Genomic DNA, 181,884 nt, shown 5'->3' on the forward strand with positions numbered 1-181,884 from the left:
GAAAGAAACTCGGTAGCCTGCCGCAGACAATCAACACTCTACCTTGAACTCCACAAGTCAACCTCTTAACTGGAGTGTAGGCGCAGCGCGAGATTGCCGCTTGAATGTCGCCTGTGGCAGACCTCAAAATCGCTTGCGATGGAACACACGTCTGCTCCTCAGGAACGTGGCGTTTTTCAGTTGCGATCATTTCGATCCCCATGGCCTTGGTGTCCGATCGGGAGAGACTGCTTCGACGCCATACTTGCCGTGGTGTTTTGTCTTTTGTGGCTGATAGATGGTCCAGAGTGTTAACCCAATACCGAATGACTGGACAAGTGGCCAATCGCTTGCATTGGCAAGGACGAATCCGCATCGCTGCCAAATGTAGCCACGCAAGAATTCGCTTGTTTCGGGGCGCCAGACCAACCATTGCCACGCGCAAACGCCAACAATCATCGTAAGACTGATACTCACCAGCCCAAGCCCGATCCTTGCGGTCACGTTACGATCCCAGCTCCTTCTCCACGGAATATAAAGCAGCGGTGGCCAGATGGCTGCAAACCAAGCGAGATGTACCGCCAACAATGCATCTGAAGTTGGGCCGCACCCCCAAGGCCCGCACAGAGAGTGGTCGTTCACCAGGACGTTTCCATGGACCGAAAGTGCGGCCAACACGCCTCCGTACCAAATCAGTGGCACCAACAAACATTCGATCACGCGTGGTATTGACTGCATCGTGGATCTTTCCCTTACGATAATTCTTTGCCTGGAAACAGAGCGACAAAAGCACGGTTCACGCGACAAGGGGACACTCTGTGATCTCAGAGCCACAAGTTGACTCTGTGTCTGAAATGAGCTTGGGCAAGACTTCTCGGCGATGAACGCCGATGGTTGACGGTGCAACAATGCCAACTTTCACACGATTGCCGGTGATCGTCAAAATCTGAATCGTTACAGTCTCGCTTCCAATCATCAGCACTATCTGCTGAGCAGCTTTTCGTGACAGAACAAGCACGCTTCCGCCTTCTTGTTTGAGATTCTCTTGATGGATCATCACATCCGTGATCCGATGACCTCACTCTACGAGCGTGACCAAGAGTTGTCTGTGAGCTAGAGAACGCTCGCGAGAATGATTTTTTGGAGTTTGTCTCTCTGGCAAGCTCCACTGGCCGTGGGCGGTCCTCTTGCATCGCATTCGTGTTTGCCTGGCAATAGCAGGTCCTGGCATCGTGGACACGTCGCTAAGTGCATTTCAAATGGGTTTTGCATTTCGGACGACAACGGGCCCATCGCGTATCGATTCATACCGGAATGCACTTGGGTGCAGGTGACACCACCGAAATTAAAATCGGCTGGGGCCTTGGTCGGTTCACCAACCAAACGCCAAAGTCAATAAACGCCCCCCCCCGGCAAACCAACTCGCATCACCGTCTTTCGTTGCTGCGCGGCGTGACGTCGATGGTTCAATTGTGCAAGCGTCCCGGAGGAACAACACGTCCACTCGTTGGCATCCGGAAAATTTTGGCGGTTCATGCCACCGTTGCTTCATTGGAAAAATGAGATAGGCCGATGCCGATATTTGTCGAAAAGATCGCAAACGAGGCACCTTTAACTTGTTCATCGTCCTGCACCTCGCTTGACCTGTCTGTATAGCGGCTCACCGTTCGCGGAACGAGTTACCTGCCAACCATGGGCCCCGTAAAATGAAATCCTGGCTCCAACTCTCGCGTATCCAAGTGGTGGTGTCGCGAACGATCGGGACGGCATTTTCGCCGGCACACTTTTGATTGAGATCATTCATGGATGATCAACTTCTTCACAGCGAGCTGACGACGGGAAGCTCAACGGCGTAAAAAACAAACAACCGCAATAGCCTCACTTGAGTAATGCATCGCACGTCGTGTGTATGGCAAAGCTTGACGTCGTGCACGGCAGCGGCGCTGTGCCAATTTCCATTCACCTTAGTCAGGGTCTATGATACATCGACGCACGCTCGCAGCCGTCTGACCCTCCACGAGTGCCGTGTACTCTGAACTCCCGTCTCTGACGGCGGTTACAGTAGCACAACGTTGTAAGACGGTTTCGGCCACCGTTATCTTTTTCGCCGATTTGTTAACTCGTGTTCCTCTTCCCCCACCGCTGATCGCAAGATGGCCAACTGCTCCCCTAAATCATCACTCGGTGAACGATTCCTGCGCCCATCGCGGAAATGGATCGTGGTTCTCGTCCTGGCGTCGCTGGCGACCGGTTCCACTGCGGCAGAGCCCAACCCGATCGATGCGGAAAACTGGCGAAGCCAACAATTGGCGACCATTGCCGAGCAGATTCAAAATGCCGATTCCGACGACGATCGCTTGGAGTACGTCGCGAGACAATCATGGCTGCGTCGCTGGAAACCGGGACACATGTCTCTCGCGCCGACGGAGGCACCGGCCGACTCGGAACGGGTCGAGGAGCCCTTGCTTGAAACGCTGGTCAGGCCTGCAGAAATCGCCCCAAATGTTTGGCAACAAATGATTGACTTGCAGACGCGTTTGCTCTCGGTCGATAACGACGAGCAGCGCAAAGAAAACTTGCGGACCACCATCGGATTGGCGAAGCAACTTGAACAAGTCCTCTCCGACCAATTTCCGTCGGAGTCGCAGCAGTTAACGACACCGACCGCTTGGATCGTGGCGTACACTCGATACCGACTAGGACGCGCCTTGGCTTATCGCGAATTGCCGAGCGTGCGAGCGCGATGGCCGATTTCAAATCCGGATCATTATGAAGTACAGCTTACCGCGGTCTATCAACGGCTGATCAAGCAAGCGAATCGAGATCGGCCCGAGTTCATTCTGCTTCAGGATCGGATGTTGCGGCGCGCCGGCCAGAAGGGGCTAGCCTTAGAGCTACTGGAGGTAAGCCAGCAATCCATTGAACCGAAATGGTACCTCAAAAAGCGGCGAGATCTGCTACACGAGCTCGGCTGGGATCCCGCCTATCAAGAAGCTGCCCAACGGTACCTCCAAGCAGGCTACAGCGACGAGCCGTGACCCTGTGCGGCGACGAGCGCGAGAGCTACTCACTCGCGCCGATTAGTTTGGAAACGTCCTTTCTTTTTGGCTATCGAGCGTCGCAAAGAGTCGCCGATCGATGAACATGCGAAACATCAGCCCGATTCCGCTTGATCTCCAGCGAGGTCCCCGCGATCGCCGATGGTTTCGGTCGTGGCAACCGTGAAGGCGCGCCGAGCGTCCATGGCTAGTCCGCTCTCGCTAGCTCCGTATGCCTCCACAAGATGCTCTGTCCCCGTTGGCTAGTCCCCGTCGGCTAAATCGGATCCTCACGGGTAGCGAAATCGTTTTTCGGTACCGCACACCTATTCTTGTCCTGGCGGGTAAAGGTCAGCCAATCAACCACCGCCGCTACAGGATTTCAAAAACCGCTTCGACTTCCACAGCGACTCCAGTCGGTAGCGCTGCGAACCCAAGGGCGCTGCGTGCGTGATAGCCATCGCCATCTTTGCCGTACAATTCGTGAAAAAGATCCGATGCGCCGTTGATCACTAAATGATGATCCGTGAAATCGGGTGCCGAGTAAACGCAGCCCAACAATTTAACGACCTTCAGTCCGTCCAGCGATCCATGGGTGTTGCGAACCGAGCGAAGGATCTTCTCAGCACACTCGCGGGCTGCTTTATAGCCATCGTCGACACTCAATCCACCGCCGAGAATTCCCTTGATGTCGCTGACATGACCTGATGTGATCAGCTGGTTGCCGCTTTTGATGCAGAGATTTAGGTAGCCGTTTGGCTGATCGCTAAGGTCGATTCCAAGGTCGATTGCTTTCTGCTGGGCTGACATGAAGACTTCTTTCGTGAAGTTTGAGAATGGATTGAAATTGTGACGGCTCAAAATGCCGCCACACTCGACCAAAAAGAATACCGCCCCAGCGACCATCTGCCAATCCAAGCAGCGTCCAACACCAATCTGTGAGCCCAGATTCGACACCTATTGCAAGGCGGTTCCTGCGCAAACGGGCGTTGATCTGCGACCGTGCAGCGCACCGAGCCAAATGTTGGGTTACTGCCTCACGGATTCATTGCTTCACGGCAGGCGAAGTTTCCGGCGTCGCCCCCCCAGCGTCATTGCTCGACAAGTCTGGGTGGCTCAAGATGCTCTGCCCCCGTTGGCTCTCTGTCCCCGTTGGCCCTGTCCCTGTTGGCCCTGTTGGCCATGCTATCCCGGCCCAGCGCAGCGACGGTCAACGGCGGTTCCCAAAGGGCGCCACTGAGCCAGCGTCCCCCTTCTTGCCGAGACACTCGAGATTCGGCACCGGTGCGTAGAAAACGCCAACTCCGCCCTGCGGGTCAGAAGTCGATGTTCGGATTGATAAACCACCGCTGACGTCTCAGAACCATTGCCGCTGCCTTTCTCGCCGTGAGTGTTTAAGCTTGATCCTTGAGATGGGCGCATAACCAACAAATGAAAGGTTTATCTGAGATGAAAGTAATTGTAGATTTGTGTGTCGTCCCGATGGGCGTCGGTGTATCGGTAAGCAAATACGTCGCGGAGTGCCAAAAGGTATTACAGGAAGCTGGATTGGAGCACCAACTTCACGCCTACGGCACAAACATCGAGGGTGACTGGGACGATGTTTTTGCCGCGATAAAACGGTGCCATCAACGTGTCCATGCTATGGGGGCGCCGCGAATCACCACCACGATCAAAGTTGGAACTCGCACGGACCGTGAACAGACAATGCAAGACAAAATCGACAGCGTGACTGAGACCAGAACCTAGAAGTCCTCACCAACTCGCCCCGATTTCATCGTCCGGCGTTTCTCTGGATTCCGCCATCAGTGCACGTGAGCGGAATGGCGGAAAATCGCTTCGGTGGTGCTACACCTCGCACCGGGGTATGAACTGCGCTCGGCTGTGCCCGATTCGCGTTTCACGGAAATCATTTAGCGATCCGGCGGCAATGCAGGTCGGCCCTGTGGATCAGCCCGGGCGATGCACGCATTCTCTGAATCGCAGAGACGCGGCGGATGCATCGATGCATGTCCATGTTACGTCAAAGCGACTGCAGCGACTAAACGGACAAAGAGGCCGGACATGAATCGTCGCGGCAGATGCAAGTTGCGTGATCGGACATCGTTCGCACAACGCGATGAATTCATGCTAAGCGACCCAATGGGGTCAGCGGCGGGTTGCTGCGAATGATCTCACCTGAATCCGATACCTTCAAATAATAGGACGACCAAATGTGGAGCCGCATTGAGACCGCGAAGTCCCCCGGCTGCTCTAGCTTCTCCCAAATGTTGACCCGATAGTTGTCGTTGTGGTGCCGACACACCTCCACACGATGCAATCGAGGTGGCCGGCCGACTTTCTGGAGAACCTGCGCCTTGATCTTTTCCGTGTGGTCGGCTTGCGACTCGGGGTCATCTTTCTGCGGGGCTGTTTGATCGGCTTTTGCCATTATTTCCTCGGCCACTTGAAGGTGATGCGACACTGAACTGTATCGTAATTCAGTCCCGATCGATACGAGTGCGGTGTGGAGAACGCAGCAGCGACGGATAGACACCCCCAATTGGCTGCGATCGGTTGATCGGAAATTTCCTCGGTTTCACCACGCGACGAGACTCCCCCACCTGCGCAATCCTGCGGACGGTTGCATCGCCATCGCCGAAACCGATCCGCCGTGAAATCACACCGGTTCGCTCACCGATACGGCGAAAACGGTAGGTTTCTAACCGTCTGCGGTTTCATCGACCGACGCGATTTTGGGGATTTTCTCGTCAGAATCCACGCTCCGAAACGGCGTGTCAGCGGGCGAGAGGTGCTTGATCCTCCGATCCTCAGCGAATGACCACGCTTGAAAACGGGCATCCGCGAGGCGTGTGTGGGGTGGCTCGGCGTCACCGATTTCGGAAATGTGACCGCTGCACGCTTGATGGAGGTGCATTTCTGGTACGCCCAAGCCTTCCCGGTGAGAAGTTGCTGGGTAAACAGCTCGGCGAACCGCGTTTGCTGTTTCTCGCTTAGGTACTCTGTTTCTCGCTCAGGTACTCTTGGCGGCAAACCTTGCCAAACTGTAAGCGATCACACAGACGGAGTGGTGGCAAACCGGTAACGTGTGACATGTTTTGCAACGACAGGTGTCGCCCCCGCCTGTGACCTCTCGATGTTGCTATCCGCACCAAACTCCACATCTCGTCACGATCACGCTCAACGCGTACGCCCCGACACAGAACTGAGTTTCGTTTGACAAGGGTCCGATGGACCGGCTATTCGTATAGAGATTGCTTCTCAAACCTTTTCACTTTTCCGGCAGCGCGCATGCCCCGCTCCCAATTGTTTTCTCCCTTGGATACGGCTGACGCTCCAGTTTCGTTAAAGAGTCAAAGACACCGTCGTTTGGTTTCCTTGCTGACTTCTGCGGGACTGCACACGTTGTTGTTGCTCGCTTTAGCACTCTTCGTCTTCCCCACGATGGTCCGCCGCACCCAAGTCCTCAAATTTGTAGTGGGAGAATCCGACACGTACTCCCTGACGACGATCGATGTTACGCCCCGGTGGGATGCCATCGGCTCCGATCTCACCGATGAGCCAATCGTGATCCCAGAATCCGAAGTGCCTCCAGAATTGGATGCCTCCTTGTTTGAGTTATCTGGCGCAATTGACGATCCCTCTCGCAGCAGCAGCAACGTCTCGGCGGTCGCCTACGTCGTTCCGAAGAACATTGGCGAATCGCTCTCCGCATCCAACTCGGTTGAAGGCGCTGTCGATCGGATCACTTCGGAATTGGAAGGGAAGTTTGAAAAGGGCGACTTGTTGGTTGTGTGGCTGCTCGACGCATCACACAGTTTGGTGGATGATCGCAAACGTGTCGCCGTTCGTTTAGCCCCGTTCTACGAAAGCATTGTCAATCGTCACAGCGGGGCGAAGTTTGAAGTGCGAAGCGCTGTCGTCTCTTACGGTTCCGCAATGCGTGAACGTGTTGCACCGACGGAGTTTGGCAAGAAGATTGTTTCAGCGGTGGAGGATTTGCCCATCGATCGAACGGGTGACGAGAATGTCTTTAGCAGCGTTGCAAAATGCGCCAAGGTTTACCGGTCGTCATGGCCCGATCGGCAAATCGCCATCGTGATTTGGACTGACGAATCCGGTGACGACATCGAACACCTGGAGAACGCGATCGCAGTCTGCCGCGAACAGCAGGTATCGGTGTCCGTCGTGGGGCCCTCATCCGTATTAGGTGCCGACACCGGGCTGCATGCTTACGTCGATCGTAAGACCCAAGCGGTTTACCAACTTCCGGTCCGACGCGGACCGGAAACGGCAATGCCCGAACGACTTGAACTTGGCTATTGGTATTTAACGCGTTTGAATTCCCCGGTGCAAGGAGGTCCCCGAAGCTTACCGATGTGGCTCGGTGGGCAAGACCTCCGGGGTATCCTTTGCGGGTTTAGTCCCTACGCGATGACACGTTTATCAATTCAAACAGGAGGGTCCTATACGATCTTCGACCGCCAAGAAGAACGTGGCCCATTCGATCCCGAAGTGATGGCTCGGTACATGCCAAGCTACGGGTCGTTGGCTGAGTACGAATCCGAAGTTCAATCGAATCCGTTACGACGCTCAATCATGAGAGCTGTAGGCGAATTGAAAGGAAAGAACGTCGACGAACCAACCACGATGTTGTTCATCAAACGAACGGGCAGCCGCGTCTTCGATTTCACGCGGTACTATTACACCCCGAGCGAGTTTCGCTCGAAGCTTAGTTCATCACGTGGACGTCTGAAGGCCCAAGCGACACGGTCATCAAAGTTCGTTGACGCGGCTCTGATGCACCTCACCGATGGTGGCGATCTTGACCTTGGCTTAGAGGAACTCTACGAGCATGAGAATTCACCGAGATGGCGAGCTTGGTACGATCTGACGCGCGGACGATTGCTGGCAACGAGTGTACGGCTTGAGGAATATCGTTTAGCAATCGACTCAATGATTTCCCCCGACGGGCTGGCCCCATCAACGAATCACGTGATGCTGAGGGCATCGTCGGAATTGCGATCCAATGAGACCTTCCAAAAACGAGGTGACGAGGCCGAGCGTTTACTGAGGCGATGCGTACGAGAGAACCAGGGAACGCCGTGGGAAACGCTGGCGCAACGAGAACTTGATTTCGCGCTCGGAGTCGGAGTGCGTCAAATGTCACTCACTCAACAGCCCATGGGGCCAGCATCGCGATCGCCAAGTCTCCCCCGGTTTTGAGCGGAGAGCAAAGAGTTTCTGCCGTTTTTAACACACTTCTTGGCCCGCTTTGCCGAACTGTACGCCATCACACAGACGGAGCGTTTGAAAAATCCGTAACGTCCGAGCCGTCAAGCAGCAGCGGCAATCGCCTCTTTGCGGTTAAAGTCGGACGTTTCGTATGCCGGCTCACATTGTGAACCGAACTGCAGGGCCGATGGAACAGGAAAGGAATTCTCGTTCCAAGCAAACTCAAGCTGAATTTTCGTAAGGAAACCCATGTCTCGTAAGTTACTCGCCAGCACGTCCATTTTGAGCGTCGTTGCCTTTGGTTGTTTTGCGTTTTCGGGCTGCCGCCAAGCCGGTTCCTGTCGCGACGGCAGTTGCTCAGTCCCGTCGGCTTACAACTCGCCCGCCTATCCTGCGTCGCCTTCGCATTCTCAACCGGCCTATCAGGGATCCGGCACGAGCAACTCGATGCCATCGTCTTCTTATTCCGCTCCCTCGCAAAGCGATAACACTCCGCCCCAAAGTTACTCGGCCCCAGCTGGGTCGGGGACACGTTCGGCTCCATCGGACGGATCGGGCACACGTTAAGCCACCCCCGGCAAGGACACGATCAAACGATTGATAAGCCGTCGGCATGGCTGGCTGAGAGGTGTCGCTGCATGCCTATCCGTATTCGCATGTGGCTTCGCAGTGCGGTCACCACTTTCGCCCCCAACGGCCGACCGTCACCGCGAAGCCCCTCCAAGCCGGTCCCGATATCAACTTTGCCGATGAGACTGACGAGCCGGTCGGTTAAGTGTTCAGTCGTATGATCGGATTTGAGGGTACGGACAAGCCGACGCTCCCGCAGCGATCGTTTCCGCCCATGCGCCGAGGAGCCAATGCGCCGAGGAGCCAATGCGCCGGACTGCGACACCTTAGAAAGGCATTGCCCTGTGTTGTGACACCGCAAAGCGGCTGCAAAAAGTTTTTCTGAAACCGTGTAAGGATCGCGTTGGTCCACCGTCTTCCCTTGCGAGCTGCCTCGTCTCGGCATCCCGTAGCCCAGGCTTCCAATCCTGGGACCAGCAAACCCAGGCTGGAAGCCTAGGCTACGGATTATCCCAACTCGCATCCGAAAGGAAGTCGGTCCTATGAAAACAGTCCTGTCCAGCGAAAACCAAGTCGCCGAGTCGTCGGTTTACCAGCGGTACGCCGCTGCCGCACAAGCAGTCGAACCGGCGCTTTGCTGTCCGGTTGAGTACTCGACCGACCTATTGAACGTGATCCCTCAAGAAATCATCGAACGGGATTACGGATGCGGCGATCCCACTCCCTACGTTCGCGCGGGCGAAACGGTACTGGATTTGGGCAGCGGAGGTGGCAAGTTGTGCTACATCGCCGCCCAGGTCGTGGGTCCCCAAGGGCGGATCATCGGTGTCGATTGCAACCGTGAAATGCTGGGACTCGCTCGGAAACATGCGCCAGCCGTAGCCGAGCAACTCGGCTACGCAAACGTCGATTTTCGCTATGGATTGATTCAGGACTTGGCTCTCGATCTGGATCAACTTGCTGGAGAATTGTCGCAACACCCCGTGAACAATCCGGCTGGCTATCTGGCTCTTCGCCACACCGAGGAACGTTTACGTCGCGAACACCCCCTCGTCGCTGACGACTCAGTCGACTGCGTTTTGTCCAACTGTGTCTTGAATCTAGTACGGCAACAAGATCGCCGACAATTGTTCGCCGAGATCTTCCGCGTCTTGCGGCACGGCGGACGCGCGGCAATCAGCGACATCGTCAGTGACGAGAGTGTCCCAGAACGATTGCAACAGGACCCAGAGCTTTGGTCGGGATGCATCACCGGTGCGTTTCGCGAAGATGAGTTTCTAAAAGCGTTCGAGGATGCAGGCTTTCACGGAATCGAGATCGTCAAGCGGCAAAGTGAGCCTTGGCGGACGGTGGAGGGAATTGAGTTTCGCAGCGTGACGGTCGTCGCACATAAAGGAAAGCAGGGTCCGTGTTTGGAACGCGGACAAGCGGTGTCGTATCGCGGCCCATTCAAGCAAGTCCAGGATGACGACGGTCACACGTATTTCCGAGGCGAGCGGATGGCCGTTTGTGACAAGACGTTCAATCTGCTTCAGCAAGAACCGTACACAAACATGTTTGACGCGATTGAACCGCGCAACGTAGTGCCGTTAGAAGATGCAAAGCCGCTGGATTGCCGGCGCAATGCACGACGGCATCCACGGGAAACCAAAGGCCTCGAATATGACGCGACCACCGATGCGATGAATGGCTGCAATGACGAAGGGCCGTGCTGTTAGACCGTAGCCTAGGCTTCCAGCCTGGGTTTCATTTATGCATTCAATTGTCCCAGGCTAGAAGCCTAGGCTACGCAAGGAACCACCATGCAATTATCACTTCTACGACAAAAAAGCGAACTCGCCAACGCCGCCATGCAGCGAGAAATCCTCGAGGGCGACGCAAAGCCGCGACAGCCCTACTTCCACGAGAAAGTGCGATCAAGCGGTCTGAGGAACCTTCGTGCAACTGGCATCGAAGTACTGCAAATCAACGTTGGCAAGTTGTGCAACCAAACTTGCACCCATTGCCACGTGGACGCAGGCCCGGACCGTCGAGAGAGCATGTCGCGAGAAACGGCCGAGCAAATCATTGACGTCCTCGCGAACAACGACATCCCGACGCTGGACATTACCGGTGGCGCACCGGAGATGAACCCCAATTTTCGCTGGCTCGTCGAACAAGCTCACAAGCTTGGACGCCGTGTGATTGACCGCTGTAACTTAACGATCTTGATGGCGAATGGATTCAAGGACTTGCCCGAGTTTCTAGCTCAGCATGACGTCGAAGTCGTAGCCTCTTTGCCTTGTTACATGGAAGAAAACTGCGATAGCCAACGCGGCGATGGCGTTTTCAAGCGTTCGATCGACGCCCTGCGCCGGCTCAATGCACTTGGCTACGGACACCCCGGTTCAGGACGAAAGCTGACGCTCGTTTACAACCCGACCGGAACCTCGCTGCCGCCGTCGCAACACGAACTCGAAGCGACTTACCGCGGCGAGTTGAAATCACGCTATGATATTATCTTTTCCGATTTGCACACGATCACCAACCTTCCGATCAGCCGCTTTCTCGATGAACTGCTCCTGGGTGATCAACTCGATGAGTACATGCACAAGCTGATCGACAGCTTCAACCCACTGACGGTCGAGGGGGTCATGTGTCGCACGATGGTCTCGGTTGATTGGCAGGGAAACTTGTTCGATTGCGATTTCAACCAGATGTTGAACATGGGATTGCCTGCGGACCTACCACAACACATTTCAGATTTCGATCCCGCGAGACTTGGCGACCGCGTGATCCAAACCGGCCGACATTGCTTTGGTTGCACCGCCGGATGTGGATCGGGATGCCAAGGAGCGGTCGTTAAGATCGGAGCAGCAAAATGATCGTCCTTCTTGCCCTCGTTGCCGGGATTTTGCTGGCCTATGCCAACGGTGCAAACGACAACTTCAAAGGCGTCGCCACGTTGTATGGCAGCGAGACGACGACGTACCGTCGAGCACTCATGTGGGCGACGGCAACCACGGCGGCAGGTTCGCTGACGGCCGTTTGGCTCGCCCGCGAATTGCTAGAACGATTCTCGGGAAAAGGAATCGTGCCGGACGCACTCGTGGCTCAGAATGAATTCGGAGTTGCCGTCGCGTTGGCGGCAGGAATCACTGTGATGCTGGCCAGCCGCCTTGGATTTCCGATCTCCACCACCCATGCTTTGGTGGGGGCGATGGTCGGGGCGGCGGGTGCCTCATCCTTTGCCGTCGATTGGAATATTCTGTCGTCCAAGCTGATGGCACCGCTGCTGCTGAGTCCCTTGGTTGCGATCCTCGTTACAACAGTCCTCTATTTGACGTTTCGTCGAACTCGGGTCGCGATGGGGATTGCGAAAGAAACATGCCTTTGCAGTGGTCGTGAAGTCGTCGAGGTTGTTCCGCTGGGATCGGGCGTGATGGCTATGGCCCGCGCCGAGGAGCTTTCGATCACGTTGGGGACAAACGTAAGCTGCCGAGATCACTACGCCGGAACGTTTGTGGGTGTCGATGCTCGCCAATTGCTCGACGCAATGCATTTTCTTTCCGCCGGAATGGTGAGTTTCGCGCGTGGCTTGAATGACACGCCAAAGATCGCTGCGCTGCTATTGATTGTTCCAGCCCTGAATTCGCTCACCGCGACGGTCGTGTGCGGCTTGGCGATCGCCATCGGTGGCTGGCTCGGTGCGAAGAAGATCGCCGAGAAACTGAGTCACGGCATCACCGAAATGAACGCAGGCCAGGGTTTCTCCGCCAATCTCGTCACGTCGGTCTTGGTCGTGTTCGCGAGCCGTTGGGGGTTGCCCGTTTCGACCACCCATGTATCCTGCGGCGCCCTGTTTGGAATTGGAAGTGTCACAGGCCAAGCACACTGGAAGTCGATCGGCCAAATCTTGCTCGCTTGGGTCACGACACTCCCGGCAGCGGCGGTCATCGCGTGGTTCGTTTTCAACGTGTTAACGTAGCCTCGTCTCTACGCGAAAATTCGAACTGCAATGACACGATGAACCCACTGAAGAATTCGAGTCATCGTGTGCTCGCGGCTCTCCAAAGCCTGGCGTGACGAAGACTCGGACGACTCCGGCGCTGAATTCAGAACGAAAAGCACAGTTTCTGAACGAATCGCACAATCCTAGAACGGACCGCACAAGGGCATCCAGCGCGTCGCCGATCCCTTTCGGGATTGAGTGTGCATCCTAGGGTGAGCTGCTAATAGAGGTATCCGGATGGAAGGCATACCAGGCGAACCACAATGAGTACATCCAATGAAGCCCTTCGTCCGCCTCGACGACTCGCAAACGATTCGCTTCGCGGTGGAAGGCGATCGTCACGTTTTTGCCTCCAACCGTGTCTTGTAGCGTGCTATCGGCGTTGCCAAACGCCGATAGCGGATAGGCTCGAGCCGTGCCATCATCCGTCCAAACCCCCAGCACAGGCGTTTTCGTTGGCAATGCGTTGCTAACGGGCTGGACTGGGAACATCAGTTGTGGATTGGTGAAATATCCGGCATACGGACTTCGCCCGTAGTCACGTCGATGGCCGGTTTGCTCCGATAGAACTTGCGTGTTCGGATATCGCGTGAGCCAGTCCTTCCATGTCGTTAACTCAAGCGGTACCGCGCGCAGCGACTTGTCCGCTGCGGGGCCGGAAATCCCTTGGGTCTTCACCTGTGACCACAGACTTTCGGATTGGCCGCCGCGATCATACATCAACACATTGCTGTTGTAGAGCAAACCGGAGACACCAAACTCTCGCTCGCCAAGCGGCGTCCGTCGGTCGAAAACTGCGGCCGAATCGCACAGCGGGCAATACGTCACCGCAATCGGTAGCTGACCAATGCGATCGTTGACGATTTCGTGATAGTTGAGAATTCGGAGCGGATAGGCGCGTGCCTGGGAGTCAGCAAAAACGCCAATCACCCGGTCGCTCGGACGCAAGTACGTGGCGTTCCCACCGGTGACCATTGCGGGATTGGTGAGTGCCGGTATGCCATCCTTTGGCGGTCCGCCTGATTGAATCTCCGCTGCTGGGACGGTCAAACCTCTCAAGTCGAACGCAGGTCCAAGGGGGCCTTGAATTTGAGTCAACGGAACGCTGTTTTGATTTGGCGGTGCAGCCGCATCCCGGAGAGAATGATTTATGGACCAGATTGCGAATGCGAGGGACGACACGACAAACGCCCCGGCCCAATAGAGCCGATTCTTCAAAACCAAATTCATCACAAATTCTTCCCATCCGTCGAGTTCAAAAATAGTTGCGAAAAGAATGACGCAACCGTTTCAATATGTGAGCTGCTTCACTGACGAACCCACGCAGTGTCTGGTAGGTTCTAATCACCAAAATGGGGCACCATCACAAATGGGGTGTCCCCAAAACGATTCAATACTTAGTGGAGATAGACATGAAATCCAAATTCGCAAAAGCACTTGTTGTCACGTTCTGCTGGTTACCGATAGCGGGATGCTCGTCGGACGTTCCACCGCCTTCGTCCGCACCCGCGGTTGACACGGATGCTGTACCGAGTGGTTCGGGAACGACCGACGAGGCACCTAAACCATCGCAAGGCTCTGGTTCATCAAACTGACACAGTGCCATTGGCCTCCGTGCATTTCAGGTTTAGCGTCGTCGCAGACGCAGCCTGCGATGTCCGGCATGCGGACGAGCGTTGCAACTGGCGGAAACGCCTACTGAATATCTCGACGCGCAGACTTGCGGCGTGGGAGTCGAGTAAGAGTGATAACTTGGGTACGTGACTGGAGCACTCGACGCTACAACGGATCCGCCGCAGTTCCCTGATGCACAACCAGCCCCGGCAACCATCGGGGGCGAAGTGCTGGAACTCTTGGGACCAGCGTACGGAGGAACTGAGTGAGCCGGAGCAGAACCTGTCGACATTGACGGTGCTGAATAGTTACCGCGCGACCCGCTTTGTGCGAAGGCGTCTGAACCCAACAGGCAAACCGACACGGCCGATACAAATAGAAAACCCAGCGTTCGCTTGGACACAAATTTCATCGTGAGAGTCTCGTCTTAAGGAAGAACCAAAATGCTGCTGATACGACCATTCGCATCAGGCTGATAAGGCATTCTGGGTGGACCTGCGAGAAAGGGCTGTGCGGCACCTCACAGATGACAAATTTCGCCTGAAATGCATTTATGAATGCCTCCTACTCGGCCTCTTCTACGGCCGACAACATCTGGCCCCAAGACGCCAGTCGCGCAGCGGCACAGGGGCGTTTTTTACTTGGAATCCTTAGGAACCTGTTGTCACCAATCACCATAAGATTCGGGGCAATGATGCACCCCCGGTAACCGAACGAAATGGTCCGCGTCCGTGAGACAGTCGTTGAGCATCCACGAAGTCGGTGGTGCTATTGCCATAGGCATTCAGCGCAATAACCTGTTCACTCGCGTCCAAACTCGCTTGCGAATTGCGTGGCGATTCGCAAAACTTTTCGCTTATGAAATGTCTCGCGACGTGAGTGACTTCAAACGATTCGTCGTTGGCCAATGCATGCGGTTGACCGTCTTGCTAAATGAAGTGGCCGAGTCTTTGATACTCAACGATCAAACGACGCATCGTGATTTTGTGCACGGTTGACGGAAGTTTTTTACGTCACCGTCGAGAACGAAGCGGTGGACTCTGAATTGCCAAACCGTTTACCAACCAATGCCTGCGCCAACAAAAGCCCGCGCCAACAAAAGCCCGCGTCAGCGAAACATGGAAGGTGATCGCGAAACGACCTTGCGAAAAAAACATCTAGCACGCCCCGCCGTGCTACGAGCGATTCCGCACGACAACAAGGACGCCACCAACGTAGCCGATGACAATGTATGCAGCGGGAACCGCTACCAAGCTCCACGCAATGGGCGGATGCAAACGTATCTGGGTCGCACCGATGAGCGTAAGAACGATACAGCCAATATCCGCGATGTCGCTGTCAAACCAATGTTTCCACCATGTCATCGGGATGCTGTACACCATCTCAGCACTCACGGTGTAGCGGTCATCTTCGTCGCGTTGTCCAACCAAATCGTCGAGTCGTGAACGACTCCAGATACCAGTCGCATCAGCCACGGAATCAAAGGTGGGATGCCCCGTTTCCAGATCACGGCGTGTATCCCTTGATGCTACAAGCGATGCACCTGCGGCTACGAGAACGATGGCAAAGAGTATAAAGAACGACAGCATTAGGGCGATTTCGTTCGTGCATCGAAAGGTTGTTACGTCACCACCGTGAACGAAGCGGTTGACTCTGAATCGCCAAACAGTTTACCAACAATTGCCTTACCATCAAAAGCCCGCGTCCGCGAAACAGGGAAGGTGATCACGCAGCGACTAGCGCATAAATCATATTGGGTGACCGGCACCTATGGTTGATTGTCGGCCGCCAATTGCGAGAGTGCCGTAACGGCATCGTCGACGCGTGACAAGGGAACGAAGAGGTGGTCATGGTAGAAGGCGGCCACGATGTTCGCACTGATACCACGCTCCGATAACGCGGCGGCAATTGCGGCCGTTAAGCCAACCGCTTGCAGGTCGGAATGCACACTTAGAGAAATCAAGGCGTATTCACCGTCATAAATCTCCCCCGCCGTATCAGCGCGTTCTTTGGGCACAATCAATGTCAGCCCCTCTTTTTCAGAGAACGTGGCAATCGGATCGAGCTCGGCCCCATCACCGTAAATAGCGAGTGGTCGCGACAGGAATACGTACACTTGGGGTGACACGACAGGCGCCAGAGTTGCGAGCAAGGTCGGTAGGTCAGATGTACCGCGCATCAGAAATCGAGGTCGCCTAACAGCAGGTTTTGACGTCACCGCCGTAAACGAAGCGAGTGACTCTGATACAAGAGAAAGTTTACCAACAAAAGCCTGCGGTGCGAAACACGGAAGGTGATCGCGAAGCGACTCAGCGTAAAAACCATGTTATGCGACCGGCGCGTTGCTAACGAGCGTTGCCACGGAACACGAGCAATTCGTAGCAGGCACGACCGACAACCAAGATCGGAAACGCCACAACGACGAGTGCGATTGAATGCACCGGCGAGGGAATCAACACAGAGCCGGCGATGCAGAGTCTTGCGAATCCGGGGACGATCTTGCCGATGAGCTCCAGCCGAGTGTCGCGGTCACGAGCGTAGGGCAATGAATAGAGCATCCACGCAAGGTGCACAACGAAGAAGAGCACGCCGAACGAGATAACGAGATAGCGAGATAGCGAAACCAGTCGTGCATGAAAGTAATCCGCCTGAGTCACCGATCGACTAGGTCGCCTAACGGGAGCTTTTTACGTCACCGCCATGAACGATGCGAGTGACTTTATGTTACGAGAGATGGCCACCGGGGACGATGGCCACCGGGGACAGTCCCTGGGACAGGGAAGCCCGGAGGAGGACAGTGATCGTACGGAAGTCGGTGAGCACGGAGATGCCAAATTGGCTGGCCAACAATTGCCTCTCTGACGTCGGTTCTCGCATTTTCGAACCCATCATTTTTCAACCTTCTCGTCCGGCTACTCGTGTGGGGGCTGCGGACTACGAACGGCGTCTCGCCACGGGCACATCAGTCCGGATCGAGAACATGAGCGGGTTGGTGCAACCTAGCGAAAAGGAAAGCTAGGTTAGAAAATGGGAGGTTAAAAAATTGGATCGCCAAACCAAGCAAGTTGATCGCTCATTCAAGCCAGGCATGGGATTAATCACGTCCTGCTTCAAGGGAACGCTGATCGATGTCTTTTCCCGGACAACGGGGCGTCGTCAATCAAGCAGCATCGCGGTCGCGATATGAATCGAGGTGGGGGCGATCGTTATTTCAGCGGGATCAGAGACCACTGAGGTGGCAGGACGCGCAGTGGAGAAGCAGCAAAACGGAGTTGCCCGTTTGCCATACGAGAAACGCACCGGCACAAACTGCCGCGATGAACAACCGATGCATGTACAAATCCCACCGCTTTCGCGTGCGGATCACCTTGGTGGGTTCATCGGTCAGGTTTGATCTGCGTCGGCAAAACGAGGGCAAACACGACTGGAGGGCATGCTTTACTGGCGCGGAGCTCCACCGCTGGAAGCTCGCGAATTTAGTTTTCAATGTCCGTACATGCAAACGACCGACCGACGCCCCGACAGTGGCAGCGAGCTCGTGAGTGCACGGGATCAGGATAAGAGGCACTCAAAAAAAAAGCGGCGACATGATTTCCATGTCGCCGCTCTGGTCGATCGATTCATCGCAACTGCGATTGCTTACTTGGAGCTAGCCAAGTCTGCTTTACGCTTCGCTTCGATGATGTCGTTCTGGATATTGGTTGGCGTTTGGCGATAGGTCGCCAATTCCATCGTGAACGTTCCTTGACCTTGCGTCATACTTCGCAGGTCGGTTGCATAACCGAACGTTTCGGCCAATGGCACCTCCGCCTTGATGATGCTGTTGCCTTCGACGATATCGTTGCTGGTCATGATGCCGCGGCGGCGAATAACGTCACCCACAACGGTCCCTTGGAAGTCCTCGGGGACTTCGATTTCGACGTTCATGATCGGCTCGAGCAACTTCGGATCCGCTTTCTTGAAGTACTCACGGAAACATCCTTGTGCAGCGGTATAGAACGCCTTTTCCGAGGAGTCAACTTCGTGGAAGCTACCGTCATCGAGGTCGATTCGTGTTCCCACCACAGGGAATTCAGCCACAGGGCCTTTGCCGAGGATGTCGCGGAACCCTTTTTCGATCGCAGGAATGTACTGCTTCGGAATACGGCCACCGACGACGTGGTCTTCGAACTCGAAGCTGTCTTCGCTGTCCGATTCGATCGGGCTGAGTTTGCCCTTGATGTGAGCGAACTGACCGCTACCACCACTTTGCTTCTTGTGCTTGTAGTCGAACTCGACCACCTTGGTCGGGCTTTCGCGGTAGCTAACCTTCGGAGCACCGACGACGATCTCGACGCCGTATTCACGACGAATTCGCTCGATGTAAACATCAAGGTGAAGTTCGCCCATCCCGCTGATCAGGATTTCGTTCGTTTCTTCGTCAGTCGCGACTCGGAACGTCGGGTCTTCTTTGCGGAAACGTTGCAGTGCCTTGGCCAGCTTGTCTCCGTCGCTTCGAGTTGCCGGAGCGACAGCGATCTTGATCACGGGGTCAGCAATGAACATCGATTCGAGCGTACAAAAATCTCGCGATTCGGCGTACGTATCACCACTGGCCGAATCGATTCCCATCACGGCGATAATGTCACCGGCGGTCGCCTCTTCGATTTCTTCGCGTTTGTTACTGTGCATTCGCACGATACGGCTGAAACGCTCGGACTTGGTCGTACGTTGGTTAACGTAGGTTTCGCCCTTTTTGATCGTACCTTGGTAGACACGCATGAAGGTCAGCTGGCCAAACGGATCGTCTGCGATCTTGAAAGCCATGCCAACGAACGGACGCGAGGCATCGGGAAGCAACTCGATCTTGTTGGTTTCGTCTTTCGGGTCACGACCACGGATTTCGCGGTCCAGCGGGCTTGGCAAGTAACGGATCACCGCATCAAGCAAAGGTTGAACGCCTTTGTTTTTGTAAGCGGTGCCCATGAATACAGGCGTGGCTCCACCAAGAACCGCGTCGCGAGCGACCTTGTAGATCAATTCTTTGGAGACTTCTTCTTCGCTGAGAAGCAATTCCATCATTTTGTCGCTGTACATCGACAACGCTTCGAGCATCTGGACGCGTGCATCTTCGCACTCGTCTTTGATGTCGTCCGGAATCGGAGCGGTGACAATTTTTTCGCCTTCATTGCCTTCGTGCAGGTAGGCCACCATTTCGATCAAGTCGACGGCGCCTTTGAAGTTTTCTTCCGCACCAATGGGGTACTGCATGAGGAATGCTTCGGCGCCCAACTTTTCGCGAAGTTGCTTCAAGACGCGGAATGGGTTCGCCCCGGTTCGGTCCATCTTGTTGATGAACGCCAAGCGAGGAATTTGATAACGCTTCATCTGACGGTCAACGGTGATCGATTGGCTTTGCACGCCACCGACGCTACACAGCACCAAAACCGCACCATCAAGAACACGAAGCGATCGCTCGACCTCGACGGTAAAGTCAACGTGACCCGGAGTATCAATCAAGTTGATCGGGTGGTCTTTCCACGAGACGCTGGTCGCAGCACTGGTGATCGTGATCCCACGCTCTTTTTCCAGTTCCATATGATCCATCGTCGCGCCATCACCACCGCCGCGAACTTCTTCGATCTTATGAATTCGCCCGGTGTAAAACAGAATTCGCTCGCTGAGGGTCGTCTTACCCGAGTCGATATGGGCGCTGATACCGATGTTTCTGAGATTCTCCAGCTTCATTTATCTTTACCTAAACATTGCGCGCGACGCTTAATTTTCTCAAGGACATGATTTTACGGACCATGTCTAGTTGTATTGAGTAAGACTTGAGAAATGTGAGAACGCGGCGTTTTTGAACAATACCCACCAGCGTAGGATGACGCCTGGGATCGATGGGAAAATATGGCAAAGGTTTGCCAGCAGCGAAAGGGGAAAAATGCTCAATTCCCCTTGCAGATCTCTTTTCTTCACTGCATACTTCCCTGCTTCCTCTAAGGCGAGTCGACGGACCTGTTTAGAGCCGTCGGCCTTGACGGTTGCGAGTCGATCCCAAACCTGGGACCCACGTAGCCATCTAGCCCATTCGCCCTTACCAAGATTCATAGAGCAAACTCGAATGCCTCCACGTCCAATGAGCACGCGCAGCCGTGCCCGCAAGCGTTCACGCGTCCGCACCCGGACCAAAAAGAAAGATCCTATCTTCGTCGATGGCCAACGCCCTCGGCCGATGTACGTCGATTACAAAGACATCGAACTGCTGAAGAAAATGGTCAATCGTCAAGGCCGTATCGCTGGACGTCGCAAGAGCGGTTGTACCGCAGCGAGCCAACACGCGGTTACCGCAGCAATCAAACGCGCCCGCTTCATGGCCTTGCTGCCATTCGTAGGCGAGTAATCGCAGCGAACGCGGCCACCCCGCTGGATTGAATCTTCTGGACCGCCCCCGCTGGACTAGCCTCCAATACGGGGGGCCTGGTCTTATCATGGGATTAACCCATAGCGGGCGGCTAGCTCAATCCAATTGAGGGCGGAACGCGAAATCGCCTTCCCCTTTATGGAAAAATGAACCAAGGCGGCAGCCGCTGGCCCTTGCCGCGAAATGCAAAAAGGGCGATTCAGGCTCTTCATTGCCAGCGAGCTTGTCCTTGAACCAGGACCGATGCCCCCCGCAGCGAGACAACGGTCCTGCGGCAAACACCTGTACACATCGCCCGCTTCCCCCCCTCTTCTCTGCACGGGGGTTCCCAATGTCTTTTTCGGCGTCCTCTTAGGCGGTTCAGTACGGCAGGACAGCCGATCGATGCCCCCCATCCCCCCGAGTGAATGGAGCTCCGATCCGTGTATACCACCCAACGTCGAGTCGAGTTTCGCGATACGGATGCGGCAGGCATCGTACACTTTTCGGCTTTCTTTCCCTTGATGGAGTCGGCCGAGCACGAAATGCTTCGCTCGCTAGGAATTTCCGTGATGCCTAGCCGGTCGGGTGAAGATCGGCCGGAATCGGCGTTTCATCCTGCTGAAATTGCGTCGCGAGGCCAGGAAAAGGACCTCAAGGCGAGCGACGCGGTGGCCAATTCGCCTTCGCCCTCGTTGCCGCACGTGACTTGGCCACGAGTCTCGGCGCACTGCGATTACCGGGCCGCGGCGCGTTTTGAAGACCTGCTGGAGATCTCCGTTTCAGTACTACAACTGGGCAACAGCAGCGTTCAGTATGGCTTTCGCTTCACGCGCCCGGCCTCACCCCAGGGCGCGGATAACCACGGCCCCCCTTCGCTTCCGGTGACGCTGATCGCCGAGGGCAAATTGACCGCGGTTTGCTGCCAGCTTGCCGGTGGAGGGAGGTTGACCAAGACCCCCATTCCAGAAGAGTTGCGGAAGTTGCTCGCAAAGCACCTCGATCAGCAAACCTTTTCGGCTTAGCACGCGTAGTACCCCGAATCTTGGCCCCAGCGTCGCCGTAGACGGTACGCTGCGTGTTTGTTCCGGGCCACTGACATTTCTTTGTGCTACTTTTCTGGTCGTTTTTCATTCCACGGTCGGCTCGACATGATCTCCTGTCCTGATTTCGCGGTTTCCGAGTTCGCTTTGCCTGGCATTACGTCAGCCTCAAGTTTCAGCTCGCTCAATGGGATGGTGTCGCTTGACGTCCATTCAATGCTCACCCATCCGGCACTGGTCGTCGGCTTGGCCAAGTGGGTTCCAGCCTGGATCACGCCGCTGTGGGTCCTTTCGATTGGCTTATTGATCGGCGTGATCGCCGCAGTGGCTCTCTACGGAGTGCTATCCCTACTGTCGCTCGTGACTCCTCTGGGGCATCTCGCGGACAAGCCAAGTCGCGGCATTACGGCATCCCTCATCGTCGGTGGCTTGATCGGCGCAGGGCTTTGCGCAACCTATGTTCCAACCGCTGGCGAGTACGCCAACACGTTGTTTCTGCCGCTAATCTGCATTGGCTTGGTGCTTGGCTTCGGGGTCATCTACGGGATGTGGCATCGCACGCGGAGTGAGTGGGGATCGATGATCAATGAAGGGGTCATTCCTTACCTGCTTTGCACCCTAGGCCTGTTCGCTCTCGTCGGACTCGCCGGAACCCCGTTTGTGGAAGACCCCCGGTCGATCCTCAATTCGATTGCCGCCGTCAACTTGGTCGGTGACGGAACGGAGCAGATTACCGTGGTGGTGAAAGCGTCGCCGGAATTGCCTGCGGGCGAGGCTCCGTTTTTGCCAGCCAACATCGACTACCAACTTCGCAACGTGACGGGGCTGACGATTGAAAGCGACCGCACCGTATTGCTCGGCGACTCGGCCGATTCCGCTAGTTTTGGCCGCCCCCCTCAACGGGTCAATGAAGGTGAAAAACTAGTCTACAATTACGAGAACCGTGACCTCCCGCCGATCCCGTCGGACCCAACGCGATTGCACATTCAAAATCGCGAGATCGATGATGCCAAGGTCGTCTTCACGTTCAAGAATCAGCCATTGGTCCCCCAGGCGAGTTCGATCTTGGTGATTGCGTTCACATTGTTTTTGACGCTCACCGGGCTCGTAGCGTTTCGTCAAGCCGCTCCTCGCGTTTGGGCGTTGGCATTGTCGACCGCGAAAAACGAAATGGCCCAACCGCTTTACCTGCTGCTCTTGGCGATCGGTTTGTTCGGCGTGCTGTTGTTCGGGATTTACCCCTTCAACACGCTCGGCGACGACATTCGATTGCTCAAAGACAGCGGCGTGACGTTGATCATGGTGCTGGGGATGGTGCAAGCGGTGTGGAGTGCGGGTACATCGGTCAGCGAAGAAATTGAAGGACGGACCGCATTGACAGTGCTTAGCAAACCGGTCAGCCGGCGATCCTTTATCCTTGGTAAATATGCCGGGATCATGTTGTCGGTGTTGGTGTTGTTTGTGATTCTGTCGGCGGTTTTGACGGTTGTGATCAGCTACAAACCGATCTACGACGCTCGCGAAACGGCCAGTGGTGATCCGATTTGGCAGACCGGGCATGATGAAATCATGACGACGCTTCCGGTGCTTGGCTTGTACTTGATGGAAACGATGGCGATCGGTGCAATTGCGGTGGCTTTGGCGACTCGCCTGCCGTTGCTGGCCAATTTCATCAGCTGTTTCATGATCTACGTGATCGGAAACTTGACCTCACCGCTGGTGGCGTCAGCACGTGACAACAATGAATTAGTAGGCTTTGTGGGTAAATTGATCGCGGTGGTGATCCCGAACCTCAACATTTTCAACGTTCAAGCGGCCGTTGATACAGGAAATCAGATACCGCTGATCTACTTGGCCGGCGCATTCAATTATCTTGTATGTTTCTCGATCGCAATTTGGATGCTTGCGATGTTACTTTTTGAGGATCGCGACTTGGCTTAGCATTGGTGCGGAAGACTGATGTTCTATCTGACCTTGGCTTAGTGGCGGCAGTGAAATGCATGCCGCCAAGCAGATCCCTACCTGAGCCAACGAGGTTGCACCGATGAGTAGACTTGCGGCACCGCGAAGTGAACCTGAAGCGAGTGGGGCGTGGACGACCTATTTGTGGGCATCCCTCGCCGGATTGCTCGTCCCCGTCATCGTGGTGCTGGTTGGCTTGATCACGGTGCTGTTGGATTCCAGGGGCTTTGACGGCGATACGGTTCAGCTCGGCACGCACCTGAATCTGCCTCTTCCTGAAGATTTCATCCGCCAGCGTCCGCTGGTCCAATTGGCCCAATTGGTAGGCGTCACGTTTGCGATCGCCAGCTTATTTTCCTTGGCGGTTTGGCGGCACCGACGCGAAGCGGATGCGCGTGCTCGCAGCATCACGAAGTCGTTGCACCGCAAAGTGTTGCAACAAAGTTTGCGGCGTGCGGAAATCGAGGGAGCCGCGGCTCAATATGTTCGCGCCGAGCAATTGATCGGCACGCATTTGCCCTCGATCCAAAAAGGGCTCTCGATGTGGTATCGAGCGATCCCACAAAACGTGCTGATGTTGGTCGGGTGTGTCGCGGTTGCCTTGCTTGTCAACATTTGGTTGGCGATGCTCGCCGTCGTCAGCGGTGTTTTGCTTTGGCAGCTTTATCACCGGCTTCGTTACCGCCAGGGAGACGAAATCTCCAACTGGGAAGTCCCCCGTTCGCGTCGACGGATGGCGGAAATTGTCGGCCAAGCGCCGCTGCTCGCTCGATTGCAAACGCAAGGCTTGGCGGACCGATCCTTCGAAACGGAACTCGATTCGTTGTACCGACGAATCACCGCCGAAGAGTCTCGCGATGGACGACTTTGGCCGTTGTTGTTCTTGGCGACCTCGGTCGCGGTGGGCGTGCTGTTATTAGGTCTCGGTGCAAACCTGTTGATCGGTGAAAGCGGCTTAAGCGTTTCCTCGGCGTTCGTGCTCGGACTCGCACTTGGCGGCGCGATCGTCAGCGCCGACCGACTTGCCAAACTGTCGATTCAATTGCGTCAAAGCGAGCCGTCGAGCGACGCCATCTACCTGTACCTGCAACGCCGCGACGATGTCGCACCGAGCGAACAACGTGTCGGGCTAGCGGGGCTTCGCGACTCGGTCCGCATCGATGACGTCACCCTAAAAGACTCCACCGGTAGAGCGATTTTGCGGAACTTGAGTCTGCAGCTTCGCCCACGCAGTTTTGTTGCACTGTTGGGGACCGAATCGGTGTCCACACGCGCGTTGACCGAATTGATCATGGGGTTTGGACATCCAAGCGAAGGACATGTTTCCATCGATGGCATTCCGCTGCTAGACGTTCATCCGCAAGCCCTGGCACGCAACGTCATGTGGGTCGAACCGTCGGGGCCACTGTGGGATGGCACGATCGCAGAGAACCTTCGCGGTGGTGACGATGGGATTAACAGTGGTGATCTCGTCGAGGTGCTAGAAAAACTGAACGTGTATGAGCAAATCCAACGACTGCCCGAGGGACTCAACACTTATGTCACGGCCGGTGATTCGCAGCTGCCGTCCGGAGTGACCTTTGCGATCGGGGTGGCACGTGCGATCTTGCATAAACCCGCCGTCGTGATTGCGATGGAGCCCCCGCCGCCCGCGGAGCACCTGCCCGATGACCCAGGTCTAGCAGGACTCAAGCAGCTCGCCGAGGCTGGATCGCTCGTAGTGGTGCTGCCGCGGCGCTTACAAACACTGCGTTCGGCCGATCGAGTGGTGCTACTCAACGGACCGCGGATCGCGGGCGAAGGCAAACATGCCGATCTGCTCACAAGCAGTGATCTGTACCGCCATCTCAACTACCTGCTCTTCAACCCATATCGGCACCAAAAGTAGCATCGAGCGGGAAGTCGCATCCGGCATGGATTAACGAACGTTGGGCACCGGCGTTCCAAGCGACTCTCGCAATCCGTTATGCTACCGTCCTTCTGGCTTCCTTCGATGTTTTTGGGTCGGCAACGTGTTTGAATTTTGGCTTGCAATTTCTCTTCCGCTTCGACTGGCAACTCTGGCGATCATTGGGTTGCTTGGCGGAGCGGTTGCGAACTATGTGATCTACACCTGGTGCTGGCTGCCGCGACCGATCTCGCCCTGGGCTCCCCCTTCGGCGGACGCGCCTGCTCGCCGCAAACTCGATTATGTACCGCTGCTGGGGTGGTTTTCGCTTCGCCGCGAAGTGAAATTGCACGGCCGCGGCTTTTGGATTCGCCCGCTATTGATCGAGCTCGGCTTAGCCATCGCCATTCCCGCCCTGTATCTGTTCGAGACTCAAAACGGGGGAATGTTAGCGGAATCGCTTCAGGTCCCCGAGGTGCTTCAGTTGCCTTGGCTAATCACCTGGGGACATCGCATCTTTTTGGGGCACGCCGTGTTATTGATGCTGATGGTTGCGGCGACCTTCATTGACTTTGACGAGCAAACCATCCCCGACATCATCACCGTCCCGGGGACATTGTTTGCGTTGTTGTTGGGCGCGATTTCCTATTGGGGTTTCATGCCCATTTCGTTGCCCATTGGCGACGCGCCAACGAGTTTGCATCAAGCCACGTTTGGCGTTCCTTGGTTCCCCGAACCGCGAGGCCCTGGGGCTTCTGATTTCGAAAAGTGGTGGACCAGCACGGGGCTATTGTGCGGGTTAGCGATTTGGAGCGGTTGGTGCTTCGCGCTGGCAGATCGTCGTTTAATTTTGCGAAAAGGATACGCCAAAGCGATTGAATTCTTCTGCGCGGGACTTGTCCGCCATGCGACATGGAAGTGGTTGCTGGGCATTTGGATCGCGGGGCTGATCGCCATCTCGATTGTTTTTCAGCTGGGCGGGATCCATTGGCATGGACTGCTCTCCTCATTAATCGGTTTGGCCGTGGGAGGCGGTGTCGTTTGGGCGATTCGCATCGTCGCATCCAACGCGATGGGAGTCGAGGCGATGGGGTTCGGAGATGTCACGCTGATGGCGATGATCGGGGCTTTCCTGGGCTGGCAAGCGGCCGTCGCTGCATTCTTTCTTGCCCCCTTTGCCGCGATCGTGATTGTCATCATCCAGTTCATGGTCACCCGCGAACCGCGAATCCCGTTCGGCCCCTACCTCTGTGCCGGGGCCGCATTGACGGTGATCGGATGGGACCGAGTGATGAACCAATGGTTCCTACCGAACCTTTACTTCCTTGGCAGTTTCATCTTTTGGCTCTCGTTCGGAATGCTCGCCCTGATGGGGGGAATGCTGTTTGTGTGGCGGCACATCAAACAGCGAATTTTTGCTTAGGTTCGCTGCGAGAGTTCGCGCCGCTGCGTCATCGGAGGCGGATTTACGACGCTCGACCAGCATAAAACGATCTTGTCACTCCATCGGCCACTCCCCTAACATCCTCACGTCCTAGGTTTTTAGTCGTTCTTTAGGAGTGAGTCCATGATTGTGATTGCCCGACGATACGGTCAACTCGGTAACCGCTTGTGGCTCTACGCGCATATGATCGGAGCCGCAGCGGAGTACGGGGTCTCTGTTGCGAATCCTTGCTTTCACGAGTATGCCGATCTATTTCCGTCCACGCGAGCCGATCTCTGGTGTCGCTATCCGGAGGTTTCTCCGCCAGAAATGGAACTCGAACGCAGGCCGGTTCCTTCACGATGGCAGCGCAAACTCCTAGCCAAGGGTATCTACTTGGTCGGGAAAACGCTGCACCGACTGCCTCTGCGAAACTATCCCGCGCACGTCATTCGCCTTCCAGACAACGAATCCTACGACCTGCAAAGCGACGCCTTTCGTGAATTGGCCACCAGCAAACGGCCGGTGCTGGTGATGGGTTGGGAATTTCGCTGCGACTCACTCTTCGAGAAACATGCGGCGGAAATCCGTCGACATTTCCGTCTTGCTCCCGAACATAGCGAACCGGTGCAGCAGTGTATCGACGAGGCCCGCCAACGCTCCGATATCGTCGTGGGCATCCATATCCGTCATGGCGATTACGCGACGTACATGAACGGCCGTTACTTTTACGAGGTCAGTGACTACGCCGCGAAGATGCGCCAAATTCAGGCCCAATTTTCGCCGCGGCGAGTGACATTCCTCGTGTGCTCCAATGCGAACCTTAACCACGATGATTTTGCGGGGCTTGACATTCAGTTTGGACCAGGCCACCTCGCGCAAGACATGTACGCGCTAGCCGAAACGGACCTGATCATTGGTCCTCCGAGTACCTTCAGCATGTGGGCGTCGTTCTATGGAAATACCCCGCTTTGGACCATGGCGGACCGCAACGAAACGATTGACGTACATTCGCTCACACCCGAGCTTTTTCTGGAGTCCTCCGTGAACCAGACCACCAAGTTGGCGAGCTGATCGAGACCTGAAGACTGCCAGATTAGGGCCTAATAGCAGCGACAGCAGTAGGCATTATTTGCTGGCGTCGCTACCGCGGCTAAGGCAACGATGTGGGTAATCCACCACTTCGCTGCGTTGCCCACCGGGGTCAATGCGACTTGCATCACATGCTAGCGCGTCATCACTTCACGGCATACATCCGAGACCGCCTCGGCCGAGGCCAAATGAAAAGTCGGAATTCGGTTGGCGATCAACGGGCCTGCCGCAGCCGAGTAGTCATTGATATCCATCGTGTTGACGATCACCGCCACCGCTCGACCGCGTCGAGATAACCCGATCAACGCTGCCAACGATTCGGGAGAGCAACGCTGTAGAATCACCAAGACCGTCGTCTCGGACGAGATTTTTGCTTCCGCTTCAACCAATAATTCAGCCAGCGTCAATCCATCGGTTCGCTCTAGACGAGCCAAGGTGCGAATCATTTCGCGAAGCGCCACCGGACCGCGGGTTGCCATTTGTGTCACCGGCATTAACCGGTCGCTCTCACTTTGCATCGATGCCGCATCCTTCACGACGTCTCGGACGCGGTCATCCCCCACCCAACCCTCGGTGCGAATCCGATCGGCTGCGTCGCGTCCATTGCTCACCAAACCGAACGGTTCGCCCGCATCGTGTAACGCGTGCGCGATGGACGCGGCTGCAGAGATCGCTAAATCGCTTCGCACCGGTTCGTGCTCGGACGGATTGGTCGCAACATGCAAATCCAAAACCAATGTCGCTCCGGCAATCGACGATGGTTCGTAGATTTTGCTGTGCAGCGTCCCTGTTCGAGCGGTCGCTGCCCAGTGGACACTGCGCAATGGATCGCCGGTTTGCCAACGTCGGATGCCACGCAGTCGCGTGGGATCGTCCATGACATTTTCCCGCATACGGATCTCACCAATCGGGCGTCTCGACCCAATATCGTAGCGAGATAACGGCACCACGTTGGGCAGCACGGTGACGTATTGCGGTTCGGCCCCCAAGCGATAGCGGCGATACATCCCCATCAAATCCCCCGTCTCTAAAACCGTGGGACCGATTTGAAAATAGCCGCGTCGACGACACGTCACTTCGTAATGCAGCGACTTGGATTCTCCGCCCCACAACATCATCACATCGAGACGGTCACCATCGATCGCCAAAGCGGCGGTCGAAACCGTTCCTGGCTGGATTGCGTTGCGAGGTAACAAATCTTCGACCAACACCCACAAAACCGGCAACCGGCTCCGATTCGTGATCGTCACTTCGACCTCGAACTGCGAGCCGATTTTGTGTTCGACGTTACCGCTGCGGCGGACCGCGATCGTAGAATCGGTCCAGGTGTTCGCAAGAAACCAATTCGCGCCCACCAAGATTGCGGTGGCGATGGCGGCCAAAACCCACAACGACGCTCCGAAAAGCATGCCGACCAACAACATCGCACAAATTCCCGCAATCATCCCAAAACTCGGCAAGCTCGGCTTGGGCCGATCGCGACTGGATTGCAGTGAAGGCGAGGACGGCATGGCGTAATTCGACAGAGTGTGGCCCAATGAATTAGTGCGGGACGGATTGAATCCCGATCGAGACGGTACTCCGCTTCGCTGCGGACCGGCCTACCGTTTCCCGCCTCGCCCGCGAGAACCGAGGAATGGAGTTTATCACGATTGAGTCGGGGGCAAACGGTGTCGCCTGCGATTTCCACCCCAATCCGATCCTATTGTAGCCACCCCAAAGATGACGGATGGTTGCTTGCGTGAGACTCACTTGCTGGCCTCCACTTGCCGGCCCCCGTAGCGCAACACACGATTTTCGGATACATTCAAATCACCGTTTACGTTGTCGGGCGACGGCGTTGCTTGGACGAGATCCCTCGGACGCCATCGTCCACGTCGGCGTTGCCCTTCCCCCTTTCCCTCCCTTGCCGCCCCGGTTCGTCGAGAGACACCGAGCGATTCGCTTGGACGAGACGATCGTCCGTCCTCACCGACGTCCCGCAAGGTTAACCCATGGACCCGACCAATGATGAAGCTTGGATTTGTCAGCGCCATTCTTCCAGACCAGAATCTCGAAGAGGTCTTCGCGACAGCCTCTCGCTGCGGATACGACTGTGTTGAAATGATGTGTTGGCCCGTGGGCAAAGCGAGTCGCCGTTACGCCGGGGTGACCCATGTCGATGTGACCGACTTTGACGAAGGCGATGCGGACGCGGTGCGGCAACTCGCTGAGCGATACAAAATTGAAATCAGCTCGCTGGGGTATTACCCAAACCCGTTGGCGCCCGACAAAGCCGAAGCGGAACAAGCGGTTAGCCACCTACAGCATTTGATCCAAGCCGCAGCGTTGCTGGGCGTGGGACGAGTCACAAGCTTCGCAGGACGCGACTGGACAAAATCGATCGACGACAATTGGCCCCGTTTCCTGGAAACCTGGAAGCCACTCGTCGCCGCTGCAGAACAGCAAGAGGTGAAAATTGGCATCGAGAATTGCCCGATGTTGTTTTCATCCGACGAATGGCCGGGAGGCAAAAACTTGGCGATCAATCCAGTGACCTGGAGGAGAATGTTCGACGCGATTCCGAGTCCCTATTTCGGTTTGAACTATGACCCGTCCCATCTGATATGGCAACAGATGGATTACTTGGCTCCGATGCGTGAATTTGCAGATCGGCTCGTGCATGTTCACGCCAAGGACGTTCGCGTGGATCGCCACCGCTTAGATCAAGTCGGGATCCTAGGCTGCCCCGCGGACTATCACTCACCCAAATTGCCTGGCATGGGAGACGTCAATTGGGGGCAATTCTTTTCCGTGCTCAGCGATGTCGGCTATCAAGGCCCCGTATGTGTCGAGGTCGAGGATCGCGCTTACGAAGGATCCGCGGAAGCACGCGAATTATCGCTCCAGCAAAGTTGTACCTACCTGCGCAACTATGTGCCGCGTCCCGTGCGTCCGGTTGACAATAATCAGGACGGGGGTGCAATCACCTAAGTCGAATCGAAAACCGAGGCCCTACTTGATTGAATGCGACGTTCTAGCCGAGGTGCACCGTGCTGGGGGTCACCGCGTGGCGTCTCGCTCAGCCAAGTGCCACGTCAAGGATCATCATGATGGTGAACCCGATCATCAAGCAGATCGTGGCCAGATCGACGTTGCCTTCGCGATGCGATTCAGGGATCAATTCTTCGACGACCACGAAGATCATCGCCCCTGCGGCAAAGCTCAATGCATACGGCAGTACGGTCGCGGAGTAGGTTACCGCAGCGGCACCGACGACCGCTGCGATCGGTTCCACCGCCGCAGAGAGTTGTCCATACCAAAACGCTTTAGCACGCGACATCCCGTCCATGCGAAGCGGCATCGAAACCGCGGTTCCTTCGGGGAAGTTTTGCAACCCGATTCCGAGCGTCAACGCGAGTGCTCCCGCAATCCCACCAGCCGCATCCCCTTGCATCACCCCGCCAAACGCGACCCCAATCGCAAGTCCCTCGGGAATATTGTGCAACGTGATCGCCAAGACCAGCAACGTGCTGCGCCGCCAACGCGTCTTGGGACCTTCGGATTCATCCAGGGAAGAGCCCAGATGCAGGTGGGGCAACAATTTATCGCACGCCAACAACGTCGCACCGCCCAACAGAAATCCGATCGCTGCGGGAAACCAGGAGGGTTCGGGACGATGCTCGGAGATCTCGATCGCCGGTGCCAGCAACGACCAATAACTGGCCGCAATCATCACGCCCCCAGACAATCCCAACATGGCGTCCAAGCATTTTTGGTTGACCGCCTTGGTCAGGAACACCAACGCAGCACCACACGCCGTGACCGCCCAGGTGAACAGTCCCGCTAACCCTGCCTGAGCGACCGGGGAGAGAGCAAAAAACTCGTTCTTTAACATCATCAATGAATCAAATGAATCCATTCGGCGTCTCTGCGAAGCGGGGGGATATCAAGGCAAATCGCGGCATTGCGGAGACGATTGATATCGAAAAGTGTTTTCTTAGCGTTTTACCCCGCTCGCGAAAACCCACAGCAACCGCGAAGTCACGCTCTCGCAAAGGGGGGTGACGGGCCGATGGTTGATTCAGTATTGGATGCAGTGGGAAAGCCCCCCGATGGTGGCAGCCGCGAGTCAAGATCGCGAGATTCGATCAATCGTCTTCACCACCGCGACGAGAGCGACGAATCGATCGCGTGATCCCGTACCCCATCGCCACCGCGACGCAGCAACCGACAACGCCAGGCACAGAGAAGCCCAATAACGTAGGCGGAACTTGGTTGCTGTAGAGCGACGCAGACCCCATGAACAATGCCGCCGTCAGAATCCCCATCACGAGTCGATTGACGATCGGCTCGAGCCGACGGTGTTGCAAATGAACGTCGAACTTCCCACGTTTAAAATTGTGCAAAATATCGGCAGCGTCTTTGGGAAGGATGCCGATCAGACGCTCCCAATCGTCAACGTTGGACTTCAATCGCCCGTACAGTTTTTTTGGCGAGAAGCGACGCAGCATCGCTCGTTGGCCGTACGGTTGAATCAGTTCGGCAAGACTGAATTGCGGATTGAGTTGATGCGCGGTCCCCTCCAGCATGACGAGCACCTTCAGCAGCATCGCGACTTTGGCGGGCAGGTAGATGCGGTGCTCGCGAATGATCGTAACGATTTCGTGCAAACAACCACTCAAATCGAATTCATCCAACGATTGATGGGCATATTCGTCGAACAACTCTTGGATCGCCCCGTTCAAATCCGGTTCGTCAAAGTCCGCGGGAACTTCCCCCACACGCGCCACCAATTCGGTGATTTTCGTGGCGTCTTGCCCCACCGCAGCAATCAAGCCCGATTCAAGATCCTCACGCAAATTGTCATCAATACGCCCCACCATCCCGCAATCGAGAACCCCTATCATCGCTTGCCCGCTTCCTTCGCCATCGCTAACGAGCGGCTCGTTCAACACCATCAGGTTGCCTGGGTGCGGATCGGCGTGATAGAAGCCATCGCGAAAAATCATCTCGACAAACAGATTCGCGCCACGATGTGCGATCTCGTCCAGGTCTAAACCGGAAGCCTCGAGGCTCGCTTTTTCCGAAACGCTGATCCCTACGAATCGCTCCATCGTCAACACTCGACGCGAACTTAGCTCGGGGTAGGGTTGCGCAAAGCGGATTCCAGGGCGATCGCTGAAATTACGGCGAAAACGCTCCATATTTCTCAGCTCGCGATCAAAGTCCAACTCCTTCATCAACGTCTTCTGGAACTCGCGCATCGTTTGCACAGGGCGATATAATCTCAACCGAGTGGATTGCTGTTCGGCGAGTTCGGCGAGTTTCGTCATGATCTCTAAGTCATTGACGATGCGGCGTTCAATCCCTGCGTGTTGCACCTTGACCACGACCGGGTCCCCCTGGTGCGTCGTCGCGCGGTGGACCTGACCAATCGAAGCGGATGCCATCGCGACCGTCTCAAAGTCGGCATACAAATCGCCCACGGGGGCGCCTAGTTCCGATTCGATCATGGCAATCACCACACTCGGTTCGTCCGCCGGCGTGTTGGCACGCAATTGAGCTAGTTCATCAGCAAGGGTTTGCCCGACCAAGTCCGGACGAGTGCTCAAGACTTGCCCCAACTTGATGAACGTCGTCCCCAGCTCCGTCATCGCAATGCGAATCCGTTGCTCGGTCGTCCACTCGTTCCCATCACAGCGACCGCGGATGCGATCCAACCATGGGATCGGCACACTCGACAACCAATCCGCCAATCCGTGCTTGGCAAGCACCGCTACGACTTCACGGAATCGGTCGGCGTTGCGGACCAGCTGGGGGACGTCGACCAGATCCATGTGCGTTGGTTTTAAAGTGGAAAACGAGAAGTGAAAGTCGCGGCGGACCAAAGCAAACGCAGATCTGGCCCCTCGAATCATAACAACGCAACCCCAATGCCGAAACGAACACGTCGGAGGTTTACGATTGCATTGCCACAAGCGGTGGTGGACATCGGCGGGCACTGTGCACCTACGCACGACACCAATCAGATTGTGACTGTTTCTCGCATTTCACGCCGCGGTTGAAACCGGATTACCAACGGCATCGAACCGGGGTTGCATCGCGGACCATAAGCCGAGCGAATTGTGTCAACATCCCCCTTTGCTGGCACCGCGTTTGCACGGCACGTGGATTTACCCCACGGACTGCCATCGATGGGTGACCAGCGGGGCAAGTGGAAATGGGCTTGCTAAGCTTCATTGCATCGGTCGTTGGCGCCGCAGTGAAGCGAAGCTTTCGTGGCTAGCGACGAACCAAGCAACAAGGAATTTCAATCGTGAATCTGGTCTGCTCTAAATGTGCCGCGGTGAATCGCGTGCCCGAGTCAAAGACACATGACAAGCCCGTTTGCGGCAAGTGCAAACAACCGCTGCTGCCGACGCAACCGGTCGATTTGAGTGAAGACCAATTTGCAAAATTCATTGCCCGTACCGATGTCCCGGTGCTGGTCGATTTCTGGGCTCCGTGGTGTGGTCCTTGTCGGATGATGGCACCGGATTTTGCAAAGGCAGCCGAAACGCTATCGCCTCGCATCATTCTTGCCAAACTGAATACGGAAGCCGCTCCACAAACGGCGTCTCGGTTTTCCATCTCCGGCATCCCCACGATGATTCTGTTCAAGGCCGGAGCTGAGGTCGCGCGTCAGTCGGGGGCGATTGACATGCAACAAATCGTGGCGTTCGCGAGCCGCAGTTAGCTCAAACACCACGTCGCGGTCTTGCGGTCGCTGCGGTGCATTGGGTTCACCCTCAATCCAAAGATCGTAACTCCAAAATTTTTAAGTTGCGTTCACGACGATACTGCCGTCGGGGTGGTTGTCGGGCGTCGTGTTTTCCTCGTAGCGAAATTCTGCTGCCGATTTAGGGGGGTGAACTTTGCACCCACCGTCGCCTACGACATCGAGATTCTCCGCGGCATGGTCAAGGCACGGCACGCCGCCAGGATCGAGGTCATCTTGGTTGTCGCCTACAACCACACCTGCGAAGGCGATCATCGCGGACCGAGTTACAGTTTCAAGGGCATCGACAGCAGTTCGGCCTACATGATGACCGGCAACCGAACTCGCCGTTTGCGGACTACAGCGGCACCGGAAACACGCTGCACACGGCCAATCGAGCCATCCGCCGACACATCGTCGATAGCCTGCGTTTCTGGGACACCCAAATGCACGTCGGCGGGTTTCGTTTCTACTTGGCTTCCGTGTTTACGCGGAACTCGGACGGTTCCATCAATCTGAGCGTCCCACCCATCATCAGCGAAACCGGCACCGAGGCTCAACTTACGAACAATCGATTGATTGCCGAGCCCTGAGACGCTGATGGCCAATTCCAACTCGGCTCAAAGTTTCCTAGGCAACGTTGGATGCAACGGATCATCGCGTTTCGAAAAACGCATCCATTGATCAGCCGATCGCGGTTTTGGCGAGACGACGCTAAATGGTATGGAGCCAACCACGCGAAATCGTGAATGCGCCCGCTACGTGGTCCAGCCTCACTCGGTGGTGGTACTGAGCTCGTAGCGGAAAAACGTAAGCAAACGGTTCCCCCCCTCGCTAAACCGGCTTACTAAGAAACCGTTGGGTGACGCTTCTTCCATGCGGGTTGCATCTGTCGCGGTGCCTGTAGCCATCCTTGCTGGACGTACCACTGCGTGGTTTGCGCTAGCCGTTGTTGCAACGAATAGTCTGGGGTAAAGCCGGTATCGCGATTCAGAGCCGCCGCGGTGCAAGTCCACGATCCGGCGGTCGCCTCGCGAGCCTTGTCCCAGTTGAGGACATGAGGTCGCCGCACGATTTGTGAAACCAATTCATTCACCGCAGCAATCGCCCACACCGCTGATTTAGGACTGCGGATAACCCAGGCATGGTAGCGGCCGAGTGTACGGCCAATCATCCGGCCAAGCTCGGCATAGGTGGGATTCTCTTCGTCGGTAGCGAAGTAGACGCCCTGAGCATCGTCGGGGTTGGTCGTCACGCGGAGTCCCCGACTTGAAGCCAAAATCAAGGCCTTAGCCAAGTCTTCGGCGTGGATCACCGAAACGCGATCCTCATCAAACCCTGGGGCCAAATGGAAGCCAAATTTCGCGATCGTTTTGAACATTTCCAAGCCATTGGGATCCCCTTGCCCCAACACGATCGGCGGTCGCACAATCGTCGTGGGCACCTCCCCTGCGAACCGCATCGCGGCGCGCTCTCCGGCGAGCTTGCTGCGGCCGTAATCGGAAACCGGTTTGCATGCCTCTGCTTCGCTGCGCGGCTGATCGCCCAAACTCGGGCCGGCGGCGGCCAATGAGGAAACGACCGTTAAAATGGGGGCGCGGTCGATTTCGCTACAACATGCTGCGACATTGGCCACCCCCTGCTCATTGACCTTAGCGTAGTCCTTCGTTCGAAGGCACTTGGTTACGCCGGCGAGGTGATAAACCACATCGACTCCGTCCAGGGCGCGATGAATCGAGTTGCGATCACTGACATCGCCAACCGCAAAACGAGGGTGAAACGCTTCCAATTGACTGCGATCGGAATGCTCACGGACGAGACAGGTGACATCATGTCCACGTCGCATCAGATCGCGAACCAAGTGTGTGCCAATGAACCCCGTCGCTCCCGTCACTAATGCATGTGTCATGATCTACCTAACGATAGTAGTATTCCATTCAATGATTTCTATAGGTACCAGTGTTCCAGCTTGGCTCCAAAGCTGACTTGGCTCCACAGCTGACGCAAAATACGTACCGTTCAACGGACGCACCTTTCGGGCGACATCACCCTTTAAGAAAGGGGTTGCCCTATCGCTCGAAGGTAGTCAACTCGCACCGCCGTAACCGCCCCCCGATGGGTCGGTTCGTAAATGGGTACAACAGGACGCAGTCGATCGCTCGCATTACGGTGGCGATCAAGCTGAGCGGTCTCTGACCGCTTGGAATCATCCCGGGGGGGGGGGAGGCAGGTGGGACAACTGAGCGACGCGAGTTGCAATCATGCCGCCGAGCTGGCCCTAGAGTTTAGTTCCCTATCGCTTGCTTTGTCGCACTTTTCCCCGATTTCGAGCCATCTTGAGCCGTCGACGATAGGGACAGTAACACCTTTACCGCTTCGATTAGCGCTGCAGGATGTGATGGGGTTGCAACCAGGTGCGGTCCTCGTCACTCCCGCGGTAATATCGTGGGGATTAATGTCAATCGCATCGCGGGGCCCATCACGTGGATGCTTCGAGATTTGGATTGAAGAAATACCGCAGGAGCATGTCGGTCATGCATCCGCTGGATTGCCAACCGATCGGGATCATCAATGAACACAAAATAAAACCCGAGTGGTCGCCTCGCACCATCGCAAAGTATTCTTGCCGGCCGATCAAACCGCGACAAGCTCGGTAGTGGCACAAGGCACCTCGGTCACGGCTGGATCACGTCGGTGTCCACGTTTCGCCTCAGCTTTGCAACTCGGATCCCAAGACCACGAGCCACCACCGCGATCACATGTTTTAACACGAGAAGCGGAGGCGTCGATCATATCCGCACACCGCAATCGTCCCAGTGTGCGTCGCTACGCGACGTGGTCGAGAAAAACTCGCTGATCCAGAACTGGATCAACGTTTGCGTTTGCGAGTGTCAACTTCCTCCACCCCCTTCCGCTGCCTTGCGTTGAATCGCGTGGACTGCGTTGAATCGCGTGGACTGCGTTGAATCGCGTGGACTGCGTTGAATCGCGTGGACTGCGTTGAATCGCGTGGACTTGGCAAACCGTTTTTTGGCAAATCATGTACGATCCTAAGCGAGCGGTTCATCCTCTCTACACCCTGCTTCCCACCGAGATCGAAGGCTTTGAATCGTTGGCGGAGTTGGCCCTAGACCAACGGTCGTCTTGGAATCATGCCACCGATGATGTTTGGCGAGCGTTGGACGCGAACCTATGGGAGATTACACAGAATCCTTGGGTCGTATTGCAAACCGCTTCGCGCGAGCGCAGCGAACATTTGCTCGGCGACTCTCGTTTTCGCGAAAAGGTGGACGCCTTGGTCAAAGCCCGTCGGCAAGCGGTCCAAACACCCGCGTGGTTCCCGCAGCACCATCCCAACTCGCCGCTGACGTGTGCGGTCTATTTCAGTATGGAGTTCATGCTTAGCGAAGCCTTGCCGATCTATTCCGGCGGATTGGGCAATGTCGCGGGCGATCAACTCAAAGCGTCGAGTGACTTGGGCATCCCCGTCGTCGGCGTTGGCGACGAATATCGATCAAGTCTCAGATGCCAAGCTTTGGAAGTTTCCCATTGAATCGAGCAAGGCGTTGGTCGATTATCACATGAATTGGCCGCTGCGGGCGAGGATCTCGACGAAGTCGAAGCAGCCAAGCATCGGCTCGATCCTCATGTTTTGACGCTTGGATTCGCGCGCCGTTTCGCCACTTACAAACGTCCCAATTTGCTGCTACATGATCCGCAGCGACTTCTGCGATTATTGAGCGATCCCGAGCGTCCGGTGCAATTAGTCCTGGCCGGCAAGGCTCATCCCGCCGACCAAGCGGGACAAGACATGATCCGCAGTTGGCTGCAACTTTGTGCTCAACCGGTCGCCCGACAACACGTGATCTTTCTGAGCGATTACGACGTGCGGATGGCGGAACATTTGGTCCAAGGGGTTGATGTGTGGATCAACACCCCTCAGCGGCCGTGGGAGGCGAGTGGCACCAGTGGCATGAAGGTGTTGGTCAATGGCGGCTTGAACCTTTCCGAGTTAGATGGTTGGTGGGCGAAAGCGTATACGCCCGAAGTCGGTTGCGCACTGGGCGATGGCCAAGAGCATGGCGACGCTGACACCTCGTTATTCGGCAATTCGCAGCGTGTGTGAATACACCGAGCAACACGATGTGCCCGCCGCGATCGCCTATCGCGAACGGGCGGCGTTCAACGGCGTACTGGGCACTCGCATCATCCTTTGGGAACACTCGCTTAAAGAAAAATGGAGCTTGCTGAGGTTCGGCAAGCTGCAAATCGAATCCGCCGGTGATGAACACGAATTCACCGTCGAGGTGTTCCTCGATGGACTCGATCCCAGTTTTGTGCAGGTCGAGTTGTACGCGGATCCGATCGAAGATGAGGCACACTTTGTCGAACCATGATTCGCCTCGAAGCGGAATCCAGCGAATCACACTGGGGCACCTACCGCATCAAAGTTCAAGCCACCCGCCCCGCCGCCGACTATACGCCTCGCATCGTTCCGCTTCATCTCGGTGTCGCGACCCCGCTGGAACTCAATCTCATTTGTTGGCAACGGTGAAGTGGGAACGCATGGGGACGGCACCGATTGTGTAATGGAAAACAAACCACTCTGTAAACTCGCTCGACCACTCTCAAGGAAATACGGTGATGACCGCGTTGATGAAGTCGACCACCCTGACATCCGAACTACTCGACAAGATCGACGCCTATTGGCGTGCCGCGAACTACTTGTCGGTAGGACAAATTTATCTCCGCGACTAACCTGCTGCTTAAGCGTCCTTTGCAGGTCGCAGATATCAAAGCGATGCTGTTGGGGCACTGGGGCACTACGCCAGGCCAGAATTTTATTTACGCCCATTTAAATCGCGTGATCAAGTAATACGACCTCGATATGATCTACGTTTCGGGTCCTGGACATGGCGGACCGGCGGTCGTCGCCAATACGTATCTCGAAGGTTCGTATAGCGAGATCTATCCCCATATCAGTCAAGATGAAGCCGGTTTGCAAAAGCTGTTTAAGCAGTTTTCCTTTCCTGGAGGGATCCCCAGCCACGCCTCTCCCGAGTGCCCTGGATCGATTCACGAGGGGGGCGAGTTGGGTTATTCGCTCAGCCATGCGTTCGGCGCGGTGTTCGATAACCCCGAGCTGATCGAGGCCTGTGTGGTCGGCGATGGCGAAGCGCAAACGGGTCCCCTGGCCACCGCATGGCACTCCAACAAATTCCTCAATCCGGCCCAAGATGGCGTGGTGCTGCCGATCCTTCATCTGAATGGTTACAAGATCGCCACCCCGACCGTCTCGGCGCGGATCGAGCACGAGGAACTTGAGCAACTCCTTCGCGGGTATGGATGGACCCTTACTTTGTCGAGGGTGACGACCCTCGGCGGATGCACGAAGCGATGGCGACGACGCTCGACCGAGTGATCCAACAAATCCAACAGATTCAACGCAGTGCACGCGACCATGGTCATCTGACGCGACCGCGTTGGCCGATGATCGTGCTCCAGACACCGAAGGGATGGACGGGTCCGAAGAAGATCGATGGCGTCAAAAACGAAGGGACAATTCGTTCGCACCAAGTCCCCTTGTCTCACCCCGCGACTCATCCCGAGCACTTGCAACCATTGGAAGATTGGTTGCAGAGCTACCGGCCGCAAGAGTTGTTTGACGAAGCGGGGCGATTCAAAGCTGAACTGGCCGAGCTCGCTCCACGTGGGAATCGCCGCATGGGCGCAAATCCGCATGCCAATGGTGGTGCCCTGCTGCGTGATTTGAAGACGCCCGATTTCCGCGACTTCGCCGTCGAGGTGCCGGAACCAGGAATCCAAGGCATCGGGGACACCCATGTGCTCGGTCGCTTTATCCGCGATGTGACTCAAATGAACGATGAGCAGCGAAACTTTCGCCTGTTTGGCCCCGACGAAACCGCGTCCAATGGCCTCGAAGCCGTCTTTGATGTGACATCGCGTCAATGGGATGCTCGCACGAGCCCGGATGATCAGTTCCTTGCACCCGCGGGACGCGTCGTCGAAATGCTCAGTGAACATCAATGCGAAGGCTGGCTCGAAGGATACTTATTGACCGGACGTCATGGATTGTTCAATTGTTATGAGGCGTTCATCCACATCATCGATTCGATGTTCAATCAACATGCCAAATGGCTCAAGGTGACGGCGAAATTGCCATGGCGTCACAAAATCGCATCGTTGAACTATTTGTTGGCATCCCACGTTTGGCGACAAGACCACAATGGATTCTCGCATCAAGATCCTGGCTTCATTGACCATGTCGTCAATAAGAAGGCCGAGATTGTGCGTGTCTATCTGCCACCGGACGCGAACTGTTTACTGGCGGTGATGGACCACTGCTTACGTCGTCGCCATTACGTCAACGTCGTCGTCGCCGGCAAACATCCGGCGTCACAATGGTTGACGATGGATGCCGCCGGAGAGCATTGTCGCAATGGGATTGGCGTTTGGCAGTGGGCCAGTAACGATCAAAGGTCGCACCCCGATGTCGTCATGGCCTGCTGTGGCGATGTGCCGACCTTAGAAACATTGGCGGCGGTATCGATCATGCGAACGCATCTACCCGAATTGTAAATCCGCGTCGTCAACGTCGTCGACTTGATGAAGTTGCAACCGCATTCGGAGCATCCACACGGGCTGAGCGATCGTGACTTCGATGCCCTCTTTACTAAAGACAAACCGGTGATTTTTGCCTTTCACGCCTACCCATGGTTGATCCACCGACTGACCTATCGCCGCACCAACCACGGTGGCTTTCACGTGCGTGGTTACAAAGAAGAAGGGACGATCACGACGCCGTTTGACATGACGGTACTGAACGATCTCGACCGCTTCCATTTGGTGATGGATAGGATCGACCGTCTGCCGCAAACCGGCGAGAGGGGGACGGAGCTAAAACACCAACTCGCTGAAAAGTTGATCCAACACAAACGCTACATCAACGACCATGGCCAGGACATGCCTGAAATCCGCGATTGGAAATAGGAACATTCTCCGCAATAGCTCGGTGGCCGCTGCCGCCCCCTCGGTGGCGGCAATGTGCAGAGCAACGAAGCAGAGCAACTGGTCGGGGCATCTGGTCGGGGCAACTGAGCCAGACCAAGATGGTCGAGTAAACCAGATGGCGTTCCTACCGTGCTGAGGTTTATCGGTCAGGATGCTTACGCGTGGAGGGAACTTACGCGTGGCCGTGACTAAAGGACGGAGGATCGCTGGCGGGGAAACTTTCGTCCAGCGTTTCGTCGAGCATCTCTTCCTCGTGCAGAACCTTCGCTTCGTATGCAGTGTCGGCATCGCATTTTTGTTGCCAACCGATGGCGAGCCTGGACGCCTCCGCCGTGCTCTGAAGCAATTCCGAGTAGGTTTGGGGCGGATCCTGATTCGCAAACGTTTCGGCCTGCTGAAGGAAATCGGCTTTCTCTACGTCGTTCTCGGCAATCGCTTCGGCACAGCGGCGGACGCGGTCGCATAGCTGGCCCCATTCGGCTTGAGTAAACGAGTTATTCATTTTTGAACCTTTCATTTCGTGGTGTCGTCACGTTTGAAGTGGTGCAAAAAGTAGACCAACGAGCGAGAAATCCTCTCGATCTCGATTCGATCAAGGGTTACGCTAGGCGGGATCACGTTGCGATATCGAGCCAACCGGCCTCAACGGCCCGCCGCACACCGACCGGGCCAACCGTATCGATCGTCACAAGGGGGCGAGAGGATTCGTTGCCGCTACAAACTCACGCAAACGGACTTGGTTTGCAGGTAGTTTTCCAAAACCGCGTGCCCCATCTCGCGGCCCCAACCCGATTGTTTGTAACCGCCGAAGGGTAAGGCGGCATCAAACACGCTGTAACAGTTGATCCACACCGAACCGGCTTTGACCGATTTGGCAAATCGATGTGCTTTGGAAATGTCACGGGTCCAAACGCCGGCGGCCAATCCATAGGCAGTGTTATTTGCTTTTCGGACCAACTCGGCATCGTCGCTAAACGGCATCGCAGCGACGACGGGGCCAAAGATTTCTTCGCGCACCACCGACATTTCCTCGGTGGCGTGCTTGAGCACCGTGGGCTGGACAAAATAGCCGGGGCGATCCAGTGCCGATCCGCCCGCGGAGGCCTCGGCGCCTTGGTCGACGCCGGCCTTCAAGTAACCGGTCACCCGATTGAACTGTTCACGCGAAACCAGCGGCCCCATTTGCGTCGCAGCATCAAAGCCGCTACCGACCTGCAAACTTTTGGCGATCTCGCTGACCCCTGCGACCACCTGTTCGTAAACCCCTTGCTGAACGAACAACCGCGACCCCGCACTACAAACCTCTCCTTGGTTAAAGAAGATTGCATCCGCGGCACCCGCGATCGCGGCATCTAGATCGGCGTCGTCATAGATCACATTGGGACTCTTGCCGCCCAATTCCAAACTGACACGTTTCAAATTGCCTGTCGCCGCATTGATGATCAACTTGCCCACCTCGGTTGAACCGGTGAACGCAACTTTGTCAATTTGCTCATGCGATGCGATCGCAGCTCCTGCAGTTTCACCAAAACCGGTGACGATGTTGACAACCCCATCGGGGATGCCGGCTTGTTGGATCAATTCACCCAATCGCAGCGCCGACAACGGGGTTTGCTCAGCTGGTTTCAAAATCACCGTGCAACCGGTGGTCAAAGCGGGAGCCAACTTCCAAGCGGCCATTAAGAGCGGAAAGTTCCAAGGGATGATTTGCCCGACGACGCCTACCGGTTCTTTCAACGTGAACGCATGAAACTCGGCATCGGGAGCAAACGGCAAACGTATCGGAATCGTATTGCCCTCGATCTTGGTCGCCCAACCGGCCATGTAGCGGAACATCTCGGCCGCCAAGGCCACGTCGGCGGCTTTGGCCACGGCAAACGGTTTGCCGTTATCGAGCGTCTCGAGTTGTGCCAACTCATCGGCATGTTCATCGATCAATTCGCCGATCCGCCAAATCAATCGCGCACGCTCGGCGCCGCCCATCTTGGACCAAGGCCCCCGATCAAACGCGTGGCGCGCCGCAGCGACCGCCAACTCGACGTCCGCAGCCTCTCCCTCGGCGACTTGGGCAATCACTTGGTCGGTGGCCGGATCGTAAACGTCGAACTGCTTGCCACTCTTGGCCTCGACCCAGTTACCGCCGATCAACATCTTTTTGGGAGAGCGGAGAAAGGGTTGAAGCGACTCGGGGATGGGTGAGTTGGTTGCGGTAGACACGGGACACTCCTTCGGTAAGTGAATCAAACAACAGGGCTAGCTTTCCACTAGGCGGTGAATGGATTGGATTGATTCGGGCGCCGACACGATTCCAGATATTTCGTAACCCGAAGCGTAAACGAGGGACGCATCGTGGAGTCCCTCGCTTACGCGTCGGGTTATGATTTTAACAGGCTACACCATTAAAATAAAAAGCCGAAACGCTTTACTGAGCAAGAGGTTAAGACGCGTTGGATGGTTTGGATGCAATTTCGGACACTCGTCGACCAAACGACTCTATCTCTATTGAATGCCACCCTCGCCTCTTTGGCAAGTCTTTTCCACTCTCCCACTCCTCACTCACCTTTCTCCCGCTTCGCTCGTCGCTTGGCTTCCAACAGACGCTCGGTATAGCTCGGCCCCTCGGCTTCGTTGGGGGCGGCGGCGTTCGACTTCGCCTCGCTTCTCGGTTCTTGGGTTCTCAATCCACGGATCGTTGACTCATCGACCGCAGTACCTTCGCTTTGGGTCGCTTCAAATCGCACGCTGGCCTTTCGCCGCTGGAGCGAATCGCCGAGCGAGTCTTTGCTTTTTTGGAGGGCATCGAGTCGGGCGGTCGCCGTCGTCTCACGCTGTCCCGGTTGGCCACGTAAGCGAGCGATGGCACGTCCCATCCAATCGAAATTAATCGCAACACGTCGCACAAAGACATCGCCCAAAAACAATCCACAGCTCACCAAGACGAACCAGGGCCAGGCATCGCGGAAGCTTCGCGCCAGTGCCAATCCGCCTCGAAAGGCGTTGGTATTGACCAACGTTTCGCTGACTTGGTCATCCAATGGCACCGTCACCTCCCCCGCATCGCCGCCGCGTGGCTTCAGCGTCGCTAAGGATTGCATCAATGCACGATTCGTTTCACGCACGCGAAACTCGTCGCTGTAAGGAACGGTTACACCGGTGGTCAGCGGCGACGCTCCAGGTCCTGGGACAACGTTAACGAAATAGCTGCCCGTTTCGTCTGCGGCAAACGAGCCGACATAGCGACCCGGCGCGGTTTGACGCATCCGCAATGGAACCGGTTTCAAATTGGGATCGAGTGCCGAAGCATTCATCTCCAAAAAGTTTAAAAAGGAATCGTCTTGGTTCAAGGCATTGACGACCACTTGGACTTCGCCATCGCGGACATGGGTGGCGATCGAAAATTTGCCCGTATCGCCGGTGGGTCTCATCAACCAACGGACCAATTGGGCATAGAACTTGTCATAGCCACCCCACTCGTTCCAATCGGCAGCCCAGCGTGCTCCCGCGTCGGTCGTCAACACGGCAGTGCGTCCGAGCCCATAGGTCCAGACCGCCAAGATGGTCGCATTCTCAGGCGAATCGGGCTTAGGCGATTGAATCAACACCTGTGCCAGCGGGCTGTCCTTGGTTTGCGTCAAAACAAATCCATTGATGTTCGGCAACACGCGATCGACCCCGTCGAGCACCGCGTGCGGGAAGATCACTTGCGGAGTGGCTCCTCCGGGCGGTTCGAAGACCAAAGGCCGCGAGACTCGCCGCGCTTCACGTTGGAAGATTCGCGGCAGCGCTTTGCCGCTTCGCGCTTCGTAGTACTTACCGCCGGTGTCTTGGGCGATCTTGCGCAGCCGTGCACTCTCGGTCAAACCGTGCGACGCGACCGCCACGGTGCTGATCGTAATGTTGTTGGTTTTGAAAGCGTTGACCGTTGCGGGCAACGGATCGCTGGGGTCGCCATCGCTAATGATGATACAGTGCTTCGTGGAGGCGGGCGTCCGCGTCAAGCCAGCCACGGCCATCCGCATGGCGGGATCGAATTGCGGCATATCGCCTGGCGTCATGCGTCCGATCGCGGTCAACATCGCTTTGCGGTTCGGGCCGACCTCGAGCAATCCGTTGCGACCTCCCCACAGCCACGCATCGCCATTCATGGTCCAGTGCAACACGCCGGCGTAATCGGCTGGCCCGAGTTGTTCGACCGCCGCCCGCGCGATCACCTTTTGCCAATGGTTGCCCTCAGCCATCTCGCTGGCGTGCATGATACAGGCCAAGGCTCCGACCGCTTGGATTTTGCTGTTACGGATTTTGAAATCGACCGGCATCGCCTTTTCAATTTCTGTCCCCGACCAACCACCCGCACCGAACGCCTCGGGGCCGCCGATCATCAACAATCCCGCCCCGAGTTGCTGTGTGTTGCGAACGAGCATCTCGATCTGCTCATCCGTGAACGAGGACAGTTTTTCGTCGCTGTCACCGGCGGCTCGGGGAACGCCCGCCAAGATCACCGCGTCGTACGCTTGCAACTCCGCTAACGAATCGAACAAGGCGTCACTAGACTGTTTCACCACCTCGATGTTTGCATCACGAAGCGAGTCGGTCATCAAATCAAAGTCCCCCAAGCGGGCCTTGTCTTCGATCAGCAACACCCGTCCTTTGCCGCGGACGTAGGTGTAAGCCGTGGCAGTATTGTTTTGGCGAAGGCCATCATCATCGACCGAATTGGGAACAAACTCGGCCTCGTACGTGTAGCCCGCCGGTTGCTCGATTTGGTGTCGCAGCGGGAAGACGTTTTTGCCGGGATCAAGCCTGACCGGCTGTTCAAGCAACAACGATTCTTGACCGCCCACCTTTTGCTTGACTCGCAACTTGCCCTGTACCGGATCGCTGGCCCCCGCGTCGGCATAGCTACTGATCACAATCCTTGCTTCGAACGGTTGTCCTTTGCGGATATTGTCGGGCAGATCGATCTTTTCGACGAGCACTTCGCTCTTGGCATCGATGATCACCGGCACCACATCGATCCCAATCCCGGCCTCGGTCGCCCGCGCAGCCAATTTGCGTGCTTGGCCAATGTTCTCGTTGCCATCGGTCACGATCACAATGCGACGAGACGTGTCTTCGGGCATCGACGCTTGAGCCAAATTCAAAGCCGCTTCCAAGTTCGTCGCGTCGGTGCGGTCGCCTAAACTTTCGAGTCGACGTAGCGGAGGAATATCATCGTCAAACGGCGGGATCTCAATCGACGCATCGCGTCCAAACACGACGATCCCCGCACGATCTTCGCGGCCGCCGTCACGATGTCGCCGCACGTTGCTGATCACATAGTCGAGCATCACTTGGCGTTTGACTCGCGGGATGCTCTCGGATTGGTCGAGCAAGTACATCACCGTCACCCGATCGCTAACCCAAACCAGTTGCACACCGGCAAGTGCCAGCACGATGCCGGTCCAAACCACACTGCGAAACAGTAACGCGAAGGCTCGGCGGTACCGCCCTAAGGCGGCCAGCGATGAAAACCCAAACCACCACAGCAGTGGTAACAGCAACAACAGCCATAGGTAGCCGGGTTGGTCAAAGCCGAGTCGAGTGGGAAACATCATGATGCAGATCGTCTACCGCGGATCAGTCCGCTTTCTCGATTGTGGGTAACCGGATTTGCGTTGGTATTGCCAACCCAACTCTCCGGAGTTTCAGTTTTCCGCGACTCAAGCAACACCCGGCGACGGAGAGACCGCGGAACTCGGCACGGTTATTCCCTTGCCATTCCCTTGCCATCCCCTTGCCATCCCCTTGCCATCCCCTTGCCGCAGGCGTTTCGCTGTGGATGAGCGTTGTCAGACGGCTTCGGATTCCGGGGCTCCGTAGTACACCGACGCGACGATCACGGTGGCCAGCCCCACTATACCAAATCCAAGGATTGAAACCGAGATTGCCAAGCTGGGCATGCCCAACACGTCGGTCTTGTCGGCCGGAGCCAAACAAACCGCCACGACGCTGATCACATTGTTGACGAAATGGGCCAACATGGCGGGATACAAGGATCCGCTTCGCCACGACAGCAACCCCAGGTAAACCCCGAGCGGAAAGACCGCGACCACGTGGACCAAATCCATGTGGAAGGCCGCGAACAGGAACGAGGAGACCAGGATGCCGGCGAACGGACCGAAGGATTTCGTCAATCGAGTTTGCACGTAACCGCGAAACACTAATTCTTCGCACAACGCCGGCGTTGCCCCAATCAACAACGCGATCGGAATCAGAAATCCGTTGTGACCGTGAAAGCGGAACGCCTCGCTCATCACCTTTAAACTATCGCTCTCCTCCATGAAGCCACCAACGAGCAGGGAGGAGATCAGTCCGACCAGGGGTGTGGCCATCGCGGCGGCGACCCACACGGAAACCGGCCAACGGCCCCGCGTCAGCGCCAAGCGTTTACGAGTTTCTACGGGCGACAGGAAGGCAGCTAGCAGCGACGGTACCGTCATCGCCAATTGAGGGATCAAGACGATCATTACGATCCCGATTCGCGACTTCATCACCGCGCCGAGCGCATTGGGGTCGCTGACCAATTCTTGCGTGAAGCCGCCATGGACTATCAAGAAGGCAACGACCGAAGTGAGCATGCTGGTGACGAGAAAGACGGCAAGCGAAGCGGCCACGACGGCAATCGTGGTCCACCAACGAGGGCTTCGCGACGGCATGCTCGGCCACGCCGGCGGAGCGGCGTCAAATCCACCCGCCATCGGAGTCAGGGGAGCAGCAGCCGTGTATGGATTTTGCCCATCAGAGCGTGACGCATCGGTATCGGCGGAGTCATTATAGGAAACAACCGCCCCCTCTTTCGAGGCGGTTGCAGATTCGAAATCGTGTCCCTCGCCGGCGTTGGGGGGTGGATTGGGTGCTGGCGTGGGGGACTCGGGGTGGTCGTCATACGGTGGACGAGAATCCATCATTCGGTCTTCCTGGGGGGCGATGCCATTTGCGGGGATGCTTCCGTCAATTAGCGTGCCCGTAGTGTACGCGACAACCCGCCGGCATGGTATCGAAGGGAGTGATGGGCGTTTTGCTGCCGACCCGCGTCTACGCAACGCCCCAAGCTCCCGCTACGATCTGGGCCCACGCAGCGATCCGGGCTTGTCAAAGGGCGTCAAAATGCTCGGGAGATCAGTAGAAATTGCGGGGCAGAACCTTCGCTTCAAGCCATGGCTACGCAAACAACTTGGCGATCGGATTGCCGTTGTCGGTGACCGGAACCGGACGGTCACCATCGTAGAGATACTTGCCATAATCAATGCCGACCGCAGCACAGATCGTGGCAAAGAAGTCGGGAACACTGACCGGATCCGAGACAATATGTTTAGCCAGTTCGTCGGTCTCGCCATAAGCCCCACAATGCTTCAGTCCTCCTCCGGCCAGCACACACGAAAACGCTCGGCCTTGATGCCCACGTCCCCCCGCACTGTCGAATTCAGGCGGGCGTCCGAACTCCGTCGTGATCACGATCAACGTCTTGTCGAGTAAACGCTTCTCTTCCAAGTCAACGATCAATGCAGAAACCGCAGTATCAAGTTCACGGATCAATTCGTGTTGATTGATGATCCCTTCATAGTGAACATCCCAACCGGCACCGTTGAGGAAATTCAAATTGTGCGAGACTTCAATGAACCGGACGCCACGTTCGACTAAACGCCGGCTCAACAAACAACGTTGGCCAAATTCGCCGCCGTAACGATTCCGCAACGCGTCGGGTTCCTGTGACAACTGAAACGCACGATTAAAGTCGGGGCCGCTTAACTTCAAACTCTGTTGGATGACGTTCTCGTAGTCACGCAGGCGCGAATCCGCGAGCGTATTAACGTCGCCTCCGATGTTCGCAAGAAATTGTTCTCTTCGTGATTGTCGCTGCTCGGTAATATCCGCCGGACGTGACAACCCGGCCGGTCCCTGGCTGGTATCGGTCAAATACAGATAACCGCTGTTCGCCCCCAAGAAGCCTGGCCCGCGAGTCACATTGGGATAGCCAATCAACACGTACGGAGGCGCCCCATCGTCCGCGGCGCCCCGTTGGTTTGCGACAATCGAACCGAGTGACGGATACAATACCGTCCCGGTCACCGCTCGCCCGGTATGCATGCGATTGGTTGCCGCGGCATGCTCGTCGATGACTTCATGGTTTACCGTGCGCACCGCGGTCACGCGGTCCATTAGCGGCGCCAGTTGCTTCAAGTGCTCACACACCTGTACCTCCGGCACGGCGGTGTCGATGGCCGAGTAGTACGAGCCCGCTTTCTTGGCGACGGGATCCCCACGGCGTTTGGGATCAAACGTATCGATCTGCCCCATCCCGCCACCGAGCCAAATGGAAATCACATGTTCCGCGTTGCCCTGAATCAGCGGCTGGGACGACGAAGCGGCGGCAGCCCGAGGCAGCAACAATCCACCGGCCGTAGCGGTCATCGCAGCGAGACTCTTTCGACGATTCAAACGTAACAGCGAGTTATCTTTATTCATCTTACTCATCCCACTCGGATTAATGATTTCACACTTGACTCGGGCGACTCCGCTTGCTTCTGGCGAGTTCGCATGGACCGGGCGACCTCGAAACGGCTTACGGCACCCAGGCAAATTCACGGTGGTTGATCAGACTCCAAATGAAGTCCTCGTACACCGTTCGCCAACGGGGATCCAGACGCGGGTCCACCGGCGGTCCAAGGCTCACGCGCCGCTCCAACGTCTTTTGAATCGTATCGGTTTCGCTCTGCAGGTGGTTGAACCACGTGACCAACGGAAGCGGTGGCAGCGGCTCGGGATATTGGACCTGCGATTCGGGAAGCAAACGTTTTTCAAATCCATCGCCCAGGGCTGTGGTAAACACTTGCCGTTCACGTTCGCTGGGCGGTCGACACAGGATTCGCAGGAACCACTGATCCACCAGCGATTCAGGCGACGTCGCTTCGATTGCAACGTTGCTTAATTCACTGCCCAACGAGGCTCGCGTCAGCGTCATCGACAAACTTCCGTTGGCCAACACCCCCGGTTGCAAGACATTGGGCTCTGTATCACGAACGCAGATCGGTTTTTGACGAGACCCGTTCCATCCAAACGCTTGCAACACATCAGCTACCACTCGAGCACGTGGCAACGATAAACTCGGACGATCACGCTCGTTATTTAAACTGGCGAACATCCACGCACGCGTCGGTACTCCCAACGATTGGCGTTGTCCAATCGGTCGTTGTCCGTCATGCACGAATGTCAATTCTTCGACATCCATTTCGTTCCCGGTCGCGACATGCAATGAATCGACAATCTGTTCGGCCGTCAAACGCCGTCGATCCGGCGAGCTGAAGAAACGCTGTTCCGCAGCGGCACCAAGATTCTGTCCCAACGCTTCGCGCTGGTAAGCGTCGGAGGTCATGATTCGCCGCATCACGACCCGCAAATCGTAGCCGTGAGTGATCCATTCCTGGACCATCCAATCGAGCAACTCCGGGTGACTCGGCGTTTGCCCTTCCCAATCATTGACGGGTTCGACCAAGCCGGCTCCCATCAATCGTTTCCAGACGTGGTTGACCATGACTTGGCCAAAGCGACGGTTCTGAGGGGCAGTGATCAACATCGCCAAACGCTCGCGTGAGTCGTCGGCGTCGATCACCTGCGATTGCATTTGATCCTCCGCACCCAACTCGATCAGATCGGAAAGCGGCCACGCCGGCGGGATGGACTCATTCGGTTTAAGCGTGACTCGAATCAATGATTCGCGGCCCTTTTTCTCAAAAAAGGCATCGGGAACGCGACTGCTCGCGGGCACCTTCACGCTTTTGCGTTCCAGCATCGCCGCGAGGGAGTACAAATCACGCTGCAGCGTTGAGTGATACGGGGAATCGTGGCATCGTGCACACTGCAGATCCACCCCCAGAAAGGCGGCGGCCAGAATGTTTGCTTTCTCGGCAAACGGGGCATCACTTTCACCAGACATGCTGAAGCCAGCACTCCCACCGGTGTCAGCACTTCCTCGCATCATGATGAGCTCGGTGATCATGCGATCGACCGGCTTGTGGTCACGAAGTGAATCGTACAGGAACCAGCGAAACGGTCCCGTGCTGCCCATCGACTGATTCAACAACGTTGGGTTTTCCGCCAACCGATCTTGCCAGAAGCTGATCCAATGATCGGCAACACGCGGGTCGTCAAGCATTGCGTCGATCAATCGCTCGCGTTTGTCGGGCCGAGAATCGTCAAGGAACCGCTGAGCTTCCGCAAGCGTTGGAGGTACCCCCACGGTGTCAAGGTAAACGCGGCGAAGGAACGAGGCATCGCTGAGCATCGGAGCAGGCTCGATGCGGTGTTGATCAACCGGGGGCGCGGGCCACGCGGCGCCGTCGCGAATCCATTGCTCCAAAATGGAAATTTGATCCTCACTCAAACCGGTATCGGTGGGAGGCATCGCACCGCTGCGAAGTTGCGAAATCAACTCGCTTGCTTCCGGATCACCGGGCACGACCGCCGGTTGCTCTGACTCCCCCGCCTGCAATGCGGCGTCACGCGAGTTCAATTTCAATCCGCCCTTGTCCTTCTCGCCGTGGCAACGAAAGCAATGATCTCGCAGAATCGGTAGAACGTGTCCGTAAAATTGCTTGGATACTTTACCATCACTGTTCGCGGCCGCTTCCACCGCCGTGGCAATCTTGTCGTGAATCCATGCGTCCACGGGATGCCCTTGCCCGTCGCCGGCGACCGCGTCGGTACGGGGCGACGGAATCGTGGACGCGAGATGTTCGGCTACCCACTGTGATGCGATCGCGTGTCGTTTTTCCCAGTACGCATCTTGCGAAGCCGCCGCGAAACGCCGCGATTTGTCATCCAATGCACGCATTCGCTGTTCGGTTGTCGCCAAGGCATCCTCAACAGCTTGATCGGTCATTGGCACGACCGTCGCCCCCACGGGGGTGAGCAAATCATATGACTCGCGGCCTTCGGTTTGCACGGCAATGCAGGTTTCGCCCGGTTCGGTGCGTTGGCTCTTGCCACCGACCGCCAACTCAAGAACCACACGATGGACGTTCGATCCTGTGGACACCGCGTCAGAAATATCAGCGGCGTCAGGAATATCCAAGTCCGCGAAAACTTCCTGTTGATGGTAGCCGTGCGGACGCATCCCCGGCAGCGGCGGTGTTGCCACCGGCGTGACCGGCTGTTCTCCATTGGGTGAGCTGCGAGTAACGGGAGTCGTGCGGGCAATGAGCTTCCCGTCGACCCACAGCCGTCCCATCCCTCGAGCACGCATCAACAGACGATGTTTTCCTGGGGTGAGTTCCACATCCGCTGCCATTCGCAGCAGCACTGGTTCTTGCCATGCATCACGGATGCCCCAATCGTCATAACGAATCGGCAATCGTTCAATCAGAAACGAGTCGCTGAGCCAACGCAACGATTCACGAGGCCAAACTTCGTCATCATGAATCCAACGTTTCTCCGATGCCAAGCCTTCACCAACGGTAACCAGGACTCGCCCTGGCGGGATTTCACCCATTTCCGGCATCGTTTCGGCTTCCAATTGGGGCGGTCGTGCCTCGCCCACGCGTCGATAACGTGACGCCATGGTTTTGTCGCTCGCCAACCCGCGAGACACGATGACGTTATCGAGCAAGCCGACGTAACGACTGCCATGGTTGCCCGAGCCGATCCATATTTGGTCGTCGTCGACAATCGGGGGCTCGGTCGTCTTTCCACCCAAGGTCCACGCCCCGTCGCTGGGTTGCCCATCGATCCAACCCCGTATCGAATCGGGTTCGCCAAAGCGATAGGTCACCGCGATGTGGTGCCAATTCAAATTGGCTTTGAAGGAATCTTTCGATGTCCAGCGATGCCAATGATCGGCGGTCGAAGTGAGTTCGGTTGCGAACAGAAACCCAACATGCATCTGGTCGCCGACCTTTTCGACCCTTAACGCCCAATTCTGGTTGTCTTTTGCAACGCCGGGATTGCCGGTCCGGCCTTTGCCAATGATGTTAATGGGATGCCGATGAGCGGGAGTTTCGAATTTGACCCAGGCCTCCAGGGTGATCGCGTCTCCGTTGGTAAAATCAAAGGGGCTTGGGGCGACCGGGTCGTCGATTGACAAATGCCCCCCGGCATCGCCAAGCCGGATTGCAGTGTTATTGCTTTGCACGTCGGGGTACAGCGGAGGCCTTGGCCCTCGTTGATCATGCCGAACCGCGCCATGGGACTGATACAAACTCGACGCCTCGCTGCCAAAATCCAACTCCACAACGATCGCCGGTTCTTCCGCCCACGCTGGATCAGCAACACTCGCGAGGAGCAGCAACACGAAGAAGATCTTGGTGGTGTGTATCATGTTCATCGTTTGATTGGTTCCTCGGCGAATCATTCTGCAGGCAACCCTGCAATAAAAACGGGGTCCACACGTTGTTCGTCATCTCTGGCGTCCTGAAAGAACAATCCGTCAACCGCGTCACCTTGCGCGTACCCCAGATCACTCAGGTCAATTCCGACCACGATCGCCCAGAAAGGAATGGAAGGATTCAGTCGCTCGAAGGCTCCGCTAAGCAGTTCGTCGACCGAGCGAACCGGCGAGTTGAACTGCAACAGATCGAAATCGGGAATCGACAGCGCCTCGGCGGAGTTCAAAGTGATGTCGTATCGCATCACCGTCAACGATCGCAATCCAGGCGAAAACCTTAGCGGGCTGACGTGAAAGCCATCGCCATCGGCAGGATTCAAGGCTGATTGTAATTCAAAGAACACGACGTCGGGCCCCGCGGCATTGATAATCGGCTTGCGGAATCGAATCGCCATTCCGTGAGTCGTTTCGGCCCCATCGCTTTCCTCAAGAACAGGATCGCGAGTGAGCGATTGCGAGCTGCCACCTAAATTGAGGAAACCTGTGTGAAGTCGCGTGTCCGATTCCAAAACCGCTCGGCGACTCTCCCCAACCTCCGCAGGATCCTCCGACGAAACCGACATGTGTTGAGTATTCGCATCACCGCGAAAGTGGGTGACCTCAATCCCAATCAACTCCGACACATCGTAATGCCTTGGCGTACCACCACGTTGAACCGAAACGCGTTTCAATTCTCCATTGAGCTTGCCGTTGCGGCTTCCCATCTGGAATTCCATCACGCGATCGGGCAGTTGGCGACGATACTTGTTCGCTTGAAATTCAAGGGACGACGAATCGCCTCCCTCAAACAGACTCGCCTGATTTTCCCTGAGCAACACTTTGCTTGCGGGCAAGCGATCACGCGGTTGAACTTCGGCGGCGCCCTCGACCACTTGCACCTCGGTATCCCCCGCTTCGTTCACCGCGACGGAAAACCGGGTCCCCAAATCGGTGACTTCGGTTTTGGGGGTAACGACTTGAAAACCTTCGGCGCCCGGCGGTGCATAAACGCTGCAAGAACCCTGACGGACGATCAAGCGATCCAGGGCGGCAATTTCGATCACCGTCGGTGCATCGAGAATGACTTCGGCACCACTAGGGAACCTCAGTTCGATCACCCCCGCGACCAAGGCATAGGGATGATTGCTTCGCAACGCCTGTCCCACCGGTGGCATCACATCGCGAAAAAACTCGCCGCCCGCGGATTGAACCAACACCACGTCGGGAATGGGCAACGGATTCGCCCGTTCGATCCCTTCACGGCGAATCCACCACGTCAACGAAGCAATCGCTAAAACCGAAGCTGCTACGGCTGCCCGAAACCGCACTCGCTTAGCAGCACGAGGCTTGGCATTGGGAATCGGCATCGCATGCGACATCTCACGCAGATCGGTATCCAGATCGAGATGGTCAAAGTAAGTCTGTTGAGCATCCGCGTCGTCACGCAGACGTTCTTGCAACGCTTGGTGTTCGGGTTCCGTGATCGAATCATCAAGCAATCTCGCTAGAAGATCGCGTAGCATGGCTTCGTCATTGGCTTTTCCAGATTCGTTCATCCCGAGACCTCCTCGGCAGCGATTCGTTTTTCGATGCATTGCAACAGCGACCGCCGCACCCCCGATAAACGGTTGTAGAGTGTCTGTACGGCCTTGCCGGTCAATTCCGCAATCTCGGCAACCGAACGCAACTCTTCATAAGCGAGTCGGATCAGATCACGATCGGTCTGTTTCAGGTGTTCGACACAGATTCGCATTGCGGAGGATCGCCGATCACGTTGCCCTAACGTTGCCATCCGTCGCTCGGCCAATTGCTGGATCAGATCGTCCGAAAAGTGCAATCGATCGCGACCGGAAACACGCCGAAAGTTTCGCACCTCGTTAAACGCGATACCACAGGCCCAGGGCAGGAACAAACGTTGTTCATCGAAGTCGTCAAAGTTTCGCCACAACGTCATACTCGAGCGTTGAAAGACATCCTGTGCATCGGCGTATTGCGGCAACAACGACCGTATGTAGGCAAAGATGCGAGTTTGATCCCGCAGGAAATACTGCAGAAATTGCTCATAACGGTCGTTTTCAAATTCGTCGGTCGTCATCAAGTCTGAACTGCCACTTCTCACCTGTTCATGGGCAAACGACGCTGTTTGCGATGGGGCTTGCTACGGGGGATTGGTACGCAGACGCCAAACACTTACCGATAAAAATTCGAAAACGACCCAATGGGGGGAGAGAGCGTCGCGTGATCCAAACGCGTGATCCAATCGTCTGGCGATGGGTTGCAAACGCCTGGCGACCGGCGAAGGTGGTTTCGAGTTTACCACATGGCAAGTTGGGATTCCTGTGACAATGCGTTAGCGAGCGCAGGTGGCAGCTTCTAGAAACCGCCATGGTTGCACGACGAGGGTCTTGCAAGCGATAATCATGGCCAAGCCAAAACGCCTCCATCGCATCCTTCGCCACTGAGCCACAAGCCACCGCATGAGCGTCCCTGCTGCACTCGACACGACGATCGCGGTAGTCACGCCTGAAAACATCGCGTTCAATTACCAGCTAGCGGGCCCGTTCCGTCGCTTGCCCGCCTATTTGATCGACGTTGCCGTGCGATGGTTGGTGATTATCGGCATCGTGTTGTTGATGTTGGTCACCGGTGCCATTCTTGATTTACGTTTTTTTGGCCCGTTTATCGGTGCCGGTGCGTTGATTTTGAATTTTGTGGTCAGCTGGTTTTACGGTGCGACGATGGAAACGTACTTCAACGGCCGAACCGTGGGAAAATGGGCTACCGGAATTCGCGTCATCGATATCGAGGGGCGTCCAATTACGGGGAAACGCGCCTTGATTCGAAACTTATTACGGATTGCGGACTTTTTGCCGGTGGCTCCACTATCGAGCCTGGGTGCCGAAGAGGCTCCTCCGGCGTTCATCATTCCCACGGCGATGGTTTGTTTGTTGTCGATGATTTTCACTCGCCGGATGCAACGGCTGGGCGATTTGGCGGCCGGCACGATGGTGATCGTGGACGAACGCAGTTGGCGGTTGCCGATCGCCAAGGTCGACGACCCTCGCGTCCCCGCCTTGGCGTCATTCATTCCTGCGGACTATCGCGTTTCGCGTAGCATGGCCAAGACGTTAGCGATCTACGCCGAGCGACGGCATTACCTTACCCCCGCGCGGCGACGCGAAATCGCCAAGCATCTGACGATCCCGTTGATTGAGCAATTCGAATTTCGCAACGACATTGACCCCGATTTGTTGATGTACTCGCTGTACTACAAAACCTTCTTGGCCGACGCTTCCGCCGAGTTACCTGATTTGGGTCAGCTCGCTGATTTCAGCCCCTTGGCACGCGACGCGAACAAACCGACGCAGCGGTTCTCGGGTATTCCCGCTCAGACACCGGAACAGCCTCAACCATGAATGTTGCTTCGATTCTTGACAAACGCCGCGTCCAGTGGAGCGAACTCGAAACGCTTTGCGATGCGATGGAATCCCGCGGACGCACCGACCGAGCGGGCGGGGCGGAGCATCGTGGTGCGCAAGGGATCGCGAGATTTGCCTCGCTGTATCGCTCCGCGTGCGCGGACCTCGCCTTGGCCGACGCCTATCAATTGCCCCCCAACACGGTCACCTACCTGCACCAACTTGTCGCCCGTGCCCACAACCAACTCTATCGCGCCGCCCCCTCCGAACCGTCGACCTGGATCGACGTGTTGTTCTACGAAGCGCCTCGACAAATTTTTGCGGACTCGTGTGTGCGAGTCGCAACGCTATTGTTTTTCGGCCTGTTCACCCTGGCCATGTACATGGGCTACGACGAACAACGATTCCCCGGGTTTGCCACCGCCGTGATGGGCGAGAGCCAACTGGAAAGCCTCGAATCGATGTACGAAGACAAACTCGAAGGCTCGCTCGACCATTACGTCTCGATGGCCGGTTTCTACATCAACCACAACACCGGCATTGGCTTGACCTGCTTCGCCTCAGGAATCTTGATCATCCCGTGCCTGTTCAAACTCGCCTACAACGCTGTCGTGCTAGGCGTCGCGTTTGGTTACATGGCCAGGCCCGATGTGACCGGAGGCGAGAATTTCTTTCAATTCGTCACGGCCCATGGCCCGTTCGAATTGACCGCGATCGCACTGTCGGCCGCCGCCGGATTGCGGTTGGGAGTGGGATGGTTCCACACCGGCGGATTGAACCGCATCGATTCGCTTCGCGCCAGTGCGATTCGTGCCATTCCTGTGATGGCCGCCGCGGCCGCGATGTTTGTGCTCGCCGCGTTCACCGAGGGCTTCCTGTCACCGAGTCCATTACCGTTCATCTTCAAAGCCGCCTGGGCCGTCATGTCCTCGGGATTGATTACCTTCTACTTCGTGATTCTCGGGTTCCCCTGGCCGCAACGTGCCCACGACGATCACTCGGCACGCAACGAGTCAACGGTGGGCGAGCTCCAATCGAGCGGTTCGACATCAGCGGGGCGTGTGACACATGCAACTTGACCGTACCCATGTCGTGATTCGCCGCCGAACGTTGTCCGAGATTGGCGACTTGTCGCTCGTCATGCTGCGCCGATATCCCGCAGCGATTGCAATTGGATTCTTCGTCGGCGCGTGTCCCTGGGCGATCCTGAATGCGTTGCTACTCTACTGGATCCCCCTTTCCGAATCCGATTACGGAGCGGACGATCCCGATGCGGTGGCCGAAATTTGGAGATATGTCGTCTGGATGTCGCTGCTCGTGATTCTACAAACGCCGGCCGCAGGAGTGGCCACGACGATTTACCTTGGCCAAGCCGTGTTCGAGAGTCGCCCCACGTGGGCCAGTGTCTTCCATGATGCGAAGCAATACTTTTGGCGTTGGTTCTGGGTGCTCGGGGTCGTCCGCTGGGCTGTCCCCGCGATGGTGATCTGTGCGTTTCGCTTAGCACAACCGGCCACTTGGTTCTGGGATGCGATGGTGCCGATTTGCCTTCTAGTCGTAGCTGCCTTGGTTCGCAGCAACCGTCCCTTCATGCCGGAGATCCTGCTGCTTGAACAATGTCCCTTGCGCAGCCCATCGGCCTCGGTCATCACGCTCCGCCGGCGATCCCGATCGCTTCACCAACCGATGGCGAGTGACTTGAGCGGTCGCTTTTTGGCCTCGGCATTTATTCTGTTTTGGATTTTCATGAGTGTGCTTTGCTCGCTCTTGTTCATCCGCGTGATCGCCACCGGCACCCCCGACTGGGATCTATTTTTCTTGCTTGGAATCTTTCCCGCTTCGCTGTGGTTGGTCGCCAGCGTCAGTGTCGTGATGCGTTTGTTAAACTATCTCGATACGCGAATTCGACTCGAAGGGTGGGAGGTTGAACTCGCCATTCGCGCCGAAGCAATGCGGCAATTTGGTGAAGACGCGGGATTATCGGTGCGGCCAAGCAACAAACCCGAACCAACCAAGCCTCGCTCTTCCCACGCCACCACCTCTCCTGAACCCCAGCCCCCAGCCTCTGAACCCGATCCAACGGTCCACAGCGGTGGAGGGACGCGCTAATGCGAAACGACCAAACGAAGCGATACAACGACGCGATGGGAGTTGCCGCCTACGGAAACGCCACGTTGCGAATCGCCATCGTGATGGCACTTATCGGTACCATCGCCGCGAGCTCAAGCGGGCAAGACAACTCCGCTGCATCGGCCCCAACGAAATCCTTTGCCCAAGACGCCTTGCCTTCGACGAATTGGTACCGCCCCGACGAAGGCACGATCGTTCCAGTGACCGTCCAAACCAGTGTGGACGATTCTGTGAATCGCGATAGCCGTTGGTTGCCTAAGCCAGAGCAAGTCGCGAAGAAAGCAGCTCCTCCGGCTCCCAATGCCACGCCGGCCGGTGCCAACGGTGGCGGCTGGTTTGGAACCAATTTAACCCTCGGCAATCTGTTCGCTTGGTTTTTCCTGGTCGCCATTATCGCGGGATTGGTCGGCACGTTGATTTACGCCTTGTCGAAATCGGACATCGACTTGAGCTCCCATCCCCGATCCAACTTGATCGAACGCGCGGACAATCCTGACGAACAAACCATCGAGCGAATGAAGCACTTGCCTGCGGAATTGCGGCGCACCGACGTAAACCTGCGTAGCGAGGCGTTGCGTTTGATGAACCAAGGACAGTACGACCAAGCAGTGATCCTACTTTTCGCCCACCAATTGTTGCTACTGGACCGCGTTTCGATTCTGCGGCTCAATCGTGGCAAAACGAACGGGAAATACGTTCGCGAAACGCACAACGCCGATGCCCAAATCGGGGCACTGCTGAAACAGACGACCCATGCATTCGAGCGTTCTTATTTTGGACGTCAACAAATTACCGATGCGGAATTTCGCGATCTCTGGGAACTCAACGAGACACTCGAAGGCAAAGTTCAATTGCATCATGAGGTAGCGGCATGATGCATGGCAGCCACCAATCAACCTATTTGTCCGGTATCCCCCGCGGGTCTGGCATTTGCAATTATAAAGACGAAACGAAGCCAAGCGTTTTGGCATCGCGTTGCGCCGCGACTCGCCTTATCGCGATCATCGGCGCGCTGCTGTTGACCAGTGTTACGATCGGCTGCGGCGGTCTGGCGACCCATTACGGCGATTCCTCAGGCCGCAACGGCGAACAAAGCCTGAATGGCTTCGGAGCGTTTCGCCAGGCGTTCAAAAATGCCGGTTTCGAGCACCGCGATGTTTCGCGGCTTTCCAATCGCGTCTTGAAAAATGATGTACTCGTTTGGACACCCTCTAACTATCGTTCGTTTGATCCTCAAGTCACTCGTTGGTTGGAACAATGGCTCGCTCAGGGCGACCGCACGCTGGTGTTTGTAATCCCCGACAGCGGCAGCGAAGCGGATTATTGGCTTGATGCCAGCAAGTTGGCCCCTCCCGAACAACGCTTGGAGTATCGTCGTCGCGCGGCGCGAAGTATCAACCAACGCATGCAGTGGCGATTGAACCGTAGCACTCCCGTGTCCAATGGCTGGTTTGTCGGCACCCCTTTACCCCAGAGCCATACGATCGAGCAACTCGGTGGATCTTGGGCCGGCGCGATCGGTGAGGAGCTAGACGGTTCGCATTCCTACACCGTTGAATGGGCGATCGAGCCTGATGCAAACGGCACGTCCGCTCCCCCCACCACAGCCGCAGCGGCGAATCAAAATTCCACGGGTCCGGTGTCCCCCCAATCCAACAATCCACCAAACTCATCCATCACGAGCACGCCGGTATCCATGCAACCTCGATTGCAAGATCAAAGCGGCACGGTGATTGTCGCCGAAATGCAATCGAAACAATGGAGCGGATCGCAGATCATCGTCGTCGGCGGAGGATCGTTGTTGACGAATTACGCGTTCACCAAACCATTCCCGCGTTCGTTGGCGGACCAAATCGTCAGCGTCGCGGTAAAATCGACCACCTCTTCGACACCGCGTGCCGGTTTTATCAGTATCGATGCACAATCGTTGCCCGTCAGTGAATCCAAACCGGGCGTACCGAAGGCCTCGGGATGGGAATTGCTAACCACGTGGCCGATGAGTCTAGTGACCGTCCACGCTGCATTATTGGGCTTGGTGATTTGTTTGATGTTGTTGCCGTCCCTGGGACGCGCTCGCCACGTACGCTACCACGCAAAAGGTAACTTCGGGGACCACTTGGATGCGGTCGCCACGTTGATGAACCGGGCTGGTGGGGAAGGTTTTGCCCGGCATCGCATCAGCGAATACATGCGTCGTATTCACGGCGAAACGCAAGGCCCCTGGGTCCTAGCGGAACCGGAACACGCCACCGCTAGCGGCCCGCCCCCGCTCGAAACCCCGTCGGCGGTATCGCACTCGCCCGGTCTACCAGCGAAGCCCACCGCCGGTCATACTCACACCGCCATTGACACACATTCTTCTCTTGACCCAACCGACTCTGACACCACGGCGAACTCTTGAGCAATCTTCCTCCTTCGAACGACCCCCACGCTCCCACTCGGGGCGAGACTCCGCCGAACCCTATGCCACCTCGACCGAGCGTGCCACCTCAACCGAGCACATCGACGGCGGGGACGCCGCAAAGTCTTGACGACGCGGGTTTGGACACACCGCCCCCCGCACCGCAGCCCTCTGAACCGCTAGCAGCAGCCACGTCGACCACGTCGACAAAGATGAAGCCCATCGAACAATTATTCCGCGACATTTCCGCTGAAGTCAGCAAGTTGTATGTTGGTCAAGACGAGCTGGTGCTGGGCACCTTGACGGCGTTGTTTGCCGGCGGCCACGTGTTGATCGAGTCGGTTCCGGGGCTCGGCAAAACCCTCTTCGTGCGAACGCTCGGTCAAGTACTGGGATGCGAGTTCGGCCGGATCCAATTCACCGCCGACTTGATGCCTTCGGACATCACCGGAGCTCCGGTCTACGACATGCAACGTAGCGAGTTCCGCTTTCGCCCGGGACCGGTATTTACACAGCTGTTGTTAGCCGATGAAATCAATCGTTCGCCCGCAAAGACCCACGCGGCGTTGTTGGAAATCATGCAAGAGTACCGCGTCACGGTCGATGGAACGAGCCATCGGGTGCCGCGTCCGTTCTTGGTGTTGGCGACCCAAAACCCGCTTGAGAGCGAAGGCACTTACAATTTGCCGGAAGCCCAACTCGACCGTTTCATGTTCAAATTGCGAGTCGATTATCCCTCGGCCAAAGAAGAGGCCGATATCCTCCGCATGCACAGCCAACAAGTCGATTTGAATCAGCGGTTGCGTGACGAAGTGAAAACGGTCACCAATCCCGAGCGTTTGATCGAAGCGATGAAGTTGTGTGGCCAAGTCTTGATCGAGGACAGCTTGGTCGACTACATCAACAAAATTGTCCGTGCCACGCGAACATGGCCGGCATTTCATCTCGGCGCTTCGCCTCGAGCCGGCATTGCATTGATGCAATCCGCTCGCGCGTTAGCGGCGTTTTCGGGACGCGACTATGCGATCCCCGATGACGTGGTCGAAATCACCTTGCCGGCAATGCGACACCGCGTTCAACTGACGGCCGAAGCCGAGATCGAAGGCCGCACGACGGACGAAGAATTACAAGCACTTGTGCGAGGCATCGAGGTGCCTCGTGATTAGTTTTGCTGCGATTGGCCACTCCCCGGTCACCTTCCCATCGTCGGACGTGTCGCCGATTCGGTGTTGGCCGATGAAATTGAAGATTGAAGATTGAAAGTGAAGATTGAAAGTGCCTGAAGTGTCCGTCCCATCCTCCGTCCACGAAGATTCCATGGCGACAAGCCCATCGCTCAGTCTTCCGGGCGATTTATTCCTCCGACGAGTACGGCATTCCGCGACCAGCGTGTTGGCCGACAGCCCCACGGGCCGCGAAGTGTTGGAATTATGCGACCAACATGCCGAAGCGCGGCGAATGATCTTGCAGGACCGCAGTAGCGGGACATCGGTGATCGCGGTGATCGGTGCGACGGGACAGGGAAAGTCGTGGTTGATCCGTCAACTGATTCGCAACTCCAAGGCGGCAAACTCCGTTCGCAGCGGCAACAATGCGGACGAAGCGACCGAAAACCTGGTCTGGATTGGCCCGACGCCCCCGGCCGATCTCGACCCACGCTTTGAACAATTTTTGCACTGTGACCCCGCGCACATGCAATCGATTGGAATCCCCTACTTGTTAGTCGACGCCCCTGGATCGACCGACGATCGGCGTGCGATCGCGGGCGTCGCATCACGAGCGTTATCGCTTGCCACGGCGATGTTATTGGTGGTTCGACGTGATCAACTTCGCAGCGTCGCGGTGGGAATGTTGGCCGAAGCGAGCGAAGGGAGCGTGTTGATCCCGGTCATCAATGCCGTCCGGGAACACGACGATCGCCTCGACGCGGACATGGATGCCTTTGCGACTCGGATGCGCGAACTTGCTCCTACCAGCCTGATTGCTCGTCCGATCGTGATCATGGACTTCGAAATCGAAGGACGAGAGGAATCCGAGATTGCCCAAGCGGCGGGCGAACAAGTTGCGGCGCGTTTGCAGGAAGAACTGGGGCAAATTTGGGAAGGCGATCGGCGACGTAGCACGCGACTCGCCGCGCTGGATGGTCGTTTTCGGATGGCATTACACGGGGTGTTGAGCGACCAATTACCGGGATTGACCGGTGCCGTTCGGCGTCTGAACCGCGAAGCCACCACGATTCCGACTCAAGTTGCCGAGTCGCTTGTCGGTAGTGACGGCCCGTTGCGTGCGGCCGTTCGCTCCCGACTTCGGATGGCGTTGTTAACGGAAACCGCGGCATTTTGGTTTCCGTATCGTTCACAACTTGGACTGTTAAACTTGACTCACGGCGCTTGGGACCGTGTGATGATCTCGTTGTCGGGATCATTGCCATCACTCGTCAGCGCGGTTTGGACAAGCACAAAAAACTTGACCGCACAACAAGGCGCTGAGCAAGACGTCCGCGACGGACTTCGGCGGCGCAGTGCCGCCGCCGTCGCCGATCGACTGGGCCCCTTAGCCAGCCGATTCCGCGACGAATTGGCCGTGTTACGAAAGCAGCGTCACGCGGCGACCAATTGGAATCACGACGAGGACAACGATTCACGCTCGCAGGTCGCCTACCTTGCCGGCATCGATACGCTGCAAGAGATGTCCCAGCGGATCTTTGACGAAGAGGTCGATCGCGTCGCGATCTCGCGCTCGGCGACGATCCTGTTCGCAACGCTGGCCACGTTTGTGTTTTGGTTGTTCATGGCAGGCCCGATTGTGGCGTTGTACCGCGATTATTTTGTCGCGAGTTTTTTAGCACTGACCACGCTGTCCGGTGACTTGGATCGCTTTCCACGCCCTGAACTCGCCATGATGCTGACGAGTTTGTTATTAGCGATTTTGCCAACCGCATTGATCTCGATGTTCGCATTGTCATTCGCCCAAAGTCGCGACCGCGTCGATCGGGCCGAGCAACAAATTCGCGAACGACATCATCAAGCCATCTCGAATTTACAAAACGATGGAGTGCTGCGTCTTCGCTGGGATGATCCCCTGCTGGCGGATGCCGAATTTTTACTTTCGGTCGGCGCTGCCGATCTCGAGGAGACGTCATGAACATGGATGGATGGAACCCGATCGCCAACTCATTTCTTTCCGCCACAACGGCCGGATTGCTCGCGCAAACGGAAACGCCTGAAGCCGCAGGTATGTTCGACATTATCCTGAGTGGAGGCATCATTGGACTGCTGATTCTGCTGGTGTTATTTGCCCTCAGCATTGCGGCGGCTTATTTGGTGTTCGACCAAACGATGACCCTTCGCAAATCCGATGTTCTGCCCGAGGGCGTCAGTGACACGGTTCGCCAAGCCCTCTTAAACGCACGCGTCAACGAGGCCGATACGGCATGTCGACGTGAACCGAGCGTGCTCAGTGTGGTGTTGTTGTCGGGATTATCCGAACTGGAATTCGGTTGGCGAGAAGTGGAAAAAGCGGTGGAAGATTCCTTGGCCGAACAATCCGCTCGCTTGATGCGGCGGATCGAATACCTGAGCGTGATCGGCAATATCGCTCCGATGGTAGGGCTATTGGGAACAGTGACGGGAATGATCTTCGCGTTTCAACAAGTCGCCACGACGCGCGGTGCCGCCGGCGCAGGCGATCTCGCCGAAGGGATCTATCAAGCCCTGGTGACCACGGTCGGTGGGTTGATCGTCGCGATTCCATCGCTCGCGGCTTACGCCATTTGCCGCAACCGGGTCGATTCCTTGATTGCCCAGGTCGCTTATCAAGCTCAGCACGCCCTGACGCCGATCAAACGGCGTCCTACCGCGCGGACGCGAACGCCGAATCCGAATCCCGCTGGACCGTCGGCCTCGCGTCCTCCGCACAACCCTCCGACGGGAAATCCTCCCGCGCCCCCCAAGTCGTAGGAAAACCTCTCCGCTCGGTGGATGCCGTGAACGCTCACCCGAACACACGATCAACGCGCTCATAAAATTCAACGATCGTGACTTTATCGAGGACGATGTTTTATCGTATTCTGTCAGCGGTCTTGCCTGGCGAAAATCATAACCCGACGCGTGAGCGAGGGACCGCACCAAGGATGATCATTCCCTCGCTCACGCTTCGGGTTATGAAATATCCGGACGAGCGCGTCCCTCTTCGAATTGACTCTTTGAACATCCGCAGGAAATATCGGTGGTAAACGAATTAATCGCAAAACGTGTGGCCGAGTTGCGAACCGAAATCCGCCGTTTGGATCATTTGTACTATGTCGAAGCGACGTCGGAAGTCACGGACCTTCAATACGACCGACTTCTCGAAGAGCTCAAGCGGCTTGAAACCGAGCACCCTGAACTCGCTTCGGCCGACTCGCCCACCCAGCGAGTTGGCGACGCACCGGTGGAGCACTTGGTTCAAGTGCCTCATACCGTACCGATGCTGTCGATCGACAACACGTACTCTCGCGAAGAGCTGAAAGCCTATTTCGACCGCACCGAAAAACTGCTCGGCGAACCGATCCAATGGGTGATGGAATTCAAAATTGACGGGGTCGCGGCGTCGGTCCGCTACGAGCAAGGCCAGCTGGTCACGGCGCTCACGCGTGGCAATGGACAAGTCGGCGACGACATTACGCACAATGCGCGCACGATCCGCGATCTGCCACTGCGACTCGTTGGCGAGACCCCGCCATCGGTGCTCGAAGTTCGCGGCGAAGTTTACATGACCAATGCGGATTTGGCCGATTTGAATCTCCGCCAAACCGAGGCCGGTTCCGAACCGTTCAAAAACACACGCAATGTGACCGCAGGGACGATTCGCTTGCTCGATCCGTCCATCGCCACCGAACGCAAACTTCGCTTTTTCTGCCACGGCATCGGAGAATCCGAGGGTCTGAGTGCCCAAGACCACATCGCTTTCTTAGACGAAGTCGGAAAATTGGGAATCCCTCCGACACCGCAAGTCCAGGTCCTTGAAAACTCAGCCGAGGCACTCAAAGCCGTCGCGGTCTTCGAAGAGGAGATGCCCGACCTGCCGTTTGAAGTCGACGGCATCGTTTTCAAAGTCAACCGATTTGATCAGCGTGAGCGGTTGGGCATCCGCAGCAAGAGCCCACGCTGGGTCATCGCTTACAAGTTCGAGCGGTATGAAGCGGTCACGCTGCTCAGGTCGATCAGCGTGCAAGTGGGCAAGACGGGCGCGATCACTCCGGTCGCCCATTTGCAACCGGTCGATATCGCCGACACGACCGTCTCGCGAGCGTCGTTACACAATGCTGACGAAATCGAGCGGCTTGATGTTCGCGAAGGCGATGTCGTGGTCGTGGAAAAGGCGGGCAAGATCATCCCCAAGGTGGTGCGGGTTGAGAAACATGAACGGAAATCCGAGCTTCCCCCGTTTCGCTTCCCAACCCATTGCCCCGAATGCAGCACCGAGTTGGTCCGTGACGATGGCGGCGTCTACATTCGCTGTCCCAATCCCGAATGTCCCGCACAATTACGTCAACGGCTCATCTATTTCGGCAGCCGTCCGGGCATGGACATCGATGGTCTGGGCGACGAATTGGTCGAATTGCTAGTCCAACGGGGAATCGTTTCGAGCTATGCCGATCTGTATCGGTTGACCGTGAATGAACTTGCCGACGTCCATTGGTTGAAACAACGTAAAGGCAAAGACGGCAAAATGATCGACGTTCAAGTCGGCAAGAAGAATGCCGAAAACTTAGTCGCCGGCGTCGAAGCAAGTCGATCGCGTGGTCTGGCTCGTGTCCTGGCATCGATTTCGATTCGGCATGTGGGACCACGTGTGGCTCAGTTAATCACACGCCAATATCCCACCCTCGACCAATTGCAATCCGCGTCGGTCGAGGACTTGGCCTCGATTCACGAGATCGGTGACGCGATTGCCAAGAGTATGCACGAGTTCTTGCACAGCGATTATGGGAGCAAAGTTTTTGCCGAACTGAGAGCCGCGAACGTCAAACTAAGCGAAGAGCTTCCCGATCTGGGCGATGCCCCTTTGGCGGGAAAGACGTTGGTGGTCACGGGAACGTTGCAACATTTCAATCGCGACGAGATCAAAGCCTTGATCGAAAAACTTGGCGGCCGTGCCTCGAGCAGCATCAGCAAGAAAACCGATTACTTGGTCGCGGGCGAAAAGGCGGGTAGCAAATTGACGAAAGCCAAGTCACTCGGGGTCAACGTGTTGACGGAAATCGAGTTCAAAGCGTTGATCGATTCGTAAGGTGCAACCCGATGATTCATCACCCCGGTGCATCCCTCAACAAGATGCATCCCCAAAACAAAAATGGGTCGACGTGGAGGTGCAAACAATTTCTCGCTCGCAACGTCTCCTCGACGACCCTAAATATGGACGCGATCATCGCGAAGCGACTTAGCGTGGGGAAAACGTTCCCGTTGCATGGTCGTAAGTGTAATCACGACGGATTTGAGTGACTCGAGCTTGCTCCGAAGGGGTCGTGTTGGGCACGTAGCCGCAACGCACCATATCATGGATATTTCGTGGAAACATGCCAATTTCCTGGAGATAGGTTTGTGCCAAACGATTGAGATTCTCGATTTCGCCTGGGGGCAAACGGTGCTCCGTTGTCGCTTGCGCCGGAGCAAACGTTGCTACCGTCGCGGCGCTAACCACAAACAAGATCACTGCTGCTGCGATCACTTCAAGGAAAGAAAAACCATTTTTTTGAATACGTTTCATCTGAATCGACGGTCCGAAGGTGGATAATGAGAAGCGGGTGATCTACGCTCCGTCCGCTTGCTTGCCTAAGAAACCCTAGGTCAGAAACTGAAGCTCAATCGAATTGGGATCAAGAAATGTCAAAATTGTTTCAAAGCACCAGCCCGCTGGATGACTCGGTTGTCTTCCAAGGCCCCACTTCCACGCCGCAACAAATCGCGCAAGCGTTTACATCGGCGCAGGAATCTACGGCATTTTGGCGTCGCACGTCTGTGTCACAGCGAATCCAAATTGCACTCAACTACGCTCAATACTTGAGTGAGCATCGCGATGAAATTCGCACTTTAATTTCTCAAGAAGTTGGCAAATTGCCGTGGGATGCGGATGCGGAAGTCAATGCGGCAATCGGCAAAATCGATCTCACCGTCACCGCCCTCTCCCAGCGGCGCAGCACGACCCTCATTGACGAGCGTTCGCCGAGACGCGTTGTCCGCTATCACCCGCTAGGCGTTGCCTTGGTGCTCGGACCATTCAATTTCCCGCTCCATCTACCCGGCGGACAAATCGTCCCGGCACTGTTGGCGGGCAACACCATCGTCTTCAAGCCGAGTGACCAAGCGACCGCAGTGGGAGCTTGGATGGTCGATGCATGGCGTCACGCGGGAATGCCCGATGGCGTACTGCAAATGATCCAAGGCGGCATCGAAACGGCAACCACTGCGATCGATTCTCCCTTGTTGGATGCCGTTTTCTTGACCGGCAGCCGAGCGGCCGGCAGGGCCATCCACCGTCAACTCAGCGGACGCCCCGAGGTGTTGTTGGCATTAGAGCTGGGCGGCAACAATCCGATCGTGGTCTGCGACTCGGTTCCGCCGCAGGCCGCCGCCAACCTCGTCACCTTTTCGGCGTTCATTTCCTCGGGACAACGCTGCTCTTGTGCCCGGCGGGCCATCCTCGTCGCAGGCGAACACAGCGATCAACAGCTCGACGCGATCATCGCCCAAACTCAATCGCTCCGCGTTGGATTGCCGTCGGATCCCACGATGCCCCACGTCGGCCCCTTGATCTCCGCCTCCGCCGCGGCGGGGCTGAACCAGACTTACGACCGTCTTTTGACGCACGGTTGCAAGCCCTTGCTGCCTTGGAAAGTCGCCCCGCAACGAAACAACCTGGTGCACCCCGCGATCGTCGACGCAACCCACTGTAGCGACGACGAGCTCAAAGCGATTGGACAATGGGAATGGTTTGGACCGCTGCTTGTAATCCAACGAGTCGATGATTTCGAATCCGCCCTCCGCGCGGCTGCGAACACGCCCTACGGATTGGCCGCTTCGCTGGTAGGAGGCAACGAAGCCATGTTCGAAACCTTTGTTGATCGGGTCGGTGCGGGCGTCGTCAACTGGAACGGCCCGACCACCGGCGCAGCGGGAAGTTTGCCATTTGGCGGTTTGGGCGACAGCGGGAATCATCGACCGGCCGGTTTTCACGCGATCGACTTTTGCAGCGATCCCGTTGCCTCGCTGCAGACGGAGTCACAAACCGAGTCATTCGAAAATCTCGATCCGTGGAACGTTGCAAAGTAACCCATCGGCGCGGCATTCATTTCGACACGGTGCGTTAGAGCATATTTAATTTTGATGTAACTCGTGCCGCCCGACGGTAGACCGCGTTCTTGCGAACGCAGCAACAGTTTGAATCTCACGTCATTCGTCAAAATGCTCTAGTGTGACTCTGGGTAATCTTTGCCGTTCAGACTTTGGATTACGGACGCTTGCCACGCTTCGAGCTGTTCTCGCATCGCCGCGACGCGTTGGGGATGTTGACTTGCAAGGTCCTTCGTTTCCATCGGGTCGGTTGCAAGATTGTACAGTTCGGTCGTGACGTTTTTGTCCGCCGCGTGTTTGTTCTTGGCTGCGCCGCTGATGCGGTGGAGTTTCCAAGGCCAATCGTTCCACGCCGAATGTCCAACAAAGTAGTCGGCCTCGTATTGCTGTTTGATTTCAGCCGCGTTCAACATCAATCTCGATTCATCGCGGTCCTCTTTGCCCGATTTCTGGGCCGCCAACAACTCTTGCATCCAAGCATCGCTAGGCGTCAGGATTCCACGTGCGTTGAAACTCCAAAATCCCATCGGCTTGACGCGTTGGTCGGATTTGTTGTCGATCACCGAGACCAGACTCACCCCATCCAGTTCCGGTTGCGGTTCGGTGTCGATTTCCAGGATCTCCATCAATGTCGGATAGATGTCCGACGAATTGGCGACCGCCTGAGTGACGCGAGGCGTTTTGATCCGACTCGGCCACTGGATGATTGCGGGAACGCGCAGTCCCCCTTCGTAGATCGAACCCTTCTTGTTGCGTCCCCCACTGCTCGCCGTTTGTAGTCCACCGTTGTCCGAGGTGTACCAGAACAGCGTGTTGTCGCGAATTCCTTCGTCTTGCAGGGCGGCTTGCAATTTACCGACCGCCCGATCGAGTCCCGTGATTTCGCCCAGCCAATCCGCGTGTTTCTGGCCTTCGTAAAGCTTGCGGTCCTGTGGGGCTGCGCGGTGAGGGCTGTGGGGTGAACCGAACCAAACGACTGCCAAAAACGGTTTGCCTTTGGAGTTTTGCTCCTTGATGAATTCGATTGCCGCATCGACGGTCACGATCGAGCTTTCACCCTCCAGTGCAACGGCAGTTCCTTCGCGGCTGAGCAACGGATCGTTGTCATAAAAATTATAAGCGGACAACCATTGATCGAATCCCGCAGCGGCGGGATTCACGGGACTGTCTTTGAGCACCGACCCCAGATGCCATTTGCCAAAATGTCCGGTGACATAGCCGGCCGCCTGAAGACGCTCGGCCACCGTGATCTCTTGAGGACGCATGGGCAGCCCCCAAGAAAATGCACCACTGCGATTGGGATGTCGCCCGGTCAACACACTCGCGCGAGTGGGAGTACAAACGGGCGCGGCAGCATAAAAATGATCGAATCGCAGCCCTTCGGCTGCCATGGCATCCAAGTGGGGAGTCTTCAGCAACGGATGTCCATTGTAAGCCGTGTCCCCCCAACCTTGATCATCCGCCATACACAAGATGATGTTGGGACGATCGCTTGGCTCCGCTTGCAGCGGGGTGGATAGAAGCAGGGACGCAATTAGGCCTGTCCCCACCGCAATGGTAAAGGAAGCGAGCGATGATTTGGCAAACGTGAAGATCATAGGTCACAAAGTCCATTCCCGGTGACAACCGAGGCAAGCAAAAAAGGAAATGATACGGGTAAAACGGGACCGGAAAAACGACTCAGAGGGTTACTTGGAACCGCCATCCGGTGGGCTCGATTAGCGGCCCCGATCGCGGTCGCAGTCAATCACGCCGTTGGATCATGGCTGCGGTGAGTGGTTTTCCGTCACTCGCAGGATAATCCAATTCCAGCAACGAGGCGATGGTTGGCGCAATGTCAATGTTTTCGACCGCCGACAACGTCGTCCCTCGCTCGATCCCTGATCCCGACAGGACGCACAAGGCCTTCATCTTGGGCAGGGAGGAAAGAAAACCGTGCGACCCGAGAGGGGTCCTCGCTTCCGTGTTTGACGCCACCAACGTCTCTCCATCGACTGAACCGGAAACCGCATATCCGTCCGCAGCGACGAGAACTGCGTCGGGTGACTGGCGGTACTCACGCGGATGCTGCAGCCCGAGTTTGGCATAGGCAGCGGGCAACACCACGTCGGCCACGCCCTCTTGGCCGATCAACCGCTGCTTGAAATCTTCCGCCGCACGTGCCGCTTCGCCGGGATGGGTACAGTAAACCAGTCCGATGCCACCTTCGGGAACGACATGCACTTGTGCTTCACTGATCTTTCCGCCATCGACAGTCAACAACCCCGCTTGTCGCAACAACACGTTGGGCCGGATCGCCTTTGGCGTCGATGTGAACCCATGATCCGAGACCACAATTAGCGTCGTCCGCTCACGAATCCCCGCGTCATCAATCGCCGCGATGATCCGTGCCAAACACATATCGGCATACGCGTTGGCGGTATAGCCAGCGGCCGTCTGAGGCCCCAACGTGTGATGCACGCTGTCGACATTCAACAGGTGCACCAACATCAGATTCGGTTTGCGTTGGCGAATCACATGACATGCCGCCTCGGTCCAAATATGGTCCCGTCCCACGGCGCTCATTCTTCGGAAGGACGCATCCGATTCATCGGACAGTAAACCTAGCTCGACAAGCTCTTTGCGCAATCGAGGCGTCGTGTGCGCGAGTGAATCAGGAACGTCAGGAAATTGATCGTCAAATGAATCCGAGCCACGAGTGCAGGGCCAATTAATCTCGGCCGTCGAAAGCCCCGCCGCATGGGCCACATCGACGATCGTGGGCATCCGGACCAGATCACGTTGGTCACGGCGTGAGTCAATCGTGGTCGGCATCCCGATCGCTCCACGCACTAAAACCCCGTTGGCCAACACGCCATGCTTCTCCGGCCGCACTCCGGTCAGAAGCGTTGTGTGATTGGGCCAAGTCACCGAAGGATTCGATACCGTCATCCCTCCATCAGCGATACTGCCTTCGCGTGCCAGTCGACGAATCGTCGGCAGCGGAACCATCGGGTCGTCGACCAAGTACGCGGCCAAACCATCCAACGAGACGACCACCACATGCCGCTCCGTCTCGTCCGCAGCGGCCGAAGGCACCGCATCGCTACAAAGCCACGCGACAAGGCAAGCAACCATTGACCAACGATGCAAAAAATTCATGAAACCACACTTGTAAGACACAGCGAATGACGCTTGTTGCGTGAAGCAACTTGACGAGCGTCCGATTGTAAAGGAGCCCACTTTGACAAGCAACGTTTTCAGACGCCGAGCGAGATTGGGGGCCCCGCTTGCGAGCTCACATCCGTCCGGAGGTTATCGATGCCATGAAGCATGGTGTGCAAGATTCATGCGGTGTCACCCGATCGGCCGCGAGCACAATCGACTACGCCACGCTTGAGCATTTTGAATTTGGATGTAGCTACCGTCGCGCGACGGTGGACCACGTTCTTGTGAACGCAGCTACGGTATGAATCCCGTGTCGCTTTTCAGAACCCGAAGTGTAAGCGAGGGAATACCACTCATGACTCGGTCCCTCCCTTACGCTTCGGTTATGATTTACGGAGAAACGCTGCAATCGTGCCACTTTAAAACGAACGTGCCGCGTCGTGATTTGCTGAAAAAACGGCGACAACGTCACTTCAACAACGTATTTGCGGTCAATGAAAAAAGGCTTCCATTGGGAAGCCTTTTTTGTGCAACGAAGATTGCTTTGCCGACCTGTTTTAGGCAGCCCGTTGCTGCTCGGGAGCGTCGCGAACCGCTAGAAACTTGGATTCGGCGGGGTCGTACGTCTGTTCCAGACGGTGCAGTTCGGTCTCGATTCGCAGCGTAAACGCTTCCACCGTTTCACCGGCACGAGGTCGCATTGGATCCCCAAAATAAGCATCCACGCGTGTGAAGGGGAGCGGGAATTGCATGCGATCCCAAGTCGACTTCAAGATCCAACGGTTTCGTGGAATAACGACGGCGGGCAAGACCGCTGCGGTGGTCTTCATTCCCAACATCGCGGCTCCGCCGTACACTCGGCCTCGGGGTCCACGGGGGCCATCGATCGCGAGCGTCGCGACTCGTCCCTCATTGACTCGGCGGATCATTTGATTCAATGCCGTCGTGCCTCCTTTGCGAACTCCACCGCTGCTGCCTCGCACCGGTTCGTGTCCACAAAAACGCAGCAATGGGGCCACGATTTCGCCGTCCGTCGACCGCGATACCATCGCCACCGTGCCACGTTCGGCTGCCATCGAGCCGGCAATCTGATGTGCGTGAAGCGAGGCGTAAACGTGACCGATCCCTTGAGCCGTTAAGTCGGCACGCGAATCATTATGGAAATGAAACCGTAACGTCCAACGGGTGAGCATGATCAGCAAGCCAACCCCACAACCGATCAACCAAGCAAATTGTTTGTTCATTGCTATCATCAAGAACGAGAACCTAGAAAATGTCTTCGTTAGGTATACGAAGTCCAGGGGCTCGACGTGAAGAGTCATTTTGGCAGAGTTTGATGGCGGTGGAGCGAATTTAGCGCTGCCGCTCCTGCCTCGGCTCAACGATCGCTACTCAAATAATCCGTCAACGAGACCGCTGACTTGATTTCGGAAACTGCTCAATGAAGCATCTTCTAAGAGATCCGAGCGATTGTTTTTAACCATCGCTGCGGCGAGCGGTTTGTGTTGCTGCCAATCGCTTAGCCTGAAATCGCGGATGTCAACGTACACGTTGGAGAGGTTCTTGCTGATCTTGGGTACCAAAAACACGCCCTCTTTTCCACGTACCACGTGGTAGTGCATGGCACCAAATAACAACACGGCGCCACATACCATGCCGGCTAAAAAACGTGACATCGCACGAGTTCCTTTGAATGAAATGAAATCCTCAGGCGGTTTAAATTAGGTAAACACCAAGTCCGTCGCAAGACGAGCCGAGAGGCCCAGAGGGGGAGAGGGGAGAGGGGAGAGGGGAGTCGGGAGTCGGGAGTCGAGTGCATTTCATCACTCGATGCCAAAGTATCGAAGTTGCGATAATGTCGTTTCTCAGCAAATTCTTATCCGACGCGTGAGCAAGGGACCGCGGCAAGGGGGAGCATTCCCTCGCTGACGCTTCGGATCACGAAAAACACACACCTTCAAAGCGGACGCGTCGGGTTGTGAATCATCGCGGCGACTACAACCCGGTGGTTTGCTCGAGTCCGAACATGACATTCATATTTTGAATCGCCGCACCACTGGCTCCCTTGGTCAAATTGTCGATCGCACTGACTAACACGATGCGATCCCCCGCATCGCGAGCCGACATTTGGACGTAATTGGTCCCCGAGACGTGCTTGGTTGCGGGTAAATGGTCCACGGCATTGACGAAGGGAGAATCCGCGTACTGTTTCCTCCAGCACGCCATCACTTCGGCTGCGTGGATGTTCCGCGGTCGGACGTAGATCGTCGACAAAATCCCGCGATCCATCGGCGTCAAATGGGGAGTGAACAGCAGCGAGATCTCCTGTCCGCCAATCCGCTGGACCAAGTCCGCCATCTCGGGTTGATGACGATGGCAGCCAACTCCGTACGCCGCAATCGATTCGTTGACCTCGCAATACAGCGTCGCCACCTTGGCACTTCGCCCGGCACCGCTGACACCGCTTTTGCTATCCACAATGATGTCGGTCGCTTCGATCAACTGATTTGCGATCAGGGGGGCAAGTGGCAGGATGGCTGAGGTGGGATAGCAACCGGGGTTCGCAACCAAGTCAGCTTGGCGAATTTGCTCGGCAAAAAATTCAGGCAACCCATAGACGGTCGAGCCAATTCGCTCGGGCCAAGGATGCTCGACGCCATACCATTTCTCATAAGTCACTTGGTCGGACAGGCGAAAATCTGCACTGAAATCGATCACCCGGACTCCCTCGGCGACCAATTCTTTGCAGGTTTCGGCGGAGGCTCCGTGCGGCAAACAGCACATCACCACGTCGCACTTCTTGGCGAGCGACGCCGGGTCGAGCGATTCAATCGCAACCTCGCAACGCCCCGCCAATTCGGGGTGGATCTCAGCAATCGATGTCCCCTCTTCCGCACGGCTGGTCGCGGCGACCAGTTCGGCTTCGGGATGGGCTAACAACAAACGAGCGACTTCCAGGGCGGTGTAGCCCGTCGCACCAACGATTCCAACTCGGATAGTCATTTGAGGATTTGAGTCTTATGAGAAAATGAATGATTCGGGAGGCGCGCAGGCCATTTGCCTCTACCCCGTCGATAACCTTAGCGAAACACCGCTCGGTGTGAGCCAATCGGTGTCAGCAAACTAAAACATGTCAGCAAACTTACAAGGTGTACTGATCGGTGACTTCGCGTTCGGCTTCGGTTTGCCTGTACATGTCTAAAATCAATTGCTTATCGCATTCACGCTGGGGCACGTTCCGACGAGCAAACATGCGAGCTTGAGTATTGATCATGACATCGGCTGGCAGCAATGCGGTTTGGCCAAACAAGCGAGCGTAGTTAACAAAACTGGGCACATTGGAGGTCACAAAACCATACAGCATGCTGCAAACGCCAATCACCTTGCCCGTAAAAATACTGGTATTGATGGCGGACTTGGAATAGTCACCGATGAAACAACCGAGGAATTGCATTCCGGTTGCCATTTTTGTTTCGCCATACTCGATGTTGATGGTGCCATAGGTGTTCTTTAAATCGCTGTTACAGGTGCCTGCGCCTAAGTTGATCCAGCTCCCCGCATAGCTGTGCCCTAGAAAACCATGATGTTGTTTGTTGGTATAAGGTTCGATGATGGAGGCTTCGACTTCGCCGCCGATTTTCACTGTGTGTCCCAACGAGACGCCATCCTTGATCGCCGAGTGCTCGATGACACGGGTGCCCGCGCCGGCGTAGAGCGGGCCTTCAAGGTAACAAAACGGCCCAATTTTGACATTTTGCTCTAATAGGATCGGGCCGTTATCGGTGTTGATCGCCGCATATTGGCCAATCGAAACCCCTTCGCTGACAAACACGCCATCGGCCGTTTCGGTGTAGTCGCCATGAGCGAGTCGCCACTCGATCGACTCACGCATTTCCTTCATGTGCCACGCGACCACATCGTGAGGCCAATGGAACGCGGCCACATCGACGCTGCGTTTCGGCAACGCCAAGGATTGCTGGACTAAAAAATCGGTCACTGGCTGTTCGGCACCCGCTGCGTATTCGGACTGCTTCCTAGCCAAGTCGGCGGCGGTCCAGCGCGCAACCAACACCGAACCGTCATCGGCGTCGACAATACAACACGACTCGGTTTCATTGGCCAGCGTGACTAGCACCTTATCCAGCGCCACGCGTGGTACCAAACGTGCATTGACCAACATGATCCCATTGACGTCACGCGACCATTTTCCGTTTCCAAAGGTTGGCTCGGCTTGATCGAGTTCATAATCCAATTTTTGGATGACCGCTAAATAGGAGCGGACCGCGCCGCAGAGCGACGCCCCCGCCAGCGGTCCGGCGACAAGTGTTTTCAAGCGGTCGACCAATCGCAAACTCGCACAGGTGACGGCATAAGCCGGCCGTGCCTGGATGATGGGGTTGAGTTGACCGACGCGGGAGTCTTCAAAACAAATCATTTGCATGGTCGGGCTTCCGCGCAATGGGATCAAGGGACGGTGGGCAGCGATCGAGCCGTTCTCAATATGCCGATTGTATGAGTTTAACCGAAACCGGTATCGTGTCTCTGCCCCCACGCGACAAGCCGGCGCTCGGAATGCGAATGGCCCAAACTAGAGTGGGAGCCATGGACTTACATTCCTTCGGACGGCAACTTGGGCCCTGGCATCAGCAACGTGGGCGTGGCTCGCTCCTGCTTCGCAGGATATCTTTCTGCTGCGCCGGTGCGCATCGGACAATGCCGATGCACGTGTCCCGGCCGCGTGAGACAACACCTCCGCGCCGAGCAACGGCAACGGCAACGGCAACGGCAACGGCAACGGCAACGGCAACGCTTGTCCAAGGGATGAAGGTCGCCCTGGTGATCTGCGTTTCGCTCGCCTGCGTGCCAACCCATGCGGCGGACTCCCACGGCGATTCACATTCGCCCCTGATGTCCTCGTCGCAACAAGAGACTCCCCAGCACTGGGTCGAGCTGCTCGATGCGGATAGCTATGCGACGAGAAAAAAAGCCTTCACCCGATTGTGGAGCGATGCGACGCATCCGGATCGCACTCCCGATGCACGCCGCGCGGTGATCCGATCGCTCACCCGAGGGCTGAATCATGAATCCTTGGAGGTCCGTTGCCAATCCCTCGGCTTGATCCGCCAGATCGAACAAGCGGCCATCGAAGATCAAATCAATCGGTTGCTGAACCCACATGCGGATGCGGCGGCAATTGATTTGCAGGGCTGGCAATCGTTTGCCAAATTGGTGGGCGACGATCGTGCGAGTCGACAATTTTACGCGAAACTCTACCAGGCTCAGGCCCGACGAATCGAACATTGGCTGGGGCCTCAAGTGAGCGCCGCGCCTGTTTCGACCGAAGCGGTATCCGCGACGATGAACCGGCTTCCGTACACATTGCCAAGTGATGACTTAGAGAACTGGGCGCTATTGCTGTTTGCCGATTCGCTCACGCCACGAAGAACTCATCCTGATTTATCGATTCGGGTGATGATGTCATTGGCGCATTCCAATCTCGGCCCTGATACCTCAGCGACGGCCGATGGTCTATTGATGAAACGATTGATTGAAGCGTGGCTTGTTCACCACCCTGAGATCGGTAGCATGAGTGACCAACTCACCATTGCGATGCGTTACGGGTGCAAACCGTTGGCGACTCGGTTATGCCAGCGTATTCTTGAGGATCACCGTTCGCCGGCGGCATGGCAAACCACCGCCGTTTTATCGGCGAGTGTGCTTTGTGCGTCGTCGGCAAGATTTTCAACGAGTGATTTCGATGCCATTTTGATTTCTCGACTCGACGACAAACGAACCGCCGCGGTGTGGCAAATGGTTCCTTCACGCAAGACCAAGATACAGACCCAGGTTTGTGATGTTGCGATGGCCATGTTGCTGCATCGCCACAAGATCGATCCACGCCAAGCAGGGTTTGTCGAATTGCAAGCCCATCCGACGCTGATTTATCGCGACCATAGCATCGGATTTGGCGACGAGCATGAACGGCAATTAGCGCACCGGCACGCCGTGCGGTTGTTAAGTGAAATCGGGTTCGAGGTGACTTCACGCGCGGCGCATCCGACCGCAGCCCACTAAGCTTGTTGGACCGACAACTCGAGCACGGCGGAATAGAGTAGAACTCACGACCGATTTCCGCTTGCATGAGCTGCATGCCCCCACTCGGCTCTGAGAAGCGAGCGACGACGGAAGCGTTGGGCCGGCCAGCCAATTTTGAAATGCAAGCAATTGGCAAGTAAACGTTGCATGTCGTGAAACCGACGTTGACCTGAATGCCATCGGCCTGTTAATCGAGTTTTGTGGTGGAAGTGCATTGAGGTGACTGCACTTTGGCAGCCCGCTTTCCCTACCCAAGACTTGACCCCAAAAGCTGACGCGAACGTGTCTTGCCCTCCTGCCCCAACGAAACGCACCGGACTGGTTGGTTCTGCCAATCACGGTCGTTTCGTTTGCGCAGTGATGCTCGTCGCAAGCGGACTTTTGTTTTCGGTGGGATGCCAAAACCGTGCCCACTCGGACTTGTACCAGCAGCGAATGGCCAACGAGATCCGAGTTCTCGAAGACCAACTTTACGAGGCGGACTACGAAAACCGAAAATTACGAGATGAGCTTGAGCGTGCAAAAGGACTGGTCGAGGTCGATCTCTCGACGCCTCGCCGCTCCTCCGACAAGCCTTCGGCGAGCTATGGCCCCGCGGTTCCGACTCCGGTCCCCTTGTCGGACGGCCCGATGTATCCACACGCCGAGTCATACGACTCGTTTGATATGGAACATGGCTTTGATGACACGTTGATCGATCCGGGGCAAGCGGTTCCGATGGACCGTTTGGACAATCCGTTTACCGACGATCCCAATCGCAGCGGGCCTAAACCAGGCACGCCCAAACAAAACACCCCCGATTCAGGCAAACCCAAACAGGTAATGCCCTTGCCGCCTCCGATCGGCGTCCCCGAACCGCCTGGGAAATCCGATACCGAGATTGCCCCGATCGAACCGGGAGAAGTGCTTCCTCCGCCTTCGCCCAACGGCAAAGGTGAATCCCAACCGCCGGGACAAATCATTTTGCCCGACGCGGTCAAAGCAACTCAACCGAAGATCTCCGCGCCAGAGAAACTCGAGCTTCATGCGGGATTGTCCGGTGGCCATCAAACCGACAATGACGACGCGGTGGATGGTTTGTACTTGGTGATCAACGCGCTCGATCATCGCGGGGCGACGGTCGATTTGGAGAAGTTCGAAATCGACGCTGAATTAACGGTGGTCGTGCTCGATCCCGCTCGTGAGCCTTCCGAAGCCAAGATTGGCCGCTGGGAGTTTTCCTCCGAAGAGGTGTCGCAACTCATTCGCTCACGCCCGGTCAGCGGTTTTCATGTCCCGGTGAATTGGCAAGACGTCCAACCCGAGGGCGAAGAGGTGATCGTCCATGTGCGACTGCGGTCCGATGACGATGAAATGCGCTGTGAAGGACGCGTCCAAGTGGCCGAGTCAGGGGTGATCGCAAAATGGACTCCTCGCGGCGACGCTCCCCGTCAGCGGTAAACGCCAGCACGCGGTCGGCATTCAAGCGATCGGGGTCGGCCGCATCTTGGAGACAGATTCTAAGCAGCTAGGCAGGAATGATTGGGAGAAATCCCATTAGCCGTTTGGGCGTTAGCCTGGGCTGTGGAAAAGTTGGGGTTGCCGTTTTTGGGTTTGCGCAATGTTCATCCCGGCGGGATGACAGACAGTAGCCGGTGGTTTGAGCGCAGCGAATACCACCGGAAGGCCAAAGCCTTCAGGACAAAGATCGCGGAACAAAAACGCCTTCACGAAATACTCTGTCCATCCCGAAGACTTAGCAGCTCAGCGTTAGCTCCGGTTGAACGTGGGAGCCGCCGCTAACGGCCAAACGGCTAAGATACCGAAAGACGCCTGCCTACCTGCTTAACCACCGCCGGCGGGATCGCCCGCGATGTGCATCACCTTCGAGCAGTCGGTTGCCCACCTAGCCTTGCAGCATGCGTGCTTTGGCCATCGCATCTTCAGCTTTGGTGATGTACTGCTGCTCTTGCGTTCCAGCCCAAGCGCGTTGATAGGTGACGCTCAGGGCCGTGAAATTGAACGGGTCGTCGGACTCCAACTCACAGGCCTTCTCGCCATGCTGGATTGCCAAGTCGTGTTGCCCTGTTTTGGTGTAAACGCGGGCCAAGGCTAAGTGGGGCAAAACGAAGGTTGCATCTTCGTTGACGATCTCGTTCAAGCCTTCGATGGCCTGCTCGAACTTTTCTTCGTCGATCAATTTTTCAACGGCGTTGTACTTCGTATGGATGTCGGACATTGGAGGTTCCTAGAGAGGGGCAATCCCGGTGCTTTGCACGCGTGGGTGGCATCGGCTCGGCGATGGCAAGCCACGGCAACAAACAAGGTTGCGGTGAATGAGATTTTTTTTCAGGGGAGGGCCGACAAGCCACAACGACTTTCGGCCATCGGGGGTTGTATCACGTTTTCCGCTCTGCGCCACCTTGGCAGGCCTTTGCTTGGCCAAGGTGGCTGTCTCTCCGCAGCCGCAGCCGGATCAGGCTTGGTTGAAAACTTCCAACCATTTTTTCGCCATCAGTGCATGCCCCGCCAGCGTCGGATGCACCCCATCGGCAGCCCAGTATTGTGGGGGGGCCAGCTTAACCGCTTCATCGAACATCGATTGGAACGGGACAAAATCGAGCTTCATTGCGTCAGCAAGTTTCTTGGCCACCGCGCGCCGCTCATCGAACTCGGGAAACCAAGTATCGTTGATCGCGCCGCACCGCAAAACGAAAGGTTCACAAACGATGATCCGCGTCTTCGGTAATGCCGCCATCGTTTGCTTGAGCAACTCGCCGAATCCCGATTCATAATCGGCGACGGTGCCGTCGTATCGCCCCGCGAGCTTGTGCCAAATGTCATTGACACCGACCAGAATACTGAGCACGTCAGGCTTCAGATCCAAGCAATCCTGGTGCCATCGAGCGGCCAAGTCGGGAACTTTATTGCCGCTGATACCGCGATTTTGAATCGTCAGTTTCGCCTCGGCGTGATCACGCAGCAATTCTCCTGCGATCAGCATGGAATATCCATCGCCCAGTCCGCGAACGTCGTTGGCGGATTGGTTCTTTTTGTCCCGTTTGGCGTCCGTGATCGAATCGCCCTGGAACAGAATTTTGGTGTTCGGAGCGATTGCGGTTGCCGATTCGGCAGCGACGAGAGTCTGGGGCGATGACGTCAGTAGGGCTCCTGCGCCCGCGGCCGCCAACGAGGCACGCATCAAGTCACGTCGGTCTAGTTTTACATTCATGGCGGGAGACTCGGGGGGGGGGGAGGGGAAGTGGAATTCGATTCAAATCGCGATTTCAGCGAGAGTTGAATTGTAATCCAGCCGCGATGTTGATGCAGCGTGGCGGGGGCATTCGACGCAAAAACGCGCCTTGGGCAACCACCGCAGCGGCATTTTCGGGGGGAGAAACCCCAAGGAGCCGACGGACGTCGATTTACCGCATTTGCTCGGACAACATCCGTCCGTTGGCGTGGCCTGCGATGACCATCCCGTAATAGATCGGCAACGAATAACTGGGGACAAAGTTGCCCAGCGCCCCCCCAACGTAAGTTCCATAGGCAGGGTACAAGATTCGGTTCGCCTCGATTATCGCCGGTACATCCTGGCGTTCCTCTAAATATGCAAACACATCCTGGGATGCAAGCGTTTCGTGCCACAGCGGAACGAACAGATACGCGGCCGCATACGAGCCTTGATAAGTCCGTCGAGTAAAGTCTTTTGCATGGGCCGCCTCATGCAGCGCGACCGCGGGGATGTCGCTGTACAGATGGATCGTCTGGGTGAAGGGGTTGAAGTGGTCACCGCCCACAATCCGGCCTGGCAAAATGGCTTCCCCGGCGACCGACAGCGTGCCGAGCGTGTAACGCCATGGCCATGCCACGGTGGTGTTCTGGGTTAACCGTTTCCAATCCTGTAGCGGAGCGTATTGGTTGGCCCGCACCTTGATATGCGGCAAGTTGTTGTGCTCGAGATAGTCAGCCGTTGCAGAAATCGTGGGCTCAGAGATTTTGTGGCGATTCACGCGACGATCCCAGAGCAAAATCTTGTCAGGGATGCCAAACACCCACCCCACTCCGTCGATGATGGGTTGAGGTTGGCCGAACTCGAACTGCGGGTCCGTATTTTCCACAAGTGCCGGTGCCATTTGTTGGCTCGCAACAGGAATCGGCGTCGGCGACAACACGCGGCACCCGGCCAGCGGCAACAGCAGCCAAGCCAGCGTGACGGCAAATAAGCGATGCGGTTTCAACGTCATTCCAATCGGTTTGATAAATAAGGGGCGTTGATATCCCCAAAACGCGACGCCCTGGCATGAAGGAACGTTTCCCTTGTAGAAAATGTCGCCGCGTCGCAGCAAGCCTGCTTCGCGGCTGGCTCCCCATCGCGACCGCGGTAGCGATCCAACCAACTGACGCCAAGGAACGGTTTGCAATAGAATGACGGCGATATGGATAGCTCACGATTCAGCTGGGCTTCATGCGACGTTTCCCGCCCACAGAGAGTGCCCCTTAACGCGATGGCAGAACCGAGTCATTCATCTCCAAAGTTGAAACGAGACGTTGGAATCTTTGGCGCAACGATGATGGGATTGGGCTCGATTCTGGGCACGGGGATCTTCGTCAGCATCGGGGTTGCGGCGGGCGTAGCGGGACCGGCGGTGTTATTGGCGATCGCGATTGCCGCCCTGGTCGCCATTGCCAACGGGCTTAGCAGTGCTCAACTCGCTGCGAATCATCCGCTCAGCGGTGGGACGTATGAGTATGGTTATCGATGGTTACATCCGCGTCTCGGCTTCACGGCGGGATGGATGTTTTTGTGTGCCAAGAGCGCCTCGGCGGCAACCGCTGCATTGGGATTCGCTGGATATGCGTTGAACACGTTGGGAGGGGACACTTCCCGATGGATCGTGCCGCTGGCCGTGGGGATGGTCCTCGTCCTGACGCTCCTCGTGCTGACGGGGATTCGCCGCAGCAACCAAGCGAATATCGTGATCGTTGCGGCCACCCTACTCTCGTTGGTCGCATTCGTGATCGCCGGATTGCCGATCGCGATGGGAGCGGGAATATCGCATTGGCGTCCCTTCTTTATCTCGAACGTCACCAACGGCAACTCATCAATCGCCGGCTTACTCGAAGCGTGTGCCTTGATGTTTGTGGCTTATACCGGCTATGGGCGAATCGCGACCTTGGGCGAAGAGATTCATGACCCCAAACGAAGCATTCCGATTGCAATCATCATCACGTTGGCACTTTCGATGGTTTGCTATGGCAGTGTCGGCTTCGTGGCGATTGGATCCTCGGGTGCCGAAACCTTGTCTGCGGCCACTCAGCGGCAAGCCGCTCCATTGGAGGTGATCGCACGCGGATTTAGCCTGCCCGCGATCGCTCCCCTGGTTGCAATTGGTGCCGTGACGGCGATGCTCGGCGTGCTGCTGAATCTGATTCTCGGGCTCTCACGCGTGGCCTACGCAATGGGCCGCCGCGGCGACTTACCCGCCGGATTGGCACGCGTGAGCCCGTCGGCATCAACCCCTTACGTTTCCGTCCTGTGTGTCGGGGGAATCATTGCCGGGCTGACCTTGATCGGCAACGTCAAAACAACATGGTCGTTCAGTGCATTCACCGTGTTGATTTATTATGCGATCACCAATCTTGCTGCGACTCGACTCTCCAGCGACGAGCGTCTCTACCCGCGTTTCATCCCCTGGATCGGCCTGGTCGCTTGTGTGTTTCTCGCCTTTTGGGTCGAGCCACTGATTTGGATGATCGGGCTCGCATTGATCGCGATCGGACTCGTGTGGCAGCAAATGAGCTCACGCTTTGTCTAATCGCAATCGTTCACGGTCGCGCGTCCCTTGGACGCGACGGATTCGCGTTCAACCCAGGACGCCGCGATGGGGATCCAGCCGAATGGCGGTCGCCCCCAGCTCGCTAGAGAAACGATCGCTAGAGAAACTTCAGCTGTAGAAACACAGGTAGGCGGTTTGTTGCTCGACTTGCACTTGAAACTTCTGATTCGCATCGACGCGAAACTCGCTGCCCGAGGGAAACGATTCAAAGCGACTCGCTCCGGGAAGCTTCACTTTCAATTCCCCCGAAACGACCTTCATCAGCTCCTTCTCACTGGTGCCAAACTCGTATTCGCCAACGGCCATCACCCCGGACGTCACTCGCCCTTCGCTATTTTCAAAACCGATCGATTTGACGTTGCCGTCGAAGTACTCGTTGACCTTCATTGTGTTCACGCTCATTGAATGTTGTTGGAAAGCTGGCACGGGGGCTCAGCGGACATGATAAATTCTGCTGCCGAGCCGACAAGCGGGCAGATAAGGTCGCTACCTTGGCGCATGGTCGACTCGGTCGTCAAGGACGTTCCCCGCGCAACGGGCCGGCCTCGAAGTCGACGCATTCGGGCGAGTCGTCGACGCATCCGGGCGGGTAACATTCAACGCGGGTAACATTCAACGCAGGTAACGGTCAACGCAGGTAACGGTCAACGCAGGTAACGGTCAACTGGGGTAACGGTCGCCCCGGTGGAGAAGCATCCCCTCGATAGAAAACGAGGGGGCTACTCGTCATTCCTCTTCGTCATCCTCTTCATCCACAGCAACGAACGACTCGGTTTCTTCATCCCATTCGAACGCCGAACCGACAGGGGAATCGAGCATGGGAATGATGTTGGGGTCGTAGTTGGCGACCTCGTTGATGTCGTAAATCCCGGTATTATTGGCATCATCGAGGTAATTTTGGGATTCAATGCCCGCCAGGAAACGCCAACCACTATCCTCTTCAAAGTCCGCTTCTTCGCGGTACATGTAGCCCACCGGTTCGCCATCGACCATGATGACATCCGTGGCGAAGCAGCCACCGTAGCCTTCGGCAACAGGTTTGATCTTTTCCAAAGGGATCGCAAAGTTCTTTTTCATGATTGTGCTTTCGCAGAGAGGTCGTGGGATAAGGTGAATGTGGGGTGCAACGAAGGGGGTTACGCCACCAGAGGACGTTTTTGCTCCGAATCGTCAGGGCACGTGTCCCATGGGGTGGGGACCGCCGGGTGGGGACCGTGCTTTTCGATGTGTCCCCGATCCATCGAGCCTCCTGAATTTGCTTGAATTGTAGCGATTGGGAAGCTCGATCCCTACGCCCGTCGATGGGGAAAATGGACAATTCGAGGTGCATTGCGGTAGCCAATCGTTGCCAGCGTTGATCGGGCCAGCGTTGTTCGGGCAGCCGTTGTTCGGGCCGCCGTTGTTCGGGCCGGCGTAAATCAGGAGCGATGCGTTTGATCGGGAGTGACGCGTTTACTCTGGGGTGACACGCCTAACGGTAGCAGCGTCCAACGGCAGCAAAACTCGCTCGATTACCGATCACGGTGGAAATCAGGACCACGACGGCGTTCGCCACGGCAATGGGGATGGACGTGAAGCACGCCGCCAATCCCCCAATCAAAGGGGACTTGGCTCTCTACCGCATGGGGCAGCTGAAGGACTATTGAACGCCCCAAGGTCCTCAAACACACTAAATTCCGTGATTGGTACATTCGGTCGATTGGGGGGATTCGTTTGTTTTCCAGCCGACCCCAATAACCAATATGAAGTAGACCCATCGGCCTGGGATCGTTAGCCTAAGTGCGCTAATCGTACACATCATTTGCATCATCGCAATTTTTCGGCATCCCCCGACGCTCCAACGCAAATACCACCTATGAAACAACCCCTGTTAGAGCGCCGCAGCCCGCTGGGGGTCAACTATGCGTTGCTCATTTTGATGGTGTTCTTTTTCGTGCTGCCCTCGGTGTTTCGGGCGGCGCGTTTGAGTCTGGTCGATACCCAGAACGAAGTCAAAGATTGGTTGCCAAGTGATTTTCCTGAAACCGCCGAACTGGATTGGTTTGCGAATCACTTTGTAGGGGAAAGTTTCGTCTTAGCAACTTGGCCTGGGTGCACCAGCGGTGACCAGCGTTTGCAGTTGCTCGAGCAAAAACTACGTCATGAATCGGACGCTTACGATCCCGCCGCAGGGCGTTCGGAGGAAGTCCGCCAGGAATATGATCGCGCCCGCACCCAGGGCAAAGATCTGCAGTTGCTCAACACCGGGCGTAAGCATGACAACTGGGGCGCTGAAGATGAAAAGTGGGTGCGATCGGCTTCGGGGGAATGGTACTACATCACCCCCGATGGAAAGCTGTATCGCTGGACCGAAGCAATGTCCGGCCCGGCGGCGCTGATCCGCGCGATCAAACGAGCCACCGGCCACTACAAACTTGAGGGGCAATTCGTCACTTCGTTTGGCGAAGCGTCTGACGACCAGGCGACAAACGCGTTCTACAACGATCCTTCGCTAATATGTGCCCCGCTTTTCCATACGGTTGAAACCGGCGACTCGATCGCGGGCGAATTAGCGTCCCCCGGGGGGGCGCTTTGGCCCATCGACCTGACGGACGAATCAAAGCGTGCGACCGTGGCGAGACGTTTGGCCTTGGAACGATTGACCGGGACGCTATTTGCCAATGCGGTCCCTTTCGAATTCGATTGGAGCGTTGAGTCATTTCGCGAAGAGGTTCCCGCGTCGCGTCGCGATGCCTTGCCTGAGACTTTTGATGTGCTCGTGCAAACGAACCTCGATCGCATTCTCGCGGAGCGTTTCAACGGTTCGCTCGACGAGTTGCGTGCCGCTCCGACCACCGATCAGGCGGAGGTTTGGTATGCAATCTATGATGCCTTGGAGGTGCCTCCGCCACCGCGATTGACTTGCGTGTTGGTGACCTTGACCGATATTGCCAAGGACAACTTGCCCTATGTTTTGGGTCGTGGAGTTGCCGGTGGCCCACGCGGTCGGTTGCTGCAATTGGCCGAAGAATCCGGAGTCCGTCCACCGCCCGCGCCATCGACCGCACCTCCTCCGTTTAACAAGGAAGAGGTTGATCTGGTTTCGGGAATGCCGTCGCTTCACTTGGGCGGGCCTCCGGTGGACAACACCGCGATCGATGAAGAGGGAACCATCACGTTGATTCGGCTATTGGGCTACAGCCTGATTGTCGGGATTGGGTTGTCGTATGTCTGTTTCCGCAGCATCAAGATCACGACGATGATCTTTGTGGTGGGCGGCAGCGCGGCGATGTTAAGCATGGCGATGGTTTGGTGGACCGGCGGCAAGGTCGATGCCATTTTGATGAGCATGCCGTCGCTGGTCTACGTGCTGGGACTTGCCGGTGCAATTCACGTCGTCAACTATTACCGGGACGAGGTGCGTTCCAATGGAGAGGCGGGGGCCGCGGGCCGTGCGCTTCGCCATGCAATCGTGCCTTGTGCGCTGGCCTCGTTCACCACCGCGATTGGCTTGGGGTCGTTGGTCATTAGCAACTTGGCACCGATCAGCAACTTTGGGTTGTATTCCGCCATCGGCGTGTTGGTCACGCTGATCATCTTGTTCACCTACTTGCCATCCGCGCTGCAAACATTCGCGCCCGATGTGGACCACGATGCGAAGGAAACAAACTCGCCCCCCCATCCCCAAGCTACAGGCCGAAACCCACAGCGGAACGGCAGCCCTGAGGAGGAGTCCACCGAAGGTCGATTCGCCGAGTGGTGGGCAATGGTGGGACGCTGGATCACGGGCCATCACGCCCTCGTCAGCATCGTGTGTTTGACCGTTTTACTGCTCGGTTCGATCGGGCTAACGAAGATCAAAACCTCCGTCCAACTGCTAAAGTTGTTCGACTCCGGCTCACGCATCATTCGTGACTACGCTTGGTTGGAGGATCATTTTGGAAAACTGGTCCCGATGGAAATGATCGTGCGCGTGCCCACCTCGGCACTCGCAGAAAACATCACCGACGAACCAGCCAAAGCGATGCCGCCGCAGCGGGACGGGGCGGACGAAGAGCCCAGCCAGGAATTCCGTATTGAAACACAGCCGCTCACGATACTCGAGCGAGCCGAGATGGTCGCACGGGTCAGCGAAGTGGTGCGCCGCACACTGGGCGAAACCGGAATGGACGTGGTCGGGCAAACCATGAGCGCCGATACGTTCTTGCCGCCGCTGCCACCACCGAGCAACTCCTATGACCCGGTTCGGTCGATGACCAACCGCCGACTGCTTGATTCACATCAGCAATTGCTGAGCAGTGATTATGTGCGGATTGAGAAAGAGGGCCCGTTTGCGGGCAGCGAATTGTGGCGAATCAGCTTGCGAGTCGGCGCGTTGTCGGATGTCGATTATGGGCGTTTCATTTACACGCTGCGAACTGCGGTGGAACCGGTGATGCGCGCCTACGATACTCGCGAGGTCCTGCTCAGTGCACTCAAACGCGACGCCAAGGGGAACCCACAAAAGCTGTCGGGCAAAGACCGTGTCGTGCTGGTGGGACACAGCCGGCCCGAATCGCTGAACACCGCCAAATTGTTGATCGATGCCGAGACGATCGATACTCGCAGCATCTACCTCTCCACGCTCAAGGAACTATTAGCGAACGAAAAAATACGCGTTGGCTGGATCGATCCCGCTGCCCCCGATTCGAAGATCGAAGTCGGCAGCCCTAAGTGGGACCAGATGGTCGCCGCGACCAGCGCGTTGGTATGGGTGGGTGAAGAGCCGGCCAATCCACAAATACGCAAGTCCGCAAAATGCTGGATTGACGCCACGTTGGTCGAAAATAAACGCGTCGCCGCCGCCTTGACTCCCGACCGCTTTCCCAACGTCGATGGCTCTGGATCGCTACAAACGATTTACACCGGGGTCATTCCGGTAGTTTACAAAGCTCAACGAACGCTGCTCTACAGCCTACTCGAATCGATGGCATTCGCGTTTTTCATGATTGCCATCGTGATGTCGCTGTTGCTCAATCCAGGCCGGATGCCTTGGTCATGGGCCCGATTGCCTAATCTCGGCAACGGCATCATGGCGGGCGCAATCGCAATGATTCCGAACGTGTTCCCCGTCCTGTTGGTGTTCGGAGTGATGTGCCATTTAGAGATCGCCATCGACATCGGCACGATGATGACCGCGTCGGTCGCGATGGGAGTGGCCGTGGACGATACGATTCACTTCCTGACTTGGTTCCGTACCAATTTGGATCGCGGCATGTCACGCGTCGACGCGGTAATCGAAACGTATCGCCGCGTCGGTCCCGCGATGACGCAAACGACCGTGGTCGGAGGACTCGGGCTGTTCATCTTTGCGTTGTCAACGTTCACTCCGACTCAGCGTTTCGGAACACTGATGCTAATGATGCTCGCGACCGCCTTGGTCGGTGACTTGATCCTATTGCCCGCCTTGTTAGCAGGCCCTGCAGGACGATGGTTCAAACCGCGAACGAGCGGCCCCGAGCCGACCCCCAATTTGAATAACGACGCAGGGGCGAAAGCAAACATCGATCCCCGCCACGAACCCAACCTCAAACACCCCATCAACGGCACGCATCCCGCCGAGGCCTCCAATACAACGGAAACGCACTACAAAGGGGACATTGAAAACGAACACGATGATTTACCGAGCCTAAAAATCCATTTTCCGCCCGAGCGAATCGATCGGCCGCATCGCATGAAGCGAAAGTAACGCCCCGTCAACGCTTCAAAATCGAGCGGGCGAAGCTTTGCCATAAACAGGACGCTGCACAGCGATTGATCATCGTGTGAACTGAAGCCACGCTTGTTCGATCGATTCCGCATTGGGCGAATCATCATGAGCGATGTAGCGATACGATGCGGTATAGGTTTCGCTCGGTTCGATCGTGAACTCGCCATCCACCATCGGCGCAAAACAGAAATAGGGTTTGCTGGGGTGCAAACGCACCGCCTGAGGAAAACGGAAATTGTCTTTGTGGCTGAGCATCGCAACACCGCACAATTTGCCATCGACACGCCCGAACAAATCGACCCATTTCACATGTGAACCGTTCCCCGCAAACCGCCGCTCTCCTCGGCTGGTTAAAAATTGATGTTTGGCGACATCCAAGCTCGGCAACGCCAAACGAGGATCGGATTCTTTCGCCTGCACGAATTGTCGGATCGCTTTTTCGCTCTCCGCGGTCACCCATTGATTGTTACCACGAATCGCCATCCCACCGTAATGGTATTGATTCACCCTGAGGGGCGAGTCTGCGATACAGGTGATTTCGGAGCGAATATCGAGCACGAATCCAGGGTCGGTATCCGCATAAACCTGAACCGTCCATCGCTCTCGCAGCACTGGTTTGGCTTGATCGGAAACGGGATAAGCTTGGTGCAGTAACTCGACCGTGAAGGTGCCGACTTCATCCCCGCTTTGAACCTCGATGACCTTGTCGTGCGACACCCCTCCCGTACGTTTGTGTTGGTTCCAAAAATCAATTGGCTGGCCTTCGAACGACGTGTCCACGAACGCGCCGAACAGGGCGTGCTGATGAGCATGGTCGGGGGCAAAATCCCCTGTCACGATCCGCCCGCTCGGCGAGTACAGCGGATGAATGTAACCGCTGCGCCGATAAATCGCGTCGATGCCCTGCGGTGGCTCTTGAACCGCTTTGTTGTAGACAAGCACCGGTTTGCCACGCACGCTGACACGGATGAACTCGGTCGTTTCAGTGCACTCGACAATCGACGTCGCATCGGATTGAGCGAACAAGAGACCCTTCGAATCCGCGAACATCAGGGTCGCGATCATGAAACAGCAAACCGAGAGCGTCTTGCGACTTGGCATGTTCGAGCCTAGTAGGTGTGGGAGAGAGAGAACACAAACGATCCCGATTATAGAGCAAGGTTGCACACTCAACCTAGCGCGTCACGCCCACCGCCAGTGGATGCTGCACGCTTCTGTAACTGCACGGCCCCGGATTACCGGAGAGAGCTTCGCCTGGACACAAAGCGATGCTGCGATGGATTCGCCCTGTCACTCCCACGGCAATTTCATCGCGACCGCAAAAACCGATATGCCGCATCCCTACTCGGCGAGCAGAACTAATGGCGAGCGAAGATGACAAGAATAACAGCAACGGTTAACAGCCCCGCCCCCACCATCCGCGTGACCATCGTTTGGTGACCATGGTCAGCTTCGGCACCGCCCCAGGTTTTCGCAACGGCCCAAGCCAGTGCGACGCCCCACAAGCCACGCAGCGCGTAGACAACATTGATACGTGCTGCGTCTCCAAACGCGGCCACGGCAACGGTAATACAAAGGGCTTGCAGAGCCACGAATGTCGCCCCAGGCAAAAGATTCGCGAGGAGTTGCGAGTCCTTTAACTTGGACCACTCGACCCACGGAGCAAGTCCCAACGAGACCAAACCAAGGATCCAGAAAACGACGGGAAGAAATCGCCCCGGCCCCCAGGCCGGCGACCACGTTTGCACCAAGAAGTCAAACGTGGCGAAACACGTCGCCGCAGCGAGGGCGAACACAATTGTCATCACGATATGGTGGAAGTGACCACGCCCGGTCCACTGGATCAACGCAATCCCCAAGGCGGCAAGCGCAGCGGCATACCACACCGATTTGGGCAGCGTCTCACCACCGACAAATGTCAAAAGCATGGCCACCAAGACAACCTTGACGCCGAAAATCGGCGCGGCAACGGACACATCCCCACGCCCGACTGAGAGCAAGGTGAACGCCAACCCCATCATAAACAGGGCAGCAATGACCGCAGGCTGCCAAAACATCGCCCACGCTTGAAGCGTTCCTCCCAGCAGCCAAAGGAACGAAAATGCGATCGAAGTGAACAAGTTCGATACAAACATGACCGTGATCGGTCCCGCTCCGGCTTCGCCAGATCTTTTCACAAAGATCAACCCAAAGACAAACAGGATGCTGGCGAGCAGTGGCAAAAGTAAATGCATGGTAGCCGTAACCTACACCGCAAACCAAGAGCGTTGAACCACGTGTGGCCCCCGTGAAGTGTGAACCCCGTGACATTTGGCCCCAGTGACATGTGACCCCAGTGACACTGGCCCCAGCGACATGTGACCGAACACTCCTTCGGAGTGTCGCCAGAGCCCCCCCCGCCCTCTATGGGCCCTCTGGAGACTGCTTCACCTCGCGGTAAAGCTCAAAGGTTTTCTCGGCAACGATCTTTTCATCAAGCTCGATCGCCAACGTCCAAAGCCCAAGCTTGTCTTCGATTGGATCCCAGATCGTATCGCCAAGATAAAAGTTCCAATCGTTTTGCTTGACGTACACATCCCCATCAAACGGAAGCCGTCGTTTTCCCTCGGCATCCAAGATCCCAGGATGATCAATGCAATAATGCAACGATTGATTTTTAGCGTTCTTAATGTTGACGACAAAACCAAACTCGACGCCCACCTTGGCGTGCACCGTGGTCGTCGATTGGATGAATCGAGGCAACTCCTTTGATTCGGCGTCCCAGTGCGCGTAGATGCCAAACGTTCGCATCCGAACCTCTGGTTTTCGTTTTGCCATAAGACTTGCTAAGTAAAAGGATGCTCTACAAAAGGATGCGAATCGCTCGACAGGCGACGCCCGGGGACTGGCCGCCTGCGGAGGAAGAGGGCGGAACCATGGAGCCCATGGCATACCCGAAGCGATGATATCGCCGGGAACGATGGCACGCCAGGAACGCTCCAGAGGCGAGCCCCCCAACGACTCCCTGTGCGTCGGTCGCTGAGGTGGGCACGGCGCGATGCAATTGGCTTGACATCGAGCTTTCACCAGCCTCATCGACATGCGTCTCGGATGCGTTTGCTCGTCAACGCGGCATGGAAACGAAAAAACCTTGAGGACCGCATCAACGTTCCTCAAGGTCTCGTGCGCGTTATTCGCCCAACGGACGCATTAAGCCCTACGCCTCGACTTATTCCGCGAGATCAAAATTGATCTCGTTGTCTTCGCCGGCTTTGACGGAGGCCGTCAAACCCGACTTCGAAGGGTCGCTGTAGCGACTGGGGATCAACGAAGTGGAACCGGTCGCCGCTTCGGCGTCGATGGAATCCTCTCCCGTCATCGCCACCACCATCACGTTGTATTCGCCTGGGGGAACCCCATCCGATTCACTATAGGTTCCCAGCGAATACTCACCGTCAGGGCCGATGTTGGCGTCGGCGGTCGGGCCAGCACCTGAGGCGATGAAGATCACCGAACCGCTTGGCAGCGGTTGCCCCTTGTAAGTGACCTTTCCCGTAACCGGAACGGTCGCCATTTCGTTGGAGGGAGTGCACCCCGCCAAACCGAGCGACAAGCTAGCCAGAATGGCGGGGACCATCAACATTTGGATAGAACGGAATTGCATAGGGTATCTCAAGTCAAACGATAAAAAGGATGATTTTGCCTCCGGCAGTCGTCCGCCGGAGGAAGCGACCGCCGCCGCGGCTTACTCAGTACTCGCCGATCACTTCGCCACCGTTGCGGGTTGCCAGCGATTTGAAGAGATTCATGTCGATCGAATCCGTGATGAACCGGACGGAACCGTCACACAGTAGCGACTGAACCCCACCGGGGTGTTCGCTGGTGTAGGGCGTTGAGTTGTAAAAGAAGGTCCCGCGGAAATTGATCGGAAACTGAACATTCTTGCTGTCGAGCATCAGTCGTTTTGTGGGAGGGGTGGTGTAATAGTAGTAGCCCCAAGTCCACGGCTGAATCCCACCAAATCCGCGTTTGTTTGTGCTAGTCCAGCCCCTCGACGAGGACGACTCGCCCAACAGGATCGTGTTTGAAGTGCCATCGATGATGTCACGAAATTTTGTTTTGCTGTGCGGGTACATGACGCCGGTGTTGGCCCAGCGGTAGTTAACATCGTCCGAAGGGTTGGTCACGTCCTCGATGGGGCCCGCGCAGGCGCGATAATGCAGTGCGCCATGACCGCCACTCTGGTAGCTAGTGATATCAGGATTGCCGTCGGCTAAAGGCGACGAGGGACAGGCCAGCGTCGGCACGGTGCCCCAAATTTCATTGCTGCCGAAATGGGGCGGCGTATCGTGTCGGTAAGGAGCGCATTGGGTAAACGGGGTGGCCGAGAACGCTTCCATCGCCTCGACACGCGACCCTTGTTCCATATAAGGGAACAAACGCGGCGCCCAGCCCATCAGGTAGCCGCTGGCAGTAAGACTTCCCAACGGGAACGACCGCATCGAGTCGTGATAGTTATGAAACCCGAGCCCCAACTGCTTCAGATTGTTGCTGCATTGCATGCGGCGCGCCGCTTCACGAGCTGCCTGAACCGCCGGCAACAACAAACCAACCAATACACCAATGATCGCGATAACGACCAATAACTCGACTAGCGTGAAACCACGCTGCGTACTTTTTTTCATAGGACCCTCTTCGACAAAAAAAATAAACTTAACACCAGTTTGGGCAAACGCAGCGAACTCTACTATGTGCGTCCCCCTATGGTCAAGCAGCGAATTGAAAAGGAAGCGAATAAGCGAAGGAATCGACCACGCTCAGGCGGGTCAACGCCATCCACTCGAGTGAGACAAGCTGTCTGTTACACCGGTGCCACACCCCCTCGTTTAGACGCAAGTCCAACAAGCCGTTTTCGTACGCCGCCCACAAAGCCGGAATCACCCCCTTCAAGCGACCCTACGGCAAAGAAACCATGCCTTAAGAAATACACAATCAGCCGGCGGCGATTTCCAAGCGTTGCAATCGCAAGAACCGGTCAAACCTACACGTTTGTCGACAAGATCGACACAATGCGTTGCAATCTGACTGACATCGAACTGTGCTCGGCTCAACAAGTGTGCATCTCCGGTTCGCTCATGCGCCACCGCTGCATGGAAGCGAAAGATTTTGAGGATCGAATCAACGCTCCTCGTTCGATGCGGAAAGAGCGGCGAGAAAAGGTCAGGCAAAATCGGTGCAGGAGAAGACACCGGATTCGACTTGTCAGCGTGTTGACTTAAGCCGCTCCAAACAAATCAAGGATGACCTTCACTCCGCAAGAGTCGCGTTACAGGAGCCTATGCCCGCAGTGTGAAAGGAGAGATGGTTTAATCAACGTCCCGTTACGGGGGGGCGAAGTGAAAAAAGGGGCGTGACAATTTGCCGCCTCAGGAAAAACATCCGTTGGGGGGCGAGTACTTACCATCAGGGGACAGCGTAATTAGAATGCGATACTTCATTACGAACATCATCTAGGAAAAATGAAAAGCATGAGAAAAACAGCTAGACCAGCATTTACGCTGGTGGAATTACTCGTGGTCATCGCGATCATCGGTGTTTTGGTTGGGCTGCTGCTGCCGGCGGTCCAGGCGGCTCGCGAAGCAGCTCGCCGCATGCAGTGCAGCAACAACCTCAAGCAGGTGGGGCTGGCGCTGCACAACTATCACGACACGTTCCGCAAGTTTCCCCAAGGCGCGCGGGTCGGTCTAACGGAACCCAACAGTTGGCGATTCGCATTGCTCCCTTATTTGGAGCAACAAGCGATTTTCGATCTTGCCAAGGCCGCACAAGGAGCGGGCACACGGGTCAACTTTTATCCCAAGGGAAATACCGCGCACACGCTCGCGGATTACAACGTCTATACCCAGCCGATGGTGAACCTAGTCCTCCCGGCTTATGCGTGCCCCTCCAGCGCCACCCCGGAAATTTACACTTACAGCTCGAACTTCGCCGGGCTCGGCACACAGCGGGTCGGTTACGTGGGAATCATGGGAGCGTATCCCGATCCGATGGGCCGCTCAACGGCGTCCTACCCGACTCAGTATGGGAGCTATGCGACCAACAACGGAGGTCTGTTGATCAACGAGAACAAAGCGTTCCGCGACATCACCGACGGAACCTCCAATACGATCGTTGTCGGCGAGCAATCCGGAAACGCTCAGTTTCCGACACGGACTGCGAACTACCACTCCGGTTGGTCCGGTTACGGTTACTCCGGAACCATCACGGATTGGCAGGCCGCCGGATCGAACCAGCACCGGTTTGGCTCGGGGCTGACGGCGGTCTACCATTCGCCCAACCCTAGTTCGTTGGGTGCCGAGGCCAATGCAGAGTGGGACAGCAACACGCCGCTCACCTCTTACCATCCCGGTGGCGTTCACGCATTGCTGGCCGATGGATCAACCCAGTTCATAACCGATTCGATTGAGCTGGCCCTTTTACTGAAACTTTCTACCCGCGACGATGGACAGGTGATTGAAGAATGGTAATGCCTTATTGGAATGGTGCTCGGTGCCTCGGCTGGGTGGCCTCTTTAGCTCTGCTAGTCGGCTGCGGTGGGGACGGTGACGCTCGACAGGCCGCGACGATCAGCGGCCAAGTGCTGCTCGATGGTGCTCCGTTGTCAGTGGGCAGCATCCAGCTCACCTCGCCCAAAACCGGTGAAAGCGCCTCGGCGAACCTGGATAGTGACGGCCGATATTCGGTGACGTTTCCCAAGGCCGACGTGGGTGCCGACTACGAAGTGACGCTCGGGCCTCCCGTGGAGGACGACTTGGACGCAACCGCGTTGATGGAGAATCCACCGGAGAAGGTTCGCAGTCTGATCCCCAAGAAGTACACCGATCGCACCACGAGCGGACTGAAAACCACACTCGAGGCGGCGGGCGAAAACCAGTTCAACGTTGAACTGCTCAGCCGCTAGCGGACGCCAGGGTAAAATGGAGAAAGCACGTTTGGAGGACCGCTGCATCGCAGCGCCGCCGCGAACGTGCTTGCTCAATCAAACAGCGAGATTGCGATCTCGCTGTTAAATATCTCGCTGTCAAAATGGCGAACGGGGCCTCGTTATGCCCCCACGGTGCTGTCGCGGCTCCCTTGATGCTCCACATGCCAAGGACGCCATTTGCATACGGTCACTGCGATCGAGGGTAACTCCAAATCGATCCTCAGGCCATCGTCGCCAGTCTCACGCTGACGCGTTTTGAAGTTGCATGTTTCTCATAACCCGACGTGTTAGCAGGGGACAATCGCTCACGACGCGGTCCCTCGTTTACGCGCCGGGTAATGATTTTGATTCCGCACATTACTCCAAAGCTGCCACGCTCGGTTGAGCAATCGGTTAAGTTTTTTTTGGGGTAGTGCGGGTGCAAATGTCCGGGCGAACGCCAAGCGGCGAATCTTGCCGAAAGATCGCTGCCTAGCCGCTTAGAACATTGTTTTGCTTTCCGTTTAGCTAGCTACGTCGCTTGACGGCGGAACACGCCCCGGGCGAACGCAGCTACGGCTTGAATCCCACGCCATTTGCCCAGTGCTCTAGCACCCGGCCGCCTCAAGGGGCGGAAACGTCAAGAGTTTCACTTCGCAACGTGATTCGCCGGAAGTCTTGACGATTTCCCCTGCGTCCCAAACCCGAAATCTTAGACCAAGTGACGTTGCACGAGATTGAGCAGGCTATCGAGGCACATAGCCCGAAGTACGAACGGGACTGACAACCGGCGGACACCATGTGCGTTGGAAGGTGCAGAAAAACCCAAAAAAGACCAGACCAAACGCCACCCCCACGAAAGAACTACGTGTATCATGTTGGAGTTCAAATTTTGGAATAGCGGATTTCATCTAATACCAGAGGTCAAATCGGTATGAAAACAATTAAAGGTGTGAGAAGAACAGATCGCCCCGCATTTACGCTGGTGGAATTATTAGTGGTCATTGCGATCATCGGTGTTTTGGTCGGCTTGCTGTTGCCGGCGGTCCAGGCGGCTCGCGAAGCAGCACGCCGCATGCAGTGCAGCAACAACCTCAAGCAAATCGGACTTGCTTTACACAACTATCACGACTCGTTTCGCAAATTTCCTCAAGGTGCGCGATACGGCCTAACCGAACCCAACAATTGGCGATTCACATTGCTGCCTTATTTGGAGCAGCAGGCGGTTTTCGACCTTGCCAAAGCCGCACAAGGAGCGGGGACCCGAATCAACTTTTACCCCAAGGGAAATACCGCGCATACGCTCGCGGATTACAACGTCTATACCCAGCAACTGCTGAACTTGGTCATCCCTGCCTATGCTTGCCCCTCGAGCGCCACCCCCGAGATCTACACGATTAGCTCTCACTTCGCCGCGTTCGGCACTCAGCGGGTCAGCTACGCGGGAATCATGGGAGCGTATCCCGATCCGATGGGCCGCTCAGGAGCGTTCTACAAGACTCAATATGGGAGCTATGCGACCAATAACGGAGGCCTGTTGATCAATGAGGACAAAGCGTTCCGTGACATCACCGACGGAACCTCCAATACGATCGTTGTCGGCGAACAATCCGGTAACGCTCAGTTTCCAACACGTGCCGCAAACTACCACTCCGGTTGGTCCGGTTACGCTTACACCGGCACGGTCACCACTTGGAAGGCCGGCACAGCCGATCAACACAGATACGGGTCCGGGCTGACGGCGATCTACCATTCGCCCAATCCTAGTTCGTTGGGTGCCGAGGCTAATGCAGAGTGGGACAGCAACACGCCGCTCACCTCTTACCATCCCGGTGGCGTTCACGCATTGCTGGCCGATGGATCAACCCAGTTCATAACCGATTCGATTGAGCTGGCCCTTTTACTGAAACTTTCTACCCGCGACGATGGACTGGTGATTGAAGAATGGTAATGCCTTATTGGAATGGTGCTCGGTGCCTCGGCTGGGTGGCCTCGTTGGTTCTGCTAGTCGGCTGCGGTGGGGACGGTGACGCTCGCTTACCCGCGACGATCAGCGGCCAAGTGCTGCTCGATGGTGCTCCGTTGTCAGTGGGCAGCATCCAGCTCACCTCGCCTAAAACCGGTGAAAGCGCCTCGGCGAACCTGGATAGTGACGGCCGATATTCGGTGACGTTTCCCAAGGCCGACGTGGGTGCCGACTACGAAGTGACGCTCGGGCCTCCCGTGGAGGACAACTTGGACGCAACCGCGTTGATGGAGAATCCACCGGAGAAGGTTCGCAGTCTGATTCCCAAGAAGTACACCGATCGCACCACGAGCGGACTGAAAACCACACTCGAGGCGGCGGGCGAAAACCAGTTCAACGTTGAACTGCTCAGCCGCTAACGGACGCCAGGGTAAAATGGAGAAAGCACGTTTGGAGGACCGCTGCATCGCAGCGCCGCCCCAAACGTGCTTGCTCGTCTGCGATGGGCTCGAGGAATCGCCTAGTCCACTTCCTTGCGCAGGATCTCGCGGATTCGAATTCCGAATTTGTCACCGATCTTGACCGTCTCACCAATCGCGATCGGTTGGTCGCCCACCTCTAGCGTCAGCGGTTCGTCGCAATGGGTATCGAACGTCAACAGCGACCCTTGCACGAGGTCGACAATCCGGCTGAGCGACACTTTTTGCTTTGCCAATGTGACGCTGACGTTAGTTCGGATGGCTAAAACGGCCTTGGAGTGGGGCGCCGCGGTATTGATTTCCATGCTTCGACGTGGGGTCTATAATCGCTAAAACGAGGGTGGGAAGGCCTTGAATGCGGCCTGCTTACCCTCTCTTATCGGCCGTTTTAAGCGTCAAAGGTTGCCTAGAATTCCTTTAAGTGGGCCAGAATCGGGCGAATCAGGTGAATTCTTGTCGCACACCCCCCACCAGGAGGTGTAGTGGCGGTGTCTGCCCAGATACATTGTGCTTTGTTGAGTCGTTGATTCAGACCGCTACGGTCACGGTGTCGGCTTCAGCCTGAGAATTCCCTCCAACCGATCTTTGTAAAGAAAGCTGCGAAATGTGCTTACTGGCCGTTCAGTATCGCTTGGTCCCCGAAAGTCCAATTTTGGTGGCTGCCAATCGCGAAGAATACTACAACCGCGCAAGCTTGCCGCCTTCAATCCAATCTGGCAAACCTCGTGTCTTATGCGGGATTGACCAAAAAGCCGGTGGCACATGGCTGGGAGTGAACCAGAACGGCGTTTTCGTCGGTCTGTGCAACCGAGCCACGACGATGCCCTTGTTCGGTCAGCGTTCACGTGGTTTGCTTGCTTTAGACCTGCTTCGCTGCACGACCGCCAACAAGGCGTTGGACAAAGCTCATGCCGAATTTGCCAAGACGCGTTACGAAGGCTGTAACATCATCATTGCGGATGCAAGCAATGGGTATGCCATCCATGCCGATGAACGTCAAGAGGTCGTCGAACTGCGTGATGGACTGAATATCATCGGGGCCCGGAATTTGAACGACCCTGACGATCAACGCGTTCAGATGGCACGGCGCTTGTTGACGCTGCAAACGCTCGATTCGCCCGTCAAGTTCTTGGCCGTGGCCAGCAAGGTATTTGCACGTGCACCGGTCGGCCAAGGTCGTCCGAGCATGGTGATGCGTAATCCCGAGTATGGAACCGTCAGCAGCTCGTTGATCGCCCTCGGCGTGAAGCCTCGTGACGCGATCTACCAGTTCAGCAAGGGAGCTCCAGACGAAGCGAAGTACGAAGATTTCTCGCCCATGTTGCGAGACATCCTCAGCCGCGGACTTCGTGAAGCACGCACCAAGGCCAAAGCGACTTAATCGCACTTCAAATCCGGCAACGTCTCTCAAGCGGGCGAATGCGGACAATCTTCGATCACGGCTGGCGATGACCCCCATCATCGCCAGCCGTTTTTTGTTGGCCTGATGCGCGATCGATGCCCAAGTTTTGAAAGCGTTTTGCCCGTTGCCCTCCAAAGCGATCTTTAACGCAGCGGCAATCGTTGATGATGGTTGCGAATTCGATTGACCAGCGCGAACGCGGTGGGGACCGATTGCACCAACGTGACAATCGCACTGGTGCTGCACTTCCATTGCCTCGCGACCAAGCTGGGTTGACCGCCCACCGCATGCAGGTCATTGAGCAGCATCGCCAACAACGCCGGTTTATCGACATTGTGTTGGTTCATTCGCTTGACGTTACCTCGATATCGATTGCGAAACGATGCTTCCAATTCGGACGGGGCAGAATCGAAGATGGATTTTGTCCTCACTTCTACCGCAAGCGTGAAGCGAAGTCGCTCCAATGCCACGTCTCGGTTCTGAGCCTGGCTACGCCGCTCGGTCGCTTCGGCCACCGTCTCGCTGGGGCGATGCAACAGAAACACACCGGAACTGGTCTTATTTCGATGTTGTCCACCGGGGCCACTGCGTCGTTGGGTGCGAAGCTCGCAATCCTCTAGCAACCGCTCGGGCGCCAACACACAAGGATGCTCACCTTGGAAAAATTCAATCGGCATCCGCTCCGCTGGCTCAGGCATCTGAGCTGCTTGAGGATCACCATCGCGTTTCGAGCTAGATTCGGCCACTGACAAACTCACCGATCCATTTGGCAAAGTCGGCGCCGATTGCGCGCGATGGCAATCGAATCACGCCGGAGCACGGAATTCCGATCGAGTCCATCATCTCGTCGATCGCGACGGCAGGCAACGGACAAAGGATTTGGTAGTTCGCCTCACGCGTGATCGATTGAAGATCGGCGTGGATTGCCGAAACGGACTCGATGTTCGATGAAACCACCTGACTTGAACCATCATCGAGATGAATCCGCACGTGCGTGCCTGCGGTAACCAGTTCATGATCGCGAGCATCGATGCGAAAAATCGCGTGACGCGCCCCATCGGGGCTGATCCGGCACCACGGATCGCGTGAATTGATGACCGTTCCGACTTGCCCGGCAAGCCAGATCGATTTACCGGAGTTTTCCTGAGAGGATTGGGGACTCGGAGGGACCACGGTGCCAGAGATCGGCGAGCGCACCACGGCTTCGTCGAGTCGCTTTCCAGCAGCGTCCAACAACATTTCAACTGACTTTTCGGCGGCCTGCAACGTTGTCCATTGCGACGCCACCTCGGGTCGATTGAGCGATCGTCGACGCGCCAAGTCACTGCGCAATCGCGCCAAACGAAGCTCGCCTTGTAGTTGAGCCAAGTGAATCGATTCCATGTTGCTATCGAGCGTTGCGATCCATTGGCTTGCTTGCACCTGACTTCCGATTTCAGTCGCCACCGAATCAAGCTGGCTGTCGGGAGGCAGAAACACGCTGACGGCATCCGCCGAATCGACGACGCCTTGGACTTGCCGATAGCGTGGGACGGGGACGAACAAGATGGCCGCCAGAAGGCCAACGATGGACATCGCAATCGCCAACCGGCGCGAATAATGAACGTTCATCCAACCCCCTTCTCCGCGTAGCATGTTAAAGCTCGATTTAAATTGCTGCAGAATCATTGCCATTGCCGCCATCGCAACCAATACGACGGCGATGAAACGCAGATGCATGGCAGCGGCCACCCCCATCAACAGTGTCGCAATGGCGACGAGCACGAGGGTTCGGTAGAGCAGCGAGGCAACGTGATAGACCGACAACCCTATCGCACGGCGATCATAACGTCGAGGTCGACCGTAACCGCGACCGGCGATTCGGCTGACCACCACGGATTGAAAACAATCGCGTGCTTCGCGTCGCAGATTGGTGCTCCGCAGCCAATCGCTCAATACATAGTATCCGTCGTAACGCATCAATGGATTGGCGTTGAATAACACCGTGCTGATCCCGCAAACAAGCATCAAATTCATGGCATACATGCGAATCGCGGGGTCGTTCGCGGCGCACCATACAAAGGTCGCCATCGCGGCGATGATCAATTCCACGTAGATGCCAGCCAGCATCACCGCCGCCCGTCCCAGTGCCGATGGCAATCGCCATACGTCGGTGACATCGCAATAGGGGCACGGCAAGCCGCAAAACAGAAACACGCCGATCGAATTGCTGCTCGCCCCCATCCGTCGACACATGACCGCGTGAGCCAATTCGTGGATCGTTTTCGTGACCAGGAATGCGACTGCGATCCCAAGGGAGTTGGTTGACTGGAGAAACAATGGCAAATTCTCAGCGGCATGCATCCACTGTGTACTTCGCGACAAAGCCAATATCAGCGCCGAGGCAATCACCAGACTCCACATCACGATCGCAGCGGGTGCGAACAAAATGCCGCTGAAGCGAGCCATCGATTTCGCCACCGCATCGATCGAGCCGAGCGGGATCCGTATCGCCAGCAAGGAGAAGTATGGCGTTACGACATCGGCTCTGACCCGCGTCCAACCCGCATTGTAGGCTTGGTGCCACAGCAGCGTGTCGGCGTTGCGACCGCATAATTGTTGCCAGCCCCGTTCGCTAATTCGCGAAAATCGGCCACTGACTTCGTCGATCACGATGCGTGACGCGCGCTGTCCTTCCTCGATCCGGGTCGAATCCAGATCGCTGCGGAGGCGTAAACGTGACGGTTCGATGACAGCGATGTTGGACACAGCCCATGTTGGATTGAATGATGAATCGCGATCCACGGATCCGTCAAGCTTCTCTGCTTGATGATTGCCATCGCGAACGTAAACGTTCCCTATCGCAACCGCTCGCTCGAGAATCTCGTTGGGCTCGTTGCGCGACGGTCGATCGGCTGACTCAAGTGGACTTTCATCCGCACTTCGACCCCGGGAATCAATTGCCAACGCGATGGATCGGCTTCATCACGCTGGTTGATGATTTCCGCGTGCAATCGATAGCGAGCTCCCGGCAACATTTGAGGATCCACCGACAAGATCTTACCACGCAGCGTTTTTTCCACACCGGAGTGCGGATCGATCCAATGCACGCTGATCGGTAGTTCCCGACTTTGCCCCAACGGCAAAACATCTTGCCGCACAAGCGCATGCACATGCAAGCGATCGATTCTCGCTACCGTGACGATCGATTGACCTTTTTCAATCCATTCCCCAGGCGAGTGGCTGACTTCGAGCACTGTCCCCAAGAGCGGACTTGTGATTTCCAGATTGTGAAGTTGGTCGTCGAGCATTGCGACATCGGCTTCGCGAAGTTCCACTTCGACTTGAGCTTCGACCCGCCGTTTCTTGGCTAGCGCGACTTCCAATTCGCCACGTTCGACGGCCAAACGCAAGCGACGTATATGGCTGAGCGGAATCGCACCGCTAACGTCATTTTGAATCGAACGGTTTGAGTCGAGCTCGGCCTTGGCTTCCGCCAGTGCGGTTTCAGCGTAGCGCAGTTCCACGTCGTCCAACGCCGTCCGGCGAGCGTGCTCCAACCGCAGCGCCGACGCACGATGTCGGATCTTCAACGAGCGATCATCTAGTCGTGCGATCAGCGAATTGGCCTCAATCGGCTCATTGAGCTTCACATACACTTCGGCCACACGTCCCGACTCGACACAGGGCACATGGACTTCCGAAGCGAATCGGACCACACAATCGGTGACCTCTACGACGGTCGTTTCTTCGGCTCGGGCCCCCGACCAGAACATCGCAAGGGGCAAGACGCAAAGCGTGAGGGCCGTGGATTTGATGGTTCTCATGATGCGTTTTCCGTGGGTTGCGAGCGTGCCGATCGGTATAGACCGATCGTGCTGCGAACCGATTCGAGGGCGTCGTAGAACAAGACCTGAATTGCCGGCTTGGTATCACAGCGGAACAACACACGAACCGGAGCCCCCGAGACAGGCCCCGCCCCCGCGATCGCGCCGATATCGTCTCCCTCGTCGATGCGAAGCACCACCGCTTTGGAATCAGAGTCGTCCTTTGCATTACGCGTGGAGGGTCCAAATTGCTGGACGATTGCCGTGTGATTCGGTGTGTCGGTCCCATCAATGATCACGGCCGTGCGCAGCGTTTCGGATTTCAGCGCCGCACGCACCGGGACGATCCGCGAAACGGGAACGCGAGCGTCAACCAACCACGATGTTTCCTTTCCGATGACTTCCAGCAGTTTGTCGCCTCGCCCCACAGGACGTCCCAGCAAACGACGTTCGATTTGCCAGCTGTCGACGACCCCATCATGGGAAGCTCGCAGCACGAGCGAGTCTTTGACCTGTTCCAAAATTTGCATTTGGTCATCGATCGCTTGCAATTCTTCGACCACCAAACTGCGCTCGCTTTGGATTTGTTCATGGCGTTCACTTCGATGCGACGCGGTATCGACCAACGCTGTCGTAATCGCTGCCTGTTTTTGTGAAAGCACCGCACGGCGACCGATGAGCGACGTGATCTGTTGTTCCAACTCGGGGTCGCTCATCGTCACCAAGTCTTGCCCTTTGCGAACACGTTCGCCATGAGCAACGTGGATCTGTTGAACAATGGCGCTGCGGGCAGCAAACAACGTTTGAATGTTCGAGGGTCGTAAGGTCGCGGGCGTCGTGATCACCATCGGTACGGGAAAAAAGGCAACCACCAAGGCGAGCGTGAACATCCCGATTGCGACCATCCTAGCGAACCAATTCCCGCTGCCGTTTCCTCGCGTTTGGTTCGCAAACGAAACGAGCCATCGGCCTCCAGGAATCGCTTCAATGCTGCGGCGATGCCGTGTGGCAAGCCCAGCGTGCTCGGTCAATCGTTGGAGCTCGCCCGCGATCGCTTGGCAATCAATCGGATTATCGACCTTCGAGAGACAAACAAGACACAATGCGTCGGCAGCATCGGAGGCGGCAACGACTCGCGGTTGCAGCGCCGGGGCGACTTTGTCCGACGATGCGTCGGCCTCCAACAGCGAGGTGGTTTTAGGCGCATAAAAAGACTCCGCAGCCTCGACGATTTGCCTTGCCGCTGCGCCGCGAACATCAATCGTGTTGACGTAGCTAACCGCACACAGTTCCGCTTCCGCGCCGCGAACGTAGCAAAGCCCCACCCGATCGAAGCCAAAAAGATCGGAAACGGCATCGACGATTCGAGCTTCGATTTGCTTTCGGCTGGAAAGCCCATGGATCGACGCAATGACCGCGTCGACTTGCTCGGAGCATTGTTGTCGGCGTTGCAGATCGCGAAGTCGATCGCCGCGTAAAAACTCGCCCGCGAGATCCGCCATCTGGGCGACAAATCGTAAATAGCCGCGCTGGGTTGCCACTCCGCCCCCTTGCTCGAGGAAAACTTCGAGCACATAGGCATCGTTTTGGCGCTCCGAGTCGCACTCGATCGGCACCACTGCGGCGGGAAAATGCGTTGGGTTGGTGGGGACTTCGGGATCGCTAGCATCTGGCGTGGGGGGCACCACAACCGGCTGAGCCGCCTCCATGACCTCCAACAACATGCGGTGGTGCGATGCGTGCGAGGCCTCCGGGATCGAGCGATCGGTGATCGTGCCGATCCGGTGCACGACGCTGATCGTCGTCCGCATCGAATCCCTGCGTGTTTTCGCCCCCGCTGGGGCATCCACGATACGTTCAGCGACCGCTTCGGTACGCCAGATTACGACACCTTCGGCCGCCATCGCGCGGAGGATACGATCCGCCAACATCCCCAAAAATTCGCTGCGAGATCGCTCGCTACGTACCGCTAAGGCGACCTCGCGAACGATTTCCGAAATTTCACGTCGAGTTTCGTCCACCAACGCATCGGGGTTCCGGTGCGGTTGCGAAGCCGGCGCAGCACCGCTGGGGCGGAGCGGTGAACTCGCGGGCGAAAAAACGAATGGCGCGTCCGTCGTGGCCGAATTCACGTGATTTGATAGGTATGTGAACGTGGGTTTCGTGAAGATGCGGCGGAGACGCACCCATTGACAACGTCCTCAGGTAGCAAAACTGGGCGTGGCCAGCAATATCGGTTGGGAAATGCCCCGCTCAAGTTGCCCGCTCAAGATGTCCGGCCAGGGCGTCCGAAAAGTCGCCTAGGTCAATTCTCGAACCGATTTTGCTAAGGTTCGTAAAACCTAAGGGCCGTTTGCCAAGGAAACGAAAAATGGGGGCTTCCGGTTTGTCTCCATTCCGCTTGAAACGAGTACCAAAGATTGGTTAGCTCCTTGCCTCCTACCTTGGGGCCGCAACACTCCACCGATCCGCGAATCGGGCTCCCTGCGACTCGGAAAAAGGGGCCGCGAAAATATGACAGTGCAATCCATGGGGAAATCAAAAAACAATGTTTGAATCAAATGCGGCGGATCATGACAGCGCCGACCCGCAACCGATCGCCGACAAGCAATTGGCCGAGAAAATCGAGCGACACGCCGAACCGATGCAGCGACTGGCCCACGAGGTTGCCAAAACCTTGGTCGGCCAACAGGTGCTCGTCCATCGTATGCTCGTCGGGCTCTTGACCGGCGGACACCTGTTAATCGAAGGGGTCCCAGGACTGGCCAAGACGACGGCGGTGGCAACGTTATCCAAAGCCATCCACGCGGATTTTCAGCGTCTACAGTTCACTCCCGATTTATTGCCCGCCGATTTGATTGGGACGCAGGTGTATCGCCCTGCACAACAAGAATTTGTGGTTCAAAAAGGGCCGATCTTTGCCAACTTGATCCTGGCCGACGAAATCAATCGTGCTCCGGCAAAGGTGCAAAGTGCGCTGCTCGAAGCGATGCAAGACCGTCAAGTCACGATCGGGGGTGAGACGTTTCCGTTGCCTAATCCGTTTCTTGTCATGGCGACGCAAAACCCGATCGAGCAAGAGGGGACGTATCCTTTGCCCGAAGCGCAAATGGACCGTTTTATGATGAAGGTGGTCGTCGACTATCCAACGCGAAACGAAGAGCTCGAAATCCTCGCTCGGATGTCTCGCACGCGCCGTGTCGAAGAGGTGACCGCCGTTACCACGCCCAGCGAAGTGATGCAGGCACGCGATTTGGTCGACATGGTGTTCGTCGATCAGCGGATCGCCGAATACATCGTCGATTTGGTGATGGCCACTCGCAAATGTGAAGCGTACGGCTTGTCGATTTCCCAGTGGATTCAATTCGGCGCTTCGCCGCGTGCGACCATCAACTTGACGTTGGCGGCAAAGGCTAATGCGTTTTTGCATCACCGCGCCTACGTGACTCCCCAAGATGTAAAGGACATCGCGATGGACGTCCTTCGCCACCGCGTCATGATCACGTACGAAGCTGAAGCCGAAGAGAAAACCAGCGAGCACATCGTACAGATGATTTTGGATGCGGTTCCGGTTCCATAGCAAGGTTTCGGTTCCTTCGCGAATCGTCTCGTTCGTTTTCTTCCCCGTTCCTCGATGACTCACTCACTTTGATTCCTCCTGACATCCTTAAGAAAATTCGTCGGATTCAAATCCGCACGTCTCACGTCGTGGACGATCTGCTCGCCGGTGGATGGCATTCGGCGTTCAAGGGACGCGGCATGGAATTCGAAGAAGTCCGTCCCTATGCGATCGGTGACGATGTTCGTACGATCGACTGGAACGTGACGGCGCGTGCGGACCAGCCCTATGTCAAGTTATTTCGCGAAGAACGCGAAATGTCGGTGCAATTGCTTGTCGACATCAGCCCCTCGCAAACCTTCGGGACCAACACACAAACGAAACGCGAATTGATCGCAGAACTCGGTGCCACGCTGGCGTTTTCTGCAATTAAAAACAATGACAAAGTCGGACTGACGCTGTTCTCCGATCGAGTCGAAAAGTCGATCCCGCCACGCAAAGGCACACGTCACTGCTTACGATTGATTCGAGAACTGCTGTATTGCCAAGCGGAGAACCGGGGAACCGATGTGACCTCGGCGATCGAACACCTCAATCGCACCTCGCATCGGCGAATGGTCGTTTTCTTGATCAGCGATTTCCAAGATGAACATTGTGAAAACACTTTGAAAGTGGCGCGTCGCCGCCATGAAATCATTCCCGTGGTCGTGCGAGACACGCGAGAAATGACGATGCCCAACGTTGGCTTGATCCGCTTGCAAGACGCCGAGACGGGGCAAATCGTCAGCATGGACACGAGCAGCACACGAGTGCGACGCGCGTACGAGGAAGCGGTGCGACAGCATTTCGAAAATCTCCAAGCCTCGTTTCGGCGGATGCGGATGCCTGCGATCTACCTCGAAACCGGCCATGACTTTGTGCGCCCACTGCAACAGTACTTCCATGCCCGGGAGCAACAGCGGTGATTCGATTGGAAACGTCCCAACGTCGCCTAAATTGCGGCGCAGCCGTGGAACGCAAAACAGCAAAACTCAAGATGCGGCGGGATTCATTGACGCTCGTCCTCCGTCGCGCATTTGTCCCGCTCGGCGTGATCGTCGCCATCATGATCTCGCTGGCTCGCGCACACGCCGCCGACCACGATACCAACAAGCACGATGCCGACAAGACCGAGACCGCGGTCAAAATTACGGAGTCGATCGATCGCACCACCACTAAAGTGCTTGAGCCGATTGTGTTGACCCTCGCCGTGGTCGCGCCGGTCGACTCGGAAATCGATTTCCACGACGCCCCCGAAACGCTCGGGGCGTTTCAAGTCGTCGGGGTCACCGATTCTCCTGGGCTGCCATTGCTCGGCGATGCGAATCGAGGTCAACGCCGATGGACGAGACGTCTGGTGCTGGAAACGTTACAAGTCGGGGAACAAGAGATCCCATCCATCGAGGTGACCTATACAGCAGGCGACTCCGCCGCGTCGAAACCGCGCGTGCTACGTACCCAGCCGATGACAATCCAAGTCGAAAGCGTGCTGACCGGTGACGATCAACCGCATGCGTTCCGGCCGATGAAAGACAAAATGGTTGTCCCGCCGCCCCAAAAGTCGAGTCGATCGATCGCGGGAATACTCACAATCGCAGTGCTCGGACTCGGTTTACTCGCGATTGTGATCCGGCTCCAATTCCGCAAACGGGCTACGGCAAGCGCGGTGGCGTTGCAGAGGTTGTCGGCACTGGACGCGCGTCGCAATTCGTCTGAGTTTGATCCGAAATGGAGCTACGTCGAATTGGCCGGGATCGCGCGTGACTTTGTCATTTCACGCGATGGAATGAACCCGTTGGTAATGACCACGGACGAAGTCATCCGCTACATCACGACCGAATGTTCGATCTCGGCTGATTTGCAAACGCCGCTGGTGGAACTGTTGCTCCAAGCCGATCAATTCAAGTTTGCGCCGCATCGGAGCGATGGAGCGGAGATGGCCGAAAAGGTAAAGCACGCCGAACGATTGGTGCGTGAACTGATAGACCGTTTGCCCACGGCAAGTAGCAAGCCTTCGCTCGACGGCAAGCACGTTTCAAGCAACAAGGAGGGAAACTGATGTTTGAAAGTCCTTGGTTCTTGTGGTTGCTGTTGATCGTGCCGGTGATTGCTTGGCAAATGTTTCATCGCAAACAAGCTTGGTCGATTACGTTCAGTTCGACGCGTTTGGTTTCCGCGATCCGCCCTTCGTGGCGTCAACGGATCGCTTGGCTTCCGGATCTGCTAACGCTGTTAGCGCTTGTGGCCATGATCGTTGCCTTGGCGCGGCCTCGGATGGGGCGAGAGCAAACGGTGATCGATTCCGAAGGCATCGCCATGGAGATCGTCGTGGACCGTAGTGGCAGCATGCAGGCGATGGACTTCCAAATCGATGGCCAGCACGTTGATCGTTTGACCGCGATCAAGAATGTCGCCAGCAGCTTCATCAAAGGAGACGAAGTCGAAGCCGCCGAAGGTGGAATTACGGGACGAGCGAGTGATTTGATTGGTTTGATCACGTTCGCGGGCTATGCCGATGCGATGACGCCGCCGACACTTGACCATGCCTTTTTGCTCGCTCAATTGAACCACGCGAAAATTGTCACTCAGCGTGACGAGGATGGCACGGCGATCGGCGATGCGATCAGCTTGGCAGTGGAGAAGTTGCAATCGCTGGATGCTAGCGAAAAGAGCGCCGTCAAGAGCAAGGTGATCATCTTAATGACCGATGGCGAGAACACGGCGGGTGAGTTCGATCCCGTTCAAGCAGCGGAATTGGCCAAAACGATGGGCATCAAGGTTTATGCCATTGGCGTGGGGACGAAAGGGCGCGCCCCGTTTCCGTCTCGACATCCCTTTACCGGCGAAGCCACCGTCCAGTGGATGGATGTCAATATCGATGAAGAAACGCTTCGCAAGATCGCTGAAACCACGGGAGCAGAATACTTTCGGGCAACCGATACGAAGTCGCTAACGGCGATCTATGACGCGATCGATCAGCTGGAGAAAACGAAAATCGAGTCCCATCGATTCACCGACTATCAAGAGTTGGCGGTCCAGTCGTTTACGTGGAATGCCCTCTCCTTTCCACCGATTGCCTTGCTCGCCCTGTTTTTGATCGCCGCCAGTGTGATGGTGAAACATGGTCTGATTCAAACCTGGGTTTAAAGCGACGCAAGGAGAGAGAGAAAGAAGCAAATGGAAATTCAATACGGAAACCCTTGGGCACTGAATTGGCTATGGCTCGCCTTGGCGTGCTTGGCCATGGTGATCGTTGCTGCGGTGCGGACGCGAATGCGGTTGCGAAACTTCGCCAGCGACAATTTTATGCCACGACTCTTGCCCCCTCGGCATCGTTTGCTCGTCATCACGCGAGCGATGTTGATGCTGATGACGTTCGTCCTACTGACGATTGCATTGGTCGACATTCGCTGGGGGAAAGTATGGCGTGAGATTCCTCAAAAGGGAATTGAAGTGATGTTCGTCCTCGACGTGTCACGCTCGATGTTGGCCGAAGACGTCACGCCGAATCGACTTGGCCGGGCCAAACAGCAAATCAACGACATGTTGGAGGTGATGGGAGGAGACCGCATTGGTTTGGTGGTTTTTGCTGGGGAAGTTCGGCAAGTGGTTCCGATGACCAATCATTACGATGACTTCCGTCGCTCACTCAAGGAGGTCGATACCAGTTCGATCCGTCGCGGTGGTTCGCGATTGGGAGACGCCATCCGTGTCGCCACCAATGGATTTCTAAGCAAAACGCTTGACCACAAAGCGATGGTCATTTTGACCGATGGCGAGGACCAAGAGAGCGAACCGGTTAAGGCTGCCAAACAGGCCTACCAGGATCATGGCATTCGGATCTTTACCGTTGGTCTCGGGAATCAACAGCAAGGAGCTCGCATTCCCAGCGGACGCAATGCCGACTCAAGCTACTTGCAATACGAAGGCGAGCAAGTTTGGTCGAAACTCGACGGAAAAATATTGCAAGCGGTCGCGACCGAAACGAACGGGGCCTTCATCCCCGCCGAAACGAAACAGGTCGATATGGCGAGTGTCTATCGTCAATATGTTGCCAAGGTGGACCAGCAACAATTTGAAACGGCAAAGATCAATCAGTATGAAGCGAGGTTCCAGTGGTTCCTGGGACTGGCGCTGCTGAGTTTCCTATGCGACGTGTTCGCGGGTCACTGGATGCCCAAACCATCAGGCGACCCTTTTCATCACGAGGGAAAAACGAGATGAATTCGGTATTGAACTATTGTCGATTTTGCGTTTGCATTCTTGGCTTCACCGCTTCCGCGGCGGGCGAAGGCGTCACGCCTAGCGATCTCGACCGCTACAACGATGCCGTTGAGATGTGGGTTAGCGGCGAGACCGATCGTGCCCGCCAAACGTTTGAGCAGCTCAGCGGATCGGAGCGGGACGAGATTGCAGCACGTGCCCGCTACAACCTGGGGAATTTGCGTTATGCCGAAGCATTGCAAACGCTGCAAAGCGATGCGAATCAAGCGGTCGCCTCGCTGCAAGACGCGATCACGCTTTACCGTAGCGCGCTGGAGATCGCGCCCTCGGATCAAGACGCACGTGCCAATGTCGAGTTGGCGATGCAATTGATTTCACAATTGCAACCACCGCCGCAAAAGCAACCGAACTCCTCCGATCAAGAGCCACAAGAAAACCAAGATCAAGATTCGCAATCTCCGCCTAAACAAGAGTCCGAAAAACAAGAGTCCGAAAAACAAGAGTCCGAAAAACAAGAGTCCGAAAAACAAGAGTCCGAAAAACAAGAGTCCGAAAAGTCAGAGTCCGAAAAGTCAGAGTCCGAAAAGTCAGAGTCCGAAAAGTCAGAGCCCGAAAAGTCAGAGCCCGAAAAGTCAGAGTCGCAACAGGACTCAGGGCCCCCCAAAGAATCGGAGGAACAAAGCGACCCCCAGCCCGAATCCTCCGCAGCGGAGCAAGCCGAGAAGGACACCCCGGGCGGGACTTCGATGCAAGCGTCACAGGATTCCTCCGAGTCGGAACCGTCCCAACCGGAGCAAGCCGAAGGGGATGAAACGGAGCCAAGCGAGAGAAATCCGAGCCCATCCGAGCCTGAGTCGCCGGACAATACCGCTGCTGAGAATCCGTCATCTACAAACGAGCAAGGCAGTGATTCGCAATCAATGCAGGATGATCCGGCCCAGCAACAGCAAGACGCTCCCACCCCGTCGGACGCCGACACTCCGCAGGAGTCGGCATCCGACGGCAAACTTTCCGCTGCCAATGCCGCGTCCCTGGAGGCCCAGGAAGGGGGCGATCCTGGGAAACCGACCTCCATGGGCATCATGACTCAGGATGAAGCGAACAAAATGCTGCAAGCGATTCGCGATCGTGAATTGCTTCGCCGCTTACGAAATCAACGTGCACAACAACGCCGTCATGTTCCTGTCGACAAGGATTGGTAAGCCATGAAAATTCTTTCGAACCTTTCATTGAACACGGTTTTCGCGGGCTGGTTTTTCGTTGCCTGGGTTTCCGTTTGTCACTCCGCCGCAGTTGCCGGTGAGGTCCAAGTCGAGTTGTCCTCGCAACAAACCTACGTTGGATTTCCGATCACGCTGCAGATCGAATTTAATAACGTGGCAAAGCACGAACGCCCAGAACTTCCCGAGCTCGATGGGCTCAAAATTGAATCCGCTGGCGTGCCGTCACGGCGATCGCAATTCTTCAGTATCAATGGTCGTCAAACGCAAAGCGAATCGATTACCTATTCGTTTTCAATTACCCCCGAGCGTGAGGGAGACTTTGTCATCCCCGCGTTGACGGTCTCGTACGATGGCCGCAAGGAATTGACCGAGAGCCTACGCTTTTCCGTTTCCAAGAACGAGGTGAGCGATTTGGCATTCGCCGAGATCACGGGAGATCGTCCAAGCGTTTATGTGGGCGAGTCAATCGAATTGACGCTGAAGATTTGGATCAAGCCCTTCCACGACGAAGCCCATCGCGTGACCCTTTCCGAAGGTGATATGTGGAGTCTCATTTCCAATCAAACCGACTGGGGACCGTTCGCCGATCGCATGCAAGAGTTGGCCGAAAACCGCCAACGCCCTGGGGGCGAACTCGTCAAACGCGAGGATGCCGAGGGGAATCCAGCGTCCTATTATCTGTACGAGATTGACGCCCCGACCTATCCGCAACGCGCCGGATCCATCGATGGATCAAGTTGTCGCATTGTGATTCGCTATCCCACCGAACTACAACGTTCACGAAATCCGCTGTCGGATTTTTTTGACGATTCCTTTGCGCCGTTTGGCACGCGGTTGGCAATTACAGGAATGCGGCCGGTGATTGCCCAAGCGGAGGTCGCGCCGATCGAAATCAAATCGATCCCCACTCAGGGTCGCCCCGCGAATTACCGAGGTGCGGTTGGAAAGTACGAGATCTTTACTCAGGCATCCCCGAAAAAGGTCAAAGCGGGAGACCCGGTCACCTTGAACATCGCAATCCGCGGCGACGGGCCCATGGATCTGGTTCAGCCTCCACCGCTCTCCGAACAAGCATCGCTGGTCAAGGATTTCAAAGTCGCCGACGAAGCGTTGGCAGGATTGGTCGACGGGAAACAAAAGTTATTTACGACGACGATTCGCCCATTGTCCGAGTCGGTCCGCGAGATTCCGCCCATCACCTTTAGCTTTTTCGACCCCAGCGAAGAGCGGTTTGTAACGGTCCAAAGCGAACCGATTGCGGTGTCAGTCACTCCTGCGGACACGCTCTCGTTTGACAACATCGTCGCGAACTCCGCCCCATCCCAAGCCGATCCGAATCAAACCAATGCGAATCTAGATTCGCTCAATGGCTCACCGCAAGTTTATCCTGTGGACGAACTGCTTGTTTCCCAAACGCCCGCCGCAATGTTGAGCAAATTCGTTTGGACCGGTATTGCGCTGCCTCCATTGGCCTTTGCATTCACCCTACTGCTTGCGCGTCGGGGCGTCTTCATTGCCGGATTGCGTCGCTGGCTAATGCCGATGAAACAATTCGAGAAACAGTGTAACGTTGCCGCCGCTCCTACGGATTTAAGCGAGACGATGCGCCAGTTCTTGATGGCCCATTGGAAACTTGAGGATGCGGATGAATCACGATTGGTCGGACATTTGCGGCGGCGCGGGGATGGCGAATTGGCGGTACGACTAGAGAGTTGGTTTGATCGATGTCGTCAAGCCGAGCATGGCATCTTGCTGTCCGAAGCGGGATCCAATGCCCCCGCGAACCTCGACAATTTGAAAACGGAAGCCAGTCAGTTGGCGGCATTGTGTTTGAAGCGAAGGAGCAAGGGGGCGGCGGAGTCGTTGCGTTCGGCGACGCGGCGCTCAAAGGTGGCGATGCGCGTCATGGGAGGATTCGGAATTTTGACGCTCGGATTATCGCAACCGATTCATGCGACGGAGCAATCGAAGCTGAATCTCGAACAACAACGCGAGATACTGCAGGAAGCGGAAACAATTTATGATCGCGGCTTAACCGAGTTGAGAAGCGATCCAGACCAAGCGGTCCGCGATTTCACGTTAGCAGCCACGAAGTACCAAGCGGTCGTCGATGCGGGAATCGAGCGTTCGAAACTTTATTACAACCTAGGGCACAGCTATCGACGAAGTGGATCGATGGGGCTCGCCGTCGCCAGTTATCGGCGTGCGATCTTGCTCGACCCCGACAATCCGGCGTTGTTAATCGCCCTGCGCGACGCACAGCGTGAGTTTGCTTCGGCGAATAGCGCGGCGGAAATGCAATTCAATCGGCGCACACTCACTCAGCAAATCGTTGCACTCCTGTTCTCGTGGGTGCCCCGATACTGGGTCTTGTGGAGTGCGATCCTGGCCTGGGGTGTGGCCTGGGTCATAATCGCGAGAGGGGCTCTGGCTCGGCATCCAACGGGATGGTCCTCCGCGATCGCTTGCATGTTGCTTGCGGTGGCATTGGGCGGATCGGTCTGGGCTCATGAATGGAGCTTGCGTGATCCGGAGGCGGCGATCGTTGTGGTCGCCGATGCGGGGTTGCGATCGGTCGATGACGAGCGTGTGGCGATCGAGGGCCCATCCCTACGCGAAACCAGCGAAGTGATCGTCCGCAAGCGGCGTGGTGACTGGGTCAAAGTCACCACGCCGGATCACCGAACGGGTTGGCTCAGGCGTACCGATATTCGCTAGTACATTTTTAATTTCAATGTAGCGTCCCTCGCCTGTCGGGATGCAGGGCCAGCCCATCACAAGCCAGCCCATCATAAGTCGGCCGGTGGGAACCGGCCCTACGAAGCGTGCGTGGCGTCCTTTAGACCGTATGGATCGCTCGACCGGCTACCGCGAGTGCGGCCTCGTGAACGGCTTCGGAGAGCGTCGGATGCGCGTGACAGGTGCGAGCGATATCCTCGCTGCTGGCTCCGAACTCCATCGCGGTCGCCGCTTCGGCGATCAAATCGCCCGCCCGGGCTCCGATGATGTGCACGCCAAGCACGCGGTCGGTTTTCGCATCGGCAAGAATCTTGACGCGTCCATCGGATTCGCCAAGCGTATGGGCACGCCCATTGGCACCAAACGGACAGATCCCTTTCTTGTATTCGATGCCGGCTTCCTTTAATTGCTCTTCGGTTTGGCCAACCATCCCGATCTCAGGATGGGTGTAAACGACCGCGGGGATCACATCGTAATTCATGTGACTCTTCATCCCCACCATGCGTTCGACGCACACGATCGCTTCTTCCATCGCTTTGTGAGCGAGCATTGCTCCGCCGATACAGTCGCCGATCGCGTAAACGCTTTCAAGCGAAGTTTGGAATTCTTCATTGACGCTAATGAAGCCCCGTTTGTCCGTTTCCAGACCGATCGCTTCGAGTCCAATGTTGTCAGTCGCCGGAGTGCGGCCGGTCGCCAACAACACGCGATCGGCGCGCAGGGTTTCCCCTCCTTTGATTTTCACGACACACTCATCGCCCTCGCGTTTCGCGGAATCGACGAAGGTGCTCGTACGAATATCCAAGCCTTGTTTCTTTAACGTGCGATGGGCAAGTTGGGCGACCTCGCCATCGATGCCCGGCATGATGCGGTCGAGCGCTTCCAACACGATCACTTTGCTACCGAGTCGGTTCCAAACGCTACTCATTTCGAGACCGATGTAGCCGCCACCGATCACGATCAATCGTTCCGGGACATCGGGGAATGACAACGCCGTGGTGCTGTTTCCAATTCGGTCGCCGTCTTCTTCGATGAAGCTCAGTCGTGCCGGGCGGCTGCCGGTACAGACCAGAATCTGGTCCGCTTGGACGAGGACGGGTTCGTCACCGTCGACCTGGATCGTTTCGTTGTCCTTGAATTTGCCGCGGCCGCGATAGGGCGTCACTCCTCGCTTTTTAAACAGCATGTCGATGCCACCGGTCAGCGTATCGACGATTTTTTTCTTGCGAGTCATCATCGCGTCGAGATCGAATTGCAGCCCGTCCAGCTTGATTCCGTGGGCCGAGAATCCGTGTTTTGCCTCATGGTACAGATGGCTGGATTCCAACAAGGCCTTGCTCGGAATGCAACCGACGCGCAAACAAGTGCCACCGAATTGGTTATTTTCATCGATACAGGCAACATCGATCCCGAGTTGTGCGGCGCGGAGTGCGGCAACGTATCCTGCGGGACCACCGCCAAGCACTACTAATTCATGTCGAACTGTTTTCATGTTTCTGTTTGCGGGCAAAGGTAGAAGGGAATGTCCAGGGACGATGGGTTGAAAGAACGGAGATTTCCAGGGGCTACAGTTTGGCAAACCAACCACCAGTTCGGCTACCGGGCTAGTTTCTTTAGCGGGCTTGCCGAAAGCGTTCGATAGGGCACAATTGGACCCTACGATCCCTCTCGAACTCTATCGCTCAACCGAGCCTCACCTTGCCCAAACGAAAACTACGTGCGATCGCCGGCCCTGCGTTTGCATGCCTGCTGTTTCTGTTGGCAATCAAATTGCTGTGGCGTGAAGCCCATGAGGTGACTTGGGCTGACTTTAAGGGCGGATTCACTGGAGTTCCGGCAATTTATTTGGGCATCGCAACCTTCTTGATCGCGCTGAACTACGGCCTGCTGATCGCCTACGATTTGCTGGCCCTGCGGTACATTTGTCGCTCCTTGCCGCTGCGGCGAGTCGCCTTGGTCTCCTTTCTCGGCTTCACGCTGGGCAACAATCTAGGCACTTTTATGGCCGGGGCGCCGATTCGATACCGTTTTTATTCCCGTTGGGGATTAACCGCACGGCAAATCGTCGTCTTGATCTCGATTTGTGGATTGACGTTTTGGAGCGGCTTGTGGTTTCTTGGCGGTGTCGTTTTGGTTTCGGTGCCGATCACCTTACCCGCCTCGGTCCAGTTGCCGTTCGGAACCCAAACGCTCGGGGCGATCTTGCTCTGCCTGGCGACTGGCTATGGTGCGGTTTGTTGGCTATGGCATAAACCATGGCCGATCGGTGAACTTCACCTGCGGCCACCGGGCTTTGGGTTGATGGTCGTCCAAGCCTCCGTCGCCGCGGTCGACCTGCTGATCTCCGCAACCGCACTTTATCTGGTCCTTCCGATCGAGGCGGCGGTGCCGTTCGCTCACGTGTTGGCCGCCTATTTGGTGGCAATCGCGATCTCGCTGTTGACTCAAGTCCCCGGCGGATTGGGGGTCTTAGAAGTCATCTTGGTGACGCTACTAAAGGGGACCGTGGGCGATTCGGTGCTCGCTTCGGTACTGATTTTCCGAATTCTGTATTATGTGCTGCCATTAGTCTTTGGCATGATCACCCTGGCCGCTCACGAGATCTTCAGTGGTGCGGTAGTGGCACGCCGGGCTGATTGACGCCAACACGATTTTCGAACCCCAACGGAACAAGATGAATCCGATCCGAATCGCCGGTATTAATTTCGACCACTTCCACATGGGCGACTTATTGCGGATGGCGCATGAACACACCGATGTAGAGATCGTGGGAATCTGTGACGACGATCTCGATCGCATGGCGGAAGCTGCGAAATCATTCCGTATTCCCGAAACGCAAATCTTTACGGACCACGCGAAGTGTCTCGAGCAAGCCAAGCCCGACCTCGTCATTCTCTGTCCCGCGGCGTCGCATCATGGCGAGTGGGTCGAGAAAGTGGCTCCGTTTGGCTGCGACATTCTCGTTGAAAAACCGTTCGCAGCCTCGTTGGCCGAAGCCGACCGCATGATCCAGGCCACCAATGCGTCGGGAAGTCGCCTAGCCATCAATTGGCCATTGACGTGGGTGCCATCGCATCGCACCACGAAACGCTTGATTGATGAGGGCAAAATTGGTGAAGTCCAAGAGGTGCACCACTATGGCGGCAATCGTGGCCCGCTTTGGCATGTCGCCGACAAGGTGGAGCGTTCGGCAAGTGAAGTCGAACGAGAAAAACCCAACAGTTGGTTCTACAAACAGAGTCATGGTGGTGGTTCGTTGCTTGACTACGCGGGATACGGCACAACACTCGGCACTTGGTTTATGAATGGACGGCGACCGATCGAAGTCACCTGTGTCGTCGACCAACCCCAAGGACTCGAGGTTGACGAGCACAGCATTACGATCGCCCGATACGCGACCGGGTTGTCGAAATTCGAAACGCGCTGGGGCACGTTTACCGACCCTTGGACACATCAACCCCAACCCAAATGTGGCTTCGTCGTCGTCGGTACGGAAGGCACGATCTCCAGCGATGACTACGCCGCAACCATTCGCGTACAATCAACCTCCTGTCCCGCAGGCGAAGAGATCGCCGTCGACACGTTGGTCGCTCCTCTGCAAAACCCAGTGCAGTACATGGTTGACGTGATCCGTCGCGGCGCCCAGGTGGAAGGGCCACTCAGCCCTGAGATCAGCCGTATCGGACAACAGATCGTCGACTCCGCGGTGCTCAGCGTGAAGCAACGTGCCACCGTGGCACTACTGAACTAGGCGCCGCGACTAAACTAGGCAGCGCGACTAAACTAGGCAGCGAGACTGAACTAGGCAGCGCGGCATCCGTGCTGCTCGCCGGACGAAGTCGCCCCGATTGGCGATCCCGCCACGTCCACGCGAAGTGGATGTGTGGTTGACCAGCCGACATTCCGGTAAAATCGAGAGCTTGCCACTCCGCAGGGAAGCCCCGTCATGCCCGACAGCGTCTATTTAGCGACCAACGAAAATGCGACAGGAAAACGCATGGTGGCGCTCGGGGTGATGGAATTGGCGGTGCGTCGTTTCGATCGCGTTATTTTCTTTCGCCCCGTCGTGCACGCCGATCCACGGGACGACCAAAGCATTCGATTAATGCGATCACGTTACCCGATTGCGGCAACGCCGGATCAAATGGCGGGAGTCACCCGTAGCGAAGCGCGTCGCTTGCTCGCCGAGGATCGCGGCGACACGTTGATCCAGCGGATTCAACAGAAATTCAAGTCACTACAGGAATCGGCGGACTTTGCCGTTGTCGAAGGGACCAGCTTCCAAGGCTTGGCTCAAGAGATTGAGTTTGAATTGAACGCCGATATCGCTGTCAATCTTGGCTGTGCGATCATGACAGTCTTTTCCGCGTATGGCAAAACGGTCGAAGAGAGCGTGCAATCGATTCGGATCGGCAACGACAGCATCAGCGACCGCGGAGGCCAAGTGATTGCCACCGTGCTGAATCAAATTAGCCCGAGTGACGAAGCAGATCTGCGTTTGGCGTATACCCAAGCATTGAAGGGCCCCTCGTCACCGCTATACATGATTCCCGAGGAACCGCTGCTGCGTCAGCCCACGCTGCGTGAAATCCAAGTCGGCTTGGGGGCAACGGTATTGAGTGGTGATGAAACGACGTTTGATCGCGAAGTCACCCAGTTGCAAGTCGCGGCGATGCAGGTGCCTGATTTTCTCACACGATTGCAGCGTTCGAGCTTGGTGATCACGCCGGGGGACCGCAGCGACATTTTGCTCGGCTGTGCATTGGCGAGTCTGGATGCGAACGGCCCTTCGCCCGCGGGCGTTGTCTTGACCGCTGGTTTGATGCCGCCATCAGTGGTCCAGCGATTGGTTAGCGAGACCTCGGGACTGCCGGTCTTGTCGACCTTGGTCGATACGTTTGCCGCAGCCACCGTGGCCGCCCAAATCCGTGCCGAAATCGACGAACACTCGCCCCGAAAGATCGATTCCGCGATCGGATTATTTGAACAGCACATCGATATCGACGACCTCGCCACGCGCTTCCAGGCTCCCGACACCCACCGCGTCACACCGATGTTGTTTGAGCACTCGTTGATTCAACGGGCACGCAAGAAACGGGTTCGCATCGTGTTGCCCGAAGGGAACGAGCCACGCATTCTACAAGCCGTCGATGCGCTGCGCCGCCGAGACGTTGCCGACCTGATTTTACTCGGCGATCCGGCCTCGATTCGCGCCGCAGCCAGTCACGTTGGGGTGGCGATCCCAAACACAGGCGTCCAGATCATTGACCCCAAGACTTCGCCGCTGCGCGACGAATTCGTGAACACCTACTACGCGCTGCGAAAGCACAAGGGAGTTACGATCGACGTCGCGCGTGACCGGATGCTCGAAGTCAGCTACTTCGGGACGATGATGGTGCGAAAGGGACTCGCCGGCGGCATGGTGTCCGGCGCGACCAACACGACCGCCAACACGATCCGTCCCGCATTCGAATTCATTAAAACACGCGAGGGAGTGTGCTGTGTTAGCAGCGTCTTTTTAATGTGCCTCAAGCATGATGTGTTGGTGTATGGTGATTGCGCCGTGATCCCCAACCCGACCGCAGAACAATTGGCTGAAATTGCGGCCAACAGCTCCGATACCGCAGCGCAATTCGGAATCGAACCACGCGTCGCGATGCTGTCCTACTCGACGGGCGAGAGCGGGCATGGCGAGGATGTCGATCGAGTCCGTGAAGCCACCGCGATCCTAAAGCGAAATCGGCCCGATTTATTGGTCGAAGGCCCGGTGCAGTATGACGCTGCGATCGACCCGGCCGTTGCAGCAGCAAAATTGCCGGGCAGCACCGTCGCAGGACGAGCCACCGTGTTCATCTTTCCCGATCTGAACACCGGCAACAATACTTACAAGGCAGTGCAGCGATCGGCCGGCGCCGTGGCGATCGGCCCCGTGCTGCAAGGGTTGCGAAAACCAGTGAACGATCTTTCGCGAGGCTGCAGCGTAGCGGATATCGTCAACACCGTCGCGATTACCGCAATCCAGGCACAAGCGTCATGAATATCCTTGTCTTTAACGTCGGCAGCACGACGCTGAAATTCGCTTGTATCAACGCCCACTCAGGACACCGCCTGAGCAAAGGTTTGGTCGATCGCATTGGTCAAGCTGGCGGTGATGCACCGAATCATGCCGTTGCCGCACGCATCGCATGGGACCGACTCAAAAACCTTGAGATCACTGCGATCGGTCACCGGATTGTTCAAGGGGGCGATCGTTTCACGACCCCCACGACCGTCAATGACCGTGTACGGCACGAACTCGTAGCGCTCGATACGCTCGCGCCGCTGCACAATCCGCTCGCCCGAGCGGTCGTCGAGGCTATCAACGACCTGGGATTGTCAATTCCGCAGGTGCTTGTTTTTGATACGGCCTATTTCGCAACGCTGCCCCCCAAGGCCTATCGCTATGCAATCGCAGAATCGGCGTACCGCGAGCATGGGATTCGGCGTTTCGGTTTTCACGGAACATCCCACGGCTACGTCACCGAAAGAGCAATCGCATTTTTAGGCGACTCGGCACAGGCGAAACGCATCATTTCGCTGCATCTCGGTGGCGGGGCGAGCGCCGCCGCATCGATCGATGGCGTCGCGGTGGAAACATCGATGGGCATGACCCCCTTGGAAGGATTGGTGATGGCAACACGAACCGGAGACATCGATGCCGCAGTGCCACTTCACTTGATGCGGCAAACGGGAAAGTCGGCGGACACGATCGACCATTTGCTCAACATGCAAAGCGGGCTGCTGGGACTATGCGGTGATATGGATATGCGAACCGTGCTGGAACGTCGCAACGCGGGGGACGCGTCAGCTACGCTGGCGATCGATATCTACGTTCACCGGATCCTGAAGTACATCGGCAGCTACTTCGCGATTCTCGGTGGGCTTGATGCACTCGTCTTCACCGCCGGAGTCGGCGAGCACTCCGCTGAAATTCGCAAGCTGGTCACGGCCCCTCTGGCTCATCTTGGAATCGTGATCGCCCCAGACGTGAATGAATCCTCGCTGACGAACGATGCCATCGTCGATTTATCGCAAGCCGACGCAGCCGTTCGCACCCTTGTCGTACCGACCAACGAAGAACGCGCCATCGCCAAACACGTCCTCAATCAACTCACCAAGGAACGTCTGGCTTAGGACAATTTGAGAAAGCATGTAGGCGCTAAAAAAGTCGCTACGTTCGCCAGTACCTGGGCCACCGTCTGGCGACGGTAGCTACATCAATGACAGAAATGCGTTCGCTAGAATTCGTCTGCGTTCAACGGAATTCAATGTGCAACGTGATTCGCGATGGGCGCCCGAGACAGATCACGCGTCGATCGAGCGGGGAAGCAGGAACGGAAACCAGGGACGGGGAACCACGGACAGGGCCACCCGACTGACATCATTCTGGGGCGGGGCGACCGTCCGCCGCCACATCGGGATCGTTGGGCTTGGGCGGGGGACCATCTCGCTTTACTTCCTCATTGAAATCGAGGATGGTTTTGACCACGTCGATCAATTGGTCCAAGCGGAACGGTTTGAACAGGACCCCTTTGGCGTGCAGCCCGTTTTGGCGAGCTTTGACAATGGAGTGGCCGGGGTCATAGCCAAATCCTGTCATCAAGACCATTGGCACATAGTCCATCAACTTCCCGAGTCGCAGCATCAATTGATAGCCGCTGTAGTCGGGAAGTTTGATGTCACTAATGATCACATCATAGCTGGTCGAATCGTCGCTACCGCGAACCATCAACACCGCTTCATCGCCCTTGTGGGCGGTTTCAACAATGCAACCGTAACGCTCGAGCAGATAGTGGGCGTCTTCGCGAACTTGCTCGTCCGCATCAACGACCAAGATACGTTTACCACGAAGCGAAACATGATGGGTCGAATCCGCGCCCACGGGAACGGCTTCGAGTGGCGTCATCCGCTGACCGATCTGCTGAATCGTTTGCTTGATGTCGCGAGCATTTCGCAGGATACGCTTCAGCCGATCGACGACCTCGGAGCTGTGTCCGATGTACTGCTCCATGACGTTGACCGCGTCATTCAAGATTTCGTCGACCGGAAGCGCGACGGCGCCGTGGATTGCATCACAGCTCTGCTGAGCCGTATTGGCTTTCTGAGCGACAAGCAATTCCAACGTGTTGAGGGCGAATGCAATGTCGCGAGCAAAGATCTCGAGGAACTGCAGGTCACTATCGCCAAACGCATTGATCTCGGGACTCTCGATGTTGACCGTACCGAGCACTTGGTCATGCAGCATCAGCGGAACGGTCAACGAGCTCCGTGAGTCGGCCACCCCGGGAATAAACAGGGGGTCATTGACGACATCGTGGCAGATATAGCTGACCCCACTTGCCGCAACATAACCGGTAATCCCGTTACCTTGTGGGTGGGCAATCAGCTGTCGATCGGCGGCGTCCTGGTCAATCCCCACACTTAGCAACGGCATCAAATTACCAGTGGCCTGCTCGAGCAAGCGGATCTCGATGATGTTGAAGTTCAGCAGGTCGCTAAGGTAGTGGCGGATATTCTCTTTGAGCAGGTCAATTCGCTCATCCACTTCCATCATGAAGATTTCGGTCGGACGCAGATCGGCGAGTTCGCGACCCGCTTGATGAATCGCCGCCAGTTTGTTTTGCTGCAGAATCTCTTCGGTGATGTCGTTGACGGTGACAACAAGTTGGCGGCGATGGACCGGGTGGACCATGGGAGCTGCATGGACTTGGAAGTAGCGACTGTCTTCGGTGTGCAGCGTGCTATTGCTCTCGTCGCCGGTTGCCAGGGCGGTGTGGAAGGGACAGAAATCGGGCCCCATAATTTCTGGGTTGGAGAGCATTTCGTAAAAGTTGAGCCCCACCGCCGGTTCGCTGCGCCCGGACCACTCCACCAGCCGACGATTCGCCCAAAGCACCCGCAAATCAGCATCGAGCAACGCGACTCCCTCAGGCATATCGCGAAGCATAATACCGCTCTGCGAAATCCCGCGAAGCTCGCTTAGCTCGGGGAATTGATCTCGAGCGATCCAGACACCGTCGATCGTCGGGTCATCCAATTGGTCTACCACGGCAACCGATCCATCGACAACCACGACTTCCTCGCCCGCAATCTCTGCGGGAAGCGTGACCGGGTCGCCAATACAAATCAATTTGCGAGGCATTGCTAGATTCTGTGTTGTTTGTGTCGATCGAGTCATCGATCTTTCCCTCACCCGCCCAGATGAACGTGAACTGTATCACATGATCGCTATCACGCACCCTAAAGTCACTCGCGTCCAAGTCGCTTTGCTCTGACCAGAGACTTCATCCTAGGGACTTCATCCTGGTATCCAACGACTCGGCCCCGCAAGCTTCCAGAGTATCCCTGTTTCCAGAGTATCCCTGTCCTAAACCTTTTCGCTGGCCTAACGTACTCACCTCGATGCTGAAACCACCGCTGTGTGGAGTGCGTTTTCAGCTTGTCCTTCTCCGACGCCTCATTCTCTTTGCCTGACGCGTCACCCGCAACTGTAGCCCGAGCAAGCCTAAGGCTGTCGTTAAATCCTACAGGGTGACACCAAGACGACCAACCTCGAACGCCAACGCGGGGTCCAAGTTTGCCCCTCAGCTCAAGTTAATGTTAAATAGCCATTCATCATCATGACTTCATCATAAGGAACCAAGGTCGTTTTGTCATAGTGATCTCTTGGGATGTGAGTCGTTACGGGACACTTTTCCCCATCCTCGCCCGACCAACATGCTAAATCGCTTCATTGTGACACCGCGATTGCGGGACAAGTGAGGGAATTAACGTCATTGCGCCACTGCCACGGCGGCGCCGAAGCCTCGGTTTGCGACGCGGCCGTGGCGATCATGGTCTCCGAATGGCAGCCCCCAAGTGCCGACGAGGAGCGATCCGACGTGGGACGGAATGCCGCCCAAAGTGGGTGCCAAGATACAAGGCGAGCCAAGCGGCAGCTCAGTCTTCCCAGCTCAGTCTTCCCAGCTCAGTCTTCCCAGCTCAGTCTTCCCAGCTCAGTCTTCCCAGCTCAGTCTTCCCAGCTCAGTCGCCCCAACTCAGCCGGCTCGGAGTGCCGATGAAGGCCGCTCCTCGGTTCACGCCCGCCTGCGCTACGCGGCGGCAAACGCTTGCAAGGCCCGGCGCGACCGCGGCATCCCTGCGAGCGTGCTCCGCGTGTATCGCCACACCACGCGGGATCGACTCGTATTTCACCTTGTTGATCTGAGCTTGTTGACGAAATCAAATGCTCGTTCCTGGAGCGGTCACCTCTGAACGGCCACGATACGAACGCCCGCCTTGTTTAGCCCCGTCTTGCTCAAATCCGTCTTGTTCAAAATGCTTCTTACCAGAGCGAGGACCATTCGAGAGAGGCCCCTCAAGGACGCATTCGCCACTTCAATTAAGGTGCCAACGGTGGGCATATCCCGCAGCCGAAGCATGGCGACAGCGAGCCCTCCTTTTAGCCTCAATCGAACCCGCTGGGCTACAAGGATGCCTTCATCGCGCACGGTCATTCACCGCTCTCGGACACTTGCGTGAAATCGACGCTTTGCCCCACGAAAGGCTCGCGCGGCGTCACACCTGGAGGCGGCGTACTTGGCGGCGGCGTTTGCGACCATCCTCCCTTGTCCACCTCGCTTGTGGACGACGGTTCAGAAAGGCTCCTCGGGAATCCTCACGCGGCAGCGATGAAGGAAACGGCGCAGCGGAGAAAGAGGTTGGGGGAAGAACGAGGTTTTCCGCTCTCGTTTGCAGTGTCCTGTTGGACGCGACTTCCAAACTCAGAAAATATAACTTCGGAATAAGTATAAGATTTGAGCGCAGCTGAGACATTGCGTTTTAAGCCCACCACCGTTTCGTAGAATTTACCCAACTGTCATCAAATCTACCTCATCCGCGCTAATACGCTCAGATCCATGTCGTCTTGCGCGACACCAAGGTGCAAAGGCGATTTCAATGCTTGTGTGCATGTATACATTTTCTCAAATAGCAAGCCTTAATCGATGAGAAATCGTTGACAGGACCATACTACCGTATAAATTCAACGGTTCAGGGTGATAGGTTCGCCCAATTTACGCAGCCGTTACGCTTCTTGTTTTCTTCTGTTGCCTCACGGGCTGTGAGACGTATTTGGAGGGTTTTGTCGATGAAAGCTCAGATGCTTAAGTATGTTTTTGGACTGATTGCGACACTCACGTTCGCAGCCAATGTCCAAGCGGGGTGTGGTTCGTGTGGTGGCTGCGACAGCGGCTCAGGGTGTGTGTCCGGCGGCGGTGTCGTCATGGGCAGCGGCTCGGGCGCCATTTGTGATGACGGTTCCGCTGGATCGTTCGAAGAGCGAACAGTAATGCGGTCCCAGTACGTAACCGAAACACGCATGGTCCCAACGACCTCGTACCAACGCCAAACGCAGACCCGCATGCGTACCGTAAACAGACGAGTTGCCCGGGTTGAAACCAGGCAACAAGACTACACGGTGATGGTCCCCCAGACTCAGACCCGTACTGAAACGTACAATGTCCAAGTCCCAGTTCCTTACACCCAAGAAGTGCCTTACACCGTCCAGGTGCCTGTCACGACTGAGGTGGAGCAAAGCTACCAAGTATCGGTTCCTTACACCGAAGAAGTGGCACAAACCTACACGGTTAACGTTCCTTACACCGAGAACATCGAACAGTCCTACACCGTTTCGGTTCCATTCACCGAAACCAAGACGCAGTCGTACACGGTGAACGTTCCTTACACCGAGCAAGTGGAGCAGGCTTACACGGTCAGCGTTCCTGTGCAGAAAACGCGTGAGGAAAGCTACCAAGTTTGCGTTCCTTACACCGAAGAGGTGTCGCAAAACTATACGGTGAGTGTTCCGGAAACGACAACACGCACCGACACCTACCAAGTCGCGGTGCCTTACACCGAGACCGTGACCCAGAACTACACCGTCAACGTTCCTTACACGGAGACGATTGAGCAACCTTATACCGTTTCGGTTCCTCACACCGAACAAGTTGCCCAAACCTACAACGTCTCGGTTCCTTATACCGAGCATGTTGAACAAAGCTACCAAGTTCGCGTTCCAGTGCAGCAAACGCACACTGCGATGCGCACCGTTAGCACCTGCGTTCCTGTAACGACGATGCGTACGGTGACTCGCGATATGGGCAGCTACCAATTGCAAGCGGTTCAAGTTGGTGGCGGATGCGGTCACGGCGGTGGAATCATTGGTGGCGGCCTGATGGGCGGCCATCATCATGGCCATCACGGTTGTGGATCGTGCTGCTGCTGCCAACCTGTCTCCACTTGTGGTGGCGGTTGTGACAACGGCTGCGGCAATGGCCACGGTCATGGCCACGGGCACGGATCGCGAACCGCTTATCGCCGCGTGTACGTCCCGAATCCTGTGACAACCGAGGTTGCACAGACTTCGTACCAACGCCAAACGAGCCAGGTTCCTTACACCTACACGACGACAAGTTACGTGTGTGAGACCAAGACTCGCATGGTTCCCGTGACTCGCATGCGTACGGAAACTCGCACTCGCATGGTCAACGTGACCAAGTACACGACCGAGCAACGCACTCGCACCGTGCAGGTCCGAAAGTGCCGTCAAGAAACTCGCACTCGCGAAGTTCCCGTGACACGCACTCGCTTGGAAACCCGCACTCGTGAGGTCCCAGTAACCACGATGCGAACCGAAACTCGCACTCGCATGATTCCTGTGACACGTACTCGTATGGAAACTCGCACTCGCCAAGTCCCCTACACGGAAATGACAACCGAACAGCGTTCGCGCACCGTTACGGTTCAGAAATTCCGTCAAGAGGAGCGTACTCGCGACTACACCGTCACGAACTATCGCACCGAGAACCGTACTCGTAGCGTTCCCGTGACTCGCTCGAAGACCGAAACTCGCACTCGCATGATTCCTGTGACCCGGACCCGCTTGGAAACCCGGACTCGCACCGTTCCACAAACCACGATGACGACCGAAACTCGGACCCGCACCGTGAACGGAACTCGCATGGAATCCCAAGAGCGTACCCGCGACGTCAATTACACGGTTCATGTCCCTGAGACACGTAGCCGTTCGTACAACGTCACGGTTTATGACACAGTCCAAGAGCAAGTCCCTGAGACCTTCACCGTTTGCGTTCCTGTGCAATCGATGCGAGAAGTTCAGGTTCGTGTTTGCCGTCAAGTCCCAACCGTCGTTCGTGTTCCTTCCTACGGAGCATCGTACGGTGGTTACAGCGAAGGTTCGTACGGTGGCGGTTACAGCGAAGGTGCTGTGATCCACTCCGCTCCGATGGCAACCGGCGCTGGCTGCGTCAACTGCAACTAAGCCTGCTGCAACGCTGGCAATAACACCCTCTGACGCCTTAACGGGCGTGAGAACAGAAGCGGCCCCGGAGAACTCAGTTCTCCGGGGTTTTTTCGTTGACCGAATAACGCAAGTTAACTGAATAACTCAACTCGGCTGCTGCGTCTGGCAAGCTGGATTCGGGGCACCGAGCCCTTCGCCAGGAGTGCTGAAAAGCGGGCATTGACACTGTCTGGGCGCGCGCTGGCTCCCTCCCCTACGCCAACGGTGCTAACACCTAGTCCAGGGCTAAAACCGAGATTGCCGCAGGCCATCGCGATGCAACCCCCGCGGCATCGAAATCCCAAAACGGCCCATCACGCCGCAAAGTTGCTTAACGTCATTGGCGCCAATAAGAACGAGCCCCAAGGGAAACGAGCCCCAAAGGAAACGAGCCCGTGAAATCAAGCCACACAAGCACCTCCTGGCGGCAATAGCGAATTTCAACAGTTAGCCCGATCGTGTTTTTGCGATGTGGGTAGCATGTCGCTGCATGTTCGGCGATGATGCAAGCGTCCCAACCATCTCCTCCGTCTTGATGGCGTTTCACCGCAGGGCAATTTGATGCAGTACGTCGATATTAAAATCCACGGCCCCGTCGCAACGATCTTGATGGATCATCCGGCGCGGCGAAACACGTTGAACCCAACGTTAATCGAAGACCTACAGACAGCGTTTTCCGATATCCACCAAGAGAAACGGGTGCGAGCCGTCATCTTGACCGGCGGCGGCGAGCACTTCAGTTCCGGTATCGACCTGAGCGTGCTCGATGCGATCGCAAAGATGCCCGCTCACCTCTGTCAAGACGAACTGTTCAGCCTCTGGCAACGTTGCTCGGAACTGCTTGAGCAGATCCTTCGCTTTCCCAAGCCGGTGATCGCGGCGGTCGACGGTGCGGCGATCGGGGCAGGGCTCGGGCTCGCCCTCGCTGCCGACCTGCTTGTGCTATCGGATCGCGCGCAACTCAACGCCACCGCTGCGCAGCGAGGGCTCGTCGGCGGCGCCACCGGCGCACTGATTTCCTTCCGGTTTGGCGCAGCAACGGCAGCCAGGATGCTATTGACGGGAGAGTCGATCGATGCCGACGAGGCCTATCGGCTGGGGATGTGCAAAAAACCGGTTCCCCCGGACCAAATCTGGGTCGCGGCTTCCGAGCTGGCAAACGCTTGCGCCGAGGCGCCACGCGAAGCCGTCCAAGCCACCAAACAACTGCTCAATGAGTGCGTCGGCGAAATGCTACTCAGCCAAATTGTAGCGGGGGCGGCCTATAGCGCCTCGGCATGCTCGACCGAATCCGCCAAGGAAGGCGTCGCTGCCTTTCTAGAGAAACGCGAACCCGAGTGGCGATGAACCTCCAGACGGAGCCCCCCCTGTCCGATCTCTGGATTTGACGGGACACTCGCCCCTGTTGGAATCACTTGCCCCCAAGAGAAAAGTGCGTAGCGAAGTATGACGAATCCCTCTGACATTGTCTGGCACGAGCAAACGGTTGACCGAACGGCACGCGAAGCGAATCTTGGCCAGCGTGGCGCCGTGATCTGGTTCACCGGCTTAAGCGGCTGCGGCAAAAGCACCGTGGCCAATGAGCTTGACCACCAATTGAACCAGTTCGGCCGGGCGACCGTGCTGTTAGATGGCGATAACATTCGCCATGGACTGTGTGCCCCCCCGGGAGTGCTGCGAGAGGAATACAGCGAAGAGTTCGCCAACCGGTTTGGACTCGGCTTTGGCGCAGTCGATCGCGAAGAGAATATCCGCCGAATCGGATCGGTCGCCGCGCTCATGGCCTCTGCTGGGCTGATCACATTGACCGCGTTCGTAAGCCCGTATCGCAAGGATCGCGATCGAGTCAGGAAGATTATCGAAACGAGTGGTGCTCCAGGCGATTTCCTTGAGGTGTTTGTCGACACGCCCCTGGCGGTTTGCGAGGCGCGCGACCCCAAAGGGCTGTACAAAAAGGCTCGGGCTGGCGAAATCAAGAACTTCACCGGAATCAGCGACCCCTATGAAGCCCCCCCGAACCCTGAGGTTCACCTCAAGGGTGGCGACGGAGCGACACCGACCGAGCAAGCCGCCGGCGTGTTAGCAGCGTTAGTCGAACGCGGCATCATCCAGCCCAGGGCGTAACTCGCCGGGCCATCGGCATCCTAAAGACATCCCAACCGCAGTTTTTCGCCGGCCCACTGTGTCTCAGAGCGATTCGCTCCAGCTGAATCGCCGCACAACCGCCACAGCTCTCCTGCATTTCGCCCCTCGGACTGCACCAGAGAGCAGAGCCCTGCAAAGTCGACCGCACTTCTTAAGGGGCACGTTAGGCAACTCCACCTCAGACCGAAGAGAAAGCAGCGTCAGAACCGTTAGTCCCTGCGTAATGGCGCCGTGACAGCCGCTGCCACGATGTCGGAGCGGTTTCCTAATCTGCAAAAAGAGAAAAACCGATGCTTCTTTTTCTTGGCTTGGTGGCAATTTGCCGTTGCGTGTTTGTAGTTTACCGGTAAACTACCCCGCTTGAGAAACTGCAGGTAGATTGTCGAAGTCTGTAAGAAAAGACTGTACAAAACAAACGTACTGAAACGAAGCGAAAAGAAACACGAATGACGATTTCGAAAGAACGTAAGTCCGAAGTCATTAAAGAGCACGGCAAGACCACTGACGATTCGGGCTCGCCGGAAGTGCAAATTGCGATCCTAACCGAACGTATTAATGGTCTAACGGAACACATGCGGACTCATCGCAACGACTACGCTTCACGGCGTGGTTTGCTGGGTCTAGTGAGTCGCCGTCGGCGTTTGCTGGACTACGTGCGAGGCGAGGACCCCCAGCGGTACCTCGATATCATCGGTAAGTTGGGCATCCGTAAATAGCCCAAAAGACGCCGCATTGGTGCGATGGTTGGCAAACAACTCAGCTCGCCCTCTGATGGCGAGCCGAGATTCTTTTCTCTCTTTTTCGCGCTCCGTGCGGTTAGCGGCGGTAGCGTCGTGCGCTGACCGAGATGTGGGTCCACTGGGCCGATTGCTTTACTGCATGCCCGCCCCATCTCTTTCTACTCGGCGATCCGCACCCCCCTTGTTTGTATCGTTCTGCCCGTTGATGGGCACCGCGTGCGCGGTTCGAGCGGTCTCAATGTTGTTGTTATAGAAATATGTAGGTTGAAGGGAAGGTTTTAAAGTGACTGTGAATAAAATTCGAGTTGAGAAGAAGATCGGACGCAGCGTGTTGTCGTTCGAAACCGGCCAGTTGGCGAAGCAGGCCGCCGGTAGTGTGATGGTTCAATACGGCGAGACCTCGGTCTTGGTGGCAGCAGCATCGAGCGACCCCCGTCCGGGCCTCGACTTTTTCCCGTTGATGTGTGATTACCGCGAGCGATTGGCTGCTGCGGGCAAGTTTCCCGGCGGTTTCTTGAAGCGAGAAGGTCGCCCAAGCACCAAGGAAACATTGAGCGCCCGCTTGATGGACCGCCCAATTCGTCCTCTTTGGCCTGCGGGTTACAAAGACGAAGTCCAAGTTCAAGCGTTCGTTGTCGCCAGCGACATGCAGAACGACGGCGACGTATTGGCAATGAACGGAGCCGCGGTCGCGCTTCACATCAGTGAACTGCCATTCCAAGGCCCCGTGGCTTCGGTTCGTGTTGGCAAGGTGGACGGCAAACTTGTCGCGTTCCCAACGTTCGAAGACCTCGAGTCTAGCGAACTAGACATGATCGTCAGCGGTTCACGCGACAAGGTCGCGATGATCGAAGGTTTCGCCAACGAAATGGCGGAAGACGACATGATGGAAGCCATTCATTTTGCCCATGACGTGATTCGCGATGTCATCGACCTGCAAGACGAACTGTACAAGAAGGTTAACCCCAAGAAGAAAGAGTACGTCTCTCCTGAAGATGACGGACTCTTCACGCGTTTAAATGACGCTTACTACGATGATTTCCGCGCGGCTCAACGCACTCCCGGAAAGCAGGATCGCGCCGATGCGGTTCGCAGCCTTCGTGAGCGAGCACTCAGCGACGTGATTCCTGATCCGAAGGCGGATGGAGCCATTTGCCCCAATCGCTTCAAGTCGGTTTGGCACGACTTGGAAGAAAAGGTCGTTCGCGATCTGATTCTTGCCGGCACCCGCCCCGACGGACGCGACAACAACAGCTTGCGTCAAATCTACTGTGAAACCGACCTGCTTCCACGCGTTCACGGATCGGCGTTGTTCCAACGTGGCGAAACCCAAGCGTTGATCACCATCACCCTGGGAACCGCTCGTGACGAGCAACGCGTTGACGGTTTGCAGGAAGAGTACAGCAAAAAGTTCATGCTGGACTACAACTTCCCGTCCTTCTCCGTTGGCGAATGTCGCCCGATTCGTGGCCCAGGCCGTCGCGAAATTGGACACGGTTGCTTGGCCGAGCGTAGCGTTGCACCTGTATTGCCAGCCGCGGAAGACTTCCCCTACACGATTCGTGTCATCAGTGACATTCTAGAATCCAACGGAAGTAGCTCGATGGCGTCGATCTGTGGAGCCACGCTTGGCTTGATGGCGGCGGGCGTTCCGATTAGCAACCCCGTAGCGGGTATCTCAATCGGTTTGGTCCAAAGCTCCCCTGACAACTGGGTTTTGCTAACCGACATCCTGGGCACCGAAGATCATTTCGGCGACATGGATTTCAAGATTGCGGGAACCCAGAACGGGATCACCGGCATCCAGCTTGACTTGAAGGTCACAGGAATCGGCGACGACGTCATCCGTGCCACCTTGAAGCAATCTCGCGAAGCCCGCATCGAGATCCTGCGCAAGATGTTGACCACGATCCAACGCCCTCGACGTGAAACCGCGCAAACGGCACCACGCCTGCTTCGCACCAAGATTGCTCCGGACAAGATCGGTGCTCTGATCGGCCCCGGCGGAAAGAACATCCGCGGCATCCAAGAGTCCACCGGATGTGTTATCGAAGTGGATGACGACGGTACCGTTTTGGTCGCCAGCTCCAACAAGGAATCGGCTGCCGAAGCGATGCGTCAAGTCGAAGCGTGCACCGCAACGGTCCAGATCGGAAAGATCTACGACGGCGTGGTCAGCAGCATCAAGGACTTCGGAGCGTTCGTAGAAATCTTGCCAGGACGAGACGGCCTCTGCCACATCAGCGAGATCAGCACCGGTTACATCAGCAGCATCGACAAAGTCGTTGCGGTGGGCGATGCGATGAAGGTATTGGTTATCGATGTCGACGAGCATGATCGCGTAAAACTGAGCCGACGCCGTGCTCTCGAAGAACTTGGCGAAGAAGATGAACTGGCCTCGGCCGTCGAAGGCGACGACGATGACCGTGGCAGTGACGATCGCGGCAGCGATGATCGTGGCGGCAGCGATGAAGATCGCCCACGCCGTCGTCGTGGTGGAAGCGGCGGAAGCGGTGGTGGTGGCCGCGGACGTAGCGGTGGCGGCGGCGGTGGCCGACGCTAAGCTGCCAACATGGGCGATTGCTATCTAAGTAGAAACACTCGGTAGCACCAACGCCTTAGCACAATTCCTAACGAAACAGCGTGTGATTCACAGTGAATCACACGCTGTTTTTTTTTCATCGTCACCTCGTTTCTAAACGGGTGAAAATGAACCAATTTACCCCGACGACGCCCCCCTCCCCAAGCAAGCACTTTGCTGCCTCTCGGCTCACGCCATCTACCCGTGCGACCTGGGGCGACCTGGGGCGACCTGCGGAGCTAGTGCGTTTTCATCTTTGATGTAGCTACCGTCGCCAGACGGTGGACCACGCCTGGCGAGCGCAGCTACTTTTTTGCTACGTCATTTCTCAAATTGCTCTAGACTTCATTCCGCGCCAATTTGCTTAATTGCGCCCTGTCCCAAGAATGGCCTCCGATCCTGCGGGGACGCCTCCCTGCGTAGCGTTTGCTTTCATGGCGTCGCTTAAACCTAGGCGGCGTTGATTCCCAATTGGCGATGCTTTTGCGCGGCTAGCTGCATCCCGATTTCTCTCGGAGCGATCCTTTCCCTGCGCCACCGGCACCACACGGTTGAACGCGCCGGTATGATGGATATCGTAGACGACGTTTTCATTCTCGCTTTGTTTTTATCCGGCAGGACAGTGGATGCCGATTCGCAATCTTTCGAAGATTTTTACGCCCACGAGCATCGCCATTATCGGTGCCAGCAACCGTGCTGGGAGCGTCGGCCAACGAGTGCTACAGAATTTAATCGAGGGGCAATTCCAAGGAGAGCTTTACCCGGTCAATGCGAAGCACAGCGAGCTCGCAGGGCACCGCTGCTTTCCCTCACTGAGCGAACTGCCGTTAGCGACTGGGGCGGTGGTGGATCTCGCCGTGATATGCACCCCGGCGGCGACGGTTGCCGAGGTGGTTCGGCAATGTGGCGAAGCGGGCATTCTCGGGGTGGTGATCCTGTCAGCGGGGTTTCGTGAAATCGGCCTTGATGGCGAACGAATTGAAGCGGAGATTCGCACTTCAGCAAAACGCTTCGAAGGCATGCGCATCCTGGGACCTAATTCGCTTGGATTGATGTCACCCTACCACGGGCTGAATGCCAGCTTTGCTGCCGACGGCGTCACCCCAGGCCGAGTCGCGTTTATTTCTCAGTCGGGTGCGCTCTGTGCATCGGTGCTGGACTGGGCTGCGAAAGAGGGCATCGGATTTTCGCATTTCGTGTCGGTTGGAAACATGCTTGATATCGGCGTGGCCGATCTGATCGATTACTTCGCTTCCGATCGGTGGACCGATTCGATCATCTTGTATGTGGAATCGATCTCGCATGCGCGTCAATTCATGTCGGCCGCGCGAGCGTTCACCCGCAGCAAACCGATCATCGTTTATAAGGCGGGTCGTTTTGACGCATCGGAAAAAGCAGCGGCAACGCACACCGGTGCCATGATCGGATTAGACAATGCCTACGAAGCAGCACTGACGCGTGCCGGAGCGGTGCGGGTATGGGAGCTCGCGGATTTATTTGATTGTGCCGAACTGCTTGCGGGCCAAGAAGCCCCCGCAGGCCCTCGGCTTGCCATCGTCACCAATGCAGGTGGCCCCGGAGTGATGGCAACCGATGCGTTGCTGCAGCGAAAAGGGACGCTTGCGGAACTCTCCGACGCAAGCATCCAGAAACTCGATGGCCTACTACCCGAAGCGTGGTCGCATGGAAATCCTATCGATGTTTTGAGTGACGCCGACGCCGATCGCTTTGGCGAGGCCGTGGCGATTGCGCTGGCCGACAAAAATGTCGACGGGGTGTTGGTGATTTTGTCGCCACAGATCTGGACGCAGCCACTTGAAACCGCGGACGCGGTGATCAAGGCTGCGAATCGATCGCGCAAGCCTGTGCTAACGGCGTGGATGGGAGGCACGCGAGTCCAAGCGGGGATCGAACATTTTAGCCAAGCGGGCGTGCCTTCTTACGCGACGCCGGAAAAAGCGGTCGCGTCGTTCATGTACTTGGTTCAATACGCGCGAAATCGCAGCATGTTGTACGAAACCCCTCGCTCGGTTCCGCTGGGCTTTCGTATCGATCGCGATCGGTTGAGGACGATTTTTCGCGAAAGCGTGACAGTCCAAAACGGCCATCGGGATGGCAATGAAATACTCTCCGAAAGCGACTCAAAAGCCCTGCTGGAGGCCTATGACATTCCCGTTTGCCCCACCGTGGTGGCGGGTACCAAAGAAGCAGCGATGGAGATCGCCCAACTCATCGGCTATCCCGTTGTCATGAAAATCTGTTCGCCCTCGATCGTGCACAAAAGCGATGTTGGGGGCGTGGCCTTGAATTTGATTGATCGCGATTCCGTCGCTCGCGCCTTTGATTCGATCGTAGCAAAAGCAAAACAAAAACGCCCTGACGCGGTGATCGACGGAGTGACGGTCCAACCGATGACCGTCGCCCCCTGGGGACGAGAACTTTTTGTGGGCGCGAAGCGTGGTCCGGTATTTGGCTCGGTATTAATGGTAGGACTCGGAGGCACCGCCACCGAATTGCTATGGGACCGCACCTTTGAGTTGCCGCCACTGAGCGAACGCTTGGCTCGCCGGATGCTAGAGTCCTTGCGTGCTTGGCCATTGCTGGGTGCCTATCGCGGAAGAGATCCGGTCGATCTCGATCAATTGGTCGAAGTGTTAATGCGGATTAGCTATCTGGTGGCTGATGCCCCCGAGATCTTGGAACTCGATATCAATCCACTGCTTGCTACTCCGACCGAGGTGGTCGCCCTCGATGCACGAATTGTCTTGCAACGCGCTGCGGTTCTGAATCCGCCAGCCCCCTATTCGCACCTGGCGATTTGTCCTTACCCGACTCAATTCACGCACGAATCGCAACTCGGTGACGGCACGCCTGTGCTGATGCGAGTGATTCAGCCTGAGGATGAGCCGATGTGGTGTGAATTGATCTCGGGATGCTCGATGGAATCGATTCAAATGCGCTTCCGCTATATGTTCCGAAACACCACTCACGAGATGGCTTCACGATTCTGCTTCAATGACTATGACCGAGAGATTGCGATCGTGGCGGAGGTCAACGAAAATGGACGCAAGGCTATCGCGGGAGTAGGTCGCTTGGTTGCCGACGTCGATCATCAGGAGGTCGAGTTTGCCGTTTTGGTCGGCGACGCTTGGCAAGGCCGCGGGCTCGGTTCCGAACTGATGGATTACTGCTTGAAGATTAGCGAGCAGTGGCGGGTTCAAAAAATCGTTGCCGAGATCGCACCTCAAAACCGACGGATGCTTGAGATGTTTTCGCATCGCGGGTTCACGCTCAACCGATCCATTGCCGCAGATGTCGTGGTCGCTACGAAAAGGTTGTGAACGGCAGCATCGCCGGATCGTTAGCCCTCTTCCATTAGCGTTTCCAAGTGGTTGCCGACACACTCGGCTAATGCATCGGGGTTATACCCTCCTTCGAGCACACTCACGATGCGGCCTTCGGCGTATTGTCTTGCAACCTTGATGATTTCGCGAGTGATCGCGGTAAAGTCTTCGCAGTTCAGCCCGAGCGAACCAACGGGATCAAGGCGATGGCTGTCGAAGCCTGCGCTAATAAGGATCAATTGCGGAGACATTCGTTTCGCAAGCTGGGACATCGCCGCACTGAACCGTTCGATTTGGACCTCCGGCGAAGTGCCTAGTGATATCGGCACGTTCACGGTGGTGCCCACTGCGGCGCCCGAGCCGGTTTCATCTGCTGATCCCGTATGCGGAAAGAGGGGGGCTCGATGCATCGAGAGAAAGCCGACTCGGGGATCGTCGTAGAAGATCGCCTGCGTCCCATTGCCATGGTGCACATCAAAGTCAACGATCATCACGCGATCGAGCCCCAGTACTTGAGTGGCGACACGAGCCCCGACGGCGACATTGTTAAACAAACAAAATCCCATCGCTTGATCCTGGCTGGCGTGATGGCCGGGGGGGCGCACCAGACAAAAGGCGTTGACGTCATCGCCGGCAACGACTCGCCGCACCGCATCGGCCACCGCCCCGGCGGCCATCGCGGCAACATCGTAGGAACGCTGGCAAAGCACCGTGTCGGAATCAATTTCGCCTCCCCCACGATTGGCGACGCTACGGATATTTTCGATGTGCTTGGCGGTATGCACGAGGCTGAGTTGCTCGATCGACGCCGGTTCCCAGCGAGGGCGTTGGCACAGCGCATCGAGGGAAAGGAAGCTCAAACGCCGCATCACCGCCGCTAATCGCAGGGCGCTCTCGGGATGCGAGCCGGTATCATGCTCTTGAAAGATATAGTCGTAATAAAGCAATGTCATGGGACGCAGATTCCTTGGGCATTCCTGTTGGGGACCTAGATTCTTTGGATTGTCACTTGGCTAATCTGCCTGTGGCGAGTACACTTCGCACTGAAACCTCTCTATTTTGCAAAATTTATAGCGGTTCATGGCCGAGAATAAGCGAGTAACGTTGATTTTCCCAATGAGAATGTCTCATTTTGAACAAGAAACGTTTTTCGGCCAAACGGGATTTCTGATTGCAGAGTTGGACCCTCTTGCTACCCCGTTGAAATGGTGTCGGCACATTCGTCGCACTTCATTGCTGCCAACTATCGGTTGTGTTAACCGCTCTGGAAAGCTGCCGGCGTCGACGATTTGACGCTCCGGATTCTGTGACTTTCTTGTTTGTCCAGAGTTACCGCCTTCACAAGCGGTTAGATGATTTCACCGACGGCGACCAAGCAACCAAGTTTGGTTCGAGTTGGCGGAGTCTCACACAATCATTGTTCCATCCCCCCTCAGAGATGAACGCGTTTGCATTGATGCATCGCATTTGTCACGCCTTTTCCGCAATCCGTGGGTGGGCAACTAGGCTTCGGTGGATCTTAAAAAACAACCTTCCTAAGGACCCCTTTTTTGAAGACATTTGACGAACTCGATTTGATTGCCCCCCTGAAACGTGCGATTTCGGACGAGAACTACACGACCCCCACTCCCATCCAAGCTCAAACCATTCCCGCTGCCCTCCAGGGGCGCGATGTGCTTGGGTGTGCCCAGACGGGAACGGGAAAAACCGCTGCCTTTGCACTGCCGATCTTAAATCTGATTGGCGCCGAGCATCGCAAAGCGGCTCCCAATCGACCGCAGGTCCTTGTCCTTGCCCCCACTCGTGAGCTTGCGATCCAGATTGGGGAGAGCTTTGCCACCTATGGCAAGCATTTACGTCTGCGTCACGTCCTGGTTTATGGCGGTGTCAGCCAAGGCAACCAAGTGCGTGCTTTGAACCGCGGTGCCCATATCTTGGTTGCCACTCCAGGGCGTTTAATCGACCTGATGGACCAAGGGCACATCGACCTGCGACAGCTAGAAATGTTCGTCTTGGACGAAGCCGACCGCATGCTCGACATGGGCTTTTTACCCGCACTTCGCCGCATCATTAGCGAACTGCCTCAACGGCGACAATCGCTGTTCTTCTCAGCGACCATGCCGCCCAAAATCACCGACCTTTCACAGAGCCTGCTGCGGGATCCCGTGACGGTGAACGTGACGCCAAAGTCCACCAGTGTGGAACGGATCGAGCAACAGTTGTATTTCGTCGAAAAAGGCGGAAAGCAGAAGTTGTTGGAAAAAATCATTGGGGGCGAGAGTGCCAGTCGTGCGATTGTCTTCACTCGCACCAAGCGTGGCGCAAACGTGTTGGCCGAGAAACTCGATAACAACGGCATCCGAGCCGTCGCGATTCACGGCAACAAATCACAAAGTGCACGCCAACGAGCCCTCGAAGCGTTCCGACGCAATAAGGTGCAAGTGCTTGTCGCTACTGACGTTGCGGCTCGCGGCATCGACATTGATGGCGTCACCCATGTGGTGAATTACGACATTCCCAACGAGCCTGAGAGCTACGTGCATCGCATCGGTCGCACCGGTCGAGCGGGTGCCGAAGGGATCGCAATTTCGTTCTGTAGTGACGCCGAGCGGGGCGAACTCCGAGAAATCGAAAAATTTATCGGGATGAAATTGCCGCTGGCGCCGGACCAACCTCCGCAACAGCCACGTGATCCCAATGCCCCGAAGAACCCGCAATCCAAGGGTGCACGGCGCTCCCCCTATCGTGGCGGCGGTCGCGGCAAAGGCGGGAATTACGGTGCCTCGGGCGAGCAAAGTAACGCAGGACGTCGCCCCCGACGCAAGCAACGCGCCAAGCAAATCAACTAAGTTCGCCGGGTAAGCCGGTCGCCTTGTTGGCGAAATACACGGCAAAACAGGCTAATTCGCCTTCGGCACACGCTGCCGAAGCTGGACGAGAAAACGATCCTTTAGGGAGAGAGACTATCGCAAAAAATCAAAATACATTCGCTAAACGACAACGCGAAATGGAAAAGAAGTACAAGGCTCAGGAAAAGCTGAACCGACGTGCCCAACGTAAACTTGACCAGGAAAACGGTGTCGTCCCCGTCGTTGTTGAAGACGAAGATTCCCAGGAAGATTCCGATATCGACATTTAATGGCAGCATCAGACGAATAGATTTGATATAATCGACCCCGCCCAGGGATGGTAATTTACCTACTCGGATGGAGTCACTAAAGTAGACCCCGGTGCAGTTCAATTCGCGAGAACGTTTCCTGTGATTGAGAACGGCACAATTGTTTTGAGAGTATTGGAAGAGAAGAGATGGCAGAAGGCAAAATCAAGCGAGTTACTGATAAGGGGTTTGGTTTCATTGAAACAGATTCCGGTAGCGACATGTTCTTTCACAGTTCGGCTTTGGAAGGCGTCAACTACGACGACCTTCGTGAAGGTCAACTCGTTTCGTACAACGTTGGAAGCGGACCGAAAGGCCCTCGCGCTGAAAATGTTCAACTACTTGAAGACTAGTTGATCGCTTCAGTCGATTGTTAAAATAGGCACCGAGAGCTGCAAAGCTCTCAGTGCTTTTTTTATGCGCCGATCCGTAGCTTCTCATCGTGCACACCCTGCCCGCACGGATCAGATCCAGCTCAACAACTTGACCAACAAAGGCCCCAACAGGGTGATCAGCACCAAGGCAACCGGATAGGCTGCGACGTAACTCGTCACCGGTTGACTCGATTCGGTAGCACCGGTCAAAACCGCCAACCCCGGTGTCGATGTCATTCCGCCGCAAGTCGCACCAAGCGTTTGCAAGAACGATAAACGAAAGACGAATTTTGCCAAACCGAAGCCAGCCAGCAGCGGCATGCCGACAATCGCCGTCGCCGCAATGACGAGCGTCGCCCCATGTTCGGCCAATACGGGGCCCACGTTCTCGCCAGCTTTAATTCCGGCGTCAGCCAAGAACAATGCCAATCCCCCTTCGGTCATCAAGAGCATCGCCGCCGCTGGGAACGCACCTCGCACGGGACCGATTTTCCGAAAGTGTCCCAGCAACAGCCCAACGATCAGCGGTCCTCCGGCGATTCCAAGTGAAATCGATACCCCCGACAGATCCAAAGTGGCGTTTCCGATAAAGATCCCCGCGACGATCCCAAGAACGACCGACAACAGGTCTGTTTCATTCAAGGTACGAGGCCGGTGTCCGACGATCGATGCGATGCGGGAAAGGTTGGCGGACTCGCCGACCAACGTTAACCGATCACCGAATAAAATTCGGGTTTGCGAGGAAGGGACAAACTCGATTTCGTAACGGCGGATTCTGGCGACCGTGACCCCGTAGCGTGAGCGAAGTTTCAACGACTTGAGCGTATGCCCATAGATCTCCGGCGAGGTGACGACCACTGTTTTACGTTCACGATCGGCATCGAGAACGGCGTCTTCTCCTTCATGCAAAACACCGAGCGTTTCAGCGACGCGAGCGACCTCGGAGTACTCACCAAGCAACATCACGCGATCACCGATGGCGAATCCATAGTCCGGTGGCGTCGGTGTCCATCTCGAGTCGACTAAGACCCGCGAAATTTGGCAGCGAGAATCGGATAGCACCTCGACTTGACTTGGTCGTTTTCCCACGATTCCGGGATTGACGACCTCCACCAATCGCCGCTGGATTGACGTCCCCTGCCGCGCATCGGAATCGCTGCCCGCCGCCGCCGGGGCAATCGATTCCGGCGAGTTCCATTTGAATGCGAGCTGCACAAACAAGACGACTGCAATGATCCCAACGGGATAAGCGACCCCGAATCCGACCGCGACCGCGGCGGGATCCTCCACCGATTCGCTGATCGCTCCAAGCGCCGGAGTGCTGGTCATCGCCCCGGCCATCAAACCGCCTGCCAAGTCCCCGGGCAGGTCCAAAAGCTTGGCACAGCCCCAGGTGACTGCAACCCCGGTCACCACAATCATGGCACCGAGAGAGGCCATCACCTTGCCATGTGATGCCAATCCACGAAAAAAGGTCGGTCCCGCAGCGATGCCGACGCAGTACACAAAGAGGGCCAATCCGAGCGTTCCGAACCCATCGGGAATCGTCCAGCCCAAGTGGCCCGCGAGCAAAGCCACGAACAGAATCGCCGAAGTACCGAACGAAATCCCGAGCAGCGACAGTCGGCCGATCGCCAACCCCATCGCAATGATGCAAAGTAGTACAACGAGCGGAGTCATCCGGGGTGCCTTCCTAGCTGAATACAAAAGGTAAATCAGCGAGTGTTTCTAGCGGATTCGTCCACTCGTTACGAGTGTGTTTTGACTTGGGGATCGGTCGCACGACCGATGTAGGTCATTTACGGGCAACATGCAGGACTTTGAGAAGACAGCTCACTAACAATTGATAACATTCACCGCCAGCCCGCCGAGACTTGTTTCTTTGTACTTCGATTGCATATCGACGCCGGTTTGCCGCATCGTCTCGATTACCTTGTCGAGCGAAACACAGTGTTCACCGTCCCCATACAAAACGGCCAACCGAGCGGCGTTGATCGCTTTGACCGCCCCCATCGCATTGCGTTCAATGCAGGGCACCTGAACCAACCCCGCGACTGGATCACAGGTCAGCCCAAGGTTGTGTTCCATGCCGATTTCTGCGGCGTTCTCAATCTGAGCCGGCGTCCCGCCCATGACCGCGGCAAGCCCGGCGGCGGCCATCGAACAAGCAACGCCGACTTCGCCCTGGCAGCCCATTTCCGCTGCGGACAAAGACGCGTTGCGTTTGTAAAGCATGCCAATCGCCGCGGCGGTTCGCAAAAACGTGTGAATCGCTTGGCGGCTGACGTTCGGAGTGAAGCGATCGTAAAACGCCAACACTGCAGGGATTACCCCCGCAGCGCCGTTGGTAGGTGCAGTCACGACGCGTCCTCCGGCTGCGTTTTCCTCATTGACCGCCAGTGCAAAGAGGGTCACCCAATCGATGTTCATCAACGGATCGATTGCCAAGTTGGCGGCAACATTGTCGATACCCGAACGCAAATGCATCATTAGCTTTTGATAGATTCCCGGCGCGCGACGACGCAGGTTCAACCCTCCCGGCAACACACCCTCCCGATGACAACCGGTTTCAATACTGTGCTTCATCGCTTGCCAGATGTCTTCGAGTTGTTGTTCGATTTCCGCTGCGGTTCCAATAGCGAGTTCATTTTGTTGCACGAGCTCGCTAATCGTGAGCTCGTGTTGTTTGCAGAGCGACAACAGCTCAGCAGCGTTGTGAAACGGAAAGGGAACGTCCTGCTCGCGACTGAGCGGGTTGGATGAACCCGCAAGTTCTTTATCCTCAACGACAAACCCTCCGCCGACCGAAAGGTAGGTTTTCCTCAGCAACGTCCCCCCCTCCACGGACAACGCCGTGCAACGAATTCCGTTGGGATGCTCGGGCAGAAACGTATCACCTCGAAACACAAGATCCCGCTTCAGCTGAAAGTCCAGCTCGTGTTTTCCAAGCCACCGAAGCGTTCCGCTGGATCGGATTTTTTCAAAGCGCACGTCAATCGATTCGGGATCGACTGTGCGTGGATGTTCACCGCACAATCCGAGCACCGCCGCGCGGTCGGTACGGTGCCCAATTCCGGTCAGCGCCAAGGAGCCAAACAATTCGACAACGATTCGATCCACTCGCTCAGCCGCGACCGTCTCGTTGAGCTCCGTCACGAAACGCCGAGTTGCAATCATCGGCCCAACGGTATGCGAACTGCTTGGGCCAATCCCAATTTTCAACAGTTCAAACATGCTAATCATCGTCGCGAAATCCTCGTGCGGGGTCCTTGATCATGGTCAATGCAATGCCAAGTCGATATGGTGGCAGTGAACGTAACCGATACGTGCTCGTCGAGTAACCGAGATGGGCACGCCCCTTGTTCACCAACCTGTGCCGAGCGATGCTTGAGGGTGAGATTGGGGGGAGAGACGGTACCTGCCCGGCTCGCTAAATTCTGAAAACGCCCTGCGTCACGGAATCCATGTGTTCCTGATTCGATGTTCCTGATTTTAAGCGTGGGCCTGATTTTCAACGCGGGCTCGACTACCTTTCATTCTATCCGATCACGCTTTATACCTCGTTGACTTTGGAGCCCCTCCCCTTGTCCGTTGCCTTGACCATCGCTGGATCCGATCCATCCGGTGGAGCCGGTTTGCAAGCCGATTTAAAAACATTTCATGCTCACGGAGTTTATGGAATGAGCGTGGTGACATTGCTGACCGTGCAAAACACACAAACCGTCGACGCCATCGAAATGCTAACCCCTGATTTTGCACTCGCTCAACTGGCGGTTGTCCTGGACGATATTCCGCCGATGGCGGCTAAGACCGGCGCGCTTGGCAATGCCGCGATGATCGAAGCGATTGCCGCACGCGCATCGTCGTTTCGTTTTCCCTTGGTCGTCGACCCCGTGATGATTAGCAAGCACGGCGTACCGTTGATGGAGGAATCCGCCATCGCGATGCTGCGGCGATCGCTGTTGCCCCACGCCTTTCTGGTCACGCCCAACCAGATGGAAGCTGCCAGTTTAGCGGAAATCGACGTTTACGATTTGGAAACCATGGAAGCGTCCGCTCGGATCCTGTGCGAAAGGGGCGCGAAAAATGTGCTAGTCAAAGGGGGGCGGGTTGGCTCGGAATCAATCGATTTGTTAGTCACTTGCGATGGGGCATACCCGATCGGTGGCCCCTGGATTCCCACCCAAAGTACCCATGGCACGGGGTGCGTTTTATCGGCGGCAATCACCGCGCGTTTAGCCAAGGGCGAATCGTTGTGGGAAGCGGTCACCGGAGCCAAAAGCTTCATTCTCGATGCAATTCGCACTGCACCGTCCTTGGGTAAAGGACTTGGTCCTGTGAATTTGTTACAGTAATTCGAATGCGATGATCGGCTTGGTGTGGTGTCATCCCTTGTTCTGAAACCAAAAGGACCAAGCCTCGTGAAATTCATGCTCGACGGTCGCGTTCCCCTAACCACGGCGGTTACCAATGAGTGCTGCGGGGAATGAACGCGTCTCTTGCCTGACTCCGCTCGCTTGCACGTACATGGCGATCAAAGGGGTTGGGAGAGTGGAAAAAATGGAAAAAGGGATTCGGTGACTCAAATCAAAAGCGATGTGGGGCCAATTGTCGATGTGAATGCGACCGGATCTCGGGAGCAGCCGATTGAGGACCAAACTCCGTCGCGTTCGCCTCGGCGTTTGACGCAACGGTTGCAATTACAAAGGAATTTACAACCTGAATTGATGGATGATCCCGCGTTGCCACGCGGCGAACACAAGCTCGCACTCGCGGGGTTGGCACGGCTAAATCGTTTCAGCGGTGTTGCCGGAGTGATGTATCGTCAATTGCGCCGTATCGCTCGAGACCGCTCTCGCCCCTTGAGGATTCTTGATGTGGCCAGCGGGGCGGGCGACGTTCCCGTTCATTGGGCGCAACGCGCCAAACGAGAGGGAATCAAGATGCAGATCACTGCACTCGATATCAGCTCGGTGGCGCTCGAGGAGCAGCAACGGCGAGCCGCCCAGGCCGAGGTAAAGGTTCGCTCCGAGCAATGGGATTGCCTCGCCAAGTCGCTCCCCCATGGGTTCGATGTCGTGACATGTTCCTTGTTCATGCATCATCTTGCCGACCCTCAGGCGACGTTTCTGTTGCGTTCGATGCATGCGGCAACCGACGATGCTGTCATCATTTGTGATCTTGAGCGATCGAGCCTGAACTTGGGCTTGGTTGCCTTCGCAGCCAAGCTGCTGTCTCGATCGCACGTCGTTCATACCGATGCCGTGCTCAGCGTACACGGGGCGTACACTCGCAATGAGTTTTCGACCCTCGCCGAAGCCGCCCTCGGGGTTCCGGTTACGATTCGGGGGGCGTTTCCATGTCGCTTTATCGCGTCGTTCGAAAAAACGGTGGCGATGGACCGTTTGGGTGCGACGCGATGACCGGATCGACCGTCACATCGCAGCGAAAGGACTCGCGGGTGTTGATTATTGGTGGTGGCGTCGCCGGCACCGCGTGCGCGTTGCGACTGAGATCGCTGGGAATGGCGGTCGATTTGGTTGAAAAAGCGACCTTTCCCCGTCCCAAGGTTTGCGGCTGCTGTATCGGGGAAGCGGGGCTGCATGCGTTTTCGCAATTGGGACTACGTGACCGCGTTTGGGAACGCGCCGCAATCACCAACCGCTGGTCCGCTTCGCTTGGCGGTCGACGCATCGAGCTCGCCATTCCCGCCGGGGTGGCGATCTCTCGGGAAGTGTTGGATCCATTGATGTTGGAGTCGGCGATCGAAGCCGGCGCCCAGGTGACAACAAATTGCACTGCGAGGATCGAGAGTGTGGATCCTCGCTCCGTCTCGGTGAAACTCGAGCACAACGCCACGACGGTCACGGCGAACTATGAATGTGTGGTGATTGCGTCAGGCTTGCGGACGGGAGGCATGAAGGACTTGTTGCCATGGACCGAGATGCCGCGCGGCCCGTTTGGGGTTTCCTTCATGGCATCTTCGACAGACGTCGAGCCTGGCGTCATCTACATGGCGTGTAACAAGGATGGCTATGTAGGCATGGTCAAATTAGCCGATGGACGTGTCGATGTGGCTGCGGCACTAAACTCGGGGGCAACATCGGCCGCCGTCGGCACCCCGATGACTCGAGTGCAATCGATCCTTGCCTCCAGCCAGTTCGCCCCTGTGGTTTTGTCGGATCCAAGCACACTGATGACGACGCCGCCCCTGCGAAGGGCCAGACAAACCGGTAACGGACGGTTGCTTGCGATTGGCGACGCCGCCGGGTACGTCGAACCGTTTACCGGTGAAGGGATGACATGGGGCATGCAAGGGGGAATCGCGGCCGCTGAATTGATCGCGACCCAAAAGGGTCACCTGCAAACCGTCGGGGATGAGTGGAACCAAAAACTCGAGACATTATTGCGTAGCAGGAAGCGAACGTGTCGATTCGTCACCACGGCGTTGCGTTCACCCACCGTATGTCGAATCGCCGCCAACACGCTGACTTGGTTCCCAAGCCTAGCGACGCCACTGCTAAGAAGCATGAACAAGACCTAGTGCGACAACGTTAAAGATCGTGACCGCCGAGGGTCGCTCTCAATGGGGACGTGAGAGACGTCGCGGTGGCCGAGCCACGGAATGAGTCCTAATCGTTTTTCACCGCGATGATGGCGCCATATTGCATCGCACCGCTGCGGTAGGCATTCAAGAGCGTATCGAAGCCGTCAATGAACGCGACTTGATCCTTGTCGAGAAATTTGGCGATGTGACGAACGCCGGTGCGGGCGACACGTTGTTTGCAAATCTCCCACGTCTTTGCGGTTCGCTCGGTCCAGTCGACGTTCTCTCGGATCGTCAATCCCGCCGCTTCAATCCAGCTCGCATAGTCCTTGCGTGTTGCGAGTGACGGACAGACAAAACGCCGGCAAACCTCTTCGACTTGTGCACGATGGCTGGTTTGTGTCGTGTCTTCCCCCTCGAACCAAGCACCGATTGCCATTCGGCCACCGGGACGGAGCCAACGCGCTGAACGACGAAAGAACGCGGGTTTATCAAACAGATGCTCGGTGCACTCGATGCTCCACATGACGTCAAACGCATCGTCGGCAAACTCAATTGACTCCGCATCACCGGCAAGGAAACGCGTCTTGGTGGTGACCCCATGGAGTCGAGCGGAGAGGGACGCCCAACGCCGTTGCAACGGGCTGAGCGTGACTCCGGTGACGTCACAACCGCGGCGCTGGGCAAGTCGGATCGAGGATCCCCCCATGCCACAACCGATGTCGACAATGGTGTCGGTCGAGCTGATTTCGCACATCGCGGCGAGCGTATCGGTGAGCTGGCATTGGGCCTCCCCGGGAGATTCGTCTCCATTCCAAAGGCCGTGATGAATGTGGGGCCCCCAGAGCAAACGGTAAAAGAGCGTTCCCAGTTGATAATGAGCGCGAATGGTCGCCTTCTGAACACCTTGGACCACAATCATCGCGAGCTAAGCTCCATCACGAGGGAAATGACAAGGACGCCTCGATTACATTCGTAATTTTAGCTTTATCGCCCCCGCATCGCCATCAATTTCGGATTTCCCGCTGCGTTGCGAAACACCATCGCAGCGTCATGCGGGGCCCGCGTTTTGTCATTGGCGAGCGTGTCCGAACCGCGCCTCCCTCGCTCCCCCCCTCGTGAAATTGCGTTATTGCCGGCTTTCCTAGCAAGTCATAACCCGATGGGCCAGCGAGGGAAAAACTAGGGTTCTACACCCCGGCGGTACTTCCCATTAAGGTGTGGGACCGTGAACGAACTACTGAACCATTCTGAATAGAAGGCTGCGAAGCGAATGACGTCGTATGATGTACTTGGTGTTGGGAATGCATTGGTGGATATCCAAGCAAGAGTCGAAGATGCGATCCTCGGTGAACTGGCGATCGACAAGGGGATCATGACCCTCGTGGATGATCAACAGCAAGCGAGCGTGTTGAATCGGCTCAATGGACGTCCTTTGAACCGTTGTGCAGGTGGTTCGGCGGCGAACACCATCGTGGCGGTCGCCGAATTCGGTGGCACCGCAGCCTTCATCGCGAAGATTGGTGAAGACGAAGTCGGTGACTTTTTCCTGAAAGACATGCGCGACTTGGGAATCAAAATCGATATTGATCCGACCCCAGCGGCACCCACCGGAACCTGTGCCGTCCTGATCACGGACGACGCTCAGCGAACGATGATGACGAACCTGGGGGCGTCCGCAACGCTGCAAGCAACCGATATCGATGAGTCATTGATCAAGGCCTCTAAGTACGTCTACGTCGAAGGCTATTTGTTGACGGGTGAGTCGACCAAGGCGGCGGCTTATCGAGCGATGGACCTAGCCAAGCAGCACGGGGTGAAGGTGGCGCTGACCGCATCGGACCCCTTCTTAGTGAATATGATTCGCGACGAAATATGGGACTTGATCACCGGCCCCGTTGACTTGTTCTTCTGTAACGAAGAGGAAGCGAAAAGTTTGACTGGCGAGTCGGACCCCATCGCCTGTGCCGCAAAAATTCATCAGCATGCTGAAAATGTGGCGCTCACGCTCGGAGCCAAGGGCTCCCTTGTGATGCACGGTGGCGAAGCGTTTCCGATCGAAGGGGTCGACGTGAAAGCGATCGATACCACCGGAGCGGGCGATATGTACGCCGGTGCGATGTTGTATGCGATCACCAACGGCATGGATTGGCGACACGCGGGGCACTTAGCCTCGCAAGCTTCCGCGCGAGTGGTTTCGCAAATGGGCGCTAGACTGGACCAAAAGTTTACCGCGGCCGAGATCCAAGCGCTCAGCATTTTGAGCTAGGGATCGCGCCAGCGATACTGCATGCGGTCTAAACACCGCGTGCCTTGATTCTTTAGCCGAGGTCAAGCAGGCCTTGGCAAACGAGATGCGGGTGCATGACATGTTCGTGTTTGATGTGTGGCGAAATCACAGGGGCGTCCCCACCACAAAGGATCACGACGCGTTGCGGGGTGGCACCGTCGAATCCGCAATCGTAGTGAGCAATCAAACGATCGATCGATGCGGTGACACTCGTTAACACCCCCAACCGAATCGCTTGAACGGTATTGCGTCCGGGAATGGTAAGCGGATCGGCATTGGTCCAATCAATCGTCGGCAACGCAGCGGTACCCATCGTCAATGCGGTGGTTTGCAGGTTTAGCCCTGGCAGAATCGCCCCGCCCACAAAACACCCCGAGGCATCGACCAAGTCGACCGTTACGGCCGACCCCGCGTCGATCACGACCAACGGGACGGCGTATCGATTCCGTGCGGCGTAGGCACTGAGCAATCGATCGATCCCCACTTTATCGGGCGAATCAATCTCGATTGACATCGGTACGTCGCGATAGCTGATCGGACGCAGGGTGGCGTTTGGAAACGATCGTTCGACTTGTTTACAAAGCTGATCCGACGCACGTCGGTTCACACTGGCAATTCGCCACTCCTGTGGCGCAAGCGACGTCTCACCGCAATCTTGATCACGGATCCAATCGGCAATGCTCTCATCCCATCGCGGACGATCCAACGCAAACGATCGGCAGCTCGATTCGAGGTTCATTGCAAACGCAGGGTTCGCATCGGCCCCCTGCGGCCGGAGTGATAATTTGACTGCGGTATTACCCACATCGACCGCGATCACACCAGACGACCGCTTCACGTTGCGTCCTCAGATTTCGACTTCGACTTTTCAAGCGACGTTTCGAGGTCAAAGTCACGCGGAGGGTTTGCATCGGAGAGCATTGCGGTGGCACCCGACAAGTGCGGCGGCAAACGCCTCGGCGGCTTAGGTGCTTCATCGGAATCGGACACAACTTCCGACACGACTTCGGCGACCGGCGCGTTTTTGTTTGCTTTGGCCACCAACAGTGCATTGCGTCGCTTTTGCACCCGTTCCATGATTTCGTTTTTTAATTCATCAAGCCCCTCTCCATTGAGGGCGCTGATCATACGAACTTGTTTTCCGGTGGCATCGGCTAGCGCTTGACGCAATTCCTCAGCCCCCTCCATCTCCGACTTGCTGACGACCAAAATCTCCTCACGATCACCAAGAGATGCATCGTACTGAGTCAGTTCGCTACGAATGGCGTGGTAGTTGTGAAGTGGATCGGTTCCGTCGGTCGGGGCGGGTTCCACGAGATGGACCAACAACCCCGCGCGTTCGACATGTCGCAAGAATTCGTGTCCAAGTCCAATCCCTTCGCTGGCCCCTTCGATCAAGCCGGGAATATCCGCCAATACAAACGAGCGTTCGATTCCAATTTCGACGATGCCGAGATTGGGATGCTTGGTCGTGAACGGGTAGTCGGCAATCTCGGGCCGCGCGCTGGTGATCCGACTCAACAAGGTGCTCTTGCCCGCGTTGGGCATCCCCACCAAGCCGACGTCAGCGATCGATTTCAACTCGAGGATCACATCGCGTGATTCCCCCATTTCGCCCATCGTTTTGTCACGTGGCGCTCGGTTCGTACTCGATTTGAACGACGCGTTACCGCGTCCTCCTTTGCCACCTCGGGCGACCACAAATTGATCGCCTGGCTCGGCCAAGTCTTTGATCACGAATCCATTGTCGGCATCAATGACGGTCGTCCCGGGTGGAACGAACAAACGTTGATCGCGCCCCCGTCGACCGTTTCGCATTGAACCTTGGCCGGGTTGGCCTTTGGTGGCTCGGTACATTCGCCGGTTCGCGAAGGCAGCCAATGAGTTGACGCCGTCGCGCGCCTCTAGGATTAAACTGGCACCTTCGCCGCCATCACCCCCGTCGGGGCCACCGCGTGGAACGAATTTCTCTCGTCGGAAACTCATACAGCCATCACCACCTTTGCCGGCGTGAAGCTCGATTCGAACGCGATCAACAAACATGTTGTAGGATTCTTACAGAACAGAAAAACGGCTGACCCCCGCAAAATGGAGGTCAGCCGCAGTTGGATGGTTAGAAACTTGCTGTGTGATCACGCGAAGCATTTTCTGTAGCGATTCTCGCTTGAGATTGGATGAACAAAATCAGTTCCCTCCCAAGGTCTGGTGAGTTCGGCTACCGCGAAACCCGCTTGAACTCAATACTGCAGCAAGCGTAATCCTATCGGAAAATCCATCGATAGTCGAGTCGTTCGTCGAGTCCATAGTGATCCAAGACGTTCCGCTGCTCCTTCGCTTTCTCGAAAGCTGGCACTCCGAAGCGAATCGTGTCTTCGGTTTGAGCAATCGCGTCCCCAGGACGGTAAAAGTTTAATTGCAGCGCCTTTTTACGGTATGGGGCTTTGGGTCCCTCACCGTCCTGTTGAAAGGCATTGGTGAGCCCGAACACATCGACGGAGAAATAATCCAACTTCGGATCGACATCTTCCCAAGTCGCAACCCCCCATACACCCGGAGCGGCGGCGTCGGTGGTTTGAGGCACCGCGACACGCGAAATCTCAACGGTGTTGTACAGCGGTGCCGTGATTTGTTCACGAATGGCAATCTTCTCCTTCGTGGCTGGCAACACTCGATCAAGGTATCGCTTGCCCGTAATCCGATTGTTCAACACCAGCATCGGGAAGATGCGACGCGACTCGTAGCTGACCGATTCGATCCGCTCATAAACATCCTTGCCGCCGATCTCATCGGCAGCGGGACGCAAGTCGCCACCTAGATAACGAATTCGAAAGACCATGTACCAAATCAGTTTCCGTTGCAGCCGCCCGTCCGGTCGGGGAACATCCGTCAAGATTTGCCGCAGCGGTTTGAAGGCGAATTCAAAGCAGTAAATTTCACGCCGCAAAAAGACCTGCTGCGCCATCTCCGCCAACATCCGGCTCCGCGGGTCAAAGTGGGGCACGCCCTCGGGATGCGAAGCACCGCCCCATAGAATTTCAGGATGTCCATCGAGCAAAGTCTGCAACGTCAGCGGACCATCGAACGTTTCCAATGGGTCCGGAGCCGGAGGAATGACCGTCACGACGCCTGGTGCGAACTTGGTTTGTTCCGTCGAAGAAGGAGCTTTCTCAGCATCTTCACTCTTCTTCTCCGCATCTTGTGCGAGCGTGTTGCTGAGAAAGGCAAAACATAGCCCAGAGGACAAAATGGCTCGACGAGAAAACATTTTCATACCATCAGTGTGGTGGGGAAATTTTTACGGCAATGATGTCGTAGACGAAATGAGGCCGTCGACGATTCGGAAGCGACTGAAGGACTCGCTGCGAACCGCTTCGGACCCGCTTGCTCGAAACACAAGCTTGCTCAAAACAATGAGCCCAAGCGAAGGGATCGACGCCAGCAGGGGACGACGATCCCGTCCGACGTCGCCAGCAACGCGGCAGCTAACGCTGGTCGCTCGCGGACGGGGTTGATGTTGCGTCTTGACGGCTGGCTTTGATTTGGGATCGGGTAGCGATTTCGGCTTCCTCTTCCGCAACGTTCGGATCGATGAATCGAAGGGTCTCGCTCAATTGTACGTCCGAAGTGGCAAACGCGTCGACGGAATCGCCCTCCATTGTAAAGGTTGCCATCGCACGACGTCCGGAATCATCCGAAAAATGCTGGATAACCCAACGAATCGGAACCTCCTGAACCGAACCGCGGGCGACCACGCTGAGTACCCGAAGCCCTTCGGAATTGACCCGTTCGTTGGCGAGCTCAAGTTGCACAAGCTGCTCACCAAGCGTCGTTTTGATGTTTTCTTGCAGCGCTTCCATGCTCCACTGCTTGCCCTCGGGCAGCTTCGAAAGCCGGCGAAAATCGCACTGCGCGATACTGCGATCGTTCTCAATCATCCGCATCATCGACAAGCCGCGAACGTCGCTGATCATCCGCCAGCGACGATCCATGCGAGTTGAAATCCCCACCTGGTTGCTCTGCAATTCAATCAACAACGCTGCGGGGTCGATCGCAGCGGTAACGTCGACGGCGAAAGGCGTTGCGGGCATCGCGATCGTTTTCGCGAGCGGTTGCCGAACCATCTTGATCGTGGCAGCGACGTCAAACCCAGGCACGGCAATGCCGATCTCGCGTGTCTCGTGAACGGCCATCGCCAACCAGGTCGTCACCCCCTCTTTGCGATCAAAGGTGAGTTTGCCAACCACCCGCATCTTGGTGGGCACCCCGTCGACGCTACCGTCCACATTGCCTCGAACTTGAATACGGGCATCCGACTCACTGATCGCAACGACTTCGGCTTTGACTTCGCATTGTTCAATCGAAGTCAGATTCAACAAGCTTCGCATGCTCTCGGCTTCGATCACGTATTGGTCTCCGCTCACAACGGCATCGACGGGAAGCAAACCATCCACGGCGACGCTCGACACAGGCACCCGCAACAACTCCAGTTCATTACTGGTGAAGGAATCGCGGGTCGAGTAAAGGATCTCGGGCATGGTGTCGCGGCGCACCATCGTGTGAGCAACTTCGCGTCGGAGTTTCGAATGACGTTTGACGTCGTTCAGGTCGTTGATGCTTTCGGCTTCGTGATAGAAACGCTCGGCCGCGGTCACAAACGAATCGATGCTGGCGTCGTGCGGTAGCCGATAGCGCTCTTCGTAATCGAACACGGCTTCGCTTTTCAGCGGAATGACACTCGCTTTTTTGCGGGATACCAACGAGTTCGCTGGAATATTTACATTGCCCTCGACATCCATTTCCATGCGGACGCGGAACAATTGTGCATCGTGATTTACGGCGAGGGTGACTGGCTCGGTGATCTCACTCTCGCCTTCGCTGCGCGACGACGTATTGGACTTTTCGTCCGCGTTGACGATCCCGACGGCCAGAGTGTTGGCCGAAACGACCGACCCCGCCACCAGCAACGAGGTCAGCCCCAAGAACTTTCGGCGACTCGGAATCGTGTCATTGATCAGTGGGGTCGAAAGACTTTCGCGTGACATATCCAACCTGTTTAGCGTTCAGAGTCAAAAAGGCCTCAGAGTGCACTCGCTCGAGCAACTAGCGAACGATCTGCGAATTTGCGCATTCGCGCCCATGTGGCCTCTCTTTGATCGACCGAATCCAAGGGGAGGGCTAAGGAAAAACGGCACAATCCGCAGAAACGGTCCCAGAAACTCGGCGGCGAGCGAATCGTCGCCGGTTCATCTGGAGTCAAACAACGTGGCGGCGAACGACGTTCACGATCGAAGGACCGTACGGTTGATGCGTTGCGCGCGCAGGTTGCCCTCCGCCGTGACCCAACTGCTCGAATTTTAGGCAGCCGCCTCCTCCCACCCGTCTAAAAGCCCCCCACCCGTTCTGCGGTGATTGAAACAGCTGCCCCCTCCTCTGGCTACAACCTAAACTCCACCGATGGGACAGAGTAAAAGTGTGGCGGAGCGATCGATGTGAGACCATTGTCGCGTTTTGCGACGAGATAACGCCGATTGGTCGCAAATATTGCAATCCTTTCGAATTTTTTACAATCGAACTGGACTTTTGGCGGACAGTTGCCAGGAACAGGTATTCAAAAGTGTGTCGCTAACCCCTTAGCGGGCAACACCTTTGCATTTTATTCTGGAAAAAAAGGGTCAAATCAATTGGGTTTGGCCCCAAATTTCCTGTACCTCTTTGTTGGTCAGTTAGCCGGTAGCGAGTTCCAAGTGCTCAGGCACCCAAGGATCGGGCTTAACGAGAATTTGCCTAATCCTTAGAAAAAAGTGAACATCCGCCGGATTTAATCGGTCAAAAGAGGCCACGAGTCGTGCGTTTTTCGCGTACTATGAGTGAACGCCAATGGCAAGGAGTCGTTGGTGGTATCGCAAGCCGAGGCAGCGGTGGAAAAAAAGTTTCCCCGACGCCTGGGTCGAAGCGGGACAAAAAGTATCTTGCCCTATGGATAGGGTGATACCCGGGCAACACCGGTACGAAGTCGAGCGATCCGCCGGGGTCGCAGGGAATTCAATCGACCCATCGTACGATAGCACTGGGAAGGAATGGCGATGCACGAAGAATATCGTGACGAAAAAATTCAGGAACTTCGAGATCAACTCACCCGATTTGCTCCGAAGGCAAAAAAGGTAGAGCAAGCGGCTCTTGCCGAAAAGCTCTGCGGCGAGATCGAGCCAAATCGGCCCTACTCGTTTGACTATCTCTGCTTCCGAATTACGAATTACCGTCCTGAAAAGGCCAGCCGACACAACGTCGAAGCGGCCGATCTCAAACATGACCTATTCCTGCTGATCGAAGACCTCAGCGACTCGGCGGACGTCTCCGTCAACGAGTTCACCGAGCCGGTGCACACCGTGGACGACTTGAGCCGCTTGTTTAGCGTTTCCACCAAGACGATCAGCCGTTGGCGTGACGCGGGTCTCGTCAGCCGACGTCTCCTGTTCGGTGGCCGCAAACGAGTGGGGTTCCTGCACAGCAGCGTGGAGGCCTTTGTGGCCAATAACCGCGAAAAGATTCGTCGTGGCGAACGCTTCAGCCAACTCAGCGATGACGAAAAGAGCGAAATGATCGAACGGGCTCGCCAATTGGTCGAGGGCGGGGCGAGCTTGTCGGACGTGACACGTCAATTGTCCGAGCAAATGAATCGCAGCCCGGAAACGATTCGTTACACGCTGAAGAACTTTGATGCCGACCATCAGCAATTGGCGATCTTCCCGAACCATCGTGCAACGTTGACCGACGACGACAAACGCGCCATCTTCAAATTGGCGACCCAGGGATCCTCGGTGACTCAGTTGTGCAAGCGATTCAAGCGAACTCGCTCGAGCATCCAACGCATCTTGTTGGACATGCGGATGCAGCACGTTATGGAATTGCCGCTTGACTACATGTACAACGAAGATTTCGATGCGACCGCTAGCGTGATGGAAACTCGCGAACAGGAATATCTGGCTCCGCTTCCGGAAGCCACCACACCGTCTCGCAAGGTCCGTGTCCCCAGTGGATTGCCAAGCTACTTGGCTGCCCTGTATGACGTTCCGCTGTTGAATCGTGAGCAAGAGTATCACTTGTTTCGCAAAATGAACTACTTGAAGCACAAGGCCAGCCGACTACGGGACAGCTTGGAAACGGCCGGTGCGACCAAGACCGCAGTGATGGACCAGATCGATTCGATTTACGAAGAAGCAGTCAAGGTCAAGAACAAGATCGTGCAAAGCAACCTGCGTTTGGTCGTTTCGATCGCCAAGCGACACGTCGCCAGCAGCGATGACTTTTTCGCCTTGATCAGCGACGGCAACATGTCGTTGATTCGTGCGGTAGAAAAGTTCGATTACTCGCGGGGCAACAAATTTAGCACTTACGCTTCGTGGGCGATCATGAAGAACTTTGCACGGACGATTCCGAGCGAGTTCAAACATCGCGATCGGTTCCGCACGACCACCGAAGAATTGTTTTTGTCTCGCCAAGACGATCGTTTGGATCCCTACGCGGAAGAAACCGTTCAACGAACACGACAACGTGAGTTGTCAAAGATTCTGGACCGTTTGGATGAACGCGAGCAGAAGATTATTACCGCTCGATTTGGGCTTGGACGTGGCAACGAACCGTTGACGCTCAAAGAAGTCGGTGAAGAGATGGGCGTGACCAAAGAACGCATCCGTCAACTCGAGGTTCGAGCCCTGATGAAATTGCGAGAAGCGGCCAACGAGGCGAAAATTGATGTCGAGTTGGGCTCCTAATCGCCGCATCGGTCAGTCTCAAAAAACCTTCCGTTGCCCCCCTTAGCGACGGAAGGTTTTTTAATGCATTGGCGTCTACGAACATCGTGGATCGCCCCCGCGATCCACGACGCGAGGGTGCTAACCCAAGGAGGTGAATCCGGGGCTCGACCCTGAGAGCCATTGGACAAATGACGTGTGATTCAAGCCGTAATTGCAATCGCCAGAACGGGGGCCGCCGTCTAGCGACGGCGGCTACATCAACATCAAAAGTGCTCTAGCCATATGAACGCTAAACACCGATTTACCGAGATCGACCTAACCGCTTGCCTAGCGAGCCGCCTTCCCCGCTCTACGAGCGTCGAGCAGACAAACTCACCGCGAAGCAGACCTCGCATCGATTGCGTGCGAGTTGCCGGATTTGAATGTCGCTGACGCCCCACGACTCGACCTTTCTTCGCCAAGCTTCGATGCGATCGGCGGCTTCGTAGTCACCTAGTTTCAGTGTGATTAACAAGCCACGAAAGTTGCTGTTTCGATTGCAAACGACATTGGCAACCGTAGCAAGGGTTTGATTCGGTGTCACGCTGGAATCAACGAGCAACCATTTGGCATCGCGAAACGCTCGACGGGGCAAGTCGTCCGCACGCGCGACAAGGTGCTGGAAATTCGGATGCTCGGCCACGCGAGGATCCATGTTCGCGGGATCGATTCCGATCACCTTCAAACCGAGTTCGAGCAGGCGTCCACAGGCGCCACCCGGCGCAGAACCGATTTCAATAGCCACGTCGCCTCGCTGCAGATCAAACCCGCTCCACTGGATCGCCTCGGCGGCTTTGTAATAGGCGCGTGATACGGGTTCCTCGGCCAAGTCGATCGGTTGGATCGCTCCCGGCCAACGCGTCGGCCATGTCTCCGCTTCGTGGGTGCCGATGAACCAATGCGATGGATCGACGAGGACCACGTCGAGGATCTTTTCACCTGGTTGTGCGACCCGATTTGGAGCATCCGAGCGGAACCAGTCCTCGGCAAGCTTCGCGTAGATTTCCTCGGCAATCGCTCGCGAGACTTCATCGATCCCGGGTTCAAAATCAAAACGTCCAATCGGTGCTCGATCCTTGGGCCACAGATGGAATTGATCAAAGCGGAATTCGGCGGGAAAACGTTCCTCGAGCAAGCTGCGGAGCGTTTCGATATGCGAGGCTGCGTCGGTTCCCTTGACCTGACCAAGCGACGTTGCCGAGGTGCGAATGAAGATGCCTTTGGGTGGTTTACGATCGCCATCATGTTTGGCGGTGACAAAACCAGGACGCGAAAATGCTAAACGCCAACCTTCGGAAAGGATCGATTCCTTGACCGCTTTTTCGGCACCAAACGCACAACACATCATTGCGAACGAGGGACCGGAGGAAGGCTTAGCTTGACTGTCTTTTTTATTCATGAAGGTTCTTGGTTGGTCTGCGGTCTTGGTTGTACTGCGATGAGGGATGATCGCGGCGAAACGTCTCGAGTCGTTCGGCGACACCGGGAATCAATTTGGCCGCGTTTTGGTAATAAAGCTTTTGGAGTACATCGTCTGGGAGATCGATCCCGTCGATCGTCCACAAGCCTTGTGGCGGTGGCACTTTTTCGCTGTAAGGAAAATTCTCGTCGCGAGTTTCAAAGAATCGCCAATAAAATTGGATGCGTAACTCAGGCCATGGGCCATCGGTGCCAAACAGCATTCGGTCCGCGTACCGAATGATAAAGTCACGCGACGTGTAAGGTTGACGCCCTAATTCGTTGATCCGCGACGCTGGCTCGACCCATAGATTGGGATATTGATCTAACCATTGACCGACCTGACGCAAGTCTTCGGAATTGTTGGCCATGTGGGCGCCGATGAACTGCGTTTTCGGGTGACGAGCAATCACGCGGTTGCGTGCTTCGAGTAACGCATCACGCGAAGGGAACTCATCCCCATGAAAGCTCCAATCGGGATGGCGACTTAGTTCTTCCCAACGCTCGTTGGTTTCATCGATCGGATCAAAGAATGCCGCAGGGTCGGCGGTATGGATGATAATCGGGATTCCGAGTTCACCACAGGTGCGCCAAATGGGATCCCAGCGTGGATCATCAATCGCGATCAGCGAACCGTCGGGGTTTTGGTAGGTAAGGCCGAAGCGTTTGAAGATTTTCAAACCACTAACCCCTTTGCCGACCGCCTCACGCAGCAGCTCGCTGGTGCGCTGAGCAAATCCGCGGCGGTGACAATCCCATGTGGCGGGGTCGTCGGCCTCACCGTCGCCTTGCCAATCGATGTTGGCGTAAATCAAAAAACGGTCACGATGCTGAGTCCACAACTCTTTGAGATGAGCGTCAAGTTGGTCGCCCAACTTTCCGTCGAGCGAAGCGCAGATGGCGATCTGGTTGCGATCCATCAAGTCAACAAAATCAGCAATCGCTTGCTGATTGCCGCGCATTCGGTAGTAGAAGTGGGTGTGCACATCGACGACGGGAAATGCGGCGTGAGTGAGTAAATGGGAGGCCACGCGCAGCTTGCTTTGAGGCCGAAAGTTTCTCAATAAAAGCTCTCGCCCCTGACGACCATCCAAAGGAGTCGCAAGCGGGGGATTCTCAATCGGCTCGGTCGCTTGGACGCAGGCGGTCGCCCAGGGCCATAGCGTCACGAGAAGCAAAAGCACCGCCAGAGAGGTTTTGGCGATCGGAGGCTGCGGATTTGAGTTCGCAAAAGCGACCACCAGAGGCGCCGGACGTGTGTAGGGCAAGTTCTTTGGGGTCACGGGGGATTGGGCCGCAGTCATTTCCATATTCTCCGCTACAATAACGTCATTTGGAATCACAATCATTGTTTTGTGTCACTGAATGTCTTGGTTGGTAAACGCTTGTGAACATGGATCGAACGCAGTACCAAACGGCAGGCGGCCAATCGGCTAGCAAAAAACTATCATTGGAGGCAACGACGCCCCCCGCGGAAGTGCCCGGTTATCGGCTGCAAAAATTTCTCGGAGCCGGGGCTTTCGGCCAAGTTTGGGTCGGACTCGATTTGAATACCGGACGCTCAGTCGCGGTCAAATTTTACCTTCACCGCAGCGGGGTCAATTGGTCGTTGCTGAGCCGCGAAGTCAAAAACTTGGTCCAATTGTCAGCCGATCGCCACGTCGTGCAAGTTCTCGAGGTCGGCTGGGATGCCGTTCCACCGTACTATGTGATGGAATTGGTCAGCGGAGGATCGCTCGAAGACTTCCTTGAACATAACCGCCCGATGCCTGTAATCGAAGCGGTGGACATGTTCCGAAAGATCGTGATTGGACTGAATCATTGCCATGGCAAGGGTGTACTTCACTGCGATTTGAAGCCCGCGAACATTTTACTCAGTGAAGACAACGAGCCTCGCCTGGCGGACTTTGGGCAAAGTCGAATGTCTCACGACCAAACCCCCGCGCTCGGGACGCTGTTCTACATGGCTCCCGAGCAAGCCGATTTAAACTCCACGCCCGATGCGAGTTGGGATGTGTATGCGGTCGGCGCCATCTTGTATCGGTTGCTGACGGGAGCCCCGCCGTATCGCGACGACTCCATTGTCGAACAAATTGACACTGCCGGTTCGCTGCCAAAACGACTCGAGCACTATCGCCAAGCGATTCAAAACAGCCCACCGCCGGAAGGTCATCTGCGGGGGCATGGAGTCGACCGCATGCTGGGGCGGATCGTAAATCGATGCTTGGCAGCCGACCCGGCGGATCGATACGGAAACGCGCAACAGATTTTACAGGACCTGGACCGCCGCGATCGAATCCGGGCACGCCGCCCCCTGATGTTGTTGGGGATCGTGGGTCCGTTGTTACTGCTGCTGGCCACCTGCATCTTTGCCGCTCGGAGTATCGAGCATGCGAGCCAGAGTACGATCAGTGCCCTCCGCAGCGAAGCCTTTGGAAGTAACCAATTGGCGGCAAAGTTTGCCGCCCGCACGCTAGAAAGTGAGATTGAACGCTATTTTGATGCCGCTCGCGTGGAAACACGTGGCCAAGAATTGCGGGAACTTCTCGAGCAATCGTTCAACGATCCTGAAATGAAACCGTTGCGAGAGATCATCGGCTCGTCGGCGACAAGCGACGCAGAGAAGGTTGCGGCGCGTGAGTCGATGCTCGATGCCGAACCACGGCTAAGGATCGACGCTTGGTTGAGCAAACGATTACAACGTTATCAGGACCCGTCTGGGACATCGCGGCGACCTCGTTTTGCAACCATGTTCGTCACCGATGCAATGGGAACCATCATCGGAATCGTGTACGAGGATCACGTCGAGCGCGCTCAAAATAGTGCGGGACGCAACTTTGCCTTCCGTACCTATTTCCACGGGGGACGTAAAGAAATCGACCGCACGACACCGCGTGAAGCGATCACTCCGCTGCAACGTACTCATCTTTCCGCCGCGTTTCAAAGTACCGCAACGGGGCTTTGGAAAGTGGCCGTCAGCACGCCGATTTATTTCACGGACGATCACACTCGGGCTGACGCGGTATTCGTCGCCACGATCAATCTTGGTGACTTCCAATTGCTGCAAAGTGAACAGGGGGCGAACCAAATCGCCGTGTTAGTCGATGCACGCGACGGACCGATGCGAGGCACCGTGCTGCAACACCCCTTGATGGATGCCAGACGCGACGCAGGAGAGACATTAGCGGGCGAGAAATTCCAAGTCGACGCGGCGCTGTTTGAACGCATTTTAGAGGGGGGAGACGTCGATTATCGCGACCCCGTTTCTCAATGCACCGATGGGAAACCCTACTGGGGCGACTGGATCGTCGCGATGCAAAGCGTCGAGTTGCCAACGGCCGATCGAACGGAAGTCCCAGGCAAGCAAGACGAGCCGAAGGAAACCGCCGATCTATTGGTCCTTGTGCAATACCGACTCTCTAAGGTGTTGGCGCCCGTAGGCCAGATGCGGTCGGTGCTCTTGACCGAAGGGGCTACCGCCATCGCATCGATCTTGATCGTGACGCTGCTTTTGTGGATTTTGGTTCAACGTAGCGGTGAGACCAAAACAATCTCCCATCGCGCGCAGCAGAAAGACACCAGCGACCATGACGGCATGACCGAAACGATCGCGGTTTGATCGTAATCGTCAACGGCGGACGACGATCCCCGCGGTTCCTCCCTTCGTAAACGCACATTGCCCCCACTGATATCCCCCATGAGTAAATGAAATGGATGAGCCAAAGAAGGACATGGAAGACGACATCGAAGAGGAGCTGATGGATGACTCGGAAGAGCTTTCCTTAGACGATCTCGGGGCGGCTTACGCACGTGCCGCAGCCATCCATGATCCGGAAGCGTTCGCCAACAACGACGAGAGCGAGAACGGTTCGGACGACGATGCAAATGCAGACTTGGACGATGCCTTTTTAGATGATGCGCCGGCCGAAGAGGATGAACTGGTGACGCCTGAGGCGATCATCGAAGGGGCATTGTTTATCGGGCATCCTGAAAACAAGCTGATGACCGAGCAACGCCTGGCGGCTTTGATGCGTGAAGTCACCCCCGAAGAAGTGGTCGAATTGATCGAAAAACTCAACCAATCGTATCGCGAGGCCGGCCAAGCACTGCGGATCATTCGTGACGACCAAGGCTATCGAATGACGATCTCGCCTGAGGTAGAGCAGGTTCGCCGTTCGTTTTTGGGGAAAGTTCGAGAGGTCAAACTGGCTCAAGCCGCCATTGAGGTGTTGGCGTTGGTCGTTTACCAACCGGGCATTTCGGCCCAAAAAGTTCAAGACCAACGTGGCCGCGAGTGCGGCCCGCTACTGAACCAACTCGTGCGTCGTCAATTGCTTAGCATCGAACGCAAAATCCCCGAGGAAGGAGGGCGGGCGCTGCCGCACTACTATCCCACCGAGCGTTTCTTGACGCTGTTCGAACTCGAGTCGCTCGATGACCTCCCCCAAGTCGAAGAAGGGCTGCGCGGGGTGACCTAAGAGCACACCCTAAATGCCATCGCAGGTACGCTTGGTTCGCAGACTCCTGACGCAAACCCCACTGAGATACCGGCTCCCAGCCGGCCGGGGCACCCAATGAAGCGATTGCGAACCGGGACAGGGGCCTGCTACGACAGGGGCCCTCTACGACAGGGGCCCTCTACGACAGAGGCTCAAAGGGCCGAAACATCGCAACCAGCGTTGCAGCCGTTTTCATCATAGAAAAAACGGAGCCAATGAAATGGGTCGTGATTAAACCAAGGTTTCGAGCAAGCGACGTAGTTTTCGCAGTTCGACGCGATGGTCGAATCCTTCCATGGGCGCCATGTGAACGGTTAAGGCGCGGTCGTAGCGTTCACGCTCGAGTTGCGTGACCAGTTTCCCATAATCGACTTCGCCTTGGCCGACGCTGACCTGGAATGCATCAGGACGGGTGTCACGCAGGTGAACATTACAAACGAACTTGAGGATTTTGTCCAAGTTCTTGACGTTTGCTTTGCCCGCAATGTAAACGCTGGGGTCAAACGTCACGCCAAGCCCGTCGACATTGTTGCACAGCACCATCAAGGTATCGGGGTCTTCGCTCAAACAGCCAAGTTGGCAGCGAACCGCCACACGGGCTCCCTCGGTTTCGGCCACCTTAACAAGTTTTTGCAGGTGCTCGACCTCTTCATTGAACGGCGTACCAACCTCGGCCGACGGGACGGTTAGGTTGACCACCTTGGTCGCTTTGGCGATCCGGCAAATTTCTTTGAAGTCGGTGTAGTGTTGTTCGCCCGTCGATCCCAATTGAACGCTGTATCCCGAGATATCCATCCGATGGGAGCTTCTCAGAATCTGAGCCGCTCGATCCACGTCGCTGATCAAATCGCTGGGCTTGATGCGACCTGATTCATGCAGCGCGATCTCCACCGCGGTGAATTCCAAATCCTGAAGCACTTCGATCGCTTCGCGCATTTCCATATCCGGCCAACATTCAGTCGAAGCTGCAACAATCATGAGAGCGTCCTTTCCAGTTGTTTTATCTTTAACACGTTAACCAATAGTACGTTAACGCGTTTGGTAGTCGCTTTACAGCTTACCTGTAAACCACGCTCGATTAAAACCCCGTTCGATCTAGGAACCAGCATTCTAGGAATTGCGGTGTTTTTTAAGCGTCTCGCTGACACGCTTGAGGATCATTCGGTCCTCGCTGCTAAGCGAACTGGGGCCGTTTTCATGCAGCCGCTCAAGGATCTCGTCCAGCTTCGCTGCATCCACCGCTTCACTTCGCTCCCGCTGCATCACACGCCTCGCCCGGCGGATGGCAAACCAGCCTCGAATACGATACGTCAAACGAAGTGAGCCCGGAGACTCGTCCGAGGGATCCTCGCAGCGTGGAACCGACGAGAGTGACTCGATCAATCGCCTTGCCTCAACAACGCTTGTCGATCGCGACAGGCCAAATGCTAGCAGCATCAAAAGGGGCCACCGCGGCATCACCAACGGTCTGTCAAACCACAAAACCACGATCGCAAATATCGCCATCAGCACGCTGGTGCCGAGCAGCATCCGGTGCAACAACCCCGCTGCGACCGAATGCGAAAGCTGCGGCCCCACCACGACGATTAACGCCGCAATCAAGTGGCGTCCCAACGTCATTCGCAGTGGATAGAGCTGAGCGATCGCTTGGATCCAAAGCAGCCATCCCGCCAAACCGAGCATTCCATCGGCCGCCGTCATTCCCAGCCCAGGAATCGCGAAGAAGGTGGACTCCGGACCTGCGGCGACCGAACGACCGGTCACCGTGGCGATCGCGATCAAACCGCCTCCGGCGATGACAAGTGCTGCGAGCGTGGTGATCGCGGCAAGCAGCGTTCGCTTGCCCGGCATCGCGTCTTGGTTCCAACTCACCCCGATCAAGTTAAAGTGAATGACAGCGTCACGGCGAGTGGCGTAGGCGGCATAAATTGCCGCTTGAATGCCCGCTCCGACGAGCCATGTCACGGCCGCCAGAAGTGATGCGACAGAAAGGTCAAAATTAGCCGGCCCGGTGCCGAAAATCAAAACCATTCCCGCGATCACTGCGGCGGCAAACATCACCCAATAAGAAATCGAAATGCGTCGACCGAACACGTTGCCAAGTGGCAGCGATGCGTACGGAAATTCTCCCGACGCTGGCTCGATGTCGCCGTCCGTGTGGGGGGCCATTTTGGGCATGGGCAAAGGTCAGGAACGATGAGGTTTCTAAATCAACGCGATTGCCAAAGGGGGGCTGTAAAAAACGGTCGCAAATATGGGCGATGCAAATCGAGGGCCACAATGACGCGGAGCTTCAACTCCCAATTGCCTGCTCCGGCCCGCAAACGCCCGATTCGCACTAGGTCGGTTGACGAGGGGAATCACATCCAAATCAAGTTGTTGGGGCTGAGTTTTTTTTGGGGGGGGGACGAGCTGTAGCGGGCCGGAATTGTTGGGGCGGTCAATGTGCGAAATGAGCCCAGATCAACTTTCCGCATTCTCGCACTCCACTCCGGCTACACCCACTCTATTCGTTGTCGTCCGTGTTTCCCTTGCTGGGTTCGCTAATTTCTTGGCCGATCGCGTAGGCTAGTCGTCCGATCATCGCGAAGTAGACGAACGCCATCGCCACGGTCAAGAAGATGCCTGCGACGGCCGCGACCGCAACGGGCAGTGACGAAGCGATGGTGTACATCAAGAACAATCCGAAAAACATAATCGCTGCGGTAAAGTAAAGTCCGCCCCAAGCCTCCTGTGCTCGATTGACGCTTCGCGCCACCTCCGCCGAAAACGGCGACAGCGCACTGTTCATGTCCAGCATCGATAGCAGCACAAAAGGAAACAGCGTGTACAGCGACAACATGGTTAGTGCCACCGTGATCAATGATTGACCAAAGATAAGCTGAGCAATTCCATAGACAGGTATGATGGCAAAGCCCGCCGCTGAGAAAACAACGACGAGATTCTCCAGCCATCCGAACGGATCCACGACAGGCCATTCGCTCACTTTCGTTTCGCCGTTGGCCACGGACTGCAGAATTGCGTAGCCACAACTCGTCACCACGGCTCCGAATACAATTCCGGCCGGGACGAGGGCAATCTCCAAGACGCGTGCGCCGGAAGTCAGGGCAACGATCGCGGGAACCGAAGCGAACAACGAGAGCCCTACCCAATGGGCGAGCACCCCGACGTCCAAGAAAATGCCAAAGATGCTGGCCAGCCATTCGCTGATTTTGGGGATATCGTCGTCGTGCTTGTAGGTCGTCTGCTGGACGCGTGAAGCCTCCTCCAATAACTGCTGGGCCGACTTTCGATAGGGATCGTCACGTCGTCCCGCCGCGCCCACTTGCGAGGCTCCAAACGCGAACGTCGGCGCGTTGTCCATGTCGATCACCACTTTTTTAGCAACCCGCGGAGGCGAGGGGACCCGAATCGGTGAATGGCAATCGTTGCACGTGATCGATTTACCGGCTTGCTTGGCGTGGGCCATCCGCTGTGAGCCGCAGGTCATGCAGGTGACTCGGTACTCGGTCGCATACTCGACCGGCGTCTTCTTGGGACCGAGTTCGGCGCCCGGATCGAACTCATCACCCACAATACTCTCGCTACCCAGTTCAATCACGCCATCGAGTGAATCGGAGGCCTTCGCTGCCGAAGCGGGCGTCCCTGCAGGGAGTTTCGACAGATTGGGGAGCCCGCCGGGAGTCACGCGGTTGGACTTTGCGGTCACCTGCGGTTTCGGAACCGATTCAATTGCCGAGGTAAACTCGTCCAATTCCGAGGTGAACTCGGCCAACAAGGCCTCCTCTGCGGGGCTGATCGCCGCGGGGACGGGGTTGCTCGCCGCGGCGAGCGGAGTCGCCGGCTTGAGCGTGGGGAGAGGATCGCTATCGAGGGTCAACCAATCGTCGGCATCATCCGCAGTGGTGGCACTCAATCCCGGGGCTAAGAATGCCTGGTCACAATGCGGGCACGAGATTCGTGACCCCGCCGAGCTCTCGGGGATCGATACCGATTTGCTGCACCGAGGGCAGATAAGGGATAAGGGCATGGAGCACACTCAGATTAAGCCAAAATCGCGGGAGGATGGTTTGCACAGGACGGTGACGATTCCTCCGTCCTCTCATTCTATCCACCATCGCGGAGGTCGAAGTTGTATTTGTCGATTTCTAAGCCGCGTGAATTTCACGCCGGCGAAACTCGCCCGAGCCCCGCGTGCGTTCATCACGCAGCGACAAAACACTTCAACTAACGTGGCATTCGCATGCAGTGCTAGCTATCGAGGACTTCCGACTCACGATTTTTCGCTAATTCGGCAGCCTGGGCCTCGAATTTCTTGGTCAATTCTTGGACCTCTTCCTTCATCCGATCGCGATCATCTTCGGAGATCTCTTTGGCCTTTTCCGAATTGTCGATCGCTTTGTTGGCATCACGGCGAATATTTCGGATCGACACCTTAGACTCTTCGGACAACTCTTTGATCCGCGAGACCATTTTCTTTCGCACTTCGGTCGACAGCGGTGGCACGTTCAAGCGAATGATCCGTCCGTCGTTCTGAGGGTTGAGCCCCAGGTCGCCCGCAACAATTGCTTTTTCAATCTCTTTGATCGTGGACGCGTCATAAGGACGAATCACGATTTGCTGAGGCTCGGGAGTTCCGACGGAAGCGAGTTGCTTGAGCGGAGTGGATGAACCGTAAACGTCGACTTTCAAAGAATCCACCAAGCCTGGGTTCGCACGTCCGGTGCGAATTCCGGCCAAGTTGTGGCTGAGCACCGAAATCGCTTTGTTCATTCGCTCTTCGGCATCGAGAAGCACATCATCGCTGGACATCTTGCATCCTTGGGAATTGAGTAACGGGGAAGATTGAGGTTCGTTTTGCGAGTGGTATCCGGTATCTCACGTTCGCTTTATCTTACGTTCGCTTTTCAGCGCCGATCCAGGTGCCGACCGTTTCACCAGAAATCGCTCGAACGATGTTTCCATTCTTTTTGAAGTTAAAAACAACGATCGGTTTCTTGTGTTCGCTACATAAGGCAATTGCAGTCGCGTCCATCACTCGCAAGTTCTTTTCCATCACATCGGCATAGGTGAGGGATTCGTAAAGGACCGCATGAGGGTTCTTTTCTGGGTCATCGCTATAGACGCCGTCCACGCGAGTGGCCTTGAGCACCACGTCGGCTTCGATCTCCAAAGCCCGTTGTGCAGCCGCGGTGTCGGTGGTCACAAACGGATTGCCGATACCCGCCGCTAAAATCACGACGCGACCTCGGTTCAGATGACGAAGGGCGCGGCGACGGATGAAGGTCTCGGCAATCTTATCCGTAGGGATCGCCGACATCACGCGAGTTTGCAAACCATGGGCTTCGAGCGCGTCTTGCATGGCGAGCGAATTGATGATCGTGGCGAGCATCCCCATGTAATGGGCCGTCGCCTCGTGGACGAGCGAATTGCTGCCTGAGAATTGAGCTCCACGAAGAATATTGCCGCCGCCAATCACAATCGCGATTTGGCAACCGGTGTCGTGCGCCAACTTAATTTGACGAGCGATCTCTCCCGACTCTTCACCGCTGATTCCACGGCCGCCGGAATCGGCGAGGCTTTCGCCGCTGAGCTTGAGGACGACTCGCCTGTAATGCAGAGGAGCTTGGGAGGAGGTGTCATCCGACTGGGGACCGTCAGGCATGGTGTTGGTGACTTTCGCGTTTAAAAAACGGGGAACGGAAGGGCGGTGTTTGGATAAGTAGAGGAGAGAATTGCGGGAAGTGCAATTCGCTTTGTGCCTGCTACTATAGCCGAAAGTATAAGAAAAAACCTCGCCGCTCCGATGGGGGAAGGGCGAGGTTGTTCAGGTTTAATGGCGATCACAGCGAGCGTCGAGGCCGCCTGCGATCAAAGCGTTATCGTTACGCGTCGACTTTTTCGCCGATGACCCAGTGCCAATAGTTCTTGACGGTCATGTCGTTGGACTTGGCGTACTCGCCAACGGATTGCTTGTCGTCTTTGACGAACGGTTGCTCAAGCAAGCAACGCTCAGCATAGAACTTTTGCATCCGACCACCGACCATCTTTTCAGCGATGTTCTGTGGCTTGCCTTCGGCGATGGCCGCTTCGAGCAACACTTCTCGCTCGCTAGCGACGACCGCAGGATCAATCGATTCCTTGCTCAAGCTTTCTGGACGCATTGCGGCGATGTGCATCGAAACATCTTTCGCTGCATCGTCGTTGCCACCTTCGATTTCGACCAACACACCCGCAGTCGTACCGGCGTGGTGCATGTAACCGCCACAGCTGCCTTCGACGCGAATCATGCGACCCACTTTGAAGACTTCGCGAATGCGATTGAACATGTCGTCTTTTTGCGTCGCCATCGAAATGCCCGCTTGCGAAGGCGATGGTTGGGCAAGCAGTTCATCCGCGGTCGCTGCACCAGGACCGGTGGCAAGTTGCTCGGCTAGATCCGCAGCAAGTTGAATGAATTGCTCGTTTGTGGTCACAGGAGCGCTTTCGCACAGCAGTTCCACCATCGCACCGACTTTTTTGTCCGTGCCGATGTAAAGGCCAAAACGGCCGAACGCTGTTTCGCGGTCGCTACGTGAATCAGCGAGAGTTTGTCCCTTCTTGCGAAGCAACTCCACTGCCTTTTCTTCATCGCCACCCGCTTCGGTCAACGCTTTTTTGCAGTCCATCATCGGCAATCCCGTACGCTCACGGAACGCCTTCACCGCTGCCGCAGTGATATCAGCCATCTCTTCATCTCCAACGTATAAAAAACAGTTTGTCTTCAGAATTGCTTGAGGAGTGACGCAACTTGCAACAAGTTCCGCTCCGAGCAATTTTTGGATCGGTACCAACAAAGGGCCCGGTCGAATGTCTTTGCGACCTTCGCTGCCAAGCCCTTTGCGTTAAACGTGTTTGCGACGCCGTCCGTTCAATCGTCGCTTTGGAAAACCAGCTCAGCAACGCTCCTCGGTGCGGCGCGTCGCTGGGGATCGCCCCGTCTCGGGACTAACCTTCGGTTGCTGGCGTTTGCGATTCAGTCGCGGCGGCAACCATCGCAGCTTCCGTGCCGGTTGGCTTGACTTGCTCAGGTTGAGCACCACTTTCGGTTGCGGATTGCCCCTTGCCAGCGATGACCGCGTCGGCAAGTTGCTTCATGATCAACTCGATGCTGCGGATACCGTCATCGTTGCCGGGAATCGGCAAGTCGATCTGCGATGGATCGCTATCGGTATCAATCAGGGCGACGGTCGTGATACCGAGACGCTTGGCTTCGCGAACCGCGTTACGCTCTTTACCTGGGTCAACGATGAACAAGCATTCCGGCAAACGGTTCATCGTTCGCAAACCGTTCAAGTTGCGGTACATCTTGCGGTACTCGCGGTTCAGGGCGGACTGCATCTTCTTGCTGTAGTTGTCCATGGCGCCACTCGAACGCATGCTTTCCAATTCTTCCAAACGGCCAAGGCGGCTGCGAATGGTGCGGAAGTTGGTCAACGTGCCGCCGAGCCAACGCTCGCTGACAAATGGCATTCCACAGCGGAGCGATTGCTCTTCGAGCGCTTCGCCAGCTTGACGCTTGGTGCCAACGAACAAGATCAGGCTACCGCCCGCAGCGACTTGGCTCAAGTATTTCTTGGCTCGCAACATGCCGCGAAGGGTCTCGCGGATGTCCATGATGTGAATCTGGTTTTTGCGGCCGAAGATGTACGGAGCCATCTTCGGGTTCCACAAGCTCGTGCGGTGACCGAAATGGACCCCCGCTTCGATCATTTCTTGGACGATGGGGCTTGCTGGAGTGGATGGACTGGCCATGGAGCAAATGACTTTCTTTAAGGGTGGACCGATCTGCGGGCTACGAGAATCGCAAGCGAATTGGTTCGCGAAACGAATTCCAGGGCATTCGAGTTGCTCAGCGAAGAGACAACTACGCACGCCCTTCGTCCCATCTTTGCAGGCGGTAAAAAGGTTTAGAAAGCTACGGCGAGACAGTCGCCGCAGCTCAGCGAAGTGCGGAGATTAACGCAATCGAGCCTGCGAGGCAAGGGACAGAACCCGCGGAGGCAGGGGGTACAGGAGAGTGGACGTGAGTTTGACGACTCGGGCATAGACGGCTCGGGGATGGTGCGGCGACAATCCCTTTGTCGCAACACGCTGCCGAAGCCGCTGCCGAAGCGATGTTCAATGCGATAATTGTGATAATATCGCCCCTCCTCGCAACTCCACGACAATCACGCCTCACCTCCGCCGCAGCCTTGCGTCGTGGGCTTAAATGCTTACTCGACTCCTTTCTTCACCAACTTGTTCTTCGTCGCGCGAAACCTAACGAATTCGGGCGAATAAAGGATCTTCATCGTGACAAAATGTCGCTGGTGGTAAGTGATTTGATCGTTTTCTTTCTATATTTTCAGCGAAACGCCCCAGAATGACATTACGTTTTGAGCCTCAAAATATAGAATTCGAATAAGTTTGCGAATCAGAATGATCGATACAAACACTATATCTTCACTCAACACATCCATTTCCTGATGGAGGTGCGTTTCTACGCATCCAGCGAAGCTCATGACGGCCTCTCCGACCACATCAAAAGACGTACAAACCGTTTCCGGCATCACCGTTCGCCTCGCAGGCGACTCCGGGGACGGAATGCAGCTACTCGGCACCCAGCTGACCAACACTAGCGCGCTGGCGGGGAATGACGTGGCCACCTTCCCGGATTTCCCCGCGGAAATCCGCGCCCCTCGAGGCACGCGTGCCGGGGTGAGTGGTTTCCAGGTGCGATTCGCCAGCGAAGAAATCTTCACCCCCGGCGACCATCTCGATGCGCTCGTGGTAATGAATCCAGCCGCGATGGTCACCAACCTGGGTGATTTGCGTAAAGGCGGCATCCTGATCGCCAACGAAGACGGCTTTAACGAGAAAGAATTTAAGCTCGCTAAGGTCGAATCGAACCCGTTGGACGCCAGCGTGATCGAAGAGGTCTATCGGGTGATCAAGGTGCCGATGACGGCGCTGACGCGTGAGGCGGTTGCAGCCCATGGGTTGAGCCAGAAGATCGCCGATCGCTGCAAAAACTTCTTTGCGATGGGGCTGGTTTACTGGCTGTTCGGCCGCTCGCTCGAGCCGACGCTGCGTTTTATCGAAGACAAATTCGGCAAGAAGCCCGATATCGCGGCTGCTAACATCTCAGCCTTGCGAGCCGGTTGGGCGTTCGGCGAAACGACCGAAGCCTTCGGCGAAAGCTATCAAGTCGAGGCAGCCGACCTCGTCAAAGGCACCTACCGCAACATGATGGGCAACCAAGCGTTGGCTTGGGGACTCGTTGCTGCGTCGAAGCTGAGCGACAAGGACATGTTCTACGGCACCTATCCGATCACGCCCGCCAGTGACATTCTTCATGAAGTCACTCGCTTTAAGAACTTTGGAGTACGCACGTTCCAAGCCGAGGACGAGATCGCAGCGGTTTGCGCGACAATCGGGGCGGCATTCGGTGGCACGATGGCGGTCACCGCCAGCAGCGGACCGGGGATCGCGTTGAAAGCCGAAGCGATGGGGCTCGGCATGATGCTCGAGCTACCGATGATCGTCATCAATGTCCAACGGGGTGGACCAAGCACGGGACTGCCCACCAAGACCGAGCAAAGCGATTTACTGCAGTGCATGTTTGGTCGCAATGGCGAATCCCCCTTGCCAATCCTCGCACCGCGATCGCCTGGTGATTGCTTTGACATCGCCGTGGAAGCATGGCGACTCGCCGTGGAGTGCATGTGCCCTGTGCTGATCCTATCCGATGGATACATCGCCAACGGCAGCGAACCGTGGAAGATTCCCGATGTTTCCAAATTGCCAAAAATCGTGATCAAGCATCCCGAAGGAGGCGAGTCGGACGCGCCGTTCATGCCCTACGCCCGCGATGAAAACTTGGCTCGCCCTTGGGCGATCCCTGGAACGCAGGGACTGATGCACCGTCTAGGTGGACTCGAAAAAGAAGACGGGACCGGGAACGTTAGCTACGACCCGGCGAACCATCAACACATGACCGACACGCGAGCGGCGAAGGTCAGCCGGATTGCCGAGCGAATCCCCGACCAAGACGTGTATGGCGAAACCAGCGGCGATGTGCTGGTGATTTCCTGGGGCGGAACTTATGGCTCCTGCCATACCGCGGTTCGCAATTGCCGCAACGCAGGACATTCGGTCAGCCACGCGCACTTGCGATACATCAATCCATTGCCCAAAAACCTGGGCGAGTTAATGAGAGGATTCAATAAGGTCATCGTGCCTGAATTGAATATGGGGCAACTGCGAATGCTGTTGCGAGCGAAATACTTGGTCGACTGCATCGGCGTCAACAAAGTGCAAGGCAAACCGTTTGCGGTCAGCGAATTGTTCGAAGCCATTGAATCGCACGTATCGACCGCAAAAGACGGCAAGTCGAAAGCCGATGTGCGAAACAAAGCGGGATAACGGGCGGAAGGCCGCTCTCCCGTTTCAACCTTCAAACCTCTCTCTACCAGACATTTTCTTATGAACCTTCCTGTTTTAAAAGCTGCCGACTTCGCATCGGATCAAGATGTTCGCTGGTGCCCTGGGTGTGGCGACTATTCAATTTTGGCACAGATGAAAAAGGTGCTTCCCGAACTGGGAGTGCCTCGCGAAAAGACGGTCTTCATTAGTGGCATCGGCTGCAGCAGCCGGTTTCCGTACTACATGAACACCTATGGAATGCACAGCATCCACGGTCGTGCCCCCACCTTCGCAACGGGGCTAAAGTCGACCCGCCCTGACTTGATGGTCTGGGTCATCACCGGCGATGGCGATGCGTTATCGATCGGCGGTAACCACTTTATCCATTGCCTGCGCCGCAACCTCGACATCAATATCGTGCTGTTCAATAACCGCATCTACGGTTTGACCAAGGGCCAATACAGCCCGACCAGCAGCGAAGGCCAAGTCACCAAGAGCACCCCGATGGGGTCGATCGATCATCCGCTTCACCCTTTGTCGGTCGCGCTTGCGGCGGAGGCGACGTTTGTCGCACGCAGCATCGATGCCCACGTCAAGCATCTCGGCGAAACGCTCAAGCGTGCCGCGGAGCACAAAGGCACGTCGCTGGTCGAGGTCTACCAAAACTGCAACGTGTTCAACGACGGCGCGATGGCGTACGCTCAAGAACGCAAGCAGCGAGCCGAAAATGTGGTTGAACTGGAGCACGGCAAGCCGTTGATCTTCGGTACCAATAACGACAAAGCGGTACGCTTGGTTGGTAATCATTTGGAAGTCGTTAACGTCGCCGATGTGCCCGCAGACGACTTGTTGATTCACGACGAAAAGGAAATGAACCCGTCGATCCAGATGATGCTCGCGCGGATGCGTTACCCCGAAATGCCCGAGCCGATCGGTGTGCTGCGAGCGGTCCAAGGCATTGCAACCTACAACGACCAAATCAACGATCAAGTCACCGCGGCCAAAGCGAAAAAAGGCGAGGGAGACCTACAAGCCTTGTTCAACTCGGGTGATACCTGGGAAGTCGCGTAACGAGTTGCCAACACTCGCCGCTGAAACGTTGCCATGTGAATTCAGCAGCGAGGCTATGATAATCCCTGGGGGTGTCCCCAGCCCCGGGAATCCGGAAACACGCCCCATAGGCGTTTCCGATTGAGTGAATCGCGTCGAGAGCCGAAGGAGTTTGGCGTGCTTGATCCGATACAGCGACCATCCATGCCCAAGGAGCCGAATATCGCCGAAGGATCGGAGCGATCGAGGGTTACCCTCTCTTGCGTTTCTTCGCATCGGCATTGGGGCGCCACCGAGCGATCCGCTCCGTTTCACTCCCGCCCAAATTGGGGCTCGGGTGAATTCGCGCCGCTTCGCTGGGCTGGCTTGAGAGTGAAAAATCGCTTCATCGCCAACGCATCGCCTCAGCGCTAAGCTGACGCGTGAAAATGATACAATTGCCGATTCGTCGTCGGGGTGAGTGATTGAGTTAACGCGGCGCTGAAACGCGGACAACTCATCCACCCATTTCTCTGTCCACTGCCAACTACTTAACAGGAATTTGATCAATGTCCCGCGGAAAAACATATTCGGACGCTTCCAAAGCCATTGGCGACACCCCGATGATCCAGATCAATCGCCTGGTTCCTGCGGGCGGGGCGACGGTGTTCGCCAAATGCGAATTCTTTCAACCGCTCAATAGCGTGAAAGACCGCATCGGCGTTGCCATGATCGAAGCGGGTGAACGCGACGGCAAGATCAACAAGAACACGCACATCATCGAACCGACCAGCGGGAACACGGGAATTGCACTCGCGTTTGTCTGTGCAGCCAAAGGCTACAAGCTAACCCTGACGATGCCCGAATCGATGTCGGTCGAACGCCGCGCCCTACTCCGCGCAATGGGGGCAACGCTCGTCTTGACGCCTGCGGCCGAAGGCATGAAGGGGGCGATCAACCGAGCCGGCGAATTGGTCAACGAAGGCGAAAACTGCTACATGCCTCAGCAATTCGAAAACCCCGCTAATCCCGCGATCCACGAAGCGACGACGGGACCGGAGATCTGGGAGGACAGTGGCCAAAACATCGACGCGATCATCGCCGGCGTCGGAACCGGCGGAACCATCACCGGCGCAGCCCGCTTCCTGAAAAAACAAAACCCCAACTTCCAAGCGATCGCGGTCGAACCGACCCACTCCGCCGTGATCAGCGGTGGCGATCCCGGGAAGCATCGAATCCAAGGAATCGGCGCCGGCTTCATCCCCAAAAACCTTGACATGTCGGTGATCGACGATGTTGTCAAAGTCGACGACGAAGATGCGTTTGAATGGGGCCGCCGACTAGCCAAAGAAGAAGGCATCGTGGCCGGGATCAGCAGCGGAGCGAACATGTGGGCAGCCGCCCAAGTCGCCGCCCGACCCGAGATGAAGGGCAAGCGAATCGTCACGATCATGTGCAGCCTTGGCGAGCGTTATTTGAGCACACCGCTGTTTGGTGATCTGGGCATGTAGGCCGAACGGCGATTCTTACGTCCGGCAAGGGTTACAAAAACCGTTGCCGCGGTGGTTGCACGGCGCTGGGCCGACAATGCGCGTCGCCCCTTCTCTCGCGTTCTTCAGAAAATCCATAACCCGACGCGTCACGGCGTGCTGATTTAATCATCCGGCAGCGTGTTAGCCCGGATATTTCATAACCCGACGCGTAACCGAGGGTCCCTTCGTCAAATCCCTCGCTCACGCTTCGGGTTATAATTTTGTTAGCGTACAGCATTCGAAATGCGTAACACGTTGTTGAGTAGTCGGCTAGGACATTCTTGCTCGGTCGGATGCAATTTCCAGGTTAATGCCCGGTCCTCCGCCGTTAACCACAGACTTGCGGCCTGCGGCTGAACGCTGTTCCCCTGCGGCTGACCGCTATTCCGATACAACACATTGAATCAACACGCCGGTCAGCGTCCTGGGCGAGTCTTATCGCTTCGTCTAGTTTGCAAGCTGAAACTTTTCACATCGTCGCAATTGCTAAATGGCTCATTCGATAAGTGACGCCTTTCAACATCTTCGCTGTGGCGGGATCTCTAACCACGCCCTCTGCCGAAACCCCGCTGGGATCGCAGGAAAGCCTGACCGACGCCCAATCGTAAACGCCCGCTACGTTTACGATGACTTCGGCAGATTATTTAGGACCATTTATCCCGACTACTTGCCGAGCACCATCCCCAGAGATCCAAACACTGGGATCACTCAGGGCGAATACGATTCTTTGAATCGCCTCCTCCGCACCACCGACCAACTAGGCGGACACCGTTTCACCTCATACTACACCTGAGTCGCGATTCTAAGGCTGCCTTTTCTCGTTGTCGTGCAGGATGCCTACCACACTTTTCGACTGGACGCCAACCACTCGCATCGGATGCACACACGTTAGCGTGCCGGAGCGACCAGCGGCGAGTGATAACCTCCTTCTTTAGCTGCTCGTTGCTGCGTCTGTTCGGTCGTAACGGTGCGCGGACGGGCGGCAACGGAAAGGTCCATCAGGCTGCTTTAAACAGCACTCGATTGCGAGGCACGCGTCCAATCGCTTCATGACCGTAGGTGGAAAGCGTCGCATCGGCGACCTCAAATCCATGACGAAACAACAAACTGAACTCACGATCGGTCAGTCGACGTAGAGTGGTTTCAATCTGCGAGACGTACCGCACTTCACCGTCCGTCAGTGCAGGCTTGCCACCGATCGGACTGCGTGAGTAAACCTTCTTCGTCGCCAGCCCCAATCGCAGATAAGCCCCGGTTCCCGGATTCTGCTTGAAATACTCCATTAACATCCGCGCTCGCAGACTTCGCACTTGATCGGTCGCGACGTCCACCAATCGCATCGAGGCTTTTAGGTAACTAGGTCGCCAACGTGATTGCCGCGTTTCGCTTCCCAAGGGACGTGAGGCATCGCAGACGATCAAAAAATCGGTACCCTCACGCAATCCATCCCCAGGTTTGAATAGCGACTCCACTCCTAAATTGTCATACACCCCACCGTCCCAAAGATGCAAACGCTTGTACTTCGGCGAAATTTCACGCCAATCATCTTCGCGGTATTCACTCCATTGGTGTTGTCGTGAGCGGATCAGCAAAGGGCCAATCAATCCGGGCACCGCGGCGGACGCTGCCAATGCATGTGATAAACGGAAATCGGGATCGGTGATGTACTTGGTTTGGTAGTCGCCCATCAAGTCACGCTGGAAACGCCAGTTCTTACCGGTCTGGTAGCAAGTTGCGTTAATAATCCAGTTGGGCGCAACCGGCAAATCCGCAAGCGATCCCTTGATGCCCCAGGTGCTCTCCAGAGCGTCGCCCAGCACCGAGGCTCGCCCCGAAGCGAGTCGCCAGGGCAGCAACAGCGATTTCAGTACATAGGTCCGCTGGACATTTTGCTGCGTCAATACCGAAAGGCATTTTGGCACGACATCGTGCAAATATTCTTCGCTGGCGGGCCATCGGTATCCGGCCGAGGCAAAGACAAGTCCCGCCGCCAGTGAGCCACCAGAAACACTCGAAACGATTTTCACGTTGCCTAGCAGATCTTGCCGCGCCAGCCGAGCGAGCACGCCAAGGTGAAACACCGTCGCACGAACGCCACCTCCCGAGAATGCAAGTGCGATCTTCATGAACCTATTCGCGACAAGGGCGTTATTTACCTGACATGGCGACCAGTTTACCCACGAAAAACGTGCTTTATTCGCGAGTCTGGCAGGCTGCCGAGCATACCAACGTGCCCACCGACAGATCCATATCAATCGCGGACCGGGCCAACGGGGACGGCCAGCGGGGACGGGCCAGCGGGGCCAGCGGGGCGGGGCCAACGGGGACAGAGCATCTTGTGGGGGCATGCGTGAGTAACGAGAGCGGACTAGCTGTGGACGCTCGGCACAGCTTCACGGTTGCCACGACCGAAACCATCGCCGAACACGGGGGATCTCGCTCGAGATCAAGCGAAATCGGGCCGATGCTACGCACCTTGATCTATCGGCGACTCTTTGCGACGCTCGAGAGCTAAAAAGAGGGACGCGGGCAAGCTAATCCGCGCGGGTGAGCAGCTCTCGAGCCCGTCGCCGCAAGTGATAGCGGCGGTGCGTCCGGTGGCTGCGCAGCGGATCGACAGACTCGGGGCGCCCCGCGACCAGGCAAAATAACCGGCCAAAGTCGCCGACCAGTTCGCACCATGTCTTGGTGTCCAGTCCCAAACGCCTGAGCACCGGTGGTACATCGGCA

The 181,884-nt window shown here is 56.3% G+C and carries 136 protein-coding genes and 2 pseudogenes; 68 read left to right on the forward strand and 70 right to left on the reverse strand.

Annotation, left to right across the window (positions count from 1 at the left end):
• Positions 1-775: 775 nt before the first annotated feature.
• The 3 genes from Pla52o_RS10335 to Pla52o_RS26810 all read right to left on the reverse strand — a co-directional run bounded on the left by Pla52o_RS10335 (position 776) and on the right by Pla52o_RS26810 (position 1,783).
• On the reverse strand, positions 776-1,036 hold the full coding sequence (locus Pla52o_RS10335) for a carbon storage regulator (RefSeq protein ID WP_231612257.1): 261 nt from the start codon (positions 1,034-1,036) through the stop codon (positions 776-778).
• Between the two features lie 56 nt (positions 1,037-1,092).
• Positions 1,093-1,299 (reverse strand): zf-HC2 domain-containing protein, encoded by a 207-nt coding sequence (locus tag Pla52o_RS27880; protein WP_390620852.1) that lies wholly within the window; start codon positions 1,297-1,299, stop codon positions 1,093-1,095.
• 340 nt (positions 1,300-1,639) lie between these two features.
• The gene (locus Pla52o_RS26810; protein WP_197169146.1) at positions 1,640-1,783 is read right to left on the reverse strand and encodes a hypothetical protein; all 144 of its coding nucleotides are present in this window, start codon (positions 1,781-1,783) and stop codon (positions 1,640-1,642) included.
• A 349-nt stretch (positions 1,784-2,132) separates the two neighbouring features.
• Here Pla52o_RS26810 and Pla52o_RS10345 point away from each other — a divergent pair, with 349 nt between their 5' ends.
• Complete coding sequence (locus tag Pla52o_RS10345) at positions 2,133-3,017, forward strand: hypothetical protein (RefSeq protein ID WP_231612234.1); 885 nt, start codon at positions 2,133-2,135, stop codon at positions 3,015-3,017.
• A 372-nt stretch (positions 3,018-3,389) separates the two neighbouring features.
• Here Pla52o_RS10345 and Pla52o_RS10350 read toward each other — a convergent pair whose 3' ends face one another.
• Entirely contained in the window at positions 3,390-3,935 is a 546-nt protein-coding gene (locus Pla52o_RS10350; protein ID WP_197169147.1) for a RidA family protein, read from the reverse strand.
• Positions 3,936-4,466: 531 nt separating this feature from the next.
• Between Pla52o_RS10350 and Pla52o_RS10355 the strand changes: the two genes are divergently transcribed.
• A complete protein-coding gene (locus Pla52o_RS10355; RefSeq protein WP_146594512.1) occupies positions 4,467-4,766 on the forward strand; it encodes an MTH1187 family thiamine-binding protein in 300 nt (99 codons plus the stop codon).
• Positions 4,767-5,142: 376 nt separating this feature from the next.
• Here Pla52o_RS10355 and Pla52o_RS10360 read toward each other — a convergent pair whose 3' ends face one another.
• The gene (locus tag Pla52o_RS10360; RefSeq protein ID WP_231612235.1) at positions 5,143-5,481 is read right to left on the reverse strand and encodes a hypothetical protein; all 339 of its coding nucleotides are present in this window, start codon (positions 5,479-5,481) and stop codon (positions 5,143-5,145) included.
• A gap of 914 nt (positions 5,482-6,395) precedes the next feature.
• On the opposite strand from Pla52o_RS10360, the gene Pla52o_RS10365 reads away from it, so the two are divergent.
• From Pla52o_RS10365 to Pla52o_RS10385, 5 genes are all read left to right on the forward strand, one after another.
• Complete coding sequence (locus Pla52o_RS10365) at positions 6,396-8,243, forward strand: vWA domain-containing protein (protein WP_197169148.1); 1,848 nt, start codon at positions 6,396-6,398, stop codon at positions 8,241-8,243.
• A 258-nt stretch (positions 8,244-8,501) separates the two neighbouring features.
• A complete protein-coding gene (locus Pla52o_RS10370) occupies positions 8,502-8,819 on the forward strand; it encodes a hypothetical protein (protein ID WP_146594514.1) in 318 nt (105 codons plus the stop codon).
• 545 nt (positions 8,820-9,364) lie between these two features.
• The gene (locus Pla52o_RS10375) at positions 9,365-10,540 is read left to right on the forward strand and encodes a methyltransferase domain-containing protein (protein ID WP_146594515.1); all 1,176 of its coding nucleotides are present in this window, start codon (positions 9,365-9,367) and stop codon (positions 10,538-10,540) included.
• An 84-nt stretch (positions 10,541-10,624) separates the two neighbouring features.
• Positions 10,625-11,686, forward strand: coding sequence for an arsenosugar biosynthesis radical SAM (seleno)protein ArsS (gene arsS / locus Pla52o_RS10380; protein ID WP_146594516.1), 1,062 nt, complete (start codon positions 10,625-10,627; stop codon positions 11,684-11,686).
• Positions 11,683-12,789: an inorganic phosphate transporter gene (locus Pla52o_RS10385; RefSeq protein ID WP_146594517.1), complete on the forward strand. Its 1,107-nt coding sequence runs from the start codon at positions 11,683-11,685 to the stop codon at positions 12,787-12,789. Before arsS ends, Pla52o_RS10385 begins: the two co-directional genes overlap by 4 nt.
• A 231-nt stretch (positions 12,790-13,020) precedes the next feature.
• Here the strand turns inward: Pla52o_RS10385 and Pla52o_RS10390 are convergent, their stop codons facing one another.
• The 6 genes from Pla52o_RS10390 to Pla52o_RS10420 all read right to left on the reverse strand — a co-directional run bounded on the left by Pla52o_RS10390 (position 13,021) and on the right by Pla52o_RS10420 (position 20,517).
• On the reverse strand, positions 13,021-14,043 hold the full coding sequence (locus tag Pla52o_RS10390) for a DUF3179 domain-containing protein (RefSeq protein WP_146594518.1): 1,023 nt from the start codon (positions 14,041-14,043) through the stop codon (positions 13,021-13,023).
• 1,559 nt (positions 14,044-15,602) lie between these two features.
• Positions 15,603-15,902 carry a hypothetical protein gene (locus tag Pla52o_RS10400; protein WP_231612236.1) on the reverse strand — a complete coding sequence of 100 codons (300 nt, stop codon included), beginning with the start codon at positions 15,900-15,902 and terminating at the stop codon, positions 15,603-15,605.
• Positions 15,903-16,195: 293 nt separating this feature from the next.
• Entirely contained in the window at positions 16,196-16,606 is a 411-nt protein-coding gene (locus Pla52o_RS10405) for an ACT domain-containing protein (RefSeq protein ID WP_146594521.1), read from the reverse strand.
• A 166-nt stretch (positions 16,607-16,772) separates the two neighbouring features.
• The gene (locus Pla52o_RS10410) at positions 16,773-17,084 is read right to left on the reverse strand and encodes a hypothetical protein (protein ID WP_146594522.1); all 312 of its coding nucleotides are present in this window, start codon (positions 17,082-17,084) and stop codon (positions 16,773-16,775) included.
• Positions 17,085-18,066: 982 nt separating this feature from the next.
• A complete protein-coding gene (gene fusA / locus Pla52o_RS10415; RefSeq protein ID WP_146594523.1) occupies positions 18,067-20,154 on the reverse strand; it encodes an elongation factor G in 2,088 nt (695 codons plus the stop codon).
• Positions 20,155-20,220: 66 nt separating this feature from the next.
• Entirely contained in the window at positions 20,221-20,517 is a 297-nt protein-coding gene (locus Pla52o_RS10420) for a hypothetical protein (RefSeq protein WP_146594524.1), read from the reverse strand.
• Positions 20,518-20,530: 13 nt separating this feature from the next.
• On the opposite strand from Pla52o_RS10420, the gene rpsR reads away from it, so the two are divergent.
• The 6 genes from rpsR (at position 20,531) to Pla52o_RS10450 (ending at position 28,199) form a co-directional block, all read left to right on the forward strand.
• The gene (gene rpsR, locus Pla52o_RS28010) at positions 20,531-20,809 is read left to right on the forward strand and encodes a 30S ribosomal protein S18 (RefSeq protein ID WP_231612237.1); all 279 of its coding nucleotides are present in this window, start codon (positions 20,531-20,533) and stop codon (positions 20,807-20,809) included.
• 443 nt (positions 20,810-21,252) lie between these two features.
• Positions 21,253-21,834, forward strand: a complete 582-nt coding sequence (locus tag Pla52o_RS10430) for an acyl-CoA thioesterase (RefSeq protein WP_231612238.1) — start codon at positions 21,253-21,255, stop codon at positions 21,832-21,834.
• A 234-nt stretch (positions 21,835-22,068) separates the two neighbouring features.
• On the forward strand, positions 22,069-23,793 hold the full coding sequence (locus tag Pla52o_RS10435) for an ABC transporter permease (RefSeq protein ID WP_146594526.1): 1,725 nt from the start codon (positions 22,069-22,071) through the stop codon (positions 23,791-23,793).
• Positions 23,794-23,896: 103 nt separating this feature from the next.
• Positions 23,897-25,702, forward strand: a complete 1,806-nt coding sequence (locus tag Pla52o_RS10440; RefSeq protein ID WP_146594527.1) for an ATP-binding cassette domain-containing protein — start codon at positions 23,897-23,899, stop codon at positions 25,700-25,702.
• A gap of 124 nt (positions 25,703-25,826) precedes the next feature.
• Positions 25,827-27,125, forward strand: coding sequence for a prepilin peptidase (locus tag Pla52o_RS10445; protein WP_146594528.1), 1,299 nt, complete (start codon positions 25,827-25,829; stop codon positions 27,123-27,125).
• Between the two features lie 144 nt (positions 27,126-27,269).
• A complete protein-coding gene (locus tag Pla52o_RS10450; RefSeq protein WP_146594529.1) occupies positions 27,270-28,199 on the forward strand; it encodes an alpha-1,2-fucosyltransferase in 930 nt (309 codons plus the stop codon).
• A 152-nt stretch (positions 28,200-28,351) separates the two neighbouring features.
• On the opposite strand, the gene Pla52o_RS10455 is transcribed toward Pla52o_RS10450, so the two are convergent.
• Positions 28,352-29,728 carry a DUF58 domain-containing protein gene (locus Pla52o_RS10455; RefSeq protein ID WP_197169149.1) on the reverse strand — a complete coding sequence of 459 codons (1,377 nt, stop codon included), beginning with the start codon at positions 29,726-29,728 and terminating at the stop codon, positions 28,352-28,354.
• A 496-nt stretch (positions 29,729-30,224) separates the two neighbouring features.
• Here Pla52o_RS10455 and Pla52o_RS10460 point away from each other — a divergent pair, with 496 nt between their 5' ends.
• Entirely contained in the window at positions 30,225-31,190 is a 966-nt protein-coding gene (locus tag Pla52o_RS10460) for a sugar phosphate isomerase/epimerase family protein (RefSeq protein WP_231612239.1), read from the forward strand.
• Between the two features lie 88 nt (positions 31,191-31,278).
• On the opposite strand, the gene Pla52o_RS10465 is transcribed toward Pla52o_RS10460, so the two are convergent.
• Complete coding sequence (locus Pla52o_RS10465; RefSeq protein ID WP_231612240.1) at positions 31,279-32,097, reverse strand: ZIP family metal transporter; 819 nt, start codon at positions 32,095-32,097, stop codon at positions 31,279-31,281.
• 250 nt (positions 32,098-32,347) lie between these two features.
• A complete protein-coding gene (locus tag Pla52o_RS10470) occupies positions 32,348-34,036 on the reverse strand; it encodes an ABC1 kinase family protein (protein ID WP_146594530.1) in 1,689 nt (562 codons plus the stop codon).
• A gap of 479 nt (positions 34,037-34,515) precedes the next feature.
• Between Pla52o_RS10470 and trxC the strand changes: the two genes are divergently transcribed.
• Positions 34,516-34,935, forward strand: coding sequence for a thioredoxin TrxC (gene trxC, locus Pla52o_RS10475; protein ID WP_146594531.1), 420 nt, complete (start codon positions 34,516-34,518; stop codon positions 34,933-34,935).
• Between the two features lie 81 nt (positions 34,936-35,016).
• On the opposite strand, the gene Pla52o_RS26815 is transcribed toward trxC, so the two are convergent.
• The 4 genes from Pla52o_RS26815 to Pla52o_RS10490 form a co-directional block, all read right to left on the reverse strand.
• Positions 35,017-35,232 (reverse strand): hypothetical protein, encoded by a 216-nt coding sequence (locus tag Pla52o_RS26815; protein ID WP_197169150.1) that lies wholly within the window; start codon positions 35,230-35,232, stop codon positions 35,017-35,019.
• A gap of 44 nt (positions 35,233-35,276) precedes the next feature.
• Complete coding sequence (locus Pla52o_RS26820) at positions 35,277-35,570, reverse strand: hypothetical protein (RefSeq protein ID WP_197169151.1); 294 nt, start codon at positions 35,568-35,570, stop codon at positions 35,277-35,279.
• Between the two features lie 233 nt (positions 35,571-35,803).
• Positions 35,804-36,865 carry an NAD-dependent epimerase/dehydratase family protein gene (locus Pla52o_RS10485; protein ID WP_146594532.1) on the reverse strand — a complete coding sequence of 354 codons (1,062 nt, stop codon included), beginning with the start codon at positions 36,863-36,865 and terminating at the stop codon, positions 35,804-35,806.
• A gap of 570 nt (positions 36,866-37,435) precedes the next feature.
• The gene (locus tag Pla52o_RS10490) at positions 37,436-37,621 is read right to left on the reverse strand and encodes a hypothetical protein (protein ID WP_146594533.1); all 186 of its coding nucleotides are present in this window, start codon (positions 37,619-37,621) and stop codon (positions 37,436-37,438) included.
• A gap of 375 nt (positions 37,622-37,996) precedes the next feature.
• On the opposite strand from Pla52o_RS10490, the gene Pla52o_RS26825 reads away from it, so the two are divergent.
• The 5 genes and pseudogenes from Pla52o_RS26825 (at position 37,997) to Pla52o_RS10500 (ending at position 41,967) form a co-directional block, all read left to right on the forward strand.
• Positions 37,997-38,509 carry a DUF3417 domain-containing protein gene (locus tag Pla52o_RS26825; RefSeq protein WP_197169152.1) on the forward strand — a complete coding sequence of 171 codons (513 nt, stop codon included), beginning with the start codon at positions 37,997-37,999 and terminating at the stop codon, positions 38,507-38,509.
• 33 nt (positions 38,510-38,542) lie between these two features.
• Positions 38,543-39,082, forward strand: coding sequence for an alpha-glucan family phosphorylase (gene glgP, locus Pla52o_RS26830; protein WP_197169153.1), 540 nt, complete (start codon positions 38,543-38,545; stop codon positions 39,080-39,082).
• On the forward strand, positions 39,036-39,353 hold the full coding sequence (locus Pla52o_RS26835; protein WP_197169154.1) for a hypothetical protein: 318 nt from the start codon (positions 39,036-39,038) through the stop codon (positions 39,351-39,353). Before glgP ends, Pla52o_RS26835 begins: the two co-directional genes overlap by 47 nt.
• Entirely contained in the window at positions 39,350-39,511 is a 162-nt protein-coding gene (locus Pla52o_RS26840; RefSeq protein WP_197169155.1) for a hypothetical protein, read from the forward strand. Before Pla52o_RS26835 ends, Pla52o_RS26840 begins: the two co-directional genes overlap by 4 nt.
• A gap of 101 nt (positions 39,512-39,612) precedes the next feature.
• A pseudogene (locus tag Pla52o_RS10500) lies at positions 39,613-41,967 on the forward strand (phosphoketolase family protein).
• A 193-nt stretch (positions 41,968-42,160) separates the two neighbouring features.
• Here Pla52o_RS10500 and Pla52o_RS10505 read toward each other — a convergent pair.
• The 8 genes from Pla52o_RS10505 to Pla52o_RS10540 all read right to left on the reverse strand — a co-directional run bounded on the left by Pla52o_RS10505 (position 42,161) and on the right by Pla52o_RS10540 (position 56,480).
• On the reverse strand, positions 42,161-42,490 hold the full coding sequence (locus Pla52o_RS10505; protein WP_146594534.1) for a hypothetical protein: 330 nt from the start codon (positions 42,488-42,490) through the stop codon (positions 42,161-42,163).
• Positions 42,491-42,702: 212 nt separating this feature from the next.
• Positions 42,703-44,205 carry an aldehyde dehydrogenase family protein gene (locus tag Pla52o_RS10510; RefSeq protein WP_146594535.1) on the reverse strand — a complete coding sequence of 501 codons (1,503 nt, stop codon included), beginning with the start codon at positions 44,203-44,205 and terminating at the stop codon, positions 42,703-42,705.
• Between the two features lie 335 nt (positions 44,206-44,540).
• On the reverse strand, positions 44,541-47,582 hold the full coding sequence (locus Pla52o_RS10515; RefSeq protein WP_146594536.1) for a VWA domain-containing protein: 3,042 nt from the start codon (positions 47,580-47,582) through the stop codon (positions 44,541-44,543).
• A 234-nt stretch (positions 47,583-47,816) separates the two neighbouring features.
• On the reverse strand, positions 47,817-48,935 hold the full coding sequence (locus Pla52o_RS10520) for a CPBP family intramembrane glutamic endopeptidase (protein WP_146594537.1): 1,119 nt from the start codon (positions 48,933-48,935) through the stop codon (positions 47,817-47,819).
• 253 nt (positions 48,936-49,188) lie between these two features.
• Positions 49,189-50,493: a DUF1501 domain-containing protein gene (locus tag Pla52o_RS10525; RefSeq protein ID WP_146594538.1), complete on the reverse strand. Its 1,305-nt coding sequence runs from the start codon at positions 50,491-50,493 to the stop codon at positions 49,189-49,191.
• 97 nt (positions 50,494-50,590) lie between these two features.
• Positions 50,591-54,346 (reverse strand): DUF1553 domain-containing protein, encoded by a 3,756-nt coding sequence (locus Pla52o_RS10530; RefSeq protein ID WP_231612241.1) that lies wholly within the window; start codon positions 54,344-54,346, stop codon positions 50,591-50,593.
• Positions 54,347-54,369: 23 nt separating this feature from the next.
• Positions 54,370-55,941: a FecR domain-containing protein gene (locus Pla52o_RS10535; RefSeq protein ID WP_197169156.1), complete on the reverse strand. Its 1,572-nt coding sequence runs from the start codon at positions 55,939-55,941 to the stop codon at positions 54,370-54,372.
• On the reverse strand, positions 55,938-56,480 hold the full coding sequence (locus Pla52o_RS10540) for a sigma-70 family RNA polymerase sigma factor (protein WP_146594540.1): 543 nt from the start codon (positions 56,478-56,480) through the stop codon (positions 55,938-55,940). Before Pla52o_RS10540 ends, Pla52o_RS10535 begins: the two co-directional genes overlap by 4 nt.
• 382 nt (positions 56,481-56,862) lie before the next feature.
• Between Pla52o_RS10540 and Pla52o_RS10545 the strand changes: the two genes are divergently transcribed.
• The 9 genes from Pla52o_RS10545 (at position 56,863) to ligA (ending at position 68,608) form a co-directional block, all read left to right on the forward strand.
• Positions 56,863-57,801, forward strand: a complete 939-nt coding sequence (locus tag Pla52o_RS10545; RefSeq protein ID WP_146594541.1) for an RDD family protein — start codon at positions 56,863-56,865, stop codon at positions 57,799-57,801.
• Positions 57,798-58,883, forward strand: a complete 1,086-nt coding sequence (locus tag Pla52o_RS10550; protein WP_146594542.1) for a stage II sporulation protein M — start codon at positions 57,798-57,800, stop codon at positions 58,881-58,883. Before Pla52o_RS10545 ends, Pla52o_RS10550 begins: the two co-directional genes overlap by 4 nt.
• Positions 58,873-59,913, forward strand: coding sequence for a hypothetical protein (locus tag Pla52o_RS10555; RefSeq protein WP_146594543.1), 1,041 nt, complete (start codon positions 58,873-58,875; stop codon positions 59,911-59,913). Before Pla52o_RS10550 ends, Pla52o_RS10555 begins: the two co-directional genes overlap by 11 nt.
• Positions 59,913-60,809 (forward strand): DUF4129 domain-containing protein, encoded by an 897-nt coding sequence (locus Pla52o_RS10560; RefSeq protein WP_146594544.1) that lies wholly within the window; start codon positions 59,913-59,915, stop codon positions 60,807-60,809. The genes Pla52o_RS10555 and Pla52o_RS10560 overlap by 1 nt, the downstream gene beginning before the upstream one ends.
• A gap of 89 nt (positions 60,810-60,898) precedes the next feature.
• Positions 60,899-62,335, forward strand: coding sequence for a hypothetical protein (locus tag Pla52o_RS10565; protein ID WP_146594545.1), 1,437 nt, complete (start codon positions 60,899-60,901; stop codon positions 62,333-62,335).
• Positions 62,336-62,397: 62 nt separating this feature from the next.
• Positions 62,398-63,501, forward strand: coding sequence for an AAA family ATPase (locus Pla52o_RS10570; protein WP_231612242.1), 1,104 nt, complete (start codon positions 62,398-62,400; stop codon positions 63,499-63,501).
• A gap of 151 nt (positions 63,502-63,652) precedes the next feature.
• A complete protein-coding gene (locus Pla52o_RS10575) occupies positions 63,653-65,479 on the forward strand; it encodes a hypothetical protein (RefSeq protein WP_146594546.1) in 1,827 nt (608 codons plus the stop codon).
• 2 nt (positions 65,480-65,481) lie between these two features.
• Positions 65,482-66,294, forward strand: a complete 813-nt coding sequence (locus Pla52o_RS10580) for a MotA/TolQ/ExbB proton channel family protein (protein WP_390620853.1) — start codon at positions 65,482-65,484, stop codon at positions 66,292-66,294.
• Between the two features lie 268 nt (positions 66,295-66,562).
• Positions 66,563-68,608, forward strand: a complete 2,046-nt coding sequence (gene ligA, locus Pla52o_RS10585; protein WP_231612244.1) for an NAD-dependent DNA ligase LigA — start codon at positions 66,563-66,565, stop codon at positions 68,606-68,608.
• A 150-nt stretch (positions 68,609-68,758) separates the two neighbouring features.
• On the opposite strand, the gene Pla52o_RS10590 is transcribed toward ligA, so the two are convergent.
• Positions 68,759-69,085 (reverse strand): membrane or secreted protein containing Prepilin-type cleavage/methylation, encoded by a 327-nt coding sequence (locus Pla52o_RS10590; protein ID WP_146594548.1) that lies wholly within the window; start codon positions 69,083-69,085, stop codon positions 68,759-68,761.
• Positions 69,086-69,201: 116 nt separating this feature from the next.
• Here Pla52o_RS10590 and Pla52o_RS10595 point away from each other — a divergent pair, with 116 nt between their 5' ends.
• Positions 69,202-70,647 carry an aldehyde dehydrogenase family protein gene (locus Pla52o_RS10595; protein ID WP_146594549.1) on the forward strand — a complete coding sequence of 482 codons (1,446 nt, stop codon included), beginning with the start codon at positions 69,202-69,204 and terminating at the stop codon, positions 70,645-70,647.
• Between the two features lie 137 nt (positions 70,648-70,784).
• On the opposite strand, the gene Pla52o_RS10600 is transcribed toward Pla52o_RS10595, so the two are convergent.
• The 6 genes from Pla52o_RS10600 to Pla52o_RS10625 all read right to left on the reverse strand — a co-directional run bounded on the left by Pla52o_RS10600 (position 70,785) and on the right by Pla52o_RS10625 (position 78,256).
• Entirely contained in the window at positions 70,785-72,266 is a 1,482-nt protein-coding gene (locus Pla52o_RS10600; protein WP_146594550.1) for a sulfatase family protein, read from the reverse strand.
• A 145-nt stretch (positions 72,267-72,411) separates the two neighbouring features.
• Positions 72,412-73,809, reverse strand: a complete 1,398-nt coding sequence (locus Pla52o_RS10605; protein WP_146594551.1) for an alkaline phosphatase family protein — start codon at positions 73,807-73,809, stop codon at positions 72,412-72,414.
• Between the two features lie 563 nt (positions 73,810-74,372).
• On the reverse strand, positions 74,373-75,059 hold the full coding sequence (locus tag Pla52o_RS10610) for a DUF374 domain-containing protein (protein WP_197169157.1): 687 nt from the start codon (positions 75,057-75,059) through the stop codon (positions 74,373-74,375).
• Positions 75,060-75,203: 144 nt separating this feature from the next.
• Entirely contained in the window at positions 75,204-75,491 is a 288-nt protein-coding gene (locus Pla52o_RS10615) for a hypothetical protein (protein ID WP_146594553.1), read from the reverse strand.
• 319 nt (positions 75,492-75,810) lie between these two features.
• Positions 75,811-76,818, reverse strand: coding sequence for an N-acetyl-gamma-glutamyl-phosphate reductase (gene argC / locus Pla52o_RS10620; protein WP_146594554.1), 1,008 nt, complete (start codon positions 76,816-76,818; stop codon positions 75,811-75,813).
• A gap of 139 nt (positions 76,819-76,957) precedes the next feature.
• Positions 76,958-78,256 carry a putative sugar nucleotidyl transferase gene (locus Pla52o_RS10625; protein ID WP_146594555.1) on the reverse strand — a complete coding sequence of 433 codons (1,299 nt, stop codon included), beginning with the start codon at positions 78,254-78,256 and terminating at the stop codon, positions 76,958-76,960.
• 278 nt (positions 78,257-78,534) lie between these two features.
• Between Pla52o_RS10625 and Pla52o_RS10630 the strand changes: the two genes are divergently transcribed.
• Positions 78,535-79,890 carry a hypothetical protein gene (locus Pla52o_RS10630; RefSeq protein ID WP_146594556.1) on the forward strand — a complete coding sequence of 452 codons (1,356 nt, stop codon included), beginning with the start codon at positions 78,535-78,537 and terminating at the stop codon, positions 79,888-79,890.
• 381 nt (positions 79,891-80,271) lie between these two features.
• Positions 80,272-81,351: a hypothetical protein gene (locus Pla52o_RS10635; RefSeq protein WP_146594557.1), complete on the forward strand. Its 1,080-nt coding sequence runs from the start codon at positions 80,272-80,274 to the stop codon at positions 81,349-81,351.
• A 445-nt stretch (positions 81,352-81,796) separates the two neighbouring features.
• Here Pla52o_RS10635 and Pla52o_RS10640 read toward each other — a convergent pair whose 3' ends face one another.
• The 3 genes from Pla52o_RS10640 to Pla52o_RS10650 all read right to left on the reverse strand — a co-directional run bounded on the left by Pla52o_RS10640 (position 81,797) and on the right by Pla52o_RS10650 (position 84,314).
• On the reverse strand, positions 81,797-82,129 hold the full coding sequence (locus tag Pla52o_RS10640; RefSeq protein WP_146594558.1) for a scaffolding protein: 333 nt from the start codon (positions 82,127-82,129) through the stop codon (positions 81,797-81,799).
• Positions 82,130-82,366: 237 nt separating this feature from the next.
• Positions 82,367-83,122 carry an SGNH/GDSL hydrolase family protein gene (locus tag Pla52o_RS10645; RefSeq protein WP_146594559.1) on the reverse strand — a complete coding sequence of 252 codons (756 nt, stop codon included), beginning with the start codon at positions 83,120-83,122 and terminating at the stop codon, positions 82,367-82,369.
• A 193-nt stretch (positions 83,123-83,315) separates the two neighbouring features.
• Complete coding sequence (locus Pla52o_RS10650) at positions 83,316-84,314, reverse strand: hypothetical protein (RefSeq protein ID WP_231612245.1); 999 nt, start codon at positions 84,312-84,314, stop codon at positions 83,316-83,318.
• A gap of 114 nt (positions 84,315-84,428) precedes the next feature.
• On the opposite strand from Pla52o_RS10650, the gene Pla52o_RS10655 reads away from it, so the two are divergent.
• Positions 84,429-85,709, forward strand: coding sequence for an APC family permease (locus Pla52o_RS10655; RefSeq protein ID WP_231612246.1), 1,281 nt, complete (start codon positions 84,429-84,431; stop codon positions 85,707-85,709).
• A gap of 129 nt (positions 85,710-85,838) precedes the next feature.
• On the opposite strand, the gene ppnP is transcribed toward Pla52o_RS10655, so the two are convergent.
• Positions 85,839-86,117: a pyrimidine/purine nucleoside phosphorylase gene (gene ppnP, locus Pla52o_RS10660; RefSeq protein WP_146594682.1), complete on the reverse strand. Its 279-nt coding sequence runs from the start codon at positions 86,115-86,117 to the stop codon at positions 85,839-85,841.
• A 339-nt stretch (positions 86,118-86,456) separates the two neighbouring features.
• A complete protein-coding gene (locus tag Pla52o_RS10665; RefSeq protein ID WP_146594561.1) occupies positions 86,457-86,807 on the reverse strand; it encodes a DUF2185 domain-containing protein in 351 nt (116 codons plus the stop codon).
• A 778-nt stretch (positions 86,808-87,585) separates the two neighbouring features.
• Between Pla52o_RS10665 and Pla52o_RS10670 the strand changes: the two genes are divergently transcribed.
• On the forward strand, positions 87,586-91,437 hold the full coding sequence (locus Pla52o_RS10670) for an efflux RND transporter permease subunit (RefSeq protein WP_146594562.1): 3,852 nt from the start codon (positions 87,586-87,588) through the stop codon (positions 91,435-91,437).
• A 69-nt stretch (positions 91,438-91,506) separates the two neighbouring features.
• Here Pla52o_RS10670 and Pla52o_RS10675 read toward each other — a convergent pair whose 3' ends face one another.
• The 5 genes from Pla52o_RS10675 to Pla52o_RS10695 form a co-directional block, all read right to left on the reverse strand.
• Positions 91,507-92,559 carry a DUF6807 domain-containing protein gene (locus Pla52o_RS10675; protein WP_146594563.1) on the reverse strand — a complete coding sequence of 351 codons (1,053 nt, stop codon included), beginning with the start codon at positions 92,557-92,559 and terminating at the stop codon, positions 91,507-91,509.
• A 257-nt stretch (positions 92,560-92,816) separates the two neighbouring features.
• On the reverse strand, positions 92,817-93,692 hold the full coding sequence (locus tag Pla52o_RS10680) for a DMT family transporter (protein WP_146594564.1): 876 nt from the start codon (positions 93,690-93,692) through the stop codon (positions 92,817-92,819).
• Positions 93,693-93,861: 169 nt separating this feature from the next.
• Positions 93,862-94,275 carry a DUF3859 domain-containing protein gene (locus Pla52o_RS10685; RefSeq protein WP_146594565.1) on the reverse strand — a complete coding sequence of 138 codons (414 nt, stop codon included), beginning with the start codon at positions 94,273-94,275 and terminating at the stop codon, positions 93,862-93,864.
• A 391-nt stretch (positions 94,276-94,666) separates the two neighbouring features.
• A complete protein-coding gene (locus tag Pla52o_RS10690) occupies positions 94,667-95,101 on the reverse strand; it encodes a carboxypeptidase-like regulatory domain-containing protein (RefSeq protein WP_146594566.1) in 435 nt (144 codons plus the stop codon).
• 85 nt (positions 95,102-95,186) lie between these two features.
• Entirely contained in the window at positions 95,187-96,122 is a 936-nt protein-coding gene (locus tag Pla52o_RS10695) for a DUF1559 domain-containing protein (protein WP_146594567.1), read from the reverse strand.
• A gap of 843 nt (positions 96,123-96,965) precedes the next feature.
• Between Pla52o_RS10695 and Pla52o_RS10700 the strand changes: the two genes are divergently transcribed.
• The 4 genes from Pla52o_RS10700 (at position 96,966) to Pla52o_RS10715 (ending at position 100,786) form a co-directional block, all read left to right on the forward strand.
• Positions 96,966-97,964 carry a DUF1559 domain-containing protein gene (locus tag Pla52o_RS10700; protein ID WP_146594568.1) on the forward strand — a complete coding sequence of 333 codons (999 nt, stop codon included), beginning with the start codon at positions 96,966-96,968 and terminating at the stop codon, positions 97,962-97,964.
• Positions 97,964-98,398 (forward strand): carboxypeptidase-like regulatory domain-containing protein, encoded by a 435-nt coding sequence (locus tag Pla52o_RS10705; protein WP_146594569.1) that lies wholly within the window; start codon positions 97,964-97,966, stop codon positions 98,396-98,398. The genes Pla52o_RS10700 and Pla52o_RS10705 overlap by 1 nt, the downstream gene beginning before the upstream one ends.
• A 955-nt stretch (positions 98,399-99,353) precedes the next feature.
• Positions 99,354-100,352: a DUF1559 family PulG-like putative transporter gene (locus tag Pla52o_RS10710; RefSeq protein WP_146594570.1), complete on the forward strand. Its 999-nt coding sequence runs from the start codon at positions 99,354-99,356 to the stop codon at positions 100,350-100,352.
• Positions 100,352-100,786, forward strand: a complete 435-nt coding sequence (locus tag Pla52o_RS10715; RefSeq protein WP_146594571.1) for a carboxypeptidase-like regulatory domain-containing protein — start codon at positions 100,352-100,354, stop codon at positions 100,784-100,786. Before Pla52o_RS10710 ends, Pla52o_RS10715 begins: the two co-directional genes overlap by 1 nt.
• A 101-nt stretch (positions 100,787-100,887) precedes the next feature.
• Here the strand turns inward: Pla52o_RS10715 and Pla52o_RS10720 are convergent, their stop codons facing one another.
• Positions 100,888-101,151: a FliM/FliN family flagellar motor switch protein gene (locus Pla52o_RS10720; RefSeq protein ID WP_146594572.1), complete on the reverse strand. Its 264-nt coding sequence runs from the start codon at positions 101,149-101,151 to the stop codon at positions 100,888-100,890.
• A gap of 299 nt (positions 101,152-101,450) precedes the next feature.
• Between Pla52o_RS10720 and Pla52o_RS10725 the strand changes: the two genes are divergently transcribed.
• A complete protein-coding gene (locus Pla52o_RS10725) occupies positions 101,451-102,227 on the forward strand; it encodes an NRDE family protein (RefSeq protein ID WP_146594573.1) in 777 nt (258 codons plus the stop codon).
• Between the two features lie 164 nt (positions 102,228-102,391).
• Here the strand turns inward: Pla52o_RS10725 and Pla52o_RS10730 are convergent, their stop codons facing one another.
• From Pla52o_RS10730 to Pla52o_RS10745, 4 genes are all read right to left on the reverse strand, one after another.
• Complete coding sequence (locus tag Pla52o_RS10730) at positions 102,392-102,994, reverse strand: peptide chain release factor family protein (protein ID WP_231612248.1); 603 nt, start codon at positions 102,992-102,994, stop codon at positions 102,392-102,394.
• Positions 102,981-104,996, reverse strand: coding sequence for a hypothetical protein (locus tag Pla52o_RS10735; protein WP_146594574.1), 2,016 nt, complete (start codon positions 104,994-104,996; stop codon positions 102,981-102,983). Before Pla52o_RS10735 ends, Pla52o_RS10730 begins: the two co-directional genes overlap by 14 nt.
• An 89-nt stretch (positions 104,997-105,085) precedes the next feature.
• Positions 105,086-106,054: an HlyD family secretion protein gene (locus Pla52o_RS10740; RefSeq protein WP_146594575.1), complete on the reverse strand. Its 969-nt coding sequence runs from the start codon at positions 106,052-106,054 to the stop codon at positions 105,086-105,088.
• On the reverse strand, positions 106,051-108,186 hold the full coding sequence (locus Pla52o_RS10745; RefSeq protein WP_146594576.1) for an HlyD family efflux transporter periplasmic adaptor subunit: 2,136 nt from the start codon (positions 108,184-108,186) through the stop codon (positions 106,051-106,053). Before Pla52o_RS10745 ends, Pla52o_RS10740 begins: the two co-directional genes overlap by 4 nt.
• A gap of 416 nt (positions 108,187-108,602) precedes the next feature.
• On the opposite strand from Pla52o_RS10745, the gene Pla52o_RS10750 reads away from it, so the two are divergent.
• The 5 genes from Pla52o_RS10750 (at position 108,603) to Pla52o_RS10770 (ending at position 113,876) form a co-directional block, all read left to right on the forward strand.
• Positions 108,603-109,634 carry an AAA family ATPase gene (locus tag Pla52o_RS10750; RefSeq protein ID WP_449289958.1) on the forward strand — a complete coding sequence of 344 codons (1,032 nt, stop codon included), beginning with the start codon at positions 108,603-108,605 and terminating at the stop codon, positions 109,632-109,634.
• Positions 109,635-109,702: 68 nt separating this feature from the next.
• Positions 109,703-110,578 (forward strand): DUF58 domain-containing protein, encoded by an 876-nt coding sequence (locus Pla52o_RS10755; protein ID WP_146594577.1) that lies wholly within the window; start codon positions 109,703-109,705, stop codon positions 110,576-110,578.
• Between the two features lie 44 nt (positions 110,579-110,622).
• Positions 110,623-111,711 carry a protein BatD gene (locus Pla52o_RS10760; RefSeq protein WP_146594578.1) on the forward strand — a complete coding sequence of 363 codons (1,089 nt, stop codon included), beginning with the start codon at positions 110,623-110,625 and terminating at the stop codon, positions 111,709-111,711.
• Complete coding sequence (locus tag Pla52o_RS10765) at positions 111,711-112,799, forward strand: vWA domain-containing protein (RefSeq protein ID WP_146594579.1); 1,089 nt, start codon at positions 111,711-111,713, stop codon at positions 112,797-112,799. The genes Pla52o_RS10760 and Pla52o_RS10765 overlap by 1 nt, the downstream gene beginning before the upstream one ends.
• Before the next feature lie 30 nt (positions 112,800-112,829).
• Positions 112,830-113,876, forward strand: coding sequence for a vWA domain-containing protein (locus tag Pla52o_RS10770; RefSeq protein WP_146594580.1), 1,047 nt, complete (start codon positions 112,830-112,832; stop codon positions 113,874-113,876).
• A 442-nt stretch (positions 113,877-114,318) separates the two neighbouring features.
• Here Pla52o_RS10770 and Pla52o_RS27890 read toward each other — a convergent pair whose 3' ends face one another.
• Positions 114,319-114,960, reverse strand: a complete 642-nt coding sequence (locus Pla52o_RS27890; protein WP_146594685.1) for a pentapeptide repeat-containing protein — start codon at positions 114,958-114,960, stop codon at positions 114,319-114,321.
• Positions 114,961-115,081: 121 nt separating this feature from the next.
• Here Pla52o_RS27890 and Pla52o_RS10780 point away from each other — a divergent pair, with 121 nt between their 5' ends.
• On the forward strand, positions 115,082-117,817 hold the full coding sequence (locus tag Pla52o_RS10780) for a BatD family protein (protein ID WP_146594581.1): 2,736 nt from the start codon (positions 115,082-115,084) through the stop codon (positions 117,815-117,817).
• A gap of 121 nt (positions 117,818-117,938) precedes the next feature.
• Here the strand turns inward: Pla52o_RS10780 and lpdA are convergent, their stop codons facing one another.
• Entirely contained in the window at positions 117,939-119,330 is a 1,392-nt protein-coding gene (gene lpdA / locus Pla52o_RS10785; protein WP_146594582.1) for a dihydrolipoyl dehydrogenase, read from the reverse strand.
• A gap of 206 nt (positions 119,331-119,536) precedes the next feature.
• Between lpdA and Pla52o_RS10790 the strand changes: the two genes are divergently transcribed.
• The 4 genes from Pla52o_RS10790 to Pla52o_RS10805 all read left to right on the forward strand — a co-directional run bounded on the left by Pla52o_RS10790 (position 119,537) and on the right by Pla52o_RS10805 (position 125,011).
• On the forward strand, positions 119,537-120,478 hold the full coding sequence (locus tag Pla52o_RS10790; RefSeq protein WP_146594583.1) for a UPF0104 family protein: 942 nt from the start codon (positions 119,537-119,539) through the stop codon (positions 120,476-120,478).
• 34 nt (positions 120,479-120,512) lie between these two features.
• Positions 120,513-121,589, forward strand: a complete 1,077-nt coding sequence (locus Pla52o_RS10795; protein WP_146594584.1) for a Gfo/Idh/MocA family protein — start codon at positions 120,513-120,515, stop codon at positions 121,587-121,589.
• Between the two features lie 195 nt (positions 121,590-121,784).
• On the forward strand, positions 121,785-123,875 hold the full coding sequence (gene pta, locus Pla52o_RS10800; protein ID WP_146594585.1) for a phosphate acetyltransferase: 2,091 nt from the start codon (positions 121,785-121,787) through the stop codon (positions 123,873-123,875).
• Complete coding sequence (locus Pla52o_RS10805) at positions 123,872-125,011, forward strand: acetate/propionate family kinase (protein WP_146594586.1); 1,140 nt, start codon at positions 123,872-123,874, stop codon at positions 125,009-125,011. The genes pta and Pla52o_RS10805 overlap by 4 nt, the downstream gene beginning before the upstream one ends.
• A 247-nt stretch (positions 125,012-125,258) precedes the next feature.
• Here Pla52o_RS10805 and Pla52o_RS10810 read toward each other — a convergent pair whose 3' ends face one another.
• Positions 125,259-127,019, reverse strand: coding sequence for a hybrid sensor histidine kinase/response regulator (locus Pla52o_RS10810; protein ID WP_231612250.1), 1,761 nt, complete (start codon positions 127,017-127,019; stop codon positions 125,259-125,261).
• Positions 127,020-129,005: 1,986 nt separating this feature from the next.
• On the opposite strand from Pla52o_RS10810, the gene Pla52o_RS10815 reads away from it, so the two are divergent.
• The 6 genes from Pla52o_RS10815 (at position 129,006) to Pla52o_RS10840 (ending at position 140,026) form a co-directional block, all read left to right on the forward strand.
• Entirely contained in the window at positions 129,006-131,198 is a 2,193-nt protein-coding gene (locus tag Pla52o_RS10815; RefSeq protein ID WP_146594588.1) for a hypothetical protein, read from the forward strand.
• A gap of 582 nt (positions 131,199-131,780) precedes the next feature.
• Complete coding sequence (locus tag Pla52o_RS10820) at positions 131,781-132,566, forward strand: enoyl-CoA hydratase/isomerase family protein (protein ID WP_146594589.1); 786 nt, start codon at positions 131,781-131,783, stop codon at positions 132,564-132,566.
• A 99-nt stretch (positions 132,567-132,665) separates the two neighbouring features.
• On the forward strand, positions 132,666-133,343 hold the full coding sequence (cysC, locus tag Pla52o_RS10825; RefSeq protein WP_146594590.1) for an adenylyl-sulfate kinase: 678 nt from the start codon (positions 132,666-132,668) through the stop codon (positions 133,341-133,343).
• 467 nt (positions 133,344-133,810) lie between these two features.
• Positions 133,811-134,080 carry a 30S ribosomal protein S15 gene (gene rpsO / locus Pla52o_RS10830; RefSeq protein WP_146594591.1) on the forward strand — a complete coding sequence of 90 codons (270 nt, stop codon included), beginning with the start codon at positions 133,811-133,813 and terminating at the stop codon, positions 134,078-134,080.
• A 307-nt stretch (positions 134,081-134,387) separates the two neighbouring features.
• Positions 134,388-136,667, forward strand: a complete 2,280-nt coding sequence (locus Pla52o_RS10835) for a polyribonucleotide nucleotidyltransferase (protein ID WP_146594592.1) — start codon at positions 134,388-134,390, stop codon at positions 136,665-136,667.
• Positions 136,668-137,311: 644 nt separating this feature from the next.
• Positions 137,312-140,026: a bifunctional acetate--CoA ligase family protein/GNAT family N-acetyltransferase gene (locus tag Pla52o_RS10840; protein ID WP_146594593.1), complete on the forward strand. Its 2,715-nt coding sequence runs from the start codon at positions 137,312-137,314 to the stop codon at positions 140,024-140,026.
• Positions 140,027-140,046: 20 nt separating this feature from the next.
• Here the strand turns inward: Pla52o_RS10840 and Pla52o_RS10845 are convergent, their stop codons facing one another.
• Positions 140,047-140,982, reverse strand: a complete 936-nt coding sequence (locus Pla52o_RS10845) for a histone deacetylase family protein (protein WP_146594594.1) — start codon at positions 140,980-140,982, stop codon at positions 140,047-140,049.
• A 597-nt stretch (positions 140,983-141,579) separates the two neighbouring features.
• Between Pla52o_RS10845 and Pla52o_RS10850 the strand changes: the two genes are divergently transcribed.
• The 3 genes from Pla52o_RS10850 (at position 141,580) to Pla52o_RS10855 (ending at position 143,539) form a co-directional block, all read left to right on the forward strand.
• The gene (locus tag Pla52o_RS10850) at positions 141,580-142,878 is read left to right on the forward strand and encodes a DEAD/DEAH box helicase (RefSeq protein ID WP_146594595.1); all 1,299 of its coding nucleotides are present in this window, start codon (positions 141,580-141,582) and stop codon (positions 142,876-142,878) included.
• A 158-nt stretch (positions 142,879-143,036) separates the two neighbouring features.
• On the forward strand, positions 143,037-143,168 hold the full coding sequence (locus tag Pla52o_RS27685; RefSeq protein ID WP_261343343.1) for a hypothetical protein: 132 nt from the start codon (positions 143,037-143,039) through the stop codon (positions 143,166-143,168).
• A 167-nt stretch (positions 143,169-143,335) separates the two neighbouring features.
• Entirely contained in the window at positions 143,336-143,539 is a 204-nt protein-coding gene (locus Pla52o_RS10855; RefSeq protein WP_146594596.1) for a cold-shock protein, read from the forward strand.
• Between the two features lie 111 nt (positions 143,540-143,650).
• Here Pla52o_RS10855 and Pla52o_RS10860 read toward each other — a convergent pair whose 3' ends face one another.
• On the reverse strand, positions 143,651-145,240 hold the full coding sequence (locus Pla52o_RS10860) for an aspartate:alanine exchanger family transporter (protein ID WP_146594597.1): 1,590 nt from the start codon (positions 145,238-145,240) through the stop codon (positions 143,651-143,653).
• A gap of 156 nt (positions 145,241-145,396) precedes the next feature.
• Entirely contained in the window at positions 145,397-146,803 is a 1,407-nt protein-coding gene (locus tag Pla52o_RS10865) for an L-serine ammonia-lyase (protein WP_146594598.1), read from the reverse strand.
• A gap of 341 nt (positions 146,804-147,144) precedes the next feature.
• On the opposite strand from Pla52o_RS10865, the gene thiD reads away from it, so the two are divergent.
• The 3 genes from thiD (at position 147,145) to Pla52o_RS10880 (ending at position 150,104) form a co-directional block, all read left to right on the forward strand.
• Entirely contained in the window at positions 147,145-147,915 is a 771-nt protein-coding gene (gene thiD, locus Pla52o_RS10870; protein ID WP_146594599.1) for a bifunctional hydroxymethylpyrimidine kinase/phosphomethylpyrimidine kinase, read from the forward strand.
• Between the two features lie 222 nt (positions 147,916-148,137).
• Positions 148,138-148,983 carry a methyltransferase domain-containing protein gene (locus Pla52o_RS10875; RefSeq protein ID WP_231612251.1) on the forward strand — a complete coding sequence of 282 codons (846 nt, stop codon included), beginning with the start codon at positions 148,138-148,140 and terminating at the stop codon, positions 148,981-148,983.
• Positions 148,980-150,104, forward strand: a complete 1,125-nt coding sequence (locus Pla52o_RS10880) for an NAD(P)/FAD-dependent oxidoreductase (protein ID WP_197169162.1) — start codon at positions 148,980-148,982, stop codon at positions 150,102-150,104. Before Pla52o_RS10875 ends, Pla52o_RS10880 begins: the two co-directional genes overlap by 4 nt.
• Positions 150,105-150,192: 88 nt before the next feature.
• On the opposite strand, the gene Pla52o_RS10885 is transcribed toward Pla52o_RS10880, so the two are convergent.
• Positions 150,193-151,029: a methyltransferase domain-containing protein gene (locus Pla52o_RS10885; RefSeq protein ID WP_146594601.1), complete on the reverse strand. Its 837-nt coding sequence runs from the start codon at positions 151,027-151,029 to the stop codon at positions 150,193-150,195.
• A 351-nt stretch (positions 151,030-151,380) separates the two neighbouring features.
• Between Pla52o_RS10885 and Pla52o_RS10890 the strand changes: the two genes are divergently transcribed.
• The gene (locus Pla52o_RS10890; protein ID WP_146594602.1) at positions 151,381-152,376 is read left to right on the forward strand and encodes an adenosine kinase; all 996 of its coding nucleotides are present in this window, start codon (positions 151,381-151,383) and stop codon (positions 152,374-152,376) included.
• A 52-nt stretch (positions 152,377-152,428) separates the two neighbouring features.
• Here Pla52o_RS10890 and Pla52o_RS10895 read toward each other — a convergent pair whose 3' ends face one another.
• From Pla52o_RS10895 to Pla52o_RS10910, 4 genes are all read right to left on the reverse strand, one after another.
• Complete coding sequence (locus Pla52o_RS10895; protein ID WP_146594603.1) at positions 152,429-153,235, reverse strand: type III pantothenate kinase; 807 nt, start codon at positions 153,233-153,235, stop codon at positions 152,429-152,431.
• Positions 153,232-154,440 carry a GTPase ObgE gene (gene obgE, locus Pla52o_RS10900; RefSeq protein ID WP_146594604.1) on the reverse strand — a complete coding sequence of 403 codons (1,209 nt, stop codon included), beginning with the start codon at positions 154,438-154,440 and terminating at the stop codon, positions 153,232-153,234. The genes Pla52o_RS10895 and obgE overlap by 4 nt, the downstream gene beginning before the upstream one ends.
• Positions 154,441-154,657: 217 nt before the next feature.
• Positions 154,658-155,662 (reverse strand): hypothetical protein, encoded by a 1,005-nt coding sequence (locus Pla52o_RS10905; protein ID WP_197169163.1) that lies wholly within the window; start codon positions 155,660-155,662, stop codon positions 154,658-154,660.
• Positions 155,663-155,879: 217 nt separating this feature from the next.
• Positions 155,880-157,439 carry a hypothetical protein gene (locus Pla52o_RS10910; protein WP_146594605.1) on the reverse strand — a complete coding sequence of 520 codons (1,560 nt, stop codon included), beginning with the start codon at positions 157,437-157,439 and terminating at the stop codon, positions 155,880-155,882.
• A 1,041-nt stretch (positions 157,440-158,480) separates the two neighbouring features.
• Here Pla52o_RS10910 and Pla52o_RS10915 point away from each other — a divergent pair.
• The gene (locus Pla52o_RS10915; protein ID WP_146594606.1) at positions 158,481-160,169 is read left to right on the forward strand and encodes a sigma-70 family RNA polymerase sigma factor; all 1,689 of its coding nucleotides are present in this window, start codon (positions 158,481-158,483) and stop codon (positions 160,167-160,169) included.
• 331 nt (positions 160,170-160,500) lie between these two features.
• Here the strand turns inward: Pla52o_RS10915 and Pla52o_RS10920 are convergent, their stop codons facing one another.
• Together Pla52o_RS10920 and Pla52o_RS10925 are read right to left on the reverse strand one after the other, a co-directional pair.
• Positions 160,501-161,589, reverse strand: a complete 1,089-nt coding sequence (locus tag Pla52o_RS10920) for an SAM-dependent methyltransferase (RefSeq protein ID WP_146594607.1) — start codon at positions 161,587-161,589, stop codon at positions 160,501-160,503.
• Positions 161,582-162,997 (reverse strand): amidohydrolase family protein, encoded by a 1,416-nt coding sequence (locus Pla52o_RS10925; RefSeq protein ID WP_231612252.1) that lies wholly within the window; start codon positions 162,995-162,997, stop codon positions 161,582-161,584. Before Pla52o_RS10925 ends, Pla52o_RS10920 begins: the two co-directional genes overlap by 8 nt.
• Before the next feature lie 44 nt (positions 162,998-163,041).
• Here Pla52o_RS10925 and Pla52o_RS10930 point away from each other — a divergent pair, with 44 nt between their 5' ends.
• Positions 163,042-165,267, forward strand: coding sequence for a protein kinase domain-containing protein (locus Pla52o_RS10930; protein ID WP_146594688.1), 2,226 nt, complete (start codon positions 163,042-163,044; stop codon positions 165,265-165,267).
• Positions 165,268-165,358: 91 nt separating this feature from the next.
• Positions 165,359-166,126 carry an SMC-Scp complex subunit ScpB gene (locus tag Pla52o_RS10935; protein ID WP_146594608.1) on the forward strand — a complete coding sequence of 256 codons (768 nt, stop codon included), beginning with the start codon at positions 165,359-165,361 and terminating at the stop codon, positions 166,124-166,126.
• A 252-nt stretch (positions 166,127-166,378) separates the two neighbouring features.
• Here the strand turns inward: Pla52o_RS10935 and Pla52o_RS10940 are convergent, their stop codons facing one another.
• From Pla52o_RS10940 to rpsB, 7 genes are all read right to left on the reverse strand, one after another.
• Positions 166,379-167,125 carry a sugar phosphate isomerase/epimerase family protein gene (locus Pla52o_RS10940; protein WP_146594609.1) on the reverse strand — a complete coding sequence of 249 codons (747 nt, stop codon included), beginning with the start codon at positions 167,123-167,125 and terminating at the stop codon, positions 166,379-166,381.
• A gap of 132 nt (positions 167,126-167,257) precedes the next feature.
• Positions 167,258-168,325: a hypothetical protein gene (locus Pla52o_RS10945; protein ID WP_146594610.1), complete on the reverse strand. Its 1,068-nt coding sequence runs from the start codon at positions 168,323-168,325 to the stop codon at positions 167,258-167,260.
• Between the two features lie 328 nt (positions 168,326-168,653).
• Positions 168,654-170,177: a hypothetical protein gene (locus Pla52o_RS10950; RefSeq protein ID WP_146594611.1), complete on the reverse strand. Its 1,524-nt coding sequence runs from the start codon at positions 170,175-170,177 to the stop codon at positions 168,654-168,656.
• Between the two features lie 221 nt (positions 170,178-170,398).
• Positions 170,399-170,959, reverse strand: coding sequence for a ribosome recycling factor (gene frr, locus Pla52o_RS10955; protein WP_146594612.1), 561 nt, complete (start codon positions 170,957-170,959; stop codon positions 170,399-170,401).
• Between the two features lie 82 nt (positions 170,960-171,041).
• A complete protein-coding gene (gene pyrH, locus Pla52o_RS10960) occupies positions 171,042-171,812 on the reverse strand; it encodes a UMP kinase (protein WP_146594613.1) in 771 nt (256 codons plus the stop codon).
• Between the two features lie 220 nt (positions 171,813-172,032).
• On the reverse strand, positions 172,033-172,875 hold the full coding sequence (gene tsf / locus Pla52o_RS10965) for a translation elongation factor Ts (protein ID WP_146594614.1): 843 nt from the start codon (positions 172,873-172,875) through the stop codon (positions 172,033-172,035).
• Positions 172,876-173,134: 259 nt separating this feature from the next.
• Entirely contained in the window at positions 173,135-173,941 is an 807-nt protein-coding gene (gene rpsB / locus Pla52o_RS10970; RefSeq protein WP_231612253.1) for a 30S ribosomal protein S2, read from the reverse strand.
• A 747-nt stretch (positions 173,942-174,688) separates the two neighbouring features.
• On the opposite strand from rpsB, the gene Pla52o_RS10975 reads away from it, so the two are divergent.
• The 3 genes from Pla52o_RS10975 (at position 174,689) to cysK (ending at position 179,133) form a co-directional block, all read left to right on the forward strand.
• A complete protein-coding gene (locus Pla52o_RS10975; RefSeq protein WP_146594615.1) occupies positions 174,689-176,593 on the forward strand; it encodes a 2-oxoacid:acceptor oxidoreductase subunit alpha in 1,905 nt (634 codons plus the stop codon).
• Between the two features lie 60 nt (positions 176,594-176,653).
• On the forward strand, positions 176,654-177,664 hold the full coding sequence (locus tag Pla52o_RS10980) for a 2-oxoacid:ferredoxin oxidoreductase subunit beta (protein ID WP_146594616.1): 1,011 nt from the start codon (positions 176,654-176,656) through the stop codon (positions 177,662-177,664).
• A gap of 527 nt (positions 177,665-178,191) precedes the next feature.
• Positions 178,192-179,133, forward strand: a complete 942-nt coding sequence (gene cysK, locus Pla52o_RS10985; RefSeq protein WP_146594617.1) for a cysteine synthase A — start codon at positions 178,192-178,194, stop codon at positions 179,131-179,133.
• Between the two features lie 1,019 nt (positions 179,134-180,152).
• On the opposite strand, the gene Pla52o_RS10990 is transcribed toward cysK, so the two are convergent.
• Entirely contained in the window at positions 180,153-181,280 is a 1,128-nt protein-coding gene (locus Pla52o_RS10990) for a patatin-like phospholipase family protein (RefSeq protein ID WP_146594618.1), read from the reverse strand.
• 408 nt (positions 181,281-181,688) lie between these two features.
• A pseudogene (locus tag Pla52o_RS27395) lies at positions 181,689-181,884 on the reverse strand (hypothetical protein); the annotation flags it as partial.

This window comes from Novipirellula galeiformis (assembly GCF_007860095.1).
Taxonomy (GTDB): domain Bacteria; phylum Planctomycetota; class Planctomycetia; order Pirellulales; family Pirellulaceae; genus Novipirellula; species Novipirellula galeiformis.

Bases quoted from the DNA above. Each gene is read 5' to 3' on its own strand.
- Pla52o_RS10335 (WP_231612257.1), bottom strand. From the start codon at position 1,036: ATGATCCATCAAGAGAATCTCAAACAAGAAGGCGGAAGCGTGCTTGTT.
- Pla52o_RS26810 (WP_197169146.1), bottom strand. From the start codon at position 1,783: ATGAATGATCTCAATCAAAAGTGTGCCGGCGAAAATGCCGTCCCGATC.
- Pla52o_RS10345 (WP_231612234.1), top strand. From the start codon at position 2,133: ATGGCCAACTGCTCCCCTAAATCATCACTCGGTGAACGATTCCTGCGC.
- Pla52o_RS10355 (WP_146594512.1), top strand. From the start codon at position 4,467: ATGAAAGTAATTGTAGATTTGTGTGTCGTCCCGATGGGCGTCGGTGTA.
- Pla52o_RS10370 (WP_146594514.1), top strand. From the start codon at position 8,502: ATGTCTCGTAAGTTACTCGCCAGCACGTCCATTTTGAGCGTCGTTGCC.
- Pla52o_RS10375 (WP_146594515.1), top strand. From the start codon at position 9,365: ATGAAAACAGTCCTGTCCAGCGAAAACCAAGTCGCCGAGTCGTCGGTT.
- arsS (WP_146594516.1), top strand. From the start codon at position 10,625: ATGCAATTATCACTTCTACGACAAAAAAGCGAACTCGCCAACGCCGCC.
- Pla52o_RS10385 (WP_146594517.1), top strand. From the start codon at position 11,683: ATGATCGTCCTTCTTGCCCTCGTTGCCGGGATTTTGCTGGCCTATGCC.
- Pla52o_RS10390 (WP_146594518.1), bottom strand. From the start codon at position 14,043: ATGAATTTGGTTTTGAAGAATCGGCTCTATTGGGCCGGGGCGTTTGTC.
- Pla52o_RS10405 (WP_146594521.1), bottom strand. From the start codon at position 16,606: ATGCGCGGTACATCTGACCTACCGACCTTGCTCGCAACTCTGGCGCCT.
- fusA (WP_146594523.1), bottom strand. From the start codon at position 20,154: ATGAAGCTGGAGAATCTCAGAAACATCGGTATCAGCGCCCATATCGAC.
- Pla52o_RS10420 (WP_146594524.1), bottom strand. From the start codon at position 20,517: ATGAATCTTGGTAAGGGCGAATGGGCTAGATGGCTACGTGGGTCCCAG.
- rpsR (WP_231612237.1), top strand. From the start codon at position 20,531: ATGCCTCCACGTCCAATGAGCACGCGCAGCCGTGCCCGCAAGCGTTCA.
- Pla52o_RS10435 (WP_146594526.1), top strand. From the start codon at position 22,069: ATGCTCACCCATCCGGCACTGGTCGTCGGCTTGGCCAAGTGGGTTCCA.
- Pla52o_RS10440 (WP_146594527.1), top strand. From the start codon at position 23,897: ATGAGTAGACTTGCGGCACCGCGAAGTGAACCTGAAGCGAGTGGGGCG.
- Pla52o_RS10450 (WP_146594529.1), top strand. From the start codon at position 27,270: ATGATTGTGATTGCCCGACGATACGGTCAACTCGGTAACCGCTTGTGG.
- Pla52o_RS10455 (WP_197169149.1), bottom strand. From the start codon at position 29,728: ATGCCGTCCTCGCCTTCACTGCAATCCAGTCGCGATCGGCCCAAGCCG.
- Pla52o_RS10460 (WP_231612239.1), top strand. From the start codon at position 30,225: ATGATGAAGCTTGGATTTGTCAGCGCCATTCTTCCAGACCAGAATCTC.
- Pla52o_RS10465 (WP_231612240.1), bottom strand. From the start codon at position 32,097: ATGATGTTAAAGAACGAGTTTTTTGCTCTCTCCCCGGTCGCTCAGGCA.
- Pla52o_RS10470 (WP_146594530.1), bottom strand. From the start codon at position 34,036: ATGGATCTGGTCGACGTCCCCCAGCTGGTCCGCAACGCCGACCGATTC.
- Pla52o_RS26815 (WP_197169150.1), bottom strand. From the start codon at position 35,232: ATGATCGCCTTCGCAGGTGTGGTTGTAGGCGACAACCAAGATGACCTC.
- Pla52o_RS10485 (WP_146594532.1), bottom strand. From the start codon at position 36,865: ATGACACATGCATTAGTGACGGGAGCGACGGGGTTCATTGGCACACAC.
- Pla52o_RS26825 (WP_197169152.1), top strand. From the start codon at position 37,997: ATGTACGATCCTAAGCGAGCGGTTCATCCTCTCTACACCCTGCTTCCC.
- Pla52o_RS26835 (WP_197169154.1), top strand. From the start codon at position 39,036: ATGGCGACGCTGACACCTCGTTATTCGGCAATTCGCAGCGTGTGTGAA.
- Pla52o_RS26840 (WP_197169155.1), top strand. From the start codon at position 39,350: ATGATTCGCCTCGAAGCGGAATCCAGCGAATCACACTGGGGCACCTAC.
- Pla52o_RS10505 (WP_146594534.1), bottom strand. From the start codon at position 42,490: ATGAATAACTCGTTTACTCAAGCCGAATGGGGCCAGCTATGCGACCGC.
- Pla52o_RS10515 (WP_146594536.1), bottom strand. From the start codon at position 47,582: ATGATGTTTCCCACTCGACTCGGCTTTGACCAACCCGGCTACCTATGG.
- Pla52o_RS10520 (WP_146594537.1), bottom strand. From the start codon at position 48,935: ATGATGGATTCTCGTCCACCGTATGACGACCACCCCGAGTCCCCCACG.
- Pla52o_RS10525 (WP_146594538.1), bottom strand. From the start codon at position 50,493: ATGAATAAAGATAACTCGCTGTTACGTTTGAATCGTCGAAAGAGTCTC.
- Pla52o_RS10530 (WP_231612241.1), bottom strand. From the start codon at position 54,346: ATGAACATGATACACACCACCAAGATCTTCTTCGTGTTGCTGCTCCTC.
- Pla52o_RS10535 (WP_197169156.1), bottom strand. From the start codon at position 55,941: ATGAACGAATCTGGAAAAGCCAATGACGAAGCCATGCTACGCGATCTT.
- Pla52o_RS10540 (WP_146594540.1), bottom strand. From the start codon at position 56,480: ATGACGACCGACGAATTTGAAAACGACCGTTATGAGCAATTTCTGCAG.
- Pla52o_RS10545 (WP_146594541.1), top strand. From the start codon at position 56,863: ATGAGCGTCCCTGCTGCACTCGACACGACGATCGCGGTAGTCACGCCT.
- Pla52o_RS10550 (WP_146594542.1), top strand. From the start codon at position 57,798: ATGAATGTTGCTTCGATTCTTGACAAACGCCGCGTCCAGTGGAGCGAA.
- Pla52o_RS10555 (WP_146594543.1), top strand. From the start codon at position 58,873: ATGCAACTTGACCGTACCCATGTCGTGATTCGCCGCCGAACGTTGTCC.
- Pla52o_RS10560 (WP_146594544.1), top strand. From the start codon at position 59,913: ATGCGAAACGACCAAACGAAGCGATACAACGACGCGATGGGAGTTGCC.
- Pla52o_RS10570 (WP_231612242.1), top strand. From the start codon at position 62,398: ATGCCACCTCGACCGAGCGTGCCACCTCAACCGAGCACATCGACGGCG.
- Pla52o_RS10575 (WP_146594546.1), top strand. From the start codon at position 63,653: ATGGCGACAAGCCCATCGCTCAGTCTTCCGGGCGATTTATTCCTCCGA.
- Pla52o_RS10580 (WP_390620853.1), top strand. From the start codon at position 65,482: ATGGATGGATGGAACCCGATCGCCAACTCATTTCTTTCCGCCACAACG.
- Pla52o_RS10590 (WP_146594548.1), bottom strand. From the start codon at position 69,085: ATGAAACGTATTCAAAAAAATGGTTTTTCTTTCCTTGAAGTGATCGCA.
- Pla52o_RS10595 (WP_146594549.1), top strand. From the start codon at position 69,202: ATGTCAAAATTGTTTCAAAGCACCAGCCCGCTGGATGACTCGGTTGTC.
- Pla52o_RS10600 (WP_146594550.1), bottom strand. From the start codon at position 72,266: ATGATCTTCACGTTTGCCAAATCATCGCTCGCTTCCTTTACCATTGCG.
- Pla52o_RS10605 (WP_146594551.1), bottom strand. From the start codon at position 73,809: ATGAATTTTTTGCATCGTTGGTCAATGGTTGCTTGCCTTGTCGCGTGG.
- Pla52o_RS10610 (WP_197169157.1), bottom strand. From the start codon at position 75,059: ATGAACAAACAATTTGCTTGGTTGATCGGTTGTGGGGTTGGCTTGCTG.
- Pla52o_RS10615 (WP_146594553.1), bottom strand. From the start codon at position 75,491: ATGTCACGTTTTTTAGCCGGCATGGTATGTGGCGCCGTGTTGTTATTT.
- argC (WP_146594554.1), bottom strand. From the start codon at position 76,818: ATGACTATCCGAGTTGGAATCGTTGGTGCGACGGGCTACACCGCCCTG.
- Pla52o_RS10625 (WP_146594555.1), bottom strand. From the start codon at position 78,256: ATGCAAATGATTTGTTTTGAAGACTCCCGCGTCGGTCAACTCAACCCC.
- Pla52o_RS10630 (WP_146594556.1), top strand. From the start codon at position 78,535: ATGCACGTGTCCCGGCCGCGTGAGACAACACCTCCGCGCCGAGCAACG.
- Pla52o_RS10635 (WP_146594557.1), top strand. From the start codon at position 80,272: ATGCTCGTCGCAAGCGGACTTTTGTTTTCGGTGGGATGCCAAAACCGT.
- Pla52o_RS10640 (WP_146594558.1), bottom strand. From the start codon at position 82,129: ATGTCCGACATCCATACGAAGTACAACGCCGTTGAAAAATTGATCGAC.
- Pla52o_RS10645 (WP_146594559.1), bottom strand. From the start codon at position 83,122: ATGAATGTAAAACTAGACCGACGTGACTTGATGCGTGCCTCGTTGGCG.
- ppnP (WP_146594682.1), bottom strand. From the start codon at position 86,117: ATGAAGGTCAACGAGTACTTCGACGGCAACGTCAAATCGATCGGTTTT.
- Pla52o_RS10665 (WP_146594561.1), bottom strand. From the start codon at position 86,807: ATGAAAAAGAACTTTGCGATCCCTTTGGAAAAGATCAAACCTGTTGCC.
- Pla52o_RS10670 (WP_146594562.1), top strand. From the start codon at position 87,586: ATGAAACAACCCCTGTTAGAGCGCCGCAGCCCGCTGGGGGTCAACTAT.
- Pla52o_RS10675 (WP_146594563.1), bottom strand. From the start codon at position 92,559: ATGCCAAGTCGCAAGACGCTCTCGGTTTGCTGTTTCATGATCGCGACC.
- Pla52o_RS10680 (WP_146594564.1), bottom strand. From the start codon at position 93,692: ATGCATTTACTTTTGCCACTGCTCGCCAGCATCCTGTTTGTCTTTGGG.
- Pla52o_RS10685 (WP_146594565.1), bottom strand. From the start codon at position 94,275: ATGGCAAAACGAAAACCAGAGGTTCGGATGCGAACGTTTGGCATCTAC.
- Pla52o_RS10690 (WP_146594566.1), bottom strand. From the start codon at position 95,101: ATGCAATTCCGTTCTATCCAAATGTTGATGGTCCCCGCCATTCTGGCT.
- Pla52o_RS10695 (WP_146594567.1), bottom strand. From the start codon at position 96,122: ATGAAAAAAAGTACGCAGCGTGGTTTCACGCTAGTCGAGTTATTGGTC.
- Pla52o_RS10700 (WP_146594568.1), top strand. From the start codon at position 96,966: ATGAGAAAAACAGCTAGACCAGCATTTACGCTGGTGGAATTACTCGTG.
- Pla52o_RS10705 (WP_146594569.1), top strand. From the start codon at position 97,964: ATGCCTTATTGGAATGGTGCTCGGTGCCTCGGCTGGGTGGCCTCTTTA.
- Pla52o_RS10715 (WP_146594571.1), top strand. From the start codon at position 100,352: ATGCCTTATTGGAATGGTGCTCGGTGCCTCGGCTGGGTGGCCTCGTTG.
- Pla52o_RS10720 (WP_146594572.1), bottom strand. From the start codon at position 101,151: ATGGAAATCAATACCGCGGCGCCCCACTCCAAGGCCGTTTTAGCCATC.
- Pla52o_RS10725 (WP_146594573.1), top strand. From the start codon at position 101,451: ATGTGCTTACTGGCCGTTCAGTATCGCTTGGTCCCCGAAAGTCCAATT.
- Pla52o_RS10740 (WP_146594575.1), bottom strand. From the start codon at position 106,054: ATGAGAACCATCAAATCCACGGCCCTCACGCTTTGCGTCTTGCCCCTT.
- Pla52o_RS10750 (WP_449289958.1), top strand. From the start codon at position 108,603: ATGTTTGAATCAAATGCGGCGGATCATGACAGCGCCGACCCGCAACCG.
- Pla52o_RS10765 (WP_146594579.1), top strand. From the start codon at position 111,711: ATGTTTGAAAGTCCTTGGTTCTTGTGGTTGCTGTTGATCGTGCCGGTG.
- Pla52o_RS10770 (WP_146594580.1), top strand. From the start codon at position 112,830: ATGGAAATTCAATACGGAAACCCTTGGGCACTGAATTGGCTATGGCTC.
- Pla52o_RS27890 (WP_146594685.1), bottom strand. From the start codon at position 114,960: ATGATGCCCATGGAGGTCGGTTTCCCAGGATCGCCCCCTTCCTGGGCC.
- Pla52o_RS10780 (WP_146594581.1), top strand. From the start codon at position 115,082: ATGAAAATTCTTTCGAACCTTTCATTGAACACGGTTTTCGCGGGCTGG.
- lpdA (WP_146594582.1), bottom strand. From the start codon at position 119,330: ATGAAAACAGTTCGACATGAATTAGTAGTGCTTGGCGGTGGTCCCGCA.
- Pla52o_RS10795 (WP_146594584.1), top strand. From the start codon at position 120,513: ATGAATCCGATCCGAATCGCCGGTATTAATTTCGACCACTTCCACATG.
- pta (WP_146594585.1), top strand. From the start codon at position 121,785: ATGCCCGACAGCGTCTATTTAGCGACCAACGAAAATGCGACAGGAAAA.
- Pla52o_RS10805 (WP_146594586.1), top strand. From the start codon at position 123,872: ATGAATATCCTTGTCTTTAACGTCGGCAGCACGACGCTGAAATTCGCT.
- Pla52o_RS10810 (WP_231612250.1), bottom strand. From the start codon at position 127,019: ATGCCTCGCAAATTGATTTGTATTGGCGACCCGGTCACGCTTCCCGCA.
- Pla52o_RS10815 (WP_146594588.1), top strand. From the start codon at position 129,006: ATGAAAGCTCAGATGCTTAAGTATGTTTTTGGACTGATTGCGACACTC.
- Pla52o_RS10820 (WP_146594589.1), top strand. From the start codon at position 131,781: ATGCAGTACGTCGATATTAAAATCCACGGCCCCGTCGCAACGATCTTG.
- cysC (WP_146594590.1), top strand. From the start codon at position 132,666: ATGACGAATCCCTCTGACATTGTCTGGCACGAGCAAACGGTTGACCGA.
- rpsO (WP_146594591.1), top strand. From the start codon at position 133,811: ATGACGATTTCGAAAGAACGTAAGTCCGAAGTCATTAAAGAGCACGGC.
- Pla52o_RS10840 (WP_146594593.1), top strand. From the start codon at position 137,312: ATGCCGATTCGCAATCTTTCGAAGATTTTTACGCCCACGAGCATCGCC.
- Pla52o_RS10845 (WP_146594594.1), bottom strand. From the start codon at position 140,982: ATGACATTGCTTTATTACGACTATATCTTTCAAGAGCATGATACCGGC.
- Pla52o_RS27685 (WP_261343343.1), top strand. From the start codon at position 143,037: ATGGAAAAGAAGTACAAGGCTCAGGAAAAGCTGAACCGACGTGCCCAA.
- Pla52o_RS10855 (WP_146594596.1), top strand. From the start codon at position 143,336: ATGGCAGAAGGCAAAATCAAGCGAGTTACTGATAAGGGGTTTGGTTTC.
- Pla52o_RS10860 (WP_146594597.1), bottom strand. From the start codon at position 145,240: ATGACTCCGCTCGTTGTACTACTTTGCATCATTGCGATGGGGTTGGCG.
- Pla52o_RS10865 (WP_146594598.1), bottom strand. From the start codon at position 146,803: ATGATTAGCATGTTTGAACTGTTGAAAATTGGGATTGGCCCAAGCAGT.
- Pla52o_RS10880 (WP_197169162.1), top strand. From the start codon at position 148,980: ATGACCGGATCGACCGTCACATCGCAGCGAAAGGACTCGCGGGTGTTG.
- Pla52o_RS10885 (WP_146594601.1), bottom strand. From the start codon at position 151,029: ATGATTGTGGTCCAAGGTGTTCAGAAGGCGACCATTCGCGCTCATTAT.
- Pla52o_RS10890 (WP_146594602.1), top strand. From the start codon at position 151,381: ATGACGTCGTATGATGTACTTGGTGTTGGGAATGCATTGGTGGATATC.
- obgE (WP_146594604.1), bottom strand. From the start codon at position 154,440: ATGTTTGTTGATCGCGTTCGAATCGAGCTTCACGCCGGCAAAGGTGGT.
- Pla52o_RS10905 (WP_197169163.1), bottom strand. From the start codon at position 155,662: ATGTTTTCTCGTCGAGCCATTTTGTCCTCTGGGCTATGTTTTGCCTTT.
- Pla52o_RS10910 (WP_146594605.1), bottom strand. From the start codon at position 157,439: ATGTCACGCGAAAGTCTTTCGACCCCACTGATCAATGACACGATTCCG.
- Pla52o_RS10915 (WP_146594606.1), top strand. From the start codon at position 158,481: ATGCACGAAGAATATCGTGACGAAAAAATTCAGGAACTTCGAGATCAA.
- Pla52o_RS10920 (WP_146594607.1), bottom strand. From the start codon at position 161,589: ATGAATAAAAAAGACAGTCAAGCTAAGCCTTCCTCCGGTCCCTCGTTC.
- Pla52o_RS10925 (WP_231612252.1), bottom strand. From the start codon at position 162,997: ATGATTGTGATTCCAAATGACGTTATTGTAGCGGAGAATATGGAAATG.
- Pla52o_RS10930 (WP_146594688.1), top strand. From the start codon at position 163,042: ATGGATCGAACGCAGTACCAAACGGCAGGCGGCCAATCGGCTAGCAAA.
- Pla52o_RS10935 (WP_146594608.1), top strand. From the start codon at position 165,359: ATGGATGAGCCAAAGAAGGACATGGAAGACGACATCGAAGAGGAGCTG.
- Pla52o_RS10940 (WP_146594609.1), bottom strand. From the start codon at position 167,125: ATGATTGTTGCAGCTTCGACTGAATGTTGGCCGGATATGGAAATGCGC.
- Pla52o_RS10945 (WP_146594610.1), bottom strand. From the start codon at position 168,325: ATGCCCAAAATGGCCCCCCACACGGACGGCGACATCGAGCCAGCGTCG.
- Pla52o_RS10950 (WP_146594611.1), bottom strand. From the start codon at position 170,177: ATGCCCTTATCCCTTATCTGCCCTCGGTGCAGCAAATCGGTATCGATC.
- frr (WP_146594612.1), bottom strand. From the start codon at position 170,959: ATGTCCAGCGATGATGTGCTTCTCGATGCCGAAGAGCGAATGAACAAA.
- pyrH (WP_146594613.1), bottom strand. From the start codon at position 171,812: ATGCCTGACGGTCCCCAGTCGGATGACACCTCCTCCCAAGCTCCTCTG.
- tsf (WP_146594614.1), bottom strand. From the start codon at position 172,875: ATGGCTGATATCACTGCGGCAGCGGTGAAGGCGTTCCGTGAGCGTACG.
- rpsB (WP_231612253.1), bottom strand. From the start codon at position 173,941: ATGGCCAGTCCATCCACTCCAGCAAGCCCCATCGTCCAAGAAATGATC.
- Pla52o_RS10975 (WP_146594615.1), top strand. From the start codon at position 174,689: ATGACGGCCTCTCCGACCACATCAAAAGACGTACAAACCGTTTCCGGC.
- Pla52o_RS10980 (WP_146594616.1), top strand. From the start codon at position 176,654: ATGAACCTTCCTGTTTTAAAAGCTGCCGACTTCGCATCGGATCAAGAT.
- cysK (WP_146594617.1), top strand. From the start codon at position 178,192: ATGTCCCGCGGAAAAACATATTCGGACGCTTCCAAAGCCATTGGCGAC.
- Pla52o_RS10990 (WP_146594618.1), bottom strand. From the start codon at position 181,280: ATGAAGATCGCACTTGCATTCTCGGGAGGTGGCGTTCGTGCGACGGTG.